This is a genomic window from Flavobacterium sp. RSSB_23 (genome assembly GCF_051547145.1).
Classification (GTDB): domain Bacteria; phylum Bacteroidota; class Bacteroidia; order Flavobacteriales; family Flavobacteriaceae; genus Flavobacterium.
In genome coordinates this window covers 1-202,737 of sequence record NZ_JBPTTO010000006.1, presented here as the reverse complement: position 1 = coordinate 202,737, position 202,737 = coordinate 1, and the positions used below count along the sequence as shown (strand labels likewise).

Annotated in this window: 174 protein-coding genes and 4 tRNA genes; 99 read left to right on the top strand and 79 right to left on the bottom strand. The window is 35.1% G+C overall.

Features of this window, described 5'->3' with window-relative positions; genetic code table 11:
* Positions 1-1,741 (top strand): DUF7507 domain-containing protein (locus ACSVH9_RS11330; protein ID WP_438063806.1); only part of this gene is annotated, 1,741 nt, incomplete at its 5' end.
* A gap of 34 nt (positions 1,742-1,775) precedes the next feature.
* Here the strand turns inward: ACSVH9_RS11330 and ACSVH9_RS11325 are convergent.
* From ACSVH9_RS11325 to ACSVH9_RS11290, 8 genes are all read right to left on the bottom strand, one after another.
* Positions 1,776-2,798, bottom strand: a complete 1,023-nt coding sequence (locus ACSVH9_RS11325; protein ID WP_438063805.1) for a LacI family DNA-binding transcriptional regulator — start codon at positions 2,796-2,798, stop codon at positions 1,776-1,778.
* Positions 2,799-2,952: 154 nt separating this feature from the next.
* Positions 2,953-3,972, bottom strand: coding sequence for a LacI family DNA-binding transcriptional regulator (locus ACSVH9_RS11320; protein ID WP_438063804.1), 1,020 nt, complete (start codon positions 3,970-3,972; stop codon positions 2,953-2,955).
* Positions 3,973-4,097: 125 nt separating this feature from the next.
* On the bottom strand, positions 4,098-5,786 hold the full coding sequence (locus ACSVH9_RS11315; RefSeq protein WP_438063803.1) for a glycoside hydrolase family 13 protein: 1,689 nt from the start codon (positions 5,784-5,786) through the stop codon (positions 4,098-4,100).
* A 12-nt stretch (positions 5,787-5,798) separates the two neighbouring features.
* On the bottom strand, positions 5,799-7,568 hold the full coding sequence (locus tag ACSVH9_RS11310) for a glycoside hydrolase family 13 protein (protein ID WP_438063802.1): 1,770 nt from the start codon (positions 7,566-7,568) through the stop codon (positions 5,799-5,801).
* Between the two features lie 5 nt (positions 7,569-7,573).
* Entirely contained in the window at positions 7,574-9,343 is a 1,770-nt protein-coding gene (locus ACSVH9_RS11305) for a glycoside hydrolase family 13 protein (protein ID WP_438063801.1), read from the bottom strand.
* Positions 9,344-9,354: 11 nt separating this feature from the next.
* Positions 9,355-10,263 carry a carbohydrate kinase family protein gene (locus tag ACSVH9_RS11300; protein WP_438063800.1) on the bottom strand — a complete coding sequence of 303 codons (909 nt, stop codon included), beginning with the start codon at positions 10,261-10,263 and terminating at the stop codon, positions 9,355-9,357.
* Positions 10,256-11,587, bottom strand: a complete 1,332-nt coding sequence (locus ACSVH9_RS11295; protein WP_438063799.1) for a sugar porter family MFS transporter — start codon at positions 11,585-11,587, stop codon at positions 10,256-10,258. The genes ACSVH9_RS11300 and ACSVH9_RS11295 overlap by 8 nt, the downstream gene beginning before the upstream one ends.
* The gene (locus ACSVH9_RS11290) at positions 11,580-13,184 is read right to left on the bottom strand and encodes a glycoside hydrolase family 32 protein (RefSeq protein WP_438063798.1); all 1,605 of its coding nucleotides are present in this window, start codon (positions 13,182-13,184) and stop codon (positions 11,580-11,582) included. The genes ACSVH9_RS11295 and ACSVH9_RS11290 overlap by 8 nt, the downstream gene beginning before the upstream one ends.
* 184 nt (positions 13,185-13,368) lie before the next feature.
* On the opposite strand from ACSVH9_RS11290, the gene ACSVH9_RS11285 reads away from it, so the two are divergent.
* The 29 genes from ACSVH9_RS11285 (at position 13,369) to ACSVH9_RS11145 (ending at position 57,413) form a co-directional block, all read left to right on the top strand.
* Positions 13,369-15,375 (top strand): glycoside hydrolase family 65 protein, encoded by a 2,007-nt coding sequence (locus ACSVH9_RS11285; protein ID WP_438063797.1) that lies wholly within the window; start codon positions 13,369-13,371, stop codon positions 15,373-15,375.
* A gap of 408 nt (positions 15,376-15,783) precedes the next feature.
* Positions 15,784-18,753 (top strand): SusC/RagA family TonB-linked outer membrane protein, encoded by a 2,970-nt coding sequence (locus ACSVH9_RS11280; RefSeq protein ID WP_438063796.1) that lies wholly within the window; start codon positions 15,784-15,786, stop codon positions 18,751-18,753.
* An 11-nt stretch (positions 18,754-18,764) separates the two neighbouring features.
* Entirely contained in the window at positions 18,765-20,348 is a 1,584-nt protein-coding gene (locus tag ACSVH9_RS11275; RefSeq protein WP_438063795.1) for a RagB/SusD family nutrient uptake outer membrane protein, read from the top strand.
* Between the two features lie 166 nt (positions 20,349-20,514).
* Positions 20,515-23,823 (top strand): VCBS repeat-containing protein, encoded by a 3,309-nt coding sequence (locus ACSVH9_RS11270; RefSeq protein WP_438063794.1) that lies wholly within the window; start codon positions 20,515-20,517, stop codon positions 23,821-23,823.
* Positions 23,816-27,073, top strand: a complete 3,258-nt coding sequence (locus ACSVH9_RS11265; RefSeq protein WP_438063793.1) for a VCBS repeat-containing protein — start codon at positions 23,816-23,818, stop codon at positions 27,071-27,073. The genes ACSVH9_RS11270 and ACSVH9_RS11265 overlap by 8 nt, the downstream gene beginning before the upstream one ends.
* A 23-nt stretch (positions 27,074-27,096) precedes the next feature.
* Positions 27,097-28,449, top strand: a complete 1,353-nt coding sequence (locus ACSVH9_RS11260; protein WP_438063792.1) for a vanadium-dependent haloperoxidase — start codon at positions 27,097-27,099, stop codon at positions 28,447-28,449.
* Between the two features lie 4 nt (positions 28,450-28,453).
* Positions 28,454-29,365, top strand: coding sequence for a hypothetical protein (locus ACSVH9_RS11255; RefSeq protein WP_438063791.1), 912 nt, complete (start codon positions 28,454-28,456; stop codon positions 29,363-29,365).
* A 580-nt stretch (positions 29,366-29,945) separates the two neighbouring features.
* Positions 29,946-30,497 (top strand): transposase, encoded by a 552-nt coding sequence (locus ACSVH9_RS11250; protein WP_438063790.1) that lies wholly within the window; start codon positions 29,946-29,948, stop codon positions 30,495-30,497.
* Between the two features lie 338 nt (positions 30,498-30,835).
* Entirely contained in the window at positions 30,836-32,146 is a 1,311-nt protein-coding gene (locus tag ACSVH9_RS11245; RefSeq protein ID WP_438063789.1) for an MFS transporter, read from the top strand.
* Positions 32,147-32,288: 142 nt separating this feature from the next.
* Positions 32,289-33,467: a fructofuranosidase/invertase gene (locus ACSVH9_RS11240; protein ID WP_438063788.1), complete on the top strand. Its 1,179-nt coding sequence runs from the start codon at positions 32,289-32,291 to the stop codon at positions 33,465-33,467.
* 2 nt (positions 33,468-33,469) lie between these two features.
* Entirely contained in the window at positions 33,470-34,402 is a 933-nt protein-coding gene (locus ACSVH9_RS11235; RefSeq protein ID WP_438063787.1) for a carbohydrate kinase family protein, read from the top strand.
* A gap of 16 nt (positions 34,403-34,418) precedes the next feature.
* Positions 34,419-35,651, top strand: coding sequence for an MFS transporter (locus ACSVH9_RS11230; RefSeq protein WP_438063786.1), 1,233 nt, complete (start codon positions 34,419-34,421; stop codon positions 35,649-35,651).
* Positions 35,629-37,494: a trehalase family glycosidase gene (locus tag ACSVH9_RS11225; protein WP_438063785.1), complete on the top strand. Its 1,866-nt coding sequence runs from the start codon at positions 35,629-35,631 to the stop codon at positions 37,492-37,494. Before ACSVH9_RS11230 ends, ACSVH9_RS11225 begins: the two co-directional genes overlap by 23 nt.
* Positions 37,495-37,655: 161 nt before the next feature.
* Positions 37,656-38,084: a CBS domain-containing protein gene (locus tag ACSVH9_RS11220; RefSeq protein ID WP_315173586.1), complete on the top strand. Its 429-nt coding sequence runs from the start codon at positions 37,656-37,658 to the stop codon at positions 38,082-38,084.
* Positions 38,085-38,222: 138 nt separating this feature from the next.
* The gene (locus ACSVH9_RS11215) at positions 38,223-40,508 is read left to right on the top strand and encodes an NADP-dependent malic enzyme (RefSeq protein ID WP_438063784.1); all 2,286 of its coding nucleotides are present in this window, start codon (positions 38,223-38,225) and stop codon (positions 40,506-40,508) included.
* Between the two features lie 87 nt (positions 40,509-40,595).
* Positions 40,596-41,177: a Holliday junction branch migration protein RuvA gene (ruvA, locus tag ACSVH9_RS11210; RefSeq protein WP_438063783.1), complete on the top strand. Its 582-nt coding sequence runs from the start codon at positions 40,596-40,598 to the stop codon at positions 41,175-41,177.
* A gap of 23 nt (positions 41,178-41,200) precedes the next feature.
* On the top strand, positions 41,201-48,340 hold the full coding sequence (gene sprA, locus ACSVH9_RS11205) for a cell surface protein SprA (RefSeq protein WP_438063782.1): 7,140 nt from the start codon (positions 41,201-41,203) through the stop codon (positions 48,338-48,340).
* A gap of 81 nt (positions 48,341-48,421) precedes the next feature.
* Positions 48,422-48,802: a glycine cleavage system protein GcvH gene (gcvH, locus tag ACSVH9_RS11200; protein ID WP_438063781.1), complete on the top strand. Its 381-nt coding sequence runs from the start codon at positions 48,422-48,424 to the stop codon at positions 48,800-48,802.
* Between the two features lie 58 nt (positions 48,803-48,860).
* Positions 48,861-49,169, top strand: a complete 309-nt coding sequence (locus tag ACSVH9_RS11195) for a VanZ family protein (RefSeq protein WP_438063780.1) — start codon at positions 48,861-48,863, stop codon at positions 49,167-49,169.
* Positions 49,170-49,358: 189 nt separating this feature from the next.
* The gene (gene deoC / locus ACSVH9_RS11190) at positions 49,359-50,102 is read left to right on the top strand and encodes a deoxyribose-phosphate aldolase (protein ID WP_438063779.1); all 744 of its coding nucleotides are present in this window, start codon (positions 49,359-49,361) and stop codon (positions 50,100-50,102) included.
* Between the two features lie 19 nt (positions 50,103-50,121).
* Positions 50,122-52,227 carry a gliding motility protein RemB gene (locus ACSVH9_RS11185; RefSeq protein ID WP_438063778.1) on the top strand — a complete coding sequence of 702 codons (2,106 nt, stop codon included), beginning with the start codon at positions 50,122-50,124 and terminating at the stop codon, positions 52,225-52,227.
* A 104-nt stretch (positions 52,228-52,331) separates the two neighbouring features.
* Positions 52,332-53,231: a heme o synthase gene (gene cyoE / locus ACSVH9_RS11180; protein ID WP_438063809.1), complete on the top strand. Its 900-nt coding sequence runs from the start codon at positions 52,332-52,334 to the stop codon at positions 53,229-53,231.
* A 2-nt stretch (positions 53,232-53,233) separates the two neighbouring features.
* Complete coding sequence (locus tag ACSVH9_RS11175; RefSeq protein ID WP_159690213.1) at positions 53,234-53,821, top strand: cytochrome c oxidase subunit 3; 588 nt, start codon at positions 53,234-53,236, stop codon at positions 53,819-53,821.
* Positions 53,822-53,864: 43 nt separating this feature from the next.
* Positions 53,865-54,842: a cytochrome c oxidase subunit 3 gene (locus tag ACSVH9_RS11170; protein ID WP_315141455.1), complete on the top strand. Its 978-nt coding sequence runs from the start codon at positions 53,865-53,867 to the stop codon at positions 54,840-54,842.
* 20 nt (positions 54,843-54,862) lie between these two features.
* Positions 54,863-55,213, top strand: coding sequence for a cytochrome C oxidase subunit IV family protein (locus ACSVH9_RS11165; protein WP_159690219.1), 351 nt, complete (start codon positions 54,863-54,865; stop codon positions 55,211-55,213).
* 76 nt (positions 55,214-55,289) lie between these two features.
* Positions 55,290-55,931 (top strand): hypothetical protein, encoded by a 642-nt coding sequence (locus tag ACSVH9_RS11160; protein WP_438063777.1) that lies wholly within the window; start codon positions 55,290-55,292, stop codon positions 55,929-55,931.
* Between the two features lies 1 nt (position 55,932).
* The gene (locus ACSVH9_RS11155) at positions 55,933-56,619 is read left to right on the top strand and encodes an SCO family protein (protein WP_300976919.1); all 687 of its coding nucleotides are present in this window, start codon (positions 55,933-55,935) and stop codon (positions 56,617-56,619) included.
* A gap of 1 nt (position 56,620) precedes the next feature.
* The gene (locus tag ACSVH9_RS11150; RefSeq protein WP_438063776.1) at positions 56,621-57,163 is read left to right on the top strand and encodes a DUF420 domain-containing protein; all 543 of its coding nucleotides are present in this window, start codon (positions 56,621-56,623) and stop codon (positions 57,161-57,163) included.
* Complete coding sequence (locus ACSVH9_RS11145; RefSeq protein ID WP_438063775.1) at positions 57,153-57,413, top strand: hypothetical protein; 261 nt, start codon at positions 57,153-57,155, stop codon at positions 57,411-57,413. The genes ACSVH9_RS11150 and ACSVH9_RS11145 overlap by 11 nt, the downstream gene beginning before the upstream one ends.
* Before the next feature lie 39 nt (positions 57,414-57,452).
* Here ACSVH9_RS11145 and ACSVH9_RS11140 read toward each other — a convergent pair whose 3' ends face one another.
* Entirely contained in the window at positions 57,453-58,862 is a 1,410-nt protein-coding gene (locus ACSVH9_RS11140; protein WP_438063774.1) for a DUF4403 family protein, read from the bottom strand.
* A gap of 162 nt (positions 58,863-59,024) precedes the next feature.
* Here ACSVH9_RS11140 and ACSVH9_RS11135 point away from each other — a divergent pair, with 162 nt between their 5' ends.
* From ACSVH9_RS11135 to tsaB, 7 genes are all read left to right on the top strand, one after another.
* On the top strand, positions 59,025-59,726 hold the full coding sequence (locus ACSVH9_RS11135) for an ABC transporter ATP-binding protein (protein ID WP_300976923.1): 702 nt from the start codon (positions 59,025-59,027) through the stop codon (positions 59,724-59,726).
* The gene (locus ACSVH9_RS11130) at positions 59,719-60,963 is read left to right on the top strand and encodes an ABC transporter permease (RefSeq protein WP_300976924.1); all 1,245 of its coding nucleotides are present in this window, start codon (positions 59,719-59,721) and stop codon (positions 60,961-60,963) included. Before ACSVH9_RS11135 ends, ACSVH9_RS11130 begins: the two co-directional genes overlap by 8 nt.
* Positions 60,964-60,965: 2 nt before the next feature.
* On the top strand, positions 60,966-62,231 hold the full coding sequence (locus tag ACSVH9_RS11125; protein ID WP_300976925.1) for an ABC transporter permease: 1,266 nt from the start codon (positions 60,966-60,968) through the stop codon (positions 62,229-62,231).
* A 26-nt stretch (positions 62,232-62,257) separates the two neighbouring features.
* Positions 62,258-63,373 carry an efflux RND transporter periplasmic adaptor subunit gene (locus tag ACSVH9_RS11120; RefSeq protein WP_298296900.1) on the top strand — a complete coding sequence of 372 codons (1,116 nt, stop codon included), beginning with the start codon at positions 62,258-62,260 and terminating at the stop codon, positions 63,371-63,373.
* A gap of 81 nt (positions 63,374-63,454) precedes the next feature.
* The gene (locus ACSVH9_RS11115; RefSeq protein WP_438063773.1) at positions 63,455-64,891 is read left to right on the top strand and encodes a TolC family protein; all 1,437 of its coding nucleotides are present in this window, start codon (positions 63,455-63,457) and stop codon (positions 64,889-64,891) included.
* Positions 64,892-64,897: 6 nt separating this feature from the next.
* A complete protein-coding gene (locus tag ACSVH9_RS11110; protein WP_300976927.1) occupies positions 64,898-66,193 on the top strand; it encodes an efflux RND transporter periplasmic adaptor subunit in 1,296 nt (431 codons plus the stop codon).
* A gap of 76 nt (positions 66,194-66,269) precedes the next feature.
* Positions 66,270-66,935 carry a tRNA (adenosine(37)-N6)-threonylcarbamoyltransferase complex dimerization subunit type 1 TsaB gene (gene tsaB / locus ACSVH9_RS11105; RefSeq protein ID WP_438063772.1) on the top strand — a complete coding sequence of 222 codons (666 nt, stop codon included), beginning with the start codon at positions 66,270-66,272 and terminating at the stop codon, positions 66,933-66,935.
* 2 nt (positions 66,936-66,937) lie between these two features.
* On the opposite strand, the gene ACSVH9_RS11100 is transcribed toward tsaB, so the two are convergent.
* The 3 genes from ACSVH9_RS11100 to ACSVH9_RS11090 all read right to left on the bottom strand — a co-directional run bounded on the left by ACSVH9_RS11100 (position 66,938) and on the right by ACSVH9_RS11090 (position 69,333).
* Positions 66,938-67,762, bottom strand: coding sequence for a mechanosensitive ion channel family protein (locus tag ACSVH9_RS11100; protein WP_438063771.1), 825 nt, complete (start codon positions 67,760-67,762; stop codon positions 66,938-66,940).
* A 77-nt stretch (positions 67,763-67,839) separates the two neighbouring features.
* A complete protein-coding gene (locus tag ACSVH9_RS11095; RefSeq protein WP_438063770.1) occupies positions 67,840-68,283 on the bottom strand; it encodes a YtxH domain-containing protein in 444 nt (147 codons plus the stop codon).
* A gap of 156 nt (positions 68,284-68,439) precedes the next feature.
* Positions 68,440-69,333: a NifU family protein gene (locus ACSVH9_RS11090; protein WP_438063769.1), complete on the bottom strand. Its 894-nt coding sequence runs from the start codon at positions 69,331-69,333 to the stop codon at positions 68,440-68,442.
* A gap of 156 nt (positions 69,334-69,489) precedes the next feature.
* On the opposite strand from ACSVH9_RS11090, the gene ACSVH9_RS11085 reads away from it, so the two are divergent.
* Together ACSVH9_RS11085 and ACSVH9_RS11080 are read left to right on the top strand one after the other, a co-directional pair.
* Positions 69,490-70,488 carry a PorP/SprF family type IX secretion system membrane protein gene (locus ACSVH9_RS11085; RefSeq protein WP_438063768.1) on the top strand — a complete coding sequence of 333 codons (999 nt, stop codon included), beginning with the start codon at positions 69,490-69,492 and terminating at the stop codon, positions 70,486-70,488.
* 19 nt (positions 70,489-70,507) lie between these two features.
* Positions 70,508-71,032, top strand: a complete 525-nt coding sequence (locus ACSVH9_RS11080; protein ID WP_438063767.1) for a gamma carbonic anhydrase family protein — start codon at positions 70,508-70,510, stop codon at positions 71,030-71,032.
* Here ACSVH9_RS11080 and ACSVH9_RS11075 read toward each other — a convergent pair.
* From ACSVH9_RS11075 to ACSVH9_RS11055, 5 genes are all read right to left on the bottom strand, one after another.
* Positions 71,027-71,749, bottom strand: a complete 723-nt coding sequence (locus tag ACSVH9_RS11075; RefSeq protein WP_438063766.1) for a LytR/AlgR family response regulator transcription factor — start codon at positions 71,747-71,749, stop codon at positions 71,027-71,029. The genes ACSVH9_RS11080 and ACSVH9_RS11075 overlap by 6 nt on opposite strands.
* A gap of 9 nt (positions 71,750-71,758) precedes the next feature.
* Complete coding sequence (locus tag ACSVH9_RS11070) at positions 71,759-72,547, bottom strand: sensor histidine kinase (RefSeq protein ID WP_438063765.1); 789 nt, start codon at positions 72,545-72,547, stop codon at positions 71,759-71,761.
* A gap of 295 nt (positions 72,548-72,842) precedes the next feature.
* Positions 72,843-73,202: a DUF4907 domain-containing protein gene (locus ACSVH9_RS11065; RefSeq protein WP_438063764.1), complete on the bottom strand. Its 360-nt coding sequence runs from the start codon at positions 73,200-73,202 to the stop codon at positions 72,843-72,845.
* Positions 73,189-74,184 (bottom strand): Kelch repeat-containing protein, encoded by a 996-nt coding sequence (locus ACSVH9_RS11060; RefSeq protein WP_438063763.1) that lies wholly within the window; start codon positions 74,182-74,184, stop codon positions 73,189-73,191. The genes ACSVH9_RS11065 and ACSVH9_RS11060 overlap by 14 nt, the downstream gene beginning before the upstream one ends.
* A gap of 15 nt (positions 74,185-74,199) precedes the next feature.
* A complete protein-coding gene (locus tag ACSVH9_RS11055) occupies positions 74,200-75,018 on the bottom strand; it encodes a DUF6268 family outer membrane beta-barrel protein (RefSeq protein WP_438063762.1) in 819 nt (272 codons plus the stop codon).
* A 228-nt stretch (positions 75,019-75,246) separates the two neighbouring features.
* On the opposite strand from ACSVH9_RS11055, the gene ACSVH9_RS11050 reads away from it, so the two are divergent.
* Together ACSVH9_RS11050 and ACSVH9_RS11045 are read left to right on the top strand one after the other, a co-directional pair.
* On the top strand, positions 75,247-76,581 hold the full coding sequence (locus ACSVH9_RS11050; RefSeq protein ID WP_438063761.1) for a DUF4270 family protein: 1,335 nt from the start codon (positions 75,247-75,249) through the stop codon (positions 76,579-76,581).
* Positions 76,581-77,816: an aromatic hydrocarbon degradation protein gene (locus ACSVH9_RS11045; RefSeq protein WP_438063760.1), complete on the top strand. Its 1,236-nt coding sequence runs from the start codon at positions 76,581-76,583 to the stop codon at positions 77,814-77,816. The genes ACSVH9_RS11050 and ACSVH9_RS11045 overlap by 1 nt, the downstream gene beginning before the upstream one ends.
* Here the strand turns inward: ACSVH9_RS11045 and murI are convergent.
* The 8 genes from murI to ACSVH9_RS11005 form a co-directional block, all read right to left on the bottom strand.
* On the bottom strand, positions 77,813-78,589 hold the full coding sequence (murI, locus tag ACSVH9_RS11040; RefSeq protein ID WP_438063759.1) for a glutamate racemase: 777 nt from the start codon (positions 78,587-78,589) through the stop codon (positions 77,813-77,815). The genes ACSVH9_RS11045 and murI overlap by 4 nt on opposite strands.
* A 90-nt stretch (positions 78,590-78,679) precedes the next feature.
* Positions 78,680-79,177, bottom strand: coding sequence for an OmpH family outer membrane protein (locus tag ACSVH9_RS11035; protein WP_159690294.1), 498 nt, complete (start codon positions 79,175-79,177; stop codon positions 78,680-78,682).
* A 20-nt stretch (positions 79,178-79,197) separates the two neighbouring features.
* Positions 79,198-80,238 (bottom strand): OmpH family outer membrane protein, encoded by a 1,041-nt coding sequence (locus tag ACSVH9_RS11030; RefSeq protein ID WP_438063758.1) that lies wholly within the window; start codon positions 80,236-80,238, stop codon positions 79,198-79,200.
* A 37-nt stretch (positions 80,239-80,275) separates the two neighbouring features.
* Positions 80,276-83,041, bottom strand: a complete 2,766-nt coding sequence (locus tag ACSVH9_RS11025; protein WP_438063757.1) for a BamA/OMP85 family outer membrane protein — start codon at positions 83,039-83,041, stop codon at positions 80,276-80,278.
* The gene (locus ACSVH9_RS11020) at positions 82,974-83,714 is read right to left on the bottom strand and encodes an isoprenyl transferase (protein ID WP_438063808.1); all 741 of its coding nucleotides are present in this window, start codon (positions 83,712-83,714) and stop codon (positions 82,974-82,976) included. The genes ACSVH9_RS11025 and ACSVH9_RS11020 overlap by 68 nt, the downstream gene beginning before the upstream one ends.
* 1 nt (position 83,715) lies before the next feature.
* A complete protein-coding gene (locus ACSVH9_RS11015) occupies positions 83,716-84,402 on the bottom strand; it encodes a DUF6089 family protein (protein ID WP_438063756.1) in 687 nt (228 codons plus the stop codon).
* 168 nt (positions 84,403-84,570) lie between these two features.
* On the bottom strand, positions 84,571-85,455 hold the full coding sequence (locus ACSVH9_RS11010) for an NAD kinase (RefSeq protein WP_315141499.1): 885 nt from the start codon (positions 85,453-85,455) through the stop codon (positions 84,571-84,573).
* Between the two features lie 34 nt (positions 85,456-85,489).
* Positions 85,490-86,149 (bottom strand): CBS domain-containing protein, encoded by a 660-nt coding sequence (locus ACSVH9_RS11005; RefSeq protein ID WP_438063755.1) that lies wholly within the window; start codon positions 86,147-86,149, stop codon positions 85,490-85,492.
* A 114-nt stretch (positions 86,150-86,263) separates the two neighbouring features.
* On the opposite strand from ACSVH9_RS11005, the gene ACSVH9_RS11000 reads away from it, so the two are divergent.
* The 3 genes from ACSVH9_RS11000 to ACSVH9_RS10990 all read left to right on the top strand — a co-directional run bounded on the left by ACSVH9_RS11000 (position 86,264) and on the right by ACSVH9_RS10990 (position 90,192).
* Complete coding sequence (locus ACSVH9_RS11000) at positions 86,264-86,977, top strand: pyridoxine 5'-phosphate synthase (RefSeq protein ID WP_438063754.1); 714 nt, start codon at positions 86,264-86,266, stop codon at positions 86,975-86,977.
* An 80-nt stretch (positions 86,978-87,057) separates the two neighbouring features.
* The gene (locus ACSVH9_RS10995; protein WP_438063753.1) at positions 87,058-89,334 is read left to right on the top strand and encodes a TonB-dependent receptor plug domain-containing protein; all 2,277 of its coding nucleotides are present in this window, start codon (positions 87,058-87,060) and stop codon (positions 89,332-89,334) included.
* A gap of 3 nt (positions 89,335-89,337) precedes the next feature.
* Positions 89,338-90,192, top strand: a complete 855-nt coding sequence (locus ACSVH9_RS10990; protein ID WP_438063752.1) for a DUF4249 domain-containing protein — start codon at positions 89,338-89,340, stop codon at positions 90,190-90,192.
* Positions 90,193-90,240: 48 nt separating this feature from the next.
* On the opposite strand, the gene ACSVH9_RS10985 is transcribed toward ACSVH9_RS10990, so the two are convergent.
* Positions 90,241-91,566, bottom strand: a complete 1,326-nt coding sequence (locus tag ACSVH9_RS10985; protein ID WP_438063751.1) for a hypothetical protein — start codon at positions 91,564-91,566, stop codon at positions 90,241-90,243.
* A gap of 181 nt (positions 91,567-91,747) precedes the next feature.
* On the opposite strand from ACSVH9_RS10985, the gene ACSVH9_RS10980 reads away from it, so the two are divergent.
* The 8 genes from ACSVH9_RS10980 to serB all read left to right on the top strand — a co-directional run bounded on the left by ACSVH9_RS10980 (position 91,748) and on the right by serB (position 100,165).
* Entirely contained in the window at positions 91,748-92,512 is a 765-nt protein-coding gene (locus tag ACSVH9_RS10980; protein WP_438063750.1) for an alpha/beta fold hydrolase, read from the top strand.
* A gap of 168 nt (positions 92,513-92,680) precedes the next feature.
* On the top strand, positions 92,681-93,022 hold the full coding sequence (locus ACSVH9_RS10975) for a phage holin family protein (protein ID WP_438063749.1): 342 nt from the start codon (positions 92,681-92,683) through the stop codon (positions 93,020-93,022).
* A gap of 243 nt (positions 93,023-93,265) precedes the next feature.
* Positions 93,266-94,078 carry an MOSC domain-containing protein gene (locus ACSVH9_RS10970; RefSeq protein WP_438063748.1) on the top strand — a complete coding sequence of 271 codons (813 nt, stop codon included), beginning with the start codon at positions 93,266-93,268 and terminating at the stop codon, positions 94,076-94,078.
* Between the two features lie 170 nt (positions 94,079-94,248).
* Complete coding sequence (locus ACSVH9_RS10965; RefSeq protein WP_438063747.1) at positions 94,249-94,965, top strand: hypothetical protein; 717 nt, start codon at positions 94,249-94,251, stop codon at positions 94,963-94,965.
* Positions 94,966-95,182: 217 nt separating this feature from the next.
* Entirely contained in the window at positions 95,183-96,508 is a 1,326-nt protein-coding gene (locus ACSVH9_RS10960) for a trigger factor (RefSeq protein ID WP_438063746.1), read from the top strand.
* A gap of 210 nt (positions 96,509-96,718) precedes the next feature.
* Positions 96,719-97,390, top strand: a complete 672-nt coding sequence (gene clpP / locus ACSVH9_RS10955; protein WP_438063745.1) for an ATP-dependent Clp endopeptidase proteolytic subunit ClpP — start codon at positions 96,719-96,721, stop codon at positions 97,388-97,390.
* Positions 97,391-97,477: 87 nt separating this feature from the next.
* The gene (gene clpX / locus ACSVH9_RS10950) at positions 97,478-98,710 is read left to right on the top strand and encodes an ATP-dependent Clp protease ATP-binding subunit ClpX (RefSeq protein WP_438063744.1); all 1,233 of its coding nucleotides are present in this window, start codon (positions 97,478-97,480) and stop codon (positions 98,708-98,710) included.
* A gap of 219 nt (positions 98,711-98,929) precedes the next feature.
* Positions 98,930-100,165: a phosphoserine phosphatase SerB gene (gene serB / locus ACSVH9_RS10945; protein WP_438063743.1), complete on the top strand. Its 1,236-nt coding sequence runs from the start codon at positions 98,930-98,932 to the stop codon at positions 100,163-100,165.
* A gap of 63 nt (positions 100,166-100,228) precedes the next feature.
* Here the strand turns inward: serB and ACSVH9_RS10940 are convergent.
* Positions 100,229-100,302 (bottom strand) — tRNA-Pro (locus ACSVH9_RS10940).
* A 123-nt stretch (positions 100,303-100,425) separates the two neighbouring features.
* On the opposite strand from ACSVH9_RS10940, the gene ACSVH9_RS10935 reads away from it, so the two are divergent.
* Together ACSVH9_RS10935 and ACSVH9_RS10930 are read left to right on the top strand one after the other, a co-directional pair.
* Positions 100,426-100,866 (top strand): SRPBCC domain-containing protein, encoded by a 441-nt coding sequence (locus tag ACSVH9_RS10935; RefSeq protein WP_438063742.1) that lies wholly within the window; start codon positions 100,426-100,428, stop codon positions 100,864-100,866.
* An 8-nt stretch (positions 100,867-100,874) separates the two neighbouring features.
* Entirely contained in the window at positions 100,875-101,312 is a 438-nt protein-coding gene (locus ACSVH9_RS10930; RefSeq protein ID WP_438063741.1) for a VOC family protein, read from the top strand.
* 84 nt (positions 101,313-101,396) lie between these two features.
* Here ACSVH9_RS10930 and ACSVH9_RS10925 read toward each other — a convergent pair whose 3' ends face one another.
* A complete protein-coding gene (locus ACSVH9_RS10925; protein ID WP_438063740.1) occupies positions 101,397-103,619 on the bottom strand; it encodes a TonB-dependent receptor domain-containing protein in 2,223 nt (740 codons plus the stop codon).
* A 367-nt stretch (positions 103,620-103,986) separates the two neighbouring features.
* Positions 103,987-105,501: a GH3 auxin-responsive promoter family protein gene (locus tag ACSVH9_RS10920; protein WP_438063739.1), complete on the bottom strand. Its 1,515-nt coding sequence runs from the start codon at positions 105,499-105,501 to the stop codon at positions 103,987-103,989.
* Positions 105,502-105,677: 176 nt separating this feature from the next.
* Between ACSVH9_RS10920 and ACSVH9_RS10915 the strand changes: the two genes are divergently transcribed.
* A complete protein-coding gene (locus ACSVH9_RS10915; protein WP_438063738.1) occupies positions 105,678-106,475 on the top strand; it encodes a DUF2797 domain-containing protein in 798 nt (265 codons plus the stop codon).
* A gap of 240 nt (positions 106,476-106,715) precedes the next feature.
* Here ACSVH9_RS10915 and sppA read toward each other — a convergent pair whose 3' ends face one another.
* The gene (gene sppA / locus ACSVH9_RS10910; RefSeq protein ID WP_438063737.1) at positions 106,716-108,476 is read right to left on the bottom strand and encodes a signal peptide peptidase SppA; all 1,761 of its coding nucleotides are present in this window, start codon (positions 108,474-108,476) and stop codon (positions 106,716-106,718) included.
* A 136-nt stretch (positions 108,477-108,612) separates the two neighbouring features.
* Here sppA and folK point away from each other — a divergent pair, with 136 nt between their 5' ends.
* Positions 108,613-109,755, top strand: coding sequence for a 2-amino-4-hydroxy-6-hydroxymethyldihydropteridine diphosphokinase (gene folK, locus ACSVH9_RS10905; RefSeq protein ID WP_438063736.1), 1,143 nt, complete (start codon positions 108,613-108,615; stop codon positions 109,753-109,755).
* A gap of 151 nt (positions 109,756-109,906) precedes the next feature.
* Here folK and ACSVH9_RS10900 read toward each other — a convergent pair whose 3' ends face one another.
* From ACSVH9_RS10900 to ACSVH9_RS10890, 3 genes are all read right to left on the bottom strand, one after another.
* Entirely contained in the window at positions 109,907-112,066 is a 2,160-nt protein-coding gene (locus ACSVH9_RS10900; protein WP_438063735.1) for a T9SS type B sorting domain-containing protein, read from the bottom strand.
* A 97-nt stretch (positions 112,067-112,163) separates the two neighbouring features.
* Positions 112,164-112,694: an RNA methyltransferase gene (locus ACSVH9_RS10895; RefSeq protein WP_438063734.1), complete on the bottom strand. Its 531-nt coding sequence runs from the start codon at positions 112,692-112,694 to the stop codon at positions 112,164-112,166.
* Between the two features lie 66 nt (positions 112,695-112,760).
* On the bottom strand, positions 112,761-113,201 hold the full coding sequence (locus tag ACSVH9_RS10890; protein WP_438063733.1) for a DUF1573 domain-containing protein: 441 nt from the start codon (positions 113,199-113,201) through the stop codon (positions 112,761-112,763).
* Between the two features lie 149 nt (positions 113,202-113,350).
* On the opposite strand from ACSVH9_RS10890, the gene mutS reads away from it, so the two are divergent.
* The 4 genes from mutS to ACSVH9_RS10870 all read left to right on the top strand — a co-directional run bounded on the left by mutS (position 113,351) and on the right by ACSVH9_RS10870 (position 116,735).
* Positions 113,351-115,957 (top strand): DNA mismatch repair protein MutS, encoded by a 2,607-nt coding sequence (gene mutS / locus ACSVH9_RS10885; protein ID WP_438063732.1) that lies wholly within the window; start codon positions 113,351-113,353, stop codon positions 115,955-115,957.
* Between the two features lie 143 nt (positions 115,958-116,100).
* Positions 116,101-116,173: transfer RNA gene (locus tag ACSVH9_RS10880), tRNA-Gly, on the top strand.
* A 15-nt stretch (positions 116,174-116,188) separates the two neighbouring features.
* Positions 116,189-116,274 (top strand) — tRNA-Leu (locus ACSVH9_RS10875).
* Between the two features lie 113 nt (positions 116,275-116,387).
* Complete coding sequence (locus ACSVH9_RS10870; RefSeq protein WP_438063731.1) at positions 116,388-116,735, top strand: YegP family protein; 348 nt, start codon at positions 116,388-116,390, stop codon at positions 116,733-116,735.
* Positions 116,736-116,848: 113 nt separating this feature from the next.
* Here ACSVH9_RS10870 and ACSVH9_RS10865 read toward each other — a convergent pair whose 3' ends face one another.
* From ACSVH9_RS10865 to ACSVH9_RS10850, 4 genes are all read right to left on the bottom strand, one after another.
* On the bottom strand, positions 116,849-117,070 hold the full coding sequence (locus ACSVH9_RS10865; protein WP_315141541.1) for a hypothetical protein: 222 nt from the start codon (positions 117,068-117,070) through the stop codon (positions 116,849-116,851).
* Between the two features lie 170 nt (positions 117,071-117,240).
* Positions 117,241-119,397, bottom strand: a complete 2,157-nt coding sequence (locus ACSVH9_RS10860) for a S46 family peptidase (protein WP_438063730.1) — start codon at positions 119,395-119,397, stop codon at positions 117,241-117,243.
* A 31-nt stretch (positions 119,398-119,428) separates the two neighbouring features.
* Entirely contained in the window at positions 119,429-119,872 is a 444-nt protein-coding gene (locus tag ACSVH9_RS10855) for a GNAT family N-acetyltransferase (RefSeq protein ID WP_438063729.1), read from the bottom strand.
* A complete protein-coding gene (locus ACSVH9_RS10850) occupies positions 119,869-121,101 on the bottom strand; it encodes a 3-deoxy-D-manno-octulosonic acid transferase (protein ID WP_438063728.1) in 1,233 nt (410 codons plus the stop codon). The genes ACSVH9_RS10855 and ACSVH9_RS10850 overlap by 4 nt, the downstream gene beginning before the upstream one ends.
* Before the next feature lie 142 nt (positions 121,102-121,243).
* Between ACSVH9_RS10850 and ACSVH9_RS10845 the strand changes: the two genes are divergently transcribed.
* From ACSVH9_RS10845 to ACSVH9_RS10830, 4 genes are all read left to right on the top strand, one after another.
* Positions 121,244-122,374, top strand: coding sequence for a DegT/DnrJ/EryC1/StrS family aminotransferase (locus ACSVH9_RS10845; protein ID WP_438063727.1), 1,131 nt, complete (start codon positions 121,244-121,246; stop codon positions 122,372-122,374).
* A gap of 109 nt (positions 122,375-122,483) precedes the next feature.
* Complete coding sequence (galE, locus tag ACSVH9_RS10840; RefSeq protein WP_438063726.1) at positions 122,484-123,497, top strand: UDP-glucose 4-epimerase GalE; 1,014 nt, start codon at positions 122,484-122,486, stop codon at positions 123,495-123,497.
* 119 nt (positions 123,498-123,616) lie between these two features.
* Positions 123,617-123,814, top strand: a complete 198-nt coding sequence (locus ACSVH9_RS10835) for a hypothetical protein (protein WP_438063725.1) — start codon at positions 123,617-123,619, stop codon at positions 123,812-123,814.
* Positions 123,802-124,119: a hypothetical protein gene (locus ACSVH9_RS10830; protein WP_438063724.1), complete on the top strand. Its 318-nt coding sequence runs from the start codon at positions 123,802-123,804 to the stop codon at positions 124,117-124,119. The genes ACSVH9_RS10835 and ACSVH9_RS10830 overlap by 13 nt, the downstream gene beginning before the upstream one ends.
* A 39-nt stretch (positions 124,120-124,158) precedes the next feature.
* Here ACSVH9_RS10830 and ACSVH9_RS10825 read toward each other — a convergent pair whose 3' ends face one another.
* Both ACSVH9_RS10825 and fabD read right to left on the bottom strand, forming a co-directional pair.
* The gene (locus ACSVH9_RS10825) at positions 124,159-124,410 is read right to left on the bottom strand and encodes a hypothetical protein (RefSeq protein WP_438063723.1); all 252 of its coding nucleotides are present in this window, start codon (positions 124,408-124,410) and stop codon (positions 124,159-124,161) included.
* Between the two features lie 134 nt (positions 124,411-124,544).
* Complete coding sequence (fabD, locus tag ACSVH9_RS10820; protein WP_438063722.1) at positions 124,545-125,417, bottom strand: ACP S-malonyltransferase; 873 nt, start codon at positions 125,415-125,417, stop codon at positions 124,545-124,547.
* Between the two features lie 146 nt (positions 125,418-125,563).
* Between fabD and ACSVH9_RS10815 the strand changes: the two genes are divergently transcribed.
* The 3 genes from ACSVH9_RS10815 (at position 125,564) to ACSVH9_RS10805 (ending at position 128,502) form a co-directional block, all read left to right on the top strand.
* Positions 125,564-127,195, top strand: a complete 1,632-nt coding sequence (locus ACSVH9_RS10815) for a hypothetical protein (protein WP_438063721.1) — start codon at positions 125,564-125,566, stop codon at positions 127,193-127,195.
* A 38-nt stretch (positions 127,196-127,233) separates the two neighbouring features.
* A complete protein-coding gene (locus ACSVH9_RS10810) occupies positions 127,234-127,785 on the top strand; it encodes a sugar O-acetyltransferase (protein WP_438063720.1) in 552 nt (183 codons plus the stop codon).
* A 159-nt stretch (positions 127,786-127,944) separates the two neighbouring features.
* Positions 127,945-128,502, top strand: coding sequence for a hypothetical protein (locus ACSVH9_RS10805; RefSeq protein WP_438063719.1), 558 nt, complete (start codon positions 127,945-127,947; stop codon positions 128,500-128,502).
* Between the two features lie 9 nt (positions 128,503-128,511).
* Here the strand turns inward: ACSVH9_RS10805 and ACSVH9_RS10800 are convergent, their stop codons facing one another.
* From ACSVH9_RS10800 to ACSVH9_RS10755, 10 genes are all read right to left on the bottom strand, one after another.
* Positions 128,512-128,823: a helix-turn-helix domain-containing protein gene (locus tag ACSVH9_RS10800; RefSeq protein ID WP_159690487.1), complete on the bottom strand. Its 312-nt coding sequence runs from the start codon at positions 128,821-128,823 to the stop codon at positions 128,512-128,514.
* Between the two features lie 4 nt (positions 128,824-128,827).
* On the bottom strand, positions 128,828-129,166 hold the full coding sequence (locus ACSVH9_RS10795; RefSeq protein WP_300978133.1) for a type II toxin-antitoxin system RelE/ParE family toxin: 339 nt from the start codon (positions 129,164-129,166) through the stop codon (positions 128,828-128,830).
* Positions 129,167-129,259: 93 nt separating this feature from the next.
* Entirely contained in the window at positions 129,260-129,784 is a 525-nt protein-coding gene (locus tag ACSVH9_RS10790; protein WP_438063718.1) for an NADPH-dependent FMN reductase, read from the bottom strand.
* 226 nt (positions 129,785-130,010) lie between these two features.
* Positions 130,011-130,238 (bottom strand): (4Fe-4S)-binding protein, encoded by a 228-nt coding sequence (locus ACSVH9_RS10785; RefSeq protein WP_438063717.1) that lies wholly within the window; start codon positions 130,236-130,238, stop codon positions 130,011-130,013.
* 5 nt (positions 130,239-130,243) lie between these two features.
* Positions 130,244-130,651, bottom strand: a complete 408-nt coding sequence (locus tag ACSVH9_RS10780; protein ID WP_315174289.1) for an OsmC family protein — start codon at positions 130,649-130,651, stop codon at positions 130,244-130,246.
* Between the two features lies 1 nt (position 130,652).
* Complete coding sequence (locus ACSVH9_RS10775) at positions 130,653-130,934, bottom strand: GNAT family N-acetyltransferase (protein ID WP_024981399.1); 282 nt, start codon at positions 130,932-130,934, stop codon at positions 130,653-130,655.
* Positions 130,935-130,981: 47 nt separating this feature from the next.
* On the bottom strand, positions 130,982-131,698 hold the full coding sequence (locus tag ACSVH9_RS10770) for a pirin family protein (RefSeq protein WP_438063716.1): 717 nt from the start codon (positions 131,696-131,698) through the stop codon (positions 130,982-130,984).
* Between the two features lie 138 nt (positions 131,699-131,836).
* On the bottom strand, positions 131,837-132,412 hold the full coding sequence (locus tag ACSVH9_RS10765) for a Crp/Fnr family transcriptional regulator (RefSeq protein WP_438063715.1): 576 nt from the start codon (positions 132,410-132,412) through the stop codon (positions 131,837-131,839).
* Positions 132,413-132,733 carry a DUF6370 family protein gene (locus ACSVH9_RS10760; protein WP_300978142.1) on the bottom strand — a complete coding sequence of 107 codons (321 nt, stop codon included), beginning with the start codon at positions 132,731-132,733 and terminating at the stop codon, positions 132,413-132,415.
* 54 nt (positions 132,734-132,787) lie between these two features.
* Complete coding sequence (locus ACSVH9_RS10755) at positions 132,788-133,150, bottom strand: DUF983 domain-containing protein (RefSeq protein WP_159690509.1); 363 nt, start codon at positions 133,148-133,150, stop codon at positions 132,788-132,790.
* Positions 133,151-133,237: 87 nt separating this feature from the next.
* On the opposite strand from ACSVH9_RS10755, the gene ACSVH9_RS10750 reads away from it, so the two are divergent.
* Positions 133,238-134,101: an AraC family transcriptional regulator gene (locus tag ACSVH9_RS10750; RefSeq protein WP_438063714.1), complete on the top strand. Its 864-nt coding sequence runs from the start codon at positions 133,238-133,240 to the stop codon at positions 134,099-134,101.
* 129 nt (positions 134,102-134,230) lie between these two features.
* On the opposite strand, the gene ACSVH9_RS10745 is transcribed toward ACSVH9_RS10750, so the two are convergent.
* The 3 genes from ACSVH9_RS10745 to ACSVH9_RS10735 form a co-directional block, all read right to left on the bottom strand.
* Positions 134,231-136,105 carry a peptidase U32 family protein gene (locus tag ACSVH9_RS10745; RefSeq protein WP_438063713.1) on the bottom strand — a complete coding sequence of 625 codons (1,875 nt, stop codon included), beginning with the start codon at positions 136,103-136,105 and terminating at the stop codon, positions 134,231-134,233.
* Between the two features lie 187 nt (positions 136,106-136,292).
* Positions 136,293-137,480: a pyridoxal phosphate-dependent aminotransferase gene (locus ACSVH9_RS10740; RefSeq protein WP_438063712.1), complete on the bottom strand. Its 1,188-nt coding sequence runs from the start codon at positions 137,478-137,480 to the stop codon at positions 136,293-136,295.
* A gap of 50 nt (positions 137,481-137,530) precedes the next feature.
* Positions 137,531-138,625, bottom strand: a complete 1,095-nt coding sequence (locus ACSVH9_RS10735) for a fatty acid desaturase family protein (protein WP_438063711.1) — start codon at positions 138,623-138,625, stop codon at positions 137,531-137,533.
* Between the two features lie 109 nt (positions 138,626-138,734).
* Between ACSVH9_RS10735 and rsmG the strand changes: the two genes are divergently transcribed.
* Positions 138,735-139,364, top strand: coding sequence for a 16S rRNA (guanine(527)-N(7))-methyltransferase RsmG (rsmG, locus tag ACSVH9_RS10730; protein ID WP_315141585.1), 630 nt, complete (start codon positions 138,735-138,737; stop codon positions 139,362-139,364).
* 266 nt (positions 139,365-139,630) lie between these two features.
* Positions 139,631-140,752 carry a Gfo/Idh/MocA family protein gene (locus ACSVH9_RS10725; RefSeq protein WP_438063710.1) on the top strand — a complete coding sequence of 374 codons (1,122 nt, stop codon included), beginning with the start codon at positions 139,631-139,633 and terminating at the stop codon, positions 140,750-140,752.
* Positions 140,753-140,817: 65 nt separating this feature from the next.
* Here the strand turns inward: ACSVH9_RS10725 and pruA are convergent, their stop codons facing one another.
* The 3 genes from pruA to ACSVH9_RS10710 all read right to left on the bottom strand — a co-directional run bounded on the left by pruA (position 140,818) and on the right by ACSVH9_RS10710 (position 144,283).
* Positions 140,818-142,446, bottom strand: a complete 1,629-nt coding sequence (gene pruA / locus ACSVH9_RS10720) for an L-glutamate gamma-semialdehyde dehydrogenase (RefSeq protein ID WP_438063709.1) — start codon at positions 142,444-142,446, stop codon at positions 140,818-140,820.
* A 120-nt stretch (positions 142,447-142,566) separates the two neighbouring features.
* Complete coding sequence (apaG, locus tag ACSVH9_RS10715) at positions 142,567-142,953, bottom strand: Co2+/Mg2+ efflux protein ApaG (RefSeq protein WP_159690530.1); 387 nt, start codon at positions 142,951-142,953, stop codon at positions 142,567-142,569.
* Positions 142,954-143,020: 67 nt separating this feature from the next.
* A complete protein-coding gene (locus ACSVH9_RS10710) occupies positions 143,021-144,283 on the bottom strand; it encodes a DUF5103 domain-containing protein (protein ID WP_438063708.1) in 1,263 nt (420 codons plus the stop codon).
* 171 nt (positions 144,284-144,454) lie between these two features.
* On the opposite strand from ACSVH9_RS10710, the gene ACSVH9_RS10705 reads away from it, so the two are divergent.
* Positions 144,455-147,268: a M16 family metallopeptidase gene (locus ACSVH9_RS10705; RefSeq protein ID WP_438063707.1), complete on the top strand. Its 2,814-nt coding sequence runs from the start codon at positions 144,455-144,457 to the stop codon at positions 147,266-147,268.
* A 56-nt stretch (positions 147,269-147,324) separates the two neighbouring features.
* Here the strand turns inward: ACSVH9_RS10705 and ACSVH9_RS10700 are convergent, their stop codons facing one another.
* The 9 genes from ACSVH9_RS10700 to ACSVH9_RS10660 form a co-directional block, all read right to left on the bottom strand.
* Positions 147,325-150,231: a DEAD/DEAH box helicase gene (locus ACSVH9_RS10700; protein WP_438063706.1), complete on the bottom strand. Its 2,907-nt coding sequence runs from the start codon at positions 150,229-150,231 to the stop codon at positions 147,325-147,327.
* 93 nt (positions 150,232-150,324) lie between these two features.
* Positions 150,325-151,158 (bottom strand): class I SAM-dependent methyltransferase, encoded by an 834-nt coding sequence (locus tag ACSVH9_RS10695; protein WP_438063705.1) that lies wholly within the window; start codon positions 151,156-151,158, stop codon positions 150,325-150,327.
* Positions 151,159-151,339: 181 nt separating this feature from the next.
* Positions 151,340-152,158: a type I methionyl aminopeptidase gene (gene map / locus ACSVH9_RS10690; RefSeq protein ID WP_438063807.1), complete on the bottom strand. Its 819-nt coding sequence runs from the start codon at positions 152,156-152,158 to the stop codon at positions 151,340-151,342.
* An 801-nt stretch (positions 152,159-152,959) separates the two neighbouring features.
* The gene (locus tag ACSVH9_RS10685) at positions 152,960-154,360 is read right to left on the bottom strand and encodes a TolC family protein (protein ID WP_438063704.1); all 1,401 of its coding nucleotides are present in this window, start codon (positions 154,358-154,360) and stop codon (positions 152,960-152,962) included.
* Entirely contained in the window at positions 154,360-155,715 is a 1,356-nt protein-coding gene (locus tag ACSVH9_RS10680; RefSeq protein ID WP_438063703.1) for an HlyD family secretion protein, read from the bottom strand. The genes ACSVH9_RS10685 and ACSVH9_RS10680 overlap by 1 nt, the downstream gene beginning before the upstream one ends.
* Before the next feature lie 4 nt (positions 155,716-155,719).
* Positions 155,720-157,378: a peptidase domain-containing ABC transporter gene (locus ACSVH9_RS10675; protein ID WP_438063702.1), complete on the bottom strand. Its 1,659-nt coding sequence runs from the start codon at positions 157,376-157,378 to the stop codon at positions 155,720-155,722.
* Complete coding sequence (locus tag ACSVH9_RS10670; protein WP_438063701.1) at positions 157,378-158,055, bottom strand: TetR/AcrR family transcriptional regulator; 678 nt, start codon at positions 158,053-158,055, stop codon at positions 157,378-157,380. The genes ACSVH9_RS10675 and ACSVH9_RS10670 overlap by 1 nt, the downstream gene beginning before the upstream one ends.
* A gap of 6 nt (positions 158,056-158,061) precedes the next feature.
* On the bottom strand, positions 158,062-158,850 hold the full coding sequence (locus ACSVH9_RS10665; protein WP_438063700.1) for a DUF2490 domain-containing protein: 789 nt from the start codon (positions 158,848-158,850) through the stop codon (positions 158,062-158,064).
* Positions 158,851-158,864: 14 nt separating this feature from the next.
* Complete coding sequence (locus ACSVH9_RS10660; protein ID WP_438063699.1) at positions 158,865-159,509, bottom strand: leucine-rich repeat domain-containing protein; 645 nt, start codon at positions 159,507-159,509, stop codon at positions 158,865-158,867.
* A 198-nt stretch (positions 159,510-159,707) separates the two neighbouring features.
* Between ACSVH9_RS10660 and ACSVH9_RS10655 the strand changes: the two genes are divergently transcribed.
* The 3 genes from ACSVH9_RS10655 (at position 159,708) to ACSVH9_RS10645 (ending at position 162,101) form a co-directional block, all read left to right on the top strand.
* Entirely contained in the window at positions 159,708-160,991 is a 1,284-nt protein-coding gene (locus ACSVH9_RS10655) for an acetyl-CoA hydrolase/transferase family protein (protein WP_438063698.1), read from the top strand.
* A 145-nt stretch (positions 160,992-161,136) separates the two neighbouring features.
* The gene (locus tag ACSVH9_RS10650) at positions 161,137-161,532 is read left to right on the top strand and encodes a twin-arginine translocase TatA/TatE family subunit (protein ID WP_315174374.1); all 396 of its coding nucleotides are present in this window, start codon (positions 161,137-161,139) and stop codon (positions 161,530-161,532) included.
* On the top strand, positions 161,532-162,101 hold the full coding sequence (locus ACSVH9_RS10645; RefSeq protein WP_438063697.1) for a phosphatase PAP2 family protein: 570 nt from the start codon (positions 161,532-161,534) through the stop codon (positions 162,099-162,101). Before ACSVH9_RS10650 ends, ACSVH9_RS10645 begins: the two co-directional genes overlap by 1 nt.
* 184 nt (positions 162,102-162,285) lie before the next feature.
* Here ACSVH9_RS10645 and ACSVH9_RS10640 read toward each other — a convergent pair whose 3' ends face one another.
* The 8 genes from ACSVH9_RS10640 to ACSVH9_RS10605 all read right to left on the bottom strand — a co-directional run bounded on the left by ACSVH9_RS10640 (position 162,286) and on the right by ACSVH9_RS10605 (position 169,328).
* Entirely contained in the window at positions 162,286-162,927 is a 642-nt protein-coding gene (locus ACSVH9_RS10640; RefSeq protein ID WP_438063696.1) for an O-methyltransferase, read from the bottom strand.
* Positions 162,928-162,984: 57 nt separating this feature from the next.
* On the bottom strand, positions 162,985-163,545 hold the full coding sequence (locus tag ACSVH9_RS10635) for a YceI family protein (protein WP_315174378.1): 561 nt from the start codon (positions 163,543-163,545) through the stop codon (positions 162,985-162,987).
* A gap of 3 nt (positions 163,546-163,548) precedes the next feature.
* Entirely contained in the window at positions 163,549-164,940 is a 1,392-nt protein-coding gene (locus ACSVH9_RS10630; RefSeq protein WP_438063695.1) for a hypothetical protein, read from the bottom strand.
* Positions 164,941-164,947: 7 nt separating this feature from the next.
* Entirely contained in the window at positions 164,948-165,508 is a 561-nt protein-coding gene (locus ACSVH9_RS10625) for a YceI family protein (protein WP_438063694.1), read from the bottom strand.
* A gap of 354 nt (positions 165,509-165,862) precedes the next feature.
* Positions 165,863-166,615 (bottom strand): LamG domain-containing protein, encoded by a 753-nt coding sequence (locus tag ACSVH9_RS10620; RefSeq protein ID WP_438063693.1) that lies wholly within the window; start codon positions 166,613-166,615, stop codon positions 165,863-165,865.
* 173 nt (positions 166,616-166,788) lie between these two features.
* Positions 166,789-167,340 (bottom strand): hypothetical protein, encoded by a 552-nt coding sequence (locus ACSVH9_RS10615; protein ID WP_438063692.1) that lies wholly within the window; start codon positions 167,338-167,340, stop codon positions 166,789-166,791.
* Between the two features lie 6 nt (positions 167,341-167,346).
* Positions 167,347-168,750, bottom strand: coding sequence for a hypothetical protein (locus tag ACSVH9_RS10610; protein WP_438063691.1), 1,404 nt, complete (start codon positions 168,748-168,750; stop codon positions 167,347-167,349).
* 11 nt (positions 168,751-168,761) lie between these two features.
* The gene (locus tag ACSVH9_RS10605) at positions 168,762-169,328 is read right to left on the bottom strand and encodes a YceI family protein (protein ID WP_438063690.1); all 567 of its coding nucleotides are present in this window, start codon (positions 169,326-169,328) and stop codon (positions 168,762-168,764) included.
* Between the two features lie 442 nt (positions 169,329-169,770).
* Here ACSVH9_RS10605 and rlmN point away from each other — a divergent pair, with 442 nt between their 5' ends.
* The 6 genes from rlmN to dnaG all read left to right on the top strand — a co-directional run bounded on the left by rlmN (position 169,771) and on the right by dnaG (position 176,978).
* Positions 169,771-170,814 carry a 23S rRNA (adenine(2503)-C(2))-methyltransferase RlmN gene (gene rlmN, locus ACSVH9_RS10600; RefSeq protein ID WP_438063689.1) on the top strand — a complete coding sequence of 348 codons (1,044 nt, stop codon included), beginning with the start codon at positions 169,771-169,773 and terminating at the stop codon, positions 170,812-170,814.
* Between the two features lie 80 nt (positions 170,815-170,894).
* Positions 170,895-171,872: a polyprenyl synthetase family protein gene (locus ACSVH9_RS10595; protein WP_438063688.1), complete on the top strand. Its 978-nt coding sequence runs from the start codon at positions 170,895-170,897 to the stop codon at positions 171,870-171,872.
* A 159-nt stretch (positions 171,873-172,031) separates the two neighbouring features.
* Complete coding sequence (locus ACSVH9_RS10590) at positions 172,032-172,592, top strand: RNA polymerase sigma factor (protein WP_315174395.1); 561 nt, start codon at positions 172,032-172,034, stop codon at positions 172,590-172,592.
* Positions 172,579-173,247 carry a hypothetical protein gene (locus ACSVH9_RS10585; protein ID WP_438063687.1) on the top strand — a complete coding sequence of 223 codons (669 nt, stop codon included), beginning with the start codon at positions 172,579-172,581 and terminating at the stop codon, positions 173,245-173,247. Before ACSVH9_RS10590 ends, ACSVH9_RS10585 begins: the two co-directional genes overlap by 14 nt.
* A gap of 42 nt (positions 173,248-173,289) precedes the next feature.
* Positions 173,290-174,333, top strand: coding sequence for a hypothetical protein (locus ACSVH9_RS10580; RefSeq protein WP_438063686.1), 1,044 nt, complete (start codon positions 173,290-173,292; stop codon positions 174,331-174,333).
* A 668-nt stretch (positions 174,334-175,001) separates the two neighbouring features.
* Positions 175,002-176,978: a DNA primase gene (gene dnaG / locus ACSVH9_RS10575; protein ID WP_438063685.1), complete on the top strand. Its 1,977-nt coding sequence runs from the start codon at positions 175,002-175,004 to the stop codon at positions 176,976-176,978.
* 68 nt (positions 176,979-177,046) lie between these two features.
* Here dnaG and ACSVH9_RS10570 read toward each other — a convergent pair whose 3' ends face one another.
* Both ACSVH9_RS10570 and nadE read right to left on the bottom strand, forming a co-directional pair.
* Positions 177,047-177,676, bottom strand: a complete 630-nt coding sequence (locus ACSVH9_RS10570; RefSeq protein ID WP_159690608.1) for a response regulator transcription factor — start codon at positions 177,674-177,676, stop codon at positions 177,047-177,049.
* 88 nt (positions 177,677-177,764) lie between these two features.
* On the bottom strand, positions 177,765-178,565 hold the full coding sequence (gene nadE / locus ACSVH9_RS10565; RefSeq protein ID WP_438063684.1) for an NAD(+) synthase: 801 nt from the start codon (positions 178,563-178,565) through the stop codon (positions 177,765-177,767).
* Between the two features lie 182 nt (positions 178,566-178,747).
* Here nadE and gldB point away from each other — a divergent pair, with 182 nt between their 5' ends.
* Positions 178,748-179,704, top strand: a complete 957-nt coding sequence (gldB, locus tag ACSVH9_RS10560; protein ID WP_438063683.1) for a gliding motility lipoprotein GldB — start codon at positions 178,748-178,750, stop codon at positions 179,702-179,704.
* Positions 179,704-180,039 (top strand): gliding motility protein GldC, encoded by a 336-nt coding sequence (gene gldC, locus ACSVH9_RS10555; protein WP_159690616.1) that lies wholly within the window; start codon positions 179,704-179,706, stop codon positions 180,037-180,039. The genes gldB and gldC overlap by 1 nt, the downstream gene beginning before the upstream one ends.
* A gap of 64 nt (positions 180,040-180,103) precedes the next feature.
* Here the strand turns inward: gldC and yihA are convergent, their stop codons facing one another.
* Both yihA and ACSVH9_RS10545 read right to left on the bottom strand, forming a co-directional pair.
* Positions 180,104-180,724 carry a ribosome biogenesis GTP-binding protein YihA/YsxC gene (gene yihA, locus ACSVH9_RS10550; protein ID WP_159690619.1) on the bottom strand — a complete coding sequence of 207 codons (621 nt, stop codon included), beginning with the start codon at positions 180,722-180,724 and terminating at the stop codon, positions 180,104-180,106.
* A 16-nt stretch (positions 180,725-180,740) separates the two neighbouring features.
* Positions 180,741-181,514 carry an alpha/beta fold hydrolase gene (locus ACSVH9_RS10545; protein WP_438063682.1) on the bottom strand — a complete coding sequence of 258 codons (774 nt, stop codon included), beginning with the start codon at positions 181,512-181,514 and terminating at the stop codon, positions 180,741-180,743.
* A gap of 369 nt (positions 181,515-181,883) precedes the next feature.
* Here ACSVH9_RS10545 and ACSVH9_RS10540 point away from each other — a divergent pair, with 369 nt between their 5' ends.
* The 17 genes from ACSVH9_RS10540 to ACSVH9_RS10460 all read left to right on the top strand — a co-directional run bounded on the left by ACSVH9_RS10540 (position 181,884) and on the right by ACSVH9_RS10460 (position 199,872).
* Positions 181,884-182,357, top strand: coding sequence for a division/cell wall cluster transcriptional repressor MraZ (locus tag ACSVH9_RS10540; protein ID WP_159690627.1), 474 nt, complete (start codon positions 181,884-181,886; stop codon positions 182,355-182,357).
* Positions 182,332-183,240 carry a 16S rRNA (cytosine(1402)-N(4))-methyltransferase RsmH gene (gene rsmH / locus ACSVH9_RS10535; protein ID WP_201296310.1) on the top strand — a complete coding sequence of 303 codons (909 nt, stop codon included), beginning with the start codon at positions 182,332-182,334 and terminating at the stop codon, positions 183,238-183,240. The genes ACSVH9_RS10540 and rsmH overlap by 26 nt, the downstream gene beginning before the upstream one ends.
* A 6-nt stretch (positions 183,241-183,246) precedes the next feature.
* Entirely contained in the window at positions 183,247-183,594 is a 348-nt protein-coding gene (locus tag ACSVH9_RS10530; protein ID WP_438063681.1) for an FtsL-like putative cell division protein, read from the top strand.
* Complete coding sequence (locus ACSVH9_RS10525) at positions 183,585-185,591, top strand: penicillin-binding protein (protein ID WP_438063680.1); 2,007 nt, start codon at positions 183,585-183,587, stop codon at positions 185,589-185,591. The genes ACSVH9_RS10530 and ACSVH9_RS10525 overlap by 10 nt, the downstream gene beginning before the upstream one ends.
* Positions 185,588-187,051 (top strand): UDP-N-acetylmuramoyl-L-alanyl-D-glutamate--2,6-diaminopimelate ligase, encoded by a 1,464-nt coding sequence (locus ACSVH9_RS10520; RefSeq protein ID WP_438063679.1) that lies wholly within the window; start codon positions 185,588-185,590, stop codon positions 187,049-187,051. The genes ACSVH9_RS10525 and ACSVH9_RS10520 overlap by 4 nt, the downstream gene beginning before the upstream one ends.
* An 83-nt stretch (positions 187,052-187,134) precedes the next feature.
* The gene (mraY, locus tag ACSVH9_RS10515) at positions 187,135-188,364 is read left to right on the top strand and encodes a phospho-N-acetylmuramoyl-pentapeptide-transferase (RefSeq protein ID WP_315141639.1); all 1,230 of its coding nucleotides are present in this window, start codon (positions 187,135-187,137) and stop codon (positions 188,362-188,364) included.
* 1 nt (position 188,365) lies between these two features.
* Complete coding sequence (gene murD, locus ACSVH9_RS10510; RefSeq protein ID WP_438063678.1) at positions 188,366-189,697, top strand: UDP-N-acetylmuramoyl-L-alanine--D-glutamate ligase; 1,332 nt, start codon at positions 188,366-188,368, stop codon at positions 189,695-189,697.
* Between the two features lie 30 nt (positions 189,698-189,727).
* Positions 189,728-191,017, top strand: a complete 1,290-nt coding sequence (locus tag ACSVH9_RS10505) for an FtsW/RodA/SpoVE family cell cycle protein (RefSeq protein WP_438063677.1) — start codon at positions 189,728-189,730, stop codon at positions 191,015-191,017.
* A 44-nt stretch (positions 191,018-191,061) separates the two neighbouring features.
* The gene (gene murG, locus ACSVH9_RS10500; protein WP_438063676.1) at positions 191,062-192,153 is read left to right on the top strand and encodes an undecaprenyldiphospho-muramoylpentapeptide beta-N-acetylglucosaminyltransferase; all 1,092 of its coding nucleotides are present in this window, start codon (positions 191,062-191,064) and stop codon (positions 192,151-192,153) included.
* Positions 192,154-192,186: 33 nt separating this feature from the next.
* The gene (gene murC / locus ACSVH9_RS10495) at positions 192,187-193,536 is read left to right on the top strand and encodes a UDP-N-acetylmuramate--L-alanine ligase (RefSeq protein WP_438063675.1); all 1,350 of its coding nucleotides are present in this window, start codon (positions 192,187-192,189) and stop codon (positions 193,534-193,536) included.
* Positions 193,523-194,245, top strand: a complete 723-nt coding sequence (locus ACSVH9_RS10490) for a cell division protein FtsQ/DivIB (RefSeq protein ID WP_438063674.1) — start codon at positions 193,523-193,525, stop codon at positions 194,243-194,245. The genes murC and ACSVH9_RS10490 overlap by 14 nt, the downstream gene beginning before the upstream one ends.
* Positions 194,246-194,251: 6 nt before the next feature.
* The gene (gene ftsA / locus ACSVH9_RS10485; protein ID WP_438063673.1) at positions 194,252-195,649 is read left to right on the top strand and encodes a cell division protein FtsA; all 1,398 of its coding nucleotides are present in this window, start codon (positions 194,252-194,254) and stop codon (positions 195,647-195,649) included.
* A 76-nt stretch (positions 195,650-195,725) separates the two neighbouring features.
* Entirely contained in the window at positions 195,726-197,672 is a 1,947-nt protein-coding gene (gene ftsZ, locus ACSVH9_RS10480; RefSeq protein ID WP_438063672.1) for a cell division protein FtsZ, read from the top strand.
* 192 nt (positions 197,673-197,864) lie between these two features.
* Positions 197,865-198,314 carry a GatB/YqeY domain-containing protein gene (locus ACSVH9_RS10475; protein ID WP_064716453.1) on the top strand — a complete coding sequence of 150 codons (450 nt, stop codon included), beginning with the start codon at positions 197,865-197,867 and terminating at the stop codon, positions 198,312-198,314.
* Between the two features lie 59 nt (positions 198,315-198,373).
* Positions 198,374-198,447: transfer RNA gene (locus ACSVH9_RS10470), tRNA-Arg, on the top strand.
* 71 nt (positions 198,448-198,518) lie between these two features.
* Positions 198,519-199,325 carry a zinc-dependent peptidase gene (locus ACSVH9_RS10465; RefSeq protein ID WP_438063671.1) on the top strand — a complete coding sequence of 269 codons (807 nt, stop codon included), beginning with the start codon at positions 198,519-198,521 and terminating at the stop codon, positions 199,323-199,325.
* Between the two features lie 127 nt (positions 199,326-199,452).
* Entirely contained in the window at positions 199,453-199,872 is a 420-nt protein-coding gene (locus ACSVH9_RS10460) for a CBS domain-containing protein (protein ID WP_438063670.1), read from the top strand.
* 41 nt (positions 199,873-199,913) lie between these two features.
* On the opposite strand, the gene rpe is transcribed toward ACSVH9_RS10460, so the two are convergent.
* The 3 genes from rpe to ACSVH9_RS10445 form a co-directional block, all read right to left on the bottom strand.
* The gene (gene rpe / locus ACSVH9_RS10455; protein ID WP_159690683.1) at positions 199,914-200,579 is read right to left on the bottom strand and encodes a ribulose-phosphate 3-epimerase; all 666 of its coding nucleotides are present in this window, start codon (positions 200,577-200,579) and stop codon (positions 199,914-199,916) included.
* A 367-nt stretch (positions 200,580-200,946) separates the two neighbouring features.
* Positions 200,947-201,810, bottom strand: a complete 864-nt coding sequence (locus tag ACSVH9_RS10450) for a sigma-70 family RNA polymerase sigma factor (RefSeq protein ID WP_026707723.1) — start codon at positions 201,808-201,810, stop codon at positions 200,947-200,949.
* A gap of 174 nt (positions 201,811-201,984) precedes the next feature.
* Positions 201,985-202,230: a hypothetical protein gene (locus ACSVH9_RS10445; RefSeq protein WP_438063669.1), complete on the bottom strand. Its 246-nt coding sequence runs from the start codon at positions 202,228-202,230 to the stop codon at positions 201,985-201,987.
* Between the last annotated feature and the right edge of the window lie 507 nt (positions 202,231-202,737).

The window sequence follows — 202,737 nt, the reverse complement described above, 5'->3', positions numbered from 1 at the left end:
AGCAACGATTATAATAAATGTAATTGGAACACAAATCGATGCTATTGATGACAGTTATCAAATTGTAAATGGAAAAGAAGGAGCTACTTCAATCTTGAATGTACTTTCTAATGATACTTTCAATGGTAATGCAGCATTGCTCTCGGAAGTCACTTTACTTTCACTTCCTTCAGGAGCTTTAACTATAAAACCTGATGGTACTGTTGATGTGGCGCCAAATACTGCTTCAGGAACGTATACTATAAGTTATTCTATTTGTTCTAAATTGAATCCTGCCAACTGTGATACCGCAAATGTTACAGTAGTAGTTCAAGTTCCATCGGTCACTTTAATTAAAAAAGGAGTTTTTGTAGATGAAAATAATGATGGATTTGCCCAAGTAGGTGAAACCATCAAGTATACCTTTACTGTGGAAAATTCAGGAACAATGAATTTAAGTAACATTGTAGTTACCGATCCAAAAGTTACAGTTGTTGGGGCGCCAATTGCTACATTGATTCCAACTCAAAGTAATAGTATTAATTTCAGCGCTATTTATACCATCACTCAAAATGACGTTACTGCTGGTAAAGTAGTTAACCAAGCGGAAGTGACAGCGAATGTTGCAGTAGGAAATCCTATTTCAAATCTATCGGATAGTGCTGATCCGCTTTTGACTGGTAAAAATGATCCTACTATAACTACATTAGTTCCGTTGGGACAATTGACTTTAATTAAAGGAGGAACTTTAGTAGGAACTGGAGCAATTGGAGATAAAATCCAATACACATTTACAGTTAGAAATACCGGTAGTATTGCAGTTTCAAACATTGAAATAGATGATTTAATGATTAGTAATACACCAATTACGGTTACTCCAAATCAATTACTTCCAGGACAAGTAGGTACTGCATCAGCTATTTATGCCGTAACTCCAGTAGATTTTGCAGCAGGACAAGTGGTGAATTCTGCTATAGTTGTTGGTGAAACGGCAAATGGTTCAGTCGTAACTGATATTTCTGATTGGGATAATACAGCAATCCCTGGAGCTGATGACCCAACAATTGTAACTTTGTCGCGTCAATCATCAATTGCTTTAATCAAAACGGCAGATTTTGACGATAACAACAATGATGGAAAAGCTCAAGAAGGCGAAACGGTAACCTATAGATTTAAAGTTACCAATACAGGAAATACTGATTTGACTAATGTAATGGTAGAGGACAATAAACCAGGTCTTAGAATCATTGGTACCCCAATCAACTTGAAAATTGGAGAAGTAAATAATACCGCTTTTAGAGCCGTTTATTTCTTAACAGCAGATGATATTAAAGCACAGTTTGTCGAAAATCAAGCCACTGTTAAAGGAACTACTCCTCAAAATGGTACTGTTCAAGACCTATCCGATGATAATTCTAATTTTGAAGATGATCCAACGGTGTTGAATTTTGTGGGTTGTAATGTTGTTGTTCATAATGCAATGTCTCCAAATGGGGACAATATAAATGATCACTTCCAAATCGATGGAATCGAATGTTATGATAATGTCTCAGTAGATATATTTGATCGATGGGGTGTTTTAGTGTATTCAGGTCCAGATTATGACAATAAAACAGTAGTCTTTAGAGGTATTTCCGAGGGTAGATCTACAATTAAAAAGGGAAGTCGACTACCAGATGGAACCTATTATTATGTTATCAAATACAAAAATTTTGTAGGCAATACCCTGAAAAAAATAGGATATTTATTCATATCCTACTAAAAAATAAAGAGGCTATTTTTTATAAATAGCCTCTTTATTTTCTACTAGAATCTCTTTCTATGACACTGGTTTCTAAAATAATTGTTTTGGGGGTGAAATCCTGATTTTCTTTGTGTGCATACATTTCTTCTAATAATAAGTGAAAAGCAGCTACTCCCATTTCGTGACTGGGCTGATCAATAGTACTTAGTTTTGGAGTCAAAACCTGAGACATGAACCAATTGCTAAAACCAATTACAGCTACTTGTTGTGGTACTTTTACTTGATGATCATTAAAGTAAGATAAAACCCCTACTGCCACCAAATCTGTTACTGCGAAGACACCATCTACATCAGGATGTTCTTCGATTATTTGTTTTGCAAAGTCTAATCCTTCCTGGAAAGTTACATTTTCACAAGTGTAAACTAAAGTAGGGTCATATGGAATTTGATTCTTATCTAGTGTTTTTTTATAACCTATGTACCGATCTATCGCGTTTTGTGGGTTTAAAGGACCACGTATGTGTGCTATTTTTTTGCATCCTTTGTCGATTAGATGTTGGGTAGCGCTCATGGCTGCTTTTTGATCATCTATTAATACTTTGGAGCAATTGGCCAATTTTGATATTTTGTCAAACATCACAAATGGAATTTTTCTATTAATAATTTCCTTAATGTGTTCGTCAAAATTGGATTCATTCGATAGCGACATTATTATACCGTCTACACGCTTGTTAATCAATAGTTCAACTTGTTTTCTTTCTAGTTCAATTGACTCGTTCGATTGAAGAATAATTACCAGATACCCATTTTTCTCAGCTTCATCAATAATAGCATTAATTACATTCGAGAAAAAATGATGCATTACTTCTGGAATTATCAATCCGATAGTTTTGGATTCTTTAGTTCTTAGATTTACAGCAAAACTATTGGGGGTATAATGCAAATCTTTAGCCAAATCAAGCACTGCCTTTTTAGTTTTTTCACTAACATCAGAATAGTTTTTTAAGGCCTTAGAGACAGTAGTTATTGAGATACCTAATGTATTTGCAATTTCTTTAAGAGTAATTTCTTTCATGTAATGTTTAGTGGTGCGCTTTTAAATGTTTTGTGTATGTTGTTATATATGAAGTAATTAATTCATTTGAACGCATACACTAATGTAAAGTATTTTTTGTAATTTTTTATGGATTAATTTGACAATTTTTAATTAAAAAAAATAGTTATTTGGTTTATGCAGAACCTCTTTCCAAAAGCGAAGTCTGTAATTCGATAGTTTGAAAAGTTATGGGCTGTCTTTCTTTTTTTAATTGAATTTCTTCAAATAAAATTTCAGCTGCTTTTCTGCCAATTTCAAAACCGGGTTGATCTACGGTAGAAAGTTTGGGTGTGGTTATTTCACTAACAAACGAATTGCAAAATCCAAATACCGCAATTTGTTCCGGAACCGAGATGGCTAAATCTTGCAAGGCTTTTAGCGCACCTACAGCAACCAAATCGGTTACAGTGAAAATAGCATCTAAATCTGGATACTCCGCACAGGCTATTGTTGCTTTTGAATAGCCGTCTTCAAAATCAGAAAAATTATCACATACATACACCAAGGATGCATCGTAAGGAATTCCGTTGTCTTCTAATGCTTTTTTGTATCCCAAAAAACGATCAATTGCGTTTTGAGGCATATACGATCCTCGAAAATGCGCAATTTTTTTCCGTCCTTTTTTGATTAAATAATCTACCGCCTCATAAGCCGCTTTTCGATCATTAATGCTCACTTTTGAGCAATTGACTAGTTTGGCAATTTTATCGAACAGTACCAATGAAGTATTGTGCGCCAATACCTTTTTGATGTGGTCGAAATCACCAGTTTCATTTGATAATGAGATGATTATTCCATCGACTCTTTTGCTTAGCAATAAATCAATTTGTTTTTTTTCTAGTTCTAATTTTTCGTTTGAGCGCAACACAATTACTAAATAGTCTCTTTTTTCAGCTTCTTCTAAAACTCCTTTGAAAACTTTAGAGAAAAAATGAAAATCAACGGTAGGGATGATAACACCAATGGTTTTTGATTCACTAGTTCTTAAGTTCACAGCAAAACTATTGGGAGTATAATTTAGCTCTTGGGCCAAATCAATTACAGCTTTCTTGGTTTTTTCACTAATGTCGGTATAGTTTTTTAGGGCTTTTGATACCGTAGTAGTGGAAATACCTAGCTGTGCCGCTATTTGTTTTAGTGTTGCATTATTCATTTGAAAAATTGAATGGTTTGTCTAGCAGAATCAATGCTTTTAAACAAACATACAATTTATTAGTACAAGATGATTTCTAAAAGGTGATTTGTTTTGGTTTTTTTATAGAAAAATTGTTAAAAAAATTATTTAATTGCTATGATTGCTGCTTCGTAGGGTAGTAATTTATTGTTTTCAATGCCTTTTTGATTGTAATTTGAAAGCAATATTTTTGTTTCTTCAACAGCAATTGGGATTGAAAAAAGGGCTTCTTGTGATGTAAAGTTCAACAAGACCACTATTTTTCGACCATTTAGCTCTCTTAAATAGGCATAAACATTTTCATTTTCTTCGTCCAATAAAGTATAACTACCATAAATCAGTGTGGGCTCTTTTTTTCGTAATTGCACCAACTTTCTAAAATAATTTAGGGTAGAGTCAGCATCATTTTCTTGACTTTCCGCATTGATTGTTGTATGGTTAGGATGTACTTTTAGCCAAGGCTTCCCTTCGGTAAAACCAGCATTGGGTGTGGCATTCCACTGAAATGGCGTTCTTGAATTTTCTCTAGAGGCTTGTTTTTGTTCTTCTAGAAAACCTTCTAAATCCCCATTTTGACTTTTGATAAACTCATATTTATTTATCGTATCTATATCATTATAATCCGATATGGAATCGAATCGAATGTTGACCATTCCCAGTTCATCACCTTGAAAATAATAAGGGGTACCTCGCATAGTCAAGACAAAAGTGGTTAGCATTTTGGAACAAATCGTTCTGAATTCACTACTGTCATTACCAAACTTACTTACCATTCTGGGTTGGTCGTGATTCGCCAAAAAGATGGAGAGCCAGCCTTTGGTTTTGAAGGCATCATCCCATCGTGTATAAAGTTTTTTGTAATTTACTATGCCGTAGTTCATAACGTGACTGCCAATTTCTACGCCTTCCAAATGATAGGCCATACTTAGTTCTTTTCGGTCAGGGTCTACAAAAAGTAGGGCTTCTTCTGGTGAGCCACCAGCTCCTTCAGAAACTGTCATTACATCATAGTGTTGCAATACTTCTCGATGCATTTCTTGAATGTAATTGTGCAAATGTGGTCCTCTTCCGTAATACTTCATAATTTCGGGAATGTTACCTAAAATATCATTTGGAAGTTCGGGAAATGAAGGGTCTTTAGAAATGAATTGAAAAGCATCCATCCTAAATCCATCGATACCTTTGTCGAGCCAAAAACGCATAATGGCATACAATTCCTCTCGGACTTTTGGATTGTTCCAATTTAAATCGGGTTGTTTTACAGAGAAATAATGCAGATAATACGCATCGGTTGTAGCGCCATATTTCCAAGCATTGCTTTCCACATCAAACCAGCTCCAACGGTAAGGAGGTGTTCCTTTTTCGGCGGGCCACCAGTAATAATAATCGCGATAAGGATTGTCTCTTGATTTTCTACTCTCTTGAAACCAAAAGTGTTCGTCGCTGCTATGATTGAAGACCAAGTCCAAAATAAGTTTAATACCTCTTTCTTTTAGCCCTTTTAGCAGGATATCAAAATCCTCCATAGTTCCGAAATCGGCTAAAATAGAACGATAGTCACTCACATCATAGCCATTGTCGTCATTTGGCGATTCGAAAATTGGGTTGAGCCAAATAGCATCAATTCCAAGACTTTTTAGATAATCTAATTTTGAGATAATGCCTTGTAAATCTCCAATACCATCTCCATTGCTGTCTTTAAAACTTCTAGGATAAATTTGATAAATCACGGCTTCTTTCCACCATTTTGTATCTAATGTTGGCGAAATTATTGTGCTGTTATCGAGACTCATAGGGCATATTTTTTAATTTACTTTTAAAATTACAGCTTCATAAGGACGTAATTCTTTTTGAAAAGGAGTGGGGTAATTCCCAATCCATTGTGTTGTTTTTGAGGCTAATAAAGAAGAACTAACTGTGGCTGTTTTTGATGTAAAATTCAACAAAATAATGATTTTCTTACCATTTAATTCTCTTGTATAAGCAAAAACATCAGGATTTGTAGCGTCTATTAACTCAAATTTGCCATAGACAAAAATAGGATTCTCCTTTCTGATTTTGGCTAGTTTTTTGGCATAATTCAATATAGAGTTTTTGTCTTTGGTGTTGGCTTCAACATTTACTGTGGTGTAGTTTTTATTGATAGTTAGCCAAGGATTTCCAGTGGTGAAACCTGCATTTTTTGTAGCATTCCATTGCATAGGAGTGCGGCTGTTATCGCGACTTAACTCTTGTTGATTGAGTAAATATTCAGCCGCTTTGGCATCGCTAATTTTAATTAATTGATTATAAACATTGCGGGTTTGTAGGTCGTTATATTCAGCAGCTGTTTTGAATCGGATATTGGTCATTCCGATTTCATCTCCGTTGTAAATATAGGGAGTTGCTCTTTGGGTCAGTAAAAAAGTATAGAGCATTTTGGCGCTTTTTTCTCGAAATTCGGGACTGTCATTTCCGTAGCGGCTCACGGCTCGACTTTGGTCGTGATTGGTAAAATATACGGTATTCCATCCTTTGGATTCCATTTTTTTATCCCATTTTTTTACTATCTCTTTCATACCCAAAACATTGTTGCGTCCAACTTGGTAAGCGCCCACGTCATAGGCATCTCTTCCCCAAATATTGGCTATCTCGTCGTGATAAAGGGTGTTGATTTCTTTTCGGTCTTCATCTACAAAATCCATTACTTTTTGAAACGGAATGACACCGCCTTCTCCAACGGTATAGACATCTTTGTATTTACTCAAAATTACTTCATTCATTTCGCGCAAATAGTTATGCAGCTTTGGGTCGGCACCGTAGTATCGCACAAATTGTTCGTTTGTAAAATCAGCTGGCATAACTGGCCAGTTGGTATCTTTAGCAACGAATGGAAAAGCATCTAAGCGAAAGCCACTCACGCCTTTGTCAAGCCAAAATTTCATAATATCATACATTTCTTGGCGAAGTTGTGGATTTTCCCAATTCAAATCGGGTTGTTTTCGGCTGAAATAATGTAGATAATAACTGTTGGTGTTGGGTTCGTAGCGCCATGCATCTGAGTTTTCGTCAAAAATGCTGAAGCGTTTTGGAGGTGTTCCCTTTTCGGCGGGCCACCAGTGATAATAGTTTCGGTATTTGTTGTCTCTTGATTTTTTGGCTTCGATAAACCATTGATGCTCGTCGCTACTATGATTGACCACCAAGTCCATAATGAGTTTGATATTGCGTTTTTTCATTCCGGCTAGCATTTCGTCAAAATCGGCCATAGTGCCCATTTCTTTCATAATGGCTTTGTAATCGCTAATGTCATAGCCGTTGTCATCGTTGGGTGAAGCGCAAATAGGATTGAGCCAAATGGCATCAATTCCAAGGCTTTGTAGGTAGTCTAATCGTTGTGTGATTCCTTTTAAATCGCCAACACCATCGCCGTTACTGTCCTGAAAACTGCGTGGGTAGAGTTGATAGATAATGGCTTCTTTCCACCATTTTTTGTCGATTTCTTTAGATAATGATTCTTTGTTTTGTGCTGTTGAACTTGTTGGTAAAAACAGGATTATGGCAACGCAAAAAAGAAAAAAACGATACGATTTCATTGATGTTACTTTTGAATTTGGTAAATTATTGCTTCATAGGGTCTAAGCTCAATTGTTTTTGAAAGCTTAGGATAGTTGTGGATTAATACTTTGGCTTTCGAAAGATTAACACCGGTATTGGCAGTGGCTTTTTGAGCGCTAAAATTTAATAGAACTAGAATTTTTTGACCGTCTAGTTCTCTCGTATAAGCATAAACATTCGGATTATCTTTGTCCAAGAGTGTGTATTTTCCATAGACGAGTATAGGATTTTTTTTGCGTAATTGCACCATTTTTCTAAAATAGTTCAAAACGGATTGAGGGTCTTTCTCTTGTGCCTCTGCATTAAGGGTAGAGTAGTTTTTATTTACATTTAGCCAAGGTGTACCAGTTGTAAATCCTGCATTAGTTGTGGCATTCCATTGAAAAGGAGTTCTTCCGTTGTCTCTAGCTCCACCTGTTTTTTGGTCTTCAATGAATTGTTTTACATCACCACCTGTTTTTTGAAGCCTTTCATATTCTGCCAAAGTTTCGATATCACGGTAATCTTCAATTTTATCAAATTTTGCATTTACCATTCCTATTTCGTCACCATTGTAATAGTATGGAGTTCCTCTCATCGAAAGTAAAAATGTAGTCAAAAGCTTTGATGAAAAAGACTGATATTCTGGTGCGTCATTTCCCCATCGAGAGGTCATTCTGGGTTGGTCGTGATTACCTAAATAGATGGTTCCCCAGCCTTTGGTTTGATATACTGCATCCCAATCTGAATAGATTTTTTTGAAATCAACTAATGAATAAGGACCCATTTTTTTGAAATAACCAGGGATATAACCCAAATTAGTGCCTTCAAAATGATAGCCCATATTCAATTCTTTTCTGTCGGCATCTACAAAATTTAAAGCTGTTGAAGTTAGCATTCCTGCACCTTCTGCCAAAGACATACAGTCATATTTGCTCAACACCTCACGGTTCATTTCTTGAAGATATTCGTGCAAATGAGGACCGCTACCCATATATACATCCCAACGACCTTGGTAATTTTTGTTTAATTCTTCTTGAGTAATTACTGGAAAGCTAGTGTCTTTAGAAATAAATGGAATGACATCCATTCTAAAACCGTCAATGCCTTTGTCTAGCCACCAACGCATCATACTGTAAATTTCTTGTCTAACTTTTGGATTTTCCCAATTTAAATCTGGTTGTTTGAAGTTGAAATAATGGAGGTAATACGAATCAGTTGTTTTGTCGTAACGCCAGCCGCTTCCATCAGCTTCGAACGCTCCTGGACGAAAAGCTGGTTTTCCTTTTTCGGCAGGCCACCAATGATAGTAATCTCGGTAGGGATTGTCTCTAGATTTCCGACTTTCTTGAAACCATTTGTGTTCATCGCTGCTATGATTAACAACTAAATCCATTACGAGTTTTATACCTCTTTGATGCAGACCTTTCAATAAGGCATCAAAGTCTTGCATAGTGCCAAATTCTTTCATAATGTTTTGATAATCTGAGATATCATAACCATTATCAGCGTTTGGAGAACTATAGATTGGGTTTAGCCAAATGATATCAACACCCAAACTTTTGATGTAATCTAATTTCGAAATAATTCCTTTCAAATCACCCACACCATCTCCATCAGAATCTTTGAAACTGCGTGGGTAAATTTGATAAACTACAGCCTCTTTCCACCATTTTTTATCAAGGGATGTTTTTTTTTCTTGTGCAGTCATAGGGTCACAAATAATTGCTGTTACAATTGATAAGAGCAGTAAAATTGCATTGTTTTTTTTCATTTTAGTTCCTTTTATTTTAGTAATGGATGCATAAAATCATCGATTTCTTTTCGGGTTATTTTGGGGTTGGCTCCTTCGTGTGAAGCGACTAAGGCTCCTAATGCGCAGGCAAAATTTAGTGCTGCTTGAGGATTGTTTTCTGTGATTAAAATGCTTAGTAAGCCAGCCAAAAAGGAGTCTCCAGCGCCTACGGTATCGGCCACTGTGACTTGGTATCCGCTGTTGTAATACAGTTGATTATTGGTGAACAAAACGGCTCCATGACTGCCTTTGGTCACACAAATGTTGATGGTGTTGGTTTTCTCCGCAATGAAGTGAATGTTTTGTTCTAATGAATGATAGGGAGAGTCCAAGAAGCTGGCTATCTCGTAAAGTTCGTCATCATTGAATTTAATGAAATCAGCTTCGAGCATTAACTCTACAAGCAAATCTTTGTTGTAGAAAGGAGCTCGGAGATTGACGTCAAACACTTTAAATTTTGATAAAGCTATATAATTAAGAAGGCTTTGATGCGCAATAGCGTCACGACAGGCCAAACTGCCAAAAACAAGCACATCTGCTCCAATTACTGCGGTTTCTCCTTCTTGTGTATATTTGATTTTATCCCAAGCCGCGGGATAATTGATGGTGTAGGTTGCTGAACCTTTTTCGTTTAGGTGCACTAAAACTTCGCCTGTTGGGTGAGCTCCGTTGATTTGGATGGTTTTGGTTGAAATGCCAGTTGGTATAAGGTAGTCGATTACTTCTTGTCCATTTGAATCGGCTCCTATACAACTAATAATTTGCGTATTGATTCCTAATGATGCCAATCTGAGAGCGACATTTAAGGGTGCGCCTCCAATTTTTTTGTGCGTTGGAAAGATATCGAATAAGATTTCTCCAAAGCAAACTATGGATTTGGTGTTGGGTTGATTAATCATGAGCTTTCATTTTAGATTCAATTTCTTCAAGCGACAATCCTTTGGTTTCTGGCATCATAAAGAGTACAAAAACGAGTTGCAAGAGCATCATAAAGGCGAAAAAAGCAAAAATAGGCCAAGGGCTTTCTTTGTAAATATCGATAACAATAGGACCAACTAAAGTGATTAATGCCGCAAAAATCCAGTGAATTCCTGTACCAAAAGCTTGCCCATTTGCCCGAACAGTATTGGGAAAAATTTCGGAAATAAAAACCCAGATTACAGCTCCTTGTCCGATGGCGTGAGATGCAATAAAAAGCATAATAGACAGCAATAAAACTACTGAGCCTAGTTGCGAATAGAAAGCAAAAGCCACCATAGTCAAGCTTATAATGTAGCCTAACGAGCCAATTAACATAAGTTGTTTTCGACCTAAAACATCTATTAAGCGCATTCCGATTAGGGTGAAAACCAAATTGGTTACGCCAATCAAAATGGAATTAAATAAGGATTCTTTGGCTCCTAATCCTGCCATTTCGAGAATTTCTGGGGCATAATACAATATGAAATTAATGCCTGATAATTGATTGAAAAAAGCCAACAGAAAAGCCAGAAGAATGGGGAATTTATACTTTTTAGAAAAGAAAGTATCTACTTTTGTGCTCGTTATTACGTCTTTTTTGATTTCATTAAAACTTTCTTTAGCCTGAGCAGGAGCATAAATCATTTCTAAAACTGCTAGACCCGCTTGGTCATCTTTTTTATTCAGAATAAGCCATCGAGGACTTTCAGGAATTCTAATGACAATGACGCTGTAAATCAATGCAGGTAAGGCAACAATGCCAATCATCCAACGCCAATCGTTTTCACCGCCAAAACCTTCGAAAAAATAGTTTGAAAAAAAAGCAATCAGTATTCCGAATACGATGTTAAACTGAAATAAGGTTCCCAATTTTCCTCTGTTTTCTGGACTTGAGATTTCCGAAATATAGATGGGAGCGGCTACCGAAGAGGCGCCAACGCCAATTCCGCCAATGAACCTAAAGAAAGAAAAAACATAAGGATTGGGAGCCAATGCCGAGCCAAGTGCCGAAACCAAAAAGAGAATGCCTATCCAAAGCAGCGTTTTTTTTCTGCCCCATTTATCACACGGATAACCACCCAAAAGGGCGCCTAATACCGTTCCCCAAAGTGCCATTGACATAATGAAAACGCCATGAAACAAAGGAGTGGTGTGCCATAATTCCTTTATAGGTAAATTGGCTCCAGAGATAACTACGGTGTCAAAACCAAATAAAAATCCAGCTACTGCAACAGTAAGTGACCAGTTTCTAACATTATTCATTCTTTACTATTTTTTTAGGCCAAATACTACTAATACTACTGATGGTAAAATCTTGCAGTTCTTGGTTTTCGGTTGATAAAATACTTAATTGAGTATAGGGTTTTTGAGGGAAAATTTGCTCAGTGAAACTATACAATCCATCATTCAAGAAAAGCTCTATTGAGGACCAATCTAGAATGATTTGAAAGTCGATTTGGTTAGCAATAAGTGCTGAAACGTTAGATTTATGAATGTCTTTCCCAAAGTTTTTTTCAAAGGCAACTTTTCCAGATTTTCGGCGGTCAATGCTAAAAATTTTTGATTGGGAGTTATAATGGAGCACTAACGAATCTTTTACGTCATTGGAAAAAAACAATTGTAAGTCTTTGTTAGCTGCTTTAAATCGGATTTCGGATTGGTTAAGAGCCTCGTATTTGAAATCGGTTTTTTGATTGGCTTTTAAGGGGATTTTTTTAGAGGTAAAAGCTGGTTTTTGGAGCTTTTCAAAAGCTGCAATAGGTTTGTTTTTCAGAAGATACTCTCCATTTATTTTTGTTAGTTCAAGTGTTCTTGGCAGTGTCATGGCACTTCTCCAATTTTTGGTAGGAGTATTTCTGGCATACAGCCAATTGCTCATCCATCCTATGAAAATTCTTTGGTTATTGGGGGCATCATTGTAAGTAACTCCAGCATAATTATCAGTGCCAAAGTCAATCCATTTGGGTTCTTTTTGAGTGCTAGAGAATGTTTTTCCATCAAAATTCCCCACAAAGTATTGAGTGCCTGAACCTCCATTTGGAGCACCAGGATTGATGCTTATAATTAAAATCCATTTTTCTTCTCCGTTGTCATTTACTTTTAATTTGAAGATATCTGGGCATTCCCAAACGCCACCGTGGGCGCCATACTCTTTTCCAAATTCACTTTCTTTAGTCCAATTGATTAGGTTTTTTGAAGTGTAAAATTCTGCACGGTCTCCAGCAACAAGTGCCATAGTCCATAGTTTAGTTTCTGGATTCCAAAACACCTTCGGGTCTCTAAAATCTTTTTTATTGGTGTTGCTTATGATAGGATTTCGCTCGTATTTTTTCCAAGTTTCTCCTTCATCAAGGCTGTAAGCGAGCCCCTGAGATTGTGTATTTATTTTGCCTGCTTTTTCAAAAGCCATATTATGATACGTAAAAATGGCTACCATAGGCGGATGTTCTTTGGTTCCCAATCCAGAAGTATTGTTGTAATCAATTACCGCACTACCAGAGAAAATTAATCCCAGCTCATCTGGAAATAAGGCTATTTTCTTGTGTTGCCAATGCAGTAAATCGGTACTTGTTGCGTGTCCCCAATGCATTGGTCCCCAAACAATATCTTCAGGATAATACTGGTAGAACAAATGATAAACTCCTTTATAAAACACCATTCCATTTGGGTCGTTCATCCATTTTTTTTTGGGCGTAAAATGAAATTGTGGTCGATACGGTTCTAAAAATAGTTGGTCAGGATTAGAAGTCAGTTGAACAGCAGTAGGTATCGAGAATTCATTGTCTTTTACTTTCTCACATCCTATATTCAAGAGGCAAAGGAAAACAGGTATTAAATAAGTCTTTGGGAGTACTTTCATCTTTTTTAGTTTAACCATCCTATAAAAATAGAATTCCTTTTTTTAATTATGGAAGGGTAAGAAATCGAAAACGATTTCGATTTTTTCGAAAACGATTTCGATTCTGAATTGAGCGACTTAGTGGTAAAATGCAATTTTTTAAATGTAAATAATCTAAATTTGAAATTATTTTAACATTAAAAATATGAAATCAACAATCATTAAGGTTGCCGCTATTTTTCTTTTTAGTCCATTTTCTCAGGCTCAGACCCAATCCGACGAATGGAATCTGGTAGCGAATTCTCGAGACAATTATTATGGTGTGGCTATGGCCAATGGTCAAATTGGGATTGTTACGGATGCGACTCCGCTCAAAACCAAAGAAATCATTCTCAATGGGGTTTATGATGGTAGTCCAGAGAACGGCATCAGTAGAATTGTTCGTGGCATTGAGTTTTTGAACTTGAGATTGGTAATCAATGGGGAAGAAGTGACGGCTTCGAATATAGATAAATGGGAGCAAGTAGTTGCTATGAAAGAAGGAACAAGTACCACTTCGTTTCGATTTAAAGATGTGGCTACTATTGAGTATACTATTTTGGCGAATCGAGCTTTGCCTTTTTCTGCGATGGCGATAGTTAAAATTACTCCTTTGAAAGATATTGAAATGACTGTGGCCAATTATATGACAGTTCCTGATGAATTAAAACACGCCAAAAGACAATATAGAGTATTGAAAGACAACCAATATCTAATGCCTGTTTTTGGAACTACTGCACAAACTTTGACAGGTAAATATAAAGTCGCAGCGTCAACCACTTTTTTGTTTGATGGTGCTAGCGAAACTTTGGAACCAAAAGGCGATGAAGTTGGTTTTTCTAAAAAATTAATCAAAGGAAAAAGTTTTCGTTTTGCAATTGCTGGAGGAATTTGTACTTCAAAAGATGTTACAGACCCTTTGAATGAGTCCGAAAGACAGCCTATTTATGCTTTGCAAGAAGGGATTGATAAATTGTTGTTCAAACACAAAAAAGCTTGGGCCGATTTGTGGAAATCAGGAGATATTCAGATAGAAGGAGATTTAGATGCGCAACAACGAGTACGTTTTGCATTGTATAATTTGTATTCTTTTATTCGTCCAGATTCAAGACAAAGCATTGCTCCAATGGGATTGTCTTCTCAGGGGTACAATGGTCATATATTTTGGGATACGGAGCTTTGGATGTTTCCGACTTTGTTAGTATTACAGCCAGAAATGGCTAAGTCGTGTTTGGATTATCGTTCTGACCGTTTGGCTAAAGCCAAGCAAAAAGCAACTATTTATGGTTATCAAGGAGCGATGTTTCCTTGGGAATCAGACGACACTGGTGAAGAAGCTACGCCGACTTGGGCATTAACTGGAATTTTTGAACAACATATTACGGCAGATGTTTCTATTGCTTTTTGGAATTATTTTGCAATGACACAAAACCAATCTTGGTTGCGAAATGAATGGGAAGTTTTGAAGCAAACAGCTAATTTTTGGGTCAGTAGAGCAGTGGAAAATTCGGATGGCAGCTATTCCATTCATAATGTGGTCGGTGCAGACGAATATGCTCAGCATGTGGATGATAATGCATTTACCAACGCTTCGGCTATTGAAAGTTTGAAAAATACGATTAAGGCAGCAAAGATTTTAAACGAAAAAGTGAATGAAGAATGGATTAAAGTTTCTGAGAAATTAGTGATTCATAAAGAAAATGGAATTACACAAAATTATAAAGGATACAAAGGGCAAATGATAAAGCAAGCAGATGTGAACTTGTTGGCTTATCCTTTGCATATAATTACGGATAAAAATCAAATCAAGAAGGATTTAGAATATTATGCTGATAAAATTGACAAGAAAGATGGCCCTGCAATGGCTTCTGGAGTTTTATCTGTTTTGTATGCCAGACTAGGAGATAGTGAGAAAGCATATGAATATTTTGTAAAATCCTATTTGCCCAATAGTCGTCCACCATTTGGAGTGTTTTCAGAATCTGCCAATAGTAATAATCCTTATTTTGCTACAGGAGCTGGTGCAATGCTTCAAGCGGTAATTTATGGTTTTGGTGGGGTTGAGCAAACGGATAAAGGATTGCAATTTAATAAAGGGATTTTACCCAAAAAATGGAAATCTTTGAAAATTATTGGTATTGGAACCGATGAAAAAACAATTACAGTAAATTAATTCGTTTGCGTTGTTTTTGATGCTTTTTTTGGTTTTTAATTAATTGATTTTCTGGTATTAAATTTTTGTCATTGGGATTTTGTTATAAAAAACACATTTTTATTGAATAATTAGCAGTCAAAATCCATGAACGGAATGCTTAACTGAGTATTCGACAAGCTATTTTGTTTAAAAAAGCCGAAAAAAAGCATTATCTGTTTTTTTTATCGGCTTTTTTTATGGTTTATTTAAAATAAATATTAATTTTTTGAAGTATCTATTTTAAAATCGAAAACGTTTTCGGTCTATCGAAAACGTTATAGTTGTACTTTTTCTTAATTTTTTCATAAAACATTGCTTAAGTTTGATTTGTATAAAAAAAGCAATAACCAAATTTTTAAAAATTATTAACTAACTTATTTATTACGTATGAAAAATAGTCTACTAAAAGGCTTGATGGTATTTCTAACGGTTCTTTGCACAGGGATGACCTATGCACAAGAGATTACCGGGAAAGTATCAGATGCTAGTGGTCCTCTTCCTGGGGCCAATGTATTGGTAAAAGGAACTAGTAATTCTGTTCAGACAGATTTTGATGGAAGATTTACCCTGAGAAACGTTAGCTCAGACGCAATCTTGGTATTTAGCTACATTGGTTTAAAAACACAAGAAGTTAGTGCTTCAGGTAAAAGTGTAATTAATGTTACTCTAAAAGATGATTCTGCAGAATTGAAAGAGGTTGTAGTTATTGGATATGGATCAGTGAAAAAGAAAGATGCAACAGGTGCAGTTGATCAAATTGGTGCCAAAGATTTTGATAATGTATCTTCACCTTCTCCAGCACAATTGTTGAGAGGTAAAGTTGCGGGTGTTCAAGTAACACAGTCAAGTGGTGAACCAGGTGCTGGTGTTGCTATTCGAGTACGTGGTAATTCATCTATCCGTTCAGGTAATGGCCCATTAATAGTTGTAGATGGTGTTCCACTAGATGGAGGTAACATATCTGCTGGTGGTGCTGATTTGTTGGGTACTTCATCATCAAGGAATCCGTTAAACTTTATCAATCAAAATGATATTGAAAGTATGTCTGTCTTAAAAGACGCATCAAGTACTGCTATTTATGGTTCCCGTGGTGCTAATGGTGTAATCGTTATTACAACTAAAAAAGGAAAATCAAATGTTCCGCAATTAGTCTATAATACATCTTTTCAGTTTAGTAAAATGTCTGGAAAGTTAGATGTTATGACAGGAGATCAATTTGCGGCAGCAGGAGGAGATGATAAAGGATCACGATCTTATAATTGGAAAGATGCTGTACTTAGAAAAGGATTTGCTATGAACCATGACTTATCTTTTACAAAATCTACTGAGAATTCTAATACAAGAGTATCATTTGGAGCTTCAAATACAGATGGAATTGTTAAAAAAACAGGTTTAGATCGTTACAATGTCTCGATTTATAATTCAAATGATTTTTTTGGAGGAGCTTTAAAAGTAGAGTCTAGAGTGATTTACTCATCAGTTAGAGATGAAGCTACTTTGTTGTCAAATAATGCAGGTTTTATCGGTAACGTAATTGGTACAGCTTTATATTGGAATCCAACTTTACCAATTCGAAATGCAAACGGCTCTTATAATGTGGTTGGAGATGATTATTTGAATCCTGTCCAATTATTAGATTCGTATACAGATTATACAAATACTAACAAATTATTAGGAAGTATTAATTCTACTTGGAAAATCACTAGTAAATTGAAATATCAATTTTTATTTGGTGTAGAGACTTCAAATTCAAGTAGAAAAAGTCAGTTGTTACCAACAATGGAAATATCAGGAAATCAATTTTCGGCCACTGTACCTGGAACATCTGAAGTAAAATATGGAGTTGCTAACATCAACAATCAAAATAAGTTTAATAAAACATTTGAGCATACTTTAAATTATAACAATGATTTTGGAGATAATTTTAATTTAGATGCTTTAATAGGTTATTCTTATTACGATTATAATGCTGATGGTAATTCATCTAGCGGTAAAGGTTATGATGTAAATCAAGTTAATTTAATTGATAACATTGAGGGAGGTTTACAAAATGAATTTCGTGTAAGTTCATATAGAAATAGAGTAGAGTTGCAATCCTATTTTGGTAGAGTTAATGCTACAATTTACAAAAAATTAATTCTTACTGCTACATTACGTTCAGATGGATCGACTAAGCTAGGAGTTAATAATAAGTACGATTACTTCCCATCTGTGGGGGTTGCTTTTAAAGTTTTTGAAGACAAAGAAGGATTGTTAAATAGTTTTAAAATAAGAGGGAATTATGGTATAACAGGAAATCAAGAGTTTGCTCCAAACTCCGCAATTGCAAGAGCGGCATATGGCAACAACGGAAGCTTGGGTGTTGATACAAATTCAAATGCGGATTTAAAATGGGAAACTACAACTTCTTACGGAGTAGGTGCTGATTTTGAATTAATCAACAACAGATTATCTGGATCAATTGATTATTTCCAAAGAGATACAAAAGATTTAATCTTCCCAGTACCCTCTGCAGCTACTCAGCCAGGACCACCTTCACCAAGATTTAAAAATTTACCAGGGAACCTTATCAATAAAGGGATTGAGGTGGCTTTAAATTATAAAGTAATTGATACAAAAGATTTTACTTGGGACGTTGCAGCCAATGCCTCATTCTTGAAAAATGAAGTAAAAAACTTTGCGGGATTTATTGCAACAGGAGGGTTAAATGGACAAGGATTAACTGATGCTTATACACAAGTTATTACGAATGATCGCCCAGCATATACATATTATTTGTATGAGTGGAGAGGATATGATAGTACTGGAAATTCAATCTATGCAGATGCTGTAGGAAATGACACAGGACTTGGTACTGCTGCTAAGAAATTATTAGATAAACAGCCTTTACCAAAAATAAATGTAGGATTTACTACAAACTTAGCTTACAAAGGATTTGATGCTGCAGCTTCTTTTTACGGTGCATTTGGTCATTATATTTACAATAATACTACAAATGCATATTTTTTCAAGGGAGCTTTCTTAGGTGGTAGAAATACAACACAAGAAGCCGCAACATCTCCACAAGCACAAGGAGATCCGAACTCTCCATCAACAAAGTATTTAGAAAAAGGAGATTTTTTAAGATTAGGTAATTTAACTTTTGGTTACACTGTTAATTCTCTTGATAGATTTAGCATTAAATCAGCTCGTTTTTTTGTAAATGCATCTAATTTGTTTGTAATAACAAGTTATTCAGGTGCTGATCCAGAGGTGGATACTGATAAATCTCTTAATGGTGTTCCTTCTGCGGGTATGGAGTATTTATCTTATCCAAGAGAGAGAAGTATATCACTTGGACTTAATGTAACATTTTAATTAAAAACAGGATGAAAAGAATAAATTTTATAAAAAGCGTCTTATTTACAAGTACAGTCCTATTAGGAGTAAGTTGTACGAATTTAGATGAAGAAGTTTTAGATGGTGTAGTTATTAGCAACACGGGTGGTTCAACCGTAAACTCAGCCTCGATTTTAGTAAGTGCTTATGAAGGTCTAAGGGGATTCCAAGATCAAGATAAAATGTTTGCACTTGATGAAATGTCAACAGATGCTCTAGTAGGTCCTACTAGAGGAGGTGACTGGGATGATAACGCTAAATGGAGACAATTACATACTCATACCTGGGCACCAGATAATATTGAAATTAGAAATGCTTGGAATTCACTTTTATCTCAGGTGCACAATTGTAATCTTGTTATTGATAATGGAACTCCAGCACAAGTTTCTCAAGCACGTTTTTTGAGAGCATTCTATTATTATAACGTTATTGATTTATTTGGTCAAGTTCCATATAGAGAAAAAGGCAGTTCATTAGAAGCAGATCCTAAGGTTTGGACAAGAGAAGAGGCTACGAATTTTGTAATTACTGAGCTAGAAGCTATTATTGGTAGTTTACCAGCTAGAGTAGCTGGAGACGCAAGTATTGCTAATGTTGATGCAGCACATTTTTTATTAGCTAAACTTTATCTTAATAAAGGGGTGTTTACTGCAGCTGATCCTGCAGGGCCCTATACATTTGCAGCTGCCGATATGACAAAAGTTGTAACTCATGTAGACGCTATTAACTCATCATTAGCGACTGATTATTGGGATAACTTCAAGCCTGAAAATAATACATCTCCAGAGATTTTGTTTTCTTCAAAAAATACAAGAGGAGGACAAGGTGGTGGAATACAATCTCGCTGGAGAATGGGTATGCATTACCAACAAACACCAGATGGTTGGAATGGTTTTGCTACAGTGGCAGAGTATTACAATAAGTTCAATCCAAATGACAGACGTATAAAAAACGCAGATCAATATATCATAGATGATTTTGGAAACAACGTTGGTTTTCAAGTAGGTCAAATGAAAAATGGTAAGAATAGAGATGAAAATGGAAAAGACAAAGATGCTAATGGTGTACCATATACAAATATTCCAGCAGGTACAGTAAATCTAAAAGATAGAAAAGGAAATCCATTGGTTTACACAGCAGCACTTACCTTGATAACAGGAGGAACAACACTTGAAACAGCAGGAATTAGAAGCCAAAAATACATTCCAGATGCTGCAAATTTAAATACTCCTGAAAACGATTATGCGTTGATGCGTTATTCTGATGCATTGTTAATGAAAGCTGAGGCAATCTTAAGAGGAGGAACTGGTACTAATGATTTAACAAAATTGAATCAAATGATATCCAGAACAACGGTTGCTGGCACGGTACCAACAACTCTTGATGCAATTTATACAGAAAGAGGTAAAGAATTGTGGTATGAAGGATGGAGAAGAAACGATATGATCCGTTTTGGAAAATTTTTAGAGGCAAGAGAATTGAAACCGTATGTGTCTGACAAAAGATATATTTTATTTCCTATACCAGCAGATGCTTTGTTTAATGCAAATCTTAAACAAAACCCTGGTTATTAATACTTTTTGGTTTAGATTAAATTTTGTTTTGTGTTAGTTTAAAGAGGGTAGTGATACCCTCTTTTTCTTTAAAAGTATTTCTGTAAGTTGTTTTTTTTTACATATTAATTCTATAAATTACGTGACTATAAGAGCCTTACAAAATAATTAAAACCTACTCTCTATTATGTTGCAACGATTATTTCTATTTGCTATTGTGACACTTTTTTTCTCGAATTGTTCCAAGGTTAAAACCGATACTTTATTCACCCAATTGCCTTCTTCAGACACGGGTATTGATTTCATTAATGAAGTCAAAAATGGAGAAGATATGAACATTTTTAAATACCGAAATTTTTATAATGGAGGCGGAGTTGCAATTGGTGACATCAACAATGATGGGCTTTCAGATGTATACTTTACTTCTAATTTGGGCAAAAACAAACTCTATCTCAACAAGGGCAATTTTAAGTTTGAAGATATTTCTGTGAAAGCCGGTGTTGAAGGTAAAAAAGTTTGGTCAACAGGTGTCGTAATGGTCGATGTTAATGCCGATGGATTACTAGACATTTATGTTTGTAATGCTGGGAATAGTAAAGGAAGTCAACAAAATAATGAGCTTTTCATTAACAATGGCAACCTAACGTTTACCGAAAAAGCTGAAGAATATAATCTTGCCGACACTGGAATTACAACACATGCCGCATTTTTTGATTATGATAAAGATGGTGATTTAGATGTTTATATTCTCAATAACAGCTTTATCCCTGTTAGTAGCTTGAATTATTCTAATAAAAGAGAACTACGTGACAAAGATTGGGATGTGGCCGATATTCTTAAAGGTGGAGGTGATAAATTATTACGAAATGATAGCGGAAAGTTTGTCGACGTGAGTGAAGCGGCAGGTATTTACGGAAGCTTGATAGGTTTTGGTTTGGGAGTAACAGTGGGTGATGTAAATGGGGATTTGTTCCCAGATATCTATATATCGAATGATTTTTATGAAAGAGACTATTTGTACATCAACAATAAAAACGGAACTTTTTCAGAGAAAATTCAGGATTGGACGATGCACTTAAGCCAATCTTCTATGGGAGCTGATATGGCGGATATTAACAATGATGGGAAAGCGGATATCTTTGTAACAGACATGTTACCAGAACCAGATGACCGATTGAAAACAACCACAAGTTTTGAGAATTACGATTTGTTTACCCGAAAATTAAATCTTGATTTTTACAATCAATACATGCAAAATACCTTGCAGGTGAATAACGGGAATCAACAATTCAGCGAGATTGCCAATTATGCAGGAGTGGCTAAAACAGATTGGAGCTGGGGCGCTTTGTTATTTGATATGGACAACGATGGTTTAAAAGATATTTACGTTTGTAATGGTATTTATCATGACTTGACCAACCAAGATTTTATGGACTTTTTTGCAAATGAATTGATGCAAAAAATGGTAATTACTGGTAAAAAAGCAGAAATTGAAACCATTATCAACAAAATGCCTAGTACACCAATCCCTAATTACGCTTACAAAAACAATGCAAATCTTACTTTTTCGAACCAAGCACAAAATTGGGGATTGGATACACCTAGTTTTTCTAATGGGGCAGCCTACGGTGATTTAGACAACGATGGTGATTTGGATTTGGTCGTAAATAATGTCAATATGGAAGCCTTTGTTTATAAAAACAATGCTGAAAAGAACAAACAAAATCATTTCGTTAAAGTTAAATTGAAAGGTGACCAACAAAATAAATTTGCAGTTGGAAGCACCGTAGAATTGTTTTCTGGTTCCGAAATTTTAAGACAAGAACTCATTCCGTCTCGTGGTTTTCAATCGTCTATAGATTATACGATGACATTCGGAATAGGAAACAAAAAAATTGATTCCTTACAAGTTATTTGGCCTAACGGGAAAACGCAAACCATTAAAAAAGTAGTAAACAATACTACGATTCAATTGAATATTTTGGACGCGAAGTCCGATTTTGTAGTCAAAAATAAAGTTGAAAAACCCTTGTTTTCTGAAACGAAAACTACATTCATAGCACATAAAGAAAACAGTTTTATCGACTTTGACTACGAAGGCTTGATTTCCAAAATGATTTCTCAAGAAGGACCAGCTTATGCTGTTGCAGATTTAAATGGAGATGGAAATGAAGATGTATTTATTGGCGGAGCCAAAGGTCAAGCGGCTCAAGTTTATCTTAATAAAGGAAATGGAGTTTTTACTTTAATTACTCAAAAAGATTTGCAAAAAGATGCCAATTTTGAGGACACAGCAGCTGCTTTTTTTGATGCCGACAAGGATGGCGATATGGATTTATTAGTGGGTTCTGGAGGAAATGAAAAAGCCGATCAAGCCAATTACAAAAACAGATTGTACTTGAATAACGGAAAAGGCATTTTTACAAAAAGTACAATAGCTCTTCCAACTACAAATAATAATGTGGCTGTAATCGCACCCTATGATTTTGATAACGATGGTGATAACGATGTTTTTATTGGAAGCCGAAGTGTACCAGGAATTTATGGCATTGACCCAAAACATTTATTGTTAGAAAATGATGGCAAAGGAAATTTTACCAATGTAATCGATAAAAAAGCTTTTAAAATCAATACCTACGGAATGATTACCGATGCCGTTTGGGAAGATATTGATAACGATTCCAAAAAAGATTTGATTTTGGTTGGTGAATGGAATGCGCCTATGATTTTCAAAAATACAGGAAGAAGATTGACTACTTTTTCATCTAACTTGACCGAATGGAGTGGATTTTGGAACACAGTGCAATGCGTAGATGTGAATAATGACGGAAAGAAAGATTTGATTCTAGGCAACAAAGGAACGAATACTTCTTATAAAGCGACCAAGGAAAAACCAATGAAATTGTTTATCAATGATTATGATAACAACGGCACAATAGAGCAAATTACGACTCAAACCATTGAAGGTAAAGATGTACCCTTGCATTTGAAACAAGAATTGGCCAAACAAATTCCGATGATTAAAAAGAAAAACTTGAGCTATACCGATTATTCTAAAAAGACGTTTCAAGAACTTTTTGATACAGAAATAATCAATAATTCAGTTCAAAAAACAGCCAAAATGCAAGAAAGTTGTATTGCTATCAACAAAGGAAATGGTAAGTTCGAAATTCAAGTTTTGCCCAAAGAAGTGCAGTTTTCAAGTGTTAATGCTATAGCGACTATGGATGTCAATAAAGATGGGATACTAGACTTGGTACTTGGAGGGAATCAATATCCTTTTAAACCTCAATTTTCTAGATTAGATGCTAATTTTGGTAGTGTGCTTTTAGGAAGCAAACAAGGGAAATTTACTTGGGTTCCTTATCCAAAATCAGGATTTTTTATGAGAGGGGAAGTCAAACATTTACAAGTCATCAAGAACAAGAACAATACGACAGCAGTTTTGGCTGTACTCAATAACAACGCGCCTAAACTTTTTATAAGCAATGAATAATTTTTTAAAAGTTGGTCTAGCCTCATTAATATTGACGGCATGTTCCCAAAAAGAAGCACCACTTTTTGATAAACTCGACCCTACGGAAAGCAATATCACTTTCAAAAATGAGCTAATTGAGTCTAAGAATATTTCGATATTAGATTACCTCTATTATTACAATGGAGGTGGTGTGGCATTAGGCGATATCAATAACGACGGCTTAGTAGATGTGTATTTTACTTCCAATCAAGGGAAAAATAAATTGTATCTCAACAAAGGGAACAACAAATTTGAAGATATTTCAGCTAAGGCGGGTGTAGAAGGGCAAAGCGATTGGAATGCAGGTACAGTAATGGCCGATGTAAATGGTGATGGATATTTAGACATTTATGTGTGTGCGGTTGTTGGTATTCATGGTTTTGAAGGCCATAACGAGCTTTTTATCAATAACAAGAACAATACTTTTACTGAGAGCGCTGCAGAATATGGTCTCGATTTAGACAATTATAGTTCATCAGCGGCTTTCTTAGATTATGATTTAGATGGAGATTTAGACATGTATTTGCTTAACCATGCAGTTCATTCTGAATTGTCTTTTGGCAATGCCAATATTAGGAACAAAAGAAGTTATGAATGTGGTGATAAATTGTTCCGAAATGATAACGGCAAATTTGTTGACGTTAGTGAAAAGGCGGGCATTTTTGGCGGAGCCAATGGGTATGGTTTAGGAATTGCTGTTTCTGATTTTAATTTGGATGGCTATCCCGATATCTATATAGGGAATGATTTTCATGAAGATGATTATTATTATTTGAACAATGGTGACGGCACTTTTACGGAAAGTTTGAAACAATTTTTTGGACATACCAGCCGATTCTCTATGGGGGTTGATGTGGCAGATATTAATCACGATGGTTTTCCAGACATTTTAAGCTTGGACATGTTACCCGAAGACGAGAAAGTATTAAAAGCTTCTTTGGGAGATGATAACGTCCAAATGCTGAAAGTACGTACTGAAAAATTAGGCTATCATTATCAATATACTCGTAATATGTTGCAAATAAATCAAGCTGGAAAGCATTTTACAGAGACAGCGCTTTTAAGTGGAGTTGCTGCTACAGATTGGAGCTGGAGTGCCCTTTTTGCTGATTACGATCAAGACGGTGAACAAGATATTTTTGTTGCTAACGGAATACCCAAACGCCCTAATGACCTTGATTATGTAAAGTATTATTCTAATGATCAAATAAAGAGCAAGCTCAATACCACTAAGCTTCTTGACAAGGAAGCTCTTAAAAAAATGCCTTCTGGAAATGTTACCAATTATGTTTTTCAAGGCAGTACCGATTTAATCTTTAAAAACCGTTCCAAAGATTGGATAGAAAATGACACTATCATTTCTAATGGAAGTGGTTATGCTGATATTGATAATGATGGGGATTTAGACATTATCACCAACAATACAAACACTGTAGCTACAATTTATAAGAATACTACAGATAAGAAAGCGAATTTTTTAAAAATAAAATTGCGTTTTGAAGGAAAAAATACTTTCGGAATTGGTGCTAAAGTTATTTCGTATGTCAAAGGTCAAAAACAATTCAAAGAGTTGCAAACCACTAGAGGGTTTCAATCTTCCTCTGAGCCTATGCTGCATTTTGGCTACGGAAAAATAAACACTATTGATTCGTTAGTGGTGATTTGGCCTGACAAAACGTATCAAACACTAAAAAAGGTAAAAGTAAATCAAGCGCTAACTATAAATGCTAATAAAAACAGAAAAGTATTTGATTACCAATTGCTTCATCCAAAAGTGGAGCCCGTTTTGCAAAAGGTAAAAGGAAATTTAGGGATAAATTTTGTGCATGAAGAAAATGAGTATATCGATTTTATTGTTCAAAAGTTAATTCCTTATCAAAGAACAGATCGTGGTCCTGCTACAGCAATTGGTGATTGGGACGGAGACGGTAAGGAAGATGTTTTCTTTGGTGGTTCAAAAGATAAAAAAGCAGTCTTTTATCTCCAAAAAGGCAATGGTTTTGTAGCCAAAAGTTATCCTGCTCTTGAACAAGATGCTGTCTTTGAAGATGCTTCGGCAGTACTAGCAGATTTTGATGGCGATCAAAAGAAAGATCTATTTGTAGCTTCTGGTGGAGGAGAAAACGCTTCCAATTTGCAAGATCGTTTGTATCGCAACAACAATAACGTACCTTCGAGACAAGAGTTACCACGAGTAGCACAAAATGCAACAGTGATAAGAACTTTCGATTATGACAAAGACGGAGACTTAGATGTTTTTATTGGAAATAACTCTGAAACGAATCGTTTTGGAAGTACACCAGATTGCTATTTATTAAAGAATACCAAAGGTAAATTTACCCTAGACCAAACCAAAACGTTTGCTAAAATTGGGATGGTTACCGACGCTGTTTTTACCGATTTTAATTCCGATGGGCAAACCGATTTAATCGTGATTGGAGAATGGATGCAACCCACTTTTTTTGCCAATAAAAACGGAAAGTTCACCAATGTTACAACAACCGTTGCTTCTTCTAAAAATAAAGGAATTTGGCAAACTATTCTCCCTTTTGATATTGACCATGATGGCGATGAAGATTACTTGCTTGGCAATTGGGGGATGAATTCAAAATTCAACGCCTCAGAGACTTATCCATTAAAAATGTACTATGACGATTTTGATAATAATGGCACTTTTGAAACTATTGTAGCAAAAGAGAAGAACGGAAAGTATTACACTACAATGGGACTAGATGAATTGACAGAGCAATTTAGTGGTATGCTCAAGAAAAAATTCAATAGTTATCAATCATTTGCGGGTAAAACAGTCGAAGAGATTTTTGACCCAGCGATGCTGGCTATTGCAAAACAATATGAAGTACACACATTGCAATCGGGCTATTTAAAAAACAATAAGGGGAAATTTGTTTTTGTTCCTTTTTCTAACGCAATGCAAGTGGCGCCAATAACAAGTTTTGTTGCTGGTAATTTTGTCGGAGATGCCAAACCAGAAGTGTTTGCTGCTGGGAATTACTTTGGTGTGTCTCCATACCACAGCCGATTTGACGGTTTCTCAGGAGCATTAATCATTGACCAAAAAACAATGCTTTTAGGACACCAATTAGGTATTGATTTGACTCAAAAAGCAGTACGTCATCTAGACATTCTCTCGGTTAATAATCAAAATTATTTATTGGTCACTATCAATAACAAACCCGCAGAAGTCTATCAAATAACCAACAAAAAATAACCAACCAAACTAGATTTACACAAATGAAATTTTCTATTTTATCTCTTATAAGTGTTTGTTTCTTGGCAACTTCTTGCCATAACGAAAAAGCAATTACAATAACCTCTAATGATTATTGTGCCGCTGTTGATACGGTAACCGGAATTATGGTTCATGATATTTTTTCGCCACCGGTAGCGAGTAGAATCTATGTTTACCCTAATGTTGCGGCTTATGAGATTATGGTGCAAAACAGTAAAGAGTATCAAAGTCTACAAGGGCAATTAAAAGGCTTGGATTCTATTCCTGCTTTAGACCCTAAAAGCGGAGTCAATGTTCCGTTGGCGGCCTTAATTGCGCAGATGGAAGTGAGTAAAAAACTCGTTTTTTCTGAAGAAGCTATTGAGAAATACCGCGATAGTTTGTATGCAAAATGGAGTGATGAAAATGAAAAAGAATTTGAAGTTTCTAAGGAATATGCACTAAAAGTGGTTGACCGTATTGCAAAATGGATGGGAAAAGACAACTACAAAGAAACAAGAACGATGCCTAAATATTCGGTTCATGCTGACCAACCGGCTCGATGGCAACCTACACCTCCCGCTTACATGGATGCAGTTGAACCACATTGGGGGAAAATTAGAACTTTAGTAATGGACTCATCAGCTCAGTTTAAGCCCAAAGCACCTTTTCCTTTTTCTACGGATAAAAACTCAGATTTTTATAGAGAAGCAAAAGAAACTTATGACGTAGGGAATAAGATTTCTAAGGATTTATTGGCGATGGAAAAGAGCAAAAGCACTATAATTCCAGAAGAATCTGCTATAGCAACTTTTTGGGATTGCAATCCGTATGCTACCGTGACACAAGGGCACATGATGTTTGCGAAAAAGAAGAATACACCCGATGCGCACTGGATAAATATTGCCAAAATAGCGTGTAAAACCGCAAAAACAGATTTTAATAAAACGGTTTTTGTGTATACCAAAACATCAATTGGTGTTTTCGAATCGTTTATCAGCTGTTGGGACCAAAAGTTCAAAACCAATGTAGTGCGACCAGAAACCTATATCAATCAATACATAGATGAAAACTGGAAGCCACAATTGCAAACGCCTCCTTTTCCAGAGTATACCAGTGGGCATTCAGTTTTATCAGCTTGTTCTGCTGAGATTTTGACGGCAATTTTCGGAGATAATTTTGCGTATGTAGACGATTCTGAGATTCCGTTTGGTTTGCCCAAACGAAAGTTTACGTCTTTTAAGCAAGCGGCCGACGAAGCATCGATGAGTAGGTTATATGGCGGAATTCATTACCGTGCCGCAATTGTGAATGGAGTGGAGCAAGGAAAAATGATTGGTAAGTACATCAATAGTAAATTAAAAATGACCAAGTAAAGCGATGAAGAAGAAAATAGGTATTTTTTGTAGTGTTGTGCTGTTTCTTTTTTTGGGATGGTATTTTGGCATTAAAGCATCAGATTATACGATAACATTTACTGCAAAAGCTGCCTCAGGAACTGTTTTTCAAGGCATACAAGAATGGTCAAATATTCAAAAACAAAAGCGAAAAGAGCATTTTACTGTAGTAGAAAAAAATAATTTTGATTACCTAAAACAGCAGATGACTGTTGGAGATACTGCCTATACTTATGTTTGGGAAATCACTCCTTTGAACGACACAGTGTCCAAAGTAAGTGTGGGAATCAATGAAATTGGAAAGAGTTGGTACAACAAAATCACAGCTCCCTTTTTTGCAACTAAATTTAGAACTGAACAAATTAGGAAAGTCAAAGATTTGCGCGAAGGGTTGTATGAGCATCTCAAAAAATTGAAAGTCAGAATTGACGGAGAAGGAACTTCAAAGCCAGTATATGTTGCTTACATTCAACTCAAAAGTGTGTTGCAAGAAAAAGCACAAACGATGATAGGAAATGATGCTACAATTACAGGATTTTTATATACCCATAAAATTAAAATCGTTGATCGACCTTATGTAGAAATTGTAGATTGGGATTTGGATACAGAAGCAATCGTTTTTAATTATTGTTTCCCAATTGACCCTTCGACAAAAGCGATAGCTGACGTTAATGTGAAATTCAAAACGATTCCTGCGCTAAAAGGACTTAAGGCAACTTATTATGGTAATTTTAGAACGTCTGACAGGGCTTGGTTTGCTTTGATGGATTATGCCAAAAAGCACGATTTGAAAATTAAAAAGACAGCTTTAGAACATTTTCTTGCCAACCCGTTTAACGGTGGTGAGGAATTAGAATGGGAAACCCAAATTATTATGCCTTTTGCTTCAAACTAGTGGGATTTCCTGCAAGGTTTTTTTCAAACCTTGTAGGTATTTTGAGAGTGTTGTTTGAAAAAGAAGACCTACAAGGTTTAGGAAACCTTGCAGGTCGTTAAGTTTAAAGTTTTTTTGACATCGGATTTCCTGCAAGGTTTTTTAAAATCATGTAGGTATTTTGAGAGTGTTGATTTAAAATGGAGACCTACGAGGTTTTGGAAACCTCGCAGGTCGTGAAGTCTAAAGTTTTTTGACATCGGATTTCCTGCAAGGTTTTTTTCAAACCTTGTAGGTATTTAGAAAGTGTTGATTTGAAATTAAGACCTACAAGGTTTTGGAAATCTCGCAGGTCGTGAAGCCTAGCGTTTTTTTGATATCGGATTTCCTGCAAGGTTTTTTTCAAACCTTGTAGGTATTTTGAGAGTGTTGATTTGAAATGGAGACCTACAAGGTTTTGGAAACCTCGCAGGTCGAGAAACTTAAAGTTTTTTTGATGTCTGATTTCCTGCAAGGTTTTTTTCAAACCTTGTAGATATGTTTAATAATATAATTTAAAACTTGGCTTTAAAATGAAAGCTATTGAAATGTTTAAAAGAATATGAAATTAGAAGTTTTAGAAAAAGAGTGTTACTATCATATCTACAACAGAGGAGTAAATGGTTGTATGATTTTTGAGAATGATGAAAACAAGAATTTCTTTTTAAGACAACTTTCAAAATATTTATTGGACAATGTTGCGATAGTAGCCTATTGTCTGATGGATAATCATTTTCATTTGGTAGTTCAGTTAAAGGCTGAGCAAGAACTAGTAACTCAATCTTTTTCTAATTTTTTTAATTCTTATGCTAAAGCATTCAATAAACAATTTAACAGAACGGGTAGTCTTTTTGAAAAGCATTTTAAGAGGATTAAGCTGAATGATGAAACCTATTTGAGACAGTTAATAGTATATGTTCATTTGAATCCAACACACCATTTAGAACTAGACTTTCGAGCTTTTAAATTTTCTTCTTATCAAGCTATGCTTTCTAGTAAAGAGACTAAGTTGCAAAAAGAGGAAGTCTTATTGTTATTTGGAGGGAAAGAAAATTTTATTTTTTCGCATAATGAAAGAAATGATTATTTAGCTGAAAAATATGCTTTGGAATAAATTGGAATTATTTTTCTAAGCCCATTTTCCACTAAAAATCAACCAGTTCGAAAACGTTTTCGGTAGTTCCGAAAACGTTTTTTATTTTAAATCAGCCTGCTATTGAGAGATTACAACTAAATTTAGGTTTGATAATTTGATTTCGAGTTAGAAGTGATGCCCAAAAGCGAAACCATCTTTCTCTTTAGCCCCGACAGTAGCGGCATCCTTTGCTTTTTTCCTTTAAAAAAGCAAAGATATAGCGGATGGCGGGACGATGACAGCAAAGAAGCCTTTTGATTACTGCTCCTAAATACTACTTGAACAAATTATAACTAACCTAAACCGATGCATTACTTATGGCGATAAAGCTAAAACTCAATTTTTGGCAAATTTGGAATATGAATGTTGGCTTTTTTGGCATTCAATACAGTTTCGGATTGCAACAAAGTGCCGTGAATCCTATTTATGATTTTTTGGGTGCAAGTCCAGACGAAATTCCGTTATTAAATTTGGCTGGGCCAGTTACCGGATTATTGATTCAGCCCTTGATTGGCGCGATGAGTGACCGCACTTGGCACCCGCGTTGGGGTCGAAGAAAACCTTATTTCTTTGTTGGAGCTTTGCTTTGCAGTATTTGTTTGTTGTTGTTTCCCTACAGCAGTTCGTTGTGGATGGCGGCAGGCTTGCTTTGGATTTTGGATGCGGGAAATAATACGGCTATGGAACCTTACCGCGCTTTTATTGCCGATAAGTTAGACGAAGAACAACAGCCGATTGGGTTTCAAATGCAAAGTTTTTTTACCGGTTTGGGGCAAACCTTGGCCAACGTTTCGCTCTTTATTTTCCCTATGATTTTTATTGGTAAAACGGGTTCGTTGCCCACTTGGGTGTATGCTTCCTTTTTTCTGGGAGCGGTTTGTTCTATTGGTTCGATTTGGTGGAGTATGAAAACGACCAGTGAAATCCCGCCAACGCCAGAGGAATTAGAAGTTTTGAAATCGCATAAAGGAGGTTTGTTTGAACCCTTAGTTGAGATTTTCTCTGCTATTGGCGATATGCCTCGCGTAATGTGGCAACTGGCTTTGGTGTATTTGTTTCAGTGGTATGCGCTGTTTTGTTATTGGCAAAATTCGTCCAAAAGCATCGCATTATCCGTTTGGCAAGCTACGCCACAAAGCAATCCCGCGGCTTATGAGCAAGCGGTGAGTTGGACCGGATTGGTCAATGGCTGGTACAATGTAGTTACTTTCTTGACCGCATTTTTATTGGTAGGATTTGCGAAAAAGTTTAGCCCAAAAGCCGTTCACGCCTTTTGTCTGCTCTTGGCCGCCTTAGGATTTTTGGCCTTCCCACACATCGAAAACAAGAATGTATTGTTTTTCGCCATCACCGGTTTCGGAATCGGGTGGGCGAGTATGATGGGTATTCCGTATTTAATGGTCGTTCACGAAATCCCCAAAGAGCGCTATGGTGTCTATATGGGCATCATCAATATGATGATTGTGATTCCAATGATTATTCAAAACGTCACTTTTGGTTACATCCTCAAACATTTTTTACACAACGACGCGCGACTCGCCATCACTTTTGCAGGAGTACTGCTCTTGTGTAGTGTGCTTTGTACGTTATTAATCAAGAGTAAACCAACTGTTTTAAAAGATAATTAGGGCGTGACCACTTCTAGCAAAGGGGGCTTTTATCGGAGCGTGCTAGTTGCCCCCTTTGCTACAAGCGGTCGGGCTTTACACGCTACTTCGGTAGCAAGTTTCAATCCCTCACGCAAAAAAAAAGCAACGCAATTTATATCAAATGACAAGCAACATTTCTTATTCAAAAGCTATCGAATTACTCCAAAGATGTTCCTCAGAGCAAGGATTTTTGGCCAGCGCACAAGACATTTCTAATTACAAAAGAGTTTGGGCGCGAGATGGAGTGATTTGCGGATTGGCAGCCTTAGCCTCAGGTGATGCCAACTTAATAGCAACCTTCAAAAAAACCTTGGAGACATTGGCTAATTCTCAGCATAGCATTGGTACAATTCCTTCCAATGTTCAGTATGCTAACGATAAGGTTGAGGTAAGTTACGGCGGATTAGCTGGAAGAGTAGATGCTGTCACGTGGTTCATTATTGGAGTTTGTCAGTATGCTTATGCTACTAATGATGAATGCTTTTTAGCCAAACACGCAGCCAAAATAGAGAAATGCTTTAAACTTTTAGACGCTTGGGAATTCAATAATCGCGGATTGGTTTATGTGCCTTTGTCCGGCAATTGGGCCGACGAATACATCACAGATGGATATGTATTGTACGACCAATTACTCCGAGTTTGGGCACTCAAAAGCTATAATTATTTCGCAGAAGAAGCATCAATCGATGAAAAAATAAAACAAATAGAAGAACGCATTATCCAGAACTTTTGTCCTGAGTCCGGTGGGGAAAAATACCACGAAAGAGCTTACGAGGCTTGTGACATTAGTAATTACTTGCCTTGTAGCTTTTCCCCAGCTGGTTATAAAACACAGTTTGATGGGTTTGCCAATTCATTAGCCTTGCTTTTAGACATTGGTCCAGCCGATTTTCAAAAAACAATTGTGGACTATGCTACAACCTTACAACAAGAATGCCCTTTGGGATTGTTGCCAGCCTTTTGGCCACCCATTCACGAAACCGACCCCGATTGGTATTTGCTCAAAAACAATTGCAAATACGAATTTCGAAACTATCCAAACGAATTTCATAACGGCGGTAGTTGGCCAATGGTCAATGGTTTTTTTGGATTAGCCTTATTGTCTAAAAACGAAAAGGCAAACGCCACACAACTTTTGCAAGCCATAAATGATGCCAACGCCCTGGCCGATTTTAGTTTTTACGAGAACTTCAACACAGCCACAAAAGCGCCAAACGGAGTGCCATTCTGCGCTTGGAGTGCTTCGGGAGCGGTTCTTTTGCATCAAAGTTTACATACTAATTTTAAACTCTTACTCTAATTTTGGAAAAAACGATAGACCTTATATGTGCTGGCGAGATTCTCATAGATTGTATTGGACAACAAACCAATGCTACTATTGCGGAAACAACTTCTTACGGAAGGTTTTTGGGAGGTTCACCAACAAATGTCGCCATAAATGCTGCCAAACTTGGATTACGGTCAGCACTTGTAGCTAGTTGTGGCGCTGATGGGTTAGGGGATTTTATGCTAGAAAGTTTGCAAAAAGCCAATGTGATAACAACGCAACTAAGCCAAAAAGAAGATACTTCCACCTCGATAATTTTGGTTTCTAAATCAACAGGAACCCCAGATTTTATTCCGTATCGCACGGCTGATTTTTTAATTGAACGCGAACAAATTCCAACTGCATTTTTACAACAAGCAAAAATTTTCCACACCACTTGCTTTGGATTAAGTAAAAATCCAGCACAAACCACCATCATAGAAAGCGCGCAACTTGCGGCTCAGTTAGGTTTTAAAACGAGTATTGACATCAATTTCTCGGAACGCATTTGGCCCAATCGTGAGGAGGCAAAAAGAATAATTGCTTTGTATCTAACGACGAATCCTTTAGTAAAATTAAGTGAAGATGATTGCTATCGTTATTTTGGGGAAACCAAATCGGAGTCTTTCATTTTGGATTATTTTCACGAATTAGGCGCTGCAACTATTTGTTTGACGAAAGGGAAAGATGGTGTGATTTTATCGGATAAAGAACACGGAAAAATACACCAAGCCGCGTTGCCTATCTCCGAAATAAAAGATGCTACGGGAGCTGGAGATGCTTTTTGGACGGGTTTTTTATATGCACAACTGCAACAAAAAAGCTTTGAAGAAACGCTTGCAATCGCCCAAAAACTTGCAGTATTGAAGTTACAACACCTCGGAGGACTGCCCAATGATGTTGACATTGTAAGCTATTTGAAAAATTAAAATAACCGAATCTACTATGAAAAAAAACACCATCAAATGGGCAATGTATCTTAATTACTTTGTATTTGCTATTTTGCTTAATAGTGTAGGAATCGTAATCCTCAAAGCACAAAGAAACTATGGTGTAGACGAATTAGAAGCGAGTATATTAGAGGCGTTCAAAGATTTACCAATAGCCATTGTCTCTTTCTTGATTGCTTCCTTTTTACCAAGAATTGGGTATAAAAGAGCGATGCTAATTGGTCTAGGATTGGTGTATGTGGCTTGTATAACGATGTATTTTGGCAACTCTTTTGCCACGGCGAAATTACTCTTTGCAACGGTTGGTGTTTCTTTTGCTTTAATTAAGGTGTCGGTTTATTCTCTTATTGGAACGGTGACCGAAAATCAGCAAGAACACAACAGCTTAATGAGCAGTATAGAAGGGGTTTTTATGATAGGAATTGCGCTGGCTTATTTTTTATTTCCCGCGTTTAATTCGGAAACCAATCCCGATGCTTGGCTTAACGTGTATTGGTTGTTGGCAGGGATTTCAGGAGTTTCGTTTGCTTTTTTGTTTTTGGCAAAATCAGAAAGTCAAGTGGAGATTCCCGGAGTCAATCTACTCGACGATTTTAAACAAATGTTTCAATTAATGGCCAAATTACTAACGATAGTTTTTGTTATTAGTGCGTTTCTATTTGTAATGATTGAACAAGGAATTATGTCTTGGTTACCCACTTTTAATAGTAAAGTGCTGCATTTGCCTGAAAATATCAGCATTATGATGGCAAGTATTCTGGCTATTTCTTTAGCTGTAGGAAGATTGGCAGCTGGTTTTTTGACCAAAAAAATCAATTGGATTTGGATTCTAAGTGCTTGCATTATCATAGCGATGTTGATTGTGATTTTTGTATTACCCAAAGCGGTCGGCCTCGAAGTCAAAACGATAACTTCATTATCCGATATTCCACTCATAGGATTTGCTTTTCCATTGGTAGGTTTATTCATAGCACCCATTTATCCATTGTTGAATTCGGTTGTGTTGAGTGCGCTTCCTAAAAGGCTACACAGTTCAATGACGGGTTTGATTGTTGTTTTTTCGGCTTTGGGAGGTACTTTAGGGTCTAGAATTATTGGGTATTTGTTTAAAAATGAAGGACCCGAAAATGCTTTTTTTTACACCTTGATTCCGATGTTGTTGCTTTTGTTTTCCTTTTTCATATTAAAAAAATTAACGACGACCGATGAAAATAGTAGTAGAAATTGATGCTGTTTTTGAGCAATTATTACAGCAAGAAGATACAGATAAAGACAAAAAAATAACCAAAGACGATAGAGGTCCGAAACGATTTGTTTTGAATGATAGCAAAACGAAAGAGCAATTTGTAATTGAAGGAACCTATCATTTATCAAATCTTTTGCAAGAGTTGGCAGAATTGAGAGGGCAGGGTAACACTTTTGGTGAAATCAATCTTGACCTAATTCAGGAACAACCCGTCAACCGAATTTCAAGAAAAATCCAAACCTCTTATTGGGAGGAACTAACGCGATGTATCGATAGAAAAGGCTTGCAGCAAATTTTGGCAGATGAGAAAACATCCAATGCGGTTCCGACTCTTTATGTATCGGCAAAAGATACACAAGGAGTTGCCTATTTTTTAGCATTAGAAAAAGAATGGGGCAATTTCAAAGTGGCGATTTTACCTGAAAATTATACGCAAGACTATGTCGAGACGCTAAATACCAAACCTGGCCTTTTGGCTTTGGCTACCTCTCAAGATGAAGAAGAGATAAATGGCGTTCCTTTTGTAGTTCCTGGTGGACGATTCAACGAAATGTACGGTTGGGACAGCTACTTTATTGGGTTAGGCTTACTAGAAGACGACAAATTGGATTTGGCCAAAGCCATTGCAACCAATTTTAAGTATCAAATAGAACATTACGGTAAAATTTTAAATGCGAACAGAAGTTATTATTTGACCAGAACACAACCTCCTTTATATTCCTCCTTGCTTCGAGCCATAGTAGATTATGAAAAACCTGATGTAGCTTGGTTGGCAAGTCATTTAGAAACAGTAATTGAAGAATACCATTCGGTTTGGATGGTGATGGGCGAGCGTTTAACGCCAACAGGCTTGAGCCGTTACAAAGCGGATGGAATCGGAATGCCTTTTGAAGTAGAACCAGGACATTTTGATGAGGTTTTAGAACCTTTTGCTAAAAAATATGGACTTCCTTTAAGAGAGTTTGAGCAAAAATATTTAGAACGAAGCATTGTCGATGCTGATTTGGATGAGTATTTTGTGCATGATAGAAGTATGCGAGAAAGTGGTCATGACACCACCAACCGATTAATTAATTCGTGCGCCAACTTGAATTCGGTTGATATTAATAGCTTTTTGTATAAATATGAAACTGATATCGCCTATTTTATTGCGACCTATTTTGACTGTACTTTTGTGTCTCAAAATAAAACGTATGCAGCACAAGAATGGCTCGATAAGGCCAAAACACGAAAGGCATTAATCGATAAGTACTGTTGGAATGAAACGGAAGGAATGTATTTTGATTATGATTTTGTGCATCAGAAGTCCTTTCCTTTTGAAGCGGCAACCACTTTTTTCCCGTTATGGGCGGGATTGTGTTCTCAGGAACAGGCGGTAAAATTGGTAGAAAAAGCGTTGTCTAAGTTTGTAATGACAGGCGGTATCGCTGGAAGTACAGCTGAAAGCGTAGCCAATGTAAACCCAGATGCTCCTCAGCGCCAATGGGATTATCCTTTTGGTTGGGCACCCCATCAAATGCTATTGTGGGAAGGACTAAAAAACTACGGTTTCGAATCCAAATTACAGGAAATGGTGTACAGATGGTTGTGGTTGATTACCATCAATGCTGTAGAGTACAACGGTACCATTCCAGAAAAATTCGATTTAGAAATTAGTTCTCATAAAGTATTTGCAGAGTATGGCAACGTTGGAACCGAGTTTGATTACATCGCCAAAGAAGGTTTTGGATGGGTCAATGCTTCTTATCAATGTGGTTTAACATTGCTCAAACCAAAATGGAAAGACCATCTGAATCAACTAATTCATCCTGACGAATTATTTTAGAAGTGATGTAAGCTTTTTGTTTTTAAGCGAAAATTAGAGTAAAATGGCAAATTTTTTTAGCAAATGAAAAAAGTGTAAATAACTTCTAATAATAAAAAATAGCTTTTATGTTTTTTGAATGTTTATTTTTTTAACTTTATATTTATTTAAATACAATTTATATGACTGTTAATCAAATATTAAGCACGAAGGGAAAGGACGTTTATTCCATACTTTCCACCAACACTGTTTACGAAGCGTTAACAGTGATGAGCGAAAAAAACATAGGCGCCATTCTTATTATTGAAGAAGGTGTTCTAAAAGGGATTTTATCAGAAAGAGATTATGCTAGAAAAATTGTTTTAAAATCTAAATCTTCTAAAAAAGCACTAGTTAGCGAAATTATGGTTACCGAAGTGTTTACCGTTAGTCCTTCGGATAAATTGGAGTACTGTATGGAATTGATGAGTACCAAACGCGTAAGACACCTACCAGTAGTTGAAAATGATGTTGTAATTGGTATCATTTCGATTAGTGATGTTGTAAAAGCGATTATTGAAATGCAAAAGGAAACAATTGCACATTTAAATTCTTACATTACACAGGGATAAAAAATAAATTATGACTTTTTCAAAGCTGCTTTTGCAGCTTTTTTTATTTTATAACAAAGATTATAATAAAAATTAAATTTTTGACGACTAGTTTACAATTAGAACTTTATCTTTGTAAGCCAGATAAAATCTAAAAAAATGGAGAATAACAACAAAAGAAAGGAAGCTTTATTATACCACGCAAAGCCAACTCCTGGAAAGATTCAAGTAGTTCCAACAAAAAAATATGCTACACAAAGAGATTTGTCATTAGCCTATTCACCTGGTGTTGCTGAACCTTGTTTAGAAATTGCAAAAGACGTAGATAACGTTTACAAATACACCGCAAAAGGAAATTTAGTAGCGGTAATTACCAATGGAACAGCAGTTTTGGGACTTGGAGACATTGGACCAGAAGCCTCAAAACCAGTAATGGAAGGAAAAGGACTTTTGTTCAAAATATTTTCAGACATTGATGTGTTTGATATCGAAATTGGAACCAAAAATGTAGACGAATTCATCGAGACCGTAAAAAATATTGCTCCTACTTTTGGAGGAATTAACCTTGAAGATATCAAGGCACCCGAGTCTTTTGAAATTGAAAGACGATTGGTTGAAGAGTTGAATATTCCAGTCATGCACGATGACCAACACGGAACAGCGATTATTTCTTCAGCAGCTTTACTTAACGCTTTAGAATTAGCAGATAAAAAAGCTGAGGATATCAAAATGGTGGTTTCAGGAGCGGGTTCTGCTGCAATTGCTTGTGCTGATTTGTATGTGCTTTTAGGAATAAAACCAGAAAATGTATACATGTTTAATAGTAAAGGCTTGTTGACAAAAGACAATCCTTCTATCTCTGAATTGCAACGAAAATACGCAAGAGATTGCGAGCCTATAAGCCTTGCTGAAGCGATGAAAGGTTGTGATTTGTTCTTAGGTTTATCTACAGCTGATGTTTTGACACCCGAAATGCTTTTGAGCATGTCCGAAAACCCAATTGTTTTCGCGATGGCCAATCCAAATCCTGAGATTGAATACAATTTAGCCATTGCTACTCGCAAAGATATCATTATGGCAACGGGACGTTCGGATTATCCGAATCAAGTAAATAACGTATTGGGATTCCCTTATATTTTTAGAGGTGCTCTAGATGTTCGTGCCACGAAAATCAACGAAGCGATGAAAATGGCTGCCGTTAGAGCGTTGGCATCTTTGGCCAAAGAATCAGTACCAGAACAAGTAAATGTGGCTTATGGTGCTACCAAACTAACTTTTGGTCGTGAGTATATTATTCCAAAACCTTTCGACCCAAGATTGATTGCGGTAGTTGCTCCAGCTGTTGCTAAAGCGGCTATGGAATCTGGTGTAGCACAAAACCCAATTACCGATTGGGAAAAATACAAAGATGAATTGTTGGAGCGTTTAGGACACGATAACAAATTGGTTCGTATGATTACAACTAGAGCCAAATCAGACCCTAAGTCTATCGTTTTTGCAGAAGCCGACCATTTAGATGTACTAAAAGCAGCCCAAATTGTTCACGACGAAGGTATTGGTTTCCCGATTTTGTTAGGAAATAAAGAAATTATATTGGAATTAAAGGCTGAGATTGGTTTTGATGCTGATGTGACAATTATTGACCCAAAAGAAAAAGAAGAAGAAGGAAGAAGAGACCGTTTCGCAACAGCTTATTGGGAAACCAGAAAAAGAAGAGGAATTTCATTTTTGGATGCTCAAAAATTAATGCGTGAGCGTAATTATTTTGCAGCTATGATGGTTAATGTAGGAGAAGCAGATGCATTGGTTAGCGGACATTCGAGAAGTTATCCTTCTGTGGTAAAACCAATGTTACAATTGGTTGATAAGGCACCAGGAGCATCAATTGTTGCTACTGCTAACATTATGATGACAAAACGAGGACCAATGTTTTTCTCAGATACCGCTATCAATATAAATCCATCAGCAGATGAATTGGCCAAAATTGCGTTAATGACTGCCAAAACAGCAAGAATGTTTGGAGTCGAGCCTGTAATTGCAATGGTTTCGTATTCAAATTTTGGTTCTTCAACCAATCCAAGTGCAGGAAAAGTTCGTGAGGCAGTGGCCTATTTGCATGAAAATCATCCAGATTTATGTATTGATGGAGAAATTCAAGCAGATTTTGCTTTGAATCCAGAAATGCTAAAAGCTAAATTTCCTTTTTCTAAACTAGCTGATAAAAAAGTGAATACATTGGTTTTCCCAAATTTAGAATCAGCCAATATCACTTATAAATTGTTGAAAGAGTTGGATAAAGTGGAGTCTATAGGACCAATTATGTTGGGAATGGGCAAGCCAGTTCATATTTTTCAATTAGGAGCTAGTGTGGAAGAAATGGTTAACATGTCTGCCATAGCAATCATTGATGCTCAAGAAAAACAAAAGAAAAAAGCGAATATTTAAGCAAAATACAAAGCAACAAAAGTCTAGCAAATGATTTTCAGTCAAATGCTGGACTTTTTTGTTATATTTGGGTCATAATACAACTAAATGATTGCACATTTACAAGGAAAATTAGTAGAAAAATCACCTACCCACATCGTTATAGATTGTGCGGGTGTAGGGTACCATATTAATATATCATTACATACCTATTCATTATTGCCCAACACGGATTTTGTTAAGGTATATACTCATCTTCAAATTAAAGAAGATGCACATACTTTGTATGGTTTTATAGAAAAATCAGAAAGAGAGATTTTTCGATTGTTATTGTCTGTTTCAGGAATAGGTGCTGGTATTGCTAGAACAATGCTTTCTTCTTTAGACCCAAGACAAATTACAAATGCTATTGCTTCTGCGGATGTTTCGACTATACAATCCATCAAAGGTATTGGAAACAAAACGGCACAACGAGTTATACTCGATTTGAAAGAAAAAGTTGTTAAATTATACGATTTAGACGAACTTTCAGTATCGCAAAGCAATACAAATAAAGATGAAGCGTTATCTGCTCTAGAGGTTTTAGGCTTTGTTCGAAAGACTTGCGAAAAAGTAATCGAGAAGATTGTTTTAGCAGAGCCTGATGCTACAGTAGAAACCATTATTAAGAAAGCCTTAAAAAGTTTGTAAAAGAACCAAGAGAGTCCAATTGCATGCGTAAAATTTGTATTTTTTTACTTGTTGTATGTGCCAGTTTTGTATCGTATGGTCAAGTAAATCCAACGGTTCAAGATACGGTAAAAAAAGGGTATACGGTAGGGAAACTTCAAATAAAAGACCCTAAGAGTATCTTATCTTCCTATACTTATGATCCCGTAACTGATCGATATGTGTATACAAGTTCTATTGACGGAATCAACATCAATTTCCCCATAATACTTACCCCTGCAGAATACGAAAAATTAGTACTCCAAGAATCAAGACGCAATTATTTTAAGAAAAAAGCAGACGCCATTGATGGAAAAAAGAAAGGAGCTGAAGAAGCGAAAAAAGACTTGTTACCACGCTATTATATAAAGTCTAGTTTCTTTGAGTCCGTTTTTGGGAGTAATACAATTGACGTTAAACCAACGGGTTCTGTAGAAATGGATTTAGGGGTACGCTATACAAAACAAGACAATCCATCATTTTCTCCTAGAAACAGAGCCGTTACTTCTTTTGATTTTGACCAAAGAATTAGTATGAGTTTGATGGGAAAGGTAGGTACCCGATTAAGCGTTAATGCTAATTATGATACACAATCTACTTTTGCCTTTCAAAATTTAATAAAGTTAGAATACACACCATCTGAAGATGATATTATTCAAAAAATAGAAGTTGGTAACGTAAGCATGCCGCTAAATAGCTCTTTGATTCGAGGTGCTCAGAGTTTGTTTGGGGTAAAAACGCAATTACAATTCGGAAAAACGACCTTTACTGGAATTTTTTCTGAGCAAAAGTCACAAACCAGAAGCTTAGTTGCCGAAGGAGGTGGAACAGTTCAGAATTATGAGCTTTTTGCTTTAGATTATGATAATGACCGCCACTTTTTCTTATCTCAATATTTTAGAAGCCGATATGATAAAGCCCTAGAAGGCTACCCTTTTATTGATAGTAGGGTTCAGATTACGCGTATCGAGGTTTGGGTGACCAATAAACAAAATAGAGTAAATGCTACTTCGAACAATTTACGAAACATTATTGCGCTACAAGATTTAGGAGAAGCACAGTTAACGGGATTGGCTGATAACGAAGTTGTGGTGTTGAACCCATCAACAGGAATCTTTAATAACCCAGCCAACTCTCCTTCTGATAATACCAATAATGATTACGATCCTGGACAAATAGCAGCCGGAACAGGTTTGTTGAATTCAAATATTAGGGAGATTGCCACATCAAACTCTGGTTTTAATACTACTGTAGTTGAAGGAAGAGATTATTCTAAGTTAGAAAATGCGCGAAAACTTACAGCTAATGAGTACACCTTTAATTCAAAATTAGGATTCATTTCGTTACAACAGCGTTTGAGTAATGATGAGGTTTTAGCAGTAGCTTACCAATATACAATTGGAGATCAAGTCTATCAGGTTGGAGAATTTGGTAATGATGGTGTAGATGCAACCAATGTGGTTGGAGGAAATAACAACGTACCTCAGGCGATTATTACGCAAAGTTTGATTTTGAAAATGCTGAAAAGCAACTTGACCAATGTGAAGGATCCAATTTGGAACTTGATGATGAAAAATATCTATCAAGTGCCAGGCGGTTATCAATTAAAGCAAGAAGATTTCCGAATGAATATCTTGTATGCTGATCCTTCGCCAATAAATTATATTACAGAGGTTCCGGGAACACCTTTTCCTTCGAATCCTACTCCAGAAAACAAAGTTGCTGAAACCCCTTTGCTAAAAGTTTTTAATCTAGACCGATTGAATTTTAACAACGATCCACAAGCGGGTGGTGATGGTTTCTTTGATTTTCTTCCGGGAACAACTATCGATGCTCAGAATGGTAGAATCATGTTTACTACGAAAGAGCCATTTGGAGAGCTTATATTTTCAAAATTAAAAACACCAAATTCTGCAGAAAATTATAAGGATGTAGATACTTATAATCCCAATCAAAAGAAGTATGTTTTTAGAAGCATGTATCGCAATACCCAAGCAGGAGCTTTACAAGACATCGATAAAAACAAGTACTTGATTAGAGGAAAATACAAATCCTCAAGTGGCGACGGAATTCCAATTGGAGCACTCAATGTTCCTCAAGGTTCTGTGGTGGTTACTGCAGCGGGAAGACGTTTAGTAGAAGGAGTTGATTATAGTGTAAATTATCAATTGGGTAGGGTGCAAATTTTAGATCCTTCGCTTCAAGCTTCTAATACGCCTATTGAAGTTTCTTTGGAAAACAATTCCATCTTTGGTCAGCAAACCAGAAGATTTATGGGTTTAAATGTTGAACATAAAATATCCGATAAATTTGTTTTAGGTGGTACCTATTTAAAAATGACGGAAAGACCGTTTACCCAAAAATCCAATTATGGTCAAGAATCGGTTAACAATACGATTTTTGGTTTTAATGGAAATTTTGCAACAGAAGTTCCGTTTTTTACGCGCTTGGTCAATAAATTACCCAATATAGATACTGATGTGCCGTCTAATCTTTCAATTAGAGGTGAAATTGCTTTTTTGAAACCCGATACGCCAAAAGCGGATCGTTTTAATGGAGAGTCAACAATTTATGTTGATGATTTCGAAGGTTCTCAATCTACTATTGATTTGCGTTCCCCTTTTGCTTGGAGTTTGTCTTCAACACCAGTAAACGATGCCGAAAGTCAATACAATTTTAACGAAAGCGCTAACGATTTGAGTTATGGATTCAAAAGAGCCAAACTAGCTTGGTACACAATCGACCCCTTATTTTATACTCAAAAACCAACGGGTATTTCAAACGATGACATTTCTTTGAATACTACTCGTAGAATTTTTAGCGAAGAATTATATCCCAACACCGATATTGCGCAGGGTCAAACACAAGTGGTAAATACTTTAGATTTGAGTTATTATCCTCAAGATAGAGGTCCGTACAATAATTCGACCACTTTTGCTAATGCACCAAAAGACAATTTTGGAGGAATCATGCGCGCTATCAATACTACCAATTTTGAACAAGGAAATGTTGAATATATTCAGTTTTGGGTTTTAGATCCGTATGTTGGTAAAGGCAATATCCCACCTGCCAACACGGGTAAATTGTATTTTAACTTAGGCGAAATATCCGAAGATATTCTTAAGGATGGAAGAAAACAATACGAAAATGGTTTGGGGCCAGATCAAATATTAGTGAATCCAAGACCTATTTGGGGAGATGTTCCTGCCTCACAATCTTTGATTTATGCCTTTGACGGAAATGCCTCTAACAGAACCAATCAAGACATTGGATTAGATGGTATGAAAAACGATCAAGAAGCAACAGTATATTCTAACTACGCTTCAGAACCTGATCCCGCGGGTGACGATTATACCTATTTCGCTAATACGACAGGAGGTGTTTTAGATCGTTATAAAAATTACAACGGAACAGATAAAAACTCAGCGGTTAATATTTCGGATGCCAATAGAGGCTCGACTACTTTTCCAGATGTAGAAGATATTAATAGGGATAATACAATGAATACTATCAATGCGTATTATGAATACAGTATTGATATGAAGCCTAATATGAATGTGGGCGAAAATTTCATTACCGATATTAGAAACACACAGCAAACTTTGCCTGATGGTTCTTCTACAGAAGCACGTTGGATTCAATTTAAAATTCCAGTTTCTCAGCCACAAAATACAATTGGAGGAATATCCGATTTTCGTTCTATCCGATTCATGAGGATGTTCATGACGAATTTTGAATCGCCTATTACCCTTCGTTTTGGAGCCTTAGATTTAGTTCGTGGGGAATGGAGAAGGTATACCAATTCTTTGGATTTTAATGATGCCAATGTAGCTGATGATGACACAACTTTGGATGTGATAGCTGTTAATATTCAGGAAAATAACGAACGTTGTCCTGTTAATTACGTAACCCCTCCAGGTGTAGTAAGGGAACAGCTTTATAATAATAATACGGTTATCAATCAAAATGAACAATCATTGGCATTACGAGTTTCGGGTACTGGATTAGAGCCAAATGATTCCAGGGCCGTGTTCAAAAACGTAAGCATTGACATGAGACAGTTCAATAAACTGAAAATGTTTTTACATGCGGAATCTTTGCCAAATGAAGTCGTTTTGAGAGACAATCAAATGGTTGGTTTTATTCGTTTTGGAAATGACTTTACTGAGAATTTCTATCAAATAGAAATTCCTTTGCAGGTTACTATTCCTTCTCCGGATTGTAAGGTCAGTGCTTCTGCCGTTTGGCCTGAAGCCAATGAAATGGATTTGAAATTAGATTTATTAACAAAATTAAAGATACTCGCTATGGGTATCGATCCTGCTACTCTACCTCCAGACGGTGTTTTTTATAAATTTGAAGACGAGTTGGATAATTCGTTGTCTGGAAAAACCAATAGATTGCGAATAGGAATCAAAGGAAATCCTAATTTTGGTTTGGTAAGAACGCTGATGGTTGGGGTGAAAAGTGATGAATTGCGACAGCCAATTCTCGGAGAGGTTTGGTTCAATGAATTGCGTTTGGCCGATATGGATAACCAAGGAGGTATGGCAGCGTTGTTAAACATCGATACCAATATGGCAGATTTTGCGACACTTTCACTAACGGGAAGAAAAACAACTATTGGTTTTGGTGCTTTAGAACAAGGCCCAAATGAGCGTAGCCGTGAAGATATTCAGCAATATGGTGTAGTGACCAATTTGAATTTGGGACAACTATTACCAAAAAAATGGGGGATTAATTTACCGTTTAATTATGGTATTGGTGAAGAAGTAATTACTCCAGAATATGACCCTTTTAATCAAGATATAAAACTCAAACAATTACTTAGAGAAACCACTGATAAAGATGCTAGAGATAATATAGAAACTCGTGCAATTGATTATACTAAACGTACTAGTATTAACTTTATTGGAGTAAGAAAAGAAAGAAGTCCTGAGCAAAAACCACATGTGTATGATCCTGAGAACTTTACTTTCTCTCAGTCGTACAACGAGGTGGAACGTCATGATTATGAAATAGAGAGCTATGTCGATCAGTTGAGTAATACTACCGTAAATTATGCGTACAGTTTTCAAAACAAGCCATACGAACCATTCAAGAAAAAAACATTTGTAAAGAAAAGCGAGTATTGGAAATGGTTGCAAGATTTCAATTTTAATTTTTTACCGACGAATATCACTTTCAATAGTAGTGTGATTAGACAATACAATCGCCAGCAATTCCGTCAAGTAGATGTAGTTGGAATTGGTCTGGATCCTTTGTACAGAAGAAATTTTGCGTTTAATTATCAATATGGGTTTAATTATAACTTAACCAAATCGTTAAAAATAAATTATACAGCTTCTTCCAATAACATTGTAAAAAGTTATTTAAATGCTGACAACACGCCTATTGATACTTTTACCATTTGGGACAGTTATTTTGATATTGGCGACCCTAATCAGCACATGCAGCAACTTATTGTGAATTACGATATTCCGCTGAATAAAATTCCAGTATTTGGTTTTGTAAAAGCAAATTTCACTTACCAAGGGGATTACAGTTGGCAACGTGCATCGAATGCTTTTGATAATGTTACTATAGGAGGTGTAGATTATAATTTAGGAAACACGATTCAAAATGCTAGCTCTAAAATTTTGAACGCTTCCTTTGCTATGGAGACTTTCTATAAATACATTGGACTTTCCAAAAAAACACCAGCTGCGGGTGCTGCTAAGCCAAAAGCGGTGGCTCCAAAACCTGGTGAAAAAGTAGTCAACACAGCCGTTAAACCTTTGCAACAAAGAAGCCCCTTTATGGACGGATTGATTGGGGTATTGACGAGTGTGAAAAATGTTCAAGTGAATTATACGCACAATAGCGGAACCGTTTTACCTGGTTTTACGCCTAGTGTTGGTTTCTTAGGTTCTTCGCGACCTTCATTTGGCTTCATTTTTGGAAGTCAGGACGATATTCGATACGAGTCGGCGAAAAGAGGCTGGTTGACCACCTATCAAGATTTTAACCAAAATTACACGCAAGTAACCAACAAGATACTAAAGGCTACCGCCAATGTTGATTTGTTTCCTGATTTTAAAATAGACTTAACCGCAGATCGTGCTTATTCTGAGAATTCATCCGAACAGTATAGTGTGGTTTCTGGCAATTATACGCCTTTGTCTCCTTATAGTTATGGGATGTTTTCGATTTCTACAGTATTAGTAAAAACGGCATTTTCGAAAAGCGACGAGAGTGGCTCGGCTGCCTTTGATGATTTTAGAGCCAATCGAATTATTGTAGCCAATCGATTAGCGACGCAGCGAGGAATTGACCTCAATAATCCTGGAAATATAGATGCTGATGGATTTCCAATTGGGTATGGCAAAAATAGCCAAGCGGTATTGTTACCGGCCTTTTTAGCAGCATATACCGGGGGCAATGCTAATGATGTTTCGACTGGAATTTTTAGAAGTTTCCCTATTCCCAACTGGTCTATCAAGTACAATGGATTTATGAGGTATACTTTTTTTAAGAATAATTTCAAAAGGGTTTCGCTATTGCACAACTACCGTGCATCGTATTCTATCAATGATTATCGTTCTAACTTTGAATATACTAAAAGTCCAAATGGGGTAGATGCCAGCGGAAATTTTTATAATCCTACAGTCATATCCAATGTGAACTTGGTGGAACAATTTAGTCCATTAGTGCGATTGGATTTTGAGTTAAAAAATTCATTTAAAGTGTTGACTGAGATCAAAAAAGACCGTGCTTTATCCATGAGTTTTGATAACAATCTATTGACCGAAGTTAAAGGAATCGAGTATATTGTAGGTCTGGGATATCGTTTCAAAGATGTGATTTTCTCTTCTCGTTTGGCAGATAATCCTACGGGAATCATCAAAAGTGATATTAATGTTAAGGCAGATTTGTCCTATCGAAATAATCAAACGATTGTTCGTTATTTGGATTATAACAACAACCAATTGGCTGCTGGACAGAATATTTGGCAATTACGATTGGCCGCTGATTACTCCTTTAGTAAAAATTTAACGGCAATTTTTTATTATGACCATTCGTTTTCTAAAGCTGTAATTTCAACAACTTTTCCTCTGACCAATATTCGTTCTGGATTTACCATACGTTACAATTTCGGAAATTAATTTGTACCTATTCTAAGTAAAAATTCAATATAAGATAGTTATCTTTGCGTTTTATTGTTAATAACACAACATTTATATATTATGAGCGTACCATCAAATTTAAAGTACACAAAAGATCACGAGTGGGTTAGTATCGAAGGAGATATTGCAACAGTAGGAATTACTCATTTTGCTCAAAAAGAGTTGGGAGATATTGTATATGTAGAAGTAGAAACTTTAGACCAAACTTTAAGTAAAGATGAGGTTTTTGGAACAGTTGAGGCAGTTAAAACTGTATCAGATTTGTTTTTACCTCTTTCAGGAGAAATCATCGCATTCAATGATGATTTAGAAAGTGCTCCAGAGACTGTGAATTCTGATCCTTATGGTGCTGGTTGGATGATTAAAGTGAAAATTGCTAATCCAGCTGAAATTGAAGAATTGCTTTCAGATGCTTCTTATAAAGAACTAATTGGTGCATAAACAATTTTATTTTTTTGCTGCAATAAGTTGGACAATTTTGATGCTTTATGTTTGTCTAATGAAGTCGTCTGATGTTCCTTCCATCAACATTGTGGGAATTGATAAAATAGTGCACATTCTTTTACATCTATTTTTTACTTTTTTCTGGGGAATCACTTTGGTTAAAAATGGAAGATTGAGTAGTTTTTCAAAAGTAGTGTATGTATCTTTTTTTCTTTCCTTTTTATTCGGATTGCTAATTGAGTTCATACAGGGCTATTTTACAACTTCGAGAAGTGCAGATGTTACTGATATTTTAGCGAATGTATTTGGAGCTCTTTTTGCCATTGCCCTTTTGTATCAATTTAAAGAAAAAATAGAAGTCTAATAAAATTTAAAATCCCATTTCGATGGGATTTTTTTTTGGAATTATAGCAACGTTTATTTTTAATGAATATTTATTGAAAATCCTGTTTTTTGTTGGTAAGTACGGAGAAAAAAAGGACTTCGCACCGGTGTATTCAATTAATAATGTATTTTTGTACTACTTATTTATCAATTCCAATTCCTTGTTAAAATGGATGTTAGAGCCTACTTAGATTCAACTTATTTAAAAACCAATCAACAAGCTAATTTGTCCGAAGCTGAGAATGTATTGGTAGCCAAATCATTTATTGAAGAGGCTATTCGAGAGCATTTCAAGCTTATTATGATTCGTCCTGATCGAGTGACTTTGGCAAAAAAAATGATTCAAGAAGCTCATTCTAATTTGTTGATAGGGACAGTTATTGATTTTCCTAAAGGTGAATCTGATCTGGCAACCAAACTAGCCGAAGCAGAACAAGCCATCGCCGATGGAGCTGATGATTTGGATTTTGTTTGCAATTATGAGGCTTTTAAAAAAGGTGAAATTGCTTTAGTCAAAGAGGAAATTTTAAAAGGGACACAATTAGGATTGGCCCATAAAAAAGTAGTAAAATGGATTATTGAAGTAGCGGCTTTGAATAATGGGCAGATCATGCAACTTTCTGCTTTAATCAAAAATGTAGTCATACAAAACTTTAAAGAGGAACAATACGCCTCTGTTTTTGTAAAATCTTCTACTGGATTTTATGTAACGCCCAATAATGAACCTAATGGAGCGACAGTTGATACTATAAAAATTATGCTCGAAAATGCATCTCCTTTGCCAGTAAAAGCAGCTGGAGGTGTTAGAAATTATGCAGATGCTTTAGAAATGATTCAATTGGGTGTTCAGCGAATTGGAACATCTGGAGCTAAAGCAATTATTGATGGCGCTACAACTCAAAATGAATATTAATTATCCCCAAATCTAAACCATGTCTAAAATTTTTACTGTTCTTTTTTTATTTATTGGATTAAATTGGTGTGTTGGGCAAAACGTAAATGTTACAACTTTTAGTGAAGTTGAGCGTTTTCCTGTTTTTACAGCTTGTCAAAATCTTCAACCAAATGAAATAGAAAAATGTTTTTACGATCAAGTACAAGATTTTGTATATTCTAACTTTAAAGTACCTCAAAACGATTCCTTTAAAGGTAATGTAAAAGTGCTGTTTGAGGTTACCGTAGAGGGAAAATTCAAAGTGTTGTATGTTGATGCAGTTGTAGATTCATATGCTGCAGAAGCAAAAAGGGTTATCGAAAGTATGCCCAAAGTGAGTCCTGCTACTTATAATGGTAAACCAACTTATTCTAAATATACGATTGCAATTGCCATTCCTTTGAAATCAAAAGAACAGTTCGAAGCAGAAGCACTTGCTAAAGCAGAAATTCTCAATGTTAAAAGTCCAAAGCTAACAGAATTAGATAGTATTGTTTATAAAAAATACCGTAATCCAGAGTATGAAAGTCATTTAAATGTGCCTTTTTCCCACAGTCTTTATGCGCAGTTTGATGCTAAGATGAATCAAGTGGGAAGTAACAATCATACCGCTTCAAAACCCTATACTTATGCTGAAGTAGCCAAGTATTATAATATGAAGGAAGTTAATGAGCAGTTGAAAAAGAAAGCTTCTGGTTGGTGGGCGAGAAAATTATGGAATGAAAACACTGTTGAGATTCAAGGCGAAGACTATTGGTTTACCTTAAATCCAATTTTTGATTTGCAATTAGGTAAAGCTTCTCAAACCGAGAATTCGTATACTTATGTAAATACTCGTGCACTCAATTTTAGAGGAGGATTGGGGAAACAACTGAATTTTACTACCACAGTTTTTGAAAGTCAAGGGCGTTTTGCAGATTATTACAATCAATATGCAGAATCCATTAAGCCTTCGGGAGGAAATCCTGCTATAATTCCTGGAATTGGAATTGCCAAAAGATTCAAAGATGATGCATATGATTTTCCTTTAGCGGAAGCGAATATTACTTTTACTCCCAATAGATTTATAGATTTACAATTAGGTTACGGAAGAAATTTTATTGGAGACGGGTATCGTTCTTTGTTAGAAAGTGATGGTGCTAGTCCTTATCCTTACTTTAAAATCAATACTAATTTTTGGAAAATAAAATATACAAATACCTATATGTGGCTAAAAGATGTGCGTCCAGAAGTGACTGTAGATAGAACGTATGCTACCAAATTTATGGCGAATCATTATTTGAGCTGGAATGTTTCGAATCGTTTGAATTTAGGTTTTTTTGAATCGGTAGTTTGGACAAAAGACAACAACAGAGGCTTTGATATGAGTTTTGTGAATCCTATTATTTTTTACCGTGCGGTAGAGTTTGGGTCTTCCTCTAGAAGTGGAAACGCTTTGTTGGGTCTTACATTTAAGTACAAATGGGATGCTTCAATTAATGCCTACGGACAATTTTTGCTAGATGAATTCTCATTGGGCGACGTAAAAGGAGGTGATAATAGTTGGAAAAACAAATTCGGATATCAAGTAGGAGTGAAGTATTACAATGCTTTCAAAGTAAAGAATCTTTTATTGCAGTTAGAATACAATCACGTGCGTCCTTATGTGTATTCTCATAGTAATCCTATTACGAATTACGCGCACAATAATCAGAGTTTGGGACATCAATGGGGAGGGAATTTTAGAGAGTTAATCGCTATTGCTCGTTATCACAAAGGAAGACTTTTTGCAGATGCTAAAGTAACTGTAGGAACACGTGGTCTAGATTTTAATACTACCGAAGATAGTTTTAACTATGGTGGGAATATATATAAAGACTACGATGAAAAACGTCCTTTTGATACAGGAGTAAAAGTAGGACAGGGGAACAAGACTAAAGTTTTTATAGCAGATATTCAAGGAGGTTACTTGGTTAATCCAGCTACTAATTTGAAACTTTTCACAAGTTATATTTATAGAAGTTTTGATCCTTCAAAAAATACAGTTGCCACTTTTAACCAGAGTACGAATTGGGTAACACTAGGTGTTCGCTCCGATATTTTCAACTTCTATTTTGATTATTAATTGGTCCGTTTTTAATAGAAACTTTTTTTATGAGTTGTTTTTTGTCAAATCCCTTTTGATAACCTACTTTTGCAAAAGTTTTTATAAAAATAACACTAGTTTTAATCGTTTTGACAAATACAGTTTCCCTCAAATCCATTTATTTAGATTTTAAAGCCATCACTAAAGCTGGTCTTGCCGTTAGTGTTGTTTTTTCTTCCATTGCTGGTTTTGTTTTGGGAATTGATTATTTCGAGGCAAGTACTTGGTGGGTATTACTAAAGTTAGCTATTGGTGGGTACTGTATGGTTGGTGCTTCCAATGCATACAACCAAGTAATAGAAAAAGATTTAGATGCTTTAATGGACCGAACTAAAAATCGTCCAGTGGCTTCGGGAAGAATGCAGCCAAGAGTAGCTGTCGCCGTGGCTTCATTGTTGACAATTATAGGATTAGCATTGTTGTATAGTATTAATCCAAAGTCGGCTATGTTTGGTGCGATTTCGATTTTTTTATATACTAGTGTTTATACGCCATTAAAGACAATGACTTCGTTGTCTGTTTTTGTTGGAGCTTTTCCTGGTGCAATTCCGTTCATGTTAGGATGGGTTGCTGCTACTGGGGAATTTGGGATAGAGGCAGGAACTTTGTTTTTGATTCAGTTTTTTTGGCAGTTCCCACATTTTTGGGCTATAGGGTGGTTTTTGTATGAAGATTATGAAAAAGCCGGTTTTTTTATGTTACCAACAGGAAAAAGAGATAATGGTACGGCATTACAGATAATTTTATACACCATTTGGTTAATCATTGCATCTCTTTTACCAATGTTTGGTTATACTGGTCAGTTGTTTTTGAGTCCAATAGCTGCTGTTTTGGTTTTTTTAATCGGTCTATGGATGTTGTTTTATGCTGTTAAGGTTTACCAAATCAGAACCGCAAAAGCAGCAAGAACATTAATGTTGGTGAGTGTATCTTATATTACACTTTTGCAGATTATATATATTGTAGATAAATTTTTAAGATAGTTATGGATATGATAATGACAAAAGACGAGCATCAATCTAGAACTGCGAGATCCTATAAGCTGATCTTGTTGTTTGCAATGGTAAGTATGACCATGATGTTTGCAGGATTAACAAGTGCCTTTGTGGTAAGTAAATCAAGAGTAGATTGGTTGAAAGATTTTCAATTGCCTCCCGCTTTTTTTATTAGCACGTTCGCCATTTTAGCTAGTAGTATTACATTTCATTTGGCTAAAAAAGCCATTCAAAAAGACAATCAGAAGGCTACAAGCCAATGGTTGTTGGTTACATTAGTGTTAGGAGTTGCATTTGTAGTATTGCAATTTATAGGTTTTGGTCAAATTGTCGCTAAAGGGTATTATTTTACAGGACCAGCTAGTTCTATTACTACGACATTCCTTTATATTGTAACGGTTATGCACTTGTTGCACTTGGCTGGAGGATTAATTTCTTTGCTAATTATTATTTATAATCATTTTAAACAAAAATATAGCGCAACTCAATCTCTTGGAATTGAACTGGGTGTAATGTACTGGCATTTCCTTGATTTATTGTGGGTTTATTTATTTTTGTTTTTATATTTCTTTAAATAAGAAAAAAATGTAAATTTGGAAACTTTTTAACGAATTAATTTTTATGGGAGCGACAGTTACTACTGCAAACAACGACGAAAAGATATGGAGTGGCGGAAATGAGCCAATGGGAGCGAGTTATGGTAAATTAATGATGTGGTTTTTTATCGTATCAGATGCCTTAACCTTCTCTGGTTTCCTTGCAGCTTATGGATTTTCTAGATTTAAATTTATTGAAACTTGGCCTTTAGCCGACGAAGTGTTTACTCACTTTCCATTTTTACACGGTGTATCAGCTCCGATGTATTATGTAGCCTTAATGACATTTATCTTGATTTTCTCTTCTGTAACAATGGTATTGGCTGTTGATGCAGGACATCAAATGAAGAAAGATAAAGTGGCACTTTACATGTTTTTGACCATTATCGGAGGTTTAGTTTTCGTGGGTTCTCAAGCTTGGGAGTGGAAAAACTTTATCAAAGGAGAATATGGTGCAGTAGAAACAACAGGAGGTAGTTTACTTCAGTTTGTTGATAAAGACGGAAAACGTGTTGCTTTGGCTGATTTTGCTAAAACTTTACCAGAAGAGCGTGAGCAATTGACTCGTAACAAAGCTAAATGGTTTATGAGTGAGCCAGCTTTACCATCTTATTCTGTTGCAGAAGTTCAAGCAGGTTTCAAAGCGAATCCAGATTTATTGGTTAGAACAGAAACTATCACAAAAGACAAAAAGAAATTAGTGCTTTCAAGAGCAGAGTCTGAAGCTAGATTAGCGGATGCAAAATTGGTTATTGAAGGTGCGAACTTAACGCATAACGAATACGGAAGTAAATTATTTGCTGACTTCTTTTTCTTTATTACAGGTTTTCACGGATTTCACGTATTTTCTGGAGTTGTAATCAATATCATTATCTTCTTTAATGTATTGTTAGGAACTTATGAAAAACGTAGAAGCTACGAAATGGTTGAGAAAGTTGGTTTATACTGGCACTTTGTAGATTTAGTTTGGGTATTTGTATTTACCGTATTTTATCTTGTTTAATTTTAAAGGAACTTATTATTATGTCACACGAACACGTTTCTAACACAAAAAGAATTTGGTTTGTTTTTGGTTTGCTTTCAGTGGTAACTACAGTTGAAGTTATCTTGGGTATTATTAAACCTGAATCATTGCATTTTACTAATTTTCTTGGAATGAACTTGCTAAATTGGATATTCTACATATTGACAATTGTTAAAGCATATTATATTGTTTGGGCTTTTATGCACATGGAGGGAGAAAAAAAATCCTTACAAAGTTCTGTAGTTGCCCCACTAATATTTTTAATTTTATATTTACTTTTTATTCTATTAACTGAAGGTGATTATGTATTCGGGGTTTTTAAAAATTCTATCATTAAATGGAATTTTTAACTAAATATTAATTCAGAAAAGAGCTCCGAAATATCGGAGCTTTTTTTATTTTTACACTCTCAATACCACCCTTCTGATGAAAAAAAATATTGTTCTTTTTGTCTTGTTTATTCTTCCAATAGTAGCTTATTTATTTTTTGCTTCTGGAGTGAATAGTTTTACCAAATTACCTACAATTACACCTAAAGTTGCTGACTTTGGTAACTGGAAATCGTTGAGAGGAGATGTCGTTCGTTTAGATGGAAAGATAACTGTTCTTGGATTTTCAGGGACAAATTTACTTGCCAATAGAGGAAATTTATTCAATTTGAATCAAAAGATTTACCAACGTTACCACACTTTCAAAGACTTGCAGTTTGTTATGCTTTGTCCACTTGGAACCGAAAAAGACGCCCAAGCTGTTTTGGATGCCTTGAAAGCTTTTACCGATGTAAAGCAATGGAATTTTGTTTTCGCAACTCCTGAAGAGATTGCAAACTTTTATAAGCAAATGCAACTTAAGAGTCAATTGGATTCCAATTATGGCACATCCAACGTTTTTATTTTTGATAAAGGACGCAATTTAAGAGGAAGAAAAGATAAAGAAGAATACAAAGAAGGGTATAATACCTTTCATCCAGCAGAGTTGAGTAATGAAATGCTGGATGACTTTAAAATCCTTTTGTACGAGTACAAAGCGGCTTTGAAAAAGAATAATAACGCTACTAAACAATTGTAATATGTTTAAGAATAAATCATATATCGGGATATCCTTTATTATTTTAATTTTTGGAATTTATGCAATTCCTAAAATTATCGATCGAGTACAGGGCAATGCTGTTGTGAAATCGGATCGATTGGATAAAGATAGTGGAGCTGGAATTGCTGCAGAAAGTTTGGTAGACATTGGCAAAGCACCGTCTTTTGAATTTACTAATCAAGACAATAAAAAAATCAATAACGAATCTTACGAAGGGAAAGTTTATGTTTTGGAATTTTTCTTCACAACTTGTCCTTCCATTTGTCCAAAGATGAATTTGAGTATGTTGCAAATCGAGAAAACTTTTTTTGGCAACCCTAATTTTGGTATCGTATCAGTTACTATAGACCCAAAAACAGATACACCTGAAGTTTTAAAAGCGCATGCTAAGTTGTTAGGGGTTAAATCTTCAAATTGGAATTTTTTAACCGGAGACAAAACGGCTATTTTTGATTTGGCTAACAAAGGTTTTAATCTATATGCTGCTGCCAATAACAAAGTGAGTGGTGGTTTTGAGCATTCTGGTTTATTTGCTTTAATTGATAAAAAAGGACATATTCGTTGTAGAAATGATGAGTTTGGTAATCCAATTTTGTACTATGATGGATTAGATAAAAAAGGTGTTAAAGACATTCAAGAAGATATTAAATTACTTTTAAAAGAATAAAATGGAACAAAATTCAGTTGAGCAGAAATACAATAAATGGATTATAATACTATCTATTTTAATCCCTGTAGCGGTTGCTATATTGTTTAAAGTTAAATTAAAAGATTTTGGAATAGAAGTGGCACCACTTCGATTTTTACCTCCGATTTATGCTACAATCAATGGGATAACAGCGGTTTTGCTAATTTGGGCAGTACTAGCCATTAAAAAGGGGAATAGAGTTTTACACGAAAATTTAATGAAAACCGCCATAGGTTGTTCATTGGCTTTTTTGGTGATGTATATCGCTTACCATATGACGACAGATTCTACTAGTTATGGTGGTGAAGGTGTGCTTAGATATGTTTATTTCTTTATTCTTTTATCTCATATTCTGTTGTCTATTGCCGTAATACCTTTGGTACTTATTACTTATGTTCGTGCTTTGGCACAAAGATTCGATAAACACAAAAAAATAGCCAAAATCACCTTCCCAATTTGGTTATACGTTGCAGTAACTGGAGTAATCGTTTATTTAATGATAGCGCCGTACTATGCTAGTTAAAGATAGAAATCACAAGAGAGAAATAAGAACTAGTAAATTACAATTCCTGCTTTTGGGAATCTGTTTTTTCCTTTTTGAGTTTTCTTCCTATGCGCAATGTGCAATGTGTAGAGCAGCATTAACCAGTGAAGGCAATGCTACAAAAGCAGCAGCGGTTAATGATGGTATCGTGTATTTGATGGTGATTCCTTATCTGCTAGTAGCTGGTATTGGTTATTATATTTATCGAATGAAAAAGAAAAAATCATAATAAAAAAAGGCTGAATTATTTATTCAGCCTTTTTTATAGTTACTTCAATCCATCTATGGTGACTTTAACATTGCCTTTTACATTGATAAAAGCAATGATGGCTTGATTGGTTAATTGAATTTTTTGAAATTGGATGTCCTCCATTTTTCCATTTACAAAAACACCTGGCATTGGTGAATAATTAGTGAGGTAACTCATCATGCTTTTTTTGCCTTCTTCTAAATTGGTCTGAATGGAATACCTGCAATTGGCTTCTATTTTTCGTAAAATAATGCCTTGTGCAAGCCAATTGGCTGTTCTCATCAATCGGTTTTTAGTGTCTAAAACATAATCTAATTTATCAAAATATATTTCTTTGGTTTTTTCATTGTATTGAGGAAATCCAGAAAGATATATTGTACCGTTCACACTTCCTAATAGGTCTAAAGCAATCACCATTTTGTCATTTTTATGCCAAATGTTTACTTGTTTTACCGTCACTTTTTTACTTCCTGAACCAAAGACTTGCCCACTAAAATTTTTGCTCATAATTCTAGAGGCTTCTAAATAGGTAGAAACTGCCGCAATATTGGTGTTGATTTGTTGTGGAATTTGCGTTACTGGTTTTAAGAGTATTTTGTTTTTGTCATATTTTGATGTTGGTTTAGCGCCAATTAGCGTTTCCATATTGCACTTCATTCCCATTTCTAATACAAAAGTGTCGTTTTTTAATCGGGCATCTGTAGTGTAAACTTCAACAGGGGTAATTCTTAGCCAGCTGGAGTAAGCTTCACTCATTTCGAAAGGTGTGCAAATTTTTTCAAGTGCATCCAATACGTTGGGTTTAAAATCCATTGATTTTTCAATCGATTCATCAATTTTTCTTTCAATTTTAGATTTGAATAAGCTAATAGTAGGGTTGATAATATAGGTGATTGGAACGTTTTTGCCTAATAGCACCATTGTTGGGCTTTCCTTCCAGTCTAAAGATTTTAATTCAGTTTTAGTGTGCATTCGCCAATTGGTTAGGCTTATGTCGCTATGCAATGTTACTACCCCATTCAAATTGAATTCTTTGTAGGTGTAGAGTTCTACTCCTAATTTTTTGGTGCCAATGCGGTATTTTACCCAAACTTTTAAGGGTAAAACCGTTTTTATCTTTTCAGTTGTTCCTTGGTGTGCATTAGTAATGGTAATTGGCGCTTCTTTCCAAACCTTCAATTCGATATCGTCGTCTTCAATAGTGTTGTCTTCATAAATCAGTCCATTGAGTAGTGTATTGGTCTTGTTCTCAATGTCTTTTAGTTTTATAGTCACCGGAAGGTTAATAAAGGAAGGACTGTTTTCGTAAACTAATGGAACTGCGTCGTCAGGTTCTGGTTTTAAAGCATCTAATTTACTTGCTGTAGAGCAACTTACAAATAATGAAATTGCTACTATTATAGTAATAAAGAAAAGGAATTTTGACATTTGATGAAGGTTTGTTTTGGTAAAAATACTAAAACAAATATTATTCCAGTTTTTTTGTAACATTTTCAAAGCAATCGAGTCTTATCGTTTAGAATTGTTTAGGTAGCAATACTAACAATTGATTTTGTTCATAAATTCCATTAATGCCATAATTTTTTTAGTATGATTGAAATTAAAGACTTGCATAAATCCTATAAGATGGGTTCTTCTTCCTTACATGTTCTTAAAGGAATTAATTTCAATATACAAGAAGGAGAGTTGGTAGCCATAATGGGCTCATCTGGTTCAGGTAAATCGACCTTGCTCAATATCTTAGGCATATTAGATGAGGCAGATAGTGGAAGTTATGTTTTGGATAATGTACCTATAAAAAACCTGAATGAGACCATTGCATCTAGGTACCGTAATAAGTTTCTAGGTTTTGTTTTTCAATCCTTTAATTTGATTAATTACAAAACGGCTTTAGATAATGTCGCAATGCCTTTGTATTATCAAGGGGTAAAACGAAAAGAGCGTAACGAAATTGCTATGGCATATTTGAAAAAAGTAGGTCTTGATAGTCACTCTCATCATTTACCGAATGAACTTTCTGGGGGACAAAAGCAAAGGGTTGCAATAGCTAGAGCTTTGGCTTCAAATCCAAAAGTATTATTGGCCGACGAACCAACAGGTGCATTAGATACCAAAACATCTTATGAAGTTATGGAGCTAATTCAAGGGATTAATGATGAAGGAAAAACCATTCTGATTGTAACTCACGAACCAGATATTGCTGCGATGTGCAAGCGAAATGTAGTCTTAAAAGACGGATTGATTATAGATGATAAATTAGTAGAACAAGTAAGAGCTTCTTCTTATGTTTAATACAGAACGCTGGCAGGAAATATTCGAGGCGATTGCCAAGAACAAGTTGAGAACTTTCTTGACGGGAATTTCTGTGGCATCTGGTATCTTTATTTTGGTGATTTTGCTTGGAGCAGGCAAAGGATTGCAAAACGGGATAGCTAAGCAATTCGAACGTGATGCTGATGGAATTATAGAAGTTTGGACAGGAACTACTACCAAACAATACAAAGGTTTAAATCCGGGACGTGAAGTTCAATTTAGAAATAGTGATTATGATATGGCTGTTGCTAAGTTTGTGGATAAACTTGACCGTAAGTCTGCGGTGTATACTTATTGGAATGGAGTTATTGTTCACGGAAAAGAAACAGGCAATTATCAATATAGAGGAATTTATCCTGATTATCTTGCTTTAGAAAATGCTACTGTAGTAAGTGGTCGATTCATAAATGATAATGACCTTAAGAACAATGAAAAAGTAGCTGTTATTGGTCAAAAAGTCAAACTAGATTTATTCAAAGATAAAAATTCTATTGGCCAGGAAATTATTATAAATAATGTCAATTTTAAAGTTATAGGTGTATTTACGGACCCTTCCGGAGAAAGAGAGGAGTCTAGAGTTTATTTACCAATAACTACTACTCAAAAGGCTTTTAGCGTTGGTGACAAGATTAGTAATATGCAATTTACACTTAACAAAAAAGCTACTTATGAAGAAGCTTTGGCGCAATCAACCGAATTTACAAAGGAACTTGGGCAGTTATTAAGAAGTAAAAATACTGTTGCTCCCGATGATGAAAGTGCCATAGGTATTAATAATTCTATCGAAAATGCCAAACAATTTTATGATTTGAATTTGTACATCCGTCTATTTTTTTGGTGGGTAGGAATTTGTACCATCATAGCAGGAGTAGTTGGGGTTAGTAATATTATGCTGATTATTGTAAAAGAACGTACTAAAGAAATTGGAATTAGAAAAGCACTTGGCGCATCGCCCATTTCTATTGTTGGGATGATATTGCACGAGTCTATTTTTATTACCACAATTGCAGGTTTTATAGGTTTATTATCCAGTTTATTATTACTTGAACTGGTTGGGCCTTATGTGAAAAGCGACTATTTTTTAAATCCAGAAGTAGATTTTGGGGTAGCGATTACTACTTTAATTTTATTAGTATTCGCTGGCGCAATGGCAGGCTTTTTTCCTGCCTATCATGCTGCAAAAATCAAACCTATTGTAGCACTTAGAGACGAATAATTATGTTTGATAGAGATAAATGGAATGAGATTTTAGAAGCATTGACGGCCAATACGTTCCGAACTATTCTGACGGCTTTTGGTGTGTTTTGGGGGATTTTTATTTTGGTAATCTTGCTTGCAGCTGGAAATGGTTTAGAAAACGGAGTAAAAAAAGGCTTTGATGGTATTGCAACCAATACAATGTTTATGTGGTCACAAACCGCTTCAAAACCTTATAAAGGGTTGCCGGCTAACCGAAAATTTAATTTTAAAAATGCTGATGTTGCAGCGCTAAAAGAGAATTTTCCTGATTTGTTATATGTTTCACCACGAAATCAGTTAGGTGGTTTTGAGGGAGCAAATAATGTGGTTCGCGGTACCAAAACAGCGGCTTATACTATTTACGGGGATTATCCAGAGTTGATAAATCAAGAGCCTATGGATATTCCAAAAGGGCGATTTTTGAACCAACAAGATATTACCTTAAAGCGAAAAGTTGCAGTTATAGGTCAAGGTGTAATCAAAGAACTATATACTCCAGTTGAAGAAGTAATTGGGACATATATAAAAATCAATGGGGTCAACTTTATGATTGTTGGTGTGTATAAATCAAAGTCCAACAATAGAGGTGGAGGAGAGGAAGAACAGAAAAAAATCTTCATTCCTTTTACGACTTTTCAGCAAGCTTTCAATTTTGGAGATACGGTTGGTTGGATGGCACTAACGGCGAATGATGGCGCTTCAATTACGGATTTAAAGCCGAAAATCTTGGAGTTTATGAAAGGGAGACACTCCATAAATCCAGCTGACGATCGTGCTATTGGTAATTTTGACTTGTATGCAGAGTTTAGTAAAGTACAAAGTCTCTTTGCTATTTTGAGATTCATTGCTTATTTCGTGGGTACTTTGGTATTGCTTTCTGGTGTGATTGGAATTTCTAATATTATGCTAATTGTAGTAAAAGAACGAACCAAAGAAATAGGAATACGAAGAGCTCTTGGAGCTACACCCGGAGCCATAAGAACACAAATATTAACCGAAGCTATTTTCTTGACTATTATGGCAGGAATGTTTGGTATTGCATTGGCGACAGGAGTATTGTGGGTCTTGAATTTTGTTTTGGATAGCATGCCGAGTGATGATATGATGTTTGCGAATCCAAGTGTAGATTTAGCAGTAGTGTTTTTTGCGCTACTCATTTTGATTGGCTCAGGGTTACTTGCAGGATTTATTCCAGCGCAAACTGCCATTCGTGTAAAACCTGTAGATGCATTAAGAACCGAATAAATAATAACCGAATAACCATATTTACAATGAAAAAAGGAATAACTATAACTGTATTAGTCGTAATAGCACTAGTTTTTTTTGGCGCTTTGTACTACTTGTATACTAAAAATCAGGAGCCACCGGTAGTTTTTCAAACCGATAAAACAGAAAATAAGACTATTGTAAAAACAACTATCGCTACAGGTAATATCGTTCCTGATGAAGAGGTGTTGATTAAGCCAAATATTTCTGGAATTATTGAAGAAGTATACATTAAAGCTGGCGAAACGATTAAAGCTGGCGATTTGATTGCTAAAATTAAAGTAGTAGCGAATGTTTCTACTTTGAATAACACTCAAAATCAAGTACAAACGGCAAAAATCGATTTGGATAACCAAGAAAAATTATTCCAAAGGCAAAAAACATTATTCGACAAAGGTGTGATTTCTGCTAATGATTTTGACGCTGCTCAAGTAGCATATAAACAAGCAAAACAAAACTATGTTGCAGCTAAAAAAAGCAACGATATCGTAAAAACAGGTACTACATCTGGAATGGGTAACTATGCGAACACTTTGATTCGTTCTACCGTTAACGGAATGGTATTAGATGTCCCTGTTAAAGTAGGAAATCAAGTTATTGAAAGTAACAATTTCAATGAAGGAACGACTATTGCAAGTGTAGCCGATGTTGGAAGAATGATTTTTGTTGGTAAAATCGACGAATCTGAAGTGGGTAAAATAAAAGAAAATTTGCCAATTGAGATTACTGTTGGTGCTATCGAAAATAAAAAATTCGATGCAGTTTTGAATTACATTGCTCCAAAAGGAAAAACCGAAAATGGCGCGATTCAATTTGAAATCAAAGCCAAAATGACCAATCGCGATAACACCTTTATTAGAGCAGGATTAAGCGCAAACGCTTCTATTATTTTGGAAAAAGCCGATAAAGTTTTGGCTATCAAAGAAGCGTTAGTCCAATTTGATAAAAAAACTCAGAAACCTTATGTTGAAGTCCAAACAGGACCCCAAAAATTTGTTCGTAAAGATTTGGTTTTGGGTGTAAGCGATGGAATTTATGTTCAGATAAAAAGCGGAATTAAGGCTACAGACAAAATAAAAGTATGGAATCAAGGATTGTTAACCGAAGAGCCCAAGCCGTAATTAAGCCCCACAAACTAGTTGCTAATTTTGAAAAAATGTTAAATTTGTGCAGTATATTTGTTGCACTTTCATTCCCGATTTATGAAAAAAAATAATTATTTAAGTTTAGTGTTCTTTTTGTTCGCTTCCGTTGTTGGAACTGCACAAACTAAAACCTGGACTTTAGAAGAGTGTGTAAAATATGCGATAGAAAATAATATTTCTATCAAAAACACCGAGCTAGACACAAAGACTGCTGATATCAATAAAAGAGGAGCTAAAGGTAATTTTTTACCTTCTGTAAATGCTAATGCTTCCCACTCTTGGAATATTGGTTTGAACCAAAATATAACGACAGGACTTTTAGAAAATCAAACCACACAATTCTCTTCTTTAGGAGCTACAGTAGGCGTGGATATTTACAAAGGCTTACAAAACCAAAACAACCTCAGAAGAGCTAATTTGGCTATTGTGGCTTCTAAATACCAATTGCTAAAAATGCAAGAGGATATTGCTTTGAATGTAGCCAACGCTTTTTTGCAAGTTTTATTCAATAAAGAAAATTTAAAAGTTCAAAAGGAGCAACTAGCCATTACCGAAAAGCAATTAACCCGTTCAGAAGAATTAGTTAAAGCAGGTTCTATTCCAAGAGGCGATGTATTAGACATAAAAGCAACCGTTGCAACTAATAATCAAAATGTAGTTACAGCAGAAAATGCCTTATTGATTTCGAAGTTAAGTTTAGCGCAATTGTTGCAATTAAAGGAGTTTTATGACTTTGATGTTATAGATAATACTTCTCTTAAAGATGAAAATAATATTTTAGGGCAACCAGTTATCACTATTTACGATAAAGCTAAAGAAACTAGAACTGAGTTGAAAATTGCAAAAACGAATCTAGAAATAGCCGAGAAAGATGTGGCGATTGCCAAAGGAGCTTTTCAACCCACTTTGCAAGGATTTTATAATTTTAATACAAGGGCTGCTTATTCCGACCAAATAGTTGGATCTAGAATTGATCCTTCTGACCCAACGACAAGAATTGGTTTTGTTGAGGGAACCAATCAAATTGTTTTGAAACCAAATAATATTCCTGTTTTAGGAGGACCAGATTCTGTTTGGGATCAATTTAAAGACAATAAAGGACAAGCATTTGGTTTACAACTTTCTGTTCCTATTTTTAATGGTTGGTCAGTAAAAAATAATGTTGAGCGTAACAAAGTCAATTTAGAAAAATCTAAAATAGCTTTAGAACAACAAGAATTAGATTTACAAAGAAATGTGTATACTGCTTTTACCGATGCTAAAGGAGCTTTAAAAACACACGAGTCGGCTGTTGTTGCTTTAGAGTCAAGACAAGAAGCTTTCAATTATGCTAAAGAGCGTTATGCGGTGGGGATGATGAATTCCTTCGATTTTAACCAAGCGCAAACATTGTTGACCAATGCTCAATCTGAAGTAATCAGAACCAAATACGACTATATCTTTAAAATTAAAATACTCGAATTCTATTTTGGAATTCCAATCTTAAAAAACTAATACATTATGTCTAAGAAAACTATTTATATACTTTTAGCCGTTGCCGTTGTCTTAATAGGAACCTTAGTAGGGCTTTCCAAATCGGGAGTAATTGGAAATAAAGATAAAGGAACCGAAATTGAAATTGCCAATGTGGCTGCATCTACCATTGTAGAAACCGTTTCTGCTACTGGAAAGATTCAACCCGAAATTGAAGTGAAAATATCTTCTGAAGTATCTGGAGAAATTATTGCATTGAATGTAAAAGAGGGACAAGTGGTGAAAAAAGGAGATTTATTGGTTAAAATAAATCCAGATTTATACACCTCTAGTTACAACAGAACAGTATCCAACTTGTCAGGAACCAAAGCAGGTTTAAACCAATCTGAAGCTTCTTACAAAGAAGCCAAAGCCAATTATGACCGAAACAAATCATTGTATGATAAAGGTATTATTTCAAGAGCAGATTGGGACAAAGCGGTAGCTTCTTTTGAAGTGGCCAAAGCCAATAAGCAAAATGCTTATTACAACGTACAGAGTGCTTCTGCTACAGTCCTTGAAGCTAAAGATAACTTAGGCAGAACCACTATTTATGCGCCTGCTGATGGTACTATTTCTGTATTGAATGTAGAATTAGGAGAACGTGTTTTGGGAACGCAACAAATGGCAGGAACCGAGATTTTACGAGTAGCCAATTTGAACAATATGGAGGTTGAAGTAGATGTAAACGAAAATGACATTGTAAAAATAAAGGTTGGTGACAAAGCGAACGTAGAAGTAGACGCCTATTTGAAAAAGCAATTCAAAGGGGTAGTGACTAGTATTTCAAATTCGGCGAGTTCCACTTTAACGGCTGATCAGGTGACTAACTTTAAAGTAAAAGTTAGAATTTTGAAAGAGTCTTATCAAGATTTATTAGAAGGTAAGCCAAGTACTTATTCCCCTTTTAGACCTGGAATGACTGCTACAGTTGATATTATTACCAATACTAAATCGAATATCTTAACTGTGCCAATTAGTTCAGTTGTGGTAAAATCAGATACGGCTGCGGTAAAAGAAATTAAAGTGGAGGATCCTAATGACGAAAAATCTAAACCGAAAAGCGATAAAAAATTCGAATGTGTTTTTGTAAAAGTAGGAAACAAAGCGAAGATCAGAATTATTAAAACAGGTATTCAGGATGATACCAATATTGAGGTGCTTTCGGGATTGAAAAAAGGAGATGTGGTCATTACAGGGCCTTACACAACGGTTTCTAAAGAGCTCAATTCTGGCGACAAAGTCTCTTTGAAAACAGACAATGCAAAAGAAGGAAAGAAATAAAATAATAGTCTAACAACTTAAAAAATCACAATCGTAAAAAAAGATTGTGATTTTTTAAGTTTATACAATTTACGTTTTGGCATACTTATTAAATATTGAAACAGCTACTAAGAATTGTTCCGTGTCTTTGGCAAAAGATGGGAGTACGCTTATATGCAAAGAAATTGCTGAGGAAGGATTTTCTCACGCCGAACGCTTACACGTTTTTATTGAAGAAATAATTCGAGAAGCAGGAATTGCATTTCAAGACCTTAGTGCCATTGCTGTGAGTCAAGGTCCTGGGTCTTATACTGGATTACGAATTGGTGTTTCGGCGGCCAAGGGCTTGTGTTATGCTTTGGATATACCGTTGATTGCGATTGATACCTTGCAAACTTTAGCTAGACAAGTAAAGCAAACCGATGGTTGTATAGTTCCAATGATTGATGCCAGAAGAATGGAAGTATACAGTGCTATTTTTGATGCCAATTATGATCAGAAGAGAGCCATCCAAGCCGAAGTGATCACTGAAAATTCGTTTGCCGATAGTAAAGAGACCCTCTATTTTATTGGGGATTGCAATGAAAAATGTAAAACGGTACTTTCCGCTCCTAATTTTGTCTTTTTAGAAGGGATTCAGTATCCTTCTGCTAAAGAAATGAGTGCTTTGAGTTTTGAGAAATATCAAAAAAGCGACACCGTAGATGTCGCTTATTTTGAACCTTTTTACTTGAAAGATTTTATGATTACTACCAAAAAGTAATATTAGTTTTGAGCTGATGATTCTCTAATATAGGGTTGGATTACAATACCAGCAGCATCAAAAGCTAGTTTGCAATTTTCTAAAGTTTCTGAAAAAACAGCACCAAAATCTTCATTTTTAGCCCAAGGGCGCACCGCTAGTTGAATGGCGTTATCAGTTAAGTTTTTCACGCCAACTTCTGGTGCAGGGGTAGTCAATACTTTTGGGTTGCTTCGCATAACTTCTGCTATAATTTCTTTAGCTTTCTTAATATCTGTTTCATACGAAATAGCGATGGTCAAGTCAGCTCTGCGTTGTCCTTGTGTCGAATAATTGATAATAGTCCCGTTGGATAAAATTCCATTGGGGATAAAAATGGTTTGATTGTTTGCGGTCACTAGTTTAGTCACAAAAATTTGAATTTCTAAGACCGTAGCAATCTGACCTTGAGCTTCGATAGTATCGCCAACTTTGAAGGGTTTAAAAAGAATAATCAACATTCCTCCCGCAAAATTAGAAAGAGAGCCTTGAAGTGATAAACCAACGGCCAATCCCATAGCTCCTAAGATGGCAACAAAAGAAGAGGTTTCTACGCCAAGCTTCGATATGAAAGCAATAAACAAAAGGATTCGCAATGCCCAAATCAGAATATCAGCTAAAAATTTTGTGAGTGTAGGATCTAGTTCTCTTTTAATCATTATTTTTTTGATCAACCGAGTGATTAATCGGATAGCGTAAATACCGACAATTAGAATTACAAATGCCGATATGATTTTTGGAGAATAATCAAGAACTGCATTCCAAAGTAGCGAAGCGTAATTGGTTAATTGGTTTGGGTTTACTTCCATAATACCTGTTTTTTAATTAAAAAAAACCTTCTCAATGAGAAGGTTTGGTGATATGCAAAAGTACAATTTTTTAGAATTTATTTAGTAGTATCATCTACGTCTTTTTTAACTTCTTCCGCTTTTTCGGTTACATCTTCTGCTGCTTTCTCTGTTGCTGCTGAAGTTTTTTCTTTTACTTGATCAACCAAGTCTCCTATAGCTGTTTCAGCTTTATCAGCATATTCACTGATGGTTTCTTTGGCTTGATTGGCATACTCTTCTGCTTTTTCAATAACAGGAGCAGCGGCTGTAGTAACTTTATCAATAGTTTCGTCTGCGAATTTTTCTGCTTTTTCAAAGTATGGTGCAGAGGTCTCTTTTACCTTTTCTAAGGATTCATCTGCAAACTTAATGGCACTATCGATATGAGGTGCTGCGGCTTCTTTTACTTCTTCAAAAGTAGATTCTGCTTCTTTAGCTAATTCTGATGCAGATTCTTTTGCTGATCCAAATAGATTTTTAAAAAACGATGTTACTCCCATGGTATTTGATAGTTAAAATTAGTATTACAATGATAAACAATTTATTATTAAAAATTTTATTTTTTGGTTTTAAAATAACTGAAAATTAACTATTTAGATATTTTGGAAATAAAAAAAGCGCCTCATTTGAGACGCCTAATGTGATGTAGACTGAAATTATACTGCTTCTACTTTTATATTGTCATTATTCAACATGCTTTTTAGCATGTTTTCAATCCCGCTTTTTAAAGTGAAAGTTGAAGAAGGACATCCATTGCAAGCTCCTTGCATCATTACTTTTACAGTATCAGTTTGGTCGTCATAAGAATCAAAAACAATATTACCACCATCGGCTGCTACAGCAGGTTTTACATATTCTTCTAAAATGTTGATGATTTTTTGTGACGTTTCGTCAAGGCTGTCAAAGTTTGCATCTTTTACCTTTTCGTCTTTTAATGCAATATCCAAAAGCGATTCGTCGATAACTGTTCCTCCATTTTCAATGAATTGTTTGATGAAAGTTCTTAGTTCTAAGGTAATTTCTTGCCAGTCGTTGATTTCGTATTTTGTCACCGAAACATAGTTCTCGTCAATAAAAACCTCTTTAACATACGGAAATTTGAATAATTCTTGTGCCAAAGGGGAAGAGGAGGTTTGGTCAATGTTTTTGTATTCTACAGGAGTTTTGGTAAGCATTCTACTTACTACAAATTTTAATGCTGCAGGGTTTGGAGTCGTTTCTCCGTATACCGTGATAGGTTGTTTTTTACTTTTATTTTCGTCAACGGTTAAGATTGTTCCTCCGTCATTGACAAATTTCTCGATTTGTTCTGCAACAGCATCTTTTACATCCTCCCATTCTACAATGCTAAAGCGTTCTATAGCAATAAAATTCCCTGAAATATACACTGTTTTTACAAATGGCAAATAGAATAATTGTTGGGCTAAAGGAGAGTTTTTGGTCTCATCTATGTTCTTGAATTCATAGTTTTCATTTTGTGTAATGAAATCTGGAAATTCGAATTTCAATATTGTTGGATTTTGGGTTTCCTTTATAGTTATTTTTGTCATGGCTTATTATTTTTTGCAAAATTACTAAAGTTATTTTCTACTAATACCTATATTTGGTTTTTTATAAGATTAATTGATAAAAACAAGAATAATAAGCAGGAACTCCACTCATTTGTCTTGTTTCTGGTCTATCAATTTCATTAATAGTATTTCTAAATGTATACAAAAATTAAGTTTTTAAGTCTTGTTCTTTTTGTAATAGGCTTTGCCAATGCACAAGAAGGTATTCCTGTTTATTCTGATTATTTATCTGACAATTATTACTTGATTCACCCTTCTATGGCTGGTGCTGCTAATTGTGCTAAGGTGCGTTTAACGGCGCGTAAGCAATGGTTTGGACAAGAAGATGCACCACAATTGCAAACTTTAAGTTTTAATGGTCGTGTATCGGATAGAGCAGGGGCTGGAATTATTGTTTTTAATGATAAAAATGGCTACCATTCTCAAAAAGGATTAAAAGTGTCTTATGCCTATCATTTGTTATTCTCTCGTGATGAAATAGATTTGAATCAATTGTCTTTCGGATTGAGTGCAGGAGTAATCCAAAGTCAGTTGGATGAAACCGAGTTTTTGAACTCAGGAGATTTTGACCCGAATATTAATGGAACGATTGTACAACGTGATTCCTATCTGAATTTTGATTTTGGTGCTTCTTACAATTATTTAAATTTCTATGCTCATGGAACAATTAAAAATGTAGTTGAGACCAGACGAGAAATTTACAGTGTCTATGAAAGTGATAATTTGAGAAAATACTTGTTGAGTGCAGGTTATGTTTTTGGTAACAAAGAGCGAGTTTTATGGGAGCCATCAGTTTTATTTCAATTGACTGAAAAAACTCAAGAAAAAACAATCGATATTAACTTGAAAGCATACAAGAATCTGGATTTTGGTAGCTTATGGGGAGGATTGTCTTATCGTAGAACTTTGGATGGCGCTGAATATGTTAAGAATAATAGTGTTGCTACACAAAAACTACAATTTTTTAGCCCTATAGTTGGTTTAAATTATAACAACTTTATGATAGCTTATACTTATTCGCAGGTAGCTGGTGCTGTTCGTTTTGACAATGGTGGATATCATCAAATTACGCTAGGTTTGAACCTGTTTTGTAAGCGAGAAAAATACGAATGTAATTGTCCTGCAATTAATTAATTTCTTCAAATTTCAAGTTATGTTGATTAAAGCTGTAAATGGAAAATCACCGCAAATTCCTGACGATTGTTATGTCGCTGAAAATGCAACTATAGTTGGTGAAGTTTCCTTTGGTGAATCTTGTAGTGTATGGTTTAATGCAGTAATAAGAGGAGACGTTAATTCAATTTCGATTGGAAATAAAGTCAATATTCAAGATGGAGCAGTAATACATTGTACTTACCAAAAGCATCCAACAGTAATTGGAAACAATGTCTCAATTGGTCATAATGCAATTGTGCATGGTTGCACAATTCATGACAACGTTTTAATTGGAATGGGAGCTATCGTAATGGATAATTGTGTTGTCGAGAGCAATGCAATTGTGGCAGCGGGTTCCGTAATTACTCAAAATACAGTGGTGCCTTCGGGAACAATTTTTGCTGGAGTTCCTGCCAAAAAAGTAAAAGATATCAATCAATCTGATTTTGCTGGCGAAATCGAACGTATTTCTAATAATTACGTGATGTACTCAAGCTGGTTTAAAGAGGAAAACGAATTATAGATTGATACGCTGAAAGAATTCGTTTTTATAGCCTTCACTAATTGGAATTCGCTTGTCAGTAATCATTACTTTATTTTTCTGAATGGATTTAATATGTTTGATATTGATGATGTAAGAACGATGAGTTCTCGCAAATCCTTTTGGAGAAAGCAACCCTTCTAATTTTATTAAACTCGTTAGTGTCAACGTAAACTTTTTATCGGTAGTGTAAATTTTTACATAATCCTTTAATCCTTCGATGTATAAAATATCATCAAAGTTTAATTTCACATTCTCATATTCAGCTCTAACAAATATAAAATCGTGCTCTACTTCTGGTTGTGATAAAGGCGCTTGGTTTATTGGTGCTTGTACTGGTAGAAACAATTGTTGGGCTCGCGAAACAGATTTTAAAAAACGATGAAACGGAATGGGTTTTACTAAATAATCAACTGCGCCAAGATTAAAGCCTTCTACTGCATAATTAGAATATGCGGTGGTGAAAATAATCATTGGTTTTTTTTCTAATGCGTTGATGAATTCAATTCCATTAAAATGAGGCATTTCTATGTCCAAAAAAATCAAATCAATTGGTAGTGTATTTATTTTTGCCAAAGCATCAATGGCGTTTGAAAACGTGGTTACGAGTTCTAAATAATCAATTTTCGACACAAAGTCTTGAAGTAATTCTACTCCTAGAGGTTCGTCGTCAATAATTACGCATTTAATCTTTGTCATTTTCTTCAATTAATTTTGGATTTTATCCAGATGTAAACTCAAATGAACAGTGTATTTATTTCCCGTTTCACTAATAGTGAGCTTGTGGGAATTGGGATATAAAAGTTTTAATCTACTTTCGATATTAGACAAACCTATACCTGAATTTTTAGGGTCGATAGTTATTTTTTCTACTTTGTTTTCTACGAAAAAATCCAAATCGTTGTCCACAATCGAAATTCTTATTTTGACATAAGCAGCCCCTTTGTAATCGGTTCCGTATTTAAAAGCATTTTCAATAAATGAAATCAATAACAAGGGTTCAATAAATTTGTTTTTGGTGTCTCCGTGAACATTTATTGTGATGTTTTCGATATTATTTAGCCTCAGTTTCTGCAAATCTATATAATTCTTGATATAGTTGATTTCATTTTCCAGAAAAACATATTTATTGTCGGTTTCATAGAGCATATAGCGCATAAGTTCCGAAAGGGTGACTATAGCATCAGGTACTAAATCCGATTTTTTATGAGCTAACGAATAAATACTATTAAGCGAGTTGAACAAAAAATGGGGATTGGTTTGTTTGCGTAAATAGATTAAGTCAGAGGCGTTTTTTTGAGCTTCGGCAATGAGTTTATTCTGTTGATTGCTATAGTACTCCGATAATATTTTGATAATAGTACTAATTGCAGTTAATAGAATATAGAATAAAGAGGGAAGGATTTTGAAAAAAAGAGGCGGTTTCTTCATTCTAGGAATCTCTCGGCCGTTTGTTATTTTTATTATGTTTTGAATGCCTTTATCTTGAAAATCCATTTGAAATTCAGGGATAAAGTATAAGATTCTTATACTCGTGAAAAGGGTTATAATTGTGAAAAGAATAAAAAAATAGGCAAAGTACTTCTTTTGAAGTAAAAGCTGTGGCACGCAATAAGTATAGTTAAAATAAAACAAAAGTATTCCGGTAAACCATTGAAGATAAAAATCAATGTTGATATGAAATGGCCCTTCATAAAATTGAGCTAAAGAAACTATTATAAAAAAACACCAAATCAAGCCTTGAACTAGAAAGCTGTTTGAGGTGTTGTTTTTTAAAATATTGAGGTTCATGCTAGATTTTTATGGCTAATAAAACAATATCTTTTTTAGTTATTGTTGGCGACAGATTATGATTTAATTTATCGAGAACCAAAGTACCTAATTTTAGGGCATCTTTTTCGGTTTCAAAACTTTTTTCTTTACTAATCACCGGTATAATAGTTTGTTTGATGATGGTTTTGTCACCAAGTGTTATGGTGTAGCCCCAGCCATTATTGACTTTTATTGTTTCGAGTTGGTACTCTTTTTTTGGGCTACAAGCATACAGAAAAAATGCGAATACTAAGGCTAGAATGCCATTTTTATACTTTATTTTTAAAAACTGCTGACCATTTTGCCAGCAGTTTTTAGTTAAAACATTAATTATCATCATCGTTTTGTTCTTCTAAAGGTTTGAATTCCCAAGTGTCGTCAAAATATGAAGTCCCTGATTTTCCTAATAATACAAAACCTCTTTGATTGATTGAAAAACCAATAGCATCCGTTCTTCCTGAACCTTCTAGAGAAGTTCTTTCTTTCCAAATATCAGTGCTTGGATTGTATTCCCAAATTGATTTTGCATTTTCGCCAACTGCAATGTAGCCCAATCCATTCATAGAGAAACTCGAAGCATTGCTTCTGGCAATGGTATAATCATCGTGATCGTCTTCGTCATCATCAAGGTTTCTTTTTCTTGTCCAAACTTCGGTTGCGGGGTCAAAAACCCAAAAATCTGTTTGATAAACGCCACTATTGATTCCTGTTCCTAAATATGCTTTATCGTCAATGATAAAAACAGTGGCGTTACGTCTTTTATTTCCGCTAAAGCCATTGGCTAAGGTCCAAGAATCTGTGGTAGCATTGTATTGATAAAAGTCCTTTAAATGGTTTCCATCATATCCAGTCCCAAAATAAGCTTTTCCGCCTACTTGAAATCCTACAGCACCGTATCTAGCGGTTCCTGCAAAATCAGCTTTCTGTGACCAAGTATTGGTTTGTGGATTGTATTCGTAAAAGTCTTTTAAGCGATTCGTTCCATCGTAACCAAGACCTACATAGCCTTTGTCGTTCAAATCAAATGCCGATGCAGAACTTCTACCAACACCAGGGAAATCTGCTTTTTGTTCCCAATAATCACCTTCGGAATTGTACGCCCATAGGTCTTTTAAGTAATCATCTCCCGTGTAACCTGTTGTGATGAAAGCATAAGTGTCGATGACAAAAAATGTAGCACTGGATCGAGCAGGACCATCAAAAGCGGATCTTTTTATCCAGTTTCCCATCAAATCATCATCGTCATCGTCGTTCGAACATCCAATAAAAAATAAACTGCAAATTACAGTTACTAATAGAATTTTTGTTTTAAAGCTATTCATAGAATTAAGTATTTATTAAAGTTTGTATTGTAGACCAATAGCCAGTAAATAGCCATCTTTTATGGGTAATGAAATTGAATTATTTAGTGAAGAGGTAGTTTTATATTCTTTTTGAAAGGAATAGCCACACTTAAAATTGGCCTTCCATCTCTCATCGATTTGACGTTCATAGTTGAGGCTCGAATTAATTTGTGAAAAAGTAAATGTTCCAGTTCCATTGTTGGTATTGAATTGATTCCCTTCATAAGAATGGTTCCAAAAGAATACATTTCGGCTGTTATTTGAATAAGATATTTGACTTTCTGGAAAACCAATTGCCGCTTTTAGTTTGTCATTCACTTGAAAGTGATAGGTAAATGAAGGAAGGATTTTTGGGGTGCCTAATGCTGTACTCCTTAGTATTCCTCCACTCAGACTGTGATGAGGATTAATTTTATAATCTATCAGTATTCCTCCTAATAAAAGAAAGTCATTCCAGCTTGCTTTTTCGTCATAATTAAAGGCTGTGATGACCTTAGCTCGTAGTTGAAAATGGTCATTCACTTTTCGGCTGTATACTAATCGATTTTCAATACTTGAATACTCACTATCGTTCTTGAACGAATAGGCATTTGATTCTTGATTAATATTCGTTTTCGTATAGCTCATATTGTTTTCAATCTCGTTGTTCTTTGACCAATTTTTTTTTAATGTAATTCCAAATGCATTAGTTGTAACCGTTGTTTTTTTGGTTGGTTCAGTTTTTACATTTAAGTAAGGAGTGAGCAGTGTTTGTGCTGAATTTATTTGTGTACTTATCAAAAAAAGAACCGTGACAATTTTTAAAAATCTCATATCATTATCTATTGGGGCAAATCTAGTTTCGATTTGTGGTATTAAAAAAAGAGATAGATAAGTGCCTTGTTTTGCTAGATAGAATAGTCGATTTGTCCGTTGAATGAAAAATAATTTATCAAAAGCGGTTCGTAGCAAAAAACATCCTTTTTGTCGTATAGAAAAGCTTGTTGGTATATGTTATACTCTTGCCTGTATGGGGGTTTTTATATTTGCGAAAAAAAAAAGATGTATCGATTTTTAGTTGTATTTTTTGTTTTTATAGTTGTGATTTCCTGTGATTCTGATGTTGATGAAGGGAAGTTTATTGTTGGGTCAGATTATTTGTCGGTGACCAATAAAGTCTTATTGCTTGATACCTTAACGGTTGATTTGTCTACGATTCAATTGGATTCTTTAATTACATCCAATACGAGTAGAATTTTGGTTGGTAATTATTTAGATCCCCTTTTTGGAAATGTTGTTTCAGAAAGTTATTTTCAATTGACGCCTACTGCTTATGCTATTGAAGATGCCACATCAGATACGAATGCCCCTAATTATGTATTCGATTCAATAGCGATGATTTTAAAATATGATCGATATTATTATGGCGATACTACCAAAGTTCAAAATTTGTCAGTGCACCAATTGACACAAAAAGTAAAACCAGTTTCTATAGATAATTCGGTAACGAGTTTTTACAACAAATCAAAATTAAAATATGAAAGTCAAAGCTTAGGAACATTGGCTTATAGACCAAGACCCATAGGACGAGATTCCTTAAATATAAGGTTGAGTGATAGTTTTGGAAGTGCTTTGTTCTTGAAGTTACAGAAAAAAGAGATTACAGATAGTAATGAACTGATTGATTATTTTAAAGGTATTGTACTCAAAAGTGGTTCTTCAAGTTCAAATTGTGTAGTTGGTTTTGGGACTTCGAGTGTGCTAAGAATGTATTATTCAGATTCTAAATCTAAGATAGAAGAAAAGTCTTTGTACAGAGATTTTACCATTACAGATATAAATAAGCAATTCAATGCCATACAATCCGATAGAACTGGTACTTTGATTGAAAACTTACCTACCTCTAGATTTAATTTGCCCTCAACTAGTGTTTTTAATCAATCGTTTACTCAATCTGGGACTGGTGTTATGAGCCGAGTGAGTTTCCCAAATCTAAAACAACTTCAGTACATCGCAGCGAAGGGCTCAATTATCAAAGCAGAGTTGTTTATTCGACCGATTAAGAATTCGTATTCAAAGTCCTTTCCGTTGGCGGATTCCTTACAGGTCTATACAAGTGATAATCTAAATCGAATCACCTCTAGATTATACGGGAATGATGGAAATCCGGTTTACGGAATTTTAAATACTAAGGAAGATGAATTCAATGAATCCATTGGTTACACAATACCCATCGGAGATTTTTTAAGAAAAGAAGTTTTGAAATTGACAGAAACTAAAGCTTCGTTATTACTCGCGTTGCCAAGCTTTGATAAAGGAGTAAATCGAGTGGTTTTTGGCGACCAAAGCAATAAAGAAAGTAAGCTCCAAGTAAAAATATATTACATTACGTATTAATGAAAAACAGTAAAATTTACGTTGCACTATTGCTATTGATTAGCTCTATGTCTTTTTCACAAAGTATATCCACTTCCCCTTATTCTATCTACGGAATTGGAAATCTTTATCAATCCGATTTTGGTCCGATTCCTTCCTTAGGTTCTTCAGGATTGGCTTTGCCGTCATCAAAGTTTATTAATAATTTGAACCCAGCTTCATTTGGTTTTATGACTACTAACCACTTTTTGTTTGATGTGGGAGGGAAAGTTATTCAGACGGAGTACAAGGACAACGAGACTTCCGAAAGTAGAAACAATGTTCAATTTTCGCATATTGGGTTCGCTTTCCCAGTGACCTCAAAATCAGGAGTTAATATTGTATTGAAGCCATATACTAGTTCTTCTTACAAGATTACAGGTTTGAAATTGCCTATTGAGAATAGTATAGAAAGCTATTATTTGAGTGTTTTAGGAAGTGGTGGACTCAATAATTTTGATGTTTCTTATGGTTATCAGCTATCCAAAAAATGGGCATTGGGTCTTACGACTTCGTTTTTATTTGGGAATACTAATGATACACGAAATTACTATGTAGGAACTACAATTACTACAATAGATAAAGATGTTCACTACAACGGAATTCGCCCTGTTTTAGGACTGCAATACCAGTCTGAGGCACTTCTTAGTTTTGGTGGAGTGGTTAAATTTCCAGCTCAAGTAAATGCTTCTAAAGTACAAACAGTTAGCACGGTCGAAAACGATGTTACAACTCCTTTGCAAACTGATGTTGCTTCCAATCAAGATGATTTTTATATTCCATTTGAGTTGGGAGTAGGGATGAGTGCTAAATTCAAAAACAACTTGCAACTTACTTTAGATTATGAACGTAGTTTTTGGAGTTCAACAAACCAATCTGATTTGTATGGAAGTTTTGTTGATAGTAATCGATTTGCTATCGGATTTTTATATAAAAAACCTAAAGAGCGACTCAGTTATTTTGACCGCGTACAGTATTCGGGAGGATTTAATTTTGATACTGGTTCGCTTGAGGTGAATAATAAAAAAATTGAAGATAAGTCAATCTCCATCGGCTTATCGTTACCAATAGACTATACTTCTAGCGCTTTGAATATATCTTATTCGTATGGGCAAAGAGCAAAGATTAGTGGAGGTTTAATCAAGGAAAATTACCATAAACTATCGTTGAATTTGTCACTTGATGGCATTTGGTTTGTAAAAAAAAAAATAAATTAAAAGTCTTTATAAAGAACTTCATAGTTGTTTTCTAGTATATCAGAAAGAACTTTAGAGTTTGTATTGGTATAAAAAATGGGGTGGCTCTCAGTCAAATTAGAGAGTCCTACTTTTTCTTTTAAAACATTCTGTGTCTGTTTCGCAACTGCCTCTCCAGAATCAATTATTTGAATATGGGGAGGCAGTATTTTTTTTATCTGTGGAATCAAATACGGATAATGACTACAGCCTAAAACTAGATAATCAATATTTGCCTCAATCATTGGTGTAAGATATTCAGTAAGCAATTGATTCATTTCTGTAGAGTCGATGTTACCGCTTTCAATTAGTTGAACCAATCCGTGACCAATTTGTTCAATGATTTTGGTGTCTTGATACATCTCGACTGTTTTGTTGAATAATTCACTGTTTAAAGTGCCTTGAGTGGCAAGAATACCAATCGTTTGAGTCTTAGAATATGTTGCCGCAGGTTTGATGGCTGGTTCAATTCCGATAAAAGGAATATCGTATTTGGCTCTTAATTCTCTAATGGCATTGGTGGTTGCAGTATTACAAGCTACTACTATAAGTTTACATCCCATTTCTAGCAGGAGTTCTGTGTTTTTCATACTCAATGCTATGATTTCCTGTTTGGACTTTTGTCCATAAGGAGCATTCTTACTATCGGCCAAATAAATAGTTTGTTCGTTAGGAAGTAATTTATGGATGGCTCTCCAAATAGAAGTACCACCTATACCAGAATCAAAAACGCCAATGGGTTGGTTATTATTCATAGCAACAAAGTTACTTATTTATACAAATGCTTCAAAAAAAAACTGCTCCAATCAAAAGAGAGGAGCAGTTAAAGTATAGGTAGTTGTTTATTAGAATCCTAAATCTTTTTTAACATCTGCAGTCAAGTCTGGACCGTCTGCTAATAAAAGTGAAGCAGCATCCAAAATGTATTGCATTCCTTTTGCTTTACCAATTTTTTGGATAGATGTTCTTACTTTTTCGTATAATGGTTTAGTAATATCAGATTCTTTTTGTTGCAATTCTTTTTGAGCATTATCTCTGTAAGCTACGATACGTTGTTGCATGTCTTGTACTTCTTTACCACGAGTTTCATTCACGGCATCAGTAACAGTTTTTGCTTCAGCATCGTATTTTTTTAATAAATCTTGATACTCAGTTACCATTTTTTTATATTCTGCATCATAAGTAGTGCTCAATTTTTCTAGTTGTTTTTGAGCATCTAGCATAGCTGGCATTTTAGTCATAATTTCAGCAACATTTACATGTGCAACCTTTGCTTGAGCATTCATTGTATTTGCTCCCAATACTACCATTGCTGCAATTAATAAAGTTTTGATTTGTTTCATTGTTTTAAAAAATTTAGTAATTAATTTCCGTTTGTTTTTTGTTTTAATTCTTCTTCTTTAGCTTTTCTCTGAGCTTCTCTTTCTTCTAATATCTTTTTTCTTTTTTCCTCTAATGCTTTTTTGCGATCGGCTATTTCTTGTTTTTTAGCTTCAGCTGATTTGGCTCTTTCAGCAGCAACTCTTTCCCTTTCAATTTCAACCTCACTTTTTGTTGCTGGTGCAGCAACATCTTTTGCTGTTGTGGCTGTTTTTTCTGTACTAGCCTTGTCAGTGGCTATCTTCTCAGTGGGTGCAGAAACTGTGCCACTTTTTTTAGCTTCTCTTTCTTCTTTTAATTTACGCCTATTCTCTTCGAATTCTTTTCTTTTCTGCTCTTGTAACTGAATACGTTCTGTTAGCGCTTTTTCTCTAGCAGCTTTTTTGGCTTCTATTTGCAATTGACGTTCATTTAACTCTGGATTTTCATCTAGAGCTTCTTGAATTTTTTCTTTAATCTGTTCAGCTTCTAGTTGTTTTTTACTGAGTTGTTCTCGTTTATCGGTATTGTTTAATTTTCGCAATACCTGATCGCTAATGTCGAATCTTTTTGCAGCAAAAAGCATCGTCATATCTGAAGTCTTATCAAAAATAAAATCAAATTTTAAACGTTCTGCAATGTCTTGAACAACAGTGAAAACCTGATCTTGTACTGGTTTTGACAAGGAACTTTTTTGATATATATAATCCCCATTAGCTCCAAACCTTTTTTGTTGATACTCTAATAATTCAGTGTCAAGAAATTTAATTTCGGTTTCTCTTTCCTCTATTAACTCTCTTGTAAGCAATGCTTTTTCAATGGTAAGAGCGTCTTTTAATCTTTTTATTTCGTTTTTTTTAACTTCAATTTCTTGTTTCCAAGTTTGAGCTTTAGCTTCAAGTTGATTGGTCGCGTCAATATAGCCATTTACATTTTGTAAAATGTACTCCATATCTATGTACCCAATTTTTGGTCCTTTGGATTGAGCACTACCAATTACAACTACAAAAAGGGATAAAAATATAAATAAAATATGTTTTCTCATAACTTTATAGTATTGAATATGGTTAGTTTCAATAATTCTAGAATTGTTGGCCAATAATAAAGTGAGTTTCCCAACCATTAGATTTTGTTTGTCCAGGTATTGCGTCAAAACCGTGACCAAAATCGATTCCTAAAAGACCAAATGCTGGCATGAAAACACGCAAACCAAAACCAGCCGAACGACTAAGATCGAACGGATTATAGTTTTTGAAATCTAAATAAGAAGATCCCGCTTCCATAAAGGCTAAAGCATAAATTGATGCCGATGCTTTTAAGGTTATAGGATAACGTAATTCCATCGAAAATTTGTTATACACTGTTGCTCCATCATTTTGACTTCCATTTAATAAAGGAGTCAATGAATTGTTTGGATATCCTCTCAATTGTATGTTTTCTCTACCATCCATTTGAAAGTTTTGCATACCATCCCCTCCTAAGTAGAAACGTTCAAAAGGGATAAGTCCTCTATTTTGATTGTAGGCTCCCAAAAATCCGAATTCACCTAAAGTTCTTAAAACGAATTTTCCATATAGTTTAGTATACCAATCGGCTTTGAATTTAATTTTGTAAAATTCTAACCAGTTGAATTTTTGTTGATCAACTTTTGCAGGGTCAGCAGCAGCATCTTTGTAATCACTTACACTATTTGGTGTTTTACCATTTGTTTGGGTTGGTATGTCTTCTACGTAATCTCCTTTATTAACTATTATCCCGTTATCTCCAACGTAAGAATCTCCAATGCTTCCGTCATATCTGTATTTGTTTTCTTTCAACTCACCTAAATTTTTGTAATTAACTCCGTTAAATAAAGAGTAAGGAGGAGTGAATTTAGCGGTTAAACTAAATTCTGATCCGTAGGTTGGGAAAATTGGATTAAAACCTTTGTTGGTATGAGTGATTCCTAATGTATAGGCTAAGTTATTGGAATAGCCATTTCCAAAACTAAACAATCCAGTGAAATAATTGTTTAAATCATAATTTTGAAAACTAATTGCATGTGATATATAAGTAAAATCATCTGGTACACTTAGACGTTTAGATATTCCAAGTGATAGTGATAACATATTGAAACTTTTGCTTTTATCTGCTCTACTTTGACCTGCGGAGAAGGATTGTAAAAAGTTTTTACTGTAAGATAGTGAAGAGCTAAATGAAACTGGTTTTTTGCCTCCAAACCATGGTTCAGAGAAAGAAATACTGTAGTTTTGGAAAAAAGTACTGGCTTGCAAACGAAGAGATACTTTTTGACCATCACCCATAGGTAGTGGTTTATAGGCCTCTTTGTTGAACATATTTCTTGCTGAGAAGTTATTGAATGAAAGCCCTAAGGTTCCTATGAAGCCTCCACCGCCATAACCTCCTTGTAATTCTATTTGACTAGCGCCTTTTTCTACTAAATGGTATTCAATGTCTACAGTTCCTGCGCCAGCATCAACATTTTTGAATTTAGGATCAATGGCTTCAGGATCGAAAAATCCTAATTGTCCAATCTCGCGAATGGTACGAACCAATTCTTCTTTGCTGTATTTTTCGCCTGGTTTTGTTCTTAATTCACGATAAATAACACGGTCATTAGTTTTGTCATTACCAACTACCGAAATTTTATTAAAATAAGCAATTGGTCCTTCTGTAACACGAATTTCAAAATCGATAGTGTCATTTACTGTTTTTACTTCAACAGCATTGACGTTAGAGAATAAATAACCACTATTTTGGTATAAATTGGTAATGTCTTCGCCATCAGGTTTAGATTTATCGGCAATACGTTTTTCAAGAAGAACACCGTTGTAGGTTTCCCCTTTTTTGATTCCTAAAACTTGAGATAACCCTTGGTCTGAGTATACAGTATTTCCTAGGAATTTTATGTTTCCAAAGTAATATTTGTTTCCTTCTTCAACATTAACTTTAATTTTGATAGCGTTTAGCTCTTTGTCGAAGGCTACAGAGTCCGAAACAATTCTTGCGTCTCTATATCCTTTTTCTTTATAAACGGCAATTACTTTCTCTAAATCTTCCTTATATTTTGCTTTTATGAATTTAGATTTCTTGAAGATACGAGTTAATTTTTTTTGTTTTGTTTCTTTCATTGCAGCTCTTAAAGTCTTGTCGGATAACTTTTCGTTTCCAACAAAATCAATGCTTGCTATTTTGATTTTTGTTCCAGTGTCAACATTGATTAACATATTGACTTGGTTGCTGGTTGCAGAGTCAGCAGGAGTGTTTACAATTACTACTTTGGTGTTGTAAAATCCATCTTTTTTATATTTATTCTCGATGTAGTTTTTAGTCGTAGTGATCAAGTTTTCGTTGACAATCTTACCTTTTGTCAAGTTGTTGTCTTTGATAAGAGCTTCGGTTTTACTCTTCTTTACACCAACAAATTTTACCTCTTTTAGTTTAGGTAATTCTTGGATGTTCAATTCAAGGAAAATGCTGTCGTTTTCTATTTTATTTACATAAAATGAAATCTCATCAAATAAGCCTAGTTTGCCTAATTTTTTAATGGCACTACTGATTTCTTCTCCTGGTACAGTGATTTCTTGTCCTTTTTCGAGGCCTGAGAATGTTACGACTGTTTGTTTGTTGAAGCTTATTTTTCCTGTAACGTCTACGTTAGCGAGGATGTATTTTTTGCCTTGATCAAAAGGGACACGGTCTTGTGCTTTTATTTGTGAAAAACTTCCAAAAAGGATTAAGGTAAGGGCTATTTTTATACTTTTTTGCAACACTAAAATTTTATTTAATTTGTTCACTTGTTTTTCCAAATCTACGTTCTCTCTTTTGATAACTAAGGATAGCCTCATATAAATCTTGTTCTTTAAAATCCGGCCATAAAATATCCGTAAAGTAAAGTTCAGCATAGGCAATTTGCCAAAGCAGGAAATTGCTGATTCTATGTTCTCCACTTGTACGTATTACTAAATCAACATCCGGTAAATTGTGCGTGTAAAGATGCTCATTTATAATTGAATCGTCAATAGCGTCAATTGAAATTATATTATTTTTAACTTTCTCGCTAATTATTCTTACTGCATTTGTTAATTCTTCCCTAGATCCGTAACTTAAGGCTAGGGTTAGCGTCATTGTGTTATTGTTTTTGGTTAAATTAATAACTTCTAAAAGTTGGTTTTGCGCTGTCTTTGGCAGCATCTCAAGATTGCCAATGGCGTTCAGTTTGATGTTGTTATTTTGTAGTGTAGCAACCTCTTTTTTTAATGCATTGATCAATACTTTCATCAAAGTATCTACCTCCAGCTTTGGTCTATTCCAATTTTCAGTTGAAAAAGCATAGAGTGTCAAATTTTCTATACCTATTTCTACACTAGCTTTGATGATTTCTTTTACTGATTTTGTGCCACTTTCGTGGCCAAAGGCTCTTAGAAAGCCTTGTTTTTTTGCCCAACGTCCGTTGCCGTCCATAATTATTGCAACGTGCTTGGGAAGTCTTTCTTTATTTATTTGTTCTAGTAAGTTCATATTAGTATGCACAATAGCATGGTTTTTCTCCAAAGGTATATGTTAATGTAACCCCAGAAAAAACATACCAGTCGGTGTTGTTAATGTTTCCAAATCGAAATTGTTGCAGATTAGCACTTGATGGATTACTTCCGTCAAGGTTGTCTGTAAAAGTATAGCGGGCGCCTACTTCTAGTCCAATTACAAAACTTCTTGAAATATTTGATTTTATACCAACGGTCATTGGTATTGCCAATGAGTTACCATTTTTTTCTTTAAAAGTGTCTCCTGCGTTGTTTATGTATAATTCATCGTGGAAAAAATAATTAATTCCAGAAAACACGTATGGGGTAATTTTAAGTTTTGATTCATGCAAGTTGAAATCAAAAAAGTTAAATTCAAGTCCAGCAGAAAATTCTTTGATATTGTTTCTAAAGCGGAAACCTCTTTGTAATCTGCTAGGTTCTTTTGAGTTTATGTCGTTTGCACTTATTAGTGATTGGGTGTATGAAAAACGATAAGCATGACGTGGACTTTTGTTCCATTTATATAAAACTCCAAAGGCGAGTTTGTTTGGAGCAATGTAATTGGTTGCTCCAACATCACCTATAAAGTTACTTCCTCCAGTAAAAACACCTATCTCGTGAATTTGAGAATAAGAAAATCCGCTGGAAAATAGTACTAGAAGTAAATAAAAATATTTATTCATACTTATAAAATTGCGTGCAAATATAACAATATTCAATACTAATCAATGCTCAATACAATAAATGTCTACTTTTTTGGAGAATAAACATTATTTTATTCGCTGTCATTCTTGGATTATCAAAACGACAAATTCTATTGATATCGTATAGAGGTGTTTAAATAAAAAAAATTAGTTTCTCCTATCTTCTCCCCAAAGTAGTTTATTGCGTAATGTCTTTAAAAAAGTTTCATCCTGAATTTCAATCATATTAATTTGGAACGGTGTTTTTTTGATGGTCAAAACGGATTCATTTTGTATGGAAGTAATTCTCGAATCGAGTGAAACCAAATATTGATCCTCTCTACCTGTTACTCGAAGTACAATTTCGGTATCATCTGAGATCACAAGTGGTCTAGCATTAAGATTATGAGGAGCTATTGGGGTTATTACTAAGCTTTTTACATCAGGGGTTAAAATAGGTCCGCCACAGCTTAATGAGTATCCAGTTGTTCCAGTTGGTGTTGCGATAATCAATCCGTCAGCCCAATAGGAATTTAAAAACTCACCGTTCAAATAAGTTTCTATAGTAATCATTGAAGTTGAGTCTTTACGACTAACTGTAACTTCATTCAATGCAAAGTCTAATTCAAGAATAGACTCGTTTTCTGGCGAACAAGATAAGCTGAGTAATGTTCTTTTTGATAGAGTGTATTTTTTATCCAAAACTAATTGCATGAATGCAGCAATATTCTCTTTTTGTACATTGGCTAAAAATCCCAATCTTCCGGCGTTGATTCCAAGTAAAGGAACACCCGAATTGCGAACCAAGGTCACGGCTCTTAGCATCGTACCGTCACCACCTATACTTATAAGCATATCAAAACTACTGTCTAATTCCGCGTGGGAACTAAAGGTTTTGTATTCTTTGCGTACAATTTTCTTTTCGTATAACATTTCTAAGAAAGTAGCTTCAATGGCCATTTCGATGTTGTTTTCATTAAAAAAAACAAAAATATCTTTAATAATGGGCTCTGTACTAACTAAATAATATTGTCCGTATATGGCTACTTTCATAATTGTTTTTGGAGGATTATCGGTATTTGATTACCTATATATTAAGGTACTTGTCTAAATAGTCGGAACGTTCTTTTAAATTATTGATATAATTGTCTTCTTGATGTTCAGAAATGATTTCATAATTATAACGTCTAAATGTTTGTATGATATCATTCATTCCTCCTAAACTAATTTTTATAGTAATCTGGACGTTTTCTGTAGTTGCTTCAGAAACAAACAAACCTAAAAGTTTCCCATTATTGCTCTCTACGATTTGAGCTACTTGGCTCATCGAATAATCCAAAATACCTTTTTGAACGATAATGATTCCGCCTTGTTCTTTCAAAAATGGGGTTTCGTGAAAAAATTTGATGATGTCTTCTATTTCATAATAGCCTTTGTATTGGTTGTTTTCATCCAAAACAGGAACTAAATTGGTGTGATTTTTTGCAAAAACCTCCAAAACATCCAACCAAATCATCGTTGTTCTTGCATAAAAAGGTTCTAAAGTAAAACGATAATCAGCTACTTTTTTGTCTCCATCAAAGGTCTCAAGGTCATCCTTGATAATGCATCCAATATAAACGCCTTCCTCTACGACAGGGAAATGAGAAAAAGAAATTTCATCTAAGCGGTCTTGAGCATCAAAAATAGTTTCTAGGCTGTCAAGGGCTTTGTAGTCGTTGGTAATGTAGTTTAAAATTTCTGTCATCTTTCTATCCGAAATATTTTATGCAAAATAATCAAAAAAAGGCAAAAAGTCCTAGGTTTTACTTTGTATTTTTGTTCTCTCAACAAGATATTTGTATCAATTATTTTATTTAATATGACAAAGTTAAGTGTAAACATCAATAAAATAGCAACCTTGCGCAATGCCAGAGGTGGGAATGTCCCAAATTTACTGCAAGTAGCTACTGACATTCAGAAATTTGGAGCTCAAGGAATTACAATACATCCACGTCCTGATGAACGTCATATTCGCTATCAAGATGCTCGCGATTTAAAATCAATTGTGCATACAGAATACAACATAGAAGGCAATCCACAGCATAACTTTATCGATTTGGTATTAGAATGTAAGCCTACGCAAGTTACTTTGGTTCCAGATGCCATTGGAGCCATTACTTCTTCAGCTGGCTGGGATACTATTGCTAATCAATCGTATTTAACCGAAGTAATTCATGAATTTCAACGCAATGGTATTCGAACTTCAATTTTTGTTGACCCTTTGCTCGATATGATTGAAGGTGCAAAAAAAACAGGAACAGACAGAATTGAATTGTATACAGAAGCTTTTGCTCACGAGTATTCATTAGGAAATGTTAAAGGAATCGAATCTTATGTCGAAGCTGCGAAGTTGGCTAACGAGTTGGGACTAGGTATTAATGCTGGACACGATTTGAGTTTGGATAATATTCAGTTTTTCAAACAAAACATTCCTGGTTTGTTAGAGGTTTCTATCGGACACGCGCTAATTTCTGAGGCTATTTATCTAGGGTTGGATAATGTAGTTAATATGTATTTGCAAAAGTTGAAGTAATTAGAAAATTAAATAATTATGATTAGAGAGAATTGGGGTGTAATTGCTTAATTTCGCATTTTTCTTATTAAAATTAAGTATTGAAATCAATTCTTCTCTTTTTCTTGTTTTGTTTTTACGGAGTATTTGCTCAAACAAAAGCTGTGGTAGCAGGTACTATAAAGTCTTCTGAAAATGAAAATTTATTTGGTGCTGCAATTTCTTTTACGGTAAACAATATTGATTATTATGTACTAACTGATAGTATTGGTTTTTTTTCAAAGAAGATTCCTTTGGGAAAGATAAACGTTGCGGTAAAACATCAAGATTATGTAGAAAAGCATTTTTATTTTGATTTATCGAAGGATACATTGATTTCGATTAGTTTAGATAAAGAGCGTTCGGTTTTAAATGAAGTTATAATTACCAATACTAAAAAAGCAGGAATTACTAATTTGTCAGGAGGTAAGCTGTCTTTTAGTCTAAAGGAGTTAGTCAATGTGCCAACTGTTTTGGGTACTACAGATATAATTAAAATTTTACAACTTACTCCAGGGGTTCAAAATTCAGGTGATGCTAATGGGTATTTGTATGTGCGAGGCGGTGATCCTGGGCACAATGCAATTTTATACAGCGGAACTCCAGTATATGGAATGTCACATTTATTAGGCATTTTTCCTTTTTATAATACAGATCATATCAAAGAAGTTGAGTTTGACAAATCTAGTTCGAACTCAAAGTATGGCGGAAGATTAAGTTCAACAACCCAATTGTTGCCTAATAAAATCTTACCATCCTATTTTTCTATTCAAGGAAATATTGGTCTTTTAGCCTCTCAAGTAACGTTAGCCTCTCCGATAAACAGTAAAACCGGTTTTTATATTTCGGGAAGAAAAACATACATTGACGAAGTGGTGGGGCCTTTGCTAAAAAACGGTTCAGAGAGTAATGATGTAAATGGTATGAATTATGGGTTTTCGGACGGTAATTTTACTTTTTTATCTCAACTATCAAAGAAAAATCTGTTAACTATTGATGCTTTTGTAAGTGCTGATGCATTGCAAGTCAAAGATGGTAATTTAGCTTTGAAAACCAGTCTAAAATGGAGTAATTTTATTGTTTCTCCAACTTTGGGGACTACCTTTTCCTCAAAAGTATCCATGTCAAATGCTTTTTATTTTAGCCAATATTCTAATGATTTGCGTATGGATCAGGCTACAATTCAGTTTGGAGTTTCTTCTTATGTCAAAGATTTTGGATTTAATAACTCCTTAAAATATTTAATCAAAAACATTCCTATTGAATCGGGGTTTCAGTACGTTCTACATAATTTGCAACCGCAAAAAATTAGCATTAAAAATTTAAATGATTCCAGTAATGCTTTTCAAGACAGTAAAATCAATTCAAGTGAGGCTGCGGTTTTCACAACAATTAAACCAAAGATTACAGATCATTTCAATGCAGAACTAGGTGTTCGCATTAATTATTATTTTTCTGGAGCAAAAACTGATTCCTACCTTCATTTTCAGCCGCGTATTTTGTTGAATTACGCTACTGACCACGTATCTTTTTATGCTTCTTATAACAAACAATATCAGTATTTGAGTATGATAACAACCTCAAGTGTTGGTATTCCTACTGATTTTTGGATAGCAAGTTCTGATGGAATTAAGCCACAGGCATCAGATGAATTTTCTGTTGGCTCTAGTTTGAATGTTGCAAAAAACCTAGTTTCAACGGTTGGAGGTTTTTACCGTTCGATGAAAGATTTATTAGAATATCCCTATGGTGTCACTCAGTTTAATGAAACGACAACACTCAAAAACGACTTACTTGTTGGAAAAGGAAAAGCCTACGGTTTTGAATTGATGCTTCGGAAAAATAACGGCAAGTTCAATGGTTGGTTTAGTTATACACTGAGTTGGTCAGATCGGAATTTTGATGAATTGAATAACGGCAATACTTATTTCGCAAAATATGATAGGCGACATAATCTTTCATTGGTTGGAATGTATGATTTAAATCCAAAGTGGAATTTTGGATTGACGCAAGTCTTTAGTTCTGGAAACCGTTTTACAATGCCAACGTCGTGGTATTTTATCAATAATAACCCAGTCAAAGAATATTCAGCATATAATAATGCACAGATGCCGAATTATATCAGAACAGATCTTTCTGTGAATTACTTTTTTATGAAAACTAATACAAAAGAGAGTGCATTGAATTTTTCAATTTATAATACTTTTAATATTGATAATCCCATTTATGTGGTTTTGAATATTCAGGTGAATGATGATAGAAAAAGTGTAATTGTAAAACAAGAGAAAAAGGTGTTGTACCGAATCCTGCCCTCAATTAGTTGGAGATTTAAATTTTAATCAATGAAAAAATGTTTGTTATTTCTTTTGGCTCTACTGTTAGTTCATTGTTCTAAAGATGATTTTAGTGCGACAGTTAAAGCTGAATCAAAAATTGTAGTAGAAGGATGGATTGAGGAAGGAGATTTTGCTCAGGTATTGTTATCTAGTAGCATTCCTGTTTCTGAAGTTATTGATTCTACAAATGTTTTGAATCATGTTATAAGGTCGGCTAAAATTACGGTTTCAGACGGGGTTAATTCAGAAGTTTTGAGGGTGAAGAATGATAAGTATAGAGTGCCTCCATTTGTGTATTATGGTACAACTTTAAAAGGAGAAGCTGGTAAAGAATACTCATTAAAAATTGAATATTTAAACCGGATTGTTGAGGCGGTTACAACGATACCCAAAAGTGTTAAGCTCAATTCTGCTGAGTATATTAAGAATAAAATTACTGATACTACAGGCTATGTTTTTGTGAAATTTGAAGATCCTTTAAATGAAAAAAACTATTATCAAATTGCCACAAGGATTGATATGGAAGAACCCATTTTTGTACCTTCATTTTATGGTAATTTAGATGATAAAAATTTTCAAACTTCAGCTATCGCTCTACAAATTAATAGAGGTGTTTTGCTTTTTCCTAAAACTAAATTCACTCCTTATTTTGCAGACGGAGATCTTATTTTTGTGAAGTTAAGAACTCAAAACAAAGAAGCGCTTGATTTTTGGAACAGTTGGCAAAATGAAATTGTAAACAGTAGAAACCCAATTTATCCTTCTAATACGAGTTTAAAATCAAATATTAAAGGAGGTATTGGAATTTGGGCAGGTTATGGTCAAAGCACTTTGGAAGTGAAAACGCCACCAAAAAAATAAAGCCGATTTGAGTAATTCAAATCGGCTTTACAGTTTTAATACTTCTTTTTATTTGTCAAAAGCTTTGATGAAATCTTCAAATTTCGTCTCTAATTTTTCAAATCCTTCTGAGAAATAAGTGCTCATGGCTACTTCGGTATTGTCATTAAATTTCAAGTATAATTCTTCATCATAATATTGAATGATAGTACCACCGTTTGGATTGTAGTCCCAATATCCGCCGTATGTATTTGAATTGTCAACGATCCAAAGGTCATACGTGTATTTGTAAGAATATCCTTTTTCTGAACGTTTCACAACTTCTGCTATTTTTGTACCATCCTTTTTAGATACTAAAGTAAGTTTGAAGTTTTTATTGAAGATTGCTGCATTACCTTCAGAAAATTTTAGTTGATAAGCGTTAAGGTCGGTTAAATATGTCTTTTTTTGATAGTCAACAATTGGTAAACTTTTTTCTAAAGCAATTTGATCTGCAGCTTCAGTGACTAAATCCATGTCTGCAATAATGATAAAATTATCCATAATTTTTACCAATCCATTGGCTTTACCTCTGTATTGAGTTAAATTGTCATCCTCAATCAATTTGTCAATACTTGCAGTACTTCCAGCATTAAAAGAAACTAAATTTTTCCCGTTAAAAGTAAAGGCAGCTTTTGAAGTGTTTTCTGTTGCTTTTGTTCCACTCATTTCCCAAGCGTAACCATCGTTAAGGGTCATTTTGTATGCAAATTCATTCGGAACTTCTTTTCCGTTAGCATATTTGGCGGTTTGTGTAAATGTAGCTGCTGATACATTGTCAATGGTTAAAACAGCATCTGCGGCTGTAGGTAAAAAGATGTAATCGTTTACCTCTACACCAGTCTGCCAATTGTAGCTGTCCTGAATTTTTACTTTTACATCAGAAGCTGTTCCTTTAGTAGAAAAAGTTGCATTGTTGGTAGTTAAAGATTCTTTAGCAGGAAAAATAAATTTCAATTCTGTCGAAGAAGCAATTTTTGTCCAAGTGTTTTTTGAAGCATTCCAAGTATAAATTCCGTAAACTCCTGCAGTATTGATGATGTCTTCTACTGAATTGTCATTTTTTCCGCTAAAAACATCAACCGAACTAACATCTAGTAATCTAGCTAAGTTTTGTAAAGCTTCAATTGCACCCGAGCTTTTTGATTTGTCCATTTGTACCAACATTTCATTGGCTTCAGCTTCTAATTTTACTTTTTGTTCAGACGGAGTTAATTTTGAATAAGGCTGTTTAACGATTTCTGCTATTTGTTCGTCCAAGCTTTTTTCAGACTCTGGAGTTTTTGGTTCGTCGTTAGTACAAGAAATAGTAAGTTGTGAGATAACAACAGATAGTAATAAAATTTTTTTGATCATTGATAATGATTTGCAATGGTTAATAAATGATTTAAGTATTTTTTTGTTAAAAAATATTTACACAAAATTAGTTTTAATTAAATTTCTCACAATACCTACTTTTAGTGATATTCACCAAAAGATTACAAATAATTTTAATTGATTAGATTGTTTATCTTTGTTGTCATTTTAAATCTATACAATGCTATACTCAAAAATAGAAGGTTCAGGACAGCCTTTAGTTATAATGCATGGCTTTCTTGGAATGTCAGATAATTGGAAAACGCTAGGGGTGCAATTCGCTTCAGAAGGATTTGAAGTGCATCTTTTGGATTTGCGAAATCACGGACGCAGTTTTCACTCTGATGATTTTAGCTATGAGTTGATGGCGCAAGATGTGTATGACTATTGTTCAGCCAATAATTTAGCAAACATCGATATCATTGGTCATTCTATGGGTGGCAAAGTGGCAATGCTTTTGGCGGCTACTTATCCAGAATTAATCCGTAGGCTAATCGTTGCTGATATTGGTCCTAAGTATTATGCACCGCATCATCAAGATATTCTTAGTGGTTTGAATTCAGTTGATTTTTCAACAAAGCCAAGTCGAAATGAAGTAGATGCCTTGCTCGCAATTGCTATTCCCGACTTTGGTACTCGTCAGTTTTTATTGAAAAGTTTATATTGGAAAGAACCTGGTCAATTGGCTTTTCGATTTAATTTAAATGTCTTTAATCAAAAAATTGAGCAAATTGGTAAGCCGCTCCCAGAAGAAAGTCATATTGATTTGCCAACACTTTTTATTCGAGGAGGCAATTCAAAGTATATTGTAGATAATGATATTCCTGGAATAAAACGTCAATTTCCTAATTCAGAGATAAAAACCATTACTGGGGCAGGACATTGGTTGCATGCAGAGAATCCAGCTTTGTTTTTTGAGTACTGTATGGATTTTTTCAAAAAGTAAGCACGACATCATTTCTTTTTAATATTTTTATTCAAAATCAAATAATTATAAAATCGCCATTAACATCAGTTTAGTCGCAAACAAACATCTATAAAGAAAAGGTGGTCCGAGCGAAGCGAATTGGCGAAGCATACCATATATAACCACTAACAAATAACTATTACATATATGAAAATAATACTCCGTCTTCTTATCACTGCGATATTGGTTTTACTCATCGCCAACTTTATGTCTGGAGTTCATGTGGCTAGTTTTGTCACCTCTCTTATTGTCGCTTTCGTTTTGGGAATCATTAATATTTTTATCAAACCCATAATGATTTTATTCACTTTGCCATTTACCATTTTTACTTTAGGATTGTTTCTACTCGTAATCAATGCAATCGTAATTATTATGTGTACCAAAATTGTGGGTGGATTTACAGTAGATTCTTTTTGGACAGCTTTAGTTTTTAGTGTTGTACTTTCAATACTACAATCGATATCTTATAAGATTTTTATAAAAGAGTAAGTAGTTTTTTTTGGAGCACCACGACTGTTTTTCATAAGAACGATTGGTCCCGTTATCCGCTGTATCTTTGTCTTTTTGAAAAAAAAAGACAAAGGATGCCGCTCCTACCGGGGCTAGTCAACAAAATTCTTTTTTAACAACAAAAAGATTTGAATTCTTAAAAGGCTAATTGGTAGCGATTCCTAATCCAAAGAAAAAGTACAAAAAAGGAGAGCGTATAAATTGTACACAATAAATAGAAGCATGTTGCAATTATCAGAAATTTGGATTTATCCAGTGAAATCGCTTGCTGGGATTTCTTTATCTCAATCAACGGTTACAGATCGTGGTTTGGAGCACGACCGTCGTTGGTTATTAGTAGACGAAAACGGAACGTTTTTATCCCAGCGTGAACACGCGATTTTGGCACTTTTTCAGCCCGAAATGCGTGCCAGTGGTATGGTCATAACTTATCGAAAAACGGGATCTTTTATTGAAGTACCTCTCCATTATAACAAAGAACAATCTTTGTTTACAGTAACTGTTTGGGAGGATTCCATACAAGCTTTCGAAGTTGATGAAGCAATTTCTGCATGGTTTTCTGCAATTTTGGGATTTTCTGCTCGATTGGTGTACATGCCAGATGAAAGTCATAGAAAAGTAGATTCGGACTATGCAATTTCGTCCTCGGATGTTACCTCTTTTTCCGATGCTTATCCTTTTTTAATAATCGGTCAGTCCTCATTAGACGATTTGAATAATCGATTAAAAAGTCCAATCAATATGAGTCGTTTTCGACCCAATTTTGTGTTTATAGGAGGGGAGCCCTACGAAGAAGACACTTGGAGAGAATTCAACATTGGCACCTTGCTTTTTTATGGAGTCAAGCCTTGTGGGCGTTGCGTAATGACGACAATCGACCAAGAAAGAGGCGTTATTTCTGGCAACGAACCACTTAAAACTTTGGCGAATTATCGCATGAAAGGGAATAATGTGCTCTTTGGTCAAAATTTGATTGGGCCCGCTACAGGTCTGGTAACTGTGGGTGATATTTTGACTTTGAAAAAACGGATTTAAAACTGTTGCTGAAATTTTTAACATTCCAAAATCAAAACTGTTTTTGTTTTCAATTTTAACTTTCGTTTAACTGGCTTAAAGTCAGCTTGGTAGTTGTTTGTTTTTGGCGAATGCTTTATCTTCAATTAGAATAGAAATGAAGAGAGTATAAATACCAAAAACAAAACAAGATGTTACTAGATAAGACAAACGTGCAGGAGAAGTTGCTACAAGACCGTCAAAAAGTTATCGATGTCGACACTTTATTACATCAAGTGGAGCAAATTTTATCTCAGAATACACACGAAAGAAATAAGATAGCGTCCGCTATTCGAGAGAAAAGTTCAACAAACCAAAATGAATTTGTAATCGATTTACTCGAAACGGATAAGATTTTTCATATTGACCAAATCAAAGCAATTTGCATAGCGTATCGTTTACGTTTTTTAGACAGTCATTATTTTAAGGATAATCTTCCTGCCGAAGCTATTTCTGAGATTCGAAGACTCGAAAATTTGCATCAAACCACATTACAAGGATTTAAAATTATGGCTACTTCCAAAACCTTTCAATTGCTTAGCTATGATGATCCACTTTTGTTTGCTCCTTTGGGAAATGGGTATTACTATTTAATTCATAAATGGGGCGAGGATTTGCATCCTGCCCGAAAGTTGTTGGTGACCCCTTTTAAAAACATCCTAAATTTTGTGATTTTCACAGCCTTACTTAGTTTGCTTTTTAGCGCTTTTGTCCCTGAAAGCAATTTGAGTAAAACAGTTGCAATGGCGCCAATCATTATCTATTTATTCATGTTTAAATCTGTTTTTGCGGTTGGTATGTATGCGTTTTTTATGAAAGGGAAAAATTTTAATGAAGCCATTTGGAATCGAGTATACTTCAATAATTAAACTGGCAGAATTTTTAGTATTGATTTGATATTCTTTTTGAAAAGCCAACTTTAATGGAGGTTAGTTAAGCTTTATAATTGCATCTCAAAATGGGTCAATTATCAATTAAATAATTACTTGTTTTTCAATTCAAAAGGTTGGAAATAAAAAGCTTGTTTGCCAGTTGAAAATTTTATAATTTTGCCACCCAATTTTATAATGTAAATAAAAGAAGAAGATGGATATTAAAAGAGTAGCTATAGATGCTGTGACTGAAACGATTGTGATGACTGTGGTACACATGGATTACAAAGGTCAAGTAGCCAAAAGAATCAATGAAAAAATGCCATTGGCGCAAGTTAAAGGTTTTAGAAAAGGTGCTGTGCCAAAAGATTTGGTTGAAAAACAATACGGAAAAGCAATCAAAATAGAAGAAGTTAAAAAAGTAATTGATTTAGCTTTGGAGCGTTACATTCAGTCTGAAAGATTGAATCTTTTAGGTACTCCTCTTGCAAAAGAAGATGAAAATAGAGATTGGTCAGCAGAAGAATTGACTTTTGAGTTCGAAATTGGTTTAGTACCTAATTTCGAATTGGATTTGGAAGCTAAAAACGACATCGTAAAATACATCGTTACTGCTGATGATAAATTAATTGACGGGCAAGTAGCACGTATTCAAAAACAATTCGGAAAAGCAATTCCTCAAGAAGTGGTTGCTGAAGGATGTGATTTAACTGGAATTTTCTCTAGCGAAGCAAATGGAATCAACAATCCAACAACAATTGCATTAGATACTTTCAAAGACAAAGCGACTCAAGATTTATTTATTGGTAAAAAAGTAGGTGATGTTGTAACCGTAAACACTAAAGGTTTATTTGAAGACGATCACCAATTGATGGACTACTTAAAAGTAGGACACGATAATGTACATGACTTAGCAGTTGATGTTGATTTTACTATCGAAGCAATCAATGCTTCTGAGCCAGCAGAATTGAACCAAGAATTGTTCGATAAATTGTTTGGTGAAGGAAATGTTGCTACATTAGAAGAATTGAAAGCAAAAATCAAAGAAGATGCTGAGGCGCAATTCGCTCAACAAGCAGATCAAAAATTATTGGCTGATGTTCAAAACTTTTTGATTGACAACACTAAATTTGATTTGCCAGCTGAATTCTTGAAAAAATGGTTACAAACTGTTGGTGAGAAAAAATTATCTCCTGCTGAAGCAGAAGTTGAATATGCACGTTCAGAAAAAGGTTTGCGTTTTCAATTGATTGAAGGAAAAGCGATGGCACAAAGTAACATTCAAATTACTTTTGAGGATTTGAAAACCTTTACTACCAATGCAATTAAACAACAAATGGCACAATTCGGACAAACGAATCCATCGGATGAGGAAGTACAAGGAATTGTAGCTAGAGTATTGTCTAATCAAGAAGAAGTAAGAAGACTTTCTGATCAAGTTGTAGCGGCTAAATTATTGGAATTATTCAAAGAAAAAGCGAATCCAACAACTAAAGAAGTTACTTACGAAGAATTTATTGCCGCTTCTTACGGAGAATAAATTATAGTAGAGGTTAGAAGATTGAAGTTCAAAGTTTGATTTCAGAAAATGAGAGCTAAACTTTATGATTTCATTAGAAAACTGAAACCGTAAAAAATAGTTATATTTGAGCGTCAAAAGATTTTTTTTGACGCTCTTTTGTTTAAATAGTAAGGATTTATAGATTACACCTTAAACTTTTAAACTTTAAACTTTTAAACTTTAAAAAAAATGAACTACGGTAAAGAATTTAAAAAATTTGCTACAAAGCACCAAGGAGTAAATGCCATGTATTACGATAAAATCGTAGCGGCAATGAATCCAACGAATATGACTCCATACATTATTGAAGAACGTCAATTGAATGTATCTCAATTGGATGTTTTTTCGAGATTAATGATGGATAGAATCATTTTTTTAGGCACAGGTATCGATGACCAAATTGCCAATATTGTTCAAGCACAGTTGCTGTTCTTAGAAAGTGCCGATGCATCAAAAGATATTCAAATTTACTTGAATTCACCAGGCGGAAGCGTATATGCAGGTTTAGGAATTTATGACACGATGCAATACATCAAACCAGATGTAGCTACTATTTGTACAGGTATGGCCGCTTCTATGGGAGCTGTTTTATTATGCGCTGGTGCTGCCGGAAAACGTTCGGCTTTGCCGCATTCACGTGTAATGATTCACCAGCCATCAGGGGGAGCACAAGGTGTAGCTTCAGATATGGAAATCAACTTACGCGAGATGTTGAAATTGAAAGATGAATTGTATAAAATCATTTCTCATCATTCTGGTCAACCTTTTGACAAAGTATATGCAGATAGCGAACGCGATTATTGGATGATTTCTGATGAAGCCAAAGAATACGGAATGATAGATGAAGTTTTAAGAAGATAAAATAAAGTTAGAAATTAGAAATTAGAAGTTAGAGGTGGAATACCCAACAACTTCTAATTTCTAACCTCTGACTTCTAAGCTCAAAAGATGGCAAAACAACAGTTACAATGTTCTTTCTGTGGAAGGAAAAAAACAGAGACCAATTTATTGATTGCAGGTATTGATGCACATATTTGTGACAAATGTATCGAGCAAGCGCACGGAATTGTTCTTGAAGAATTAAAATCAAACGGTAACTCTAAGTTAGTGGGTGATTTGATTTTGAAAAAACCAAAAGAAATTAGAGCATTTTTGGACCAATACGTTATTGGTCAAGAGCAAACCAAAAAAGTGATGTCTGTAGCGGTGTACAACCACTATAAGCGTTTGATGCAACAGCAATTAGACGACGAAGTAGAAATCGAAAAGAGTAACATCATTATGGTGGGGCAAACAGGTACCGGAAAAACATTGGTTGCCAAAAGTATTGCCAAAATGCTAGATGTTCCCTTGGCGATTGTTGATGCTACGGTTTTGACAGAAGCTGGTTATGTTGGAGAAGATGTGGAGAGTATCTTGACTCGTTTGTTGCAAGCGGCAGATTATGATGTAGCCAAAGCAGAGCGGGGAATTGTATTTATAGATGAGATTGATAAAATTGCTCGTAAAAGCGATAATCCTTCTATCACTCGTGACGTTTCTGGAGAAGGAGTGCAACAAGCGTTATTGAAATTGTTAGAAGGAACCGTGGTAAATGTTCCGCCAAAAGGTGGACGTAAGCACCCTGACCAAAAGTTTGTTGAAGTGAACACTCAAAATATTTTGTTTATTGCTGGTGGTGCCTTTGACGGTGTTGAACGTATTATTTCAAAACGTTTGAATCGCCAAGCGGTTGGTTATTCAACTTCTAAAAATGAGGATAATATCGACAAAGACAATTTATTGCAGTACATTATTCCAAAAGACATTAAGGATTTTGGTTTGATTCCTGAAATCATCGGTCGTTTGCCAGTTTTAACGCATATGGACCCTCTGGATAGAGCTACTTTGAGAGCGATTTTGACACAGCCTAAGAATGCTTTAATCAAACAATATGAAAAGTTATTCTTGATGGACGACGTGGTGTTTAGTATTACGGATGAAGCATTAGATTTTATTGTGGATAAAGCTTTAGAATATAAATTAGGAGCTCGTGGCTTACGTTCTTTATGCGAAGCTGTTTTGACAGATGCGATGTATGAATTACCAAGTTCAGACGATAAAGTATTAGCAATTGATAAAGACTACGCTCAAGAAACTTTGAATAAAAACTTATTGAAACGTTTGGAGATTGCTTCTTAAGTAATTTCAAGCGCAACAAAAAGCAACATAAAGCTCAAAAACATTCGTTTTTGAGCTTTATTCGTTAAAGATTATAGCTAAAACTGTATTTATTATTTCGAAATTGATGATTAAAAGACGTGGTTTAAAACATTATTTTCACTTTCGATAAAAACAACAAAGTGTTTTTTTTTAACCAATAGAATACCGATTTTTGGCACTCATTAAACCTTGCAAAAAATGACAACAGAAGATAAAGAAATCATTTTATTAAAAGTTTCAGGTCAGGATAAATTAGGAGTTACTGCAGGCTTGACCTCTATTTTGGCAAACTATGGTGCCACTATTTTAGATATTGGTCAAGCTGATATACATGATACTTTGTCATTAGGAATATTATTCGAAATTGAAAAGGGGTCAAATTCAGGCCCAGTTTTGAAAGATTTATTGTTTAAAGCCTATGAATTGGGGATTAAAGTAAAGTTTACTCCTGTTACTATTGAAGATTATGAAAATTGGGTGAAAGCGCAACGCAAACAACGCTATATCATCAATGTTTTAGGAGAACAATTAACTGCGGTTCAATTATCTGCAGTGACACAAGTTTTATCCAACAATAAATTAAATATTGATTCTATAATCCGATTAACAGGAAGAGCATCGGTGGTTGAAAAAGAAGAATATCCTCGTTCTTGTATCCAATTATCGGTTACGGGGAATTTATTAGATAAAACTACAATGACTTCAAGTTTTATGGATATTTCACGCGATTTGAATGTAGATATTTCTTTTCAAGAAGATAATATGTACCGTCGTAACCGTCGTTTGGTTTGTTTTGATATGGATTCGACACTAATCCAAACCGAAGTAATCGATGAATTGGCTGAGTTGGCTGGAGTAGGGGAAGAGGTTAGAGCCATTACTGAATCGGCTATGAATGGAGAAATTGATTTTAGTGAAAGCTTCAAAAAACGTATGGCGCTTTTAGAAGGCTTGAGCGAAGAAGTTTTGCAAAATGTAGCCATCAATCTTCCAATTACTAAAGGAGCACACCGATTGATGAAGGCCTTGAAGTATTATGGATATAAAACAGCTATTCTATCAGGAGGGTTTACTTATTTTGGAGAATATTTGCAAAAAGAATTGGGTATCGATTATGTGTATGCCAATCAATTAGAGATAAAAGACGGAAAGTTAACAGGCAATTATTTAGGAGAAATCGTAGATGGTCAAAAGAAAGCCGAATACCTAAAATCAATTGCCGAAAAAGAAGGTATTCATATAAACCAAACCATTGCCGTAGGAGACGGTGCTAATGATTTGCCTATGTTGAATTTAGCTGGACTGGGTATTGCTTTTCATGCTAAACCAAAAGTAAAAGAAAGTGCTTCAACTTCAATTTCTAGTTTAGGATTGGATGGCGTTTTATATTTATTAGGTTATCATGACCGACACATCGATATGATGCAAGAGTAGTCGTTTTATAAAAAAAACAAATCCCATTTACCAAGTGTAAATGGGATTTTTGATTTAAAGAAGTCGGGATGACTGGATTCGAACCAGCGACCCCTAGCACCCCATGCTAGTACGCTACCAGGCTGCGCTACATCCCGAGAGGAGCCGAAATTACTATCTATTGTAAAAAAAACAAAGGAAAAGTTATGTTTTTTTAAAAGAGAGTCAATTAAAAAAGGTAACTTTAATTCTACCAATCGATTAAGGTAAAGGATACTACAATGGAAACATTACATTTTTCAATTTTGATACAAGCTCCAAAAGAAAAAATTTGGGCTGTTTTATGGGATGATGCTACTTACAGACAATGGACGTCAGCTTTTTGTGAAGGCACTTATGCTGTTAGTGATTGGGAAGAAGGAAGTAAAATTCATTTTTTATCTCCAACTGGCGAGGGAATGAATAGCCTTATCCAAACAAAACAAGAATATGAGTATATGGCTTTTAAGCATTTGGGAGAATTGAAAAACTTTCAGGAAATGCCTATAGATGAAGCGACTCAAGTATGGACCGGAGCCATGGAAACCTACAGATTAACAACAACAACTGATGGGGTTTTACTTGAAACAACAATGGATTGTTTAGCACAATATCAGCAGTATTTCGAAGATACTTTTCCTAAAGGTTTAACCATTGTAAAACAACTTTCAGAAACTAAATAACATATTATATGACAGCAATCAATCCTTATTTAATTTTTAATGGCAATTGTGAAGAAGCCTTTTTGTTGTACCAATCTCTATTTGGTGGTGAGTTTCCTTATGTAGGAAGATTTAGTGATATGCCTTCGGGTGATGGAAACCCTTCTTTGTCTGAGGAAGATAGTAACAAAATTATGCACATTTCTTTGCCTATAGGTGCTCATTCGGTTTTAATGGGTAGTGATAGTAATAGTGCTTCGGGTGCAGTTACTTTTGGGCAAAATATGTCGGTCTCTATCAATACGGTGAGCCGTGAAGAAGCCGATAGGTTTTTCAATGGTTTATCCGCAAACGGTAGTATAACCATGCCTATGACCGATACTTTTTGGGGCGCGTATTTCGGAATGTGTACTGATAAATTTGGCGTGAATTGGATGGTGAATTATGATGAAGTTAAAGAAGAATAGATAAAAACTTGCACTAAGCTAAAATAGTAAAGCCCTGAGATTAGGAGGTAGTCTCAGGGCTTTGTTACTAAATCAAAACAAAAATTATTTTATAATTCCTCCTCCTTGTTTTACTTTCTCCGTATCGATATTGGTATTTTCTTGTTCTAGTTTTAGGTTTCCAAAATTATAGGTCAACGATACACGGAAAGTTCTTGAATCTTGTTTTTGATAAAAACGAGTGTCCAAATTTTCTCCTACAATCAAAGCGTTAACTTCATTTTTGTTGAAAACATCAAAGCAATGCAATCCTACTTTTAATTTTTTATTCATAAAATCTTTGTTGAAAGAAATATCAAATTGCTGAATAGGCTTTTCGATTTGGTAAATCTCCCAGGTTCCTTTTGGTAAAATAAAATAAGAAAGTGTATTGGTGATTTGCCAAGGCAATATAATTTGTGCTTGTGCGCCATAGTTTACAATTGCTTTGTTATCAAACGGGAAACTATAGCCATCAATAGTAGATTTTACATAATTGATGTTGAGGTAGATGTAATTCATCTTGTCAATAGTATTCATGCGTTTTTGAAACTCTGCTTTGCCTTTGAAGAAGTAATCTAAAGGAATGGGAAAGGAAGCAAAAGCACTAAATGTTTTGATTTTATCAAATTGTTGAAAGGTTTGATTGCTTACTAATTCTCCAGGTTTTGCACTAAAGATAAATCGGTTGTCGTCTTTTGCAATGGTGTAGTTTGCTCCTAATTGAACAAATTGTAAAGCGGTTAACTTCACTTCAAAATTATCATAAAACACAGGTTGTAAACCTAGATTTCCTGTTGAGGTATTGTACTGATTAAAGTTGGAACTATTGTTAGGGTCAATAGTATTGTAATTAGGTTGCGCAATTTTTCTTGAGTATGAGCTGCTGAAATTCACTTGAGGGCTTATTTCGTAAAGCGCGCTTATGTTTGGAAAAAGGTTAGTATTTCTGTACTCAATTTTGTCTGCAATGGTACTAGCTTCTCTTTTTACATCAAAATCTTCCAAACGAAGACCAACGGTAAAGTTGAATTTTTTTATCTTTTTTCTGGCTTCAACATAGAAGGCTAAGTTGGATTCGTTGTAATTAAAGTCGATACTTTCTGCATAATTATTGGAATCAAAAATAGTATTCGTGTTACTGTTGATATTGTATTGTCCAAAGTTATTTACTTTAATGGAATTGTATTTTCCACCAGTATTGATTGTAAAGTCAAGTTTATTGAAAGGAATGGCAAAATCGTATTTCAAATAGTAATTGGTCAAATTAAAATCGATGATTCCGTTATTGTAGGAAGGAATGTTGCCCGAATTCAATCCGCTTGATTGATTGATAGGTGTTTTGTCAAAAGTGTTCAAAAAAGCAGTTACATCAAGGGTTCTTCCAAGAGTATCAAGCTTGGTTTTGTATTGAAGACTCAATTCATTGTTATAGTTTTTGTTTTTAGAAAAGCCTTCGTCATTATAATCGATATTTTCACCAAAAACACTAGAGTTGAAAACAGAACGGTCATTGGCAAAGTTTCCATTGTAATTGAAAAGTAAATTAGATTTTGAACTCAATTTGTAGTTTGTTCCCAGTCTGAAGTACAGGTTTCTATTGGTGTTTACCGTAAAATTCTCTTGAAATAAGTTTTTATCAGGAGTAAAAGAGGTAAATGTTTGACTGTTTTTAGAACGGTTTTCGCTATCAATATAGTTGTAGCCTAACATAGTTTGCCAACTGAAATTTTTCTCTTTTCCGTTCAATAAAATTTGAGGACTTGGTTTTTGATATTTATTAAAATTGTAATTGATGTTAAAGTTTGCATTAACACCTTTAAGTCTTTTAGAACTTGTGATGATGTTTATGATAGAACCACTAGCGTTGGCATCATATGCAGCTCCGGGATTGTAGATAAGTTCTACCTTTTCGATGGCACTTGCCGGAAGGCTTGAAAGGTAATTTTGTAAATCGGTTCCATTCAATGTGCTGGGGGCGCCATCAATGTAAATGGTAACTCCTTTGCCATTCAGCGTTAATCCGCCAGTTGGTGAAGTTATTACACCAGGTAGTCTTTTGATGGCTTCAAGGCTGTTACCGCTATTTAGCATTCCGTTTTCTTTTACGCTAACAATCGTCTTGTCAGATTCCACTTTTAGAAATTGCTTTTTGTTACCAAAAACAGTTACTTCTTTTAATTCTTCTGCTTTTTTTGCGCTAGCGATAGAGTCTTGTTGGGTTTTGACGTCCTGAGCAAAGGCAACTGAGGCAACATATAGACTCAGAAAAGATAAAATTATTTTCATAATAATTGGTTTTGATGAAAAAATACAGTCACAAGTATCCCATTCAAATGGAAACTTTGAATTACTAAAATGAATAGTAGGAAATAGAAAAAGCTTAGAAGGCAGCTTTGATTTTGTGGTGACTTGTAGTGATTTTCATGTTGATTAGTGATTGATTGATGATTGATTATTCATAAGACGGCAATCGTTATCAATTGTTACAATTCAACATAAATTTTTTTTGAAAAAAGAGTTTTCTGATTGTAAATGAAAAAGATATACACTGCGTTTACTACCACTACCACCACAAACGCGACCAGGAGTAGCGCAACAAGAGAGGCAAATAATGAGTGCAAAGAGTAATAGCTTTTTCATTTAGTAAGTAGTTTTAAGATTGAAGTGCTTTCAATTGTTCCAAGTAGTCTCTTTGGTTTGAAAGACGTGGGATTTTGTTTTGCCCACCCACTTTATTTCTTTGTTTAAGCCAATCATAAAACAGATTTTCTCTTGCTACATTGATGACCAAAGGATTTAGCGTCATATTATTGTAGCGTTTGGCTTCGTAATCAGAATTTAAGGATTGTAGCGTGGAGTCTAAAATTTTATGAAAAAGTGTTAGGTCTTTTGGTGGTGTTTTAAACTCAATCATCCATTCGTGAGCACCTTTCTGCTTGCCTTCCATAAAAATAGGGGCTACAGTATAATCTACAATTTCAGATTGTGTCTCTTGGCAGGCTTTCGCCAAAGCTTGGTCTGTGTTTTCGACCATTAGTTCTTCGCCAAAAACATTGATATGATGTTTTGTTCTTCCCGTAACTCTGATTCGGTAAGGGCTCAGTGAGGTGAATCGAACGGTGTCACCAATCAAATAGCGCCATAAACCACCGTTAGTAGTGATAACCATCGCATAATTTTTGAATAATTCTACTTGCGATAAACGCACCACTTTTTGGTTTGGTGTGCCAAAAGTATCCATTGGGATAAACTCATAAAAGATGCCATAATCAAGCATCAATAACAAATCACTTGAATAATTTAAATCTTGAATGGCAAAAAATCCCTCAGAGGCATTGTATATCTCGTAATATTTGAAGTTGTTTTTCGGTAAAATCTTTTGGTATTGTTCTCGGTAAGGGTCAAAACTTACGCCTCCGTGAAAATATACTTCAAGGTCAGGCCAAACTTCCATTAGATGATTTTTCCCAGTTTGTTCTAAAACTTTGTTCATTAACACTAACATCCAAGAAGGCACACCAGCAAAACTAGTAACATTCTCAGTGATTGTTTCGTTAATGATGGCACTCATTTTTGTTTCCCATTCACTCATCAAAGAAACTTTGTTACTTGGCGTGCTACTAAATTCCGCCCAAATGGGCATATTTTCTATCAATATGGCCGATAAATCACCAAAGAAGGTATTGTTGTTCTCGTAAATTTGTGAGCTTCCTCCAAGTCGAAGGCTTTTCCCTAAAAACATTTCCGAGTCTTCATTGTTGTTTAGGTACAAACAAAGTAAATCTTTACTGCCTTTGTAATGGCAATCTTCTAAAGCTTCATTACTTACTGGGATAAACTTACTCTTAGCATTGGTAGTACCGCTGGATTTTGCAAACCATTTTATTGGAGTTTCCCATAGTACATTCTGTTCTCCTTGACGTGTTCGTTCTATTAATGGTTCTAGGTCTTCATAACTAGAAATAGGAACGCGTTCTACAAATTGAGCATAGGATTTTATGGAGCCATAATCATATTGTTTTCCGACTGTTGTGTTTTCGGCAGAGCGGAGTAAATTCATTAACAATTCTTCTTGAACTTCATTAGGATATTTTAAAAACAATTCAATTTGATGGATGCGTTGTTTTAAAAACCAAGAAGCAATAGAGTTGATGATAGATAATGGCATGAAAGAGTAGAATTAGTTCCCTAATTCTTTAAGCAAATTAGGGGATGAAATAATATTTTATAAAAATTGGATTCCAATTTCTAATTTGTAATTTTATCAAAAATAACATTTTTTTTAATAATCTTAATATTTCCACAAATCTAATTCTGTCTTTAGGAGTTAGGGAACCAATTTATATGACTTACGAAGGTGTACTCTCCAAAATGCCAACCGAAATAGGCAATCCTATTCAATATTATTTAGTTTTTGAATTCAGTTTTTTAAATATTAACCAACTTTTGAATAAAGAAATTAGTATTCAATTTCTAGGCTATCAATGTTTGAATTGCGGGAAAAAGAAAAAAATATTTCGTCAAGGATTTTGTTACGACTGTTTTTATTCGAGTCCAGCTGTGGGAGATTGGATTATGAAACCCGAATTAAGTACCGCACATTTAGGAATAGAAGACAGAGATTTGGCCTACGAAGAAAAAGTGCAATTACAACCACATATTGTCTATTTAGCTTTATCGAGTGAGGTCAAAGTTGGTGTAACCCGCAAAACTCAGATGCCCACGCGTTGGATTGACCAAGGCGCCGAAGAAGCCATAGTAGTAGTTGAGGTTCCAAATCGATATCTGGCAGGAATTACAGAGGTCGCGCTAAAAAATCATTTCGCAGACAAAACCAACTGGCGAAAAATGTTGACCAATACTTTTGACACTGTAGATTTGGTTCAAGAAAAGGCAAAAGTTCAAGCTTGGCTGCCAGATGAAGTTCGCGAATATTTTAGTTTAGAAAAAAATGAAATTGTTACGATGCATTATCCAGTAGCCGCTTACCCTGCCAAAGTGAATAGTTTGAATTTAGATAAAACGCCTTTTTATCAAGGGCAACTCATTGGAGTAAAAGGACAATATTTGTTGTTTGCCGACGGAACCGTTTTTAATGTTCGAAGTTATGAAGGCTATGTGGTAAAAATAGAAATGCAATAATCTGGAATAGTAGAAGCGGAATGATTTGGGATTTTTTGGATGCAAAGTCCCGCTGTCCTTCCAATCTTTTTTTAAAACATCCCCAACATAATTATTAATTGAGAAGGGATGTTTTAAAAAAAGGATTTTCCCTCCCATCGGGGCTAAAAGGATGCATAGTGCTATTCAGGAAACCAAACTGTTTAAAAAAAGAAAACCGTTTAAGTAAATGCTTAAACGGTTTTTTTTAGTAGTTGAGTTTTATTCTATTTTTAATTCCATCGGAAGTATAGCCTGTATTCCTTTGCGTTGTTTTATACGCTTAATTTCTTCAAGTAAACGATAGTTTTCCTCGCCAATTTCTTCTTTTATAAAAGCTGTTTTTGATTTTGCAAACGGGAAATTAGCAAAAATATCTTCAAAATTTTTCTCATATTCTGGGTAATTTACCGTGCTATACGATTTAATTTTGGCCAATTTTGCTGCCTCGGCTATTGCTTCTCTCAAGCCGCCAATTTTATCTACCAGTCCAATTTTTACTGCCTCAGACCCTGTCCAAACACGACCTTGACCAATAGAATCTACTTGGGCAGTAGTCATTTTGCGACCTTCTGCAACGTGACCAATAAAGGTAGCGTAGATATTTTCAACACCTTCTAGCGTTATAGCTTTGAATTTTTCATCCATTGGTACAAAAGGACTATAATTCGATGCGTTTTCGTGAGTTCTAACTTGTTCAGTATTGATGCCGTAGCGGTTCGCAGCAACAGAGAAGTTAGGTAGTGTTCCAAATACGCCAATTGAGCCTGTAATTGTATTTTTTTCAGCAAAGATAGTATTGGCGTTACAAGCAATATAATACCCACCTGAAGCGGCATAATTACCCATAGACACTACAACAGGTTTTACTCTTTTTGTCAATTCTATTTCTCTCCAGATTAAGTCAGAGGTTAAGGCACTTCCACCAGGGCTGTTAATACGCAAAACAATTGCTTTGATGTCGTCATCTTTTCTGGCTTCTTGAAGTGACCTTCTCATTGAGCCTTCTCCAATTTCATTAACATCACCTTCGCCGCTACCAATTTCTCCTTGTGCATATACGATAGCAATAGCATCATTGGAATCCATATTCACAGAAGTAGTAGTTGTTTTTTGGGTGTAATCGGCAATAGAGACCGTGTTATAATCCTCGTCTTTGTCTACTTTTAATACCTTTCTTATGGCGTTATGGTAAACATCTTCATAAGCAATGTAGTCAATAAGATTTTGCGCTTTGGCCATTTCTGGGGTTCTAGCCAAAAGGCCGTTAGCAATTGTATTTAATTTTTCTACAGGAATATTTCTACTTTTCGAAATGTCTTCTACTATGTTTGTCCAAATTCCGTTTAGCAATGCCATAGTTTGTTCCTTATTCGCATCACTCATTTTGTTTTCTAGAAAAGGTTCAACAGCACTTTTGTATTTTCCGTGACGAATTACTTCCATCTTTAAGCCTGACTTTTCTTGAAAATCTTTAAAGAACATAACTTCAGTCGACAATCCTTTGAAATCTAATTCTCCAATTGGGTTGATGTAGATTGAAGTGGCAACAGAGTTTAAATAATATTCTTTTTGAGAATAACTATTAGCATAGGAATAAATAAATTTTCCTGATTTTTTAAAGCGGTTCAATGCATCACGAAGCTCTTTGCTTTGTGCCATTCCTAAACTAGAATTGGTATTTAGGATAGAAATTCCCTTAATGGCATCGTCGGTTTCTGCTATTTCTATAGCGTTGATAACATCAGTCAAACCAATTTTTTTTCTTTCAGAAAAAGCCGTTACCCAAGGGTCTGAGTATTTTCCAGCATAGTCATCAGAAATATCAGATAAATTAAGTTCTATAACTGAGTTATTTTCAACTTCAACAGTTTCAGAATCGCCTCCAAAAATGACTCCAATAAGGATGATTCCAAAGAAAGAAAGCATCATAAAAACAAAAATACCAATAACGGTAGCCAAAACATTTCCTAAAAATCTCATAGTTAGTTATTTTTTATCAATAAGTCTATAACCTAATTGTATTGTTACAAAAGTAGATTTAAATTTCTTTTTTCAAAATAATCTACTTCTATATCAGTAGTGATTTTAATTTTCTTTTCCTTAATTTGTGCCTATTATGAAGTCACAGCATCAAGTCGTATTGTCGTTAGGTAGTAATCAGGGGCAAAGGTTAGAAACCATTATCCAATGTATTGATGTATTGCATCTTGAGGTAGGTACGGTTTTAAAAATTTCCCCAGTTTATGAATCGCCAGCTTGGGGTTTCGAAAGCACACCTTTTTACAATTGCGCCTTAGTTTTGCACACCAACGCTTCTCCCGTCCAAGTTTTAAGCAAAATTCTTAAAATAGAAAAGCGTTTAGGTCGCATTCGGACGACTACAGTTGGCTATGCAGCGAGAAATATTGACATTGATATCATTGCTTTTGATGAATTGGTAGTGGATACCGAAAAACTACAATTGCCTCATCCACTAATGCAAGACCGCAATTTTGTTTTATTGCCATTTCGAGATTTACAATTGGATTGGATACACCCAATTTTTAAAAAAGCTGTCCCCGAATTAATTGCCGAAACATCCGATGATAGCAGATGCCAAGTTGTAGCGACAATCCATGCGCCATTGAGCAGCATTCCTCTAGAAAAATACAATTACATCGCATTCGAAGGTAATATTGGAGCAGGAAAAACAACATTGGCTAACAAAATCGCCGAAGATTTTAATGCCAAAACAGTATTAGAACGCTTTGCAGACAATCCCTTTTTGCCAAAGTTTTACAAAGACCAAAACCGATATGCTTTTCCTCTCGAAATGTCTTTTCTTGCCGATAGGTACCAACAGTTGTCAGACGATTTGGCGCAATTCGATTTGTTCAAAGATTTTATCGTAGCCGATTATCATATTTTCAAATCCCTAATTTTTGCAAAAATCACTTTGGCAGAAGACGAGTACCGTTTGTACCACACCCTTTTTTCCATCATTTATAAAGAAATGCCCAAGCCCGATTTGTACATTTATCTGTACCAAAACACCCAGCGTTTATTGCAAAACATAAAGAAAAGAGGCCGAAGCTACGAACAAGATATTCAGGAAGAATACCTAGAAAAAATCAATACGGGCTATCTCGATTATATCAAATCACAAAAAGATTTGAACGTGTTAATCATCGATGTTTCAAATCTTGATTTTGTCAAAAATCAGTCAGATTACCTTTTTGTTTTAAATGAAATCAAAAAGAAAATACATCACACTTCCTGATTTTTAGGAGCGCATCAAAAGGCTTTTTTGGAGTTATGTTTTCCCGCTTTCCGTTTTAATCTTATGCCCCGAACCCCGGGTCATAAGGATTTCCACTACAATCGGGGCTAGGAGTTAGCATTTGGCTTCAAAGTAAGAGAATCAAATCGTATTATCTTTTCAAAGAAAAATGACCTCTTTTTTCAACCCCAGAATCGTCTAGTTTCAGTACATACCAATAATCGGTCGAAGGCAAAGGGTTTTTATTTAAAGTGCCGTCCCAAGACAAATTATTTGGTGATAATTGGCTTATTAATTTTCCGTACTGGTCAAAAATAGAAATGGTCGCCTTTGGGTAAACCTCAAAATCTTTTACATACCAAACATCATTGAAACCATCATTATTTGGGGTGAAAAATTTTGGTGGAGCTATGACGATAAATTGTTCTTGGTCCGAGTTACAAAAGTTAGTATCTCTAACATAAGCCGTCTGAATTCCAGCAGGCGCATTCGTAAAGATATTTGAACTTTGATAATTAATGTTGTCAAGAGAGTATTCAAAATAAGGAGCTGTATTCGTTACTTCTATGGTTACTGTTGTTTCTTTTACCGTTACTGCTTTTATTTCAGGTACAATTTGACGAATCACTGTAAAGTTTTTTCTGCTCGTGCAATTTTCAGGTGCTGGGCTAGTAATATCAACATAAAAATTGCCGATATCATTCACTTGAATCGTTGCCGTAGTTGCTCCCGTTGACCACAAATAAGACATTCCGCTCAAGCCTGCATCAAGAGTTACAGGATTTGATTGGCAAATAACTTTCTCTTCATCGGTAACAGCCGGAAGCGGATAAATCTTCACTTCTACAGGAACTCTAGTTCCGTTGGTACAATTCGCATTGACTGCTTCAGCATAGAAGGTGGTGCTCACATTCAAAAATGGAGTAACATAAGTTGTTCCTGTTCCTAATGTAGTTGTACTAGTAGCATCTGCATACCAATTAACTGTTCCCGAAGAGGGTGTTGCTGTTAATGTTACTACAGATGGTCCGCAATTGCTTACAGGAGAATTGGTAGCTGTTATGGTTGGAATTAAATTGATGGTTGCAACAACAGCTGTTCTACTAGTAGTGCATCCTCCAGAAGTTATCCCTACATAATAAGTGGTAGTGGCGTTTATAATTGGAGTGGTAAAACTAGGGCCACTACCAACTAAATTTCCGCCAGAGCTTTGGTCGTACCAATTGATGGTGCCGATAGAAGCAGTAGCCTGCAAGGTCAAACTACCAGGGTCACATTTTGTAGCAGGTGTTGTACTTAGAATTGTTGGAATAGTAATCGAAGTACTGGCAGAAAGTTGTAAAACAGGATCGCCTGGCATACCGCCATATTCTACTATATAGCCTTTGGGTTGGTAATCGCCGCTTGTGGCGCCAGTGTTTGACAAATCATTCCATGAACCCGTAATACCAACTCCAGGTGCTGTAATGTGAGCATAATCTTCGTCTCCAAGTTGATTGGGTTCACTGTTATTCCAAAAAGCAAAATTAGGCGTGCTGCCATTAGCGTTTCCATTCCAGAAGATGGTTCCAGCTTCCGGGCCAGTCACCCATTTCCATACACCTTCTGTTTCGGAATCACTTCCTCCAATCCATCCTGCACCTGGGGCTTGTTTTCCGGCTAATTGTGCTTCGTCTGCAGCAGTCAGTGTGGCTAGGTAGCCTTTTAGTCCGTAATAAGTTCGAAGCTCAGCCGCGGCTTTAGCGCTTGTCCAAGTAATCCCAATATTAGGAACGTATTCATAATAATGTCCATTTCTTGGTAAATAATTGGCTTGACCAATACTAATTGAAAAACTTCTACTACCGGTTGCTGTTGCGGAGGAGTTGTTGAATTGCACATCTTTGATGGCGTTAACAAAATCGGTATAACTTACAGGAACTCCTGTCGGACTATTCAATGTTAGTTTTCCTTCGGTGGCATTCCAACTACTTTTGATGGTTGGATGTGAAGAAGCATTACTTAAAAAAAGCACATCTTGTCCTAAACTATAGCCAGAGGAGATCTGAATATAAATAGCTTCAGTGCTAGTGTCATCTGGATCGGTGATACTAATATTGGTTACAATATTAATGTTGGAAAGTGGGCAATAGGATTGATTGCCAGTTGCGGTAATTGTTGGAGCAATATTAGCTACAGCTTTTTTAGTGGTAGCTACTTTTGTTATAGCTATTTTTTGTTTTTTTTCAGTTGGTGAAATTGCTGAATTAGCAAAACCAAATTGAAAAAAACAAAAGACAAAAAATATAGGTAGTAGTATGGGGCGTTTCATTCTATAAAAATAAGATTAAAATCAATTATTTACTAATCGAAAGAAAGAATTTAAGGTCGAATCTTTGTAGAATATGAGAAAATAAACAATAAAGAAATCAATAGTGATATTGTTTGAATAAATCCCAAACAACTATACCAGCACTTACCGATATATTCAAGGAATGTTTGGTGCCCAATTGAGGAATTTCTATACAACCATCACAAAGAGCTACGGCTTCTTGAGCTACGCCATGTACTTCATTACCAAAAACTAATGCATATTTTTTTGAAGTATCAACTTTGAAATCTTGAAGAAAAATAGCACTTTCCACTTGTTCAATCGCTAAAGTAATAACATTGTCTTTTTTTAGAGCAGTTATGGCATCCAAAACATTTTCATAATGTTCCCAAGCTACTGTTTCTGTAGCGCCCAAAGCGGTTTTGTGGATCTCTTTGTTGGGAGGTGTCGCAGTAATGCCACAGAGTATAATTTTTTCTACCAAAAAAGCATCAGCAGTTCTAAATACAGATCCAATATTGTGAAGACTTCTCACATCATCAAGAACCAGAACTAGAGGTGTTTTTTTAGATTGTTTGAATCCTTCAACCGACTTTCTTTCGAGTTCGCTATTCTCTAATTTTCTCATTGCAATGTCAATTTAATAAAAAAGCTTCCTAAAGGAAGGAAGCTTTTTATGTAATATTTATGTTTTTTAGCTTTTTACTTCGTCAGGTAAAACGTTTCCTTTTATAGTCAAAGTTTTTGTTGGTTGACCAGCCGCATTTGAAGTAATAGTAACTGTTTTTGTAAAAGGACCAACTCTATCTGTAGCATATTTTACACCAATAACACCTTTTGCACCTGGCATAATTGGTTCTTTAGGACTACTTGGTACGGTGCAACCACAAGATCCTTGAGCATTGGTAATGATCAATGGTGCATTTCCGTTGTTGGTGAAAACAAATTCACGTTTTCCGTCAGAATTACGTGCAATTGTTCCGTAATCAATAGTTTCATTAACGAATACCATTCCAGCTCCTTCAACTTTGGCAACAGTTGCTTTTGCTTTTTTAGCTTTTTTTGAAGTTTCTTGTGCTGTAGCTGTAGTTATTCCTAAGCTCAAAACGAAAAGTAGAGTAAGTATTTTTTTCATAAGATTTAATTTTTAGTACACGCAAATCTATACAAAAAATACAAATCAGCGCTTAAAATTGACTTAAAATTTTAATTTTTGAACCCTTCATTATTGCTTTAAAATCTATAAATTCGCTGTCATATTTACAGAATTTAATTCCCACTAATTTGGCAGCAAAAGAAAAAGGCGTTAAAGAAACGCCATTGATGAAACAGTATAATGAAATTAAAAGAAAGTATCCCGATGCTTGTTTGTTGTTTCGAGTAGGTGATTTTTATGAAACGTTTGGCGAAGATGCGATTCGTGCATCCAAAATACTCGGAATTACTTTAACTAAGAGAGGTGCAGGATCCGATACTGAGACCGCGCTAGCGGGTTTTCCTCATCATTCTATCAATACGTATTTGCCCAAGTTAGTTAAAGCTGGACTTCGTGTAGCTATTTGTGATCAGCTAGAAGATCCCAAAATGACCAAAACGATTGTGAAACGTGGCGTTACCGAATTGGTTACTCCTGGAGTTTCTATGAACGATGAGGTGTTGCAGTCCAAAACCAATAATTTTTTGGCTTCGGTATATTTTACCAATAAAAATATTGGAATTTCATTTTTAGATGTTTCTACTGGAGAATTTCTAACCGCACAAGGAAATGCAGAATACATCGATAAGCTGTTGCAAAATTTCAATCCTAGTGAGGTCTTAGTGCCAAAAAACAACAAAAATACGTTCCGAGAAACATTCGGAGACGATTATCATAGTTTTTATCTCGAAGATTGGATTTACAAAGAGGATTATGCGTTGGAAAGCTTAACGAAGCATTTTCAAACCACTTCTTTAAAAGGTTTTGGTGTCGAAGAATTGAAAGAAGGAATCGTGGCTTCGGGCGCTATTTTGTATTATTTGTCCGAAACACAGCACAATAGAGTGCAGCATATTACGGCCATACAGCGCATTGCAGAAGATGCTTATGTTTGGATGGATCGTTTTACCATTCGAAATCTAGAGTTATACCATAGTTATAATCCTAATGCGGTGACGTTGCTAGATGTAATCGACCGAACACTTTCGCCTATGGGCGGACGATTATTGAAGCGTTGGTTGGCTTTGCCATTGAAAGATGCAGCCAAAATTCAGAGCCGTCATCAAGTTGTAGCTTATTTGAAAGAAAACCAAGAAGTTTTAAAACAAATACAATATCAAATCAAACAGATTTCTGATTTGGAACGTTTGATTTCAAAAATCGCAGCAGGCAAAGTGTCGCCTCGTGAAGTGGTGTATTTGAAAGAATCTTTAGATGCTATCCTGCCAATTAAAACGATAGCCTTGCAAAGTCCGCAAGATGCTGTAAAAGTAATTGGTGATAGTTTACACAGTTGCGATTTACTTCGTGAAAAAATAAAAACTACATTAAATCAAGATGCGCCAGTAGCTATTGCCAAAGGGAATGCGATTGCGGTTGGTGTACATTCAGAATTGGATGAGTTACGCGCGATTTCAACTTCTGGGAAAGAATTTTTAGAAGGAATCGAGAAACGTGAATCAGAGCGTACAGGGATTTCTTCTTTGAAAATTTCTTTTAATAATGTTTTTGGATATTATATAGAAGTTCGTAATACGCATAAAGATAAAGTGCCAAGCGAATGGATTCGTAAGCAAACCTTGGTGAATGCGGAACGTTATATTACCGAAGAGCTAAAAGAATATGAAACCAAAATTTTAGGTGCCGAGGAAAAAATCCATAAAATTGAAGGAGAGATTTTTGAACAATTAGTGCAATGGATTTCAACGTATATCAAGCCAGTTCAAATGAATGCCAATTTGGTGGCGCAGTTGGATTGTTTGTGTTCGTTTACACAATTGGCTATAGAAAACCAATATGTTTGTCCTGAATTGGATGAAACCTTTGAATTGGATATCAAAAACGGTCGTCATCCAGTAATTGAAAAACAATTGCCCGTTGGTGTGCCTTACATCGCCAATGATGTTTTCCTAGATAGAGACACACAACAGTTGATTATGATTACTGGGCCAAATATGTCGGGTAAGTCGGCTATTTTGAGACAAACGGCTCTGATTGTACTCTTGGCCCAAATGGGAAGTTTTGTTCCAGCAGATAGCGTTAGAATGGGTATCGTGGATAAAATCTTTACTAGGGTAGGAGCTTCAGATAATATTTCGATGGGTGAATCTACTTTTATGGTCGAAATGAACGAGACGGCTTCTATTTTGAATAATATTTCAGACAGAAGTTTGGTGCTGTTAGATGAAATTGGTCGTGGGACAAGTACCTATGATGGAATTTCTATTGCGTGGGCTATTGCGGAGTTTTTGCACGAGCATCCTTCGCAACCCAAAACTCTTTTTGCTACGCATTATCACGAATTGAATGAAATGAGTGAATCATTAGTTCGTATACAAAATTATAATGTCGCTGTAAAAGAATTAAAAGATAACGTGCTTTTTATTCGAAAACTAATAAAAGGAGGCTCTGCTCATAGTTTTGGGATTCACGTAGCCAAAATGGCTGGAATGCCACAGTTAGTGATTTTGAAAGCGCAGAAAATATTAAAGAAATTAGAAAAAGACCATTCAGGTGATGCGTTAACTGGGTTAAAGGCCGCAAAAGATGAGATGCAAATGAGTTTTTTTAACTTAGATGACCCCTTGTTGGAGGAGATTAAAGAAGAAATTTTACAATTAGATATTAATTCGATAACGCCGATGGAGGCTTTGATGAAGCTGAACGAGATAAAACGAATGCTCAGTCGAAAATAATTGCAGTATAAAGAATAGGTTATCAGAAAGTTATATTTTTATTGAATTTTTTTTCTGAAAAAGGCTTGTTTTATTGAATATTTGTGCTAAATTTGCCACCGCAATACGAAACAAGTACTGCAGTTCTTTTGAGAATTTGAAACGCGAAAATAGCTCAGTTGGTAGAGCGCGACCTTGCCAAGGTCGAGGTCGCGGGTTCGAGCCCCGTTTTTCGCTCAAACACCACATAATGCTCGGATGGTGAAATTGGTAGACACGCTGGACTTAAAATCCAGTGAACAGCAATGTTCGTGCGGGTTCAAGTCCCGCTCTGAGTACAAGAAAGCTTCAAACTATGTTTGGAGCTTTTTTTATTTATGACAAATCCTAACATCGGCCTGATGAGGATGGAGTAATTTGATTCTAAAATCTTTAACGTATAAATTATTGTATGGGTGCTTTTGTGATTAGTAAACGGTTTAATGATACTTATAAGTTTGTTTTTACATCACGTAAAGGGAAGGTGATTTTTACCAGTCAAAGCTATGAATTGAAGTTTGAAGGGGAAGAGGATATTGTCTTGATACAGCAGTCGATTGATGCGTTGGTTTTTATTAAATTAAAATCAGCAGCTGGGAAGTATTATTTTAGATTGTTGCTTGGAGAGCGCCATTTGGCAACAAGTAGAAAGTATACTACAGAGTTGCGATTACTCAAAGGAATAGAGGAAATAAAAAAATATGCGGCGGTGTCTGAAATTTTAGATTTTTCTGAAAACACCTTTGTTTTTCCAGATTGATTTTATGGTATAGTCTAAATAAACAAAAGCTCAAGATGATTCTTGAGCTTTTGTTTATTGGACATAAAAAAAGCCATCACATGGATGGCTTGATTTTTTCTGTAATTTAAAAATTACTTAGCAGCTGGAGCTTCAGCAGCTGGAGCAGCAGCAGGTGCAGCAGCAGAATCAACTACAGTAGCAGCAGAATCAACAGCAGGTGCAGCAGCAGAATCAACAGCTACAGCAGCAGTGTCAGCAGCAGCTTCAGTTCCTTCAGCAGCAGCGTCAGCTTTTTTACAAGATACAACAGTTAATACAGCAACAGCAGCTAAACTTAAAAATACTTTTTTCATCTTAATTTTATTATAAAGGTTAATTATTAATTCGTGGCAAAGATATAAAAAAATTAATACGCAATATATTTTTTTGTATTTTTTTTAAATTATATTCTCTGTTCACGTGGGTTTAAATATCAAATAGTATGCCAATGTAGGGGGTGTGCTAAAATAGTAGCTGTTAGTTGTTAACGTTTCCCTTTTTGGTTTTTTTTAGGATGTACCAATTGTAATTCTTCAATCAAGTTTTTTGCTCCTGCGTATTTGTCCATAATGAAAAGCACATAGCGAATGTCGACCATTATGTTTCTGCAGATGCTAGGGTCGTAATAGATGTCGCTCATCGTGCCTTCCCAAACGCGGTCAAAGTTCAATCCAATTAAATTTCCTTTGGCATCTAGCGCAGGGCTTCCTGAATTTCCGCCTGTAGTATGATTGGTACCAATAAAGCATACGGGCATTTTTCCGTTTTCACCATAATTTCCAAAATCTTTGTTTTTGTACAAATCAATCAATTTTGGAGAAACATCAAATTCGTAGTCGCCCGGAATGTATTTTTCCATAACACCGTCCAGATAAGTAATAGGATTGTAATATACGCCGTCTTTTGGTTCGTATCCTTTTACTTTTCCATAAGTCACCCTCAAAGTACTATTGGCATCCGGAAAAATTCTTGAATTTTCGCTCAGTTCCAGTTGCGCTTTCATATAATTGCGTTGCAATTCTGTTATTTTCAAATTTAAAGCCTCGTAAGTAGGATTCACTTCTTTTAGATACATATCGGCCATACTTTTTACTAGGACAAAAGCAGGGTCACGGTTGATGTTGTCCAATACCGTTTTTGTGTCACCTGTTAGTAGTTCTTTTGAGCCAGAGTAGGAAGTGAGTTTGGAACTAGAATAAATGCTTTTTGTGAGTTGGTTAACATCAATATTGTTGAGTGTATTCGGTAAGAATTGCTTTGGTACTTTTGTAGCATATAATGCAATAAGTTGCTCGAATACTTTTTCGTCAACTTTGGCGCTAAAGTCTTTGTAAAAATCACCCAATCCATTGTACAGGTTGTTTTTTCTGTCGGTAAAAGCCTGTTCTCCTTTGGTGTTGTAAAGTTGTTCTAATTGATAGAATTTATAAGCAACAGTAAGCAGTTCGGTATTTCTTTGTACGGTTTCGTTAAAATAATCTCTAGCCAAAGCGTAAGGCGCGATTTCAGTATAGTTTTTTTCGAAATCACTCAAAATACTACCGTATTCTTTTTCTTTTTTGGCTTTGCTAACTTTTTCTTGAAACTTCTTTTCCGCTTCTTTTTTTACTGCAATTGCATTTGATTTCTTGATGCCTAAAGTTTCTCCTTGCCATTTTTTCCAATAGTTTGCCGTTCCAGCATATTTTGAAGCATATTGAATTTTGATAGCATTATCTTTTCTCATAAAACCATCAGCTACTTTAAGAGCTTGTTCTCTGATTTCGATTTTGGCAGGATTTAATTCGTTTGCAATTTGATTGATAGCAACTGAAGGTAGGTATTCATTGGTTTTTCCAGGATATCCAAAAACCAAAGTAAAATCGTCTTCAGCAATTCCATCTAAAGAAACAGGCAAAAAGTGTTTTGGTGTATAAGGAACATTTTCTTTTGAATAAGCGGCCGGGCGATTGTTTTTGTCAGCATAAATTCTGAAAAGTGAAAAATCTCCAGTATGACGTGGCCAAACCCAATTGTCGGTATCCGAACCAAATTTTCCAATCGAAGTGGGTGGCGCGCCCACTAAACGAACATCTTTGAAGGTTTCGGTAACAAAAAGTAAGTATTGATTACCATCGTAGAAGGTTCGGATTTTGTTTTCTTGCCAAGCTTCTTTGGGAAATGAATTGCTTAAAGCGCTAATGTTTTCTTGAATTTTCTTTTGCTTTTCGGCTTCATTTGATAGCGTGTTCACTCCTTCCAAGACTTGTTTAGTCACGTCTTCTATTTTGACAATAAATGTAACTACCAAATCTTTATTTGGGAGTTCGTCCTCCATTTTGTAAGCCCAAAAACCATTGGCTAAATAGTCGTGCTCGGTGCTTGAATGCGATTGAATTTGTCCGTAACCACAATGGTGATTGGTTAGCAAAAGCCCTTTAGGTGAAATAACTTCCGAAGTACAACCTCCGTTAAATTGAGGCACAGCGTCTTTTAAGCTGGATTTGTTGGTGTCGTAAATGTCTTTGGCAGTCATTTTCATGCCCAAGCTTTTCATTTCTTTTTCGTTCATTCCTTCCAAGAGAGAAGGTATCCACATACCGCCTTGTTGGGCTTGTGTTTGAATCACAAAAAGCAATAAGAATAGTTTTAAGAATTTCATAGGAGTAATGGTATTTAAAAAGGTAATAAAATTATAATTTGTGTTTCATCAATTTTCTCGGATGAATGCTGAAGCCGCTTTTGAGATACAATTGCTGAGCCGAAAGATTGTGTTCTTCGACTTCTAAATAAAGTAGTTTTAAGCCTAGTTCTTCGCTTTGTGTTTTGGCAAAAGCAACGGCACTTTTCCCAATTCCTTGGCCTCGTGCTTTGGGTTGAATGTATAATTCATCTAAAAAAGCAATCTTGCCTTGGTATTCAAAGCTAAAAACAAAAGTCAGAATCAAATACCCTACAATTTCTTGATTCCAAAGGAGTAGCCAGCATTTCCCAAGATTGTCGTTTGCTAAAAATTCTTCAAACAAATTTTTTGCGATTGTTGTGTCAAAAGGGTACTTGTCGATAGCGTAAAATTCACTCATCAGTGAGGTAACGGTATCGATATTCTTTTTTTCGAGTGATTGAAATTGTATCATTGAAGATGATTTAGAATGATAGCGGTAGCGCCTTTATTTTGCTGCACAAATTGGCGGCAAATAGCTCCTTTTTGAAATCTAATCTCTGGTTTGTAAATCAAATCGTCAAAAGTTTCGAGCAAATCTTTGTTGTTTTCAATACTAACACATCCCTCGAGTTTGACTAATGCTGTCACTTCTGCAAAATGCGAATAATTTGGTCCAATTACGATTGGAATCCCAAAAGTGGCGGGTTCTAAAATATTATGTACACCAGGATTTCCAAAGCCACCACCTACATAAGCAATGTCGGCATAGCTATAGATTTTGGTTAAAATCCCAATGGTGTCAATGATAAAAACTTGTTGGTCAGATAAGGATTGATTTTCTTTTTCAGAAAATACGACAGTCGGTTTGGTAATTTGTTCTTTTAATTTTGCTATTTGTTCTGCTTTGATATTATGTGGAGCAATAATGAATTTTACGTTTTCATTGCTGTATTCGTTAATGTATTGGGCGATGATTTCTTCGTCTTTTGGCCAAGAACTACCTATAACAACTGTGATTTTGTTGTTCTTGAATTCGGCTATAAAATCAAGAGTGTTGTCTTTTTCTAAAATGGTACTCACACGGTCAAAACGCGTATCTCCAGAAACCAAAACATTTTGGTGACCAAGGCTTTGCAAGAGTTGTTTCGAAGATTCGTTTTGCACAAAAAAGAAATCAAAAGCGTTTAGTGCTTTTCTGTAAAAACCGCCGTACCACTTAAAAAAGGCTTGGTTTTCTCTCAGAATTCCAGAAATCAAATAGGTTTTGATGTTTCGTTTTTTGAGTTCGTTCAAGTAGTTTGGCCAATATTCGTATTTGATAAAGAAAACCAGTTCGGGATTGGCTAACTCGATGAATTGTTTGGCATTTTTTTGAGTATCCAATGGTAAATAAACCGTGCAATCAGCCACTGTATTGTTCTTTCGCACCTCGTAACCTGAAGGAGAAAAAAAGGTAACTATAATTTTATGAGAGGGGAATTTTTCTTTTATTTTTTCAATTACAGGAAGTCCTTGTTCGTATTCGCCTAGGGATGCGGCGTGAAACCAGATGGATTTGTCGCTGGTTTGAATTTTTGCTTTTAAAGTCTTAAAAACATCCTTTCGACCCTTTACAAAAAGAGCCATTTTTGGGCTAAAAAGGGCAACGATTTTCAATAAAAAACCTGCTATAAAAACGATTTGATTATACAGAAAAAACATGAGTATAAATTTTGGCTAAAATACAGTTTCTTTATGGTTTTTTCATTGTCTAAGAGGGATTAAATAACTATTTTTGTTGTTCTTTTTTGCGAAAACATTTTGGGTAAACCTACTTTGTTTTCAAACTTTAAATTATTTTTCAATGAAAAAAATCCAAATGGTTGACTTAAAAAGTCAATATGATAAAATAAAAGACGTTGTAAATACCTCAATTCAAAACGTTTTAGATACGAATACTTACATCAATGGTCCAGAAGTGCACACTTTCCAGAAAGAATTAGAAACTTATTTGGGGGTAAAACACGTAATTCCGTGTGCCAATGGTACCGATGCGCTACAAATTGCGATGATGGGATTGGGTTTACAGCCCGGAGACGAAGTAATCACTGCCGATTTTACGTTTGCAGCAACTGTAGAAGTGATTGCATTATTGCAACTTACCCCAGTTTTGGTTGATGTTGATATGTACAACATGAACATTTCTTTAGAAGCTATCAAAAAAGCCATTACTCCAAAAACCAAAGCGATTGTACCCGTACACTTGTTTGGTCGTGCTGCTAATATGGAAGCGATTATGGCTTTGGCTAATGAGCATAATTTATATGTAATCGAAGATAATGCACAGGCTATTGGTGCCAATTGCAAATTTTCAGATGGCACCAAAAAGAAAGCGGGAACTATCGGTCATGTAGGAGCGACTTCCTTTTTCCCTTCTAAGAACTTAGGATGTTATGGCGATGGTGGTGCTATTTTTACTAACGACGATGCTTTGGCACACACCCTTCGCGGTATTGTAAACCACGGAATGTACGAAAGATACCATCACGATGTGGTGGGAGTAAATTCGCGTTTGGATAGTATTCAAGCAGCAGTTCTGAATGCTAAATTACCGTTGTTAGATCAATACAATAAAGCGCGTCAAGACTCAGCTCGCAAATATACCTTGGCTTTTCAAAATCACGCCAATATCATTGCACCAAGTATTTGCGATATCTGCGATTGTCATGTTTTTCATCAATATACCTTGCGCATCATCAATGCAGATCGCAATGGATTAATGCAGCATTTGCTAGATAAAGGTATTCCATGTGCTATTTATTATCCAATTCCATTGCACGCACAAAAGGCTTATTTGGATCCAAGATATAAAGAAGAAGATTTTCCAGTTACGAATCAGTTGGTGCAAGAAGTGTTATCTTTACCTATGCATACTGAGCTTGATGATGAGCAAATTAAATTTATTACCGATAGTGTTTTAGAATTTTTAGGATAGTTTTTAGGAGCTATTTCCTGCTGTACGCTGTATCTTGCTTGGTTTCGTAGAAAAAACGAGACCAAGCAAGGATGCCGCTTCCATCAGGGCTAACCCAAACCACACAATTATGAAAATATTGGTTACAGGAGGCTTAGGCTTCATCGGTTCTCACACCGTAGTAGAATTGCAAAGCAAAGGATTTGAAGTCCTAATCGTCGATAACTTATACAATTCGTCTATCGACGTTCTAAAAGGAATCGAAAGCATATCTGGAATTGCGCCGCATTACAAAAATATTGATATGCGCGACAAAGCAGCCGTGCAGGCGCTCTTCATAGAATATTCAGATATTGCAGGAGTCATTCATTTTGCAGCTTCCAAAGCTGTAGGAGAAAGCGTTGAGAATCCGTTGTTGTATTACGAAAATAATATTGCAGCCTTAGTGTATCTACTGCAAGAATTGCAACAAAAAGATGCAGCTTCCTTTATATTTAGTTCCTCTTGTACCGTTTACGGACAGGCCGAAAAAATGCCTATTACCGAAGATGCTCCTGTACAACAACCGATGTCCCCTTATGGGAATACCAAAAAAGTAGGGGAAGAAATCATCAGAGATACCGCAAAAGCATCGTCTATCAATGCGATTTTATTGCGTTATTTCAATCCTATTGGAGCACATCCAAGTGCCGCAATTGGAGAATTGCCTATTGGTGTGCCACAAAATTTAGTGCCTTTTATCACTCAAACTGCAATTGGATTGCGACAAGAATTATCGGTTTTTGGAGATGATTATCCAACGACTGATGGTACAGCGGTTCGTGATTATATTCACGTGGTGGATTTAGCCAAAGCACACGTTATTGCTCTAGAGCGTTTATTAGAAAAGAAAAATACAGACAAAGTAGAGACTTTTAACTTAGGAACAGGAACAGGAAGTTCAGTACTCGAAGTGATACAGAGTTTTGAGCGAGTAAGTGGTCAAAAACTACCTTACAAAATCGTACCTAGAAGAGAAGGCGACGTTACCGAAGCCTATGCAAATACCCACAAAGCCAACACCGTTTTGGGTTGGAAAGCCGAGTCAACACTTGATGAAGCAATGGCAAGTGCTTGGAAATGGGAACAAAAAATACGCTCATAAATAGTATTCAGTCACCAGTAAAAAGTAATCAGTAAGAAGCACCAAAGTATCCATTGATAGTTTGGTGTTTTTTTCTTTAAAGAACTATTTGTAAATTCGTTAGGTAAAAATATAAAGGAATGAGTGCTAAAAAAACATCCTCAAAATTGCCCAAAGTAGAAGAACCAGCTGTGGTTTATGAATCTTCGCAGGTGAAGCATAAAGGAATAGATAGGGCTACATTTGATTTCGATACGGAGTTCGCTAATGGATTGACTCCGGAAGAGTTCAAAGCCGAGATGCACAAAAGAATAAAAGCCTATCCTTGGAAAAAATAATTTTTGCAGATAAGGTTACGAATTATTTAGATCAATTAGTATATGTGCTTTTTGAAGAAGAGTATTTTAGCTATAGTGATAATGCGCAAGTTTATGTAAATAAAATTGTTGACTTTATAGTTTCAGAAATAGCTAGTTTTCCGCATAAAAAAACACCTTCATCACTTTCTCATTTAGGTACCTATTATATTTTTTACAAATCGAATAAAAGAACTACTTGGTACATTTTTTTCGAAAAGAAAGCATCTGCTATTTTGATTACTGGAATTAGTAATAATCATTGCGAAGAAGCGAAAGAGTTGTAAATAAAAGTAAAGCCGAATCCAAAGGATTCGGCTTTTTTGTTACTTTTTCGCAGCTTCTTTCATTTTATCAGCGGCTTTGTCTAGTTTTTCAGCGCCTTTTTCGAGTACGTTACTCGTTTTGGCCTGTAAAGTATCTACTGCTTTTTCTACTTTTACTGTAGCGGTGTCAATTTTTTCTTCTACTTCTGAGGTTACAGCCTCTTTAGCCTCATCCAATTTTTCCTTGGTTTCTTCCTTGCAAGAAACGGTTACCGCCGCTAAAAAAGCCAGTCCTAAAATTATTTTTCTCATAATCAATGTGTTTTTATGGGTTGTTATTTTATCAAAACTAAAGATAAATAAAAAATCCCCACAAACTTTACGTTTGTGAGGATACTGTTGATAAGAATTGCTATTTAAATTCTGCTATCTGCTATCTTAAATTTTTAAGCATTCGCAGTAGCCGCTTCTTTATTGATTTTTCCAATCAGTCCGGTCAATACTTTTCCAGGACCTACTTCGGTAAATAATGTTGCTCCGTCTGCAATCATTTGTTGCACGGATTGTGTCCATTTTACTGGAGCTGTCAACTGAATGATTAAGTTTTTCTTGATTTCGTTAGGGTCTGAAACCGCGCTTGCTGTTACGTTTTGGTACACAGGACAAATCGGAGTAGCAAAAGTAGTGGCTTCGATAGCAGCTGCTAATTCTTCTCTAGCTGGCTCCATCATTGGAGAGTGAAACGCACCACCAACAGGCAAAATCAATGCTCTTTTAGCACCTACTTCTTTCATTTTTTCGCAAGCCAATTCTACTGCTTTGTATTCCCCAGAAATCACCAATTGTCCAGGACAGTTATAGTTTGCCGCCACCACAACACCATCAATCGAAGCGCAAATGTCTTCTACTATTTTGTCGTCTAGGTTCAAAACAGCAGCCATTGTTGAAGGGGTGATTTCGCACGCTTTTTGCATCGCTAATGCTCTTTGAGAAACTAATTTCAACCCATCTTCAAAAGACAAAGCACCATTGGCCACTAAGGCAGAGAATTCACCCAAAGAGTGTCCAGCTACCATTTCTGGTTCGAAATTTTCTAAAGTTTTGGCTAAAATAACTGAGTGCAAAAATACCGCAGGTTGTGTTACTTTGGTTTCTTTTAGTTGTTCTGCAGTGCCTTCAAACATAATGTCGGTGATGCGGAAACCTAAAATTTCGTTGGCTTTTTCGAATAATTCTTTGGCAAGTGGAGAGTTCTCATATAAGTCTTTGCCCATTCCTGTGAACTGTGCGCCTTGACCTGGAAAAACGTATGCTTTCATAATAGTATGTTTATGTCGTAAATAATTTTAGTAGCAGCAAAAGTACTATTTTTATGGAATGTAAAAAAAAACACTCCTGCCTTTTCTTTTTTACTGGTTGTAACGTTTAAAAAATTAAAAGACTAATAGGTAAATCTCTTCAAATTATGAAAAAAGTAATCTTAGTATTTTTTACAGTTTTTATTGCATTCCTATTGATGTATTTCGGTTTGCCGGTACTTAACTATGGTTTTTTCAAATTGCCTTTCTTTCTATTATTGTTAATTGGAGTAGTGAGTTTATTTTTTATTAAACTAAAAGTAGACCCGAAAACCCACAAGACAACAGTTTTGAAGGCACCTCACAAGGTATTTTATTACAGTATATTGGTCTTACTTTTTTATGTAGCCATTGTCCCATTATTTACAACGGTAAAAATGTTCAGAAGCGAGGCGTACCAACAATTGCTTGGCAAAGTGCATAAAGGTGAAAAAATCACCCAACATATTGCACCTATCGCCATAGACAAAATCCGAGTTGTTGATGAAGAATTGGCCTATTTATTAGGCGAAAAAATATTAGGCTCGCAACCAGCTTTGGGAAGTCAAGTAGAGTTGGGACATTTTTGCATTCAAAAAGTACAAAACGAATTGTATTGGGTTGCTCCATTGTTACATTCTGGTTTTTTTAAATGGATTAATAATTCCGAAGGAACTGCGGGTTATGTTATGGTTTCAGCTACCAATGAGCGTGATGTAAAATTGGTTCAACAAATTGACGGGAAACCTTTAAAAATAAAATACCAACCTTCATCTTATTTTCAGTCCGAAATTCATCGCCACGCGTATCTTAATGGGTATGCAACCATTGGCTTAACCGACTTTACTTTTGAAATCAATGACGAAGGAAAGCCGTTTTGGGTGATTACAACTTATGACAAAACCATTGGTTTCTCTGGAAATAATGCTACAGGAGTTTTGGTAGTCGATGCACAAAACGGAGCCATTCAAGAATATTCCATTGCCAACACACCAAAATGGGTAGACCGCATACAACCTATAGATTTTATCGAAGACCAATTAGACGATTGGGGGACGCTAATTCACGGGTATTTCAATTTTTCAAATGAAGACAAATTACAAATCACCGAAGGGATGACTCTGGTGTATGGAAAAGACAATAAATCCTATTGGTATGCAGGCATTACTTCAACCGGTAAAGACGAATCTGCCGTGGGCTTTGTATTGGTTGATACCCGTACCAAAGAAACCACTTTTTACAAGCAAGGTGGCGCTACCGAATTTGCGGCTCAAAGTTCAGCCCAAGGTAAGGTTCAAGAAAAAGAATATACTGCTTCTATGCCAATTCCATATAACATCAATTCCATTCCTACCTACGTAATGACTTTAAAAGACAAGGGTGGATTGGTCAAAATGTTTGCTATGGTTGCCATTTCTGACTATACGATTGTGGGCGTTGGCAATACGATGCGTGAGACCCTTACTGCATACAAAAATGTGTATAATATGGCCGGCAATAAGATTAATCCCAATTCGGTAGCCAATAAAAAAATCATTCAATCGGTGGTGACAAGAATTCAAAACGACGTCAAAAACGGCAATAGTTTTTATTACTTCACCCTGCGAAAATCACCCACTATTTATGTAGGTTCTTCACAAATTTCGAGCGAATTACCAGTAACTGTTGTGGGAGATTCCATCAAAATCACCTATGATTTAGACCTTGAAAAAGTAGTAGATATTTCTAGTTTTCAAAATCTAACCTTGAGCAAGAAGTAAAGCGTTTTATTTATTTTTGTAGTTAAATCATAAAGTCAATGCCTTCTGAAAAAGAAAAAATGCTCGCTGGCGAATCCTATCTCAGCAACGACAAACAGTTGGTGCAAGAACGATTGTGGGCTAAAAAAATGCTGCAACAAATCAATGCCGAGTATATCGTAAACGGCAAAACACGCGGATTGTTCAAGCAATTGCTGCCCAATGCGCACAAGCGTTTGTACATCGAACCGCCGTTTCATTGCGATTATGGTTATAATATATACACGGGCGAAAATGTGTATTTCAACCTCAATTGTGTGGTGCTCGATACGATGAAAATCACCATTGGCAACAACGTCTTTTTTGGGCCAGGCGTACATATTTACACCGCTTCGCATCCCTTGGATATTGTCGAACGACGCACCTTCGAGCTGTCTAAATCTGTCACGATTGGCGATGATTGCTGGATTGGAGGCAATACCGTGATTTGCCCCGGAGTGACCATTGGTGACGGTTGCACGATTGGCGCAGGCTCGGTGGTGACCAAGAATATCCCGTCACATTCATTGGCTGTAGGCAATCCCGCTCGGGTCATTCGAAAATTGCAGTAAACTTTTTTAGGAGCAGAAAGAAGCGGCTTTTTTATAGGCAAAGTCCCGTCATCCGCTGTATCTTTGCGGCCAAACCCCGGCCACAAAGGATGCCGCTACTACCGGGGCTAGAAGGCAAGAAAAGGCTTGATTAGCCAACATCCCAAAAAAAATAAAAGAATGAAAGTTATCCTACTTACCCCAATGGAAATCGAAGCCGAGAAAGTGCAAAATGCCTTGCAACGCTTTCCATCTTTACAAAATGACTACCAAATCGTTATCTCTGGCGTGGGAAGAGAAACCACTGCCAAAGCAATGATGCATTTGCCTCCGCACGATTTGTGTGTGTTAATTGGCTTTGCCGCCATAGTAGGAAAACCCGAAAATCTTCCAGCCGAATTACAATTAGGAATGCCGATAGAAATTACCAATGCCTCGCTTTATGGTTACGAAGGACAATTGTTCGAAAACGGTAAACCGATATTGACAGAACCCAAAACCAACTTGCTTTGTTTGTCTTCGTTAACTTCGGATAAATTTGTCAAAACGACGAATTTGGGCGAACGCACCGTGGTGAATATGGAAGATTATACTTTTATGTATCTCAAACAACCACAAGATTTTATTGTGCGTATTATTTCAGATTTCTTGCCCCATACCCACGAAATCGACTTTTTTGAAGAAGTAAAACTTATTGATTTTTACAAAGCCATTGAAGCTATTGAGAGGGTTTTGTAAGTGAAAGATTTAATGTGCAGCTATTTCTTGATGTAATAATTCTACATTAAAATTAACTTTTGCATTTAAAGCTCGAAAAACTTTAATAATCGTATCAAATCTTGCGTCAGTTACGCTGTTTTCAATTTTAGAAATTTGAGCTTTTTTTACACCGACTAATGCACCTAATTGTTCTTGAGTCAAGTTTCTTTCTTTGCGAATTTGTTTAATGGTTTGTCCAATCAAATCAATTTTCAATTCGTTTTCAAAATTATCTCTATTTGGAGTGCCTTTTTTTCCAACGAATTTATCTGTTACTTCATCTAAACTGTACGTTTTCATACTCTTATTTCTTTTCGTTAAAATATTTTACTCTTAGTGATTCTGCTCTTTCAATTTCTAGTTTGGGAGTTTTATCGGTTTTCTTTATTATGCCGTGGGTAGCAATTACAATTGTATCCTTTTTGTCTGATTTATCCCAAAAGGCAAACAATCTAAAATATTGTTTGTTATATAAAGTTCTAAACTCCCAAATTTCGCCATCAAGTTTTTTGAATAATTCATTATCATTTACGCTTCTTGATTTCCAGATATTATAAAGTATTTTTTCTCTAGATTTCGGCTCTAGACTTTCCAAAAAGGTTATGACTGGTTCAAGAAATTCAACTTTAAATTTATAATCCATTGTCACTAAGCATAATTTTTTGTAAAGATATAAGTTTCCTTTTTAAGAAACAATTTTTTCGAGTTTATCATTTTAGACGTTCAATCTATTACCTTATTCTATCGCTTCAATAATTTCTAGCAATTGTGCTTTCAACGCCTCGTTGGTGATTCCTTTTTCTGCATCAAAATTGGTGGCAAAACTCGGTAACGAAAAAGCGCCTTTAACATCTGCTCCTTGGAAAGGGAATCTGTTTTTGGCCATTTCCAAAACCGAAGCACCTCCTCTTGGTCCGGGAGAAGTAGCGAGTAAAAGCGTTGGTTTTTCTTGAAAGGTTTTACCGTTAATTCGGGAAGTCCAATCCAAAATATTTTTGAAAGCAGTCGAATAGGCGCCATTGTGTTCTGCAAAAGAAATGACAATAACATCGGCACCGCCCAGTTTGGCAAGAAAATCGTGCGCTAGTTGCGGAATTCCAGTTTTGGTTTCTTTGTCTATTGAGAAAATGGGCATTTCGTAGTCGTTCAAATCCAAAACTTCAACTGTTGCGTTGGCAAATTGATGTGCGGCATAAGTTGCCAATTGTTTGTTGATAGAGGTCGCGCTAGACGATGCTCCAAAGGCTAGTATTTTTTTCATTATAGATGTTTTTTAACCGCTGGTGTAATTATTTTTTACCACATAGAATCATAGAATTTATGTTGTTTAAAAAGAATTTTACAGATGTTTCACTTTTCACATAGTCAATCTATGTGAAAAATAGTGCTATTTCTATTGATTCCTTTTCTAATTTCTTTTTATCTATGAATCTATGTGGTTTGTTTTTTATTTAAACTGAACTACTCCCAAGGTGTTGTTTTTATTCTTATTCTTTATTTATATAGTATGTCAATGCTCCTGAAGGGCATTTTTTTACCGTACTTATAATGGCTTCAGTAGAGGAGTTTTCTGGAACAATCCACGGTTTTTCTTTGGGTTTAAATACGTCGGGATTGTTTTTTACACATTCGGCAGCGTGTTTGCATAAGCTGTTTTTCCAAACGATGGTTACCTCGCCGTTGCTGTACTCTTTGGTCAAATCTTTGGCGTCCATAGTATTTATAGTTGAGTGTTGATACTTACTTTGTTTTTTAATAGTTTCGAAACGGGACATTTTTCGGCTATCAAAAGTAAGCGTTCTTTTTGTGCTTCGGTAATGATTTCAGAAAAAGTGATGGTTCTCGAAATGGTAGTCTCTAATTCGGACTCGTTATTTTGTGATAGATTCAACGCAATCTGAATTTCGGGAATGTTCCAACCTTTGCGGTCGATGTACATTCGCAAGGTAGAAAGCGTACAACCCGCCAGCGAAGCCAATAAAGTAGAGTAGGGGTCAGGACCTAAATCTTGCCCTCCAATAGTTTCAGGTTCATCCATTAGTAATTCGCCGTTACGCCAAGAAATGGTGCACAAGTATTTTTGTGCACCAATACTTCCTTGAACGTCTTTTTCTAGTAAGTTTTCCATTTTAAAGCACGTCTCTAAATTCTGGAGTTTTGTCGAATACTTTTTTGGCAAACGGACAAAGCGGAATGATTTTTATGTTGTTTTCTCGCGCATAAGTTACCGCTTGAGCGACCATTTGTTTGCCCAAACCTTTTCCTTCATTGCCCGGATTAACACCCGTGTGGTCAATTATGATTTTATCTTCCCCAGCAAAAACAAACGTCATTTCTGCTTCTTGTTTGCCCTCAATTTCAATAAAAAAACTCCCTTTTTTATCGTTGATTTTTACTTGTACTTCGTTCATAACTTACTTTTTTACTGAATACTATGTGCTGACGACGGATTACTTTTTTATTGTTCCATCGGGATTTCCATCACCAAAAATTTAGCAGCTGTTGTTGCCTTGATGTCAATTTCTGGAGTATCCCAAATTCCAATGGCATCTCTTTTGCTCAGTTTTTCTCCGTTGACTTCGATTTCGCCCTCAATAGTCATAATGTAAAAACCGTTACCTTCTTTTTGTAAGGCTAATTTTTTAGAGAAATCGGCATCAAAATCAGACAAATAAAACCAAGCGTCTTGATGAATCCACACGCCAGCATCGTCAGGATTTGGGGATAGAATTTGAGCAAAATTATTTTTTTGTTCAGTAACGTCCAAAGTGATTTGTTGGTAACGTGGCTCTACATTGCGGTATTTTGGGAACAACCAAATTTGGAACAGTTTGGTTTGTTGGTCTGCATTCGGATTGAATTCACTGTGCTGAATACCCGTTCCTGCACTCATTACTTGTACATCGCCTGTTTTGATAGTTGCGGCATTGCCCATACTGTCTTTGTGAGCCAAATCGCCTTCTAGCGGAATGGTGATGATTTCCATATTGTCGTGTGGATGCGTGCCAAAGCCCATTCCAGCAGCAACAGTATCGTCGTTCAAAACGCGTAGCATACCAAACTGTACTCTATCGGGGTTGTACCAACTAGCAAAGCTAAAACTATGATAAGCATTCAACCATCCGTGGTTAGCGTGTCCTCTTGAATCTGCGGTATGTAAAACTGATTTTTTCATCTTCGTATAAATTTAGTGATTACTATGATACAAAGGTATGCTCGTTGTGAGCAAAAGTCACTTAACCTAGATTAAGAAAGTAGTGTTTTGATACAAATGTGAAATAGGGGGTCAGTTTTTGCTTGAAATAGATAGCCATTACTTCTTCAATAACCTACTCTTCATTTTACTAAAGAATTCAGGTGTTACACCAATGTAGGAAGCGATGTGTTTTTGGGAAAGTTTGTGAATTAAAGAGGGGTATTTTTTGCAGAACTTTTCGTAGCGTTCTTCAGCGGTCAAGCTCAAATTATCCATCAAGCGCTCTTGGTGGGTTACTAAAGAATTCTCGGCGAGTATTCTGAAAAAGCGTTCCAATTTTGGGATGGCTTTATAGAGTTCTTGATGGTTTTCTTTGGTTATGGTAACTATTTCAGCATCTTCTAGGACTTCGATAAAAAGATTGCCTGGTTTTTCAGAAATATAACTGTACATATCGCCCATCCACCAACCTTCGCAGGCAAAATGCAATACATGTTCGATAATGTTGTCGTTGATATTGAAGCTTCTCAATATCCCTGAATTGACAAAATAAGTACTATCGGCCACTTTACCTGCGTGCAACAAAACCGATTTGGATTTGTGTTGTTGAGTCGTTGTTTTGGACAAAAATAAGGCCTCTTCCTCAGGGGTTAAGGCCACGTGTTTGGCAATATTTTGAAGAATTAAAGCCATTTACTTTTTTTCGGGTAACAATTTGAAGTACGTCACCTTAAAGCGATTGTCTACGATTTCACCAATTACTTCGGCTTTTCTAACGGCTGCACAAAAACCGTCTTTGGCGTGCGCATCTCCGTGTTGGTCGATGTGTGTACCGTCTACGAAATAAGATTTTCCGTTGATGCGAACGGCTAAATCACATTCTTTTCCTTCCATACCAAATTGGCATTGCCCGCAAGAAGCTTCTACAATTTGTTTTTTAGGACTTTCTTTTTTTTCTTGGGCATTACTACTTGCAGAAATGACTAATAACAGAGCAAATATTACTTTTCTCATTTTCGATTTAAAAAATTATAAGTGCAAGTTAGTAGTTTTTTGAAGGATTACGGCTTAGGTAGCATAATTTTTAAATAGATAAATCCATAATATTCTTGACAAACGAATATTGAAAGGCGATAGAGATATAAGAACAACTGCGATTATAGGAATCATTCTTAAGTCAAATCTTTCAGTGAAAAACAAATGGGCTATGAGATAAGTTAGAATGCCTTGCGCAACACTTATTCCATAATTCACATACATTGCTCCAAAAAAATATCCAGGTTCTTTTTCAAATTTATAATTACAATTCGAACAGTGGGTGTGCATTTTAGGAAAATGCAAGTTGAAAAAAATGTTTCTTTCATCAAATATTTTGCCTTTTCGACATTGAGGGCAATCGTTATTTAGGATGTGATAAATAGAATGTGGCATAGATTTTTTTTTCAAAGGTAATTTCTACTTCCGTTGTTACTTTTCTTTATATTCGCAACTTATAGCACAAAAAAGACATTTTAGCATATGGTAAAATATCCTATTTACCCAATACGTAAATTTTTATCGCCACAAACCGATAAGGATTTATATGTAAATACGTTTAAAGACCACCTAAAGAAACACAGTTTTGTAGAAGAACCACATAGACATAATTCGTATGTATTGGTTTTTTTTACTCAAGGTTCAGGGACACACGAAATTGATTTCTCTACATTTACTATTCAAAATGGGAGTGTGTTTTTTTTGAAGCCAGGACAAATCCATCATTGGAGTTTGAGTGAAGATATAGACGGCTTTGTCATCTTTTATTCTGAGGAAATGTTTAATCTGTATTTTAGACAAAAACAAATCAAGGATTATACTTTTTATACTTCCTTAAATAGTCGACCTGAACTACTTTTTGATGCTACTGAATCTAAAAAACTCATCCCTTATTTTGAGGCAATTGTCGAAGAAGTAAAAGATGATAAAGAGTGGCGACAAGATGTAATTTTAAATGTATTGGATATTATTCATATTCAGATAGCAAGGAAATACAATGCTATTCACATTGTTGAAACACATCTTTATAATAGAAAGATTAAAGATTTGGAAGCGCTCATTGAAAGGCACTTTAGAACTCAAAAGGCCCCTTCTTTTTATGCTTCTGAATTGCATATTAGCCTAAAACATTTGAATCGAATTTGTCAAGAAATTCTTCAAATGACCACAACAAGTGTTATTGTTCAAAGAGTGATTTTAGAAGCCAAGCGTATGTTGACAGATAAGCGCTTAACTGTAAACGAGATTGCAGTCGCTCTAGGCTACGATGATTATTCTTATTTTTCGAGATTGTTTAAAAAGCAAGTCGGCAAAAGTCCTACTGATTTTAGGCTTTCGAGAATATAATTTGCTTTAATAGTTGTATTGTTTTCTGGATAAAGAAAGATGTAATTGCAATAAAAAAGGCTCGCAAAGGTTTTATAATAAACTTTTTGCGAACCTTGTGTTATCTTTTGCACACTTTGCGGTTAAATTCTAATGAAAGTAATCTTCTTCGATTTCGAATTCGGCGTCTTTTTCCCAAATCTCCATTTCGCAGGGTTTGCAATTGAATTTGAGTTTGTATTCTAATTCGCCTTGTTTTAATACCAAAGGTTCTTTTACTTTTTTGTCCATATTTTCACGATGGTATTTTGGACAGCGTTCCAACTCATATTTGATGCAATATTTAGTGGTCATCACTCTGGATTTCCCTGGGTCCCATTGCAATTCAAAGGCTTTTTCGATTTCGGTAACGCCGTGACGTTCGTAGAATTTACGGGCTAGTTTGTTCGAAACATTGTACATAAAATCCAGCTTGGTTTCAGGGAAAGGATGGTCTGTTTTTACCAATTGATGCTCTTCGCGATGGTAATTTTTCAATCGAATTTCAGACAGTTGTTCGTAAACTGTTCTTCTCATCTCGTTGATTTTGGATATCGGTAAGAACCAATTTTCTGAAAATAAAATATTGATTTCGTCTGCTTTGTAAGGTGTGAATCCTGTTTTGGCTAAATTCGTTTTGAAAGTGGCCTCGATGGATTCGTTGTTTTTGGTTCTTTCTTTTGGATGTGCCAATTGAACTGTACTCACATTTCCATCTTCGTCTGTAGCGATTAATTCGAATCCGTTTTCGTTTTCGGTCAATAATAAAGTAGTGCTGATTTTTCGAACCGCACTGTCTTCGCGTTCCACAACTTTGATGAAAGCGGCATCATTATTACGATAAATGAAGGTTCCTGGTTTGATGTCTTTCAACACATTTGGATAAGCCAAGCCATTTTCAACTTTGTTGACATAGATTCCGTCGGCTTCGTTGTTTTCGTTGATGAAGCAAAGTCCATCTCCGTTGTTTAGGAATTCGCCGTTTTCGATTTCGTAGGCGTTTCCAATGGTTTTAACGAGTTTGCCAATGTATTGCCCTTTCGATTTTGGACTTTCCCAAGAACCGATAGATTGATGTCTTTCGTTGACAAAATAATCCGTGTATCCACGGTTGAAGGTTTTGTTTAAAGCCGAATCAAAAGTATAAGTACAGGTTCCTGAAGAAGCTTTGGTGTATTTGTCATAACCATCTCCTTCTAAGAAAGCGTCTAATTTTTGACGTAAATACGAAACGTTATTTTTTACATACACAATATCTTTCAAACGACCTTCGATTTTGAAAGAGCAAATTCCAGCTTCCACTAAATTTGGAATTTGGTCTGAAACGTCAAAATCCTTAATTGAAAGCAAGTGACTGTTTTTGATTAAAGTCTCGCCATTACCATCGATAAGGTTGTAGGGTAAACGGCAGTTTTGAGCGCACGAACCACGATTAGCAGAACGTTCTCCATTGGCTACACTCATATAACAGTTTCCACTGAAAGACACACAAAGTGCTCCAGTCACGAAAAATTCTAGTTCAACATCTGATGTTTCAGCGATTTCTTTGATTTGGTGTAAATTCAATTCACGAGCCAAAACTACACGTTTCATCCCCGCATCTTTTAAGAATTTAATTTTGTGTGGGTCACGGTTGTTGGCTTGTGTACTTGCGTGTAAAACGATAGGAGGCAAGTCCATTTCCATAATAGCCATATCTTGTACGATTAAAGCGTCAACGCCAATTTCATACAATTCCCAAATCATTTGACGACAGGTTTCCAATTCGTTGTCGTACAAAATCGTATTGATAACCACAAAAACTTGGGCATAATACAAATGGGCATATTGTACCAAAGTAGCCACATCTTCAAGAGAATTATGAGCATTAGAACGGGCACCAAACTGAGGAGCACCAATATAAACCGCATCGGCACCTGCATTGATAGCTGCCATACCGTGAATTAAATCTTTGGCGGGCGCTAGTATTTCTATTTTCTTCTTCATTATTACAACTTTAGCTTTTCGAGTGTTCGCGAAAAAAAGTCTGCAAAGGTCTGATAAAATATTTAAGATTTCTAATTCAAGAGGATTTTTTTTAAAAACTAATACAAGGGTGATTCAATTTTTATGAAGCAAAAAAAAAGCCTCAAGAATTATTTCTTGAGGCTTACTATATCAATAGCACTTTGGTTTATCCGGCCAAAGCGTCTTTGATTCTTTTTAAAGCTTCGGTTAATAAAGCTTCGCTAGTTGCGTAAGAAAAACGAATGCAATTTGGATTTCCAAAAGCGTCACCGGTTACAGTAGCTACACAAGCTTCTGCCAAAAGATACATAGAAACGTCGTTAGCATCTTTAATTTCAGTTCCTCTTAGTGTTTTTCCGAAGAAAGAAGAAACGTCTGGGAACACATAAAAAGCGCCTTCTGGAACGTTGATTTTGATTCCAGGAATTTCTTTTAATAATCCTACGACTAAATCTCTACGGCTGTGGAAAGCCTGAACCATGTGATTCAATACGCTTGGGTCAGCATCAACAGCGGTAATAGTAGCTCTTTGTGCTACAGAGTTAGCTCCCGAAGTTACTTGTCCTTGAATTTTTGTACACGCTTTTGCAATGAATTCTGGCGCTCCAATATATCCAATTCTGTATCCTGTCATAGCAAATGCTTTTGCTACACCGTTTACTGTAATGGTTTTTTCTAACATACCAGGAATAGACCCAATACTGCAAAAAGTTCCTGAGAAATTGATGTGCTCGTAGATTTCATCCGCTACCACATAAATATTTGGATACTTTTCTAAAACTTTAGCTAAAGCAGTCAATTCTTCTCTGTTGTACACTGAACCTGAAGGGTTACAAGGAGAAGAGAACCACATCATTTTTGTTTTAGGAGTGATGGCAGCTTCTAGTTGTTCTGGTGTGATTTTGAAATCAGTTTCTACAGAAGTAGGAACTTCTACAGGAACACCACCTGATAATTTTACAATCTCGTAATAAGAAACCCAGTAAGGTGCTGGTAAAATTACTTCGTCACCATCGTTTAACATTACTTGAGCAATGTTGTACAACGATTGTTTTGCACCTGTAGAAACCACAATTTGAGAAGGTTTATAATCTAAGTCATTATCTCTTTTGAATTTTCTACAAATGGCCTCTTTTAAATCTTGGTAACCATCAACTGGAGAATAAGTACTGTAGTTGTCGTCTATCGCTTTTTTAGCTGCTTCTTTAATAAAGTCTGGCGTGTTAAAGTCTGGTTCTCCCAAACTCAAGCTGATAATATCTTTTCCTTGTGCTTTTAATTCTCTTGCTAATGCTGCCATCGCTAAAGTTTGCGAAGTGGCAAGGTTATTAATTCTGTCTGAAAGTGGATTCATTTTATATAGTAAATAGTAATTAGTTCGTGTTGGATTTAGCGGTAGTAAGTTTAGGCTAATTCTGGTTTCATTCCCAATTCTTTCAAGTGTTTGAAATGTGCAATTACAGCACTACGCATCGTCTTGTATTCGTAGTAAGGAAGGTTGCATTCTTGTGCAGTTTCTTTTACAATCTTTGCAATTTTTCCGTAGTGAATATGACTGATGTTTGGGAAAATGTGGTGTTCGATTTGGTGATTTAATCCTCCAGTATACCAGTTGATAATGGCATTTTTTGGAGCAAAATTGGTTGTAGTAAACAATTGGTGTATTGCCCAAGTGTTTTCGATTTCTCCGTTTTCATTTGGTAACGGATTGGTTGTTTCTTCCACTACGTGAGCCAATTGGAAAACAACACTTAAGATAAGTCCTGCGGTATAATGCATTACAAAAAAGCCAATCAAAACTTTCCACCAAGTGATACCAATAACTATTGGTAAAACAATCCAAATTGATACATAAATCATTTTTGTGATGATTAAAGTTGTCCAAAGGATTTTTGGGCTTTTAGGCTCGCCATACGATAATTTGCGTTTCAAATAACTTTTCATTTGTTTGAAATCGGTAGTAATGGCCCAATTGAAGGTCAATAAACCGTACAAAAAGATAGAGTAGTAGTGTTGAAAACGGTGGAATTTTTGCCATTTGGCTTCTTTCGTAAAACGAATAATTCTTCCCGCGTCTAAGTCTTCGTCGTGACCAGGAATATTCGTGTAAGTGTGGTGTAAAACATTGTGTTGCACTTGCCAGTTGTACACATTTCCGGCTAGGATGTAAATAGAACCTCCCATAAATTTGTTGACCCAACTTTTAGTAGAATACGAACCGTGATTTCCATCGTGCATTACGTTCATTCCTACTCCAGCCATACCAATTCCGATAACGATAGTGAGCAATAAATAAGCCCAAAACGGAAGGTCAAGCGTTAGAATAATAAAATAAGGAGCTAAAAAAACAGTAAATAAGATGATTGTTTTTAAATGCAATTTCCAGTTTCCTGTTTTTTGTATGTTGTTTTCTTTGAAGTAACTGTTAACCCGAGAGTTAAGTGTTCTGAAAAATTTTAAATTGTCTTGCTTTGAAAAAGTAGGTGCAGTAGTATTCATAGGAATTTTTAAATAATTGCAAATGTAACTATTATAAATTTTCGATTATACATTATTGAGTTAAAAATTTCCGCGGTAAAATAAGTACTTTTGTTAAAAATTTAATGCCATGGATGAAATTCTAAAGTATTTTCCTAATCTAACCGATGTTCAGAAAGAGCAGTTTGCAAAGTTGGATTTTTTATACCACGATTGGAATGAAAAAATAAATGTTATTTCGAGAAAAGATATAGATGCTTTGTATACGAAACACGTTTTGCATTCGTTAGGAATTGCCAAAATAAATAAATTCGAACCTGGAACTTATGTTTTGGATGTGGGCACTGGCGGTGGTTTTCCTGGAATTCCTTTGGCGATTTTGTTTCCTGAAACGCGTTTTTATTTGATTGATGTTATCGCCAAAAAAATAAAAGTAGTCAAAGCGGTTGCTGAAGCTTTAGAATTAAAAAATGTAAAAGCAGAGCAAATACGAGCCGAAAATGTAAAAGGTGATTTTGATTTTATTGTGAGCCGAGCGGTGACCAACATGCCAGACTTTGTTTCTTGGGTAAAAACTAAAATCAAAAAGCAACACAAGCACGAATTGAAAAATGGAATTTTGTATTTAAAAGGAGGCGATTTGACCGAAGAGCTAAAGGATTTTCCGAAAGCTACAGAGTATAATTTGGCTGACATTTTTGAAGATGAATTTTTTGAAACCAAAAAAGTGGTGCACTTACCGTTGAAGTTTGTAGTGTAGCTTCTATTGCTCACAAAAACACACCCATTTATCCTTTTAATCCCGATGGTAGCGGCATCCTTGCTTGACGGGGTTCGGCAAGCAAGATATAGCGTACAGCGGGACTTTGCTGGCTAAAATGCCTTTTGATGCTGTTGCTAAAATATAGAAATAATATACCCCAACAAAAAGCCTGTTTTTTGTTGGGGTTTCTTTTTATAGCATTTTTGTAACTTTTGAATTATTATAATGTCTTATTCATTTATGGATTCTAAAACTTTACTAAAATGAGAAAAATTTCTAGACGTACTTTTATCCACAATTTTGGTGTTGGAGTTGGGGCAACTTCAGTAATGGCTGCGCTTCCATCATTTATAGCCTTACCAGAAAATCCGAGTGAAACCTATGATGGAGTAAAATTAAATATTGCTCTTTGCGGTTTAGGTCGTTATGCAGATTACTTAGCTAAAGGTTTAGAAGTTTCAAAGTATTGTAGGTTGGCTGGAATTGTTACTGGGACGCCATCAAAAGCTTTAGATTGGGGAAAGAAGTATAACATTCCAGAAAAAAGCAGGTACAATTATCAAAATTTTGATGAAATTATTCATAATAAAGATATTGATTTAGTTTATGTGGTTTTGCCCAATGCCATGCATAAAGAGTTTGTAATAAGAGCTGCAAAAGCAGGAAAGCATGTGATTGTTGAGAAGCCAATGGCTGTAACGGCTAGAGATTGTGAAGAAATGATTGGTGCTTGTGAAAAAGCGGGAGTGCAACTGGCAGTAGGTTATAGATTGCATTTTGAGCCCTATAATTTAGAAATGATGCGTTTAGGTCAAGAAAAAGTTTTTGGACAAGTTCGTTTAGTCGAAACTTCTTTAGGCTATAATACAGGTGATACCATCGATTGGCATTTAAAGCGTAGTTTATCTGGTGGTGGCCCATTGGTTAATTTAGGAATTTATTGTGTACAGGCTAGTCGTTATTTGTTGGGCGAAGAACCTATTTCAGTAACAGCTCAATTTGGTCCAATAACCAATAAAGTTAAATTTACAGAAGTAGAAGAATCCATTACATGGCAGTTAAATTTTCCAAGTGGAGCAGTTAGTAATTCTTCTACTTCCTATAGTTGTGGGGTAGATAGATTATTTGCTTCAGCTGATGAAGGTTTCTTTGAGTTAAGTCCAGCCATCAGTTATGGACCGTTTAGAGGTAGGACAAGCAATGGAGAAATGAATTTTCCTGAAATCAATCAGCAACAAACCCAAATGGATGCCATAGGTAAAGTTATACTAGAAAATAAAAAATTACCAAGTCATATTACCGGAATCGAGGGACTGAAGGATGTTAAGATTTTGGAGGCCATTTATGAGGCGGCAAAAACGGGTAAAAAAGTTTCTTTGGTTTAAAAAACAAACCCCACAAAAATCAATGTTGATTTATGTGGGGTTTTTCAATTTTGAATCTAGAAAAATTATTCTCCTAAAAATGGATATCTGTAATCTTCTGGTGTTACAAAAGTTTCTTTGATAGTTCTTGGAGAAACCCAACGCAATAAGTTCAATGCAGACCCAGCTTTGTCGTTGGTTCCTGAAGCTCTAGCGCCACCAAATGGTTGCATACCTACCACGGCTCCTGTTGGTTTGTCATTAATGTAGAAATTACCGGCTGCATTTTGTAAAGCTACAGTTGCTTCTTCGATGGCGTAACGGTCTTGGCTGAAGATAGCTCCTGTTAAAGCATACTCAGAAGTGGTGTCCACCAATTTCAATGTTTCTGCCCAATTCGCATCTTCGTAAACATAGATTGTGATTACAGGACCGAATAATTCGGTTTCCATAGTCGTGTACTTTGGATTGCTGGTTACGATAATGGTAGGTTCGATAAAATACCCCACCGATTTGTCATAATTTCCACCAACAATAATTTCTGCATCAGCATCTTTTTTCGCTTGATCAATATAGCTAGCTAATTTGTCAAATGATCCTTCGTGAATTACTGCAGTAATGAAGTTTCCAAAATCTTCTGGAGAACCCATTTTCATTGATTTTACATCGGTAATCAATTGCTCTTTCAAGGCTGGCCACATACTTTGAGGTACATAGGCTCTTGAAGCAGCAGAACATTTTTGTCCTTGGAACTCGAAAGCGCCACGAACAATTCCTGTCGCTACTTGTTTTACATTAGCACTTGGATGCGCTACCACGAAATCTTTACCACCAGTTTCTCCTACAATTCTTGGGTAGGTTTTGTAATGGTGAATGTTCGTTCCAATTTTTGCCCAGATATCTTTAAATACATGTGTTGAACCTGTAAAGTGAACCCCTGCGAAATCGCGACTTGCTAGAACCGTATCGGTAACCATTAAAGCATCTCCAAAAACCACATTGATTACGCCATCAGGAACTCCTGCTTCTTTGAATACATCGATGATGATTTTTGCAGAGAATACTTGGCTGTCACTTGGCTTCCAAATTACTACGTTACCCATCATAGCAGCACTTGCTGGAAGATTGGCAGCGATAGCAGTAAAGTTGAATGGAGTGATTGCGTATACGAATCCTTCTAGCGGACGGTATTCCAATCGGTTCCACATATCAGAAGTCGATTTAGGTTGATCAGCATAGATTTGAGTCATGAACTCTACGTTAAAACGTAAAAAGTCAATTAACTCACATGATGCATCAATTTCGGCTTGGTGAATATTTTTAGATTGCGCAATCATCGTTGCAGCATTGATTTTAGCTCTGTATGGTCCAGCAATCAACTCGGCAGCTTTTAAGAAGATAGCTGCACGTTGTTCCCATGCCATATTTGCCCATGCTGTTCTGGCTTCAAGAGCACTAGCAATGGCTTTTTCAACATGTACTTTTTCGGCTAAATGATACGTTCCTACCACATGTTGATGATCGTGTGGTGCGGTCATATTTCTAGTATTACCCGTTTTGATTTCTTCGCTACCAATGTATAAAGGAACATCAATTTTTGAATTCCACATGGCTTTGTATGCTGCAAGAACTGCTGCTTTTTCTGGGGAGTTAGGGGCGTAACCTTTTACAGGTTCGTTAACCGCTTTTGGTACGTTAAAAAATCCTTTTAGCATATTTTTTATATTAAATAATTGAACAGAAAATAATGATGATTTGGCTAATGCCAATAATTTGATGCAAAAGTACAAAGTTAAAATGAAATTTTTATTCTAAATCACAGAATAAAAGTCAAATTAATTCAAAGCAAATGAAGCGCATAATCTAAAATTAGGCACAAATACTTTGAAATTTTTAGTAGTAGTAAAATTAATCATGTTGAAATATCCTTTCATAGCGCCATAAGGCGAGGATAATAAGCAACCAGAACTGTAGGTATGTTGTTCTCCTGGTTTCAAAACCGGTTTTTTACCTATTACTCCTTCACCATCTACTACCTCATTGTAGTTGAGTGAATCGTAGATTTCCCAGTGGCGAGAGGTAAGTTGAACAGAATCTTTGCTGTGATTCTCAATTGTTATTTGGTAACTAAAGGCAAAGTGTATTTTGTAGTTTTTGAAGTAAGTCCCTTCAAAACTAGTTAAAACCGATATTTTTATGCCTCTTGTTATTTGTGAAACCATATTGTGGAAAGTAGCTGCTTAATAATGACAAAATTACAAAAAAATCTATTGAAAAATATTTTTTTATTTAGTTCGTAATACTTACCGAATTCAATGCTACAAAGCCAATTACGCGATCATATCTTTGTGTGTTTTCTCTGTAATAAACAATTATTTCATATTCATTTTCTGTTTGAAAAAAGTTTCCATCAATACTGTTTTCTTGGTCAATTTTACCTTTAGTGTCCGCAACTACATATTGATAATTTGTAAAACCTTGTTTGATTAGCAATGCTTTTTCATAAAGGTTTTTTTTCTCGTTGTACTCCATTTTATTTTCTGGAGTCAGTGCATAATTGTTGAACATTCCATTAATGTAGATGTCTTTGTCCAATCGAAAGCTAGGAGCAGATAAACTGAAATAGACCCAAGCATAATCGGCTTCAATTTTATTATTGGCAGCGTTTAAATTCCGAACAACAAAATTTCCATTAGCGTCTAGTGTAAAACTATAAGGTAGGTTGGCTCTTGCTTCGTCGGTAAAAAGAAAACTGTTATAAATGGCGCCATTAGAACTTATTTTTGCTACACTATTAGCAGCGTTTCTAATTTCTTTATTATCAAAAAACCGAAATTCATTACCTCCCCAAAATTGTGTTTCTGAATCATACTTGTAAACGAGTTCATTACCGATGGTGTATTGCGGTGCAATATTTTTAATTCCAGTAGTAAATTGACGATTTTGTAATAGCAAAACTTTGACATTTTGCAATGGATTTTGAAATGTAAGGCTCTTTGACGTTATAGAAAAATCTAGGTTTTGTTTGCTTTCAATAGTGCTTATATTTCTTCCTCTTTTAATTTGTAATCGTACGTTAGCAATGTCTTCATAAATGATGAACTTTCTTGAAAAAACAACGTCTCTGTCTTCATTTAAAATTTTGATCATATAGTTACCGCTCAAAGCCAATTGAGTAAATTGGTTGGGAATGTTAAGCTGGTAATGTGAATACAATTGAAGACAGTTGAAAGAATTCGAATAATCAATAATTCTTTGATTATCAAGACCTTTTAGGTATTCTTGTTTGGGAATATCTGAAGGCACCCAGTTGTAGTCACAATGAATAATTTCGTAGTAATAATTGGCTTCATTTCCAAATAAATCATCAAAGTTAAGCTCAAAAGATTCTCCTAATTTAAAGACCGGAATTACATTTTGACCATTATTCATAAAGGAAATGGTCTTAATGTTGTAAGGAGGGATTATTTCTTGGAGTGCCTGAGCTTCAAGGATATTGAAGTGTAAAAAGCTTAATAATCCAAAGATGATTTTTAAAAAAAGGTTCCGCATTTTTGATTGTTTTGTACTGTAAATATACTAAACCCCTTTATTTCTCAAGTTTTTTTGTAGTTAAATCGAGAATGTGATTTTTTTGGAAGTAATTTCTGTTAATTTTTTTATAATAAAGATTTCAATTTGACGTTAAATCTATAGTTTTACCCTATCAACAAAACATTTTTTATGAAAAAATTCAACCAATTCGCATTGGGGGTACTATTGTTTCCTGTAACAATGTTAGCCCAAACTATGGATTATGGACAAGCTATTCCATTTGATCCGAATGTCAAAACCGGTAAACTCGATAATGGGTTGACCTATTACATTAAAAAGAATGCCAAACCAGAAAAGAAAGTAGACCTTAGATTGGTCGTAAACGCAGGTTCTATTTTGGAAGACGATGACCAACAAGGCTTGGCTCACTTTATGGAGCACATGTGTTTTAACGGGACCAAACGTTTTCCAAAGAATCAATTAGTAGATTATTTGCAAAGTATTGGAGTTAAATTCGGGCAGCATTTAAACGCTTACACTAGCTTTGATGAAACTGTTTATTTTCTTCCGATTCCTTCTGATAATCCAGAAAAATTAGAAAAAGGATTTCAAATTTTAGAAGATTGGGCATTCAATACCGTATTGACCCCCGAAGAAATTGATAAAGAGCGCGGCGTAGTTCTAGAAGAATATCGTTTAGGATTAGGAGCTCAAAAAAGAATGATGGGTCGTTACCTTCCTAAAATGATGCACAATTCAAAGTATGCCAATCGTTTACCAATTGGTCAAAAAGAGATTTTAGAAAAATTCAAATACGAAACCTTAACTCGTTTTTATAAAGATTGGTACCGTCCTAATTTGATGAGTGTTATTGTGGTAGGAGATATTGATGTGGCCGAAATGGAAAAGAAAATTAAAGAACATTTCTCGGCCTATAAAAATCCAGCCAGCGAAAAAGTGAGAAACGTTTTTGAAGTGCCTAATCACAAAGAAACTTTTGTTGCGGTAGAAAGTGACAAAGAAGCTTCAAATACACAAGTGCAGTTAGTCTATAAAGATTATGATGCGCCAAAGAAAATTACAACAGTTGGAGATTTTAGAAGTTACATCGTAGAAGGCTTGTTTACTACCTTGTTGAACAATCGTTTGGAGGAATTGACTAACTCTGCAACACCGCCTTTTACTTTTGGATTTTCCTATTATGGAGGTACCTATGCTAGAAATAAAAAAGCCTATCAATCTGTTGCCATGATGGCTGAAGACAAGCAATTAAGTGCTTTGAAAGTGTTGGTTACAGAGAATGAAAGAGCCAAAAAATATGGTTTTACTTCAGGTGAATTGGATAGAGCTAAAGCGGATTTTTTAGCCCAAATTGAGAAAAGCTATAATGACAGAGCTAAAACAGATTCTGAGAATTTTGTTGGGGAATTGCAATCTAACTTTCTTGAGAAGGAACCTGTTCCAGGAATAGAATGGACTTTCGAAACCATGAAAAAATTGTTGCCAACTATTGCTTTGGCGGATGTAAATGGTTTTATTAAAAATTACATCAAAGAAGATAACCGTGTGGTTGTTTTTACAGGACCACAAAAAGATAACTTGAAGAAAGTTACGGAACAAGAGGTGTTAGAAACGTTAAAAGTAAATGAATCCGATTTGAAACCTTATGAAGATAAGGCGGTAGCGACAAGTTTACTTAGAAAAGAGGTAAAAGCAGGAACTGTTGTAAAAAGAGAAGCTAATGCTACTTTAGGAACCAAAACGTTAGTTTTGTCTAATGGCGTAAAAGTAGTATACAAAACTACCGATTTCAAAAACGACGAAGTGCTTTTTGAAGCCGTAAGTTTAGGAGGAAGTAATTTGTATTCTAATGAAGAGATGAAAAAAGTACAATTTGCAAACGGTGCTCTTGCTGAAGCGGGATTCTCTGGACTGAAATTGAATGACATCAACAAATTCATGACTGGAAAAATTGCGCGTGTTAATCCATATATTGGGGCAGCAACAGAAGGTCTAAGAGGAAATGCAACACCTAAAGATTTAGAATATTTGTTCCAAATGGTGCATGCTTATTTTACTGATTTGAATTTTGATCAAGAAGCATTTGAAGGCTTTAAACAAAAACAATCAAGTTTCTTCAAAAATATGGCTTCGCAACCGATGAACTTTTTTCAACAAGAGTTTTACACTTATTTAAATAAAGAAAATCCAAGATTTAATGGTATAATGCCAACGGATAAGTCATGGGCTGAAACGGATTATAAGTTAGCGTATGATAAATACAAAGAGCGTTTTGCTAATGCAGCCGATTTTGAATTCTTCTTCGTAGGAAATATAGACGATAAAACTATCGAGGCTTTTGCTACTAAATACTTGGCATCTTTACCTGCAACAGCAACCAAAGAAAAAACAGTAGACTTAGGTTACCGAATGCTAAAAGGTGATTTGAAGAAAGTGGTAAACAAAGGAACCGATCCTAAAAGTAATGTAACCATTATGTTCTACGGAGAGGCCAAATATTCTCCAAAAGAAGCCTTGGCTTTGGAAGCATTAGGTGAAGTGTTGACTATCAAATTGATTGAACAATTGCGTGAATCTGAAAGTGGTGTATATGGGGTTTCTGCTCGTGGAGGCATGAACAAAGTACCGTATGGTTCTTTTAGTTTCAATATTGGTTTCCCTTGTGGTCCGGATAATGCAGAGAAGCTTACGGCATCGGCATTGAACGAGTTACAAAAGATTATTACCAATGGTCCAGAGGAAAAAGATGTAGCCAAATACAAAGAAGGAGAATTAGCTGATTATAGAAAAGACAGTAAAGAAAACCGTTTTTGGTTGACTAATTTTACTAGATCTTTCTTAAATGGAAGCAATCCTGAAAACGCATTGAAATACGAAGCCGAAGTGAATGCTATAACCGCAAAAGACATTCAAGAAGTGGCTAAAAAGTATTTAACTAAAGACAAAGTAATTGGGATGTTGATGCCTGAAAGCAAGTCATAAATTGCAAAACGCACATAAAACCAAAACCTGCTGTTTCACTGAAGTAGCAGGTTTTTTTAGGTTAAAATAAAATCTAAATTTTCTTCAAGTTCTGGGCTGATGTGCTGTTCATCAAGCAATGCATCCGAAAGCAGTTTTTTGTTTTCCTGCAAACGAATGATTTTTTCCTCCACCGTATTTTTAGTGATGAATCGAACTACATTCACTTTATTAAGTTGTCCAATGCGATGGGCACGACCAATACCTTGCTTCTCGGCAAAAGGATTCCACCAAGGGTCCAAAAACAAAACATAAGACGCTTTGGTAATGTTGAGTCCCACACCACCTGCTTTTAAGGAAATGAAAAACAATTTTGAGCGCTCTTGTTCTTGGAATTTCTGAACTTGATAGGCGCGTTCTTTTTGAGGCGTAGCACCCGTGAGTTCACAAAAATCAATGTTGTTTTCGATGCTCCATTTTTTATAAAATTCCAAATTCGATACAAACGAACTGAATACTATCGTTTTTTGATTGGACTGCACCAAGGTTTCCAAATAACGCGTCACTGCCATATATTTTCCAGAATCCATTTCAGACTTAGCATCGACCATTTTTGGGTGATTGCTCAATTGTCTCAAACGCATCAATGTGTTGATAATATTGATTTTGTCAATGCCTGAACCATCGGTTTTTAAAAGTGCGTTTCTTGCTTTCGACTTTTCTTCTTCGTATAATTTCTCTTGTTCGGGTTCCATTTCGCAATAGAAAACTTGTTCAGAGAGTTCGGGTAAGTCTTTTAAAACTTGCTCTTTGGTACGTCTTAGAATAAAGGGACTGACTAAGGTTTTGAGTTCTGCGAGACTGTTTTCGTCTTGTTTTTTCTCAATCGGAAATTTGTAATGCTCGGCAAAAAAAGCATAACTCCCCAAAATATTCGGATTGATAAATTGCATTTGCGACCACAAATCGTCTAATGAATTTTCAATAGGCGTTCCGCTCAACGAGATTTTATGAGTGGTTTGCAGTTGATTAATTGCTTTAAAGATTTTCGAATTTTTGTTTTTGATGTATTGGCTTTCATCTAAAATCAAATAGCGAAATTGGTATTTTTCTAAAATCGAAAGGTCTCTCGCTACCACCGCATAACTGGTAAAAATCAAGTCGTACTTTGCTAGTTTTTTAGACAATAGTTTTCGGTCTTGTCCTATATACTGAATTCTTCGAAAGTGAGGTGTAAATTTTCTAGCTTCGTTATACCAGTTGAACACCAAAGAGGAGGGAAGCACAATCAAGGCTTTTAAGTATTCTTTGGCTACAGGAATTTCGTTGCCAAACAAATCGAGTTGGGTATTTTCGGCTTTTTCAAATTCTAGTTTTTCTTGTACGGCAACCAGCGTGGATAAGGTTTGCAATGTTTTTCCCAATCCCATATCATCGGCTAAGCAAGCTCCTAAACCGTTGTTGTAATGTTCCAAAAGCCATTGTACACCTTCTATTTGATACGGTCGCAAGGTGGCTTTAACCAAAGGCGAAGGTTGGTATTGAATAGATTCCTTAACGTGTAAGGATTGTTTCAGTTGTGGGATGTCTTCAAAAACCGCAAAATTACTTTTGAGAACAGCGATACTACCATTTTTGATTTTGGCCAATTTTGCCATCGCACTGTAGTGCGTCATCCATTCTGATGGAATCAAAAAGTAATTTCCGTTGGGTAAGGCAAACAAGCGATTTCTATTTTTTATATTCGGAATCAACTCGCTGAAATTAAATTCAAAATCATCACAAACCACCGTCATTTTGATGTCAAACCAGTCGTTTTGAATGGTGTTGGAGAATGCAATAGTTACGGTATTACTGTCGATTTTCTTTCCGTCTATTTTTAAATTTTCTAATGAAAAACCTAAGGATTCCAGCTTTTCTTTATTTTCGATTGCCCATTGAATAGTTCCGAAAGCGTCTTGATTTGCTGTGTTTTGGTTCAACCAAAACAAATTATTCTCGTTTTTACTTAATCCCAAATCCAATAACGCCTCGTTATAGGTAAGTTCCGCATCCGTTCGTTTGAATTGCATCAATTGGATGTTGTTCAAACCCTTTAAGTCAATTTCTGAATGGGTGTTTTTGGGTTTAGTGGCATCAAAAACAAAGCCATCATAATCAAATAAAAGCCCAATATAATAGCTGTTTTTGAAAAAGTCATACACCAATTGAAGGTTACAAGAAACAATGGCGCTTCGGGTAACCACTTTAAATCCACTAGCCGTTATGTCTACTTTTTTGGCAATGTCGTTGATAAATTTTTCAAAATAATCAGGTACTAATTTCGAGGGAATTTCCACTACTTTTTTGGTCAAGAAAGGGGTGATTTTTTTCGAATTGATGTCTTGTAGTTGATACAATTTATGATAGGCAACCAACCATCCAGGTTCATCCAAAAGCAAGGAGACCTTGGTGTTGGAGGGATAAAATGAGGTAGTCTCGTCTTTTAGTAAAAGGGTGTACGAAATTCCGTTGTCGTGTTTGTCAAAATGCAGTTCGGTTGCTAAGGCTGGATTTTGAGTAGCGATACGGCTGATGCGAAAATCTTTTTCTTTTCCCAAGTTTAATGAGAGCGGGAAATCGTTCTCTTTTACTAAAGTATAAAATTGCGCTAGATTTATTTTTATAAACTGTTCAATGCCGAATTTTAGTTTCTCGTCTTTAAGTAAATCTTCAATATTTTTGGCCGATTTGCTTTTGGTTCGGTATTTCTTAAACAGCGCTTCAGGTTGGAGTATTTCACAAAGCGACACTATTTTTTGTGTAGCAGTATTTAAGTTCTCAAGCGTTATCCCCATACTTTGAAGGACTTCAGGACTGGCTTTTTTTTCTAAATAGGTAATGGTATCCGTATGCCCAACTACATACGAAGTAGGGATATAGTAATTGAGTCTCGCTTCGAAACTGATATCAAAGCAAAACTGGAAATTTTTTTCGGGTTCCAAAAGGTTGTTAATGATTGATTAATGGTAAACTTACTCAAATTATACGAAAACAATTCGTGCTAATTTGTGACATTTGTGCTGATTCGTCAAAGTTTATTTAAAACAAACTGGGATAATTTCGCCATTGGCCAAACAATATTTTTCTACCAATTCAGGTGCAATTTTGCGGGTATAATCCTCTTCGATTACCGTAAAACCAATGCTTCTTAATTTGTCAAAATAATCACGGCCGTAAATGCGTACGTGGTCGTATTGTCCAAATATTTTGGCGCGTTCTTTTTGGTCTGTAATTGAGTCATCGGCAAACGTCACGTCACGATTTAAGTCCTGCGGAATCTGTAAAATAGCCATTCCGCCAGGTTTCAACACGCGGTACAATTCCTGCATCGCTTTGGTGTCGTCTGGGATGTGCTCCAAAACGTGGTTGCACAAAATCACATCGTATTGATTGTCTTCAAAAGGTAAGTTACAAATGTCTGCTTTTACATCTGCCAAAGGCGAAAACAAATCGGTAGTAGTATAGTCCAAGTTTTTTTGTTTGCGAAACAATTTATAAAAAGCTTGTTCAGGAGCAAAATGCAAAACTTTTAATGCTGAATTTGTTTCAGCATCTCTCAATTTAATTCTTTTGGTGTTTGTATCTAAAGAATCTGAATCAAGTTCAGATTGGAAAAAGTCTGTTTGTTCGTTGAGGTACAACCACAATAAGCGATGTCTTTCTAGCGAAAGTGTACTTGGCGAAAGCACGTTGTTGCGTTGCGTTTCGTATCCGTAAGGCAACATCGATTTAAAGCTTTTGCCATCAATTGGGTCCGTAAATTTGTCACCTTTTAAGGTAAAAGCAATGATTGGTCGCGCCACATAACTCAAACGAATTAATAATGGACGCGGAATGGTATTGAGTACGGTTTTGAAAAGTCTTTTCATAGCTGTTACGCAAAGATTCACAAAGAAATGCAGAGATTCTCAAAAAAATAGAATTCTCTAGTGGTGTTTATGAATCGTTTTATATTATTTTTTTAAAATTTTTGAATTATAATTCATTGGCAATCCCACTGGATTTTATCCTAATTCAAATCTGTGTAATCTGTGTCAAAAAAGTGACGAGTTACACCACCAAAGGCACTTTTCTAAACTCCTCTTCTTCATCGCTTTCAATTCCTAATGCCTTGTAAATGTATTTGAAAGTCGATAAAATCTCCGGTTTTCCGTCAATGATGGCCACATCGTGTTCAAAGTGAGCACTTGGTTTTCCATCGGCAGTAGTAATGGTCCAGCCGTCTTTGTGTTGTTTGATGTTTTTGGTTCCCATATTAATCATCGGTTCGATGGCCACCACCATACCTTCAACAAAAAGTTTACCGCGACCTCTTTTGCCGTAGTTTGGCATTTCTGGGTCTTCGTGCATTTTTTGTCCTAAACCGTGACCTACCAATTCACGAACCACACCATAACCGTGGGCTTCAGTATATTTCTGAATCGCATTTCCTACGTCTTCCACGCGATTTCCTAATTTGAACTCGCGAATTCCAACATACAACGATTCCTTCGTAACCTGTAATAATTTTTTCGTTTCAGGTGCTACTTCGCCAATCTCAAACGAGTAGGCGTGGTCACCGTGAAATCCGTTTTTGAAAGCCCCGCAATCCACCGAAATCACATCCCCATTTTCTAGCGGTTTGTTGTTCGGGATACCGTGTACGACCTGAGAGTTTGGGCTCATACACAACGAATTCGGAAAACCGTACAATCCCAAGAAACTCGGTACTGCACCGTGGTCGCGAATGAATTCTTCGGCCAATTTGTCTAAATATAAAGTAGTCACTCCTTCTTTAATTTCGGAGGCAATCATTCCTAAAGTTTTGGAAACAATCAAAGCACTTTCGCGCATCAATTCAATTTCTTCTCTTGATTTTACAATAATCATAGCAGCTAAATTTTCAGTGGGCAAAAGTACGACTTTTAAAATAATTGTATCGCTTCTTTTTTACAGAAGCACAACAATTTCCACCAAAAAAATAAGGAGCGAAACAATCGGCATTTTCAGGCAGCAAGTTTCCCGCTTTTCGCTACAATCTTTTTTTCTACCTAAAAGCAGGTAGAAAAAAAGGATTTCCACTGCACCCGAGCGATAGCGAACTGGCGAAGTAATCGGGGCTAAAGAGCAGGCATTAGTGTTTTTTTATGTTTAATCGTTTAGTCTTTGCGTTACTTTTTTTAACCATGTAAGGCATATAAGGTCATTGAAGTTTTTCTTTGTGTATACTTTGCGGTTAAATTTAGCCACAAATTATATGTTTTTTTGCATTTAAGTTTAACTCTTATATGCCCTTCAATTTCTTATATGGTTCAAAAAACACACAAATTTACTCCAAAACTTCTATAACTTATATGTTTAAAAATAAGTCACTTTAGTCTTTGCGCCCCTTGCGTAAAGTTAAGTTTAGCCACGGATTAAACAGATTGAACGGATTTTTGCTAAATCTTATCTTATATGCCCTTTAATTCCTTATATGGTTCAAAAAACACCCACAATTTTAACTAAAATTTCTATGGCTTATATGTTTAAAAATAATTTACTATAATCTTTGCGCTCCTTGAGTAAACCCTTGTGCACTTTGTGGTTAAATAAAATTTTATATGCCCTTCAATTTCTTATATGGTTCAAAAAACACCCACAATTTTAACCAAAACTTCTATGACTTATATGTTTTTAAACCCCAAAAAATTAATCAGGATTCGCCATAATCTTAAACAACTCCGAATTCGAAATCAAAAATCGATTTTCCAAAGCAATCGAAGCCAGTTGAGCCGAAACCAAATTGTTCTCACGCGTGTTAATCAAGAACAACGAACTTTCTCCAAACGAGAACAATCGTTCTTCAGATTGCAACATCGTTTGATTATTTTTAACCAAGCCTTCAATCAAACTGCGTTGTTTGGTAAGCGAAGTGATTTCTGTTTTTTGAGCCGTAATTTTGTTGGTCAATTGCACTCTTTCTAAACTCAAAGCATATTGAGTTTCTTGTACTTTGAATTGCGCCAATTTCAATCCCCCTCGTTCTTTTCTTAAAAACAAAGGGAAGGCAAAATTTACCCCAATTTTGTAATCATTAAATTGATAATTGTCGATATAACTGGGTTCAGACAGATAGGAATAGCTCAAATCGATTTTGGGTAACAAGGCATTCGCTTTGAGTTTTCGGTCTACATTGAGCATATCTATTTTTCGTTCCAACGCATTGATTTTTGGATGGTTCGTTATCGAAAAATCTTGATTTTGTAAATCATTTGTGCGTAAAGTTTCCTGAATCGTAGTAGCCAATTTATTTTCTGGAATCAACGCATCCGAAAGTTCCAACGGAATACTGTTGTCCAACCACAAATAGTTGGAAAGCTCCAATTTGGCTTTGGCTAATTTCAATTCAGAATCCTCCAAACTTAGCGTTCTGTTTTTTACAATAATTCCAGCTTCCACACTGTCAATTGCAGGTTTGTCTCCTTGTTGGATTAAGGTTTCGATACCTTTAAAACGGATTTGAGCGTTTTTTTGATAGACTTTGTATAGCTGAACCTCATCATAGTTTCTTTTCCAATTGAAATACGCTACCGAAGCATCATACAAAACCGCAATGGCTTCTAGTTTTCTTTCGGCTTGGCTCAATTGCACTTGCATTTTGGCCTTGCGAACATCTGCCATTCGTTGGTTAATCAAAAGACCTTGTCCCAACGGCACACTAATTCCAAAAGAGGTTAGCCCTTGATTCGGAACCGTGTTTTGAGGGTTTAAGTAAATCCCTTCGTTGTTATCAAAACCCGCTTTAACCTCTATGCCATACCAAGTTGGAATTTTAAAACTACTATTCAAAATAGAGTAATACTCTTTATCCTTGAACTGCTTTTTGTCAAAATCGACCTCTATTTTTGGGTCGAATCCACCTCTGGCCATCATCAAATTGGCTTGTGCACGCGTGATTTCTAAATCGGCATTTTTTACCAAGGGATGGTATTTTTTTACATAGCCCAAAAACTCATTATAGCTGAATTCGTTACTTGGACTAACAGCAGTAGTGTTTTGTGCTTGTAAAAAAGTACCATATAGTAAGAAAATAAGTAGGAACTGCTTCATTATTTTTTCTCTTTGGATGATTTTTGTTTAGCGGTTGTTTTATAGTAATCTGGTGGGAATCCGTTGAGGGTTCTCCAAATTTCAAACCATACAGGAACGGTGTTCAACAATGCAATAGTTTCTGCACCAGAGCCTACTCTTATTTGTTTAGGCCAAGGAGCTTCGTTGGGGTCTGGAGCAATCAATACTCTGAATTTTCCGTTTTCGCTAATGAAATTTTCGATGGCAACAATTTGACCTCCAAATGTTCCATAAGACATATCAGGCCATCCAGAGAAGACAATAGTAGGCCATCCATCAAACCAAACTCTGATTTTTTCTCCTTTTTTGATTAAAGGCAAATCAACAGGATTTACAAAAGTTTCAACCGCAATGTCGTATTTAGATGGCATAATGGTAGCAATTGGTGTTCCTTCTTTGATGGTTTCTCCAATTCCCGCTTGAATTGCACGGTTGATGTAACCATTTTGTACCGCTTTGATGTAATACATCCCATTTCGGATGCTGTAATTGGCATATTGGTTTTCTAATTTGTTCACTTGCGCCTCAGTGTCAAATTGATTGCTCAATGCGGTAAATTGGTCGCTTTGTGCTTTGGCAATCTTTTCTCCATATTCTGCATTGATTCTGCCTACTTCAACTTTGGCATTGATAAACTCATTTTTACTAGTCAAGAGTTTGTTTTCTTGTGTTATGATTTTAGCTTCAACTTCTTGTTGTTTTAGCCTTTTTTCCTCCACATCGGTCAGCGGTTTTAAGCCTTCTTTGTTCAGTTGTACTGCACGATTAAATTGTGTGTTGGCGATTTTGAGTTGGGTTTTTACCGCTTCTAAATCTGTAGAGTCGCTTTTTATTTTCAATAAGCCTTGTCTGATTTTGTTTTGGGCTTGTTCTAATTTGAGTTTTCTTTCGTTTTCTATATTTTGTATTTGAGAAGAAAGCGTGGTTACTTTTGAGCCATAGGATTGCAAAGCCTGTTTTTTGGCATTGACTTGATTTTTGGTATTGGCTACCAAATTAGGGTCCATATAATCTTCTTTAATCTCTGAAATGAACATAATAGTATCGCCTTTCTCTACATAATCTCCTTCTTGTACGTACCATTTTTCAATTCGTCCAGAAATCACACTCTGAATAGATTGAGGTCTTTGATTGGGTTTTAATGTAGTTACGGCTCCAGAGCCCGAAATGTTTTGTGTCCAAGGTAAAAATAGTGCTATAACCGCCAAAATCGAAACTGTCCAAATGATTCGGTTTAATATTTTATAATGCGGTCTATTACTTAAATTCTTAACGGTTTTATAGCGCTGTAATGATTCTAAGCTGGTTTTGTTGCTTTCTGAAATATTCAACATAATGTTATTTTTTTATATCTGAAATGATTTGACCTTTTTCCATAGTGAGGAATCTGTTGCATTTTGTCTTCCAATATGGATTTTTAGATGAAACTATTATCGTCCATTTATTTATATCTGATGTAATGAAATCAATGATTTCATTGGCTACTTTTTCATCCATAGCATCCGTTGGGTCTTCATAAAACAGCACTTTTGGTTTGTTAATGATACTTCTTGCCAACAGAATTTTTTGTGCATTCGATGATGATAGTTGTTGCCCTTCAGGGAAAATCTGTGTTTCTAGTCCTTTTGGCAATGACTTGATGTAAGGGGTAAGTTGTACTCCATCCAAAGCCCATTTCAAATCTTCATCGGAACAATCTGGGTTATTGAAGATAATGTTGTCCAAAATACTGCCTTCAAAAGGGGTTTCACTATGAATAATATTGCCAATTTGAGAGCGGTATTGCTTAAGATTAATTTTTTTGAAAGTATCGTCATTAATATAGAATGCACCTTCCGAAGATTGCAGTAAACCAGACAGAATACGAATCAGCGTCGTTTTTCCAGAGCCATTTTTTCCTTCGATAAAAACGCGTTCTCCTTGGTCAATTTTTAGATTGATATTGTCTAAAATTTTCTTAGCAGAACCTGGAAATTGAATGCTTAAATTTTCTGTAGTAAGTGTTATTGCGTGAAAACATTTGTTGGCTTCATAGTTGGTATCTTCCTCCATTGTCAAGTCTGTCACTAGCCCTATTTTTTCAACAGCAGTCAATACATCATAAAGAGTTTCTAATCCTAGAATGATTTTTTCTACAGAATTGATTACTAATAAAATAATGATTTCGGCAGCCACAAACTGACCAATATTCATTTCCTGAGAGATTACCAAATACCCTCCAATTGAAAGTAAACTAGCTGTAATTATGATTTTAAAAACAATCAAATGACTGAATTGTCTTTTTAAAACATTAAAAAGGGATTCTCTGTAATTTAGGTATTCACTGGCGAATTTGTCATTTTTTTGCAAGGCAAAATCATAGTTGCGTTCTTTTCTAAAACTATAATTATTGCGCGCCATTTCTTGAAGCCAGCCCGCCACTTTATACTTGTATTTAGAAACTTTTAAACTGTTTTCTAATCCTATGAAATACGAATATTTAAAGATTAAATACAGCAATACCAGCAATAAAAAGCCCAACATAATGAAGTAAGGATGATAGAACGACAGCAAGATGATACCAAACAAAATTTGTAGTAAGGCAGCCGAAAAATCAATTAGTAATTTTGAAGTCCCTTTTTGAATGGTCATCGTATCAAAGAAACGATTGGCTAACTCAGGAGGGTAAGAATCGTATAACTCCTCAAATTTGATTCTTGGTAAACGTGCAGCAAACTCAAACGAGGAACGAACAAATATTTTTTGTTGTAAATTTTCAGTGATTCTAAGTTGCATTAGCGATAAAATCCCAACTAAGGCTACTCCAATAACTACAAATACTACAAGAACTACCCACGAAACAGTAACTCTACCTGATTGAATAAAATTGATAATAGCTTGTATACCTAAAGGAAGTGACAAACTCACCAAACCAGCAAAAATGGCGTAAAATATAATTTGATAGACATCTTTTTTGTCTAGTAACAATAATTTGAAATAGCGTTGTAATGGTGTCATTATTTTTGTTTTAAAAGAGTCGTTATTAAATGCATATAAAAATCAGATGGGCTGACCTCATCGTTACAATTGGTGATAGTTTTTAAATGATTCATTAAAAAATGTTGATGTGAAGCTCCTTCCATAATCGATGATACTAAACTTTTAGCAAAGGGATACTCAGGATTAACTTCGTGAACCATTTGTACAATTCTATTAATCACTCGCTTATAAATCAAAAAGAAACCATCTCTGTTTTCTTCATCTACATCCTTTGTATGCAGGGTTTTTGTAAACTCTTGGATGATGATTTTGTTTAAGATGCTCTCATTGATGTGAGTTGTTGCTTGGTCGTCTTCAACTTTTTCAGTTACAATTTGTATGGCTTTAACTAGCTTTTCAAGAGGGTTGGTAATGTTATTGGTCGAAAAGACCAAGCGGTATTCCATCCAACTCCAATACCAAGAAGATAAATATACTAATAATTTGTGTTTGTTCTCGAAATAGCGGTAAATAGAACTTTCGTTTGAACCTATTAACTCGCCTAGTTTTTTGAAGGTAAACTCTTCAAAACCAATTTCGTTGATTAATAAAATGCTGTGCTCTATGATTTTTTTTCCCAAAGTAGAAGTTTCAGGGTCTTTTACATAGATTTTGCTGTTTACTTGGATTTTTAGGTTGTTTAAAATACTATCCATTTGCAATTATGATTTCGATATTATTTTAGATTTGTTTTGTAAATCAAAGTTAAATATGGTGTTAATGATAAATCCGTTATTGTGTTGTATTACGTTTCGTCCGTTTAGCTCGCGACCCAATTGTAAAATTTGATTGATGTATCCCGCTTCTAGCCTAAAAGCATTGTTGAATTTGTATCCCAAAAGCAACCCAAAACGATTCTGGTCGAAGATGTTTTCGTTAACATTATTACCAAATCCAATCAGAATTTCATCGTAAATCGCCAGATAGGGCGTTTGATTACCAATGGTTTCTCCTTTTAATGGAACTTGTGCTCGGAACATATAACGGAAGCGGTTCGAGAATAAGTATTCGTCTTCTTTGGTAAGATTGGCAGTAGAATATCTTCCTACCCAACGCTGTTCGAGCATAAATCGATGTGACAGTTCTACCATTTTTATTTTATCGGTAAGTGTTACCATTTCATACATTCGGTGTTCCGTAAAATCTTTCCCAAAACCGTTGATTGGAATATCACCATAAGAATACGTTTCTGCTAACGCATAGCCAACGCGCAATTGTACTTTGGGGTCTATTTGATAATTAATGCCAAGACGAAGCAAGTTTTGTTGTTTGTCTTTTATCCATTCGTCTCTTCGCCATTGGAATTCTGTGTGAAGACTTATTTTTGAATCTAGTTTGAATGTTCCCATATAGTTTAGCCATCCAATCGAATTATTATCTGTAATTCGAGTACTTTGAGCAAAAGTTAGCTGGCTTATGGCTAAAAAAAGCAGAAATAATTTATTTTTCATTCAAATGGTTTTCATTAAAAATTAATTCTAAATCCAAAATTCATATTTTCCTGTGGATTCATAGGAATTGGAACAGCGTTATTTTTGATATCCAATTGTTCTAAATGCTTTAGTCCTCTTACTTCTTTTGGAAATTCTTTAAAGCGATTTTGATTCAAATACAGTTGCGCTAAGTTTTTCAACAAAGCAATTTCACTAGGTAAACGTTCCAAATTGTTGTTTTCTAAGTGAAGCATCGTAAGTTTAGGAAGTTTTGCCAAGGCTTCGATAGACTTAGGTAAATTGATGTTTTTGAATTCATTCAGATAAATTTCTTCAAGGCTTTCTATTTTGCTAATTTCTTCAGGAACTTTGGTAAAATCATTACCGCTAATTTCTAAAACTTTTAATTTCTTTAAATTTGTAATCCCCTTAGGTAATGTTTTGAGATGGTCATTACTTAAATTTAAATACTCTAAGTTTTTGAATTTAGACCACAATGGAGAGTCTAACTGCAAAGACTGATTGCTTAAATTCAAGCGATATACTTTTTCAGGGTCTTTAACTGCCTGTTCCCAATTGGTATATGTTTTTTTTGTTTGTAGGGTGTCTAGTTGTTGCCCCCAACTCAGTTGTAATCCAAATACCAAAACCAATACATAACCAACCAATGTTTTCATAGTAATTATTTTTTTAATGAGTAACTGTATTACAAAAAAGTTATTTTGATTACAAAAGTAATAGTATTACTTTTAATTGATAAAGGTTTTAACTTTTTATTGTGTTTTGATTAATTCTAAAAAAGCAATTGTTTTTATTTGATTATTTTCAATTAAAAGATATAAAAGCTATCTTTATGAGCATAAATCACAATAATTATGGGTAAATACGTTACCGCACCCGAAGCAGTAAAAGTGGTGCAATCAAATGACAGAGTCTACATTCACGCCGCTGGAGCTACACCCAATGTACTCACAAAAGCGTTGACGGATAGAGCTTCTGAATTGAGAAATGTAGAAATTTGTCATTTACATACCGAAGGGCCAGCACCATACGCCAATCCAGAATTGGCAGAAAGCTTTCACGTGAATTCTTTTTTTATTGCCAAAAATGTTCGACACACTCTAACAGCAGGAAATGGTTCTTATACGCCAGTCTTTTTAAGTGAATTGCCGCGTTTGTTCCGAAAAAAAGTAGTTCCGTTGGATGTCGTTTTTATACACGTTTCACCACCAGACAATCACGGCTATTGTTCCTTAGGAGTTTCTGTAGAGGCAACAGTCGCGGCAATAGAAAGTGCCAAAACGGTTATTGCACAAGTAAATCCAAATATGCCAAGAACTTTTGGTGACGGAATTCTGCACGTATCCGAAATAGATTTTTTAGTCGATGTAGATTGTCCAATACACGAAAAAGAAGAAGAAGCAATAACGCCTCTCGAAGCCAAAATAGGCGCACATATTGCCTCTTTAATCGACGACAAAAGTACGCTACAACTAGGAATTGGTTCGATTCCAAATGCGGCTTTGGCTAATTTGATGAATCATAAAGATTTGGGACTCCACACCGAAATGTTTTCCGATGGTGTAATTGATTTAATTTTAAAAGATGTCATCAATTGCAATTATAAAGGAGTGACACGCGGACGTGTGCTTTCAACTTTTATGTTGGGTTCAAAGCGATTGTATGATTTTGTAAATGACAATCCATTTATAGAATTAAGAGAATCGTCCTATGTAAATGATACCGCCAAAATAAGACGAAATCCAAAAATGGTCGCTATTAACTCGGCGATAGAAGTAGATATTACTGGACAAGTTTGTGCAGATTCAATTGGCGGATGTATGTATTCTGGTGTAGGAGGTCAAATGGATTTTGTTCGTGGCGCCTCATTGAGCGATGGTGGAAAAGCGATTATTGCCCTGCCTTCGGTTACCAAAAATGGAGCGAGTAGGATAGTGCCCTTCTTAAAACAAGGAGCTGGAGTTGTTTCTACCCGTTCGCACGTGCAATACATCATCACCGAAAACGGAATCGCAGATTTGTATGGCAAAACGCTTAAAGATAGAGCGATGGAAATGATAAAAATTGCCCATCCCGACCATCAGGAATGGATTGATAAGGCCTATTTTGATTTGCTAAATACAGGAAGACGATTTTAGTTGTTGTATAAAAAGAGATAGCAATTAAATTATTAGTACAGGAAGAGGTGTTGTGTCAATTGTCACAGCTCCTCTTTTTTATGAAATATTTAAAAAGCAACTGTATTAAAATTAATATATTTGTCGCAACAAAAAAATCAACCTTATGTTTGGAATAGGAGGAGGAGAATTAATTTTTATAATGTTTATCGTTTTGATGTTGTTCGGTTCTGATAAAGTGCCAGAAATTGCTCGTACTATGGGCAAAGCGATGGCACAGCTAAAACACGCTACAAACGATATTAAAAATGAAATTCAAAAAGGAGCAGAGGCCAACGGATTGGACCAAAAAACATTAACCGATTTAACTGGAGGAATCAATTCCGAAATAGATAAAGCCAAACAAAATCTATTGGGTGATTCCGCCAATTCGATTACGGGTTTTGCCAATAATTTCACTTCCGAAATTACCAATGCAGCAAACACAGTCGAAGGAAAACCAACAGACACTACTACTGAAGATGTTAACGAAATCGAAGGACCAATAAAAAGACAAATGTAATGTTAGAAAAGCTAGAAGCATTAGACATTCAGTTGTTTGTTTTTTTAAATGGTTTGGGTTCTGAGACCTATGATGGTTTGTGGTTATTCATTACCAAACAAGTCAACTGGACTCCCTTATTTTTGTTGCTTTTATACATCATTTACAAAAAAGTAGGAGCCAAGCAAACACTCTTTTTATTACTCTTTGTTGCGGTTTTAATTGCTTTTACTGACCAGACAACCAATTTGGTCAAAAATACTGTGCAGCGTTTGCGTCCTTGCAATAATACCGACATCAATAGTCTAATTCGCGTCGTACAATCCAGAAATTCCTTTAGTTTTTTCTCAGGACACGCGGCCAATTCTATGGCGGTGGCGACCTTCTTGTTTTTGGTGTTGCGAAAAAAGTTTCCGTATTTCGGGCTACTCTTTTTATGGCCTTTGATTTTTGCCTATAGCCGAATTTATTTAGGTTTGCACTATCCATTAGACATTCTTACAGGATATTTTTGCGGCTTTACCTTTGGTTTTTTAACCTATAAAGGGTATCAAATTCTTCAAAAAAAGTACTTTCCAATTACTAATTAGGAGCATTATCCAGCTGTACATTACAATCTTTTGGTTTGAAACAGTTTTTTTCTAAGACCAAAAAAGAGCTTCTTCCAGTCGCTTTTTTTAGTCAAGAAAAAATACCGTTCAACCCAAAAGGATTTTCATTCCCATCTGGGCTAGGTATCGTATTTTGATAAGACGTATGTATACTTTTAGGAATTTAAAGTACTCTGCTCACTGTCAGTCCATCTCGAATAGGAAGCAAAACGGTTTCCACTCTTGGGTCCTTGGCTAAGAGTTGATTGTATTCTAATAAGACTTTGGTACTCAAATCATTTTTTTGCAAAGGCTCCACAACTTTACCACTCCACAAAACATTGTCTGATAAAATGATTCCGCCTTTGTTCATTTTCGGAACGATAAGTTCAAAATAGTTCAAGTAGTTTTCTTTGTCGGCATCAATAAAAACCAAGTCAAATGTCAAATCAATGGTTGGGATAATATCGGTTCCTTCTCCTAAATGCTGCACAATTTGATGTCCCCAAGCCGATTTGTCAAAATGTTTACGCTGAAAATCAACCAATTCTTCTTTGATGTCTATCGTGTGTAGTTGTCCATTTTCTTGCATTCCTTCGCACAAACACAAAGCCGAGTAGCCAGTGTAAGTTCCAATTTCAAGAATATTTTTAGGTCGAATCAGTTTAGAAAGCATACTCAAAACTCTTCCCTGAAAATGACCGCTTAGCATTCTAGGTAATAAAATTTTTTGGTAGGTTTCTTTGTTCAAGGCCGCTAGATGTGCAGGCTCTTTTTCTGAATGTTGCTCAATATAATCCTCTAAATCTTGAGATAAAAAATGCATTTGAAGTCTTTTTTGTTCTAACCGCAAAGGTATTAATTCGCCCGCTAAGTTGATTCTTTATTTGAAAAACAAATCAAAGTTTACTTCAATCTCATTTTTAACTTTTATGATTCCACCCATTTTTACAGGCGGACTTAAACCTAAATCAGAGAAGGTAAGCGGTAATATACCTGTTGCCTGCTGAGTTGATTTGGAATAGGTCAACACAAAATCTTTGTAAGTCAGTGTTTTATTGGTTAAAGTAAAAACCAGAGTGCATTTGTAAGTGTTATTGGCTGTATATTTTAGATTGCTAATGGTTACGTAGCTATTCGGGAACGTTTTGACTTTTACGGTGCTTTGTAAATCTTTGGTCATTATTCTATGGCCACAATCAATGCTGGTCATTGGGATGGTAGCTTTAATGATGTTCTTTTCTAAGGCTTCTATGTTTAGGGTATCTTTCTTGTACAAAATAGTCGCACAAGTATATTTTCCAACGGTAGAATTCCCTTTAATTTTAATCTCTATCTTATGAATTACTTTTGGTAGTTTTTGATAAAAATAAAAAGGTTTGGCACTTACCGTTAATAAGATAAGTGCCAAACCAATTAAAAATAAAGATATTTTTTGTTGCATTTATTAGAAGGTGATTACTGCTTCGAACAATATTCCGTTAAATTTTCCGCCATATAAGTCGTTTGGATTTCCACCTACAAATTGCGGGAAATCTTTATAATTTTGACTTACGTAGACAAATTTAGCTAAAATATTTTTAGTCATAAACCATCCTGCAGCAGTTTCAAATCGATTTATTGAAATATTGTTGGCATCGGCATTTTTTAGTTTTCCATCAACCACATTGTAACGGGCTCCAACGTAGAATTTTTCATTACCTCCAAAACGGTATACAACATCAGCCACATATTGGTTTACAGTTCTTTTGTCGTCAACACCTCTACCATCTCCACCAGAGGCAAACTCAAGTGTTGCAAAAAATTCTAGTCCTTTAAATTTTATAAACGGATTAATCATATATGAGGTTGCCCAGTTACCAAATCCAGGGTTGAAGCGGCCTGTGTCTTTATTGGCAGCAGGATCAAAGTTATTAGTAACGGCTCCATTTGGACCAGTGTAAGCAGCGTGACTCATTACTCCATAAAAACGGCTTCCTGCGCGATCAGAAGAGTAAAGATTACCGCTTGAATTGGCAGTATGGTATAATGATCCAGTAATACGTAATCTTAAATCATCATTAATTTGTTTGTCATAACCTAGTTTAGCTAAGATTGTTGGACTTATAGTGGTGTTTGGGTCAGGTGCTGCTGGGGTTGGGTTGGCGGGTACGATTTCTTGAACGTTTTGGTTCAATTTAGAGTTGGTTACTCCAATCATACTTACTAAGCCACCACGGTTATAATACACTTCCATTCCCATCTCTGTAATGAATGCATCCATAATATTATTTCCTACGAATGGATTTACCAATGAATTTCCATTGTCAGATCTTCTAAAATGGGCGTCACCATAGTTGTTTTCCATTTGTCCAATTTTGATGGTGGTGTATTTCATAACATCGGCAAGGAAATCTTTTTTAATGAAATCTAGTTTGTCAATTTGCAAATAGCCTCCTTTTACCCAGGTTTCGTTGTGATGTCTTGAGGCCAAATACAAATCAAGATTTACTCGAACACCATCAAATAATTGTGCGCCAATAGTCATATTGGCAGTTGGTAAATTAAAATTGTTTTCAAGGTTGTTTAAACGGTAATTAGTGATTTGGCCAGCGTTATTATTTTGAAAATTCCCTGTAGGATGGTCGTTGAATGATTTTACTCCTTGAAATTGTAATGAAAAAGCAGCGCCAATATCAATACTTAAGCCTTTGAATTCTACATCATCTTTTTTTACATCAAAAACATTGATTCCATTTTTATCTCTTGGAATTAAATTTTGTATTTGCCCAAAACGATCCTGAGCATTTGCCGCTATGGCAAAAATCAAGGTTGCGGTTAAAGTGGTTGTTAGTTTCATAGTTGGTTTATTTAAAATTAAGTGTAAATTTTAACGTTAAATCTTTTCCCGTTTTAATCGTTCCTAACAAAGCGGTTGGTGCTTTCATTCCAAATTGATCAAATGTGATTTTGTTGTTCCCTTGAAGTGTTACAATTCCACCCGAAACACTCGATTTTACTTGCGTTTTTACTTCTTTGCTAACACCGTTAATGGTGTAAGTACCAGTGAGGTTCCAAGTGGTTTCATTTACTTTGTCAGCGTCTTTCAAAAGGTATTTTATGGTTTTGAATTTTTTGGCATTCAAAGTTTCATAAGCAATTTTATCCATTCCGTTTTTGCCGCTTTTGATGGTTTCTACAGGTAAATCAATAGTAATGGATTTGATGTCGGTTAACTTTCCATCTGCAACAGTAAGGGATGCTGTTCCGTTTTTTGCCGTTGAGTTCATTTCCCAATCGTGCATGGTTGAGGTTCCTAAAACTATGAAGTTAGTCTTCGCATCTAACACATAATTTTTTTGTGCTTTTGCTGTCCATAAGGTACAGATAAGAAAGCAATTCAAGATAAAGTAAGGGATTGTTTTCATGTTCATTTTTGATTAGTTACTATTTAAGTGAATAAGAATTTATTCGTTTTCTTTTAATAAATAATGTTCAAAAACTAACTTGGGGCGAGGCTAAAACTGCAAATTATAAACAAATAGTAGAGTGTGAATTTTTTTTACTCAAGTGATATAAATAAGTTTATAATTGTAATTTATTTTAAATCAAGCTTTTAACTAAGTGTAAATTTATAAAATTAAATTTAACTCACAATTAAAAAGGGTTTTTTCTTAATAAATGATTTTTGTGTTGTTCAAAAACAAAAGTTGATTTCATAAAAAAAAGAGTAAGAATGTTTCGGGAAAAAGCATTAGTACTCTTTTAGATTTAGTAATGAATTATTTGTTCAAAGCAATTGCTTTTGTGCTAGAAGGTTTACTTTTAGAAATTCCTTTTCCTTTTTTGACGATAGGTGCAGATTCAGCTATTATTAATGTGGAGCCAATATTGTATTGGTTTACAATTTCATCATGACTAAGAGCTACATTGTAAATCTTTAATTCATCAATATCTGCATTAATGCTAATTAAAGAATTTATGTTCCCAAGTTTAAAAATGGACCCTAAGGTGTTCCTATTTGGTGCACTAAAACTTTCAATCAAAACACCATTTCTGTATATACTGGCATAGCTTCCATCATAAACATAGGTATAGTTGTACCATACATCTTTAGATAAAGGAATTGTTGTTATAAAATCATTTTTATAGCCCCATGCAGCCATATTCAATAATGATTCGTTGGTACTAGTTCCTTGATGAATTAGCCCACAATATTGATTATTTGTAGCAGCACCATAACCCCAAATATAATTTGAGTTGGTAATATCATTAAATTTTATCCAAAGGGTAATTGTTCTAGGCGAATTGGTTTGCGGTAAGTTACCAATGTTTGCTGCCAAACCTTCGTTGGTAAGTCGAATTGCTTTCTTGTCTACTCCTGAACGGTCTTTGGTGAATTTCGCATTCCCCATAAAAGTAGTTGTTTTTTCAACGTTTACTAAAGTGCCGTCAAAACTAAAGTCATGAATGGGAGTTTGTGAAAAATTAAGTAAGGAAGATAAAAGTAAAGTATATAGTATCGTTTTTTTCATAGTAAAGGTCTTAAATGAAAAGCAGTTAGTCAAAACTAAATTCTTTTTTTTCAGATTTAAAACTTTTACGTTAAACGGTTTTAAAACTCGTTCAATGACTATTTTTTTCTTAAAATGAAAAAACCACCTTTAATAAGTGGTTACTTGCTATTACTCTTTGTTTTTTTGTTTTTCTAAAATTTATGAAGACTAAAATTGACTGCGATTTGGTCTTTTACTTTTATAAGACCACCCATTTTAACAGGAGGGATAAGCCCAACATCTGAGAAGTTTAGTGCAATTATTCCCTGAATTTTGTTATTGTCTTTTGTCAAAACAAAATCTTTGTATCTCAGTGTTTTGTTGGTAATCAAAAAGGTGAGGTTGCATTTGTAGTAATTACCATAGGTTTTTATATCAGATATGGTTACAAAGCTTGAAGGGAATTGTGTAGTTTTTACAGTAGATTGTAAATCTTTGGTCATGATTCTGTTTCCACAATCAAATTTGACCATTGGAATTTCGGCTTTAATACAATTTTTGTTGGCAACATTAAGTACAATAGTGTCCTTTTTGAAAAAAGTCGTACTACAATTGTATTTACCTACCGTTGACATTCCAGTTATATTTATTTCAATTTTGTTTATTATAATAGAGGAATCATAAGAATGAAAATTGGGTGCAGCACTTCCCAATGTAAAGAGAAGTACTACACCCAATAATCCAATTATTAATTTGTTATTCATTTTGTATTAGAAAGTGATAACAGCTTCAAACATTAATCCTTTGAATTTACCTTGGTACAAGTCATTTGGATTTCCATTTGCTTCAAATTGGCTGTAACCTTTATAGTTTTGGTTTACATATGCTAATTTTGACAAGATGTTTTTAGTCATGAACCAACCTGCAGAAGCTTCGAAACGGTTGATTGTAATTTTGTCTGTATTAGCGTTGTCTAATTTACCAGAAACAGTGTTGTATCTTCCACCAACATAGAATTGTTCTGTTTTTCCAAAACGGTATACAACATCACCAGCAAATTGATTTACTGTACGAGTTTCATCCATTCCTTTTTTGTTACCACCAGATGCCATTTCAATTGTTCCAAAGAATTCTAATCCTTGGTATTTGATGAATGGGTTGAACATTACAGCTGTTAACCAGTTTCCAAATCCAGGATTAAAACGTCCTGTTGTATGATTTGCTTGTAGATCAGTAGTTTGGTTATTCGTAACATTTGTAGTTCCGTTTTTGTAAGCTGCGTGAGTCATTACACCATAGTAACGGCTACCTGCTCTTTCAGAAGAATATAAGTTACCGCTTGTGTTAGCACAGTGGTACAAAGATCCTGTCAAACGTACTCTAAGGTCATCATTCAATTGTTTGTCATACCCTAATTTAGCTAAAATAGTTGGGCTAATTGTTGTGTTTTGGTCTGGCAAAGCAGCTGAAGGAGTTCCAGGAACAAATTCTGCTACGTTTTGGTTCAATTTAGAGTTGGTAACTCCAATCATACTTACTAATCCATTTCTGTTGTAGTATACTTCAATTCCAGGCTCAGTAGTAAATGAATCCATAATGTTACTTTCAATAAAAGGATTCATCATTGCATTACCATTATCAGATCTTCTAAAGTGAGCATCACCATAGTTGTTCTCCATTTGACCGATTTTGATAGTCGCATATTTCATGAAATCTTTCAAGAAGTCTTTTTGGATAAAGTCTAATTTGTCGATTTGTAAATACCCACCTTTTACCCATGTTTCATTGTGGTGTCTTGCAGCTAAATACAAATCTAAGTTAACGCGAACACCATCATATAATTGAGCACCAATGGTCATGTTTGCAGTTGGAAGATTCAAGTTATTAGCCAAATTGTTTAGTTTATAACCTGTAATAGCAGCATTATTATTTGGGTTAGTAAAAGAGGTTCCTTTGTGACCGTTGAAAGAGTTTATTGCTTGAAATTGTAAAGCAAATGCGGCTCCTAAATCGATACTTAAACCTTTGAATTCAACAGAGTCTTTTTTTACATCAAATTGATTGATACCTGTTTTGTCTCTTGGAATTAAGTTTTGTATTTGTCCAAATCGGTCTTGTGCTTGCGCAGCAGTTAAGCTTAATAAAGCGGCTGCTAAAAAATAAATTACTCTCATTGTTGTTAGTTTTATTTGTAATTAAGATTGAATTTTATTGTTAGATCTTTTCCTGTTTTGATAGTACCCAATAAGGCAGTAGGTGCTTTCATTCCAAATTCGTCAAAAGTGATTTTGTTGGAACCCTGAATGTTAACTACTCCATTTACTACGGCTACTTTTATTTGCGTTTTTAAGTCTTTGCTAACTCCTGCAATGGTGTAGGTTCCTGTTAAGTTCCATGTAGTTTCGTTAACTTTTGTAGCAGTTTTCAAAACATATTTAATGGTTTTGAATTTTTTAGCATTTAGCGTTTCGTAAGCTATTTTATCCATTCCGCTTTTTCCACTTTTAATAGTTTCTACTGCTAAATCAATAGTGATGGAATTTATGTCAGCAACTTTTGAATCAGTTACGGTAAGATTTGCATTACCTGTTTTGGAAACCGAAGTCATTTCCCAGTCATGTAATGTTGAAGTTCCTAGAACTGAAAAACTAGTCTTGTTATCTAGTGTGTAACTCTTTTGTGCAAAGGCAGTGATATTAATCAAAGCTAAAGCAAATGTTAAAAAAACGGCTTTAATTGTAGTTGGCTTCATTGTTGTATATTTAATAATTATTGTTGTATTCTTAATAATTCAAAGGATTTTAGTTATTTTTTACAGCTTTATCCTTTTTGTGTTATTTATATAGCAAATTTCGCTACATTGTACTTACTGGAATATGATAAAAGTCATTCTTGTAAATTTTAAGATTCTTTTAACATTTTTACATCGATTTCGTTGACTTTTTATTTAGAAATGGTTTCAATAAGAACAAAAAACATTTTAAATTAATAAGAATTGTCGCATTTCGTTTACTTGCTTTTTTTTTATTTATTCAAAAAAGCAGTCACTTTTTTTATGATTTTAATTGTATTCTCAAAAAAAAGTTGTTTTCATTCGATTTCTTTTGAAATCCATTTTCTTGCTTTTGCTAGAATAAATTCTATTAATAAGTGAAATTGAATTCAAAACATTAAAAATTGAATAAATTTGCAGCATGGAAATCGAGAAAAAAGATATTAGAGCATTATCTAAAGAAGAATTGCGCGACTTTTTTGTAAATAATGGCGACAAGGCTTTTCGTGGGAATCAAGTATATGAATGGTTATGGACCAAAGGAGCTCATAGTTTCGAGGACATGACAAATGTGTCTAAAGCTACGAGAGCTATTTTAGAAGCACACTTTGTCATTAATCATATCAAAGTTGATACAATGCAACGCAGTGAAGATGGTACAGTAAAAAACGCCGTTCGTTTGCATGATGGATTAGTAGTTGAATCCGTTTTAATTCCTACCGAAACAAGAACTACCGCTTGTGTTTCGAGTCAAGTTGGCTGCAGTCTAGATTGCAATTTTTGCGCAACAGCACGATTAAAAAGAATGCGAAATTTAGAACCAGCCGAAATTTACGACCAAGTAATTGCTATTGATAAAGAGAGTAGGCTCTATTATAATCATCCCTTGTCTAATATTGTTTTTATGGGAATGGGCGAGCCATTGATGAATTATAATAATGTTTTGAAAGCCATAGAAATGATTACTTCTCCAGAAGGTTTAGGCATGTCTCCAAAGCGAATTATGGTGTCTACCTCTGGAATACCAAAAATGATAAAAAAATTAGCCGATGATGAGGTTAAATTCAAATTGGCGGTTTCACTTCATTCTGCCATAGATGAAACTCGAGCTAGAATTATGCCTTTTAGTGCCAATTTTCCTTTGAAAGAATTGAGGGAATCTCTAGAATATTGGTACCGCAAAACCAAAAGCAAGGTGTCCTATGAATATGTGGTTTGGAAAGGAATCAATGATGATAAAGCTTCAATCGATGCCTTGGTGAAATTTTGTAAATATGTGCCTTGCAAAGTCAATCTTATAGAATACAATCCTATTGATGATGGGGAGTTTCAGCAAGCATCTGAAGAGACGATAGCTGCTTATATTAAAGCCTTGCAGGCTATTGGTGTCGTTGTCAAAGTGAGAAGAAGTAGAGGCAAAGACATTGATGCTGCTTGCGGACAATTAGCAAATAAAGAAGCGTAACAATTGAAATTTAATCATGTAAATTTAAACTTGTACTATGTATGTCTTTTTTTATTTTATGTGCTATATTTGAATCCTAAATGAATATTACCTCACAAATAAAACAACCCATCTTTGATGAAATGGAACTTTTCGAGAAAAAGTTCTATGAATCAATGTCTTCAAAAGTAGCCTTACTCAATCGAATTACGTATTACATCGTAAACAGAAAAGGAAAACAAATGCGTCCGATGTTTGTTTTTCTTACTGCAAAGATGATTTCTGGAGGAACAGTAGAAGAGCGTACTTATCGAGGTGCTTGTGTGATTGAGCTGATTCATACCGCTACTTTAGTACATGATGATGTAGTGGATGATAGCAATCGCCGTAGAGGTTTTTTCTCTATTAACGCTTTATGGAAAAATAAAATTGCGGTTTTAGTTGGTGATTATTTGTTGTCCAAAGGTTTGTTATTGTCTATAGATCATGGCGATTTCGATTTGCTACGAATCATTTCTGTAGCCGTTCGCGAAATGAGCGAAGGTGAATTGTTGCAAATAGAAAAAGCCAGAAGACTTGATATTACTGAAGAAGTATATTACGAAATAATCCGAAAAAAAACAGCTACACTTATTGCTGCTTGCTGTGCTTTAGGCGCTAGATCTGTTAGTGATAATGAAGTTGTTGTTGAACAAATGCGCAAGTTTGGAGAGCTTATAGGTATGGCTTTTCAAATTAAAGACGATTTGTTCGATTACACCGAAGATGCTATCGGTAAACCAACTGGAATCGATATCAAAGAGCAAAAAATGACTTTGCCTTTAATTCATGTTCTAAATACGTGCACGACAAACGAAAAAAGTTGGTTGATTAACTCCATCAAAAACCACAACAAAAACAAAAAAAGAGTAAAAGAAGTCATTGCCTTTGTAGTTAACCATGGCGGACTTTCGTATGCCGAACAAAAAATGATTGATTTTCAACAAGAAGCATTAGCTATTCTTGAAAATTTCCCTACTTCAGATTATAAATCGGCCTTGACCTTAATGGTCAATTATGTAATCGAAAGAAAAAAATAATTTTTTTTTTCGTCTGTAAAGTGCCGTAATCATTGGTGTTTCTATTTTTTTTATCAAAAATAAAACAACTGCATGCAACCTTTTTGTTGCTTGCCTCGTCTATGCTAATAGAAGTCGGTTTTACAAAAACAACAACTGCTGACCAATACGTTTTATTATATGAAAGTAATTCCATTACATCATGAAGAACAAAAATTGATTCAACTTGCCATTGAAAACAATAGGCAGGCGCAACAACAGTTGTATTCTAAATTTTCTTCAAAAATGTTAGGAGTTTGCAGACAGTATATCAAAGATATTCATCAAGCAGAAGATGTAATGATTACCGCATTTATGAAGGTTTTTGTGAATCTAAGAAATTTTGAACACAAAGGAAGTTTCGAAGGTTGGATACGCAGAATTATGGTCAATGAATGTATTTCTTTTTTAAGAGTTAATAAAAAAATGAAATATACCGAAGACGAGTTTTTTGTTGAGGAAAGTTTTGATGCCATTGGAGACCAGTTCTCGGTAGAAGAAATTCAAACCTTAATCGATACACTTCCAGAAGGGTATAAAATGGTCTTTAATTTATATGCGATAGAAGGATACAAGCATCAGGAAATTGCTCAATTGCTTGGTATTTCTGAAGGAACTTCAAAATCACAATTGTCGCACGCTAGAAAAATGTTACAACAGCAGATTAACTGCTTAAAAAATAAGCAAAATGGAACTAAATAATTTTGAACAACAAGCCAAAGAGAAGCTTTCCAATCGAGAAATTGCTCCCTCAGCTCAAGCTTGGGACCGATTAGACGCCATGTTGTCTGTCCAAGAAAAGCCAAAGAAAAAAATGACTTGGTGGTATGTGGCGGCAAGTGTTACGGGACTACTATTGGTAGGAACGCTTTTTTTTAACACATCAAAAGAAAGTAATGTTATAACACCATCTCAAGAAATTGTGGTGACTTCTACAGAAGATAAAGATTCGGTTACAACACAACCTTCTATTGAACCAACAAACGAAGTAAGTGTTCAGCCTAAATCTGACTTGGCAACAAACGTGTCTATGGCTACCAATAACCAAAATACAATCACAAAAAATACGCATCAGGTGCTTTCAATCAACAATCAAATCACAACCACCAACAATCAAATTAGTACTACTATCGAAAAAAACACAGAACATCAAGCTATTGCTGCAATAGACGAAAATGTGCCAGTAATAGCTACAGGAATTCAAAAAAAGCAAAAAATACAAGTCGACCCATCTTCTTTATTGTCTCAAGTTGATGGAGAATTAGAACTCTCTTTTAGAGAAAAAGTAATTGCAAAAGTCAATAAAAATTATCAAACCGTAAAAGTGGCTTTGGCCAATAGAAACAATCAAGAATAAAAAACAATCAATCATCAATCAAATTTTTAAAAACTAGTAATCATGAGAAATTTTACCATTTATCTAGCCGCCTTATTCTGTCTTTTAGCCAGCAAAATGATAGGGCAAGAATCCTTCGAAAAAAGAGCTAAGGAAATCGCAACACGCATTGAAAAAATTACCAAAGAAGAAAAAGCAGCGCTAAAAGAAGAAATCGAAGCCGTAAATCTTCAGTTACAAGCAGGTACAATCACCAAAGAAAAAGCCGACGAGAAAAAGAAAGTATTGGCCGAAGCTAGAGCCATCAATATCGAAGCCAGAGTTGCCAAAGAACAAGAACAATTGAACGAATTGGTACAGCTAAAAGTGGATGGTAAAATCAAAGAACAAGATTCCTCTCGCACACTCGTTATTCATTGGGACGACGATTTCAACTTTAGAAATAAAAAGAAAGAAAGAAAATTTGGTGAAAAAAGAACGACTAGCCAGTTTGTTTTTGCTGCAGGTTTGAACAATGTTATGGTCGACGGCAAGATACAAGACGAAGATTTTAAGTTTATGGGTTCGCATTTTTATGAGTGGGGAACTACCTACAACACCAGAATCCTAAAAGACAATAACTTGCTGCATTTCAAGTACGGGATGTCCGTAATGTACAATAATTTACGTCCTACAAATAACCGAACTTTTGTAGTAAATGGAAACCAAACCAATCTAGAAGTATACTCAAAAGACCTCAAAGAATCTCGTTTTAGAAACGTTTATTTAGTGGTTCCTATGCACTTAGAATTCGATTTTTCTGGCAGTACAATGAACGACGACAAGCGTCAATTCAGAACACATAAATCAGTTCGATTTGGGGTAGGAGGATATGCAGGAATTAATTTGAAATCCAAACAAAAAATAGAATATCGCGAAAACGATGAGAAGATTTATCAAAAAACCAAAGGAGATTTCAATACTAATAATTTTATTTACGGATTAAGTTCTTACATCGGTTACAAAGAAACGAGTTTGTATATAAAATATGACTTGAACCCTTTATTCGAAAACAATACAATAGACGTAAACAATATTTCAATGGGAATCCGTTTCGATTTCAATTAAAATTAGGAGCGAATCATCAGGCTTTTTCAGGCCACATCGTTCCCGCCATCATTCCTAAACCTCGTGAGCTGAACCCCAGCTCACGAGGTTTTTCCCTTCTGTCGGGGCTATACGATTAGCAAGGTTTTTTACTTGGAAGAAATTTGATAGTAACGGTTGAATGATAAATTACATTTTGTTACTATTAAGGTGTTTTTTTGGACATTAATTGCCTCCAACTTTAGAGGGGTGAAATTTGAAAGTGATTAAGGCTTTAGCCAAAATTAGCTGTTTTTATTTGGCTAAAGCCAATGAAATCAATTCCCATAACTCCAGCTAAAGCTGGAGCCAATTGAAAGCAAGACAAGCTGAATCGTTACTATTTTTTTGAAACCACCTGCACCATCTATCTACTTAAATCCGCGAAATCTGCGTGCCATAATTCTTGCATTGATTTAGTAGATTCACTATTTTTTTTTTTTCAATTAAACCACAAAGCCAAAACTTTGCGAACCTTGCGATTTTCCCTTTGCGAACCTTGCGGTTAAAAATTCACACTAATTTGTGTTAAATCAGTGCATTCGTGGCTAAAACCTTTATAGACGAATCTATGGCGTAATAATGCTAAGTTTAATTATCCAAAATTAACTTTGTATCTTTGACCTTTTCCAACTTTATCCCTTAATAAATTGATTTCAAAAGCAACCATAGATGCCGTTTTCGAAACCGCTCGTGTAGAGGAGGTTATTGGCGATTTTGTGCAATTAAAACGCGCTGGGAGCAATTTCAAAGGCTTGAGCCCTTTCTCAGACGAACGTTCTCCTTCCTTTATGGTGTCACCAGCCAAAGGAATTTGGAAAGATTTTAGCTCAGGAAAAGGTGGTAATGCAGTAGCTTTTTTGATGGAGCACGAACATTTTACCTATCCAGAAGCCATTCGATATTTGGCCAAAAAATACAATATCGAAATTGAAGAAACAGAACAAACCGATGCTGAAAAAGCCAATACTGATGTTCGAGAAAGTATGTTTTTGGTGTCTGAATTCGCGAAAAATTATTTTCATTTCACACTATTAAACACCGAAGAAGGGAAGGCGATAGGCTATTCGTATTTCAAAGAAAGGGGCTTTACCAACGAAACCATAAAAAAATTCGGTTTGGGGTATTCTCCAGAAACTTGGGACGCTCTAACGAAAGAAGCACTTGGGAAAGGATATCAATTACAATATCTAGAAAGTACGGGTTTAACCATTCCAAAAGACGACCGTCCTTTTGATAGATTCAAAGGAAGGGTGATGTTCCCTATTCAAAGTATGTCGGGTAGAACCTTGGGTTTTGGTGGGCGAATCTTAACCAATGATAAAAAAGCGGCCAAATATTTAAACTCTCCCGAGAGCGAAATTTATCATAAGAGTAAAGTCTTGTACGGAATTTTCCAAGCCAAACAAGCCATTGCCAAACAAAACAATTGTTATTTGGTTGAAGGATATACAGACGTAATTCAATTTCATCAAGCGGGAATCGAAAATGTCGTGGCTTCATCAGGTACGGCTTTAACACCCGACCAAATCCGATTAATCAATAGATTGACCAAAAATATTACTGTACTTTTTGATGGTGATGCTGCGGGTCTTCGTGCTTCCATTCGAGGAATCGATTTGATTTTGGAGGAAGGGATGAACGTAAAAGTGTGTACTTTTCCTGATGGCGACGACCCAGATAGTTTTGCCAAAAAGACTTCTTATGATGATTTAGTAGCTTACTTAGAGAACAACGCAAAGGATTTTATTCAGTTCAAAGCGTCTCTTTTAATGAACGAAGCTAAGAACGACCCAATAAAAAAAGCCGATTTGATTCGGGATATGGTGACGAGTATTTCAAAAATTCCAGACCGCATTCAACGAGAAATATATTTGCAAGAATGTTCTAGGATTATGGATATTTCGGAGCAAGTTTTGGTGAGTACTTTGGCACAATTAGTTCAAAAAGACATTACCGAAGTAGGTAAAAAACAAAAGCAAGAGCAAAAAGCATTTGAAATTGTTAAGAATGAAAATCCCGTTCAAGCAGAGAAAGTTGATGTTTTATATCGTTTAGAAAGAAAAATAATCGAAATTCTATTGCTTTACGGGAATAAAGATGAAGTTTTTGAAGATGTACTTTTGAAAGCTAATTCAGATGGGGAGATTGTTCACGTAGTTGAAAAAAAGGAGTACAAAGTTTTTCAGAGGATTTATTTGAGTTTACAAGAAGATGAGGTAGAGCTTGCACATCCCCATTTCAGGGCTATTTTTAATGATTTGATTTCATATTATCTTCAAAATGAAACAGAAGGAATAGATAATTATCTAAAAAATTTGAAACCTGAGTTTGCACAAGAAGTTACGGATATTTTGATGGAAGAAGAACAAATCGTGCTTCATAATTGGGAAGGGCAGAATATTTTTGTAAAACAAAAAACAGAAACAGTTAGTCAGCATACTTCAGAAACCATTATTTCCATTCGTGAATATCTAATTAATAAACTAATCTTGGATTTAATGAATGAATTCACTTCAAACCCTGAAGCAGATGTAGAAGAGTTGAAAGTAATGATTAATGATTATAACAAGCTCAAAGTCAATTTGACGGGAGCTATTGGTCGAATTCGTTCTACTTACATATAAATAAAAAAGGAAGTCTGAAATAGACTTCCTTTTTATTTTTTGTGAAAATTAGTAAATCAAAATTCGAATTATACGATTTCTAATGTTTTAGCTTTGTTAACCAAGTCAACCAAATTGGTTACATTTAATTTGGTTAATAAACGCAATTTGTAAGTACTAATTGTTTTTTCGTTTAGAGAGAGAATATCAGCTATTTCATGGTTTTTCTTACCATCGCTCAAATAGCGCAAGACTTCAATTTCTCGGTTAGATAATTTACGATACAAACGTTCGCTTTTACTTTGTTTGGCTATCAAAGCCATGTTTTTACGAACATTTTCGTTCACAATAATTTTGCCTTGATGTACTTTTACAATAGATTGACCTAATGTTTCAAGTTTCTCGGATTTGTGAACGTAGCCAGAAACTCCTGCTTTAATTGCATTGGGAGCATAAATTTGTTCCGAAAGACTACTAAAAATAATAATCTTCGTTTTAGGGAAGTTTTTCAACATCGCCTTAATTTCAAAAATACTCGCCAATCCTTCTAGTTCTAAGTCGATTACCAATACATCGATTTCCTTGTTTTGGAGGATGTCTCGAACCATCGAAAAATTACCAACATTGGCTACAATAGAGATTTCATCGTGGTCTTTAAAGTACGATTTAACTCCAAAATGGGTTACAGGATAGTTATCTGCTAAACAAACTTTAATCATGGTATTTATTTTTTAAGAGTTGTCTATCAAAATGATAGCATAAATGTAGTAAAAAAAATACAATAAATACCAGGAATGTTAATTTTTTTTAATTTTTATCGATAATACAGACTGGTATTGGGTTCATTTTGTGTTGGTTAGCGTTATTTAGTCGTTTGTAGGTAGCAAAAACGTCCTTTTCTCTACCCTCAAAGTCCGAAATCGTTTTCCCAATTTCGTCTTGCAACATGGCCCATTCGAGTTCGTCATAACTTGCACCAAGTTGGTCCTCGTCTGAACGGTCGTCTCCAAAAAGACCATCTGTGGGTGCCGCAATAAGAATTGAATTTGGAATTTTTAAATATTCTCCTAATGCATACACATCTGATTTTAATAAATCTGCAATTGGACTTAGGTCTACTCCGCCATCACCATATTTAGTATAAAAACCCACACCAAAATCTTCGACTTTGTTTCCTGTACCTGCAACTAATAGTCCATGGATTCCAGCATAATAATACAAAGTACTCATTCTTAAACGTGCTCTTGTGTTGGCTAATGATAAGTTCATTTTGGCTTCGTCTTGATGTTCTGGGACTACTTTTTTGAATGCTTCAAAAACAGAAGTCAAATCAGAAGCAGCGCTTTTTACGTTAGGGAAACGTTCTTTGAGTTGTTTGATATGCTCTTGAGCTCGGCTTACATGAGAAGGTGCTTGATGAATAGGCATTTCTATACAAAGTACTTCCATACCTGTTTGTGCACAAAGTGTTGAGGTTACAGCTGAGTCGACTCCGCCAGAAATACCAATCACAAACCCATTAGATTTGGCGTTTTTGGCATAATCGGTGAGCCATTTTATAATTTGAGAGTTTACTTTTTCTGGTGATAAGGGCGTTTTTTTAATCATAATAGTTTACGTTTTAAAAAGCAGGAATGTATATTTGCAAAATCTTTTCAAAATGGGAATTTATTCCGAAAACATTTAAAAGCTAAATTAAATAATAAATATCAAATCGCCATAATTCCGAACCATAAACTAGAAGGAAGTAACGGGATTAAAGCAAAGAATGCACAAATAATTTATAACTCATGAAAATCTATCTTTTACCACTTGCCATTTGCTTCTTTTTGCTTTCATGCGAAAAGAAAAATAAGATTGAAAAAGCTGTAGAAGAAATTCCAGTTGAAATTAAAGTTGATAGATTTGACAAAGCTTTTTTTGAAACTAAACCTGAGGACTTAAGTCAGTTAAAACAAAAATACCCATATTTTTTTCCTGCAGGAACGGATGATGCAATTTGGATTGAAAAAATGCAGCATCCTCAATGGAGAGAATTGTATGGAGAAGTGCAAAAAAAGTATGCTGATTTTTCAACTATTAATCAAGAGATAGAAACGTTATTTAAGCATATTAAGTTTTACTTCCCTAAAACTAAAACACCAAAGGTTGTTACTTTGATTTCTGAAATGGATTATAATACCAAAACGATTTACGCGGATAGTTTGGTAATTGTGTCTTTAGAACTATATTTAGGTAAAAATCATAAATTTTATCAATTTCCTGAATACATCAAACAAAATTTTGAACCTACTCAAATCGTTCCAGATATTGCTTCAAGTTTTCTTCAAACAAAAATGGTTCCAGATACGGATAAGACATTCTTGTCTCAAATGATTTATTTAGGGAAAGAACTGTACTTGAAAGAATTGTTGTTGCCAGAATATACAGATGCTGCAAGAATAGGATATACTCCTGAACAAATAAATTGGTGTGCAGAAAACGAGGGATATATTTGGCGTTACTTTATTGACAAAGAAATGTTGTATAGTGTAGATGCTAAATTAATTCCTAGATTTTTGAGTCCAGCACCATTTTCTAAATTTTATTTAGAAATTGATAATGATTCGCCAGGACAAGTAGGTGCTTGGATTGGTTGGCAAATTGTAAGGTCGTATATGAAGAATAATGATGTTACTATCAACGAATTAATGAATAAAAAAGCAAAAGAAATTTTTGAACAGTCAAAATATAAACCAAAGAAATAATGTCAAATATACATACCTCAGAAATTAAGTTTCAAGTTGAATTAGATGAAAATAGAGTGCCAGAAAAACTATTTTGGTCTGCAGAAGATGGTGGCGTGACAGCAGAAGAAGCTAAAGCGATTATGCTTTCAATTTGGGATAGCAATCACAAAGAAAGTATGAGAATTGATTTGTGGACGAAAGATATGCCTGTAGATGAAATGAAAATTTTTTTCCATCAAACCCTAGTGGCCATGTCTGAGACATTTAAAAGAGCTACCAATGACGAAAAAATGGCAGATACCATGATGGATTTTTGTGATTATTTTGCCGAAAAGCTTGAATTGAAAAAATAGATTAGTTTATTCTTAAAAAAAAATCCAAATTCCAAGAAATATAATTGGAATTTGGATTTTGTATTTAAAATGAGTTGTTGTTTTTGAAGACTTCTTGATTAACCTCGTCTATGTAGTTCAACAATTCTTCTTTTCCAGTAGACTCTGTAGAAGAAGTAACAAAGTAATGAGGCATCTCAGCCCAATTGTTTGCAAGCATCTTCTTTTTGTATGCAGCTATATGTGAGTCAATTTTTACCTTACTGATTTTGTCTGCTTTAGTAAAAATAATGCAAAAAGGGATTTCGCTTTCTCCCATATAAGACATGAATTCAATATCTATAGTTTGTGCTTCGTGGCGAATATCAATCAGTACAAAAGCACATACTAATTGCTCTCTAGATTCAAAATAGTCTGTGATAAACTCTTGAAAAATTGATTTGGTTTTTTTTGAAACTTTGGCGTATCCATAACCAGGTAAATCAACTAAAAACCAATTGCTGTTGATTAAGAAATGATTAATTAACTGCGTTTTTCCTGGCCTTGCAGATGTTTTTGCTAATTTCTTATGATTGGTCAGCATATTAATCAATGAAGATTTACCTACATTAGAACGACCAATAAAAGCATACTCGGGCAAGAAGTCCTTGGGACACTTGCTTACATCAGAATTGCTAATAACAAATTCGGCAGTATTGATTTTCATTTTCTAATCGTTTTGATTAATGTGCGGCTAAGTGAGTATGAGTTAACCAGTCTTCTAATATTCTGTTGAATTCGTCAGGATGTTCCATCATTGCAGCGTGTCCGCATTTGTCAATCCAATACAAACTTGAGTTCGGCAATAGTTTATGAAATTCTTCGGCAACATCCGGAGGAGTTACTTTATCATTTTTTCCCCAAATAATACAAGTTTGTACATGCATTTTTGGCAAATCTTTAGCCATATTGTGTCTAATTGCACTTTTTGCAATCGTTAACGTTTTGATTAATTTGATACGGTCGTTGACAGTTGCGAAAACTTCATCGATTAGTTCTGGTGTAGCAATTTTTGGGTCATAAAAAACATCTTCAGCTTTTTTCTTGATGTATTCATAGTCACCTCTTTTAGGATAGCTATCGCCCATAGCACTTTCATAAAGCCCAGAGCTACCTGTAATAACTAGACCAGCAACTTTTTCTGGATACATTTTTGTGTGGTATAATGCGATATGGCCTCCCAACGAGTTGCCCAAAAGGATAACACGATCCAGTCCTTTATAAGTGATAAAGTTTTTCACATAAACGGCAAAGCTTTTAACGTTAGTCTTTAAAATGTTTTGCGTATAGATAGGTAGGTCTGGAATAATAATTTTGTACCCTCTTTCAGAAAAATAACTTGCTACAGCATCAAAGTTACTCAATCCTCCCATAAGTCCGTGAAGAATTACGATTGGGGTTCCTTCTCCAGCTTCATAATAGCTATACTTACCTTCTATTTTATAGTATTTTTCCATGTAATATGTGACTCGGTTTCAATTTCGACAAATATAGGATTTATTAAATTAAAATAAATTGTTAGGGTTGCTTTTTACTGATTTTATTCTTTTTCATTGGTTTATTCGTTTTAAAATGAGTGATTTTCATTTTGCAAAAAGTAAGATTAGGCATAAAAAAGCAAAATTGTTTTTGTGAGAATTATTTTGAGTTTTAATATAGATATCAACTTTATCTTAATAAAAAAAAATATTTGCTAACTGTTTGATAGACTATAAATTAAAGCTTTTTGGTTAAGAGTGGGTAAACTTATCAACAAAGTGGTATAAAGTGGTAAATTGTGGTAAAAATTTATATATTTTTGCTTAATACAATCTAATGCAAATTTTGTGGACGCAATTATTGGTACATATGAGTGTAAAGTAGATGCTAAAGGAAGGGTAATGTTGCCTTCTCCTTTGAAAAAGCAGTTGGCTACTTCTCTTCAAGACGGTTTCGTTTTGAAGCGCTCCGTGTTCCAACCTTGTCTAGAATTGTATCCTATGAAGGAGTGGAATGTGATGATGCAAAAGGTGAATGGATTGAATCGGTTTGTAAAAAAAAATAATGATTTTATTCGTCGATTTACTGCAGGCGTAAAAGTGGTAGAAATTGATGCCTTAGGTAGGATGTTGATTCCGAAAGACTTGGTGGGTTTTGCAAGTATAGCCAAAGATGTTGTTTTTTCTTCTGCGGTAACAATTGTTGAAATCTGGGATAAAGACTTGTATGAAAAATCAATAAGTGGAGAGGATCTTGATTTTGCTGATTTAGCAGAGGAAGTAATGGGAAATATAAATAATAGCGACAATGGAATATCATAATCCTGTATTGTTAAAAGAAACAGTAGATGGTTTGAATATCAAACCAGACGGAGTGTATGTAGATGTGACATTTGGTGGTGGAGGGCACTCAGCCGAAATTCTTAGAAGACTCGGTCCTGATGGAAAATTGTTTGCATTTGATCAAGATGAAGATGCTTTGGCAAATGCTTTGCCTGATGAGCGTTTTACTTTAATAAATGAAAATTTCAGATTTATCAAGCGCTTCTTACGTTTTTATGGAGTAAAAGGGGTTGATGGAATTTTGGCAGATTTGGGTGTTTCATCTCATCAGTTTGATGTGGCTGAAAGAGGTTTTTCTACTCGTTTTGATGCAGAATTAGACATGCGTATGAGTCAAAAAAATGATTTAAGCGCCTATAGAGTAGTCAATGAATATGATGACGCGAATTTGAGAAGAGTTTTTTGGGACTATGGAGAATTAAAAAATGCTCCTGCTTTGTCCAGAACCATTATAGAAGCGAGAGAAAAGCATCCTATTAAAACAACAGATGAATTGAAGTTGATTTTGGCTAAATACTTACCCGAGAAAGTTCGTAATAAAGTATTAGCTCAAATATACCAAGCCATTCGTATTGAGGTAAATCAAGAAATGGATGTTTTAAAAGAGTTTTTGGAACAATCATTAGAGATTTTAAATCCAGAAGGAAGATTAAGTGTAATCTCTTATCATTCACTGGAGGATCGATTAGTGAAAAGATTTATCAAGAATGGCATGTTTGAAGGGGAACCTGAACGTGATTTTTTTGGAAACTTTTCTGTTCCATTCAAAACTATAGGTAAGTTGGTTGTTCCTTCTGATGAAGAAATAAAAAGTAATAATAGAGCACGAAGTGCAAAATTGCGTATTGCAGAAAAGAAATAAAGAATTATGAAACAAGGAGTTTATGCCATATTAAAAGCTAAATATTTGATTCATGATGACGCAATCAAAAATTGGCGTTTTATAGTTTTTTTGGTAGTACTTGTGATTTTAATGATTGCCAATACACAACGTTTTGAGCAAAAGGTTTTTGAAATAAATGAATTGAATAATCAAGTAAAAGAGCTTCGGTCTGAATTTGTAGATAAAAGATCTGAATTGATGAAATTGAAAATGGAGTCGACGGTAGCAAAAAAAATGGAAACTAAACAAATCTTTCCATCAACTGTGCCTCCAGTAAAAATTAAAGTTAAAAAAGAAGAAGACCCGAATATATTCGAAAAATTATGGCAGTAGAAGATAAAAACATATCGTATCGTATTTATCTAGTGGCATTTTTCCTCTTTGTAATGGCGGTGGCTATTGCAGTGAAGTTAACGAATATTCAGTGGGTTGAAGGTGATTATTATAGGAAATTAGCCAAAGAAAGAACCGTTAAGAATTTTGTTATACCTGCCAATAAAGGAAATATTTATTCGGCTGATGGAAGCTTATTAGCGACTTCGATACCTAATTATGAGATTCGTTTTGATGCTGTTGCACCAAAAACAGAAGTATTTGAAAAAAACATTAAGCAATTAGCAGATTCTTTGGGTAAACTTTTGAATAAATCTTCGGATACTTTTGAAAGAGAATTACGAAGAGCAAGGGTGAATAAAAGTCGCTATTTTTTGGTAGCTCGTGACTTGAGTTACACGGAGTATATGGCAATTAAAAGTTTTCCATTGTTCAATTTGGGAGCATACAAAGGCGGTATAATTGTAGAACAAGAAACAGTTAGAGAGCATCCAATTGGCAAAATCGCTGAGAGAACTATTGGTTATATTGGAAGAGATGTAAACGGTCATATTAATCCTGTTGGAGTAGAAGGAGCTTACAGTAACTATCTGAACGGAAAAGACGGTCGCATTTTAAAACAAAAAATAGCCAAAGGGCAATGGAAACCTATTAGTGATGTAAATCAGGTTGAGCCTCAAGACGGCTATGATGTTATTTCGACTATTGATGTATTTATTCAAGATATAGCGCATCATGCTTTGTTAAAGCAATTAGAGGAATATCAAGCTGATCATGGTTGTGTAGTTGTTATGGAAACAAAAACAGGCTATGTAAAAGCAATTTCTAATCTTGGGAGAAATGAAAAAACAGGCATGTATTCTGAGCGATTGAATTATGCTGTTAGAGAATCTCATGAGCCTGGTTCAACATTTAAATTGGTTGATTTAATGGCTTTGTTAGATGATAAATTAGTAGATACAAGTGCTGTTTTTGATAGCAAAGGAGGAGAAATAAAATACTTTGGAAAATCAGTGCGTGATTCACATGAGGGAGGTTATGGTAAAATTTCTTTAGCAAGAGGATTTGAAGTTTCTTCAAATACTGTGATGGTTCAAGCAGTATATAACAACTACAAGTCTAATCCAACGCAATTCGTAAATCATATCAATTCCTATGGTTTAAATAAAAAATTAGGAATTGGATTTAATGGAGAAGGAGCGCCTTATATTCCTCAGCCAAGCGATAAAAAATGGTCAAGATTAACACTTCCTTGGATGGCTTTTGGATATAATGTTTCTGTAACTCCTTTGCAAACATTGGCTTATTACAATGCCGTTGCCAATAATGGTGAAATGGTAAAACCATTGTTTGTTTCTGAAATTAAAGAATGGAATAAAACCATTAAAAAGTACGACAAAGTGGTTTTGAATCCTAAAATTTGTTCTCAAGAGACGATACATAAACTCAAAGCGATACTTGAAAATGTTGTAAAAAGAGGTACCGGTTCTAAGTTGTATTCAAAAGATTTTTCTATGGCAGGAAAGACAGGTACGGCTCAAGTAAATTATGCAAAAGCTGGGGGAGCTGAGAAGTATTATGCTTCTTCTTTTGTAGGTTACTTTCCTGCAGATCATCCTAAATATTCTTGCATAGTTGTGGTTCATAAACCCAATACAACCAATAATAATTATTATGGAGCTGATGTGGCAGGACCTGTTTTTAAGCGTATTGCTCAGAAAATTTTTACTGACTCGCCAACGACCAATGAAATTAAAAATTTGAATCGAAAAATTCAAAAACAAGAGAGTAATTATAATTCTTATTACGCAAAAGCACAAAAAAAAATCAAATCGATTCCTAATGTAAGAGGAATGGCGGGTATGGATGCTGTTGCATTACTTGAGAATTTAGGGTTAAAGGTGAAAGCAATCGGTATTGGAAAAGTAAAGAAACAATCACTTCAAGCAGGTGAGAATATAAATAAAAATGCAACTATAATATTAGAATTGTCATGAGAATACTAAAAGACATACTGTATAAAGTAGCAATAGAAGCATTAAACGGGTCTACTGATAATGCTGTCAATCATTTGCATTTTGATTCTAGAAAAATAGAAGCTAATGATGTTTTTGTTGCAATAAGAGGGGCGGTTTCAGACGGGCATAACTTCATAGATAAAGCAATTGCTTTGGGAGCTACTACAATTGTTTGTGATGTGTTCCCTTCAGAGTTGCAAAAGAATGTTACTTATGTTTTAGTAAAAGATACTAACGCTGCTTTGGCATTTATGGCGGCTAATTTTTATGACAATCCTTCTCAAAAATTAAAATTGGTTGGAATAACTGGAACAAATGGTAAAACAACAATTGCTTCATTACTGTATCAATTATTTAAAAAAGCAGGTTTTAAAGTTGGCTTGATATCTACAGTTAAAATTTTGGTTAATGATGAAGAGTTCAAAGCAACGCATACCACTCCAGATTCTTTGACAATAAACCACTATTTGGCTGCAATGAATGAGGCTGGTGTAGACTATTGTTTTATGGAGGTAAGCTCGCATGGAATTCATCAAAAAAGAACGGAAGGGCTTCACTTTGTTGGCGGAGTTTTTACGAATCTTTCGCATGATCATTTGGATTATCATCCAACTTTTGCAGAATATCGCGATGTGAAAAAGTCATTTTTTGACTTTTTGCCAAAAACAGCATTTGCTTTGTCTAACGGAGATGATAAAAATGGAGCAGTTATGCTGCAAAATACTGCTGCGACCAAACGAACGTATGCACTCAAATCTTATGCAGATTACAAAGCAATAATTCTCGAAAATCAATTATCGGGTTTGTTGTTAAAGATTAATGATAATGAAGTTTGGGTCAAATTGATTGGAACATTTAACGCCTATAATTTATTGGCAATTTACGGTACTGCCATAGAATTAGGTCTTGAGAGCCTAGAAGTACTTAGATTGTTGTCTGAATTAGAAAGTGTTTCTGGTAGATTTCAATTTATTGTTTCGGCTCAAAATATAACTGCTATTGTTGATTATGCGCATACTCCGGATGCTTTAGATAATGTTTTGAATACGATTAACGATGTACGAACTCAAAACGAACAGTTGATTACGGTTGTTGGATGCGGTGGAAATAGAGATAAAGCTAAGCGTCCAATTATGGGAGGTATTGCTTCTGATAAAAGCGATAAGGCAATTCTAACTTCGGATAATCCTCGTGATGAAGAACCAGAAACCATAATTGAAGAAATGGAGGCTGGTGTAGCGCCACAGAATTTTAAAAAGATTTTAGTAATTACAGATAGAAAACAGGCCATAAAAGCGGCTTGTCAGTTGGCTCAACCCAATGATATTATTTTAATTGCTGGAAAAGGACATGAAACCTATCAAGAAATCAAAGGAGTTCGTCAGGACTTTGATGATATGAAAATAGTAAAAGAAACATTAGAACAATTAGGAAAATAACAAAGATCAAATCTATAAATTCCTTAAACCATTATTTAAGCAGAATTTTAGAATTTGAATTTAAATTTTTAAAATAGAAAAATATGCTGTACTACTTATTTGAATATTTAAACAAGACTTTGGATATCCCAGGAACAGGGGTTTTTCAGTACATCACTTTTAGATCGGCATTGGCTTTTATGTTGTCATTGTTGCTTTCAACTATTTACGGTAAACGAATTATTGGTTTTTTGCGTAGACAACAAGTAGGAGAAACTGTGCGTGAACTAGGATTAGCGGGGCAAAACGAAAAAGCGGGTACACCTACTATGGGAGGACTCATCATTATTTTTGCAACTTTAGTTCCTGTACTTTTGTTTGCAAGACTTCAGAACATCTATATCGTTTTGCTAATTGTAACCACGCTATGGATGGGAACTATTGGCTTTGTAGATGATTATATCAAAATTTTCAAAAAAGATAAGCAAGGTTTAAAAGGGATTTTTAAAGTATTTGGTCAAGTTGGTTTGGGCTTAATAGTAGGTTCAGTGCTTTATTTTAGTCCAGCAGTTACGGTAAGAACGGATACTGGTAAAATAGATGTTTTTAAATCAGCTACTCAAACAGTTATTCTTCCTGCACCAATTGAGGAAAAATCTACTGCTACTACTATTCCTTTTTTCAAAAATAACGAATTTGATTATGCCGAATTGTTAGCATGGACAGGTGAAGGCTATGAAAAATGGGCTTGGTTAATCTTTATCCCAGTTGTGATTTTTATTATTACAGCGGTTTCGAACGGTGCCAATTTAACAGATGGAATTGATGGTTTAGCAGCGGGAACATCGGCAGTGTCTGTTTTTGCCCTCGGTATATTCACATTCGTTTCAGGAAATATTATTTTCTCAAACTATCTCAATATTATGTATATCCCGCATTCTGGAGAAATGACCGTTTTCATTTTTTCATTTGTTGGAGCTTTAATCGGTTTTCTTTGGTATAATTCGTATCCCGCATCTGTTTTTATGGGCGATACCGGAAGTTTAACTATTGGAGGGATTATTGCGGTTTTAGCCATCGCGGTAAGAAAAGAAATGTTGATTCCGCTTCTTTGTGGGATTTTCTTAGTAGAAAACTTTTCGGTGGTGTTACAAGTAAGTTATTTTAAGTATACCAAAAAACGATTTGGTGAGGGAAGACGAATATTTTTAATGTCGCCTTTGCATCACCATTATCAAAAGAAAGGCTATCACGAGAGCAAAATTGTAACTCGTTTTTGGATTGTAGCAATTATGTTGGCTATTTTATCTATCGTAACACTAAAATTAAGATAACATGAGATTAGTTGTTTTAGGTGGAGGCGAAAGTGGAGTTGGAACCGCTATTTTAGGTCAAAAGCAAGGCTATGAAGTATTTGTTTCTGATTTTGGAAAAATAAAGCAAAGCTATAAAGACGTTCTTGATAAGTATGGAATTCCTTGGGAAGAAGAGCAGCATACAGAAGCGTTAATTCTAAATGCTACAGTGGTTATGAAAAGCCCTGGTATTCCTGACAAAGCGCCAATTGTGAAGAAATTAGTTGAGAAAGGAATATCCGTTATTTCAGAAATTGAGTTTACCGCTCCTTTTACAAATGCAATAACTATAGGGATTACAGGTAGTAATGGAAAAACTACTACTACTATGCTTACTTATCATTTGTTAAAGAATGCAGGTTTGAATGTAGCCTTGGGAGGAAATATTGGAAAGAGTTTTGCGTGGCAAGTGGCAGAGCATAATTATGATGTGTATGTTTTAGAGTTAAGTAGTTTTCAATTGGATGGAATCATCAATTACAAGCCGCATATCGCCATTTTAACCAATATTAGCCCAGATCATTTGGATCGATATGAATACAAATACGAAAATTATATTGCTTCGAAGTTTAGGATTACAATGAACCAAACAGCATCAGATTATTTGATTTATGATGCAGATGACGAAGCAACTCAAGAATGGTTAAAACACAATACAACAAAAGCACAATTAATACCTTTTTCTATTTCTCAAACACTAGATATAGGAGCATTTTTAAAAGACAACAATATGGAAGTTAAAATGAATCAAGAAGAATTTTCAATGGAGACCGAGTACATTGCATTAGAAGGAAAACATAATATGAAGAACGCAATGGCAGCAACATCTGTAGCAAAATTAATGCAAATACGAAATGCTACTATCCGTGAAAGTTTATCGAATTTTCAAGGAGTTGAGCACCGTTTAGAAAAAGTGCTAAAAATTCAAAATGTGCAATACATAAATGATTCTAAAGCTACCAATGTTAATGCAACCTATTTTGCATTAGATAGTATGAATGTTCCAACTGTATGGATAGTTGGTGGTGTTGATAAAGGAAATGATTATAATGAATTAATGTCTTTGGTACGCGAAAAAGTAAAAGCGATTATTTGCTTGGGAATTGATAATTCAAAAATAATTGCGGCATTCGGTAATGTAGTAGACGATTTAATAGAAGTAAACACTATGAACGATGCTGTAAGAATGGCACAACGTTATACTGAAAAAGGGGATGCTGTTTTGTTATCACCAGCTTGCGCAAGTTTTGATTTATTCGAAAACTATGAAGATCGTGGGCGTCAATTCAAACAAGCAGTTTATAATCTGTAAATAATATAAATCAGTTTAAAATAGTAAGCAATGAAGGAACTAGTAAACAAGCTAAAAGGAGATAGAGTAATTTGGTCATTCGTGGCCTTATTGGCTTTGTTTTCGTTTATGCCTGTTTTTAGTGCTAGTAGTAACTTAGCTTATATCGGTTTAGGTAAAGGGAATACTCTTGGGTATTTGTTGAAACATCTTGCTCATATTGGCATAGGCTTTTTGATTATTTATTGGATTCATAATGTTCCCTATTTATATTTCAGAGCAATTTCAAAGGCAGCTTTGCCCGTTGTTTGGATAATGTTGGCTTATGCATTAATCAAAGGAACGGTTATCGCTGGAGCCAATGCAAGTCGTTGGATACAGATTCCTTTTATCAAAATTACATTTCAGCCTTCTACTATGGCGGCTATTGTGTTGTTTGTTTTTGTGGCTCGGTATTTATCTAAAAAAAGAGAAACACCAATAGATTTTAAATCTTCTTTAATCGAATTGTGGTTGCCTGTTTTTATAACATTAATTTTTATTTTGCCCTCTAACTTTTCTACCACTGCTTTGATTTTTTCAATGGTTTTAATGTTGGTTTTTATTGGCAAATATCCAATGAAGTATATTGGCTTTGTTATTGGCTCAGGTGTCGTGATGTTGTTGTTTTTTGTATTGATTGCAAAAGCTTTTCCTGATTCAAGGTTTTTTAGTAGGGTTTCAACATGGGAAAGTCGTATTGAACGATTCACTTCTAATAAAGCCGATGAAGATAATTATCAAATTGAAAAAGCAAAAACAGCTATAGCCTCTGGTGGACTCTATGGTTTAGGCCCAGGCAAAAGTGTTCAGAAAAATTTTCTACCTCAATCCTCCTCTGATTTTATCTTTGCCATTATAGTAGAAGAGTGGGGATTGATTGGTGGTCTTTCTGTACTTGGATTGTATTTGTTATTGATGTTTCGTTTTGTGATTGCATCTCATAAGGCCAATACATTATTTGGAAAATTAATTGTAATCGCTCTTGGTTTTCCAATGATTTTTCAGGCAATGATTAATATGGCAGTAGCAGTTGAGTTATTGCCAGTTACAGGTCAAACATTGCCATTAATTAGTAGTGGAGGTAGTTCTATTTGGATGACTTGTTTCGCACTTGGTGTCATTTTGAGTGTCACCAAAAAAGAAGAAGAAATTGCTCAAGAATTAAAAGAAAAACAAATTCGTGAGGAAGCATTGCAAAAATTGATTGATGCTCAACTCGAATCTGATGCTCAAGAAAAAGAAGAAGAATATTCTATAGAAGATCATGCTAATCCAATGAATGCGGTACTTAACCGATAGTATCTGATAGTAGTAAATTGTTTATTTGTTCTAAATTTTTTAAGATGTCAAAATTAAAATTCATATTGAGTGGTGGTGGTACAGGTGGTCATATCTATCCAGCAATTGCTATTGCAAATGAACTAAAAAGGAGATACCCTGATGCTGAAATTCTTTTTGTAGGCGCCAAAGACAAAATGGAAATGCAAAAAGTACCTCAAGCAGGTTATCCTATAAAAGGACTTTGGATTGCTGGTATACAAAGAAAATTGACACTTCAAAATGCATTATTTCCCTTCAAGCTATTAAGTAGTTTGTGGGAGTCAAGAAAAATACTTAAAAGCTTCAAGCCTGACGTAGTTATTGGTACGGGAGGTTTTGCAAGTGGTCCTTTGTTGAATGTCGCCAATAGTTTAAATATTCCAACATTAATACAAGAGCAAAATTCATATCCTGGAATTACAAATAAGTTATTGAGTAAAAAGGCCGCAAAAATTTGTGTTGCTTATGAAAATTTAGAACGGTTTTTCCCTAAAGAAAAGATGATTTTGACAGGAAATCCTGTTCGTCAAGATTTGATAGATGTATCTAGTAAAAGGGGGGAAGCAGTTGCTTTTTTTAAACTAGATCCAAAGAAAAAAACACTATTGATTTTAGGTGGCAGCTTGGGTGCGAGGAGAATCAACCAATTGATTGAAAAAGAATTGCAAGGCATCTTGTCGCAAAAAGTTCAAATTATATGGCAATGTGGGAAATTGTATTTAGAGGACTATTCAAAATACAATTCGTCTCTGGTACAAGTGGTTGCCTTTATTGAGCGAATGGACCTTGTTTATGCTGCTGCTGATGTAGTTATTTCTAGAGCTGGAGCTTCGTCGGTTTCTGAGTTGTGCATCGTAGGGAAACCAGTTATTTTTATCCCATCACCAAACGTTGCAGAAGATCATCAGACTAAAAATGCACAAGCAATAGTGGATAAAAAAGGAGCGATAATGATTAAAGAATCTGAATTAGAAGATGAATTTAGCATTGTCCTAGAAGCTTTATTGAAAGATGAAGGGAAGCAACAACTCCTTGGGGATAACATAAAAAAATTGGCTTTGCCTCAGGCTACTGTTCAAATCGTTGATGCAATCGAAAAATTGTTAAAACAATAGTAAGACTATTTTGTTAATTTTTAAAATTGAAAAATGAACTTAAATCAAATACATAACGTCTATTTTGTTGGCATTGGAGGCATCGGAATGAGTGCTTTGGCTCGTTATTTCAAAAATATTGGAAAACAAGTTTGTGGTTATGATAAAACGCCGTCGATGTTGACAAATGAACTTATCGAGAGCGGAATTGATATTCATTTTGAAGATAATATAGCTTTAATTCCAGCTAGTTTTAAACCTGAGAATACTTTGGTAATTATTACGCCGGCAGTTCCAAAATCGCATTTGGAGTGGAATTATTTCTTAACCCAAAACTATGAAGTAAAAAAACGTGCCGAAGTACTAGGGATAATAACTAAAGACACTTTTAGTTTTGCTGTAGCTGGTACACACGGAAAAACAACTACTTCAAGTATTCTTGGCCATATTCTTTATGAAAGTGGTGCTGATGTTACTGCTTTTATTGGCGGTATCGTTGAAAATTATAATTCCAATTTAATTGGTTTAGGCAAAACAGTTACCGTTGTTGAGGCAGATGAATTCGATCGCTCTTTCTTGCATTTATATCCAAATATTGCTTGTGTGACATCAATGGATGCGGATCATTTGGATATTTATGGAACAAGTGAGGCTATAGAAGCTTCTTTTGTTGAATTTGCAAATAAAGTTGAAGATAAATCGAAATTGTTTGTCGCCCAAGGCTTGCCTTTAGAAGGAATGGTTTGTGCAATAAATGATGATGCTCAATTTAAAGCATTCAATGTTAGAGTCGAGGATTCTAGTTATGTTTTTGATGTGCAAACACCAACAGAGCTTATTACGAATTTACGTTTTGGTTTACCCGGAAGGCATAATTTAATGAATGCGTTGATGGCATTGGCAATGGCTAAAACTTACGGCACCCCAACTGAGGCAATTGCTAGTGCTTTATCAACATTTAGAGGGATAAGAAGACGTTTTTCATATCAAATTAAACGTCCGGATTTGATATACATAGATGACTATGCGCATCATCCAACCGAGATTAATGCAGTGCATCAAGCGGTAAGAGAGCTATATCCAAATCAAAAAGTATTGGCTGTTTTTCAACCGCATTTGTTTAGTAGAACCAAAGATTTTGCTGATGACTTTGCTGCTAGCTTATCTAATTTTGACGAAATTTTATTATTGGATATTTATCCTGCACGTGAACTCCCAATGGAAGGTATTACCTCCCAATGGTTAATGGATAAAATGACAAATGACAACAAGAAATTGGTTCAAAAAGAACAATTAATTGCGTCTATTCAGTCTTCAGAGGCTAAGGTTATTGTAACTATAGGCGCAGGAGATTTAGGAGAAATGGTTCCATCAATAAAAAAGGCATTAGATGAAACGTTTTAATTGGCCAACAATCCGATTGCTTTTAATGTTAGCCTTGGTGATTTTTTTGTATTCTTTCACCGGAAAACGAAATTTGAACCGAAAAATAACGAAAGCAGAGGTTGTTTTTGTAGGAGAAAACCAGCTTTTTGTTAAGCAACAAGCGGTTAATAAATTGTTAATAGAAAATAGACAGGACCCTAAAACTATTGCTATAGATGCCTTAGATTTGAATAAACTCGAGAAAACCATCGATTCACACCCTTTGATTGATAAGTCTGAAGTGTCTGTGAGTGTAGATGGTGTTCTAAAAGCTGTAGTAAAACAAAAGACTCCAATAGCAAGAATTAATGGAAAGGGAGCATCTTTTTATATTGATTACAAGGGAAATAAAATGCCTTTGTCTAACAACTATACAGCACGAGTTCTTCTTGTTTCGGGGGAAATAAACGATAAAAATAAGGAAGATTTAGCTAAGCTATTTCGTGTAATTTACGACGATGTTTTTTTGAAAAAAAACATCATTGGAATGCAAGTTATGCCAAATGGTAGCGTTTTAATGCTGAATAGAAACTATAATTTTAAAATTGATTTTGGTCAATTGATAAATGTTGAACAAAAATTTAAAAATTATAAAGCTTTTTTTCAAAAAGTAGTTTTAGACAGTTCAATTGCTGAATATAAAAAAATTGATCTTCGATTTGCGGAACAAGTAGTGTGTACTAAATAATAGAAAATGGAAAAAGAGAATATTGCGGTAGGTCTAGATATTGGAACAACCAAGATAGTTGCCATGATTGGCAAAAAAAATGAATACGGGAAGTTAGAAATTTTAGGAGTTGGAAAATCCAAAAGTTTGGGTGTGGCTAGAGGTGTTGTAAATAACATTACTCAAACCATTCAATCCATTCAGCAAGCTATTTTTGAAGCAGAAAATAATTCAGGTTATAAAATTAAAGATGTAGTTGTTGGTATTGCGGGTCAACACATTCGAAGCATTCAACACAGCGATTATATTAGCAGAAATAATCCAGAAGAAGTAATAGGTGATTGTGATATTGATTTATTAATTAGTCAAGTTCATAAATTAGCGATGTTACCTGGAGAAGAGATTATACATGTACTACCGCAGGAATTTAAGATTGACGGACAATCCGATATCAAAGAGCCTGTTGGGATGTATGGAGGACGATTAGAAAGTAGTTTTCATATAGTTGTAGGACAAGCTTCATCGATAAGAAACGTAGGGAGATGTATTCAGAGTTCAGGAATTGAGTTGTCTGGCCTTACTCTAGAACCGTTAGCTTCATCTGATGCAGTATTAAGTCAAGAAGAAAAGGAAGCAGGAGTCGCTCTTATTGACATTGGTGGTGGAACTACGGATTTAGCAATTTTTAAAGATGGAATTATTAGACATACTGCCGTAATTCCTTTTGGTGGTAATGTTATAACCGATGATATTAAAGAGGGTTGCTCTATTGTTGAAAAACAAGCTGAATTATTGAAAGTAAAATTTGGTTCTGCTTGGCCTGGTGAAAATAAAGACAATGAGATTGTTTCTATACCTGGAATCAGAGGTAGAGAGCCTAAAGAGATTTCTTTGAAAAATTTATCTAAAATTATCCATGCAAGAGTTGTGGAAATTATTGAACAAGTTTTTGCAGAAATCAAATTATATGGTCACGAAGACCCACGTAAAAAACTAATCGCTGGAATTGTATTAACGGGTGGTGGTGCTCAATTAAAGCACATCAAGCAATTAGTGGAGTATATTACTGGAATTGATACCAGAATTGGTTATCCGAATGAACATTTGGCAGGTAACTCTGATGAGGAAATTTCAAGTCCATTATATGCTACTGCTGTTGGATTAGTAATGAATAGCATTGAGAAAAAAACGCAAAGTGCTGTCAAAATTGATAAAAGTCCTGTTCTAGAAAGAACGCCATATTATAGAGAACATCTGGTAGAAACTGTACCAGTACCTGAAATCGAAAAACCTTTAGTTGTCGATTTAGAGGTGAAAGAAGAAAGACATGTGCCAAGCCCAGAGTCTACAGAAACTAAAATTAGACGATCTTTTCTTGATAAATATGTAGATAAGATTAAAGAATTTTTAGATAACGCAGAATAAATAAAATAAGTAAAGCCCTTTTTGTCCCAAGCAAAAGAGCAAAAAATATAAATAAGAATTTCAAAAACCCAATAAGATGACAAGCAACTCAGAATTTGGAAGCATTTCATTTGATTTACCAAAAAACCAATCAAATGTAATTAAAGTTATTGGAGTAGGTGGTGGAGGTAGTAATGCCATAAATCACATGTTTAAGCAAGGAATAAACGGTGTTGACTTTATAGTTTGTAACACAGATTCTCAAGCTTTGCAAAATAGTTCAGTACCCAACAAAATTCAATTGGGAGTAAATTTAACCGAAGGACTTGGAGCAGGTGCTAATCCAGATGTTGGACATCAATCTGCTATTGAGAGTATCGGTGAAATCGAAAAAATGTTAGACAGCAATACCAAAATGGTTTTCATCACTGCAGGAATGGGTGGTGGAACCGGTACAGGTGCTGCGCCAGTTATTGCTCAATTAGCTAAAGAAAGAGATATCTTAACAGTAGGTATTGTTACTTTACCATTTTTGTTTGAAGGTAAAGTTCGACAAGAGCAAGCTATTATAGGTATTGAAAAATTGCGCAAGCAAGTTGATTCCTTGATTGTAATCAATAATAATAAATTAAGAGAAGTATACGGTAATTTAGGTTTCAAAGCTGGTTTTTCTAAAGCCGATGAAGTTTTGGCAACCGCTTCAAGAGGAATTGCTGAAGTAATTACACATCACTATACACAAAATATCGATTTACGCGATGCTAAAACAGTTTTGTACAATAGTGGTACTGCTATTATGGGTTCTGCTACAGCTTTTGGTGAAAACAGAGCAAAAGAAGCCATTATTGCGGCATTAGATTCTCCTTTATTGAATGATAATAAAATTACTGGGGCTAAAAACGTATTGTTGCTTATCGTTTCTGGAACTAATGAAATTACTATTGATGAAATTGGAGAAATCAATGACCATATTCAAAATGAAGCAGGTAATAATGCTAACATAATTATGGGGGTAGGAGAAGATGAAACACTAGGTGATGCCATTTCTGTTACCATAATCGCTACAGGTTTTGATGTTGAACAACAAAATGAAATCGTAAATACAGAACCAAAGAAAATCATACACACTTTAGAAGAAGAGCAAAGAAGTGTTCATAATTTGATTAATACACCAGTTACTACTTTCAATTTGAATGAATCTCCTTCAGATGTTACCGCAGAGCGTGTAGTGTTTGAATTAGAAGAGGAAATTGAAGAAGAAGCGCCTGTTGTTTTGGAAGTAAAAAAGCCTGTAATGAACAACGATGAATTGATTGTAATGTCTGAATTTATCAAAAATCTAGACGTGACCTTTGAAATCGTTTCTCCAATTGAAGATTTTGATTTTAATATTTCACTACCTTCTAAGGAAGAAGTTCAAATTCCACAAGCGAATATCATTGAGGAGCAAAAACAAACAGCTTTCTCTTTTGATTTGCCTGTAACACCAAAACCAACTTTTGTAGCTCCTTCAGCTCCTGTAGTTGAGGAGAAAATAGTTTTTGATTTGTCAAGTGAAGCGCATAATATTAATGTGGTTCAGCCAATTCAATTTGTTCCTGTTACTGAATTAACAGATAACGGGATTATTAAATACTCGCTAGAAGAGTACATGGAGGTTGAAAATGATTTTGTACAATCGAAACCACAAGTTAAACAAGAAGAGGTTCCTGCTGAGTTAAATATAACGATGAAGCAAGTTGCTCCAATCGAAGTTAATGAAGTAGTTGCCGAATCAGTTTCTCCAATGGACATGACTATCGAAGAAACGCTTCGTTTTAGAGCTGAAGAAAGAAGAAAAAAATTAAAAGAATTCAATTATAAGTTTCATAATAATGTAACTAGAATTGATGAATTAGAGCGTGAACCTGCTTATAAACGTCTAGGTGTAGATTTGACGAATCAAGCTACTAGCCAAAACTCAAGAATCTCAGTTAGTACAGATAGTAATAATGACTTACAATTTCGTTCTAACAATTCTTACTTGCACGATAATGTAGATTAAGCATTCAAATAAAGTAATGAATAGCCTGAAAATCTATTTCAGGCTATTTTTTTTGGATTTTTATTAAAATAAGGAAACCTTTACCGAGTTGTTAATGCGACTTAAATGTTCTAAATTTGCAGTGCTTTTATTTGTTTTAAAAGGCAAATTGAGCTTTGTAATTTTCAAAAAATAAATTAAACATATATAATAATGAGTTTATCAGTACGTATCATGGACGAAATAAAAAACGCCATGAGAGCAAAAGATACTTTGGCTCTAGAAGCCTTAAGAGCGGTTAAATCAGCTATACTTTTAGCACAAACAGAAAGTGGAGCAAAAGAAGAAATCGCTGCAGAAGAAGAAATCAAATTACTACAGCGTTTGGTGAAACAAAGAAAAGATAGTGCGGCTATTTACACGCAACAAGGAAGAGCTGATTTGGCTGAACCTGAGTTGTTGCAAGCGGCTGTAATCGAGAAGTTTTTACCTGCTCAATTGAGTGAAGCTGAAGTAGAAGCTGTAGTGGCTAAAATCATTGCTGACAATGACGCTTCTGGAATGGCAGCAATGGGTAAAGTAATGGGATTGGCGTCTGCTGAATTAGCTGGAAAAGCTGATGGTAAGACGATTTCAACCATAGTTAAAAAATTATTATCTTAATTTTTTTATTCCAAATTCCATTTTCTTGGAGTTTGGAATTTTAAAATTCAATAGATATTGACTGCGTAGTTCAACTGGATAGAATATCAGATTTCGACTCTGAGGGTTGCAGGTTCGAACCCTGCCGTGGTCACATAAAAGGATGAGGAATGTAGTGTTTCACATCCTTTTTTTTATGAATTAATAGATGTAAGCATTGAATAAATGGAGTTGTTTGTATTGCAATTTTTATTGGTAATCATAGGATTAGGCTTTGTTTTTTTTAAAATAGTCGAGCCCATTTATGTGTTTTTCTATAACAAACCGTTAGTAGTACATTCGCATTTGTTGCCAAGGCGTATTTCTGATGAGCAAAGAAATATTTTGGCTCAAAATTTTCCTTTTTATAATAAATTGTCTCCTAGTAAGAAGCGTTATTTTGAACACAGGATAAATAAGTTTATCGATAAATATGAATTTATTGGTCATGAAATTGAGATTACGGACGAAATACTTGTGCTTATCTCGGGGACTTATGTTATGTTGACTTTTGGTATGAGAAACTATTTAAGTGACTTGTTTCAAAAAATTCTCATTTATCCAACAGTATATTATTCTACTATCAACGAAGTGTATCACAAAGGAGAGTTTAATCCAAGGATGAAGACTGTCGTTTTTTCTTGGGAAGATTTTTTGTCTGGTCACGGTGTAGCCACAGATAATATTAACTTGGGGTTACATGAATTTACTCATGTTATGCATTTTCATTGTTTGAAAAGTAGAGATGTAAATGCGGCAATTTTTCAGGATGAATATGCAGAAATAGTAGCAATTTATACTTCCCCTGAATTGATTCAGGAAATTAACGACAAAGCTTATTTTCGTTTATATGCCTATGAGAATCAATTTGAATTTATTTCGGTCTTGTTAGAACATTTTTTTGAAAGCCCTAATGACTTTAAGACGATACATCCTCAATTGTATGCTCATGTGAAGCGAATGATTAATTTTAACGAGAACTATTTTACCTAATATCTAAAAAATCCGAAATTAACAAGTTGTTATAAAATAACAATAATAATTGTTTTTCTAACTGATAATCATCAGGTTTCTTGCTTTTTTTTTGTTCTAAATTTGAATATATTTAAAAGTTAGGGTTATGAAAAGTAATGTCCCCGTTTCAAAAATAATGTCCAAACATTTGGTAAAATTGCATTTGAATGACGATTTAACCAAAGCTGAAAGTTTGTTTAAACATCATAAAATTAGACATATTCCAGTTGTTAATGGAAATAAGATTTTAGGTATTTTGAGCTATACTGATTTGTTGCGTATCTCGTTTGCAGATGCAATAGATGACGACGAAGAAGTAATTGATACTACAGTGTATAATATGTTTTCTGTAGAGCAAGTAATGGTTAAAAAAGTAACTACAGTTTCACCAGAGACAAGCATAAAGGCGGCAGCTGAGATTTTAACACACAATGATTTTCATGCTTTGCCAGTTTGTGAAGGAGATTTGCTTGTAGGTATTGTTACTACAACCGATTTAATTCAGTATTTAATAGACCAGTATTAAAACAAGAGGCTGTATAAATGATACAGCCTCTTGTTTGTTTTTTAAATAGTGGTGATTTTTTTCAAATCTTCGATAGTAGCTGTTGGGTTTTCAGCTTTGAAAACAAAACTTCCTGCCACTAGTACATCGGCTCCAGCTTCTACTAATGCTCTTGCATTTTTATTCGTAACCCCACCATCAATTTCAATTATGGTGTTGGCTCCTTTTTGAATAATTAAATCTTTCAATTTGGTTACTTTATTGTACGTGTTCTCGATAAACGATTGTCCGCCAAATCCTGGATTTACACTCATAATACAAACCAAATCGATATCATTGATTACATCTTCTAATAAGTCAATAGAAGTGTGAGGGTTGATAGCGACACCAGCAAGCATTCCTTCAGCTTTTATAGCTTGTAAAGTACGATGAAGGTGATTGCAAGCTTCGTAATGAACAGTTAGTACATTGGCACCCAAATCAGCAAACGTTTTGATGTAGCGATCAGGATCTACAATCATTAAGTGTACATCAATTGTTTTGGTAGCATGTTTTGCAATAGCTTCAAGTACGGGCATACCAAACGAAATGTTAGGTACAAATACGCCATCCATAATGTCAATATGAAACCAATCAGCTTGGCTGTTATTAATCATCTCTACATCGCGCTGTAAATTAGCAAAATCGGCTGCAAGAACAGAAGGTGCTATAATTGTGTTTTTACTCATCGTTGTGTTGTGTTATTTTTTCGCAAAGATAATTTTTTTAATTGCAATGATTGCAAAGAATTTATAGGGATTCAAGCAAGTTTTAAAACACAAATTATTCTAGCATAAGTCTTGGTTTTGTTTGCCCTGCAAAAAACAAAACTCCGGATACCCGAGCGAAGCGAACTGACCGGTGTTTTGTTTGCCCTGCAAAAAACAAAACTCCGGATACCCGAGCGAAGCGAACTGACCGGTGTTTTGTTTGCCCTGCAAAAAACAAAACTCCGGTAATCAGCCGGAGTTTTCAATCATCAATCAAAAAACGAACAGTTAATCAGACTGTTGTTTGTGGTAAAATTCCAAATATAAGATTTTTGGAATTTATATTTTATCCTAAATAGGTTTTTAAGATTTTACTTCTAGAAGTGTGTTTTAATCTACGGATAGCTTTTTCTTTAATTTGACGCACACGCTCACGAGTTAAGTCAAATGTTTCGCCAATTTCCTCTAAAGTCATTGGGTGTTGATCTCCTAAACCAAAATACAAACGAACGACATCCGCTTCTCTTGGAGTAAGTGTTTCTAAAGAACGCTCAATTTCTGTACGCAAGGATTCGTGAATTAATTCTCTATCTGGGTTTGGAGATTCTCCTGAACGTAAAACGTCATAAAGGTTAGAATCTTCTCCTTCAACTAAAGGTGCATCCATCGATAAGTGACGACCAGAGTTTTTCATAGACTCTTTAACGTCATTTACAGTCATGTCTAACTCTTTTGCAATTTCTTCTGCAGAAGGTGGGCGTTCATTAGATTGCTCTAATAAGGCGTACATTTTGTTGATTTTATTGATAGAGCCAATTTTATTTAATGGCAAACGAACGATACGAGATTGTTCTGCTAAAGCTTGAAGGATCGATTGACGAATCCACCATACTGCATACGAAATGAATTTGAAACCACGAGTTTCATCAAAACGTTGTGCTGCTTTAATCAATCCTAAGTTTCCTTCATTGATCAAATCGGGTAGGGTTAATCCTTGGTTTTGATATTGTTTAGCAACAGAGACTACGAAACGTAAATTAGCTTTAGTAAGTTTTTCTAAAGCTCTTTGATCACCGGCTTTGATTTTTTGTGCTAATTCTACTTCTTCATCGGCAGTAATTAAGTCTACCTTTCCAATTTCTTGTAAGTACTTGTCTAATGATGCAGTTTCACGATTGGTTACCTGCTTGGTGATTTTAAGTTGTCTCATGGTATTTGTCTCCTTATTGTTTAAGTGTACAACTACTTATACGAGTAGTGTTTCAAAAAAGTTACATAATTATCATTTTTTTTCGATAAAAAAATAAAATACCCCAACTTTGCTATGAAAGAAGGGGTTGGTTATAGATAAAATAAAAACTTTTTGTGGCTTTAATTCTTTGATTTATAAGTCATCAGGAGTTTTTAGCATCTCGTCAAAAAGATTTTTCAAAGATTTGACATACAAAGGAAATCCTACAGCTAAAAAAAGATACTCTTTTCTTAAAACAGTTACATCATCTAGAATTTGATACAAACTTGGTACTATGATCAGTAACGAAACCAAAATCCCAATCCATGGATTTAGTTTGGCAGTTAAAAGTTGTTTCAAAAGTTTCATCTCAAATTGGTTTTTTGCTGCTATACTCATTTTAGTTACTTTGTTAATTATGCTGTAAAAATACCTTTGTTATAAAGATATAGTAAAGGCATTGTTATGAGGTTCCTTTTTTTTGTTATAAAAGCATCTTTCTGAGTTGGCATCAAAAAAAATCTCCACTTGGGAGACTTAGTTATTTGTAGTGTATTTTTAGGAGAGAATATTCATTTTCTTAATGAAGTCTTTGTAGGTGTCGCTTAGGTTGACTTTGTGGCCGCCTTGTACGATGATTTCTTCGATTTTCTCAATTTTATAGTTGTTAAGACTGTTCCTTCTTTGGATTATGATACGATCTTCGTTTCTTTTATTTGATGGTATTTATGGTATGAAAATGAAAAGACAGAAGTTGTATGCCTTCTGTCTTTTATGAAAGTGTTTTTTAATTATTAATTTCCCACATCAGTTCGTGTCCCTCTAGAGCCTTCAGGTCCTCCCACTACTGTTTCAAGTTGTTCTTTAGTAAGAGGATTGATTGTTTTTAGTTTTGCGGTTTTAGTC

Excerpts from the sequence above, each read along its gene's own strand:
- ACSVH9_RS11325 (WP_438063805.1), bottom strand. The coding sequence starts at position 2,798 with ATGAAAGAAATTACTCTTAAAGAAATTGCAAATACATTAGGTATCTCA.
- ACSVH9_RS11320 (WP_438063804.1), bottom strand. The coding sequence starts at position 3,972 with ATGAATAATGCAACACTAAAACAAATAGCGGCACAGCTAGGTATTTCC.
- ACSVH9_RS11315 (WP_438063803.1), bottom strand. The coding sequence starts at position 5,786 with ATGAGTCTCGATAACAGCACAATAATTTCGCCAACATTAGATACAAAA.
- ACSVH9_RS11310 (WP_438063802.1), bottom strand. The coding sequence starts at position 7,568 with ATGAAATCGTATCGTTTTTTTCTTTTTTGCGTTGCCATAATCCTGTTT.
- ACSVH9_RS11305 (WP_438063801.1), bottom strand. The coding sequence starts at position 9,343 with ATGAAAAAAAACAATGCAATTTTACTGCTCTTATCAATTGTAACAGCA.
- ACSVH9_RS11300 (WP_438063800.1), bottom strand. The coding sequence starts at position 10,263 with ATGATTAATCAACCCAACACCAAATCCATAGTTTGCTTTGGAGAAATC.
- ACSVH9_RS11295 (WP_438063799.1), bottom strand. The coding sequence starts at position 11,587 with ATGAATAATGTTAGAAACTGGTCACTTACTGTTGCAGTAGCTGGATTT.
- ACSVH9_RS11290 (WP_438063798.1), bottom strand. The coding sequence starts at position 13,184 with ATGAAAGTACTCCCAAAGACTTATTTAATACCTGTTTTCCTTTGCCTC.
- ACSVH9_RS11285 (WP_438063797.1), top strand. The coding sequence starts at position 13,369 with ATGAAATCAACAATCATTAAGGTTGCCGCTATTTTTCTTTTTAGTCCA.
- ACSVH9_RS11280 (WP_438063796.1), top strand. The coding sequence starts at position 15,784 with ATGAAAAATAGTCTACTAAAAGGCTTGATGGTATTTCTAACGGTTCTT.
- ACSVH9_RS11275 (WP_438063795.1), top strand. The coding sequence starts at position 18,765 with ATGAAAAGAATAAATTTTATAAAAAGCGTCTTATTTACAAGTACAGTC.
- ACSVH9_RS11270 (WP_438063794.1), top strand. The coding sequence starts at position 20,515 with ATGTTGCAACGATTATTTCTATTTGCTATTGTGACACTTTTTTTCTCG.
- ACSVH9_RS11265 (WP_438063793.1), top strand. The coding sequence starts at position 23,816 with ATGAATAATTTTTTAAAAGTTGGTCTAGCCTCATTAATATTGACGGCA.
- ACSVH9_RS11260 (WP_438063792.1), top strand. The coding sequence starts at position 27,097 with ATGAAATTTTCTATTTTATCTCTTATAAGTGTTTGTTTCTTGGCAACT.
- ACSVH9_RS11255 (WP_438063791.1), top strand. The coding sequence starts at position 28,454 with ATGAAGAAGAAAATAGGTATTTTTTGTAGTGTTGTGCTGTTTCTTTTT.
- ACSVH9_RS11250 (WP_438063790.1), top strand. The coding sequence starts at position 29,946 with ATGAAATTAGAAGTTTTAGAAAAAGAGTGTTACTATCATATCTACAAC.
- ACSVH9_RS11245 (WP_438063789.1), top strand. The coding sequence starts at position 30,836 with ATGGCGATAAAGCTAAAACTCAATTTTTGGCAAATTTGGAATATGAAT.
- ACSVH9_RS11240 (WP_438063788.1), top strand. The coding sequence starts at position 32,289 with ATGACAAGCAACATTTCTTATTCAAAAGCTATCGAATTACTCCAAAGA.
- ACSVH9_RS11230 (WP_438063786.1), top strand. The coding sequence starts at position 34,419 with ATGAAAAAAAACACCATCAAATGGGCAATGTATCTTAATTACTTTGTA.
- ACSVH9_RS11225 (WP_438063785.1), top strand. The coding sequence starts at position 35,629 with ATGAAAATAGTAGTAGAAATTGATGCTGTTTTTGAGCAATTATTACAG.
- ACSVH9_RS11220 (WP_315173586.1), top strand. The coding sequence starts at position 37,656 with ATGACTGTTAATCAAATATTAAGCACGAAGGGAAAGGACGTTTATTCC.
- ACSVH9_RS11215 (WP_438063784.1), top strand. The coding sequence starts at position 38,223 with ATGGAGAATAACAACAAAAGAAAGGAAGCTTTATTATACCACGCAAAG.
- ruvA (WP_438063783.1), top strand. The coding sequence starts at position 40,596 with ATGATTGCACATTTACAAGGAAAATTAGTAGAAAAATCACCTACCCAC.
- sprA (WP_438063782.1), top strand. The coding sequence starts at position 41,201 with ATGCGTAAAATTTGTATTTTTTTACTTGTTGTATGTGCCAGTTTTGTA.
- gcvH (WP_438063781.1), top strand. The coding sequence starts at position 48,422 with ATGAGCGTACCATCAAATTTAAAGTACACAAAAGATCACGAGTGGGTT.
- ACSVH9_RS11195 (WP_438063780.1), top strand. The coding sequence starts at position 48,861 with ATGAAGTCGTCTGATGTTCCTTCCATCAACATTGTGGGAATTGATAAA.
- deoC (WP_438063779.1), top strand. The coding sequence starts at position 49,359 with ATGGATGTTAGAGCCTACTTAGATTCAACTTATTTAAAAACCAATCAA.
- ACSVH9_RS11185 (WP_438063778.1), top strand. The coding sequence starts at position 50,122 with ATGTCTAAAATTTTTACTGTTCTTTTTTTATTTATTGGATTAAATTGG.
- ACSVH9_RS11175 (WP_159690213.1), top strand. The coding sequence starts at position 53,234 with ATGGATATGATAATGACAAAAGACGAGCATCAATCTAGAACTGCGAGA.
- ACSVH9_RS11170 (WP_315141455.1), top strand. The coding sequence starts at position 53,865 with ATGGGAGCGACAGTTACTACTGCAAACAACGACGAAAAGATATGGAGT.
- ACSVH9_RS11165 (WP_159690219.1), top strand. The coding sequence starts at position 54,863 with ATGTCACACGAACACGTTTCTAACACAAAAAGAATTTGGTTTGTTTTT.
- ACSVH9_RS11160 (WP_438063777.1), top strand. The coding sequence starts at position 55,290 with ATGAAAAAAAATATTGTTCTTTTTGTCTTGTTTATTCTTCCAATAGTA.
- ACSVH9_RS11155 (WP_300976919.1), top strand. The coding sequence starts at position 55,933 with ATGTTTAAGAATAAATCATATATCGGGATATCCTTTATTATTTTAATT.
- ACSVH9_RS11150 (WP_438063776.1), top strand. The coding sequence starts at position 56,621 with ATGGAACAAAATTCAGTTGAGCAGAAATACAATAAATGGATTATAATA.
- ACSVH9_RS11145 (WP_438063775.1), top strand. The coding sequence starts at position 57,153 with ATGCTAGTTAAAGATAGAAATCACAAGAGAGAAATAAGAACTAGTAAA.
- ACSVH9_RS11140 (WP_438063774.1), bottom strand. The coding sequence starts at position 58,862 with ATGTCAAAATTCCTTTTCTTTATTACTATAATAGTAGCAATTTCATTA.
- ACSVH9_RS11135 (WP_300976923.1), top strand. The coding sequence starts at position 59,025 with ATGATTGAAATTAAAGACTTGCATAAATCCTATAAGATGGGTTCTTCT.
- ACSVH9_RS11130 (WP_300976924.1), top strand. The coding sequence starts at position 59,719 with ATGTTTAATACAGAACGCTGGCAGGAAATATTCGAGGCGATTGCCAAG.
- ACSVH9_RS11125 (WP_300976925.1), top strand. The coding sequence starts at position 60,966 with ATGTTTGATAGAGATAAATGGAATGAGATTTTAGAAGCATTGACGGCC.
- ACSVH9_RS11120 (WP_298296900.1), top strand. The coding sequence starts at position 62,258 with ATGAAAAAAGGAATAACTATAACTGTATTAGTCGTAATAGCACTAGTT.
- ACSVH9_RS11115 (WP_438063773.1), top strand. The coding sequence starts at position 63,455 with ATGAAAAAAAATAATTATTTAAGTTTAGTGTTCTTTTTGTTCGCTTCC.
- ACSVH9_RS11110 (WP_300976927.1), top strand. The coding sequence starts at position 64,898 with ATGTCTAAGAAAACTATTTATATACTTTTAGCCGTTGCCGTTGTCTTA.
- ACSVH9_RS11100 (WP_438063771.1), bottom strand. The coding sequence starts at position 67,762 with ATGGAAGTAAACCCAAACCAATTAACCAATTACGCTTCGCTACTTTGG.
- ACSVH9_RS11095 (WP_438063770.1), bottom strand. The coding sequence starts at position 68,283 with ATGGGAGTAACATCGTTTTTTAAAAATCTATTTGGATCAGCAAAAGAA.
- ACSVH9_RS11090 (WP_438063769.1), bottom strand. The coding sequence starts at position 69,333 with ATGACAAAAATAACTATAAAGGAAACCCAAAATCCAACAATATTGAAA.
- ACSVH9_RS11085 (WP_438063768.1), top strand. The coding sequence starts at position 69,490 with ATGTATACAAAAATTAAGTTTTTAAGTCTTGTTCTTTTTGTAATAGGC.
- ACSVH9_RS11080 (WP_438063767.1), top strand. The coding sequence starts at position 70,508 with ATGTTGATTAAAGCTGTAAATGGAAAATCACCGCAAATTCCTGACGAT.
- ACSVH9_RS11075 (WP_438063766.1), bottom strand. The coding sequence starts at position 71,749 with ATGACAAAGATTAAATGCGTAATTATTGACGACGAACCTCTAGGAGTA.
- ACSVH9_RS11070 (WP_438063765.1), bottom strand. The coding sequence starts at position 72,547 with ATGGATTTTCAAGATAAAGGCATTCAAAACATAATAAAAATAACAAAC.
- ACSVH9_RS11065 (WP_438063764.1), bottom strand. The coding sequence starts at position 73,202 with ATGATGATAATTAATGTTTTAACTAAAAACTGCTGGCAAAATGGTCAG.
- ACSVH9_RS11060 (WP_438063763.1), bottom strand. The coding sequence starts at position 74,184 with ATGAATAGCTTTAAAACAAAAATTCTATTAGTAACTGTAATTTGCAGT.
- ACSVH9_RS11055 (WP_438063762.1), bottom strand. The coding sequence starts at position 75,018 with ATGAGATTTTTAAAAATTGTCACGGTTCTTTTTTTGATAAGTACACAA.
- ACSVH9_RS11050 (WP_438063761.1), top strand. The coding sequence starts at position 75,247 with ATGTATCGATTTTTAGTTGTATTTTTTGTTTTTATAGTTGTGATTTCC.
- ACSVH9_RS11045 (WP_438063760.1), top strand. The coding sequence starts at position 76,581 with ATGAAAAACAGTAAAATTTACGTTGCACTATTGCTATTGATTAGCTCT.
- murI (WP_438063759.1), bottom strand. The coding sequence starts at position 78,589 with ATGAATAATAACCAACCCATTGGCGTTTTTGATTCTGGTATAGGTGGT.
- ACSVH9_RS11035 (WP_159690294.1), bottom strand. The coding sequence starts at position 79,177 with ATGAAACAAATCAAAACTTTATTAATTGCAGCAATGGTAGTATTGGGA.
- ACSVH9_RS11030 (WP_438063758.1), bottom strand. The coding sequence starts at position 80,238 with ATGAGAAAACATATTTTATTTATATTTTTATCCCTTTTTGTAGTTGTA.
- ACSVH9_RS11025 (WP_438063757.1), bottom strand. The coding sequence starts at position 83,041 with ATGAGGCTATCCTTAGTTATCAAAAGAGAGAACGTAGATTTGGAAAAA.
- ACSVH9_RS11020 (WP_438063808.1), bottom strand. The coding sequence starts at position 83,714 with ATGAACTTACTAGAACAAATAAATAAAGAAAGACTTCCCAAGCACGTT.
- ACSVH9_RS11015 (WP_438063756.1), bottom strand. The coding sequence starts at position 84,402 with ATGAATAAATATTTTTATTTACTTCTAGTACTATTTTCCAGCGGATTT.
- ACSVH9_RS11010 (WP_315141499.1), bottom strand. The coding sequence starts at position 85,455 with ATGAAAGTAGCCATATACGGACAATATTATTTAGTTAGTACAGAGCCC.
- ACSVH9_RS11005 (WP_438063755.1), bottom strand. The coding sequence starts at position 86,149 with ATGACAGAAATTTTAAACTACATTACCAACGACTACAAAGCCCTTGAC.
- ACSVH9_RS11000 (WP_438063754.1), top strand. The coding sequence starts at position 86,264 with ATGACAAAGTTAAGTGTAAACATCAATAAAATAGCAACCTTGCGCAAT.
- ACSVH9_RS10990 (WP_438063752.1), top strand. The coding sequence starts at position 89,338 with ATGAAAAAATGTTTGTTATTTCTTTTGGCTCTACTGTTAGTTCATTGT.
- ACSVH9_RS10985 (WP_438063751.1), bottom strand. The coding sequence starts at position 91,566 with ATGATCAAAAAAATTTTATTACTATCTGTTGTTATCTCACAACTTACT.
- ACSVH9_RS10980 (WP_438063750.1), top strand. The coding sequence starts at position 91,748 with ATGCTATACTCAAAAATAGAAGGTTCAGGACAGCCTTTAGTTATAATG.
- ACSVH9_RS10975 (WP_438063749.1), top strand. The coding sequence starts at position 92,681 with ATGAAAATAATACTCCGTCTTCTTATCACTGCGATATTGGTTTTACTC.
- ACSVH9_RS10970 (WP_438063748.1), top strand. The coding sequence starts at position 93,266 with ATGTTGCAATTATCAGAAATTTGGATTTATCCAGTGAAATCGCTTGCT.
- ACSVH9_RS10965 (WP_438063747.1), top strand. The coding sequence starts at position 94,249 with ATGTTACTAGATAAGACAAACGTGCAGGAGAAGTTGCTACAAGACCGT.
- ACSVH9_RS10960 (WP_438063746.1), top strand. The coding sequence starts at position 95,183 with ATGGATATTAAAAGAGTAGCTATAGATGCTGTGACTGAAACGATTGTG.
- clpP (WP_438063745.1), top strand. The coding sequence starts at position 96,719 with ATGAACTACGGTAAAGAATTTAAAAAATTTGCTACAAAGCACCAAGGA.
- clpX (WP_438063744.1), top strand. The coding sequence starts at position 97,478 with ATGGCAAAACAACAGTTACAATGTTCTTTCTGTGGAAGGAAAAAAACA.
- serB (WP_438063743.1), top strand. The coding sequence starts at position 98,930 with ATGACAACAGAAGATAAAGAAATCATTTTATTAAAAGTTTCAGGTCAG.
- ACSVH9_RS10935 (WP_438063742.1), top strand. The coding sequence starts at position 100,426 with ATGGAAACATTACATTTTTCAATTTTGATACAAGCTCCAAAAGAAAAA.
- ACSVH9_RS10930 (WP_438063741.1), top strand. The coding sequence starts at position 100,875 with ATGACAGCAATCAATCCTTATTTAATTTTTAATGGCAATTGTGAAGAA.
- ACSVH9_RS10925 (WP_438063740.1), bottom strand. The coding sequence starts at position 103,619 with ATGAAAATAATTTTATCTTTTCTGAGTCTATATGTTGCCTCAGTTGCC.
- ACSVH9_RS10920 (WP_438063739.1), bottom strand. The coding sequence starts at position 105,501 with ATGCCATTATCTATCATCAACTCTATTGCTTCTTGGTTTTTAAAACAA.
- ACSVH9_RS10915 (WP_438063738.1), top strand. The coding sequence starts at position 105,678 with ATGACTTACGAAGGTGTACTCTCCAAAATGCCAACCGAAATAGGCAAT.
- sppA (WP_438063737.1), bottom strand. The coding sequence starts at position 108,476 with ATGAGATTTTTAGGAAATGTTTTGGCTACCGTTATTGGTATTTTTGTT.
- folK (WP_438063736.1), top strand. The coding sequence starts at position 108,613 with ATGAAGTCACAGCATCAAGTCGTATTGTCGTTAGGTAGTAATCAGGGG.
- ACSVH9_RS10900 (WP_438063735.1), bottom strand. The coding sequence starts at position 112,066 with ATGAAACGCCCCATACTACTACCTATATTTTTTGTCTTTTGTTTTTTT.
- ACSVH9_RS10895 (WP_438063734.1), bottom strand. The coding sequence starts at position 112,694 with ATGAGAAAATTAGAGAATAGCGAACTCGAAAGAAAGTCGGTTGAAGGA.
- ACSVH9_RS10890 (WP_438063733.1), bottom strand. The coding sequence starts at position 113,201 with ATGAAAAAAATACTTACTCTACTTTTCGTTTTGAGCTTAGGAATAACT.
- ACSVH9_RS10870 (WP_438063731.1), top strand. The coding sequence starts at position 116,388 with ATGGGTGCTTTTGTGATTAGTAAACGGTTTAATGATACTTATAAGTTT.
- ACSVH9_RS10865 (WP_315141541.1), bottom strand. The coding sequence starts at position 117,070 with ATGAAAAAAGTATTTTTAAGTTTAGCTGCTGTTGCTGTATTAACTGTT.
- ACSVH9_RS10860 (WP_438063730.1), bottom strand. The coding sequence starts at position 119,397 with ATGAAATTCTTAAAACTATTCTTATTGCTTTTTGTGATTCAAACACAA.
- ACSVH9_RS10855 (WP_438063729.1), bottom strand. The coding sequence starts at position 119,872 with ATGATACAATTTCAATCACTCGAAAAAAAGAATATCGATACCGTTACC.
- ACSVH9_RS10850 (WP_438063728.1), bottom strand. The coding sequence starts at position 121,101 with ATGTTTTTTCTGTATAATCAAATCGTTTTTATAGCAGGTTTTTTATTG.
- ACSVH9_RS10845 (WP_438063727.1), top strand. The coding sequence starts at position 121,244 with ATGAAAAAAATCCAAATGGTTGACTTAAAAAGTCAATATGATAAAATA.
- galE (WP_438063726.1), top strand. The coding sequence starts at position 122,484 with ATGAAAATATTGGTTACAGGAGGCTTAGGCTTCATCGGTTCTCACACC.
- ACSVH9_RS10835 (WP_438063725.1), top strand. The coding sequence starts at position 123,617 with ATGAGTGCTAAAAAAACATCCTCAAAATTGCCCAAAGTAGAAGAACCA.
- ACSVH9_RS10825 (WP_438063723.1), bottom strand. The coding sequence starts at position 124,410 with ATGAGAAAAATAATTTTAGGACTGGCTTTTTTAGCGGCGGTAACCGTT.
- fabD (WP_438063722.1), bottom strand. The coding sequence starts at position 125,417 with ATGAAAGCATACGTTTTTCCAGGTCAAGGCGCACAGTTCACAGGAATG.
- ACSVH9_RS10815 (WP_438063721.1), top strand. The coding sequence starts at position 125,564 with ATGAAAAAAGTAATCTTAGTATTTTTTACAGTTTTTATTGCATTCCTA.
- ACSVH9_RS10810 (WP_438063720.1), top strand. The coding sequence starts at position 127,234 with ATGCCTTCTGAAAAAGAAAAAATGCTCGCTGGCGAATCCTATCTCAGC.
- ACSVH9_RS10805 (WP_438063719.1), top strand. The coding sequence starts at position 127,945 with ATGAAAGTTATCCTACTTACCCCAATGGAAATCGAAGCCGAGAAAGTG.
- ACSVH9_RS10800 (WP_159690487.1), bottom strand. The coding sequence starts at position 128,823 with ATGAAAACGTACAGTTTAGATGAAGTAACAGATAAATTCGTTGGAAAA.
- ACSVH9_RS10795 (WP_300978133.1), bottom strand. The coding sequence starts at position 129,166 with ATGGATTATAAATTTAAAGTTGAATTTCTTGAACCAGTCATAACCTTT.
- ACSVH9_RS10790 (WP_438063718.1), bottom strand. The coding sequence starts at position 129,784 with ATGAAAAAAATACTAGCCTTTGGAGCATCGTCTAGCGCGACCTCTATC.
- ACSVH9_RS10785 (WP_438063717.1), bottom strand. The coding sequence starts at position 130,238 with ATGGACGCCAAAGATTTGACCAAAGAGTACAGCAACGGCGAGGTAACC.
- ACSVH9_RS10780 (WP_315174289.1), bottom strand. The coding sequence starts at position 130,651 with ATGGAAAACTTACTAGAAAAAGACGTTCAAGGAAGTATTGGTGCACAA.
- ACSVH9_RS10775 (WP_024981399.1), bottom strand. The coding sequence starts at position 130,934 with ATGAACGAAGTACAAGTAAAAATCAACGATAAAAAAGGGAGTTTTTTT.
- ACSVH9_RS10770 (WP_438063716.1), bottom strand. The coding sequence starts at position 131,698 with ATGAAAAAATCAGTTTTACATACCGCAGATTCAAGAGGACACGCTAAC.
- ACSVH9_RS10765 (WP_438063715.1), bottom strand. The coding sequence starts at position 132,412 with ATGGCTTTAATTCTTCAAAATATTGCCAAACACGTGGCCTTAACCCCT.
- ACSVH9_RS10760 (WP_300978142.1), bottom strand. The coding sequence starts at position 132,733 with ATGAGAAAAGTAATATTTGCTCTGTTATTAGTCATTTCTGCAAGTAGT.
- ACSVH9_RS10755 (WP_159690509.1), bottom strand. The coding sequence starts at position 133,150 with ATGCCACATTCTATTTATCACATCCTAAATAACGATTGCCCTCAATGT.
- ACSVH9_RS10750 (WP_438063714.1), top strand. The coding sequence starts at position 133,238 with ATGGTAAAATATCCTATTTACCCAATACGTAAATTTTTATCGCCACAA.
- ACSVH9_RS10745 (WP_438063713.1), bottom strand. The coding sequence starts at position 136,105 with ATGAAGAAGAAAATAGAAATACTAGCGCCCGCCAAAGATTTAATTCAC.
- ACSVH9_RS10740 (WP_438063712.1), bottom strand. The coding sequence starts at position 137,480 with ATGAATCCACTTTCAGACAGAATTAATAACCTTGCCACTTCGCAAACT.
- ACSVH9_RS10735 (WP_438063711.1), bottom strand. The coding sequence starts at position 138,625 with ATGAATACTACTGCACCTACTTTTTCAAAGCAAGACAATTTAAAATTT.
- rsmG (WP_315141585.1), top strand. The coding sequence starts at position 138,735 with ATGGATGAAATTCTAAAGTATTTTCCTAATCTAACCGATGTTCAGAAA.
- ACSVH9_RS10725 (WP_438063710.1), top strand. The coding sequence starts at position 139,631 with ATGAGAAAAATTTCTAGACGTACTTTTATCCACAATTTTGGTGTTGGA.
- pruA (WP_438063709.1), bottom strand. The coding sequence starts at position 142,446 with ATGCTAAAAGGATTTTTTAACGTACCAAAAGCGGTTAACGAACCTGTA.
- apaG (WP_159690530.1), bottom strand. The coding sequence starts at position 142,953 with ATGGTTTCACAAATAACAAGAGGCATAAAAATATCGGTTTTAACTAGT.
- ACSVH9_RS10710 (WP_438063708.1), bottom strand. The coding sequence starts at position 144,283 with ATGCGGAACCTTTTTTTAAAAATCATCTTTGGATTATTAAGCTTTTTA.
- ACSVH9_RS10705 (WP_438063707.1), top strand. The coding sequence starts at position 144,455 with ATGAAAAAATTCAACCAATTCGCATTGGGGGTACTATTGTTTCCTGTA.
- ACSVH9_RS10695 (WP_438063705.1), bottom strand. The coding sequence starts at position 151,158 with ATGAAAAGACTTTTCAAAACCGTACTCAATACCATTCCGCGTCCATTA.
- map (WP_438063807.1), bottom strand. The coding sequence starts at position 152,158 with ATGATTATTGTAAAATCAAGAGAAGAAATTGAATTGATGCGCGAAAGT.
- ACSVH9_RS10685 (WP_438063704.1), bottom strand. The coding sequence starts at position 154,360 with ATGAAGCAGTTCCTACTTATTTTCTTACTATATGGTACTTTTTTACAA.
- ACSVH9_RS10680 (WP_438063703.1), bottom strand. The coding sequence starts at position 155,715 with ATGTTGAATATTTCAGAAAGCAACAAAACCAGCTTAGAATCATTACAG.
- ACSVH9_RS10675 (WP_438063702.1), bottom strand. The coding sequence starts at position 157,378 with ATGACACCATTACAACGCTATTTCAAATTATTGTTACTAGACAAAAAA.
- ACSVH9_RS10670 (WP_438063701.1), bottom strand. The coding sequence starts at position 158,055 with ATGGATAGTATTTTAAACAACCTAAAAATCCAAGTAAACAGCAAAATC.
- ACSVH9_RS10665 (WP_438063700.1), bottom strand. The coding sequence starts at position 158,850 with ATGAAAAATAAATTATTTCTGCTTTTTTTAGCCATAAGCCAGCTAACT.
- ACSVH9_RS10660 (WP_438063699.1), bottom strand. The coding sequence starts at position 159,509 with ATGAAAACATTGGTTGGTTATGTATTGGTTTTGGTATTTGGATTACAA.
- ACSVH9_RS10655 (WP_438063698.1), top strand. The coding sequence starts at position 159,708 with ATGGGTAAATACGTTACCGCACCCGAAGCAGTAAAAGTGGTGCAATCA.
- ACSVH9_RS10650 (WP_315174374.1), top strand. The coding sequence starts at position 161,137 with ATGTTTGGAATAGGAGGAGGAGAATTAATTTTTATAATGTTTATCGTT.
- ACSVH9_RS10645 (WP_438063697.1), top strand. The coding sequence starts at position 161,532 with ATGTTAGAAAAGCTAGAAGCATTAGACATTCAGTTGTTTGTTTTTTTA.
- ACSVH9_RS10640 (WP_438063696.1), bottom strand. The coding sequence starts at position 162,927 with ATGCATTTTTTATCTCAAGATTTAGAGGATTATATTGAGCAACATTCA.
- ACSVH9_RS10635 (WP_315174378.1), bottom strand. The coding sequence starts at position 163,545 with ATGCAACAAAAAATATCTTTATTTTTAATTGGTTTGGCACTTATCTTA.
- ACSVH9_RS10630 (WP_438063695.1), bottom strand. The coding sequence starts at position 164,940 with ATGAAACTAACAACCACTTTAACCGCAACCTTGATTTTTGCCATAGCG.
- ACSVH9_RS10625 (WP_438063694.1), bottom strand. The coding sequence starts at position 165,508 with ATGAAAACAATCCCTTACTTTATCTTGAATTGCTTTCTTATCTGTACC.
- ACSVH9_RS10620 (WP_438063693.1), bottom strand. The coding sequence starts at position 166,615 with ATGAAAAAAACGATACTATATACTTTACTTTTATCTTCCTTACTTAAT.
- ACSVH9_RS10615 (WP_438063692.1), bottom strand. The coding sequence starts at position 167,340 with ATGAATAACAAATTAATAATTGGATTATTGGGTGTAGTACTTCTCTTT.
- ACSVH9_RS10610 (WP_438063691.1), bottom strand. The coding sequence starts at position 168,750 with ATGAGAGTAATTTATTTTTTAGCAGCCGCTTTATTAAGCTTAACTGCT.
- ACSVH9_RS10605 (WP_438063690.1), bottom strand. The coding sequence starts at position 169,328 with ATGAAGCCAACTACAATTAAAGCCGTTTTTTTAACATTTGCTTTAGCT.
- rlmN (WP_438063689.1), top strand. The coding sequence starts at position 169,771 with ATGGAAATCGAGAAAAAAGATATTAGAGCATTATCTAAAGAAGAATTG.
- ACSVH9_RS10595 (WP_438063688.1), top strand. The coding sequence starts at position 170,895 with ATGAATATTACCTCACAAATAAAACAACCCATCTTTGATGAAATGGAA.
- ACSVH9_RS10590 (WP_315174395.1), top strand. The coding sequence starts at position 172,032 with ATGAAAGTAATTCCATTACATCATGAAGAACAAAAATTGATTCAACTT.
- ACSVH9_RS10585 (WP_438063687.1), top strand. The coding sequence starts at position 172,579 with ATGGAACTAAATAATTTTGAACAACAAGCCAAAGAGAAGCTTTCCAAT.
- ACSVH9_RS10580 (WP_438063686.1), top strand. The coding sequence starts at position 173,290 with ATGAGAAATTTTACCATTTATCTAGCCGCCTTATTCTGTCTTTTAGCC.
- ACSVH9_RS10570 (WP_159690608.1), bottom strand. The coding sequence starts at position 177,676 with ATGATTAAAGTTTGTTTAGCAGATAACTATCCTGTAACCCATTTTGGA.
- nadE (WP_438063684.1), bottom strand. The coding sequence starts at position 178,565 with ATGATTAAAAAAACGCCCTTATCACCAGAAAAAGTAAACTCTCAAATT.
- gldB (WP_438063683.1), top strand. The coding sequence starts at position 178,748 with ATGAAAATCTATCTTTTACCACTTGCCATTTGCTTCTTTTTGCTTTCA.
- gldC (WP_159690616.1), top strand. The coding sequence starts at position 179,704 with ATGTCAAATATACATACCTCAGAAATTAAGTTTCAAGTTGAATTAGAT.
- yihA (WP_159690619.1), bottom strand. The coding sequence starts at position 180,724 with ATGAAAATCAATACTGCCGAATTTGTTATTAGCAATTCTGATGTAAGC.
- ACSVH9_RS10545 (WP_438063682.1), bottom strand. The coding sequence starts at position 181,514 with ATGGAAAAATACTATAAAATAGAAGGTAAGTATAGCTATTATGAAGCT.
- ACSVH9_RS10530 (WP_438063681.1), top strand. The coding sequence starts at position 183,247 with ATGAAACAAGGAGTTTATGCCATATTAAAAGCTAAATATTTGATTCAT.
- ACSVH9_RS10525 (WP_438063680.1), top strand. The coding sequence starts at position 183,585 with ATGGCAGTAGAAGATAAAAACATATCGTATCGTATTTATCTAGTGGCA.
- ACSVH9_RS10520 (WP_438063679.1), top strand. The coding sequence starts at position 185,588 with ATGAGAATACTAAAAGACATACTGTATAAAGTAGCAATAGAAGCATTA.
- mraY (WP_315141639.1), top strand. The coding sequence starts at position 187,135 with ATGCTGTACTACTTATTTGAATATTTAAACAAGACTTTGGATATCCCA.
- murD (WP_438063678.1), top strand. The coding sequence starts at position 188,366 with ATGAGATTAGTTGTTTTAGGTGGAGGCGAAAGTGGAGTTGGAACCGCT.
- ACSVH9_RS10505 (WP_438063677.1), top strand. The coding sequence starts at position 189,728 with ATGAAGGAACTAGTAAACAAGCTAAAAGGAGATAGAGTAATTTGGTCA.
- murG (WP_438063676.1), top strand. The coding sequence starts at position 191,062 with ATGTCAAAATTAAAATTCATATTGAGTGGTGGTGGTACAGGTGGTCAT.
- murC (WP_438063675.1), top strand. The coding sequence starts at position 192,187 with ATGAACTTAAATCAAATACATAACGTCTATTTTGTTGGCATTGGAGGC.
- ACSVH9_RS10490 (WP_438063674.1), top strand. The coding sequence starts at position 193,523 with ATGAAACGTTTTAATTGGCCAACAATCCGATTGCTTTTAATGTTAGCC.
- ftsA (WP_438063673.1), top strand. The coding sequence starts at position 194,252 with ATGGAAAAAGAGAATATTGCGGTAGGTCTAGATATTGGAACAACCAAG.
- ftsZ (WP_438063672.1), top strand. The coding sequence starts at position 195,726 with ATGACAAGCAACTCAGAATTTGGAAGCATTTCATTTGATTTACCAAAA.
- ACSVH9_RS10475 (WP_064716453.1), top strand. The coding sequence starts at position 197,865 with ATGAGTTTATCAGTACGTATCATGGACGAAATAAAAAACGCCATGAGA.
- ACSVH9_RS10465 (WP_438063671.1), top strand. The coding sequence starts at position 198,519 with ATGGAGTTGTTTGTATTGCAATTTTTATTGGTAATCATAGGATTAGGC.
- ACSVH9_RS10460 (WP_438063670.1), top strand. The coding sequence starts at position 199,453 with ATGAAAAGTAATGTCCCCGTTTCAAAAATAATGTCCAAACATTTGGTA.
- rpe (WP_159690683.1), bottom strand. The coding sequence starts at position 200,579 with ATGAGTAAAAACACAATTATAGCACCTTCTGTTCTTGCAGCCGATTTT.
- ACSVH9_RS10450 (WP_026707723.1), bottom strand. The coding sequence starts at position 201,810 with ATGAGACAACTTAAAATCACCAAGCAGGTAACCAATCGTGAAACTGCA.
- ACSVH9_RS10445 (WP_438063669.1), bottom strand. The coding sequence starts at position 202,230 with ATGAGTATAGCAGCAAAAAACCAATTTGAGATGAAACTTTTGAAACAA.